196 protein-coding genes and 2 pseudogenes (1 of these 198 running past the window's edge) are annotated in these 227,607 nt (G+C 69.1%); 116 read left to right on the forward strand and 82 right to left on the reverse strand.

What is annotated here, in order from left to right:
- Nucleotides 1–34: 34 nt before the first annotated feature.
- From G369_RS0118365 to G369_RS0118375, 3 genes are all read right to left on the reverse strand, one after another.
- Nucleotides 35–517, reverse strand: coding sequence for a phasin family protein (locus G369_RS0118365; protein WP_019655487.1), 483 nt, complete (start codon nt 515–517; stop codon nt 35–37).
- Between the two features lie 111 nt (nt 518–628).
- Nucleotides 629–1,078 (reverse strand): acyl-CoA thioesterase, encoded by a 450-nt coding sequence (locus G369_RS0118370; RefSeq protein WP_019655488.1) that lies wholly within the window; start codon nt 1,076–1,078, stop codon nt 629–631.
- A gap of 110 nt (nt 1,079–1,188) precedes the next feature.
- Nucleotides 1,189–2,085 carry a LysR family transcriptional regulator gene (locus tag G369_RS0118375; RefSeq protein ID WP_019655489.1) on the reverse strand — a complete coding sequence of 299 codons (897 nt, stop codon included), beginning with the start codon at nt 2,083–2,085 and terminating at the stop codon, nt 1,189–1,191.
- Nucleotides 2,086–2,206: 121 nt separating this feature from the next.
- Between G369_RS0118375 and gtdA the strand changes: the two genes are divergently transcribed.
- The 8 genes from gtdA to G369_RS0118415 all read left to right on the forward strand — a co-directional run bounded on the left by gtdA (nt 2,207) and on the right by G369_RS0118415 (nt 10,686).
- Nucleotides 2,207–3,268 carry a gentisate 1,2-dioxygenase gene (gene gtdA / locus G369_RS0118380; protein ID WP_019655490.1) on the forward strand — a complete coding sequence of 354 codons (1,062 nt, stop codon included), beginning with the start codon at nt 2,207–2,209 and terminating at the stop codon, nt 3,266–3,268.
- A gap of 70 nt (nt 3,269–3,338) precedes the next feature.
- Nucleotides 3,339–4,043, forward strand: coding sequence for a fumarylacetoacetate hydrolase family protein (locus tag G369_RS0118385; protein WP_019655491.1), 705 nt, complete (start codon nt 3,339–3,341; stop codon nt 4,041–4,043).
- A gap of 29 nt (nt 4,044–4,072) precedes the next feature.
- Nucleotides 4,073–5,338 (forward strand): 3-hydroxybenzoate 6-monooxygenase, encoded by a 1,266-nt coding sequence (locus tag G369_RS36035; protein ID WP_019655492.1) that lies wholly within the window; start codon nt 4,073–4,075, stop codon nt 5,336–5,338.
- A gap of 69 nt (nt 5,339–5,407) precedes the next feature.
- Nucleotides 5,408–6,385, forward strand: a complete 978-nt coding sequence (locus G369_RS0118395; protein ID WP_019655493.1) for a Bug family tripartite tricarboxylate transporter substrate binding protein — start codon at nt 5,408–5,410, stop codon at nt 6,383–6,385.
- A 96-nt stretch (nt 6,386–6,481) separates the two neighbouring features.
- Nucleotides 6,482–7,459 carry a Bug family tripartite tricarboxylate transporter substrate binding protein gene (locus G369_RS0118400; RefSeq protein WP_019655494.1) on the forward strand — a complete coding sequence of 326 codons (978 nt, stop codon included), beginning with the start codon at nt 6,482–6,484 and terminating at the stop codon, nt 7,457–7,459.
- A gap of 124 nt (nt 7,460–7,583) precedes the next feature.
- Nucleotides 7,584–8,930 (forward strand): FAD-dependent oxidoreductase, encoded by a 1,347-nt coding sequence (locus G369_RS0118405; protein ID WP_019655495.1) that lies wholly within the window; start codon nt 7,584–7,586, stop codon nt 8,928–8,930.
- A 53-nt stretch (nt 8,931–8,983) separates the two neighbouring features.
- Nucleotides 8,984–9,688: a hypothetical protein gene (locus tag G369_RS0118410; protein ID WP_020723155.1), complete on the forward strand. Its 705-nt coding sequence runs from the start codon at nt 8,984–8,986 to the stop codon at nt 9,686–9,688.
- Between the two features lie 98 nt (nt 9,689–9,786).
- Nucleotides 9,787–10,686, forward strand: coding sequence for an acyl-CoA thioesterase (locus G369_RS0118415; protein WP_019655497.1), 900 nt, complete (start codon nt 9,787–9,789; stop codon nt 10,684–10,686).
- On the opposite strand, the gene G369_RS36040 is transcribed toward G369_RS0118415, so the two are convergent.
- Nucleotides 10,605–11,384, reverse strand: coding sequence for a GntR family transcriptional regulator (locus G369_RS36040; protein ID WP_080647869.1), 780 nt, complete (start codon nt 11,382–11,384; stop codon nt 10,605–10,607). The genes G369_RS0118415 and G369_RS36040 overlap by 82 nt on opposite strands.
- A 146-nt stretch (nt 11,385–11,530) precedes the next feature.
- Between G369_RS36040 and G369_RS0118425 the strand changes: the two genes are divergently transcribed.
- The 11 genes from G369_RS0118425 to G369_RS0118475 all read left to right on the forward strand — a co-directional run bounded on the left by G369_RS0118425 (nt 11,531) and on the right by G369_RS0118475 (nt 21,862).
- Nucleotides 11,531–12,310, forward strand: a complete 780-nt coding sequence (locus tag G369_RS0118425) for an SDR family NAD(P)-dependent oxidoreductase (protein ID WP_019655499.1) — start codon at nt 11,531–11,533, stop codon at nt 12,308–12,310.
- 46 nt (nt 12,311–12,356) lie between these two features.
- Nucleotides 12,357–13,583, forward strand: coding sequence for an ABC transporter substrate-binding protein (locus G369_RS0118430; protein ID WP_019655500.1), 1,227 nt, complete (start codon nt 12,357–12,359; stop codon nt 13,581–13,583).
- 16 nt (nt 13,584–13,599) lie between these two features.
- Nucleotides 13,600–14,502 carry a branched-chain amino acid ABC transporter permease gene (locus G369_RS0118435; protein ID WP_019655501.1) on the forward strand — a complete coding sequence of 301 codons (903 nt, stop codon included), beginning with the start codon at nt 13,600–13,602 and terminating at the stop codon, nt 14,500–14,502.
- Nucleotides 14,499–15,491, forward strand: a complete 993-nt coding sequence (locus tag G369_RS0118440; protein ID WP_019655502.1) for a branched-chain amino acid ABC transporter permease — start codon at nt 14,499–14,501, stop codon at nt 15,489–15,491. Before G369_RS0118435 ends, G369_RS0118440 begins: the two co-directional genes overlap by 4 nt.
- The gene (locus tag G369_RS0118445) at nt 15,488–16,264 is read left to right on the forward strand and encodes an ABC transporter ATP-binding protein (RefSeq protein WP_019655503.1); all 777 of its coding nucleotides are present in this window, start codon (nt 15,488–15,490) and stop codon (nt 16,262–16,264) included. Before G369_RS0118440 ends, G369_RS0118445 begins: the two co-directional genes overlap by 4 nt.
- A complete protein-coding gene (locus G369_RS0118450) occupies nt 16,257–16,979 on the forward strand; it encodes an ABC transporter ATP-binding protein (protein WP_019655504.1) in 723 nt (240 codons plus the stop codon). Before G369_RS0118445 ends, G369_RS0118450 begins: the two co-directional genes overlap by 8 nt.
- Before the next feature lie 193 nt (nt 16,980–17,172).
- Nucleotides 17,173–17,922: an SDR family NAD(P)-dependent oxidoreductase gene (locus G369_RS0118455; RefSeq protein WP_019655505.1), complete on the forward strand. Its 750-nt coding sequence runs from the start codon at nt 17,173–17,175 to the stop codon at nt 17,920–17,922.
- A gap of 24 nt (nt 17,923–17,946) precedes the next feature.
- Nucleotides 17,947–18,690, forward strand: a complete 744-nt coding sequence (locus tag G369_RS0118460; protein ID WP_019655506.1) for an SDR family NAD(P)-dependent oxidoreductase — start codon at nt 17,947–17,949, stop codon at nt 18,688–18,690.
- Nucleotides 18,690–20,423 (forward strand): FAD-dependent oxidoreductase, encoded by a 1,734-nt coding sequence (locus G369_RS0118465; RefSeq protein ID WP_019655507.1) that lies wholly within the window; start codon nt 18,690–18,692, stop codon nt 20,421–20,423. The genes G369_RS0118460 and G369_RS0118465 overlap by 1 nt, the downstream gene beginning before the upstream one ends.
- A gap of 22 nt (nt 20,424–20,445) precedes the next feature.
- Entirely contained in the window at nt 20,446–21,054 is a 609-nt protein-coding gene (locus tag G369_RS0118470) for a glutathione S-transferase (protein ID WP_019655508.1), read from the forward strand.
- A 94-nt stretch (nt 21,055–21,148) separates the two neighbouring features.
- On the forward strand, nt 21,149–21,862 hold the full coding sequence (locus G369_RS0118475; RefSeq protein WP_019655509.1) for an SDR family oxidoreductase: 714 nt from the start codon (nt 21,149–21,151) through the stop codon (nt 21,860–21,862).
- Here the strand turns inward: G369_RS0118475 and G369_RS0118480 are convergent.
- Nucleotides 21,846–22,796, reverse strand: coding sequence for an AraC family transcriptional regulator (locus tag G369_RS0118480; RefSeq protein ID WP_019655510.1), 951 nt, complete (start codon nt 22,794–22,796; stop codon nt 21,846–21,848). The genes G369_RS0118475 and G369_RS0118480 overlap by 17 nt on opposite strands.
- 79 nt (nt 22,797–22,875) lie before the next feature.
- Here G369_RS0118480 and G369_RS0118485 point away from each other — a divergent pair, with 79 nt between their 5' ends.
- Together G369_RS0118485 and G369_RS0118490 are read left to right on the forward strand one after the other, a co-directional pair.
- Nucleotides 22,876–24,087 carry a multidrug effflux MFS transporter gene (locus G369_RS0118485; RefSeq protein ID WP_019655511.1) on the forward strand — a complete coding sequence of 404 codons (1,212 nt, stop codon included), beginning with the start codon at nt 22,876–22,878 and terminating at the stop codon, nt 24,085–24,087.
- Nucleotides 24,088–24,160: 73 nt separating this feature from the next.
- Nucleotides 24,161–24,778, forward strand: coding sequence for a class I SAM-dependent DNA methyltransferase (locus tag G369_RS0118490; RefSeq protein ID WP_020723157.1), 618 nt, complete (start codon nt 24,161–24,163; stop codon nt 24,776–24,778).
- 19 nt (nt 24,779–24,797) lie between these two features.
- On the opposite strand, the pseudogene G369_RS0118495 reads toward G369_RS0118490, so the two are convergent.
- The 13 genes and pseudogenes from G369_RS0118495 to G369_RS0118555 all read right to left on the reverse strand — a co-directional run.
- Nucleotides 24,798–25,436: pseudogene (locus G369_RS0118495) on the reverse strand (ABC transporter ATP-binding protein); the annotation flags it as partial.
- Nucleotides 25,437–25,646: 210 nt separating this feature from the next.
- The gene (locus G369_RS0118500) at nt 25,647–26,402 is read right to left on the reverse strand and encodes an ABC transporter ATP-binding protein (protein WP_019655514.1); all 756 of its coding nucleotides are present in this window, start codon (nt 26,400–26,402) and stop codon (nt 25,647–25,649) included.
- A complete protein-coding gene (locus G369_RS0118505; RefSeq protein ID WP_019655515.1) occupies nt 26,399–27,379 on the reverse strand; it encodes a branched-chain amino acid ABC transporter permease in 981 nt (326 codons plus the stop codon). The genes G369_RS0118500 and G369_RS0118505 overlap by 4 nt, the downstream gene beginning before the upstream one ends.
- The gene (locus tag G369_RS0118510; RefSeq protein WP_019655516.1) at nt 27,376–28,296 is read right to left on the reverse strand and encodes a branched-chain amino acid ABC transporter permease; all 921 of its coding nucleotides are present in this window, start codon (nt 28,294–28,296) and stop codon (nt 27,376–27,378) included. The genes G369_RS0118505 and G369_RS0118510 overlap by 4 nt, the downstream gene beginning before the upstream one ends.
- A 6-nt stretch (nt 28,297–28,302) precedes the next feature.
- On the reverse strand, nt 28,303–28,776 hold the full coding sequence (locus G369_RS0118515; RefSeq protein ID WP_347876440.1) for a DpnI domain-containing protein: 474 nt from the start codon (nt 28,774–28,776) through the stop codon (nt 28,303–28,305).
- Nucleotides 28,761–29,966: an ABC transporter substrate-binding protein gene (locus G369_RS0118520; RefSeq protein ID WP_019655517.1), complete on the reverse strand. Its 1,206-nt coding sequence runs from the start codon at nt 29,964–29,966 to the stop codon at nt 28,761–28,763. The genes G369_RS0118515 and G369_RS0118520 overlap by 16 nt, the downstream gene beginning before the upstream one ends.
- A gap of 155 nt (nt 29,967–30,121) precedes the next feature.
- The gene (atpE, locus tag G369_RS0118525; protein WP_012745530.1) at nt 30,122–30,361 is read right to left on the reverse strand and encodes a F0F1 ATP synthase subunit C; all 240 of its coding nucleotides are present in this window, start codon (nt 30,359–30,361) and stop codon (nt 30,122–30,124) included.
- Nucleotides 30,362–30,623: 262 nt separating this feature from the next.
- Nucleotides 30,624–35,330, reverse strand: a complete 4,707-nt coding sequence (locus G369_RS0118530) for an RICIN domain-containing protein (RefSeq protein ID WP_019655518.1) — start codon at nt 35,328–35,330, stop codon at nt 30,624–30,626.
- A gap of 238 nt (nt 35,331–35,568) precedes the next feature.
- A complete protein-coding gene (locus tag G369_RS0118535; RefSeq protein WP_019655519.1) occupies nt 35,569–36,420 on the reverse strand; it encodes a class I fructose-bisphosphate aldolase in 852 nt (283 codons plus the stop codon).
- Nucleotides 36,421–36,468: 48 nt separating this feature from the next.
- Complete coding sequence (locus G369_RS0118540) at nt 36,469–37,482, reverse strand: aldo/keto reductase (RefSeq protein WP_019655520.1); 1,014 nt, start codon at nt 37,480–37,482, stop codon at nt 36,469–36,471.
- Entirely contained in the window at nt 37,479–38,528 is a 1,050-nt protein-coding gene (locus G369_RS0118545) for an ABC transporter permease (protein WP_019655521.1), read from the reverse strand. Before G369_RS0118545 ends, G369_RS0118540 begins: the two co-directional genes overlap by 4 nt.
- Nucleotides 38,525–40,048: a sugar ABC transporter ATP-binding protein gene (locus G369_RS0118550; protein ID WP_019655522.1), complete on the reverse strand. Its 1,524-nt coding sequence runs from the start codon at nt 40,046–40,048 to the stop codon at nt 38,525–38,527. The genes G369_RS0118545 and G369_RS0118550 overlap by 4 nt, the downstream gene beginning before the upstream one ends.
- Nucleotides 40,045–41,091 (reverse strand): substrate-binding domain-containing protein, encoded by a 1,047-nt coding sequence (locus tag G369_RS0118555; RefSeq protein ID WP_019655523.1) that lies wholly within the window; start codon nt 41,089–41,091, stop codon nt 40,045–40,047. The genes G369_RS0118550 and G369_RS0118555 overlap by 4 nt, the downstream gene beginning before the upstream one ends.
- A gap of 180 nt (nt 41,092–41,271) precedes the next feature.
- Here G369_RS0118555 and G369_RS0118560 point away from each other — a divergent pair, with 180 nt between their 5' ends.
- The 3 genes from G369_RS0118560 to G369_RS0118570 are packed head-to-tail and all read left to right on the forward strand — an operon-like array spanning nt 41,272 to nt 45,322.
- Nucleotides 41,272–42,804: an FGGY family carbohydrate kinase gene (locus G369_RS0118560; protein WP_019655524.1), complete on the forward strand. Its 1,533-nt coding sequence runs from the start codon at nt 41,272–41,274 to the stop codon at nt 42,802–42,804.
- Complete coding sequence (locus G369_RS0118565) at nt 42,801–44,570, forward strand: glycerol-3-phosphate dehydrogenase/oxidase (RefSeq protein WP_019655525.1); 1,770 nt, start codon at nt 42,801–42,803, stop codon at nt 44,568–44,570. Before G369_RS0118560 ends, G369_RS0118565 begins: the two co-directional genes overlap by 4 nt.
- Nucleotides 44,567–45,322: a GntR family transcriptional regulator gene (locus G369_RS0118570; RefSeq protein ID WP_019655526.1), complete on the forward strand. Its 756-nt coding sequence runs from the start codon at nt 44,567–44,569 to the stop codon at nt 45,320–45,322. Before G369_RS0118565 ends, G369_RS0118570 begins: the two co-directional genes overlap by 4 nt.
- A 188-nt stretch (nt 45,323–45,510) precedes the next feature.
- Here the strand turns inward: G369_RS0118570 and uvrA are convergent, their stop codons facing one another.
- Together uvrA and G369_RS36045 are read right to left on the reverse strand one after the other, a co-directional pair.
- Nucleotides 45,511–48,516, reverse strand: coding sequence for an excinuclease ABC subunit UvrA (uvrA, locus tag G369_RS0118575; RefSeq protein WP_244164357.1), 3,006 nt, complete (start codon nt 48,514–48,516; stop codon nt 45,511–45,513).
- A 145-nt stretch (nt 48,517–48,661) separates the two neighbouring features.
- On the reverse strand, nt 48,662–50,053 hold the full coding sequence (locus tag G369_RS36045; RefSeq protein ID WP_019655527.1) for a chloride channel protein: 1,392 nt from the start codon (nt 50,051–50,053) through the stop codon (nt 48,662–48,664).
- Between the two features lie 108 nt (nt 50,054–50,161).
- Here G369_RS36045 and ssb point away from each other — a divergent pair, with 108 nt between their 5' ends.
- The gene (gene ssb / locus G369_RS0118585; protein ID WP_019655528.1) at nt 50,162–50,704 is read left to right on the forward strand and encodes a single-stranded DNA-binding protein; all 543 of its coding nucleotides are present in this window, start codon (nt 50,162–50,164) and stop codon (nt 50,702–50,704) included.
- An 82-nt stretch (nt 50,705–50,786) separates the two neighbouring features.
- On the opposite strand, the gene G369_RS0118590 is transcribed toward ssb, so the two are convergent.
- Both G369_RS0118590 and G369_RS0118595 read right to left on the reverse strand, forming a co-directional pair.
- A complete protein-coding gene (locus G369_RS0118590; RefSeq protein WP_019655529.1) occupies nt 50,787–51,437 on the reverse strand; it encodes a hypothetical protein in 651 nt (216 codons plus the stop codon).
- Complete coding sequence (locus G369_RS0118595) at nt 51,434–51,802, reverse strand: phage integrase family protein (RefSeq protein ID WP_019655530.1); 369 nt, start codon at nt 51,800–51,802, stop codon at nt 51,434–51,436. The genes G369_RS0118590 and G369_RS0118595 overlap by 4 nt, the downstream gene beginning before the upstream one ends.
- A 297-nt stretch (nt 51,803–52,099) precedes the next feature.
- Here G369_RS0118595 and G369_RS0118600 point away from each other — a divergent pair, with 297 nt between their 5' ends.
- From G369_RS0118600 to G369_RS0118625, 6 genes are all read left to right on the forward strand, one after another.
- Nucleotides 52,100–53,113: a LysR family transcriptional regulator gene (locus tag G369_RS0118600; RefSeq protein ID WP_019655531.1), complete on the forward strand. Its 1,014-nt coding sequence runs from the start codon at nt 52,100–52,102 to the stop codon at nt 53,111–53,113.
- A 216-nt stretch (nt 53,114–53,329) separates the two neighbouring features.
- Entirely contained in the window at nt 53,330–54,877 is a 1,548-nt protein-coding gene (locus G369_RS0118605) for an AMP-binding protein (RefSeq protein WP_019655532.1), read from the forward strand.
- 1 nt (nt 54,878) lies between these two features.
- On the forward strand, nt 54,879–56,099 hold the full coding sequence (locus G369_RS0118610; protein ID WP_019655533.1) for an acyl-CoA dehydrogenase family protein: 1,221 nt from the start codon (nt 54,879–54,881) through the stop codon (nt 56,097–56,099).
- Between the two features lie 66 nt (nt 56,100–56,165).
- Nucleotides 56,166–57,152, forward strand: coding sequence for a Bug family tripartite tricarboxylate transporter substrate binding protein (locus G369_RS0118615; RefSeq protein ID WP_019655534.1), 987 nt, complete (start codon nt 56,166–56,168; stop codon nt 57,150–57,152).
- A gap of 66 nt (nt 57,153–57,218) precedes the next feature.
- Complete coding sequence (locus G369_RS0118620) at nt 57,219–57,926, forward strand: response regulator transcription factor (RefSeq protein WP_019655535.1); 708 nt, start codon at nt 57,219–57,221, stop codon at nt 57,924–57,926.
- 62 nt (nt 57,927–57,988) lie between these two features.
- The gene (locus G369_RS0118625; RefSeq protein WP_019655536.1) at nt 57,989–59,815 is read left to right on the forward strand and encodes an ATP-binding response regulator; all 1,827 of its coding nucleotides are present in this window, start codon (nt 57,989–57,991) and stop codon (nt 59,813–59,815) included.
- A 9-nt stretch (nt 59,816–59,824) separates the two neighbouring features.
- Here G369_RS0118625 and G369_RS0118630 read toward each other — a convergent pair whose 3' ends face one another.
- Together G369_RS0118630 and G369_RS0118635 are read right to left on the reverse strand one after the other, a co-directional pair.
- Complete coding sequence (locus G369_RS0118630) at nt 59,825–60,229, reverse strand: GFA family protein (RefSeq protein ID WP_019655537.1); 405 nt, start codon at nt 60,227–60,229, stop codon at nt 59,825–59,827.
- Nucleotides 60,226–60,939, reverse strand: a complete 714-nt coding sequence (locus tag G369_RS0118635; RefSeq protein WP_019655538.1) for a YebC/PmpR family DNA-binding transcriptional regulator — start codon at nt 60,937–60,939, stop codon at nt 60,226–60,228. Before G369_RS0118635 ends, G369_RS0118630 begins: the two co-directional genes overlap by 4 nt.
- A 106-nt stretch (nt 60,940–61,045) precedes the next feature.
- On the opposite strand from G369_RS0118635, the gene G369_RS0118640 reads away from it, so the two are divergent.
- Nucleotides 61,046–62,773 carry a M14 family zinc carboxypeptidase gene (locus G369_RS0118640; protein WP_019655539.1) on the forward strand — a complete coding sequence of 576 codons (1,728 nt, stop codon included), beginning with the start codon at nt 61,046–61,048 and terminating at the stop codon, nt 62,771–62,773.
- On the opposite strand, the gene G369_RS0118645 is transcribed toward G369_RS0118640, so the two are convergent.
- On the reverse strand, nt 62,757–63,674 hold the full coding sequence (locus G369_RS0118645) for a LysR family transcriptional regulator (protein ID WP_019655540.1): 918 nt from the start codon (nt 63,672–63,674) through the stop codon (nt 62,757–62,759). The genes G369_RS0118640 and G369_RS0118645 overlap by 17 nt on opposite strands.
- 106 nt (nt 63,675–63,780) lie before the next feature.
- Here G369_RS0118645 and G369_RS0118650 point away from each other — a divergent pair, with 106 nt between their 5' ends.
- From G369_RS0118650 to G369_RS0118680, 7 genes are all read left to right on the forward strand, one after another.
- Nucleotides 63,781–65,196 (forward strand): aminotransferase family protein, encoded by a 1,416-nt coding sequence (locus tag G369_RS0118650; protein ID WP_019655541.1) that lies wholly within the window; start codon nt 63,781–63,783, stop codon nt 65,194–65,196.
- Nucleotides 65,193–67,532: a LamG domain-containing protein gene (locus G369_RS0118655; RefSeq protein ID WP_019655542.1), complete on the forward strand. Its 2,340-nt coding sequence runs from the start codon at nt 65,193–65,195 to the stop codon at nt 67,530–67,532. Before G369_RS0118650 ends, G369_RS0118655 begins: the two co-directional genes overlap by 4 nt.
- Nucleotides 67,529–68,824, forward strand: a complete 1,296-nt coding sequence (locus tag G369_RS0118660) for an MFS transporter (RefSeq protein ID WP_019655543.1) — start codon at nt 67,529–67,531, stop codon at nt 68,822–68,824. Before G369_RS0118655 ends, G369_RS0118660 begins: the two co-directional genes overlap by 4 nt.
- Before the next feature lie 78 nt (nt 68,825–68,902).
- The gene (locus G369_RS0118665) at nt 68,903–69,739 is read left to right on the forward strand and encodes an isocitrate lyase/PEP mutase family protein (RefSeq protein WP_038115253.1); all 837 of its coding nucleotides are present in this window, start codon (nt 68,903–68,905) and stop codon (nt 69,737–69,739) included.
- Nucleotides 69,740–69,781: 42 nt separating this feature from the next.
- Nucleotides 69,782–70,528, forward strand: a complete 747-nt coding sequence (locus G369_RS0118670; protein WP_019655545.1) for an energy-coupling factor ABC transporter ATP-binding protein — start codon at nt 69,782–69,784, stop codon at nt 70,526–70,528.
- Nucleotides 70,521–71,114: a CbiQ family ECF transporter T component gene (locus G369_RS0118675; protein WP_019655546.1), complete on the forward strand. Its 594-nt coding sequence runs from the start codon at nt 70,521–70,523 to the stop codon at nt 71,112–71,114. The genes G369_RS0118670 and G369_RS0118675 overlap by 8 nt, the downstream gene beginning before the upstream one ends.
- Before the next feature lie 46 nt (nt 71,115–71,160).
- Nucleotides 71,161–71,754 (forward strand): biotin transporter BioY, encoded by a 594-nt coding sequence (locus G369_RS0118680; protein WP_026346485.1) that lies wholly within the window; start codon nt 71,161–71,163, stop codon nt 71,752–71,754.
- Nucleotides 71,755–71,764: 10 nt separating this feature from the next.
- On the opposite strand, the gene G369_RS0118685 is transcribed toward G369_RS0118680, so the two are convergent.
- Nucleotides 71,765–72,244 (reverse strand): DUF6314 family protein, encoded by a 480-nt coding sequence (locus tag G369_RS0118685; protein WP_019655548.1) that lies wholly within the window; start codon nt 72,242–72,244, stop codon nt 71,765–71,767.
- A gap of 188 nt (nt 72,245–72,432) precedes the next feature.
- On the opposite strand from G369_RS0118685, the gene G369_RS0118690 reads away from it, so the two are divergent.
- On the forward strand, nt 72,433–72,813 hold the full coding sequence (locus G369_RS0118690) for a hypothetical protein (RefSeq protein WP_019655549.1): 381 nt from the start codon (nt 72,433–72,435) through the stop codon (nt 72,811–72,813).
- Between the two features lie 76 nt (nt 72,814–72,889).
- Here the strand turns inward: G369_RS0118690 and G369_RS0118695 are convergent, their stop codons facing one another.
- Nucleotides 72,890–73,558, reverse strand: a complete 669-nt coding sequence (locus G369_RS0118695; protein ID WP_157773738.1) for a hypothetical protein — start codon at nt 73,556–73,558, stop codon at nt 72,890–72,892.
- A gap of 250 nt (nt 73,559–73,808) precedes the next feature.
- Here G369_RS0118695 and G369_RS0118700 point away from each other — a divergent pair, with 250 nt between their 5' ends.
- The 5 genes from G369_RS0118700 to G369_RS0118720 are packed head-to-tail and all read left to right on the forward strand — an operon-like array spanning nt 73,809 to nt 79,579.
- Nucleotides 73,809–74,414: a DUF6891 domain-containing protein gene (locus tag G369_RS0118700; protein WP_019655551.1), complete on the forward strand. Its 606-nt coding sequence runs from the start codon at nt 73,809–73,811 to the stop codon at nt 74,412–74,414.
- Nucleotides 74,411–76,213, forward strand: coding sequence for a VanW family protein (locus tag G369_RS0118705; RefSeq protein ID WP_244164348.1), 1,803 nt, complete (start codon nt 74,411–74,413; stop codon nt 76,211–76,213). Before G369_RS0118700 ends, G369_RS0118705 begins: the two co-directional genes overlap by 4 nt.
- A 16-nt stretch (nt 76,214–76,229) precedes the next feature.
- Nucleotides 76,230–76,826 (forward strand): hypothetical protein, encoded by a 597-nt coding sequence (locus G369_RS0118710; RefSeq protein ID WP_019655553.1) that lies wholly within the window; start codon nt 76,230–76,232, stop codon nt 76,824–76,826.
- A 47-nt stretch (nt 76,827–76,873) separates the two neighbouring features.
- Nucleotides 76,874–78,553 carry an FxLYD domain-containing protein gene (locus tag G369_RS0118715; protein WP_019655554.1) on the forward strand — a complete coding sequence of 560 codons (1,680 nt, stop codon included), beginning with the start codon at nt 76,874–76,876 and terminating at the stop codon, nt 78,551–78,553.
- 45 nt (nt 78,554–78,598) lie between these two features.
- The gene (locus tag G369_RS0118720; protein WP_026346486.1) at nt 78,599–79,579 is read left to right on the forward strand and encodes an LLM class flavin-dependent oxidoreductase; all 981 of its coding nucleotides are present in this window, start codon (nt 78,599–78,601) and stop codon (nt 79,577–79,579) included.
- 123 nt (nt 79,580–79,702) lie between these two features.
- Here the strand turns inward: G369_RS0118720 and G369_RS0118725 are convergent, their stop codons facing one another.
- Nucleotides 79,703–81,433, reverse strand: coding sequence for a long-chain-fatty-acid--CoA ligase (locus G369_RS0118725; RefSeq protein WP_019655556.1), 1,731 nt, complete (start codon nt 81,431–81,433; stop codon nt 79,703–79,705).
- Between the two features lie 191 nt (nt 81,434–81,624).
- Between G369_RS0118725 and mnmA the strand changes: the two genes are divergently transcribed.
- Nucleotides 81,625–82,737 carry a tRNA 2-thiouridine(34) synthase MnmA gene (mnmA, locus tag G369_RS0118730; RefSeq protein ID WP_019655557.1) on the forward strand — a complete coding sequence of 371 codons (1,113 nt, stop codon included), beginning with the start codon at nt 81,625–81,627 and terminating at the stop codon, nt 82,735–82,737.
- Nucleotides 82,738–82,765: 28 nt separating this feature from the next.
- Here the strand turns inward: mnmA and G369_RS0118735 are convergent, their stop codons facing one another.
- From G369_RS0118735 to G369_RS0118745, 3 genes are all read right to left on the reverse strand, one after another.
- Nucleotides 82,766–83,254 (reverse strand): NUDIX hydrolase, encoded by a 489-nt coding sequence (locus tag G369_RS0118735; RefSeq protein WP_026346487.1) that lies wholly within the window; start codon nt 83,252–83,254, stop codon nt 82,766–82,768.
- 12 nt (nt 83,255–83,266) lie between these two features.
- Nucleotides 83,267–83,704, reverse strand: a complete 438-nt coding sequence (locus G369_RS0118740; protein WP_019655558.1) for a DUF4019 domain-containing protein — start codon at nt 83,702–83,704, stop codon at nt 83,267–83,269.
- A gap of 76 nt (nt 83,705–83,780) precedes the next feature.
- The gene (locus G369_RS0118745) at nt 83,781–84,497 is read right to left on the reverse strand and encodes a response regulator transcription factor (RefSeq protein ID WP_019655559.1); all 717 of its coding nucleotides are present in this window, start codon (nt 84,495–84,497) and stop codon (nt 83,781–83,783) included.
- A 431-nt stretch (nt 84,498–84,928) separates the two neighbouring features.
- Here G369_RS0118745 and G369_RS0118750 point away from each other — a divergent pair, with 431 nt between their 5' ends.
- The 10 genes from G369_RS0118750 to G369_RS0118795 all read left to right on the forward strand — a co-directional run bounded on the left by G369_RS0118750 (nt 84,929) and on the right by G369_RS0118795 (nt 96,490).
- A complete protein-coding gene (locus G369_RS0118750; protein WP_019655560.1) occupies nt 84,929–86,071 on the forward strand; it encodes a Re/Si-specific NAD(P)(+) transhydrogenase subunit alpha in 1,143 nt (380 codons plus the stop codon).
- A gap of 23 nt (nt 86,072–86,094) precedes the next feature.
- Entirely contained in the window at nt 86,095–86,424 is a 330-nt protein-coding gene (locus G369_RS0118755) for an NAD(P) transhydrogenase subunit alpha part 2 (protein WP_019655561.1), read from the forward strand.
- Complete coding sequence (locus G369_RS0118760) at nt 86,421–87,920, forward strand: NAD(P)(+) transhydrogenase (Re/Si-specific) subunit beta (RefSeq protein WP_020723162.1); 1,500 nt, start codon at nt 86,421–86,423, stop codon at nt 87,918–87,920. The genes G369_RS0118755 and G369_RS0118760 overlap by 4 nt, the downstream gene beginning before the upstream one ends.
- Nucleotides 87,921–88,020: 100 nt before the next feature.
- Nucleotides 88,021–89,700, forward strand: coding sequence for a long-chain-fatty-acid--CoA ligase (locus G369_RS0118765; protein WP_019655563.1), 1,680 nt, complete (start codon nt 88,021–88,023; stop codon nt 89,698–89,700).
- 75 nt (nt 89,701–89,775) lie between these two features.
- Nucleotides 89,776–90,780, forward strand: a complete 1,005-nt coding sequence (locus tag G369_RS0118770; protein ID WP_019655564.1) for an ABC transporter permease subunit — start codon at nt 89,776–89,778, stop codon at nt 90,778–90,780.
- 8 nt (nt 90,781–90,788) lie between these two features.
- On the forward strand, nt 90,789–91,703 hold the full coding sequence (locus tag G369_RS0118775; protein WP_019655565.1) for an ABC transporter permease subunit: 915 nt from the start codon (nt 90,789–90,791) through the stop codon (nt 91,701–91,703).
- Nucleotides 91,704–91,834: 131 nt separating this feature from the next.
- Nucleotides 91,835–92,860 carry an ABC transporter ATP-binding protein gene (locus tag G369_RS0118780; protein WP_019655566.1) on the forward strand — a complete coding sequence of 342 codons (1,026 nt, stop codon included), beginning with the start codon at nt 91,835–91,837 and terminating at the stop codon, nt 92,858–92,860.
- A complete protein-coding gene (locus G369_RS0118785) occupies nt 92,857–93,900 on the forward strand; it encodes a dipeptide ABC transporter ATP-binding protein (RefSeq protein ID WP_019655567.1) in 1,044 nt (347 codons plus the stop codon). The genes G369_RS0118780 and G369_RS0118785 overlap by 4 nt, the downstream gene beginning before the upstream one ends.
- A gap of 67 nt (nt 93,901–93,967) precedes the next feature.
- Entirely contained in the window at nt 93,968–95,599 is a 1,632-nt protein-coding gene (locus G369_RS0118790) for an ABC transporter substrate-binding protein (protein ID WP_019655568.1), read from the forward strand.
- Between the two features lie 150 nt (nt 95,600–95,749).
- On the forward strand, nt 95,750–96,490 hold the full coding sequence (locus G369_RS0118795; protein WP_038115267.1) for a 5'-methylthioadenosine/adenosylhomocysteine nucleosidase: 741 nt from the start codon (nt 95,750–95,752) through the stop codon (nt 96,488–96,490).
- Nucleotides 96,491–96,492: 2 nt separating this feature from the next.
- Here G369_RS0118795 and G369_RS0118800 read toward each other — a convergent pair whose 3' ends face one another.
- Both G369_RS0118800 and corA read right to left on the reverse strand, forming a co-directional pair.
- Nucleotides 96,493–97,257 carry a YoaK family protein gene (locus G369_RS0118800; RefSeq protein WP_019655570.1) on the reverse strand — a complete coding sequence of 255 codons (765 nt, stop codon included), beginning with the start codon at nt 97,255–97,257 and terminating at the stop codon, nt 96,493–96,495.
- A gap of 76 nt (nt 97,258–97,333) precedes the next feature.
- Nucleotides 97,334–98,320 carry a magnesium/cobalt transporter CorA gene (gene corA / locus G369_RS0118805; protein ID WP_019655571.1) on the reverse strand — a complete coding sequence of 329 codons (987 nt, stop codon included), beginning with the start codon at nt 98,318–98,320 and terminating at the stop codon, nt 97,334–97,336.
- 238 nt (nt 98,321–98,558) lie between these two features.
- Between corA and G369_RS0118810 the strand changes: the two genes are divergently transcribed.
- From G369_RS0118810 to hprK, 4 genes are all read left to right on the forward strand, one after another.
- The gene (locus tag G369_RS0118810; RefSeq protein WP_019655572.1) at nt 98,559–100,679 is read left to right on the forward strand and encodes an ATP-dependent helicase; all 2,121 of its coding nucleotides are present in this window, start codon (nt 98,559–98,561) and stop codon (nt 100,677–100,679) included.
- A 348-nt stretch (nt 100,680–101,027) separates the two neighbouring features.
- The gene (hpf, locus tag G369_RS0118815) at nt 101,028–101,357 is read left to right on the forward strand and encodes a ribosome hibernation-promoting factor, HPF/YfiA family (protein ID WP_019655573.1); all 330 of its coding nucleotides are present in this window, start codon (nt 101,028–101,030) and stop codon (nt 101,355–101,357) included.
- Nucleotides 101,358–101,559: 202 nt separating this feature from the next.
- Nucleotides 101,560–102,027: a PTS sugar transporter subunit IIA gene (locus G369_RS0118820; RefSeq protein WP_019655574.1), complete on the forward strand. Its 468-nt coding sequence runs from the start codon at nt 101,560–101,562 to the stop codon at nt 102,025–102,027.
- 142 nt (nt 102,028–102,169) lie between these two features.
- Nucleotides 102,170–103,129: an HPr(Ser) kinase/phosphatase gene (hprK, locus tag G369_RS0118825; protein ID WP_019655575.1), complete on the forward strand. Its 960-nt coding sequence runs from the start codon at nt 102,170–102,172 to the stop codon at nt 103,127–103,129.
- A 103-nt stretch (nt 103,130–103,232) separates the two neighbouring features.
- Here hprK and fur read toward each other — a convergent pair whose 3' ends face one another.
- The gene (gene fur / locus G369_RS0118830) at nt 103,233–103,652 is read right to left on the reverse strand and encodes a ferric iron uptake transcriptional regulator (protein ID WP_019655576.1); all 420 of its coding nucleotides are present in this window, start codon (nt 103,650–103,652) and stop codon (nt 103,233–103,235) included.
- 94 nt (nt 103,653–103,746) lie between these two features.
- Between fur and G369_RS0118835 the strand changes: the two genes are divergently transcribed.
- The 4 genes from G369_RS0118835 (at nt 103,747) to G369_RS0118850 (ending at nt 106,514) form a co-directional block, all read left to right on the forward strand.
- Nucleotides 103,747–104,313, forward strand: coding sequence for an outer membrane protein assembly factor BamE (locus tag G369_RS0118835; RefSeq protein ID WP_019655577.1), 567 nt, complete (start codon nt 103,747–103,749; stop codon nt 104,311–104,313).
- 134 nt (nt 104,314–104,447) lie between these two features.
- Nucleotides 104,448–105,293 carry a 4-hydroxy-tetrahydrodipicolinate reductase gene (gene dapB, locus G369_RS0118840; RefSeq protein ID WP_019655578.1) on the forward strand — a complete coding sequence of 282 codons (846 nt, stop codon included), beginning with the start codon at nt 104,448–104,450 and terminating at the stop codon, nt 105,291–105,293.
- A 27-nt stretch (nt 105,294–105,320) separates the two neighbouring features.
- Complete coding sequence (locus tag G369_RS0118845) at nt 105,321–106,016, forward strand: MotA/TolQ/ExbB proton channel family protein (RefSeq protein ID WP_019655579.1); 696 nt, start codon at nt 105,321–105,323, stop codon at nt 106,014–106,016.
- Nucleotides 106,017–106,040: 24 nt separating this feature from the next.
- Nucleotides 106,041–106,514, forward strand: a complete 474-nt coding sequence (locus tag G369_RS0118850; protein ID WP_019655580.1) for an ExbD/TolR family protein — start codon at nt 106,041–106,043, stop codon at nt 106,512–106,514.
- Nucleotides 106,515–106,615: 101 nt separating this feature from the next.
- Here G369_RS0118850 and G369_RS0118855 read toward each other — a convergent pair whose 3' ends face one another.
- The 6 genes from G369_RS0118855 to G369_RS0118880 form a co-directional block, all read right to left on the reverse strand.
- Complete coding sequence (locus G369_RS0118855) at nt 106,616–109,099, reverse strand: glycogen/starch/alpha-glucan phosphorylase (protein WP_019655581.1); 2,484 nt, start codon at nt 109,097–109,099, stop codon at nt 106,616–106,618.
- Nucleotides 109,096–110,589, reverse strand: coding sequence for a glycogen synthase GlgA (gene glgA, locus G369_RS0118860; protein WP_019655582.1), 1,494 nt, complete (start codon nt 110,587–110,589; stop codon nt 109,096–109,098). Before glgA ends, G369_RS0118855 begins: the two co-directional genes overlap by 4 nt.
- Nucleotides 110,590–110,612: 23 nt before the next feature.
- Nucleotides 110,613–111,935 (reverse strand): glucose-1-phosphate adenylyltransferase, encoded by a 1,323-nt coding sequence (glgC, locus tag G369_RS0118865; protein WP_019655583.1) that lies wholly within the window; start codon nt 111,933–111,935, stop codon nt 110,613–110,615.
- 106 nt (nt 111,936–112,041) lie between these two features.
- The gene (gene glgX / locus G369_RS0118870) at nt 112,042–114,177 is read right to left on the reverse strand and encodes a glycogen debranching protein GlgX (RefSeq protein WP_019655584.1); all 2,136 of its coding nucleotides are present in this window, start codon (nt 114,175–114,177) and stop codon (nt 112,042–112,044) included.
- A gap of 857 nt (nt 114,178–115,034) precedes the next feature.
- On the reverse strand, nt 115,035–117,206 hold the full coding sequence (gene glgB, locus G369_RS0118875; protein ID WP_019655585.1) for a 1,4-alpha-glucan branching protein GlgB: 2,172 nt from the start codon (nt 117,204–117,206) through the stop codon (nt 115,035–115,037).
- 11 nt (nt 117,207–117,217) lie between these two features.
- A complete protein-coding gene (locus G369_RS0118880; protein ID WP_019655586.1) occupies nt 117,218–118,900 on the reverse strand; it encodes an alpha-amylase family glycosyl hydrolase in 1,683 nt (560 codons plus the stop codon).
- A 153-nt stretch (nt 118,901–119,053) separates the two neighbouring features.
- On the opposite strand from G369_RS0118880, the gene G369_RS0118885 reads away from it, so the two are divergent.
- The 3 genes from G369_RS0118885 (at nt 119,054) to G369_RS0118895 (ending at nt 121,740) form a co-directional block, all read left to right on the forward strand.
- Nucleotides 119,054–120,526 (forward strand): NAD(P)-binding domain-containing protein, encoded by a 1,473-nt coding sequence (locus tag G369_RS0118885; protein ID WP_019655587.1) that lies wholly within the window; start codon nt 119,054–119,056, stop codon nt 120,524–120,526.
- A gap of 46 nt (nt 120,527–120,572) precedes the next feature.
- Entirely contained in the window at nt 120,573–121,082 is a 510-nt protein-coding gene (locus G369_RS0118890) for a CMD domain-containing protein (protein WP_019655588.1), read from the forward strand.
- A 61-nt stretch (nt 121,083–121,143) separates the two neighbouring features.
- The gene (locus G369_RS0118895) at nt 121,144–121,740 is read left to right on the forward strand and encodes a peroxidase-related enzyme (protein ID WP_019655589.1); all 597 of its coding nucleotides are present in this window, start codon (nt 121,144–121,146) and stop codon (nt 121,738–121,740) included.
- Between the two features lie 3 nt (nt 121,741–121,743).
- Here G369_RS0118895 and G369_RS0118900 read toward each other — a convergent pair whose 3' ends face one another.
- Both G369_RS0118900 and G369_RS0118905 read right to left on the reverse strand, forming a co-directional pair.
- Nucleotides 121,744–122,847 (reverse strand): NAD/NADP octopine/nopaline dehydrogenase family protein, encoded by a 1,104-nt coding sequence (locus G369_RS0118900; RefSeq protein WP_244164349.1) that lies wholly within the window; start codon nt 122,845–122,847, stop codon nt 121,744–121,746.
- Between the two features lie 93 nt (nt 122,848–122,940).
- On the reverse strand, nt 122,941–123,915 hold the full coding sequence (locus G369_RS0118905) for a Bug family tripartite tricarboxylate transporter substrate binding protein (protein WP_019655591.1): 975 nt from the start codon (nt 123,913–123,915) through the stop codon (nt 122,941–122,943).
- Nucleotides 123,916–124,119: 204 nt separating this feature from the next.
- On the opposite strand from G369_RS0118905, the gene leuS reads away from it, so the two are divergent.
- The 6 genes from leuS (at nt 124,120) to G369_RS0118935 (ending at nt 133,280) form a co-directional block, all read left to right on the forward strand.
- Nucleotides 124,120–126,750 (forward strand): leucine--tRNA ligase, encoded by a 2,631-nt coding sequence (gene leuS, locus G369_RS0118910; RefSeq protein ID WP_019655592.1) that lies wholly within the window; start codon nt 124,120–124,122, stop codon nt 126,748–126,750.
- Nucleotides 126,751–126,785: 35 nt separating this feature from the next.
- Entirely contained in the window at nt 126,786–127,304 is a 519-nt protein-coding gene (locus tag G369_RS0118915; protein WP_019655593.1) for an LPS-assembly lipoprotein LptE, read from the forward strand.
- Nucleotides 127,305–127,326: 22 nt separating this feature from the next.
- The gene (holA, locus tag G369_RS0118920) at nt 127,327–128,400 is read left to right on the forward strand and encodes a DNA polymerase III subunit delta (protein ID WP_019655594.1); all 1,074 of its coding nucleotides are present in this window, start codon (nt 127,327–127,329) and stop codon (nt 128,398–128,400) included.
- An 88-nt stretch (nt 128,401–128,488) separates the two neighbouring features.
- Nucleotides 128,489–129,790 carry a glutamate-5-semialdehyde dehydrogenase gene (locus G369_RS0118925; protein WP_019655595.1) on the forward strand — a complete coding sequence of 434 codons (1,302 nt, stop codon included), beginning with the start codon at nt 128,489–128,491 and terminating at the stop codon, nt 129,788–129,790.
- A 119-nt stretch (nt 129,791–129,909) separates the two neighbouring features.
- The gene (gene gshA / locus G369_RS0118930; RefSeq protein WP_019655596.1) at nt 129,910–131,241 is read left to right on the forward strand and encodes a glutamate--cysteine ligase; all 1,332 of its coding nucleotides are present in this window, start codon (nt 129,910–129,912) and stop codon (nt 131,239–131,241) included.
- 170 nt (nt 131,242–131,411) lie between these two features.
- Nucleotides 131,412–133,280: a potassium transporter Kup gene (locus G369_RS0118935; RefSeq protein WP_019655597.1), complete on the forward strand. Its 1,869-nt coding sequence runs from the start codon at nt 131,412–131,414 to the stop codon at nt 133,278–133,280.
- Between the two features lie 13 nt (nt 133,281–133,293).
- On the opposite strand, the gene G369_RS0118940 is transcribed toward G369_RS0118935, so the two are convergent.
- Both G369_RS0118940 and G369_RS0118945 read right to left on the reverse strand, forming a co-directional pair.
- A complete protein-coding gene (locus G369_RS0118940) occupies nt 133,294–134,217 on the reverse strand; it encodes a polysaccharide deacetylase family protein (RefSeq protein WP_019655598.1) in 924 nt (307 codons plus the stop codon).
- 10 nt (nt 134,218–134,227) lie between these two features.
- The gene (locus G369_RS0118945) at nt 134,228–134,656 is read right to left on the reverse strand and encodes a hypothetical protein (RefSeq protein ID WP_019655599.1); all 429 of its coding nucleotides are present in this window, start codon (nt 134,654–134,656) and stop codon (nt 134,228–134,230) included.
- A gap of 265 nt (nt 134,657–134,921) precedes the next feature.
- Here G369_RS0118945 and gshB point away from each other — a divergent pair, with 265 nt between their 5' ends.
- Entirely contained in the window at nt 134,922–135,869 is a 948-nt protein-coding gene (gshB, locus tag G369_RS0118950) for a glutathione synthase (protein WP_020723163.1), read from the forward strand.
- Between the two features lie 33 nt (nt 135,870–135,902).
- Here the strand turns inward: gshB and G369_RS0118955 are convergent, their stop codons facing one another.
- The 4 genes from G369_RS0118955 to G369_RS0118970 form a co-directional block, all read right to left on the reverse strand.
- Entirely contained in the window at nt 135,903–138,122 is a 2,220-nt protein-coding gene (locus G369_RS0118955) for a TonB-dependent receptor (protein WP_019655601.1), read from the reverse strand.
- A 112-nt stretch (nt 138,123–138,234) separates the two neighbouring features.
- Nucleotides 138,235–139,002 (reverse strand): class II glutamine amidotransferase, encoded by a 768-nt coding sequence (locus tag G369_RS0118960; protein WP_019655602.1) that lies wholly within the window; start codon nt 139,000–139,002, stop codon nt 138,235–138,237.
- Between the two features lie 75 nt (nt 139,003–139,077).
- A complete protein-coding gene (locus G369_RS0118965; protein WP_019655603.1) occupies nt 139,078–140,217 on the reverse strand; it encodes an ABC transporter substrate-binding protein in 1,140 nt (379 codons plus the stop codon).
- 65 nt (nt 140,218–140,282) lie between these two features.
- Nucleotides 140,283–141,785, reverse strand: a complete 1,503-nt coding sequence (locus G369_RS0118970) for a DHA2 family efflux MFS transporter permease subunit (protein ID WP_019655604.1) — start codon at nt 141,783–141,785, stop codon at nt 140,283–140,285.
- Between the two features lie 114 nt (nt 141,786–141,899).
- Between G369_RS0118970 and G369_RS0118975 the strand changes: the two genes are divergently transcribed.
- Entirely contained in the window at nt 141,900–143,288 is a 1,389-nt protein-coding gene (locus G369_RS0118975) for a zinc-binding metallopeptidase family protein (protein WP_019655605.1), read from the forward strand.
- On the opposite strand, the gene G369_RS0118980 is transcribed toward G369_RS0118975, so the two are convergent.
- The 4 genes from G369_RS0118980 to G369_RS0118995 are packed head-to-tail and all read right to left on the reverse strand — an operon-like array spanning nt 143,273 to nt 146,072.
- Entirely contained in the window at nt 143,273–143,536 is a 264-nt protein-coding gene (locus G369_RS0118980) for a cysteine-rich CWC family protein (protein WP_019655606.1), read from the reverse strand. The two genes, G369_RS0118975 and G369_RS0118980, sit on opposite strands and share 16 nt — an antisense overlap.
- Nucleotides 143,533–144,789 (reverse strand): 6-phosphofructokinase, encoded by a 1,257-nt coding sequence (locus G369_RS0118985; RefSeq protein ID WP_026346489.1) that lies wholly within the window; start codon nt 144,787–144,789, stop codon nt 143,533–143,535. Before G369_RS0118985 ends, G369_RS0118980 begins: the two co-directional genes overlap by 4 nt.
- Nucleotides 144,790–144,846: 57 nt before the next feature.
- A complete protein-coding gene (locus G369_RS0118990) occupies nt 144,847–145,662 on the reverse strand; it encodes an enoyl-CoA hydratase-related protein (protein ID WP_019655608.1) in 816 nt (271 codons plus the stop codon).
- Nucleotides 145,663–145,694: 32 nt separating this feature from the next.
- Nucleotides 145,695–146,072 (reverse strand): DUF2917 domain-containing protein, encoded by a 378-nt coding sequence (locus tag G369_RS0118995; protein WP_080647870.1) that lies wholly within the window; start codon nt 146,070–146,072, stop codon nt 145,695–145,697.
- 82 nt (nt 146,073–146,154) lie between these two features.
- Here G369_RS0118995 and G369_RS0119000 point away from each other — a divergent pair, with 82 nt between their 5' ends.
- Nucleotides 146,155–147,090: a LysR substrate-binding domain-containing protein gene (locus G369_RS0119000; RefSeq protein ID WP_019655610.1), complete on the forward strand. Its 936-nt coding sequence runs from the start codon at nt 146,155–146,157 to the stop codon at nt 147,088–147,090.
- 22 nt (nt 147,091–147,112) lie between these two features.
- Here the strand turns inward: G369_RS0119000 and G369_RS0119005 are convergent, their stop codons facing one another.
- Nucleotides 147,113–147,625: a fasciclin domain-containing protein gene (locus G369_RS0119005; protein WP_409327457.1), complete on the reverse strand. Its 513-nt coding sequence runs from the start codon at nt 147,623–147,625 to the stop codon at nt 147,113–147,115.
- A gap of 467 nt (nt 147,626–148,092) precedes the next feature.
- On the opposite strand from G369_RS0119005, the gene G369_RS0119010 reads away from it, so the two are divergent.
- The 3 genes from G369_RS0119010 (at nt 148,093) to G369_RS0119020 (ending at nt 149,587) form a co-directional block, all read left to right on the forward strand.
- Nucleotides 148,093–148,317 (forward strand): hypothetical protein, encoded by a 225-nt coding sequence (locus G369_RS0119010; RefSeq protein ID WP_019655612.1) that lies wholly within the window; start codon nt 148,093–148,095, stop codon nt 148,315–148,317.
- The gene (locus G369_RS0119015; RefSeq protein WP_019655613.1) at nt 148,310–149,071 is read left to right on the forward strand and encodes a hypothetical protein; all 762 of its coding nucleotides are present in this window, start codon (nt 148,310–148,312) and stop codon (nt 149,069–149,071) included. The genes G369_RS0119010 and G369_RS0119015 overlap by 8 nt, the downstream gene beginning before the upstream one ends.
- A gap of 78 nt (nt 149,072–149,149) precedes the next feature.
- A complete protein-coding gene (locus G369_RS0119020) occupies nt 149,150–149,587 on the forward strand; it encodes an EamA family transporter (RefSeq protein ID WP_020723164.1) in 438 nt (145 codons plus the stop codon).
- Here G369_RS0119020 and G369_RS0119025 read toward each other — a convergent pair.
- Nucleotides 149,577–150,848, reverse strand: coding sequence for an MFS transporter (locus G369_RS0119025; RefSeq protein WP_019655615.1), 1,272 nt, complete (start codon nt 150,846–150,848; stop codon nt 149,577–149,579). The two genes, G369_RS0119020 and G369_RS0119025, sit on opposite strands and share 11 nt — an antisense overlap.
- 133 nt (nt 150,849–150,981) lie before the next feature.
- Entirely contained in the window at nt 150,982–153,156 is a 2,175-nt protein-coding gene (locus G369_RS0119030) for a malate synthase G (protein ID WP_019655616.1), read from the reverse strand.
- A 211-nt stretch (nt 153,157–153,367) separates the two neighbouring features.
- On the opposite strand from G369_RS0119030, the pseudogene hisC reads away from it, so the two are divergent.
- Nucleotides 153,368–154,351: pseudogene (gene hisC / locus G369_RS0119035) on the forward strand (histidinol-phosphate transaminase); the annotation flags it as partial.
- A 12-nt stretch (nt 154,352–154,363) separates the two neighbouring features.
- Here hisC and G369_RS0119040 read toward each other — a convergent pair.
- Nucleotides 154,364–155,104 (reverse strand): IclR family transcriptional regulator, encoded by a 741-nt coding sequence (locus G369_RS0119040; RefSeq protein ID WP_019655618.1) that lies wholly within the window; start codon nt 155,102–155,104, stop codon nt 154,364–154,366.
- 118 nt (nt 155,105–155,222) lie between these two features.
- Between G369_RS0119040 and G369_RS0119045 the strand changes: the two genes are divergently transcribed.
- The 5 genes from G369_RS0119045 (at nt 155,223) to G369_RS0119065 (ending at nt 159,948) form a co-directional block, all read left to right on the forward strand.
- Nucleotides 155,223–156,161, forward strand: a complete 939-nt coding sequence (locus tag G369_RS0119045) for a hydroxymethylglutaryl-CoA lyase (protein ID WP_019655619.1) — start codon at nt 155,223–155,225, stop codon at nt 156,159–156,161.
- Nucleotides 156,154–157,344: a CaiB/BaiF CoA transferase family protein gene (locus tag G369_RS0119050; protein ID WP_019655620.1), complete on the forward strand. Its 1,191-nt coding sequence runs from the start codon at nt 156,154–156,156 to the stop codon at nt 157,342–157,344. Before G369_RS0119045 ends, G369_RS0119050 begins: the two co-directional genes overlap by 8 nt.
- A 4-nt stretch (nt 157,345–157,348) precedes the next feature.
- Nucleotides 157,349–158,329, forward strand: coding sequence for a Bug family tripartite tricarboxylate transporter substrate binding protein (locus G369_RS0119055; protein WP_019655621.1), 981 nt, complete (start codon nt 157,349–157,351; stop codon nt 158,327–158,329).
- Nucleotides 158,330–158,370: 41 nt separating this feature from the next.
- Entirely contained in the window at nt 158,371–159,297 is a 927-nt protein-coding gene (locus G369_RS0119060) for a LysR family transcriptional regulator (RefSeq protein WP_019655622.1), read from the forward strand.
- Nucleotides 159,298–159,495: 198 nt separating this feature from the next.
- Nucleotides 159,496–159,948: a DUF2214 family protein gene (locus tag G369_RS0119065; protein WP_019655623.1), complete on the forward strand. Its 453-nt coding sequence runs from the start codon at nt 159,496–159,498 to the stop codon at nt 159,946–159,948.
- A gap of 78 nt (nt 159,949–160,026) precedes the next feature.
- Here G369_RS0119065 and G369_RS0119070 read toward each other — a convergent pair whose 3' ends face one another.
- A complete protein-coding gene (locus G369_RS0119070) occupies nt 160,027–160,359 on the reverse strand; it encodes a hypothetical protein (RefSeq protein ID WP_019655624.1) in 333 nt (110 codons plus the stop codon).
- Between the two features lie 131 nt (nt 160,360–160,490).
- Between G369_RS0119070 and argS the strand changes: the two genes are divergently transcribed.
- The 7 genes from argS to G369_RS0119105 all read left to right on the forward strand — a co-directional run bounded on the left by argS (nt 160,491) and on the right by G369_RS0119105 (nt 168,932).
- Nucleotides 160,491–162,176 (forward strand): arginine--tRNA ligase, encoded by a 1,686-nt coding sequence (gene argS, locus G369_RS0119075; RefSeq protein ID WP_019655625.1) that lies wholly within the window; start codon nt 160,491–160,493, stop codon nt 162,174–162,176.
- An 11-nt stretch (nt 162,177–162,187) separates the two neighbouring features.
- Nucleotides 162,188–162,967 (forward strand): SPOR domain-containing protein, encoded by a 780-nt coding sequence (locus G369_RS0119080; RefSeq protein WP_020723165.1) that lies wholly within the window; start codon nt 162,188–162,190, stop codon nt 162,965–162,967.
- 156 nt (nt 162,968–163,123) lie between these two features.
- The gene (locus G369_RS0119085) at nt 163,124–163,771 is read left to right on the forward strand and encodes a thiol:disulfide interchange protein DsbA/DsbL (protein WP_019655627.1); all 648 of its coding nucleotides are present in this window, start codon (nt 163,124–163,126) and stop codon (nt 163,769–163,771) included.
- Nucleotides 163,772–163,970: 199 nt separating this feature from the next.
- Nucleotides 163,971–164,687 carry a lipopolysaccharide transport periplasmic protein LptA gene (gene lptA, locus G369_RS0119090; RefSeq protein ID WP_019655628.1) on the forward strand — a complete coding sequence of 239 codons (717 nt, stop codon included), beginning with the start codon at nt 163,971–163,973 and terminating at the stop codon, nt 164,685–164,687.
- Nucleotides 164,684–165,478, forward strand: coding sequence for an LPS export ABC transporter ATP-binding protein (gene lptB / locus G369_RS0119095; protein ID WP_019655629.1), 795 nt, complete (start codon nt 164,684–164,686; stop codon nt 165,476–165,478). Before lptA ends, lptB begins: the two co-directional genes overlap by 4 nt.
- 154 nt (nt 165,479–165,632) lie before the next feature.
- The gene (rpoN, locus tag G369_RS0119100) at nt 165,633–167,234 is read left to right on the forward strand and encodes an RNA polymerase factor sigma-54 (RefSeq protein WP_019655630.1); all 1,602 of its coding nucleotides are present in this window, start codon (nt 165,633–165,635) and stop codon (nt 167,232–167,234) included.
- 135 nt (nt 167,235–167,369) lie between these two features.
- Nucleotides 167,370–168,932, forward strand: a complete 1,563-nt coding sequence (locus tag G369_RS0119105; RefSeq protein ID WP_020723166.1) for a phospholipase D family protein — start codon at nt 167,370–167,372, stop codon at nt 168,930–168,932.
- Nucleotides 168,933–168,942: 10 nt separating this feature from the next.
- On the opposite strand, the gene G369_RS0119110 is transcribed toward G369_RS0119105, so the two are convergent.
- From G369_RS0119110 to G369_RS0119130, 5 genes are all read right to left on the reverse strand, one after another.
- Nucleotides 168,943–169,590 carry a LysE family translocator gene (locus tag G369_RS0119110; RefSeq protein WP_019655632.1) on the reverse strand — a complete coding sequence of 216 codons (648 nt, stop codon included), beginning with the start codon at nt 169,588–169,590 and terminating at the stop codon, nt 168,943–168,945.
- A 49-nt stretch (nt 169,591–169,639) separates the two neighbouring features.
- Nucleotides 169,640–170,287 carry a YceI family protein gene (locus tag G369_RS0119115; protein ID WP_019655633.1) on the reverse strand — a complete coding sequence of 216 codons (648 nt, stop codon included), beginning with the start codon at nt 170,285–170,287 and terminating at the stop codon, nt 169,640–169,642.
- A gap of 79 nt (nt 170,288–170,366) precedes the next feature.
- Nucleotides 170,367–170,984 (reverse strand): YceI family protein, encoded by a 618-nt coding sequence (locus tag G369_RS0119120; RefSeq protein WP_038115203.1) that lies wholly within the window; start codon nt 170,982–170,984, stop codon nt 170,367–170,369.
- Entirely contained in the window at nt 170,981–171,577 is a 597-nt protein-coding gene (locus G369_RS0119125; RefSeq protein WP_026346491.1) for a cytochrome b, read from the reverse strand. The genes G369_RS0119120 and G369_RS0119125 overlap by 4 nt, the downstream gene beginning before the upstream one ends.
- A gap of 84 nt (nt 171,578–171,661) precedes the next feature.
- Nucleotides 171,662–173,491: an ATP-binding response regulator gene (locus tag G369_RS0119130; RefSeq protein WP_019655636.1), complete on the reverse strand. Its 1,830-nt coding sequence runs from the start codon at nt 173,489–173,491 to the stop codon at nt 171,662–171,664.
- Nucleotides 173,492–173,609: 118 nt separating this feature from the next.
- On the opposite strand from G369_RS0119130, the gene G369_RS0119135 reads away from it, so the two are divergent.
- Entirely contained in the window at nt 173,610–174,860 is a 1,251-nt protein-coding gene (locus G369_RS0119135) for a THUMP domain-containing class I SAM-dependent RNA methyltransferase (RefSeq protein ID WP_019655637.1), read from the forward strand.
- On the opposite strand, the gene G369_RS0119140 is transcribed toward G369_RS0119135, so the two are convergent.
- Nucleotides 174,846–175,313, reverse strand: coding sequence for a surface-adhesin E family protein (locus G369_RS0119140; protein WP_019655638.1), 468 nt, complete (start codon nt 175,311–175,313; stop codon nt 174,846–174,848). The genes G369_RS0119135 and G369_RS0119140 overlap by 15 nt on opposite strands.
- A 118-nt stretch (nt 175,314–175,431) precedes the next feature.
- Between G369_RS0119140 and G369_RS0119145 the strand changes: the two genes are divergently transcribed.
- The 4 genes from G369_RS0119145 (at nt 175,432) to G369_RS0119165 (ending at nt 177,394) form a co-directional block, all read left to right on the forward strand.
- Complete coding sequence (locus tag G369_RS0119145; RefSeq protein WP_019655639.1) at nt 175,432–175,860, forward strand: PIN domain-containing protein; 429 nt, start codon at nt 175,432–175,434, stop codon at nt 175,858–175,860.
- Between the two features lie 32 nt (nt 175,861–175,892).
- Entirely contained in the window at nt 175,893–176,489 is a 597-nt protein-coding gene (locus G369_RS0119150) for a type VI secretion system amidase effector protein Tae4 (RefSeq protein WP_244164351.1), read from the forward strand.
- Nucleotides 176,486–176,731: a hypothetical protein gene (locus G369_RS0119155; RefSeq protein WP_020723168.1), complete on the forward strand. Its 246-nt coding sequence runs from the start codon at nt 176,486–176,488 to the stop codon at nt 176,729–176,731. Before G369_RS0119150 ends, G369_RS0119155 begins: the two co-directional genes overlap by 4 nt.
- 420 nt (nt 176,732–177,151) lie before the next feature.
- On the forward strand, nt 177,152–177,394 hold the full coding sequence (locus tag G369_RS0119165) for a hypothetical protein (RefSeq protein ID WP_038115284.1): 243 nt from the start codon (nt 177,152–177,154) through the stop codon (nt 177,392–177,394).
- Here the strand turns inward: G369_RS0119165 and G369_RS0119170 are convergent.
- Both G369_RS0119170 and G369_RS0119175 read right to left on the reverse strand, forming a co-directional pair.
- Nucleotides 177,391–178,311 (reverse strand): BUD32 family EKC/KEOPS complex subunit, encoded by a 921-nt coding sequence (locus G369_RS0119170; RefSeq protein ID WP_019655643.1) that lies wholly within the window; start codon nt 178,309–178,311, stop codon nt 177,391–177,393. The genes G369_RS0119165 and G369_RS0119170 overlap by 4 nt on opposite strands.
- Nucleotides 178,308–180,095, reverse strand: a complete 1,788-nt coding sequence (locus G369_RS0119175) for an FMN-binding glutamate synthase family protein (protein ID WP_019655644.1) — start codon at nt 180,093–180,095, stop codon at nt 178,308–178,310. The genes G369_RS0119170 and G369_RS0119175 overlap by 4 nt, the downstream gene beginning before the upstream one ends.
- 58 nt (nt 180,096–180,153) lie before the next feature.
- Here G369_RS0119175 and G369_RS0119180 point away from each other — a divergent pair, with 58 nt between their 5' ends.
- Entirely contained in the window at nt 180,154–180,945 is a 792-nt protein-coding gene (locus G369_RS0119180; protein WP_019655645.1) for a YecA/YgfB family protein, read from the forward strand.
- Between the two features lie 171 nt (nt 180,946–181,116).
- Nucleotides 181,117–182,301: an MFS transporter gene (locus G369_RS0119185; protein ID WP_038115287.1), complete on the forward strand. Its 1,185-nt coding sequence runs from the start codon at nt 181,117–181,119 to the stop codon at nt 182,299–182,301.
- Between the two features lie 115 nt (nt 182,302–182,416).
- On the opposite strand, the gene G369_RS0119190 is transcribed toward G369_RS0119185, so the two are convergent.
- Complete coding sequence (locus tag G369_RS0119190; protein WP_019655647.1) at nt 182,417–182,737, reverse strand: GNAT family N-acetyltransferase; 321 nt, start codon at nt 182,735–182,737, stop codon at nt 182,417–182,419.
- Nucleotides 182,734–183,228, reverse strand: coding sequence for a nuclear transport factor 2 family protein (locus G369_RS0119195; protein ID WP_019655648.1), 495 nt, complete (start codon nt 183,226–183,228; stop codon nt 182,734–182,736). Before G369_RS0119195 ends, G369_RS0119190 begins: the two co-directional genes overlap by 4 nt.
- An 88-nt stretch (nt 183,229–183,316) precedes the next feature.
- Here G369_RS0119195 and G369_RS0119200 point away from each other — a divergent pair, with 88 nt between their 5' ends.
- Nucleotides 183,317–184,501: an Acg family FMN-binding oxidoreductase gene (locus G369_RS0119200; protein WP_038115207.1), complete on the forward strand. Its 1,185-nt coding sequence runs from the start codon at nt 183,317–183,319 to the stop codon at nt 184,499–184,501.
- Nucleotides 184,502–184,521: 20 nt separating this feature from the next.
- Here G369_RS0119200 and G369_RS0119205 read toward each other — a convergent pair whose 3' ends face one another.
- Both G369_RS0119205 and G369_RS0119210 read right to left on the reverse strand, forming a co-directional pair.
- Nucleotides 184,522–185,034 (reverse strand): CinA family protein, encoded by a 513-nt coding sequence (locus G369_RS0119205; protein ID WP_019655650.1) that lies wholly within the window; start codon nt 185,032–185,034, stop codon nt 184,522–184,524.
- Between the two features lie 40 nt (nt 185,035–185,074).
- The gene (locus G369_RS0119210) at nt 185,075–185,602 is read right to left on the reverse strand and encodes a phosphatidylglycerophosphatase A family protein (protein ID WP_026346494.1); all 528 of its coding nucleotides are present in this window, start codon (nt 185,600–185,602) and stop codon (nt 185,075–185,077) included.
- A gap of 201 nt (nt 185,603–185,803) precedes the next feature.
- Here G369_RS0119210 and G369_RS0119215 point away from each other — a divergent pair, with 201 nt between their 5' ends.
- Nucleotides 185,804–187,273 (forward strand): MFS transporter, encoded by a 1,470-nt coding sequence (locus G369_RS0119215; protein ID WP_019655652.1) that lies wholly within the window; start codon nt 185,804–185,806, stop codon nt 187,271–187,273.
- Between the two features lie 21 nt (nt 187,274–187,294).
- Here the strand turns inward: G369_RS0119215 and G369_RS0119220 are convergent, their stop codons facing one another.
- Both G369_RS0119220 and G369_RS0119225 read right to left on the reverse strand, forming a co-directional pair.
- Entirely contained in the window at nt 187,295–189,010 is a 1,716-nt protein-coding gene (locus tag G369_RS0119220; protein ID WP_019655653.1) for an FAD-dependent oxidoreductase, read from the reverse strand.
- Between the two features lie 21 nt (nt 189,011–189,031).
- Nucleotides 189,032–190,066: a Bug family tripartite tricarboxylate transporter substrate binding protein gene (locus G369_RS0119225; RefSeq protein WP_019655654.1), complete on the reverse strand. Its 1,035-nt coding sequence runs from the start codon at nt 190,064–190,066 to the stop codon at nt 189,032–189,034.
- 97 nt (nt 190,067–190,163) lie between these two features.
- On the opposite strand from G369_RS0119225, the gene G369_RS0119230 reads away from it, so the two are divergent.
- Together G369_RS0119230 and G369_RS0119235 are read left to right on the forward strand one after the other, a co-directional pair.
- Complete coding sequence (locus tag G369_RS0119230) at nt 190,164–191,060, forward strand: LysR family transcriptional regulator (protein ID WP_019655655.1); 897 nt, start codon at nt 190,164–190,166, stop codon at nt 191,058–191,060.
- Nucleotides 191,061–191,096: 36 nt separating this feature from the next.
- Nucleotides 191,097–191,807 carry a DUF3053 domain-containing protein gene (locus G369_RS0119235; protein ID WP_019655656.1) on the forward strand — a complete coding sequence of 237 codons (711 nt, stop codon included), beginning with the start codon at nt 191,097–191,099 and terminating at the stop codon, nt 191,805–191,807.
- Nucleotides 191,808–191,936: 129 nt separating this feature from the next.
- On the opposite strand, the gene thiL is transcribed toward G369_RS0119235, so the two are convergent.
- The 5 genes from thiL to apaG all read right to left on the reverse strand — a co-directional run bounded on the left by thiL (nt 191,937) and on the right by apaG (nt 197,849).
- Nucleotides 191,937–192,893: a thiamine-phosphate kinase gene (thiL, locus tag G369_RS0119240; RefSeq protein WP_019655657.1), complete on the reverse strand. Its 957-nt coding sequence runs from the start codon at nt 192,891–192,893 to the stop codon at nt 191,937–191,939.
- A gap of 31 nt (nt 192,894–192,924) precedes the next feature.
- On the reverse strand, nt 192,925–194,133 hold the full coding sequence (locus G369_RS0119245; protein ID WP_019655658.1) for a YbdK family carboxylate-amine ligase: 1,209 nt from the start codon (nt 194,131–194,133) through the stop codon (nt 192,925–192,927).
- Nucleotides 194,130–195,374 carry a cation:proton antiporter gene (locus G369_RS0119250; RefSeq protein WP_038115212.1) on the reverse strand — a complete coding sequence of 415 codons (1,245 nt, stop codon included), beginning with the start codon at nt 195,372–195,374 and terminating at the stop codon, nt 194,130–194,132. Before G369_RS0119250 ends, G369_RS0119245 begins: the two co-directional genes overlap by 4 nt.
- Nucleotides 195,375–195,391: 17 nt before the next feature.
- Entirely contained in the window at nt 195,392–197,383 is a 1,992-nt protein-coding gene (tlpB, locus tag G369_RS38625; RefSeq protein WP_019655660.1) for a transporter-like protein TlpB, read from the reverse strand.
- 70 nt (nt 197,384–197,453) lie between these two features.
- On the reverse strand, nt 197,454–197,849 hold the full coding sequence (gene apaG, locus G369_RS0119260; RefSeq protein ID WP_019655661.1) for a Co2+/Mg2+ efflux facilitator ApaG/CorD: 396 nt from the start codon (nt 197,847–197,849) through the stop codon (nt 197,454–197,456).
- A 60-nt stretch (nt 197,850–197,909) separates the two neighbouring features.
- Here apaG and rpe point away from each other — a divergent pair, with 60 nt between their 5' ends.
- Nucleotides 197,910–198,605 carry a ribulose-phosphate 3-epimerase gene (gene rpe / locus G369_RS0119265; RefSeq protein ID WP_019655662.1) on the forward strand — a complete coding sequence of 232 codons (696 nt, stop codon included), beginning with the start codon at nt 197,910–197,912 and terminating at the stop codon, nt 198,603–198,605.
- On the opposite strand, the gene G369_RS0119270 is transcribed toward rpe, so the two are convergent.
- On the reverse strand, nt 198,595–198,861 hold the full coding sequence (locus G369_RS0119270; RefSeq protein WP_019655663.1) for a hypothetical protein: 267 nt from the start codon (nt 198,859–198,861) through the stop codon (nt 198,595–198,597). The genes rpe and G369_RS0119270 overlap by 11 nt on opposite strands.
- Nucleotides 198,862–199,033: 172 nt before the next feature.
- On the opposite strand from G369_RS0119270, the gene G369_RS0119275 reads away from it, so the two are divergent.
- The 3 genes from G369_RS0119275 (at nt 199,034) to ligD (ending at nt 203,758) form a co-directional block, all read left to right on the forward strand.
- The gene (locus G369_RS0119275) at nt 199,034–200,041 is read left to right on the forward strand and encodes a succinylglutamate desuccinylase/aspartoacylase family protein (protein WP_019655664.1); all 1,008 of its coding nucleotides are present in this window, start codon (nt 199,034–199,036) and stop codon (nt 200,039–200,041) included.
- A 72-nt stretch (nt 200,042–200,113) separates the two neighbouring features.
- Nucleotides 200,114–201,124, forward strand: a complete 1,011-nt coding sequence (gene ku / locus G369_RS0119280) for a non-homologous end joining protein Ku (protein ID WP_019655665.1) — start codon at nt 200,114–200,116, stop codon at nt 201,122–201,124.
- Between the two features lie 21 nt (nt 201,125–201,145).
- On the forward strand, nt 201,146–203,758 hold the full coding sequence (gene ligD, locus G369_RS0119285) for a DNA ligase D (RefSeq protein ID WP_019655666.1): 2,613 nt from the start codon (nt 201,146–201,148) through the stop codon (nt 203,756–203,758).
- Nucleotides 203,759–203,779: 21 nt separating this feature from the next.
- Here ligD and G369_RS0119290 read toward each other — a convergent pair whose 3' ends face one another.
- Nucleotides 203,780–204,598: a transglutaminase-like domain-containing protein gene (locus G369_RS0119290; protein ID WP_019655667.1), complete on the reverse strand. Its 819-nt coding sequence runs from the start codon at nt 204,596–204,598 to the stop codon at nt 203,780–203,782.
- A gap of 224 nt (nt 204,599–204,822) precedes the next feature.
- Between G369_RS0119290 and G369_RS39115 the strand changes: the two genes are divergently transcribed.
- From G369_RS39115 to G369_RS0119315, 5 genes are all read left to right on the forward strand, one after another.
- Nucleotides 204,823–204,972 (forward strand): hypothetical protein, encoded by a 150-nt coding sequence (locus G369_RS39115; RefSeq protein WP_019655668.1) that lies wholly within the window; start codon nt 204,823–204,825, stop codon nt 204,970–204,972.
- 66 nt (nt 204,973–205,038) lie between these two features.
- Nucleotides 205,039–207,240 (forward strand): catalase HPII, encoded by a 2,202-nt coding sequence (gene katE / locus G369_RS0119300; RefSeq protein WP_020723170.1) that lies wholly within the window; start codon nt 205,039–205,041, stop codon nt 207,238–207,240.
- A gap of 253 nt (nt 207,241–207,493) precedes the next feature.
- Complete coding sequence (locus tag G369_RS0119305; protein ID WP_244164352.1) at nt 207,494–209,548, forward strand: CHAT domain-containing protein; 2,055 nt, start codon at nt 207,494–207,496, stop codon at nt 209,546–209,548.
- Between the two features lies 1 nt (nt 209,549).
- Entirely contained in the window at nt 209,550–211,289 is a 1,740-nt protein-coding gene (locus tag G369_RS0119310; RefSeq protein ID WP_026346497.1) for a ShlB/FhaC/HecB family hemolysin secretion/activation protein, read from the forward strand.
- A gap of 254 nt (nt 211,290–211,543) precedes the next feature.
- Nucleotides 211,544–216,910, forward strand: a complete 5,367-nt coding sequence (locus G369_RS0119315; protein ID WP_019655672.1) for a two-partner secretion domain-containing protein — start codon at nt 211,544–211,546, stop codon at nt 216,908–216,910.
- A gap of 213 nt (nt 216,911–217,123) precedes the next feature.
- On the opposite strand, the gene G369_RS0119320 is transcribed toward G369_RS0119315, so the two are convergent.
- Nucleotides 217,124–217,762 (reverse strand): cysteine hydrolase family protein, encoded by a 639-nt coding sequence (locus G369_RS0119320; protein WP_019655673.1) that lies wholly within the window; start codon nt 217,760–217,762, stop codon nt 217,124–217,126.
- 99 nt (nt 217,763–217,861) lie between these two features.
- On the opposite strand from G369_RS0119320, the gene G369_RS0119325 reads away from it, so the two are divergent.
- Complete coding sequence (locus G369_RS0119325) at nt 217,862–218,827, forward strand: GlxA family transcriptional regulator (RefSeq protein ID WP_019655674.1); 966 nt, start codon at nt 217,862–217,864, stop codon at nt 218,825–218,827.
- 125 nt (nt 218,828–218,952) lie between these two features.
- On the opposite strand, the gene G369_RS0119330 is transcribed toward G369_RS0119325, so the two are convergent.
- The 3 genes from G369_RS0119330 to G369_RS0119340 all read right to left on the reverse strand — a co-directional run bounded on the left by G369_RS0119330 (nt 218,953) and on the right by G369_RS0119340 (nt 224,187).
- Nucleotides 218,953–220,944 (reverse strand): hybrid sensor histidine kinase/response regulator, encoded by a 1,992-nt coding sequence (locus tag G369_RS0119330; protein ID WP_019655675.1) that lies wholly within the window; start codon nt 220,942–220,944, stop codon nt 218,953–218,955.
- Complete coding sequence (locus G369_RS0119335; protein ID WP_244164353.1) at nt 220,941–222,011, reverse strand: ABC transporter substrate binding protein; 1,071 nt, start codon at nt 222,009–222,011, stop codon at nt 220,941–220,943. The genes G369_RS0119330 and G369_RS0119335 overlap by 4 nt, the downstream gene beginning before the upstream one ends.
- Before the next feature lie 283 nt (nt 222,012–222,294).
- Nucleotides 222,295–224,187, reverse strand: coding sequence for an ATP-binding response regulator (locus tag G369_RS0119340; protein WP_019655678.1), 1,893 nt, complete (start codon nt 224,185–224,187; stop codon nt 222,295–222,297).
- Nucleotides 224,188–224,348: 161 nt separating this feature from the next.
- Here G369_RS0119340 and phnD point away from each other — a divergent pair, with 161 nt between their 5' ends.
- The 3 genes from phnD to tssK all read left to right on the forward strand — a co-directional run.
- Nucleotides 224,349–225,386: a phosphate/phosphite/phosphonate ABC transporter substrate-binding protein gene (phnD, locus tag G369_RS0119345; RefSeq protein ID WP_019655679.1), complete on the forward strand. Its 1,038-nt coding sequence runs from the start codon at nt 224,349–224,351 to the stop codon at nt 225,384–225,386.
- Nucleotides 225,383–226,444, forward strand: a complete 1,062-nt coding sequence (locus G369_RS0119350; protein WP_019655680.1) for a phosphate/phosphite/phosphonate ABC transporter substrate-binding protein — start codon at nt 225,383–225,385, stop codon at nt 226,442–226,444. The genes phnD and G369_RS0119350 overlap by 4 nt, the downstream gene beginning before the upstream one ends.
- A 189-nt stretch (nt 226,445–226,633) precedes the next feature.
- Nucleotides 226,634–227,607, forward strand: the 5' portion of a protein-coding gene (gene tssK, locus G369_RS0119355) for a type VI secretion system baseplate subunit TssK (RefSeq protein WP_019655681.1). 358 nt of this gene lie beyond the right edge of the window; 974 of the gene's 1,332 nt are visible here — the first part of the coding sequence; it begins with the start codon at nt 226,634–226,636; its stop codon lies off the right edge, out of view.

The raw sequence follows: 227,607 nt of genomic DNA on the forward strand, positions 1-227,607 counted from the left end.
AATCGCGGCCGCCCCGCGGGCGGCGCGCGCGGGGTCAGCCGGCCTTGCTGCGGCGCAAGGTCTTCTTGGCCGCGGGCGCGGCCGGCTTGCGGGCGGTGGTCTTGCGTGCGGCGGCGGCAGTGCCCTGCTGTGCCTTCTTCAGCTCGGCCTCCAATGCCTCGACGCGCGCCTGCAGCGCGGCCATGTCCGCGGCGCTGGGGGCGCCCAGCTTCTCCATCGCGCGGGCGACGCGCTCCTCGAAGATGTTCTCCAGCTTGCCCCACTGGCCCGCGGCCTTGGTGCCGAACTCGCTGGCGAAGCCCGCCATGCGCTGCTGTGCCTGGGACAGGGTTTCCTCGGCGGCCTGCTGGGTCTTCTTCTGCATGCCGGCGCCGTCGCGCACCAGCGCCTCGAAGGCCTTGCTGCCTTCCTGCTGCATCTTGGCGAAGGCACCGAGGCCGGCGAGCCAGATCTGCTGGGCGGAGTCCTTGATGCGGTCGGCGGCCTTGCCGTTGCTGTCGTCGTCCTGGGTAGCCATGCGATTTCTTCCTTTGCGTGCAAACAATCGCCTGACTCTAGCCGCCCGAGGGCCTCTTCATTAGAGCTTCGCGTCTATGGGGCGAAGCCATGGGTCGAAGCTGTGGGCGGCTCAGGGCGTGCCGCTGGCCGCTCGGCTCGCATCCAGGTGCGCCTTGGCGCGCTCGGCCAGCGCCATTTCGCCGGGGGTGCCGGGCACGTAGGCCTCGACCGGCAGGGGACGGCCGTGCGAATCGACCGAGACGAACACGATCAGGCATTCGGTGGTCTTTTCCATCGCGCCGCCCTTCATGTCGCCGCTGCGCACCTCCACGGAGATGTTCATGCTGGTCTTGCCGGTGTAGGCGAGGCGGGCCTCCACCTCGACGAGGTCGCCGATCATGATCGGCCGGTGGAAGCGGATGCTGCCGATGAAGGCGGTGACGCAGTAGCGCTTGGCCCAGCTGGTCGCGCAGGCGTAGCCGGCCTCGTCGATCCACTTCATGACGGTGCCGCCGTGGACCTTGCCGCCGAAGTTGACGGTGCTGGGCTCGGCGAGAAAACGCAGGGTGATCGAGGACATGGGGGCCGCCTTTGGTGGTGAATGTGGGCTGTGACTATGGAGTGGGGAGCCGCGATTATGCGAGCGGGCACCCCGCCTGCGGACGCCGCCGGTCGTCGCGGCGCGCGCGCTCAGCTCCCGCTGAACAACTGCGCCAGCGTGCGCCGCAGCCAGGCATTGCCCGGGTCGGCATGGAAGCGCTCGTGCCAGTGCTGCTTCACCGCATAGTCCGACAGCGCGAAGGGCGGCTCCAGCAGCTTCACCGGCTCCTGCGTGGCCAGCACCTTGCCGAGGATGCGCGGCACCACCACCAGCAGCTCGGTCTGCGCCACGATGCGCGCCACGCTCAAGAAGCTCGACAGCCGCACCACCACGTTGCGCTTCAGGCCCAGCCGCGCGAGCGTGGTGTCGACGATGGCGTGCCCGGTGCCCGAGGTCGAAACCACCGCGTGCGCCTCGGCCTCGAAGCGCCTGCGCGTGAGCTTCGTGCCGATGCGCGGATGGTTCCTCGCGGCGAGGCAGACGAAGTTCTGCATGAAGAGCGTCTGCTGGTAGAAGCCCGCGTCCAGCTGCGGCATGAAGCCCACGGCGAGGTCGACCTCTCCGTCCTGCAGCCGGCGGCCGCTGAGCGTGGAGATGATCTCCGTCTCGATGTGCACCCCCGGCGCCGCCTGGCGCAGGTGGTCGAGCAGGCCGGGCAGCAGCACCACCTCGCTGATGTCGGTCATGCAGATGCGGAAGCGCCGCTGCGCCTGCGCCGGATCGAAGCTGCTGCGGTTGCCCTGCGCCTGCGCGATCTGGGCCAGCGCCTCGCGCAGGTTCGGGTAGATGCGCTCGGCGTGAGGCGTGGGCTGCATGCCCTGCGCGGTGCGGGTGAACAGGCGGTCGTCGAAGTGGGTGCGCAGCTTGTTCAGCGCGGTGCTGGCCGCGGCCTGCGCCATGCCCAGGCGCTCGGCTGCCTTCGAGACGTTGCCGGTCTTGTAGACCTCGTCGAACACGGCGAGCCATTCGAGATCGAGCTTCGACATGCGGGACTCCTGCTTACGGCGAAAGGCACCATTATCGAAATTTCGAATTCCGTGTATTGGCTGTCGGTCTTGAGGAAATAGTGGTGCGCGCCAACAATGCCGCCAACGGAGACACCGCCCCATGAAACCCGCCCCCTCGAATGCGGCCGAGCGCCGCGACTATTACGACCGCATCCGCCCGCTGCATCTCACGCCGCTGTGGGAGTCGCTGCATGCGCTGGTGCCGCGCGAGCCGCAGACGCCGTGCGTGCCCGCGCTGTGGCGCTACGACGAGATCCGCCCGCTGCTGATGGAGTCGGCCGACCTCATCACCGCCGAGGAGGCCGTGCGCCGCGTGCTGGTGCTCGAGAACCCGGCGCTGCCCGGCAACTCGTCGATCACGCAGTCGCTCTACGCGGGCCTGCAGCTCATCATGCCGGGCGAGGTCGCGCCCTCGCACCGCCACGTGCAGTCGGCGCTTCGCTTCATCGTCGACGGCAAGGGGGCCTACACCACGGTGGGCGGCGAGCGCACCACCATGTACCCGGGCGACTTCATCATCACGCCCTCGTGGGCCTGGCACGACCATGGCAACGAAGGCATCGGCGGCAGCGTGGAGCCGGTGGTGTGGCTGGACGGCCTCGACATCCCGATGCTGCGCTTCTTCGACGCAGGCTTCGCCGAGAACGACGACACCAAGGTGCAGCACGTCTCGCGCCCCGAGGGCAACAGCCTCGCGCGCTTCGGCCACAACATGGTGCCGGTGCGGCACGACCACGCATCGGCCACCTCGCCGATCTTCAACTACCCCTATGCGCGCAGCCGCGAGGCGCTGGCGCAGCTGCAGAAGCAGGAAGCGCCCGATGCCTGGCTGGGCCACAAGCTGCGCTACATCAACCCGCTGACCGGCGGCTCGCCGATGCCGACCATCGCGACCAACCTGCAACTGCTGCCGAAGGGCTTCGCGGGCAAGGCGCACCGCGCGACCGACGGCGTCGTCTACAGCGTGGTCGAGGGCCGCGGCACGGCCGAGATCGCCGGCCAGCGCTTCTCATTCGGTCCGCGCGACACCTTCGTGGTGCCCTCGTGGGCGACGCTGAAGCTGTCGTCGCCGGATGGAGACGCGGTGCTTTTCAGCTTCTCCGACCGCCCCGTGCAGCAGGCCATGGGCATCCTGCGCGAGGCCTTCCTCGAAGACGCCTGAAGCCCGGGCGCGCAGTTCCGATTTTTCTTTCTTTCTGACCGTGTGCCGCCCCGAGCGGCAGGAGCCTTCCATGTCCTTCGTCTTCACGCCTCCTTCCATCGTCGGCCTGCCCATCGCCGGCTCCGACCAGCAGTTCCCGGTGCGCCGCGTCTACTGCGTGGGCCGCAACTACGCCGCCCATGCACGCGAGATGGGCTTCGACCCCGACCGCGAGCCGCCTTTCTTCTTCTGCAAGCCCAACGACGACGCCTCGGTGGTGCCGGTGGCCGAGGGCGAGACCGCCTCCATTCCCTATCCGCCGCTCACCAGCAACTACCACTACGAGGCCGAGCTGGTGGTCGCCATCGGCAAGGGCGGCGCCAACATCCCGGTCGAGCAGGCCGCCAGCCACATCCACAGCTACGCCGTGGGCCTGGACATGACCCGCCGCGACCTGCAGATGAAGATGCGCGAGCAGGGCCGCCCCTGGGAGATCGGCAAGGCCTTCGACTTCTCCGCGCCCATCGCGCCGCTGCGCACGCTGGCCGACGTGGGCGAGATCAACGCCGGCGCCATCGTGCTCGAAGTGGATGGCGAAGTGCGCCAGAAGAGCGACATCACGTACCTCATCTGGTCGGTGAACGAAGTCATCGCCAACCTCTCGACCCTCTTCACGCTGCAGCCCGGCGACCTGATCTTCACCGGCACGCCCGAGGGCGTGGGAGCGGTGAAGCCGGGCCAGACGATCAAGGTGAGCATCGAGCGCCTGCCGTCGCTGACTGTGCATATCGACTGACCGAATCCACCGGAAAGCACGGGCCCGCCATGACTTCATCGAAGAACCCTCCCACCGTGCTGCTGGTCGGCGGCGGTATCGGCGGCATGGCCGCCGCGCTGGCGCTCGCGCGCCTGGGTGTTTCCATCGACCTGCTCGAGCAGAGCGCCACCATCGGCGAGATCGGCGCTGGCCTGCAGCTCGGCCCCAATGCCTTTGCGGCGCTCGACGCGCTGGGCGTGGGCGAGGCGGTGCGCCGGGGCTCGGTGTTCACCGACCGGCTGGTGATGATGGACGCCGTCGACTGCGGCGAAGTGGCCTCGGTGCCGGTGGGCGAGGCCTTCCGTGCGCGCTTCAAGAATCCGTATGCGGTGAGCCATCGCGCAGACCTGCACGGCGCGATCCATGAGGCGGTGAAGCAGCATCCGCTGATCCGCTTCCACACCTCGGCGCAGGTGGAGTCCATCGACCTGGGCGGGCAGGGCGTCACCGCAACGACGCGCGACGGCCGCAGCTTCAAGGCCGATGCCATCGTCGGCTGCGACGGCGTGAAATCGGTGGTGCGCGGCCGGCTCATCGGCGACGCGCCGCGCGTGTCGGGCCACGTGGTGTATCGCGCCGTGGTGCCCGCGGCCGACATGCCGGCCGACCTGCGCTGGAACGCGCCCGTGGTCTGGGCCGGCCCGAATTGCCACCTGGTGCACTACCCGCTGCGCCACGGCGAGCAGTACAACCTGGTCGTCACCTTCCACAGCCGCGAGAAGGAGGAGTGGGGCGTGACCGACGGCAGCAAGGAGGAAGTGCTCTCGTACTTCGAGGGCGTGCATGCGCGCCCGCGCCAGCTGCTCGACCGTCCGACCTCGTGGCGCCGCTGGAGCACCGCCGACCGCGACCCGGTCGAGCGCTGGAGCGAAGGCGCCGCCACGCTGCTGGGCGACGCGGCCCATCCGATGATGCAGTACCTCGCGCAGGGCGCGTGCATGGCGCTGGAAGACGCCGTGACGCTCGGCGAGGCGGTGAAGGCCTGCGGCTTCGACATGCCCGCCGCCTTCAAGCTCTACGAGGCGGCGCGGGTCGCCCGCACGGCGCGCGTGGTGCTGTCGGTGCGCGAGATGGGGCGCCTCTACCATGCCAAGGGCGTGGAGCGCCTGGTGCGCAACAGCCTGTGGCCGGGCCGCACGCCCGAACGCTTCTACGATGCGGTCGAGTGGCTCTACGCCTGGCGGCCCGAGCGCTGCCTGGACGACGCGCCCGAGTCGCTGCGTCCTTCGGCCGCGGCCGTCGCCGAAGCCGCGGCCGTGCTTTCGCGACACTGAGGCAGTTTTCTTTCAACATTCATAACCATCGAGGCGACCATCCAGGTCCACGCCCAGGAGACAAGAGAGATGAACTTTTCGCGCGCACTGATGACGGGCCTGCTGGCCCTGACGGCCACCACGGGAGCACTGGCCCAGGCTTCCGACTACCCCAGCAAGCCCGTGACCCTGGTCACGCCCTTCGCCGCCGGCAGCGGCCCCGACGCGGTGCTGCGCCTCGTCTCGGACAAGCTCTCGCGCCTGTGGAACCAGCGCGTGGTCATCGACAACCGGCCGGGCGGCGGCGGCTTCATCGCCATCGACCAGGCCCGCCGCGGCGCGCCCGACGGCTACACGCTGCTGCAGCTGGACAGCGAGCACATCGCCGCGCTGCCGCACCTGTACAAGTCGCGCAACTTCGTGACGCTGCAGCATTTCGACCCGGTGGCCTCGCTCTTTCGCACGCCCTTCTTCGTGGCCGTGGGCACCGACTCCAAGTGGAAGAACATGGGCGACCTGATCGCCGCGGCCAAGGCCAACCCCGACGGCATCGTCTACGGCTCGTGGGGCGTGGGCAGCCCGGGCCACCTGGGTGCGCAGCAGCTGGAGGCGCTCACCGGCATCCACATGCGCCATGCGCCCTACCGCGAGGTGTCGCAGCTCTACTCGAACGTGGGCACCGGCGAGGTGCCGTGGGCCTTCGCGAGCATTCCGTCGAGCCAGGGCATCTACAAGGCCGGCAAGCTGCGCTACATCGCGGTGGCGGCCACCAAGCGCATCCCGCAGATGCCCGACGTGCCGACCATGGCCGAGGCGGGCGGCCCCGCCTCGCTGGAGGTCAATTCGTTCGTGTCGCTGCTCGCGCCCAAGGGCGTGCCGGCGGCCATCAAGGCGAAGATCAATGCCGACGTGGCCAAGGTCATCGCCGATCCCGAGATCCGCGCCCGCTTCGACACCTTCGCCTTCGAGCCGCTCGCATGGTCGCCCGAGGAAATCGAGCGCAATGCCGAGGCCAAGTCGAAGGTGTACGGCGAGCTGGTGCGAAGGGGCAACATCAGCCTCGAATAGCGAGGGCGCGCCGGACTTCGGTCTTGCCCGGCGTCTTGCGCGGCAGTTAAGCTGGCCCTCTTTGGTTTTTTGACGACTTTTTCACACTTTTTCTCCATGCACGCCACCAAGAGAGCCCTTTTGATCGCCTGCGGCCTGGTCGCCGCCGCCATGCTGCCGCTGAGCGCCAACGCAGACAACGCCGCCTGGCCGACCAAGCCGATCCGCCTGCTCGTGGGCTTCCCGGGCGGCTCCACGCCCGACATCGCCGCGCGCACCATCGCCGAGCCGCTGGCCAAGGCGCTGGGCCAGCCGGTGGTGGTCGACAACAAGGCCGGCGCCTCGGGCAACATCGCGGCCGACCAGGTGGCCAAGGCCAACGACGACCACACGCTGGGCATCGTCATCAACGGCAACCTCACGTCGTCGAAGATGCTGTACCCCAAGCTGCCCTACGACCCGGTCAAGGACTTCACCTACCTTTCGCTGATCGCGACCGCCCCGCTGGTGCTGGTGGCGCAGAACAACCTGCCCTCGGGCACCGCCTTCTTCGACGAAGGCCGCAAGGCCGGCGACAAGTGGAACTACGGCTCGGTGGGCATCGGCTCTGTCGGCCACCTAGGCATGGAGCTGCTCAAGACCCGCGTGCCCGGCTTCAAGCCCGAGCACGTGCCCTACCAGGGCAACCCGCAGGTCATCACCGCGATGCTGGGCGACCAGGTGCAGATGGGCCTGATCCCGCCGGGCGTGGCCATGCCGCAGATCAAGGCCGGCAAGCTCAAGGCCATCGGCCTCACGGGCGGCCGCAGTGCGCTGGTGCCCGAGATCCCGCCGCTGTCGGACGCCGGCGTGAAGGACTTCAACCTCGAGGTGTGGGTGGCGCTGCTGGGCCCGGCCAACCTCTCGAAGGTGGCGCAGGCTCGCATCAGCCGCGAGCTCGAGGCGATCATGAAGAACCCCGACGTGCGCCGCAAGCTCTTCGAGCAGGGCTGGCAGGCCGTGGGCACCTCGCCGGACGGCATGCGCACGCGCGTCAATGAAGAGGCCGCCATCATGACCAAGATCATTTCGGCCCGCGGCATCAAGCTGCAGTGAGCACACCCTCAGGCGCCGCGCACTTCGTGTCGCCGCGCCGACCCCCTTGCAGGGCGCGACACCGACGGACCGGCAAAGCCGGATCCGCGGTGTCTCCCGAACAGACATCCATGGACCTATCTGAATGACTTCCACATTGCATGAACCGGCGCGCGCGCTGCCGGTGTTCGGCGAGTACGACGTGGTGGTGGTCGGCGGCGGCCCCGCCGGCATCGCGGCCGCCGTGAGCGCCGCGCGCCACGGCGCCAGCACGCTGCTGGTGGAGCGCTACGGCTTCCTCGGCGGCATGGGCACCGCAGGCGGCGTCACCAACTTCGCGGGCCTGTACGGCAAGCGCAAGGGCGAGATGACGCAGCTGGTGCGCGGCGTCGTCGACGAGCTCATCGACCGCATCGCCGCGCTCAACGGCATGAACCAGCCGCAGAACGGGATGGGCGGGCGCATCTGCGTGCGCTCGTACGACACCTCGGCCTACAAGCTCGCCGCCGACCAGCTGCTGGGCGACGCGGGCGTGAAGCTGCTGTTCCACGCGCTGGCGGCGGCCGTGGTGCTCGACGGCAAGCGCATCGCCGCGCTGGTGGTCGAGACCAAGTCGGGCCGCCAGGCGATCCGCGCCAACGCCTTCATCGACGCCAGCGGCGACGCCGACGTGGCCGCCTTCGCGGGCGTGCCCTTCGAAGTGGGCGACGGCCACGGCAGCGGGCTCTTCCCGACCACCATGTTCCGCATCGGCCAGGTCGACGCGCCGGCCGCGCTGGAGGCGGTGGGCGAGTTCAAGGCCATCAACGACTTCATGGCACGCGCCGAGCAGCACAAGCCCGGCGTCTACAGGTTCCCGCGCGAGGGCGCGATCCTGCGTCCCAACAAGGACCCGCGCGAGTGGCGCGCCAACGTCACGCAGATCCGCAATTCTCAGGGCCGCGCGATGAACGGCGTCGATGCGCGCGAACTCTCCGAGGGCGAGCTCGAAGGGCGCCGCCAGATCAGCGAGTACTTCAAGTTCCTGAAGGCCGAGGTGCCGGGCTTCGCGCAGTCGGCCATCGTCGAGATCGCGCCGCAGGTCGGCATCCGCGAGACGCGGCGCATCCAGGGCCTGTACGCGCTCGGTCGCGAGGACATCCTGGGCTCGGCGAAGTTCGACGACAACATCGGCCTCAATGCCTGGCCGATGGAGATGCACGCCGACGGCCGCATCGAGTGGGCTTTCCCGCGCGACGAGGACAACGCCTACAACCACCTGCCCTGGCGCATGCTGGTGCCGCAGACCCTCGACAACCTGCTGGTGGCCGGGCGTTGCGCGTCGATGACGCACGAGGGCCAGTCGGCCGCGCGCGCCAGCGGCGGCTGCTTCGTCATGGGGCAGGCCGCGGGCACGGCGGCGGCATCGGTGGGCGCGGGCAGCTTCGCCTCGGTCGACATCCCGGCGCTGCAGAAAAAGCTGGCCGCCGACGGCGTCGACCTCGACCGCTGAGCGGCGGGGCGCGCTAGAGTCCGGGGCAGGATGAACTCGACCCCGGACGCAACGTGAACCTCCCTTCGCCGCCGGCCACTTCGTTGCCCGCCGCCACGCGCCGCGCTCTCCTGGCACTTTCGTGCGCCGTGCCCGGCCTCATGCTGTGGGGCTGCGCGAGCACGCCGGAGGGCGAGCCGGTGCACGGCAAGGAGGCGATGGTGAGCTTCCTGGCCAGCAAGGACGGCCGCAAGCTGGTCATCGTCGGCGAGAAGCACCACTACGTGTTCGACGGCGACCCGTCCGTGGCCTCGATGCTGCGCTGGGAAGGGCGCACGAAGATCTCGCCGGCGCTGGCCGGCGAAGTCAAGGTGGCGCGCAACCAGAGCTTCGAGGGCCAGTACGTGCTGATGGCCTTCGACGCCGACCTCACGCCCGAGGACCAGGTCTTTCTCACGCAGACCGGCTTCGCTAAGACCGAGGTGAAGTACGGCGACCGCACCGGCCCGGCGCTGCGCTACATCGGCACCGCCAGGGGCAAGCGCTACGAGGCCGGCGTGCTGAAGGAAGGCGAGGGCGTCGATTTCTCGCGCACCCACTACCTGAAGTACGTCGAGGAGGAAACCGCCACCGGCCCCGCCGAGAAGGCCGCGCCCACGCCGCTGGGCCGCGCCGCCGACGGCTCGCTGGTGCTCGGCGGGGCCCCGCTGGCCGTGGTGCAGGGCGGCACCGACTACAGCTGCCGCGCGCGCTTCATGGACGTCTGCTTCTTCAGGTAGCGGCCCCGGGCTGCTGCTGACAGCCCCGCGACAGGCGTCGGGCGCAGGCTTTGCTATGTTCGAGGGTTGCCTTTTCGAACGATTTGCCTGCCTTCCCGATGACCACCGATCCCGCCACCGCCTCCCGCCTCGTCGATGAACTCGTCTCGCTCATGCAGCTCGAGCCGCTGGGCGGCGACCGCTTCCTGGCCCAGAGCGAAGATATCGGCACGCCCGCCGTGTTCGGCGGCCAGGTGCTCGGCCAGTCGCTGATGGCCGCGAGCCTCACCGTGGGCGCCGAGCGGCCGGTGCATTCCATGCACGCCTATTTCCTGCTGCCGGGAGAGCATGCGCCCATCGAGTACAGCGTCGACCGCGTGCGCGACGGCCGCAGCTTCACCACCCGCCACGTGGTGGCGCGCCAGCAGGAGCGCATCATTTTTGAAATGTCCGCCTCGTTCCAGACCGTGGACGAAGGCGTCGAGCACCAGTTCGACATGCCCGAGGTGGAAGGCCCCGACGGGCTCGTCAGCGAGCTGGACCAGCGCATCGCGCTCGGCGATCGCCTGCCCGAGCCATGGCGCACCAAGGCGATCCAGCCGCACGGCATCGAGTACCGCCGCGTCGACCCCGAGGACCTGATCGCGCCGCAGGTGCGTCCGACCTCGGCGCAGAGCGCCATCTGGATGCGCGCCATCGCGCCGCTGCCCGACGACCCGATGGTGCACCGCGCGCTGCTGGCCTACGCCTCCGACCACGGTCTGCTGCGCGCCGCGATGCTGCCGCACGGCCTGAGCTTCATGAGCGGGCAGGTGCGCCCCGCCAGCCTCGACCACGCGATGTGGTTCCACCGCGACTTCCGCATGGACGACTGGCTGCTGTACGTGCTCGATTCGCCCAGCGCTGGCGGCGCGCGCGGCCTGTGCCGCGGCAGCCTCTATGCGCGCGACGGCCGGCTCGTGGCCTCGGCGGCGCAGGAGGGCATGCTGCGCATCAGGAAGCCGGCGGCTCGTTCGTGACGAGCGTGGGCGGCAGCCCCCTCGCGACTGCGCTCGTCGAGCAGCCGCTGGTAGTTGTCGCGCAAAAGGATGCCCGCGTAGTACACGTGCTCGCGCATCAGCTGCTCGGCGCGGGCCGCGTCGCCTGAGATCACGGCCTGCACGATGCGGTGGTGGTCGTCGTGCGAACGCAGGATCACGCCGTGGTCGTTCCACAGCATGATCCGGTCCGACGCGAAGGGCACCGCCTGCGCCTGCGCGCCGAAGCGCACCACCCACGGGTTGCGCGCACCGTGCATCAGCGTGTTGTGCAGCTTCACGTTCATCTGCTGGTAGGGCGCGAGGTCTTCCACCAGCAGCTTTCCCTTGGCCAGTATCTCGTCGCCCTCGCGCAGGCACTCGCGCAGCAGGGCCGCGGTGGGCTCGTCCACGCCCAGCGAAGCGAAGCGCCGGCAGGCCAGGCCCTCGAGCACCGAGCGCACCTCGTAGGCCGCGAGGATGTCCTCGAGCGCGAAGGCGCGCACCAGGTAGCCCTTCTTCGGCTGGTGGTCGATCAGCCCTTCCATCGCCAGCGCGGCAAGCGCGGCGCGCACCGGCGTGCGCGAGACCTTGAGGCTTTCGGCGATCGGTACTTCCTCCACGCGCATGCCCGGCGAGAGCCTGCCGTGAAGGATCCAGGTGCGCAGCGTCTCTGTGACTTGTTGGGAGAGTGTGTCCATGTCAGGTATACATGATGCCGGGAAATTGGGCCGATAGTTCGAATTGTTAGGGTAAACGAGGGCGCATGAATGATTTCATGTATACACAATGCGGCCCTCGATCAACTTTCAAGCCGCCCCTGCGCGGCCCGGAGACCCTTCAGCCCATGGCGGACCATCATGCACAACCCCACGGCCGGCTGGCCCTCGTGACCGGCGGCGGCCGGGGCATCGGCGAGGCCGTGTGCCGCCGCCTCGCCGCCAGCGGCTATCGCGTCGTCGTGGCCGACATCGACGGCGCCAATGCGCGCGCCGTGGCGCAGTCGCTCGGGGAAGGGCACCACTTCCGCCAGTTCGACGTGAGCGAGGAAGCGGCCGTCGAGGCCGTGTTCGACGACATCGAGGGCAGCATCGGCCCGGTCGCGGCGCTGGTCTGCGTGGCCGGCGTGCTGCTGATGCCGGGCGGCGAGCGCTCCCTCATCAAGGACACCACGCTGGAAGACTGGGAACGCACCTTCGCCGTGAACGCGCGCAGCGTGTTCCTGTGCGGGCGTGCATACCTGCGCCGGCGCGAGGCGAAGCCCGTGGCGCACGGGCGCATCGTCACCTTCGGCTCGGTGGCGGCACAGCTCGGCGGCTACCGCTCCAGCGCCACCTACATCGGCGCCAAGTCGGCGGTGCTGGGCCTCACCAAGGCCATGGCGCGCGAGTCGGCGCACATGGGCATCACCGTCAATTCGGTGGCGCCGGGCCTGATCGACACCGACATGCTGCGCGGCACCGTGCGCAGCAGCGGCGCGCTCGACGCGGCCGCCGCCAACATCCCGCTCGGGCGCATCGGCACGGTGGACGACGTGGCCGGCGCAGTCGACTACCTGGTCTCGGAACAGGCGGCCTACATCACGGGCAACGTGATCGACGTCAACGGCGGCTACCGCATGCAGTAGCTCGGCGGCGCGGGTCCTTCAGCATTCATTCCAACGGAGACAGCTCATGAAAAAGAACTTCCTTGTTTCTGCCCTCGCACCCTTCGCACTCGGCGCGGCGCTGTGCGCGACGGCGCCCGCCGCGCTGGCGCACGCCGAGCCCGGCATCACCGACAAGACCATCAGGATCGGCATGTTCTCGCCGATGTCGGGCGCGTCGATGAACTACGGCTTCGACGTCATCAACGCCGCGAAGATGTACTACGACAAGATCAACAAGGAAGGCGGCGTGAACGGCCGCAAGATCGAGCTGGTGGTGGAGGACGACCGCTGCAACGCCAACGACCTGCTGGCCGCGGTGAAGAAGCTCACCGAGCAGGACCAGGTGTTCCTGCTCAACGGCGGCTCCTGCTCGGCGGCAGTGGTGGGCGCGCGCGAATACGTCGAGCGCGCGAAGATCCCGCTGGTGATGCTCAACGCATCGGGCGACGGCGCGCTGTATCCGCCTTCGAAGTACATCTACGGCGCCTTCTCCATCTCGCAGCACGCGGTGGGCGGCTCGATGGTGCAGTTCGCGAGCGAGCACCTCAAGGCGAAGAAGATCGGCTACATCAACCACGACGACGCCTACGGCGGCTGGAACCTGGAGTCGGCCCAGGCGCAGGCCAAGGCGCTCGGCGGCATCGACCTGCAGGTGCAGTCGGTCAACCCGAACATCACCGACGTCACGGCGCCGATGCTGAAGATCAAGGCCGCCAACCCCGACGTGCTGCTGCTCACCACCTATGCGCGCCCCGTGAGCCTGATCGTCAAGCGCGCCTTCGAGCTGGGCTTCAACAAGCCCATCGTGCTGGCCGTGAACTCCACCGCCGACCTCAAGCAGCTGGTGGAGAACGTGGGCAACAAGGACGCCTTCAAGAACGTCTACATCCAGGAAGTGCTGGCCGACGTGCCCGGCGGCCCCAAGCTGAAGTGGGTGTACGACATGTACAAGGCCGCCTACCCCGACCTGGCCTCCAAACCCGGCTATCCGCAGACCTACATGCCCTACGGCATTCCCTCGGCCATGGCGGTGGTCAACGCGCTCAAGGCGGCCGGGCCGAACCCGACGCGCGAGAAGGTGCTGACGGCGCTGTCGACGATGAAGTTCGACTCCGGCGTGATGGCGGGTCCGATCGAGTTCGGCCCCGACGACCGCGCCGCGCAGGAGGCGGCCATCTACATCAAGTTCGACGCAACCAACATGACGCTCGTGCCCGGCAGCTACAAGAGCGTGTGGAAGTACAAGCCCTGAGGACGGCCGCGAACCCATGAGCCTTTCCGATATCTGGCTTTTCGTGCAGCAGGGCGTGCTGTCCGGCATCGTGACCGGCAGCGTCTACGCGCTGCTCGCGGTGGCGATCGTCATGGTCTTCAAGACCACCGACGTGCCCAACTTCTCGCAGGGCGAGATCTTCATGGCCGGCGGCTACGCCGCGCTCTTCCCGCTCGTGGTGTGGGGCTGGCCCTACTGGGGCGCGGTGCTCGCGAGCATCGCGGTCACGGCCCTGCTCGCGGCGCTCTTCCAGCGCGTGGTGATGCAGCGCGTGACCGCCTCGCGCGGCGTGGGCGTGCAGCTCGTCATCGCCACGCTGGGCTTCGCCTACCTGCTCAAGGGCCTGGTTCGCAAGACCGGCCTGGGCGACACGCCGCGCTCGCTGCCCTCGCTGGTGCCGCAGGACCCGATCACCATCGGCCAGGCCTCGCTCACGCTGCTCGACCTCGCCATCCTCGGCTCGGCGCTGGTGACGATGGTGCTGCTGTACCTGATGTTCACGCGCACCCGCACCGGCCAGGCCATGCGCGCGGTGGGCATGAACCCGCGCGGCGCGCAGATCGTGGGCGTGAAGCTCGGCAGCATCCGCATGCAGATCTGGGCGCTCACCGGCGTCATCTCGGCCATCTCGGCGCTGCTCATCACGCCCAAGATCCTCATCACGCCCGACATCGGTCACATCGCGATCCTGGCTTACGCGGCCGCCATCGTCGGAGGCTTCACCAGCCTGCCAGGCGCGGTGGTGGGCGGCTTCATCATCGGCATCGTCGAGAACCTGGTGGGGCTCTTCATTTCGTCCAACGCCATCGTGGTCGCGCCCTTCGTGGCGATCATGGTGGTGCTGCTGGTGCGCCCGCAGGGCCTGCTGGGCGGCAAGCCGCAGGTGAAGAAGGTATGAACGCGTCGTCGGCTTCTTCCTCTTCCTCCCCCTGGCGCGACCGCGCGGCGCTGCTGGCCATGGCGCTGGTGCTCGCGGTGCTGCCCTTCACCGCCAGCGGCTACGTGCTGTATGTGGTCAACCTGCTGATGGTGTTCGCCGTGCTCGCGCTCGGCATGCACCTGGTCATCGGCGAGACGGGGCAGTTCGCTCTCTCGCATGCGGCCTTCTTCGGCATCGGCATCTACACCGCCGGGCTCATCAACAACCAGTGGCAGCCGCCGTTCTTCGTGTCCATCCTGGCGGGCGCGCTGCTGTCGGCCGCGCTGGGCTGGGTCATCGGGTTGCTGGCGCTGCGCATGCGCGACATCTACCTCGCGCTCGCCACCTTCGCCTTCGGCGAGGCGATGCAATGGGTGTTCCTGAACTGGGAGTCGGTGACCAACGGCTCCAACGGCATGCAGATGAAGCCGGCGTCTCTGGGCGGCCTGCAGCTGATGAACGACCTGCAGGCGTATCCCTTCGTGGTGGTCATCGCGGCGGCCATGCTGTGGCTCACGGTGGCGCTGTCGCGCTCGCGGCTGGGCTCGGCCTTCCGCGCGGTGCGCGAGAGCGACGTGGCGGCCGTGGCCATGGGCGTGAACACGCGCGCGGTGAAGGTCACGGCCTTCGTGCTGTCGGCGGCCTTCGCGGGCGTGGCGGGCGGCATGTACACGCTCTTCACCTCGTTCATCCACCCCGAGAGCCTGGGCTTCCAGACCACGATCCTGATCCTCACGATGGTGGTGGTGGGCGGCCTCGGCTCGGTGCGCGGCGCGGTGGCGGGCGCCATCGTGTTCGGCCTGGTGTCGGAGCTGCTGCGGCAGGCGCCGTCGTACCAGGAGATCATCTACGGCGGCATCCTCATGCTCTTCATGATGTTCCTGCCCAAGGGCATGGCATCCCTGTTCGCGGTGCGCCGCAAGGCGCAGCGCGCGAGCTCGGTCAGCGTGCAGGAGGCCGTGCGATGAGCGCGACGGCATTCCTCGACGTGCGCGACATCAGCGTGGTGTTCGGCGGCCTCAAGGCGGTGAACGGCCTCTCGTTCCAGATGGAGCAGGGCCGCATCCACGCGCTGATCGGGCCGAACGGCGCGGGCAAGTCGACCACCTTCAACTGCATCTCGCGCTTCTACACGCCCAGCAGCGGCAGCGTGAGCTTCGAGGGCCGAGAGCTCACGCGCGTGGCGCCGCACCGCATGGCCTCGCTGGGCATCGCGCGCACCTTCCAGAACCTGGAGCTCTTCGCCGAGCTGTCGGTGCTGGAGAACGTGCTGCTCGGCACCCACGCACGCGCCGCCGGCACGCTGGGCCGCCTGCTGCGCCGGCCCGACCGCGAGACCGAGGACTACGCCCTGCACCTGCTGGAGCGCGTGGGCCTGGTCGACGAGCGCGACCAGCCCGCGCGCGACCTCGACTTCGGCCGCCAGAAGCTGCTGGAGCTGGCGCGCGCGCTGGCCATCAGGCCCAGGCTGCTGCTGCTCGACGAGCCGGCCGCCGGCCTGCGCAACCGCGAGATCGAAAGCCTCGACCGGCTGCTGAAGGAGCTGGTGGCGCGCGACGGCATCACCGTGCTGCTGGTCGAGCACGTGATGCAGCTGGTGATGTCGATCTCGGACCGCATCACCGTGATGGCCTTCGGCGAGAAGATCGCCGAGGGCACGCCTTCGGAGATCGGCAGCAATGCGCGCGTGATCGAGGCCTATCTGGGCAAGGGGAATGGGAAGGGAGCCGCGCATGGCTGAGGAAGCACTGTTGTCGCTGCGCGGCATCTCGGCGGCGTACGGCCGCATCCAGGCGCTGTGCGACGTGTCGGTGGAAGTGCCCGAGGGGCAGATCGTCGCGCTGCTCGGCAGCAACGGCGCGGGCAAGACCACCACGCTGAACTGCATCTCGAACATCGTCGATTGCACCGAAGGCGAAGTGCGGCTCGCGGGCGAGCGCATCGACAGGCTCGGCTCCGACGCGCTGGTCAAGCGCGGCATCGTGCAGGTGCCCGAGGGCCGGCAGGTGTTCCGCGACATGAGCGTGCGCGAGAACCTCGACCTTGGCGCCTACCTGCGGCGCGACCGCACGGGCATCCGCAACGACCTGGAGGCGGTGTACGCGATGTTCCCCCGCCTGAAGGAGCGCCAGGGCCAGATGGCCGCCACGCTCTCGGGCGGCGAGCAGCAGATGCTGGCCATCGGCCGCGCCGTGATGGCGCGCCCGCGCGTGATGCTGTTCGACGAGCCTTCGATGGGACTGTCGCCGCTGCTGGTGGAGCAGATGTTCGGGATCATCGAGCAGCTGCACCGCGAGCAGAAGATCACCATCCTGCTGGTCGAGCAGAACGTGCAGCTCGCGCTGGCGGTATCGAGCTACGGCTACATCCTGGAGAACGGCGAGATCTCGCTGCACGGGCCTGCTGCGCAGCTGGTCAACGACGAGGCCGTGCGCCGTGCCTACCTCGGCGTCTAGTCATGTTGCTCAGCCCCAGTGTTCGCGCACTTCGTGTCGCGCGCGCCTTCCCCCTTGCGGGGGGCGACACCCGCGGCCCGGCAAAGCCGGTTCCGCGGTGTTCCGCGAAAGGATTCCGACCGCCTCGCAAAGAAGTGCTTGCGCGAGAGACCTGCCAACCATTGACGTTCAACGATCTCCATAAGGCAATTCCATGCTTCTCGAAGACAAACTCGCGCTCGTCACCGGCGCCGCGCGCGGCCTGGGTGAAGCCATCGCGCGGCGCATGGCCGCCGAGGGCGCGCACGTGCTGGTGGTGGACCGCGACCTCGATGTGGCCCGGCAGGTGGCCGCGTCGATCCGCGAAGGTGGCGGCCGCGCCGATGCCGACAGCGTCGACGTGAGCGACGCCGCGGCGGTCGATGCGCTGGCCGCGCGCATCGCTGCGTCGCACGGCGACATCGACATCCTGGTGAACAACGCCGGCATCTCCGCGCGCTCGAAGTTCGACGAGCCCGGCGCGCGCGAGGCCTGGGACCGCGTGATGTCGGTCAACCTGCAGGGCGTGTTCAACGTGTCGCAGGCCTTCGTGCCCGCGCTCAAGCGCACGCAGGGCAGCATCGTGAACCTCTCTTCCATCGTGGCCTTCGGTGCGGGCATCTCGTCGGCCGGCTACGTGGTGGCCAAGGGCGGGGTGCGCTCGCTCACGCAGGTGCTGGCGCGCGACCTCGCGCCCTACGGCGTGCGCGTGAACGCGGTGGCGCCGGGCCTGATGGTCACCGACATGACGGCAGGGCAGCGCGAGACCGAGCACGGCACCGACTGGTATCTGAGCCGCGTGCCCGTCAAGCGTCACGGCGAGGCGGACGAGATCGCGGGGCCGGTCGTATTTCTCGCTTCCTCGATGGCGAGCTACGTCAATGGCGTGGTGCTGCCTGTCGACGGCGGCTACCTGGCGGTCTGACGGCCGCCTTCCAACGGAACGAACATGAACAACAGCAGTGAAGAGAAACCGCTGGTCCTCGTGACCGGCGGTGCCAGCGGCATGGGCCGCGCCATCGTCGAGCGCATGGCACGCGACGGATGGCGAGTGGTGATGGCCGACTACAACGGCGAGCTCGCCGAACGCGAGTCGCAGGCGCTGCGCGCCGCGGGCCTGGACGTGGAATGCCGCGCCATCGACCTCACCGACGAGCCTGCGGTGCGCGCGATGGTGCAGGCGCTGCCGCCGCTCACCGCGCTGGTCAACAACGCGGGCATCTTCGACGAGCGCAAGTTCCTTGAGGTGAGCTCCGCCGACTTCCGCCGCATGTACGAGGTCAACCTGCTGGCCGTGGCCACGCTCACGCAGGAGGCCGCGCGCAGGATGGCGGACGGCGCACGCATCGTCAACATCGCGTCGCGCGCCTACCTGGGTGCGAAGAATCATCCGCACTACGTGGCCTCGAAGGCCGCGCTGGTGGGCTACACGCGCGCCAGCGCGATGGAGCTGGCACCGCGCGGCATCATGGTGAACGCCATCGCGCCGGGGCTCATCGACACGCCGCTGCTGCGCGCGCTCACGCCCGAGCGGCTGGCCGCGCAGCTCGCGCTGCAGCCCACCGGCGCCGCCGGTCGGCCCGAGGACATCGCCAACGCGGTGGCCTTCTTCGCATCGCCATCGACCTGCTTCGTGACGGGGCAGGTACTCTTCGTCGACGGCGGAAAGTCGCTCGGCGGCTCGGGGGCCTGATGGCGCAACAGCAGCAACAACAGGAACCGCAGGACAAGAGCGGGTACGACGTCGTCGTCATCGGCAGCGGCGCGGGCGGACTCTCGGCTGCGCTCACCGCGAAGCTCGAGGGGCTCGACGTGCTGGTGGTCGAGAAGACCGACCGCATCGGCGGCTCGACGGCGATCTCGGGCGGCGCCGTCTGGGTGCCCCTCAACGACCAGGCGGAAGCAGCCGGCCATCCCGACACCCGCGAGAAGGCCCTGACCTACCTGCAGAACACGGTGGGCGCAGCCGGCGACGAGGCGCTGCGCCACGCCTTCCTCGACGCCGGTCCGCGTGCGCTGCGCTACCTGCGCGAGCACACCGACGTGAAGCTCGCGGCCCGCACCTACTCGCCCGACTACTACCCCGACCGCGAAGGCGCCGCCATGGGCGGACGTTCGCTCGACCCCATCGAGTTCGACGGCCGCCTGCTCGGCGCTCACTTCAAGACCCTGCGCGATCCGCTGCCCGAGTTCTGCGTGCTCGGCGGGATGATGGTCAACATGACGGACGTGAAGCACCTGCTCGGCGTCTGGCGCTCCCTTGCCTCGTGGAAGCACGGCGTGAAGCTGGTGCTGCGCTACTTCGGCGACCGGCTGAGCGGCCACCACCGCGGCACGCGCGTGCTGCTGGGCAATGCGCTGGCGGCCCGGCTCTTCCACAGCGTGCTGAAGGAGGGCATTCCGTTCTGGACCGGCACGCCGGCGCTGGGCCTGGAGCGGGACGCGGACGGCAGGGTCACGGGCGTGAAGCTTCGTCGGGACGGCAGGGAGATCACGGTGCATGCGCGCCGCGGCGTGGTCGTCGCAACGGGCGGCTTTCCCTGGAATGCGGCCCTGCGCGGCCAGCACTATCCGGCGCCCACGGGGCCGTATTCGATGTCCCCGCAGGACAACACGGGCGAGGGCATCGCCATGGCGCGCGATGCCGGAGGGACGCTCGGCACCGGCCACGCGGGTCCGGCGCTGTGGGCGCCGGTGTCGCTGCTCACGCGGCCCGACGGCAGCGTGCTGCGCTATCCGCACCTGGTGTGGGACCGGGCCAAGCCGGGCCTCATCGCGGTCGATGCGCGCGGCGAGCGCTTCGTCAACGAATCGACCTCGTACCACGAGTTCGTGCGCGGCATGTACCGCGCGAATGAAAAGGCGCCGGCCGTTCCAGCGCTGCTGGTGTGCGACAGCGACTTCGTCGAGAAGTGGGGCCTGGGCCTGGCGCTGCCCGGCGGGCGCCCGCGCGAGCACCTCGTGCGGGCGGGCTACCTCTTGCGCGCCGACACGCTGGAAGGCCTGGCGAAGCAGGCGGGCGTGGACCCGGCCGGCCTCGTGCGCACGGTCGCCGCATACAACCCGCCCGCCGCGCAGGGCCAGGACCCGGCCTTCGGCAAGGGCGGCGACGCCTACAACCGCTACCTAGGCGACCCCGACCATCAACCCAACGCCTGCCTCGCGCCGGTGCGGAGGGCACCGTTCTATGCGGTGAAGGTGTACCCGGGCGACATCGGCACGGCGCTCGGCATCCGCGCCGACGGCAACGCCCGCGTGCTCGACGCGCAGGGCGCGCCCATCGCCGGCCTCTACGTCGCGGGCAACGACATGCACTCGGTGATGGGCGGCGAGTACCCCGCACCCGGCATCACCCTCGGACCCGCGCTAACCTTCGGCTGGGTCGCGGGCATGCACCTGGCCCACGGCTGCGAGGCACGCGTCTGAAACACAAGCTCCCGACATCGTCATGAAAATCTTCTTCTCCCCCGCTTCCCCCTTCGTGCGCAAATGCATGGTCGTGGCCCACGAACTGGGCATCGCCGACCGCATCGAGAAGCTGCCCAGCGCGGCCGGCCCGGTGAAGCGCGACGCCACCATCATCCCGAAGAACCCCCTCGGCCAGGTGCCGACCTTCATCACCGACGACGGCCAGGTGCTGTTCGACAGCCGCGTGATCTGCGAGTACCTGAACGCCACGAAGTCGGGCAAGCTGTTCCCGGCCGACGGCTCCGAACGCTGGGCGCGCCTCACCGAACTCGCGCTGGCCGACGGCATGACCGGCGCCGCATTGCTCGCACGCTACGAGAACGTGCTGCGCCCCGAGGAACTGCGCTGGCCCGACTGGACCGAGGGCCAGCTCGCCAAGGTGCACACCGGCCTCGAATGGCTGGAGACCGCCGCGCCTTCCTTCGGTGACCGCGTCGACATCGGCACCATCGCCTTCGGCTGCGCGCTGGGCTACATGGACTTCCGCTTTCCCTCCGTGGACTGGCGCACCGGGGCGCCGAACAGCGCGAAGTGGTTCGAAGCGTTCAACCGGCGGGCTTCGATGCAGGCGACCCTGCCTGCGGCCTGACATCGCCCGGCCCTCACCGGCCCTCGGCCTCATCTGGCAGGAGACCGGATTCCTTGGCTAAATGCGGTCTCTCGCATGAACCAAGGAATCACGAATGTCTTCTGAAGACCAGAAAAAAGTAGCCATCGTCACCGCGGGCGGCAGCGGCATGGGGGCCGCAGCAGCGCGCAAGCTCGCGGACGACGGCTTCCGCGTAGCCATCCTGTCGTCGTCGGGCAAGGGCGAGGCGCTGGCCGCCGAACTCGGCGGCATCGGCGTGACCGGCTCCAACCAGTCGAACGACGACCTCAGGCGCCTCGTCGACAAGGTCGTGGCCCAGTGGGGCCGCGTCGACGTGCTGGTCAACAGCGCAGGCCACGGCCCGCGCGCGCCCATCCTCGACATCACCGACGAAGACTGGCACCGCGGCATGGACGTCTACCTGCTGAGCGCTGTGCGTCCCGCGCGGCTCGTCGCGCCGCTCATGGTGCAGCAGGGCGGCGGCGCGATCATCAACATCTCCACCTTCGCGGCCTTCGAGCCCGACCCGGTGTTCCCCACCTCGGGCGTGTTCCGCGCCGGCCTGGCGGCCTTCACCAAGCTCTTCGCCGACACCTATGCAGCGAAGAACGTGCGCATGAACAACGTGCTGCCCGGCTTCATCGACAGCCTGCCCGAGAAGGCCGAGTTCCGTTCGCGCATTCCGATGGGCCGCTACGGCAGGAGCAGCGAGATCGCCGCCGTCATCGGCTTTCTCGCATCCGAAGGCGCGGGCTACATCACCGGCCAGAACCTGCGAGTGGACGGCGGCATCACGCGCTCGGTGTAGCCGCGCCGCGGCTCAGCGTGCGAAAGCGCCCGGGGCTCTCGCCCACCATCCGCCGGAAGGCGGCGCTGAAGGCGGTTTCCGACTGGTAGCCGATGCGCTCGGCGATGCGCGCAATGGCCTCGTCGCTGTGCCGCAGCGCGTTGCGCGCCACCGTCATGCGCCAGCCGCCCAGGTAGTCGAGCGGCGTCGATCCCGTCAGTGCCTTGAAGCGCACCGCGAAGGCGGTGCGCGACATGCCCGCCGACTGCGCGAGGCGTTCGACGGTCCATGGGTGCGCGATGTCTCCGTGCATGCGCGACAGGGCCTGGCCGATGCGCGCGTCCGCCATCGCGCCCAGCCAGCCTTCGGGCTGCGGCGCATTCGCCAGGTACACGCGCAAGGCCTGAACCAGCACCAGCGAGGCGAGATTCGTGCGGGCGATCGACGCGCCCGGCCGCATCTCGGCCGTCTCCCAGCCCAGCAGGTCGAGCAGCCCCACGAGCGGCCGCGCGCCGGGGTCGCTCGCGCGCAGGTGGATCAGCGGCGGCAGGTGGCGCAGCAGCAGTTCGCCGGCTTCGCTGTCGAGCGTGAAGCGCCCGCTCGCCATGCTGACCGGCTCGGCGTCGCCTGCACCGCGGCCGTCGTAGCGCAGCACGCCGTCGGGCCCGCGGTGGTCGCGGCTGACCTGCATGCCGTCCTGCACCGGGCCCGGCGGATCGCTGGAGGAGGTGAAAGGCTGGCCGTTCGTCAGCAGGTAGAAGTCGCCCGTCTCCAGCAGGACCGCCGGGCCCCTGTTCTCGATCTGCAGCCTCACGCGGCCCGTCAGCACGCCGCCGAGCTTGATGTGCGAGTCGTAGTGCGGATAGCGGAATGCCCACCGGCCGCGTCCCTCGAAGCGCGAGGAGAGCGTGCTGTTCACCGTGAGCATCGACAGCACATCGGACAGGGGATCCATGGCTTCTTGTGTACGAATGAATAAGAAAAGCGGTCTCTTCATTATTCAATCATTCAGTTCGACGCGCGACCATCGGCTCATGTCCTCATCGAACGATCAACTTTCACGCTACGCCATCGTGCTGGGCCTGCTCACCGCGATCGGACCTTCCGCCATCGACATGTACCTGCCCGCGCTGCCTGCCATCGGCCATGCGCTCGGCGCCGATGTGCATTCGGTGCAGGCCAGCCTGATGGCTTTCTTCATCGCGACCGGCGCGGGCCAGCTCGTGGCCGGTCCGCTGTCCGACATGTTCGGACGCAAGCGGCCGATGTACGTGGGCCTTGCCGTGTTCGTCGCGGCGAGCATCGGCTGTGCACTGGCACCGGACATCGGCGTGCTGATCGCCTTCCGCTTCCTGCAGGGACTCGGCGCCTGCGCATGCATGGTGACGCCGCGCGCGGTGGTGCGCGACCTGCACACCGGCACCGAGGCGGCGCGGCTGATGTCGCTGCTGATCCTGGTCTACAGCGTGTCGCCGATCCTGGCGCCGCTGGTGGGCAGCTTCGTGGCCGAGGCCGCGAGCTGGCGCGCGGTGTTCTGGGTGATCGGTGCGCTGGCGGTGCTTGCCGCGGCGATGGTGGCGGTGCTGCTGCCCGAGACACGGCCGCCCGCCGCGCGTGCGCAGGGCAGCCTGCGCGGCGCGATGGCCGCCTATGGCGCCCTGCTGCGCGACAGGCACTTCCTTGCCGTGGCTTTCATGGCCTCGCTCACGCTGTCGGGCTTCTTCGTCTACGTCGCGAACTCGTCGTTCGTGATGAGCACGCACTACGGCATTTCCCCACGCATGTACGCCTTGCTGTTCGCGTCGAATGCGGTGTCGATGATCGTGGTCTCGCAGGCCAACGGGTGGCTCGCCGCGCGCTTCGGCATCCGGCGCGTGCTGCGCACGGCCGTCATTGCGCATGCCGCCGTCACGGGGCTGCTGCTGGTGCTGACACTGGCGGGCGTCGACCGGCTCGACGTGCTGGTCGGCATGCTGGTGGTCGTCTACGGGCTCAACGGCGTGATCGTGCCTTCGGCATTCGTGGTCGCGATGGAAGGGCATGCCGCGCGCGCCGGCACGGCTTCGGCGCTGCTCGGCACGCTGAACTTCGCGGGCGGCGCGGTGATGGTGGCGCTGGTGTCGCCGTTCGCCGATGGCACGCCGCTGCCGATGGTGGCGGGCATCGCGTGCTGCTCGGCCGTCGTGCTGGTGCTGGCCCTGCGTGCGCTGCGGCCCGCGCACACGGCGGCACCTCTCAATGCCTAGGCCGCTTTCCTAGTGGGCCTAGACTGTCCATCCAGGTCCCGCCGGATGTCCGATGGGGCCGGAAAGGCTGCTCATGAAGGTCCCTGCACAGGCGCTGGAGAGATCGCGCCGCACCATCCAGTCCTACGATGCGCATGCCCGCGAATACAACGCGATCGTGGCCGAGCACCCGCTGCAGCCCGAAATCGCGGATTCGATGCGGCGGATGATGGAGTACGTGCCCGCCGGCGGCAGCGTGCTCGAGATCGGCTCCGGACCGGGGCGGGACGCCGACTTCGTCGAGTCCCTGGGCGCGGTGGTCCGTCGCACCGACGCGGCCCAGGCATTTCTCGATCTGCAGGCGCAGCGGGGCAGGAAGGGCGAGCTGCTCGACGTCGTCACCGATGCGCTGGGCGGGCCCTACGACGCGGTCCTCGCGATGTGCGTGCTGATCCACGTCGATCGCGCGCAGGTCGCCGCGGTGCTGCACAAGATCTTCGGCGCGCTCAGGCCCGGCGGCGTCTTCCTGGTGTCCATGCGCGTCGGCGAAGGCGAGAAGCACGGCGACTACCACACCGTGTGCTGGGAGAAGGAGCGGTTCGCCGCGGCGCTCGTGGCGGCCGGGCTGCATCCCTGCTGGGAGATGGAGCGCATCGGCCGCAACGACGAGGCCTGGGTCTACTTCCTGGCGCGCCGGCCGCAGCAGCCGTGAGCACGCGGCGAAGCCGCTGCTACACGCCCAGGTAGCGCGTCCACAGCGACCGGTCGCCATCCAGCGCGGCCGAGTCGCCCTGCCACACCACGCGCCCGCGTTCGAGGATCACATGGCGGTTGGCCAGCGGCAGCAGGCGCTGCACGTACTTGTCGACCACCAGGATCGCCTCGCCTTCCGCCTTGAGCGTGGCGATGCAGTTCCATATCTCCTCGCGGATCACCGGTGCCAGGCCTTCGGTGGCTTCGTCGAGGATCAGCAGGCGCGGGTGCGTCGACAGCGCCCGCGCGATGGCCAGCATCTGCTGCTCGCCGCCCGAGAGCTGGTTGCCGGCGTTGGCCTTGCGTTCCGACAGGCGGGGGAACAGGCCGTAGAGCGCATCGAGTGTCCAGCGCGGCGCGCTGCCGGGGCGCGGCCTTGCGAAGGCGCGCAGGTGCTCGTCGACGCTGAGGTTCGGAAACACGTGGCGGCCCTCGGGCACGATGGCCACGCCGCGGCGCGCGATGGCGTCGGGCTTGTGGCCGTCGATGGCCGCGCCGCCGAAGTGCACGCTGCCGCGCATCGGCGGGAGCGTGCCCGTCAGCACCTTCAGCAGCGTGCTCTTGCCCATGCCGTTGCGCCCGAGCAGCGCGAGCACTTCGCCGGGGCGGATGTCGAGGTCGATGCCGAACAGCACCTGGCTTGCGCCGTAGCCGGCTTCGATGGATTTCGCTTCTAGCAGCATCTCGGTGTCTCGTCGTTCACGGCCGTTCGAAGCGGGCGTTTTCATCTCGGGAAACACCGTGGAACCGGCTCCGCCGGGCCGCAGGTGTTGCCCCCGGAAGGGGGTGGGCGAAGCGACACGAAGTGCGCGCAGCCTGGGGGCGAGTCATGTATGCCCCTCTGCTTCGGTGCCGAGGTAGACGGCCTGCACGTCGGGGTGTCCCCGCACTTCGTCGGCCGTGCCGCTCATCAGCACCTTGCCCTGCACCAGCACGGTGAGCCGGTTGGCGAGGCGGAACACCGCGTCCATGTCGTGCTCGATCAGCAGGATGGCCATCGACGCGCGCAGCGATTCGATCAGCTCCACCATGCGCGCCGATTCGTCGGGGCCCATGCCTGCCATCGGTTCGTCGAGCAGCAGCAGCTTGGGTTCGGCAGCGAGCGCCAGCGCCACGTCGAGCGCGCGCTGCGCGCCGTGCGGCAGCGTGCCCGCGATGCGTGTGCGCTCGGCGCCGAGACCGACGCGGTCGGCCAGCGCCATGGCGCGATCGACGAGGTCGCGCTCCTTCGCGCGCGGCGCCATGAAGCGCAGGCTGCTGCCCGCATGGGCCTGCGCCGCGAGCATCAGGTTGTCGTGCACGGTCTCCTTCGGGAACACGCGCGTCACCTGGAAGCAGCGCGACATGCCGGCGGCCACGCGCTGGTGGTCCTTCAGCTTCGTGATGTCGACCTCGTCGAGCAGGATGCGCCCGGCATCGGCCTTCAGCAGGCCGGTGATCAGGTTCACCAGCGTGGTCTTGCCGGCGCCGTTCGGTCCGATCAGCGCATGCACTTCGCCGCGCTCCACGGTGAGGCTTACATGGTCGGTCGCCAGCAGTCCGCCGAAGCGCTTGACCAACCCTTCGATTCTGAAAAGGCTCATGACTTGCTCCCTCGCCCCTCTGGGGAGAGGGTTGGGGTGAGGGGCATGCGGCGCTTGTACAGTGCGGCCAGTCCCTTGGGTGCCCACAACGCCACGGCGATCAGCAGCAGCCCCAGCGGCATGTGCCAATGCTCCGTGTGCTGCTTCAAGGCTTCTTCGAGCACCAGCCAGACGGCGGCACCCACCGGCCCGCCCCAGCTGCGCCCGAGCCCGCCGATGACCACCATCACCAGCAGCGTGGCCGACTGCGTCCAGTGCATCGTCGCCGGGCTGACGAAGCCGTTGCCGCCTGCGAGCAGGGCGCCGGCCAGCCCCGCGATGGCGCCCGCGATGGTGAAGGCCACCAGCTGCAGCCGGAACACCGGATAGCCCAGCGCCCGCATGCGCGTCTCGTTGTCGCGGATGCCCATCAGCGCATGGCCGAAGCGCGAGCGCGTCGCGCGGTGCAGCCACCACAGCGCGAGCGCCACGATCGCCAGCACCACCCAGTAGAAGTTCGCCTCGCTGCCCAGGTCGAGGCCCGGCAGCAGCGCGGGGCGCGACATCAGCGTGTAGCCGTCGTCGCCGCCATAGCGGCGCAGCGACACCACCACGAAGTACAGCATCTGCGCGAAGGCCAGCGTGGTCATGATGAAGTACACGCCGCGCGTGCGCAGCGCCACCGTGCCGATCAGCGCTGCGACGATGCCGGCCACGAGCGCGGCCGCGGGCCACATGAGCCAGCCCGACATCACGCCCGCGTCGCTGAGCGCCACCACCGTGTACGCCCCCACGCCGATGAAGCCCGCGTGCCCCAGCGCCACCATGCCGCCGAAGCCGAGGATGAAGTTGAGGCTCGCGGCGGCCAGCGCCACGACGAGCACGCGGCGCACGAAGCCGATGTAGAACTCGAGCCCGAAGACGGGCGCGACCAGCGGAAACGCGGCGAGCAGCACGAAGAGCAGCCCGAGGCCGATGTAGCTTGACGATGTCTTCATGCGCGTGCCGAGAAGAGCCCCGAGGGCCGGAAGATGAGGACGACCACCATCAGCGCGTACATCGCGACTTCGGCGAACAGCGGGCCCAGGTCCGCCGCGGTCGCGGGCGGCAGCGTGGCGCGCAGCAGCATCGGCACGAAGGCGCGGCCCACGGTGTCGACCACGCCCACGAGCAGTGCGGCCACGAAGGCGCCGCGCACCGAACCGATGCCGCCGATCACCAGCACCACGAGCGCCGGAATCAGGATCGCCTCGCCCATGCCGACCTGCACCGCGACGATGGGCCCCATCAGCGCGCCCGCTAGCGCGGCCAGCGCCGCGCCGAGAAGGAACACTCCGTTGAAGATGCGGCCCACGCGCACGCCCATCAGCTCGGCCATGGGCCGGTCGGAGGCGCCCGCGCGCACCCGCATGCCGATGCGCGTGTGGTTCACCAGCAGGTACAGCGCCAGCGCCACCAGCAGGCCGCCGACGAGGATCACGAGGCGATAGGCCGGGTAGGGCAGGCCCTCCACGAGGTCGATCGGGCCCGAGAGCGCGGCGGGCGTCGGCGCCATCACCGGCGAAGGGCCCCAGGCCATCTTCACGATGTCGTCGGCCACCAGGATCACGCCGAAGGTGGCGAGCACCTGCGCGAGGTGGTCGCGCGTGTAGAGCCGTCGCATCAACAGTACTTCGAGCAGGAGTGCCACGATCACCGTGACCGCCACCGCGATGACGATGGCCGCCGCGAACGAGCCGGTGCGCGTGTGCGCCTCGGCCGCCACGTAGGCGCCGGCCATGAAGAGCGAGCCGTGCGCGAGGTTCAGCACATCCATGATGCCGAACACCAGCGTGAGCCCCGCAGCCAGCAGGAACAGCATCAGGCCGTAGCCGAGGCCGTTGAGCAGTTGCTCGAGAACAAGGATTCCGGTCATATCAAGTTAGAGCAGCCGAACAAGGGCACCTTCGGGGATGGCCGAGAGAACGTAGACGAAGCCTTGCCATCCCGCTCTCTTGGCAGAGGAAGAAAGCGGTGCACGCGCGGCAAAGAGCGCGGGGCTTTGAAAGTCCGAGGGCAAGTAGTAAATGGCAGTCTCCGTCGGAGACTTCAATACGAGAAACAGCGGGAAGTAAATTCCCGCATCCATTCGTTCTCTTTGTGGTCCCCAGGCCGCTCCGAGGATCTGCTTGGGCATGGGAGCCAGCTTGCGCACAGACATTGACTTAACTTGCGCAAGATAGCCGCAGAAGTCACAAATGAGGTCTGCGCACTTGAAGTTCGCGGGTAGACGCTTGAGCGTCTTGGATCTTTTGCAGCTTGGGCATGCGCACTTCTTGGAGACCTCGGTCTCTCCCCATGCACCAAGCTCTTGCTTTGCTGTCGCCACAGGGGTTCGGCTTACTTCAATGGGCACTTATCTGCGTAGCTGTCGCCGTAGTTCGTGAGCACGGTGTTGATCAGCTTGTTCGTGACCTTGCCCTGCGCATCCTTGCCGATCACGCGCAGGTAGAAGTTCTCGACGGGATAGTGGTTGTTGGCGTACTTGAAGTTGCCGCGCGTCGAGGCGTAGTTGGCCTTCTTCAGCGCGGCCACCACGGCTTCGCGGTTCTGCGCGTTGCCTCCGGCCTGCTTCACGGCGGCGTCCATCGCGAGGATAGCGTCATAGGCCTGTGCCGCATACACCGACGGGTAGCGGCCGTTGTATTCCTTGCGGAACGCGGCAACGAAGGCCTTGTTGGCGGCGTTGTCGAGGTCGTGCGCCCAGTGCGAGGTGTTGAACAGGCCGAGCATGGGCTCGCCCACGGCGCCGATCACGTCCTCGTCGGCCGAGAAGCCGCTGGTCACGAGCGTGATGTCCTTCGACAGGCCCGCACCCACGAACTGCTTGATGAAGTTGATGCCCATCGCGCCGGGCAGGAAGAAGTAGATCGAGTCGGGCTTGGCCGCGCGCAGCTGCGCGAGTTCGGCCGCGTAGTCGATCTGGCCGAGCTTGGTGTAGAGCTCGTCGGCCACCTGGCCCTTGAACTGGCGCTTGAAGCCGCCCAGCGCGTCCTTGCCGGCCGGGTAGTTGGGAGCGATCAGCACGATCTTCTTGAAGGCCCGGTCCTGCGCGAACTTGCCTGCGGCCTCGTGGAACTGGTCGTTCTGGTAGGCGGTGCCGAAGAAGTAGGCATTGCACTGCGCGCCGGCGAACTGGCTCGGGCCGGCGTTGGCCGAGAGATACGGCACCTTGGCGTTGAAGAGGGTCGGGCCCACGGCCAGCGCCACGTTGGAGCCGATGGGGCCGCTGAACAGGTCGATCTTGTCGCGCTGGATCATGCGGTCGACCAGCTGCTTGGCCTGGTCGGGGCTGCCGGCCATGTCGGCCTGGACGAACTCGACGTCCTGCCCGCCGAGCTTGCCGCCCAGCTGCTTGATGCCGAGCGCGAAGCCGTCGCGCGCCTCGGCGCCCAACGCCGCGAAAGGTCCGGAGATGTCGAGGGCCAGGCCCACCTTGACGGGGGCGGCGGTGGCGGACGCCGCGGTGGCGAGGACCGAGCCGCACAGCAGCAGCGAGAGCAGGGTGCGCGGCAGCGCGGGCGACTTCGGGGGCAGGTGGCGCATGGATTCTCCGGCGGGAAGGATGCAGACAACGCACCGGCACCGCCCCATGCGGCACCGGCGACATCAAACCGTTGATAGCTAAATACTTTAGCTGTAAACAATTTGGTGTCAACAGTGCTAGCACGAATGGTGCCAATGCGCCGTCTCCTTCCTGCTCAGCCGAAGGGGTTGGCGGTCGCGAACCACAGGCCGATGCCGGTGGCGATGATGAACGCGCCGTCGGTCACGCCCGCCACCAGGAAGAACTTGGTCTGCAGCGTGTCGACCAGCTCGGGCTGGCGCGCGGTGCTCTCGAGGAACTTCTGGCCGACCAGCCCGATGCCCAGGCACGAGCCGAGGGCTGCGACGCCGATCAGCAGGGCCACTGCGAGGGGAAGGATGTTGAAGCCGGTCATGTGTTTTCTCCTGGTTGGTTGGTGAATCGAGGCACTGGTTGCTTCCTCGATGGACGTACTTTCCCAGAGCGCCTGCGCACGGTCCATGACGTGGGAAGTCATGGCCGGCGCGCAGCAGATGCAACGCCACAAAGAAAAAAAGCCGCCCGTGAAAACGGGCGGCTCCTTCGCGGAACATCGCGGAACCGGCTTCGCCGGGCCGCAGGTGTTGCCCCCGGAAGGGGGGTGGCGAAGCGACACGAAGTGCGCGAAGCCTGGAGGTCTACTGAAGCTGCGTCCAGTTCTGGTTGTTGCCGCCGTTGCAGGTCCAGGTGATCAGCGCCGTGTCCTGCGTCGTCGCGTTGTTCGGCACGTCCAGGCACGAGCCCGAGGCCCGGTTGCGCAGGGTCGAGCCGACCAGGCTCCACTGCGTGGTGGTGCCGGCCGAGCAGGCCAGCTGCACCACCGCGGCGTTGGTCGTCGCGGTGCCGCTCTGGGCCAGGCACAGACCGCTGTGCTCGACCTTGAACTGCACGAAGCCGTCGTTGGTCTGCGTCATGGTGAAGCGCTCGTTGCCGTCGTTGCCGCACGGCCACTGCACCACCGTCGCGCCGCTCGCCGTCGAGGCGCCGCGGACGTTCACGCACAGGTTGCTGTGGTTCGAGCGGATGCGCGAGACCACCGGCGTCGGGTCGTTGTCGAGCGAGCGCACGTATTCGCGCAGCGCCACCACGTCGTTGGCCGGCAGGCTGGAGGCATTGCCGTGGCCGCTCGTGAGGACGTCCTGCAGCGTGGCCGCCTGGCCGTTGTGGAAGAACGCGGTGGTGTTCCAGGTGCCCAGCAGCGTCGGCGTGTCGAAGCCCACGCCCGCCAGCGGCTGGTTCAGGCCCTTGCCCGAGGAGGCCTGGATCGTGCCCACGTCATGCCGCACGCCGTCGCGGAAGGTGGCACCGGTGTGGCAGGTCGCGCACTGGGCCGTGTTGAACACGGTCTGGCCGCGCGCCGCGTCCACGCTGAGGCTGCCGTCCGCCGCACGCGCCGGGCTGCGCATGTACTTGGTCAGCGAGCTCAGGTAGGCCGCGAGGTCGTCGAGCTGCGCGCTCTTGCCGGCCTTGGGCGCGCCCAGCGGGTCGGAGGTGGCCGCGAAGTCCGCGTTGGTCAGGAAGCCGAGGCCGCCGAACTCGTTGCGGATGTCGTTCTCGAAGTCCTGCACTTCGTCGAAGTTGGCCGTCCAGTGCAGCTTGCCGTGGCCCAGTCCGCGCCGGCCCTGCAGGCTGATGGTGCGGCGCAGGCCTTCGCCGCGCTGGGTGAAGTCCCACACCATGCCGTCGTCGCCGCCGTCCGCATGGCAGCTCGCGCAGGAGATGTAGTTGTCCTTGCTCATGCGGCGGTCCGACGCGTTGTAGAACACCTGCTTGCCGCGCAGCGCCGCCGCCGACATGGGTTCCGCCGCCACGGTCGACACCGTCTGCAGGAAGGTCGGCACGTTGCTTTCCGACGAGAGCACCGATGCCACGTCATGCACCGTCACCGAGCGCGCCAGGAAGTTGTTGACGAACAGGCGCTTGCGCACCGCGTCGAGGTACAGGCCGTGCGGCGCGCTGCTGGCGTTGATCTCGCCGCGCACCGCGCGGCTGTACGGATCGACGATGGCGACGCGGTTGCCTTCCATCTGCGCGACGAACAGGTAGTCGCCCGAGGGGGAGAACAGGGCCGCGCGCGCCGGCGCCCGGTCGTCGAAGTCGATCTGCTCGGCGAACACCTCCGCCGCGGTCTGCAGGTTGACCTGCGACAGGATGGAGCGCACCGTCTGGTCGTGCACCAGGTTGTTGCCGTCGCGGAATTTGCCGCGCACGATGTTGTCCTTCTTCGAGGGCAGCACCGCACGGGCGCCGTCGGGCGAGATCACCACCTGGCTCAGGTAGTTGGCCACGCCGCGCGCACGGTTCTCGGTGTCGATCGTGGTGGTGTCCACCGGCAGCGCGATCGTGCTCATGGCGCTCATGCTCTGCAGGTTCACCTTGTGCAGCTGGCCGCCCGTCATCTTCGACTTGAAGCGCGTGACGTAGGCCACCTGCGAGCCCGACTCGACCGCGATGCCGCGCAGCGCGCCGTCGAGCGCGACCGCGCCGGTGGTGGCGCCGGTGCTCGGGTTGAAGCTCATCAGTATCGACTTGCTCTCCATCGTCAGCAGGCCCTTCGTGCCGTCGGGCGTGAAGGCCACGCCGTAGGGGCCGCTGCCGTAGGCCAGCGGCACGGTGGCCGAGAGGCTGCCGTCGGCGGCGTTGAGCGCCACCAGCTTGTCCTCGCCCTGCACCGTGACCCAGATGCGCCCGTCGGGGCCCACGGCCAGCGTCTTCGGCTCGTCGCCCACGCGCACTTCCCAGCGCTTGACGAGGCTCTGCGAGTCGATGGCGGCGACCGTGCCGCTGTCGGGGTTGACCGAATACACCGAGTTCGCGTCGCCCGCGATGTTGGTGCTGTGCGTCGGCGCATTCGGCGTCATCGGCATGATCACCGTGAGGTTGTAGGTGTAGAAGGTTTCGCGGCCGCTGGCGTCCTTCACCGTCAGCGTCACCGTGAAGTGGCCGGGGCGCGTGTAGGTGTAGGTGTAGTTCGGCTGGTTCGCGTAGGCGGTCTGCGTGCCGTCGCCGAAGTTCCAGCGGTACTGCGCGCCGCTGCTGCCCAGCGTGGCCGGGTTGAACACCAGCTGGCCGTTGACCAGCTTCGGACCGCCGCCGATGCCGGGGTCGCCGATGATGGCCTGGCTGCGCAGCGTGCTCACGTCGGTGTCGCTCAGCACGCGGCCGTAGACGCGCACTTCCGCCAGCGTGCCCTTGAAGAGCGCCGTGTTGCCCTGGATCTGGCCGAGCACGGCGAACTTGTTCGACAGGCCCTTGTTGCCTGTGGGGCCGGTGGAGGTGGTCTTCACGCCGTCCACGTACAGGGCCTGCGCGCCGGAGGCGGCGTCGCGCGTCATCACCACGTGGTGCCAGTTGCCGTCGTTCACCGCCGCGGTGGAGACGGTGCCGGCATCGTTGCCCACCGAGAGCTTGATGCGCCCGCCGTTGTCGAGCCAGCCCCAGAAGACATCGTCGGCGCCGCCGGACTGGTCGCGTCCGAAGATGCCGGGCGCCGTCCAGGAGTTGGCTCCGCCTGCCTGCGTGGTCTTCATGTAGAGGCTCACCGAGGCGCTGCCGCCGAGCACCGTCGCCACGCTGTCGCTCTTGAGCGTCACGCCCGCCGTGCGGTTCGCGAAGTTCAGGCCGATGCTCTCGAAGGCGTCGCCGGTGGCGGGCGTGCCGTTGTTGTTGCCGATCTGGTCGGAGAGGTTGCCCGCCAGCGTCCAGTGGTGCATCAGGCCGATCTCGGCGGCGTTGCCGGTGTGGAACACCGACTTGTAGTCCGCGGCGATGGCGTTGCCCGCATAGTCCTTCACGCCGTTGGCCGGCAGGAACACTTCATAGCTGGTGCCGGGCTGCAGCGGCTGCGCGGGGTGGAAGTTGATGATGCCCAGCTGCACGCTGTAGGTGCCCGCCAGCGTGTTGCCGCCCACCGGGCGCACGATGAAGGTGTTGGAGTTCACGCTGTCGGGCAGGATGCTGTCGCTCATGCCCAGGCCGATGCGCGAGGTCAGCGCCTGCTGCTTCGCGTTGTTGGCGGGCGAGACCTGCCGCACCTCGGGCTTGGTGGTGTCGGGGTCGACCTGGTGCACGATGAAGCCGCTGCCCGAGCCGTGGTCGTTGCCCACGAACACCAGATTGCCGAAGACCGCGACCTGGCCGTTGTCCGAGTGCGAGAAGTTCGGATCGTCCTCGCGCAGGATGCTGCCGCGGCCCACCTCGACGTGGTTCAGCGGATTGCTCACGTCGACCTTGTGGATGCGCGTCTGCGCGCCCTGGAAGACGTAGCTGTCCTGCGTGGCGCAGTAGAGCTGCTCGTCGACGACGAGGCGGTTGTCCTCGGCCACGAACTTGGAGCGGTCGCTCAGGTCGTAGCTGTACATCTTGGCGCCGCCGCCGCGCGCCGATGCGTGCAGGGTCTTGCCGTCGAAGCAGGTGGCGTAGTAGTTGGGGTTGGAGCCGATCGCGTCCAGCACCTTGGGGTTCAGCGGATCGGAGATGTCGAGGCTGGAGAAGCCCGCGGTGTTGTCCATCGAGCTCAGCACCATGTGGTTGCCGATGGTGAAGATCGGGCCGACGCGGAAGCCGCCGAGTTCGCCCGTTGGCACAGGGTTGGGCTTGTTCGCGCCGCGGTTCGCCACCACCGCGTTGGCCGGGTCGGAGGCATCGACGATGAAGATGCCGCGGCCCGCCGAGGCCACGTACACGTAGGGCGCCTGCCACCACAGCTGCCAGGCCACGTTCTCGTAGTCGCCGCCGTTGACGCCGGGCAGCGCGAGCTTCTTCACCTGCTTGATGTCGTTGACGTCGGTGAAGTCCCAGAACTCGATGCCGTTGATGCTCGGCAGCGTGACGTAGGTCTTGCCGCCGATCTTCGCGGTGCCGAAGGAGTGCGTCTCGCGGAACTCCTGCGTGCGGCCCTCGGGCTCGTAGATCTTCTTCACGAGCTTGATCTGGCGTGGGTTCGAGATGTCGTACAGCAGGAAGCCGCCCGGGCCGAGGCCGCTGTCCGGCGCGAAGGACGTCAGGAAGTAGCCGTTGATCATGATGCCCGCGTTCATGCCGTAGTCCTTGCGGCCCGGGTAGGTGGCGGGCACCTCTCGCGACTCGTAGGCGTTGCTGTGCGCCGGGTCCAGCGGGTGCGCGGCGCTCGTGATCATCGAGACCGGCTTGAACAGCTCCGCCGAGGTGTAGGTGAGATTGCCCAGGCCGGGCCCCTGCAGCGGCAGCGGGTCGGCCACGGCTTCGGCCATCGCCGTCGCCATGTTGCTCAGGGTCGTCATCGCACTGACCCCGGTGATTGCCGCGTGCGTCAGCAGCGTGACGAACGGCAGCAGGAACGCCATCAAGTAATACCGGATTTTCATCGTTGCCTCCAGGTTGTTTGAAGTCCGCAGGGGAACCGTTTTCTTCTTGGCCAACTAACTTCCGTGTCCGTCTTGTCTTGTTGTCTTCTTGTCTCTCTCTTCTCCTCCTTGCCGCCTGCCGCGCGTGGGATGGAAAACGCGCGCGCAGGACGTACCCCGGCGGGCGACGCATCCGCCGCCCGCCGTGAGGCTTTTCTTCCTTGTTTCCTCCTCCTAGAGAGGGCGCGTCTTCGTCATGTCATTTCGCGCCACCCGATTCGTAGATGTCCCATGCCTCCTTGGCGCTCGCGCCGCGGTGGATCATGGCCATCAGCGCGTCCACCACCGCCGACGGATTGCCGTGCTGGTAGACGTTGCGCCCGTACACCATGCCGACGGCGCCTTCGTCCATCAGCACGCGCGAACGCGCGAACACCTGCTGCAGGTCCTCGCGGCCGCCGCCGCGCACGAGCACGGGGCAGCGCGCGGCCTGCACCACGCGGTGGAAGTCCTTGGGATCCGTGGTGGGGTCGGCCTTGACGATGTCTGCGCCCATGTCGCGCGCCAGGCGCACGAGCGTGACGATCTTCTCGGCATCGCCGTCCACCGAGTAGCGGCTGCCGGCCGACGGTGCCTGCATCACCAGCGGCTCGATCATCAGCGGCATGCCGTAGCGGTCGCAGTCGGCGCGAACGCGCGCGATGTTCTGCACGCACTGGCGAAACAGGTCGGGCTCGTCGGGCAGCATGAAGAGGTTGACCACTACGCAGGCGGCATCCTGCTGCACGGCGGGCAGCACCGGGTCGTGCTCGTTCTGCAGCACCGCCCACATCACGCGGTGGCGCGTGGCGTTGTAGGGGTTGCCCATGTCGATGCGCATCACGAGGGCAGGCTTGTCGCGGCCCGGGCGGTCCTGCAGCAGGTCCGACTGGCCGTAGTTGAGCTGAATCGCGTCGGGGCGCGCGGCCACGAGGCGCTCCATCACCGCGGGCATGTCCTCGAGGCCTTCGAGGAAGGTGGGCTCGTTGCACACGCCGTGGTCGAGCGCGATGTCCAGGCAGCGCCCGTTGTTGAGCAGCCGGTTCAGGCGTGCGGTCTTGTCCTTCGACATACGGAGAGAAGTCCTTGCTTGTTGATGTGTGACAGAAGAGAGGAGGGCTTAGCCGAGCGAGCCCAGGTGCCTGCTCGCGGCGCCGTCGATCAGCTCCAGCGCCGCGTCGTGCAGGCGCACCGAGCCGGCGCCCGCGTTCTCGATGGCCTGCTTGCTCGCGCGAGCGCCGCACAGCGCCACCGACACGCTGCCGCGCGCCAGCGTCCAGGCGATCATGAGTTGGCCGAAGGAGCATTCGAGCTGCCGGCGCAGCGGCTCCAGCTCCTCGAAGAAGGCCTTGAGCTTCGCGCGGTTGTCGGCGCTGAAGCGCGGGTTGGTCGCGCGCTGGTCGTCGCCGGTGAACTTGCGCTCGGGGTCGATGGGGCCCGCGAGCAGGCCCAGCGCGAGCGAGGAGTAGCCCAGCACCGCCACGTTGTTCTCCGTGCAAAGCGGCACCAGCGTCTGCTCGATCTCGCGGTCGATCAGGCTGTAGCGTTCCTGCGCGGCATCGACCGGGCCGTATTGCAGGTATTCGGCCAGCGTCTCGGGGCTCACGTTGCTCACGCCGATGGCGCGGATCTTTCCCTGCTTCTTGAGCTCGAGCAGTGCGTCCATGGTCTCGGCCACGGGCGTGGTGGCGTCCTGCCAGTGCGTGATGTAGAGGTCGATGTAGTCGGTCTGCAGGCGCTTCAGGCTCTCTTCTGCCTCGTGGATGATCGACTCGCGCCCGAGGTAGCGGTACACCGGGTGGCCGTCTTCTTCGAAGAAGTGCGTTCCCTTCCGGGTGTGCCACACCAGCCCGCACTTGGTGGCGATCACCGCCTCGTGGCGGCGGCCCTTCAGCGCGGTGCCGACGATGCTCTCGGAGCGGCCCAGCCCGTAGGCCGGCGCGGTGTCGATCAGGTTCACGCCCGCATCCAGCGAGGCATGGATCGCGAGCACGGCGGCCGCGTTGTCGCCGCCGCCCCACATCCATCCGCCCATGGCCCAGGTGCCCAGGCCGATGGCCGAGCACTCGATGCCAGAGGGGCCGAAGGTGGTCTTCTTCATGGCCGATGCGTTGCTGGTGCTGATGTTGTTCATCGCTTGGTCTTTCTCGTGTTCATGAGGTGGTCGATGGTCACGGCCGCGAGCAGGATCACGCCCTTGATCACGTCCTGCCAGTAGGGCGAGACGTCCAGCAGGATCAGCGAGCTGGTCACCACCGACAGCAGCGCCAGGCCCAGCACCGCGCCGAGCACCGTGCCCGAGCCGCCCTTGAGGCTGGCGCCGCCGATCACCGCTGCGGCGATCACGTTGAGCTCCATGCCCACGCCGAAGGTAGGCGTGGCGGCGCCGAAGCGCGCGGTGTAGATCACGCCCGCGAGGCCGGCCGATGCGGCGCACAGCACCGTGACCCAGAACTTGACGTGGCCCACGCGGATGCCCGAATACAGCGCCGCCTTCTCGTTACTGCCGGTGTAGAACACGCGGCGCAGCAGCGAGGAACGGCGCAGCACGAAGTCGCTCACCACCACGATCGCCAGGAAGATCAGGATCACCGCCGGAACGCCGAAGAGCGTGCCCTGGCCGATGAACTTGAACTCGGCCGGCAGCGAGAACAGCGACTGCGGCGTGCCCTGCGTGAGCGCCAGGCACAGGCCGCGCACGATCACCATGAAGGCCAGCGAGGCGATGAAGTGGTTCAGCCCGATGCGCGTGACGCAGCCGCCGATCATCGCGCCGATCATGGCGCTGGCCGCGATGGCGATGAGCCCCGCCGTCCACGGATCGAAGCCCATGAGGAAGAGCTTGCCGGTGATCACCATCGCGAAGCACACCACCGAGCCCACCGACAGGTCGATGCCGCCGACGATCAGCAGGATGGTCATGCCCACCACCACGATGCCCTCGATGGAGAACGACAGCAGCATCGCGCGCACGTTGTCCCAGGTGAGGAAGTAGGGCGATGCGAAGCTCATGCCCACGCACAGCGCGGCGATGATGATCAACAGGCCCAGCTCGCGCATGCTGGCGAGCCTGCTGGCGGGTTTCACTGGGCCTCCTTTCGTTCCTCCTCCTGATCCCTCGGTCGTCTGCGGCGGCGTCAGGCCCGCGGCGCCCGCGTCCAGTTGTGCTGGGTAGTTCATGCTGTCGTTTCCTCTTCGCAAAGTCCGGAGGCCAGCCGCAGCAGGGCCTCTTCCGTCATGTCCTTGTCTTGCACCTCGCCGGCTAGCCGGCCGTCGCGGATCACCAGCGCGCGGTCGCACAGGCCGATGATCTCGGGCAGCTCCGAGGAGATCACGATCACGCCCACGCCCTGGCTGGCCAGGTCGCGCAGGATGTGGTGGATCTCCGACTTGGCGCCCACGTCCACGCCGCGCGTGGGTTCGTCCATCAGCAGCACCGACGGGTTGGTGGCCAGCAGCTTGGCGATGGCCACCTTCTGCTGGTTGCCGCCCGACAGGCTCGCCACGTCGATGTCCACGCCGTCCGACTTGAGCTTGAGCCGCGCACCGAGGCTGACGGCCAGCTTGTGCTCGGCGGCGCGCTGCAGCAGGCCGAAGCGCGAACTCACGCGCGCGAGCGCCATCGACGCGATGTTCTGCGCGATCGGCAGCTCCAGGTACACGCCCGCCGCCTTGCGGTCCTCGCTGAGGTAGGCGATGCCTTCGCGCAGCGCGTCGCTGTACTTGCGGATCGTGAGCGGCCTGCCGCGCAGCCGCACGCTGCCGCTGCGCGCGGTGCGCAGGCCGCAGATAGTCTCCGCGAGCTCGCTGCGGCCGGCGCCCATCAGCCCCGCGATGCCGAGGATCTCGCCGCGCCCGAGCCTGAACGACACGCCGTGCACGCGCTCGCCGTCGGCGATGTCGGTCACCTCCAGCACGTGCTCGCCCGATGCCGGTTCTTCCTGCTTCGGCGGGTAGTAGTTGCCCAGGTCGCGCCCGACCATGCGTCGCACCAGGCCGTCGGCATCGAGCTCGGCCAGCGGGCCGGTGTGCACGTGGCGGCCGTCGCGCAGCACGGTGACGCTGTCGCAGTGCGCGAAGATCTCCGCCATGCGGTGGCTGATGTAGATGATGCCGATGCCCTGCGCCTTGAGGTCGTGCAGCACCCGGAAGAGCGCGGCCGATTCGTTGTCGGTGAGCGCGGCCGTGGGCTCGTCGAGGATCAGCACCTTGCAGTCGAGCGTGAGCGCCTTGGCGATCTCGATGAGCTGCTGCGTGGAGATGCTCAGGTCCTTCACCAGCGCGGCGGGGTCGATGTCCTGCCCCAGCCGCTGCAGCACCTTGGCGGCGCGTTCGTCGAGGCTCGCGTAGTTCATCCACGCGCTCCTGCCGGCGTTGATCTCCGGCATGAAGATGTTCTCGGCCACCGTGGCGTCGCCGCACAGGGCGATCTCCTGGTGGACCAGGCCGATGCCCAGGCGCATCGCGTGCGCGGGGCCGTCGATCACCACCTTCTTGCCGTCGAGCGAGATCGCGCCCTCGTCCGGCTGGTGGATGCCGTCGATGATGTTCATCAGCGTGGACTTGCCCGCGCCGTTCTCGCCGCAAAGGGCGTGGATCTCGCCGCGGCGCAGCGAGAAGTCCACGCCCGTGAGCGCGCGCGAAGCGCCGAAGCGCTTGCTGATGCCGCGCAGTTCGAGCAATGCGCCCACTGCGTTCACTCGCCGATTCCCTTGGTGCCGCGGCGGGCGAGGTACTTGTCCCAGTAGAAGTCGTCGGCGTTGGCCTTGCTGACCACCGACAGGCCGTTGTCCAGGAAGGGCACCGACATCGGGTTGGTGCCGTTGCGCTTGGCGTCGTTCATCGGGTCGATGAGGCCGGGGTTCTTGGCGAGGAACAGCATCATCATGCCCATGTAGCCCTGCATGCCCTGGTTGGGGTTGATGGCGCCGAACACGTCGCCCGACTTGATCATGTCGAGGATCTTGGCGTTCACGTCGCAGCACATCACCTTGATGTTCTTCTTGGTCTCCACCTTGGCCTGCGCCGCGCCGAGGGCCGAGTTGGCCTCGGGCATGAACAGGGCGCCCAGGTTCGGGTTGGCCTGCGCGAGGCTCAGCACCGCCTGGTAGGCCTTGTTCGGGTCCTGGTTGCTGGCTGCGCGGCCCACCAGCTTCATGCCGGGGTGCTTGGTCTTCATGCGGTTGATGAAGGCGGCGATGCGGCGGTCGTGGTTGTCCTGGCCGGGGTTCTCGAGCACCGCGTATTCGCCCTTGCCGCCCAGCGACGCGGCGATGGCGTCGGCCGCCTGGTTGCCCTCGCGGTCGTTGTCGGAAGTGACGAAGGAGGTGCGCTTGGAGTTGGGCGAGTCGGCCGCGAAGGTGACGACCGGGATGCCCATCGCCGCGGCGCGGTTGATCGGCTCGATGAACGGGTCGGGGTTCATCGGGTGCAGCAGGATGCCCGCGGGCTTGCGCGCCAGCTCCTGCTCGAAGGACGCGAGCTGCTTGTTCACGTCGTACTCGGGCGTGCCGGTGTAGCGGGTGCGAACGCCGAGCGTGCGGCCGAGCTGCTTCATCATTTCGTAGACCGGGAACCAGTACTCGACCCCCGACACCATCACGTTCATCACGTAGACGTCGCTGGGGTTGCCGCGCAGGCCGCCGCCGGCGGCGGGGGCTGCCGCCTGCTGCTGCGCGAATGCGCTCGCGCCGGCCAGGCCGATGCCGGCGGCCGCGGCGGACTTCAGGAAATTACGCCTCATTCTTTGTCTCCTCACGTTGGGTGCACAGCTTGTGGATGCCGCTTTTCAGGGCAGCTCTCGGAACCGCTTTGTCACATAAGTTGTTATGACAGGCTAGAATGTACGCGCTGGCCATTTGGAGGGATAACTAGGGGAAACGCTACTGGCAGGCCGCTTTTATTCAGCCGAAGCTGTTATGACATGAAGCCCAACATACTGATCGGCATCGACATGGGGTCGAGCAGCCTGAAAGCCCTGGCCCTCGAAGCCGGGAACGGCCGCAGCGTCGCCCTGTCACGAATGCCATTGCCGCACGACCGGCTGCCCGGAGGGGGATGCGAAGTGGGGGCCGCGGCCATCCGCGCCGCATTGACCCACGTGCTGCGCGACGTCGCCCATCAACTCGGAGACCGCGTGTCGGAGGTCCGCGCCATCGGCTGCACCGGCCACGGCGCCGGGCTCTATGCGCTCGACGCGCGCAACGAGCTCGTGGGCGGACGGGCAGTGGCCTCCACCGACCAGCGCGCCGACGCGCGCGCCCGCTCCCTCGCGCTCGGCCACGGCCCGGCGCTCTTCGCCGACGTGGGCTGCCAGCCCTGGCCCGGCCAGCCCACGGTGATCGCGGCCGAGCTGCTGGGCACCGACGCCGTGCAGCGCGGCGCGGTGCGCCGGCTGATGTTCGCGAAGGACTACCTCGGCTTCCTGCTGACGGGCGAGATCGCCACCGACGCCAGCGACGCGAGCACGGCCGGGCTGGTGTCGATCGAAACGGGCACGTGGTCGCAGGCGGCCTTCGATGCCTCGGGCATCGCCGATCTCGGGCCGCGCGTCTTCGGTCCGCTGGTGCCCAGCGGCGAGATCGTCGGCAGCCTGCGGCCTTCGGAGGCCGCGCTGTGCGGCCTGCCCGCGGGCATTCCGGTGGCGATGGGCGCCATCGACCTGCTGGCCTCGATGACCGCGATCTGCGCCGAAGGGCGCTCGCGCGCGGTGTCGGTCTTCGGCACCTGGTGCGTCAACGCCGTCATCGGGCCGGTGATCGAGCCCAAGCCCGCCGTGGCCGCCGTCGTCAACTTCGGCCGCGGAGACAAGCGGCTCTACATGGAGAACAGCCCCTCCTCGATGGCCAACATCGCGTGGCTGGCCGGCGTGCTCGGCCTGCCCGATGCGCGTGCGGTGGTCGACCTCGCGATGTCGGTGCCGCTGGGCGCGGGCGGGCTGCGCTTCCTGCCTTTCGTGAACGGAGGCGGCGGCGTGACCGCGGGCTTCGTCGGCCTCAAGAGCCATCACACGCGCGGCGACATGGCGCGCGCGGTGGTCGATGCGGTCGCGGCGCTGCATGCGCGCCACATCGCGCGGCTCACGGCCTGCGGGCTGCCTGTGTCCGCGTGCACCGTGCTTGGCGGCGGCGCGAGCGACACCCGCCTCGTGCGCCTGCTCGCGGGCCTGCTCGGCCATCCAGTGGAGCGCTGCGCCGACGACGAGACCGGGGCGCGCGGCGCCGCCATCTACGCCGCCATGTCGCAGGGCATCGACCGAGCGGAGCAAGGCAGCGCGCTGCTCGCGCCCTGCGACACCGTCGAACCCGACGCCGCCCTGGCGCGCGCCCATGCCGACTTCAACGCCGGCTTCAACGAACTGATCGACACCATGTCTCCTGTGTTTTCCCATCTGGCGGGCGGCGTGACGGCCGCCGCCGGCAGCACCGCAGCGCGCTGCGCGGAGGTCTCCCGATGAGCGCGTGGCAACTGCCCTTCGTGCGCCCCGCGTCGCTCGCGGACCGACATTTCTCCACCGTCATCGTCGGCGCCGGCATCAACGGCGTGGGCGTGTTCCGCGACCTGTGCCTGCAGCGCGTGGACTGCCTCATCGTCGACAAGGGCGACTTCAGCGCGGGCGCCAGCAGCGCGCCCTCGCGCATGATCCACGGCGGGCTGCGCTACCTGGAGAACGGCAGCTTCTCGCTGGTGGCCGAGGCCACGCGCGAGCGCAACCTGCTGCTGCGCAATGCGCCGCACCTGGTGCAGCCGCTGAAGACGGTGGTGCCGCTGTCGAGCTTCTTCGGTGGGCTCATGAGCAGCGCGCTGAAGTTCTTCGGCCGCAAGCCGCCGCAGCGCACACGCGGACTGCTGGCGGTGGCCGCGGGCCTTCGCCTGTACGACCTGCTCGGCCGCCGCCAGCGCGTGATGCCCAACCACCGCATCAGCCGCGTTCCCCCGGGCGACCGCAGCCTGTTCCGCTCGGCGGTGCGCTGGACGGCCACCTTCTTCGATGCGTGGATCAGCCACCCCGAGTGGCTCATCCTCGAACTCATCGGCGACGCCTGCCGCGACCAGCCGCGATCGGCCGCGGCCAACTACTGCCGAGTGATGGGCTGCGCCGGCAACATCATCACGCTGCGCGACGAGATCACCGGCGCGCTGGTGCGCGTGACGGCCGACACCGTGGTGAACGCCAGCGGCGCGTGGCTCGACCGCAGCACTGCGGTGCTCGGCGGTGCCGGCCCGCGCGTGATGGGCACCAAGGGCTCGCACCTCGTGCTCGACCATCCCGCGCTGCGCGACGCGCTGCAGGGCCGCATGGCCTACTTCGAGGCGGTGGACGGGCGCGTGTGCATCGTCTACCCCTTCCTCGACCGCGTGCTGGTGGGCTCCACCGACATCCCCGTGGACGACCCCGACAGGATCGAGACAGAGCCCGAGGAAGTCGACTACCTGCTCGAAGTGCTGGCAGAGGTGTTCCCCAACCTGCGCTTCGGCCGCGGCGACGTGGTCTACACCTACGTCGGTGTGCGGCCCCTTGCGCGCTCCGACGCCGACAAGCCGGGGCAGATCTCGCGCGACCACTCGGTGGTGCTCGATCCGCCCAGCGCCACGCGCGACATTCCGGTCGTCGGCCTCGTCGGCGGCAAGTGGACGACCTTCCGCGCGCTCGCGGAAGAGGCCGTCGACGAAGTGCTCAAGCAACTGGGCCGTCCGCGAACGGCATCGACGGACATGCTGCCGATCGGCGGCGGCGCCGAGCTGCCGGCCGATGCGCAGGCGACCGAGCGTTTTCTCGATCGCCTGGTCGCCGCCTCCGGCATGAGCCGCACGCGCGCGCAGGTGCTGCTGAAGCGCTACGGATCGAAGGCCCTGCCGCTGGCGCAGCGCCTCGCCGCATCGGGCGACATGCCGCTGCGCCACGCGCCCGGCTATTCGGTGGCCGAGCTTTCGTATCTCTGCCTCGAGACCGGCGTGGTGCATCTCGACGACCTCGTGATCCGCCGCACGTTGCTGGCCATCCGCGGGCTGGTCACCGACGCCGCGCTCGCCGAGATCGCAGGCATCGCCGCCGATGCGCTGGGCTGGGACGCTGCGCAGCAGCACGCCGAGCTGCACGCCTGCGCCACTGCGCTGCGCGAGCGCCACGGCGTGCGGCTTTCGCCGGTGGCCGCCGATGCACCGGCGTCTTTCGATGCATCATTGATGACTCCTCAGGCCCTGGGCCAAGCTTCGACGTGAACTCTCCGACCGAAATTTCGACCGTGCTCGACCGCGACTCCGAGTCCCCGCTGTGGGCGCAGTTCCGCGACGCGCTTCGCATGCAGATCCTGCAGGGCGTGCTGCCCATCGGCGCCAAGCTGCCGTCCGAGGCCGAGCTGGGCGAGCAGTTCGGCATCTCGCGCATCGTGGTGCGCGAGGCGCTGGCCGACCTCGTGCGCAACAACCTCATCTACAAGATCAAGGGCCGCGGCGCCTTCGTGTCGGCGCGCGAGCGCGACGAGGACTTCGTCTCCACCGTGCTCGGCTTCTCCGACGAGATGGAACGCAAGGGCCGCTCGGTGCGCACGCAGATCCTCACGCAGGAACTGCGCGCTCCCACCGAGCAGGAGGCCGCCTCGCTCGGCCTGACCGACGACACGCAGGTGGTGGCGCTCAAGCGCCTGCGCAGCGTCGACGGCGAACTGCGCCTGCTGGTGGAGACCGTGGTGCCCGCCGACCTGGCACCCGGCCTGCACCGCACGCGCCTGGACGACCGCTCGCTCTACGACGTGCTGCGCCGCCAGTACGGCCTGCGCCTGGTGCGCGCCGAACGCTGGATCGACGCCGTGCTGCCCGACGCCGAGACCTGCGACCTCCTCAACCTGCCGCAGCCGGAGCCGCTGCTGCGCATCGAATCGATCGCCTACGGCGCCAACGGCCGGCCGCTGGAGCACTACCGCGCGCTGCACCGCTGCAAGACGAGCCGCCTGCACGTGCAGACGACGACTTGAGAGGCAGGATCAGGAGCGCGCAGCCGGACGCAGAGGACGCGAAGGTTTCGCGAGGGGCGCGAAAGGAAAACACAAGAATGTTTTCGGTCTCTCCGACCTCTGCGTGATCTTCGCGTCCTCTGCGTCCGGAGGTCCGATCCCTTCAGCGCCCGCACAGTCCATGAACGGCCTGCAGGCGCCAGCAGCGGCTACTTCTGCTCCAGCAGCCGCTTCAGGTAACGCCCCGTATGGCTCGCCTCGTTCGCCGCGATGTCCTCCGGCGTGCCCTGGCCCACCACCGTGCCGCCGCCGGCGCCGCCTTCGGGGCCCATGTCGATCAGCCAGTCGGCGGTCTTGATGACGTCGAGGTTGTGCTCGATGACGACGATGGTGTTGCCCGCGTCGCGCAGCTGGTGGAGCACCTTCAGCAGCAGCTCGATGTCTGCGAAGTGCAGGCCGGTGGTCGGTTCGTCGAGGATGTAGAGGGTGCGGCCGGTGTCGCGCTTGCTGAGTTCGAGCGCGAGCTTCACGCGCTGCGCCTCGCCGCCCGACAGCGTGGTGGCCGACTGGCCCAGCTTGATGTAGCTCAGGCCCACGTCGAGCAGGGTGCGCAGCTTGCGCTCGATGGTGGGCACGGCCTTGAGGAAGTCGTGCGCGGCCTCGACCGTCATCTCCAGGATCTGCGCGATGTTCTTGCCCTTGTAGAGCACTTCGAGCGTCTCGCGGTTGTAGCGCTGGCCGTGGCAGACCTCGCAGGGCACGTACACGTCGGGCAGGAAGTGCATCTCGACCTTGACGACGCCGTCGCCCTGGCAGGCCTCGCAGCGCCCGCCCGCCACGTTGAAGCTGAAGCGCCCCGGGCCGTAGCCGCGCTCGCGCGCGGTGTTGGTCTCGGCCATCAGCTCGCGGATGGGCGTGAACAGGCCCGTGTAGGTGGCCGGATTGCTGCGCGGGGTGCGGCCGATGGGGCTCTGGTCGACGTTGATGACCTTGTCGAAGTACTCGATGCCTTCCACCGACTCGTGCGCCGCCGGCTCCTCGTGCGCGCGGTAGAGCGTGCGCGCGACCGCCGTGTAGAGCGTGTCGTTCACCAGCGTGGACTTGCCCGAGCCCGACACGCCCGTCACGCAGGTCAGCAAGCCGACGGGGAAGGCCACGCTCACGTTCTTGAGGTTGTTGCCCGTGGCGCCGACCACGCGGATCTCCTGCAGGTCGGTCTGCGTGGCGAGGTGCGCGGCCTCGCGCGCGGCGCGGCGCTCGGCGGCGGGGCTCGGCGGAAAGCGCGGGGGCTTCCTGCCTTCATGGAAGGCGGGCTGCTTCGTCGAAGGCAGCCACGCGGTGCGGTGCTTCGGCACCTCGATCCTGCGCGCGCCCGAGAGGTACTGGCCGGTGAGCGAGTCGGGGTTGGACGAGACCTCGGCACAGGTGCCCTGCGCCATCACGCGCCCGCCGTGCACGCCGGCGCCGGGGCCCATGTCGATCACGTGGTCGGCGGCGTGGATCATGTCCTCGTCGTGTTCGACCACGATCACGCTGTTGCCGATGTCGCGCAGGTGCTTCAGAGTGCCGATGAGGCGGTCGTTGTCGCGCTGGTGCAGGCCGATGCTGGGCTCGTCGAGCACGTACATCACGCCGGTGAGGCCGGAGCCGATCTGCGAGGCGAGGCGGATGCGCTGCGCTTCGCCGCCCGACAGCGTCTCGGCGCTGCGGTCGAGGCTCAGGTAGTTCAGGCCCACGTCGTTGAGGAACTTCAGGCGCAGCCCGATCTCGCGCACCACCTTCTCCGCGATCTCGGCCTTGGCGCCGCGCAGCTTGAGCTTCTCGAACCAGCCGAGCGAATCGCGCAGCGTGAGGCGGCTGAGCTCGAAGATCGCCATGCGCGGGCGCTCGGTGCCGTTGTCCGCGCCGCTCTCGTCGACCAGGAACACGTTGCGCGCCTCGGGGCGAAGGCGCGAGCCGCCGCAGTCGGGGCAGGGCTGCATGTTGCGGAAGCGCGCGAGGTCCTCGCGCACCATCACCGAGTCGGTCTCGCGGTAGCGCCGCGTCATGTTCGGGATGATCCCCTCGAAGGGGTGCTTCTTCGTGAGCTTCTTGCCCGCGAAGTTGCCCGACTCCATGGTGTAGTTGAACTTGATCTCCTCGGCGGCAGAGCCGTACAGCAGCACCTGCTGCACCGAGGCCGGCAGCGATTCGAAGGGTGCGTCGACGTCGAACTTGTAGTGCTTGGCGACGCTCTCGATCATGCTGAAGTAGTAGCCGTTGCGGCGGTCCCAGCCCTTGATGGCGCCGCTGGCGAGCGACAGCGACGGAAAGGCCACCACGCGCGCCGGATCGAACACCTCGCGGCTGCCCAGGCCGTCGCAGGTCGGGCATGCGCCCACGGGCGAGTTGAACGAGAACAGGCGCGGCTCCAGCTCCGACAGCGAGTAGTGGCAGATCGGGCAGGCGAACTTGGCGTTGAACAGGTGCTCCTTGTCGGGAGCGCCTTCCGCGCCCAGTTCCAGCGCGATCGCGCGGCTCTCGGCCAGGCGCAGCGCCGCCTCGAAGCTCTCGGCCAGGCGCTGCTGCATGTCGGGGCGCGCGCGAAGGCGGTCGATGACGACGTCGATGTCGTGCTTCTCGGTCTTCTTGAGCTTGGGCAGGTCGTTGTATTCGTAGATCTGCCCGTCGACGCGGAAGCGCACGTAGCCGGAGGCCTGCATCTCGGCGAAGAGCTCGACGAACTCGCCCTTCTTCTCGCGTGCCACGGGCGCCAGGATCATCAGGCGCGGCTCGTCGGGAATCGCCAGCACCGCATCGACCATCTGCGACACCGTCTGCGCCTGCAGCGGCAGGTGGTGGTCGGGGCAGTAGGGCGTGCCGGCGCGCGCGTAGAGCAGGCGCAGGTAGTCGTGGATCTCGGTCACCGTGCCCACGGTGGAGCGCGGGTTGTGGCTGGTGGCCTTCTGCTCGATGCTGATCGCGGGCGATAGGCCCTCGATCACGTCGACGTCGGGCTTGTCCATGAGCTGCAGGAACTGCCGCGCGTAGGCCGAGAGGCTCTCGACGTAGCGCCGCTGCCCTTCGGCATACAGCGTGTCGAAGGCAAGGCTCGACTTGCCCGAGCCCGACAAACCGGTGATGACCACCAGCTTGTTGCGCGGGATGTCGAGATCGACGTTCTTCAGGTTGTGCGTGCGCGCGCCGCGGATGCTGATGCGCTGCTGCGCCAGCACTGCGCCGAGGTAGGTGTTGCGTTCGAGTTCCGCGTCGCGGGCGCTTTCCGCGTCGGCTTCGCTACGGGCGGTGGGTGCGGTGGCTTTTGAATTCAAGGCAGGCGATCGTCCGAGGGCAACCGGACATGATAGACCGCCCACGATTTCATGGCGAGCCGGAGGGAACCGGCGGTTCGGACTTCGGGGTTTCTGCAGGCGGCGGGTGCACCGCTTCGGTGCCGGCGGAGGTGCTGATCGCGCGGCTCACCATGTGCTCGGCCAGCGTGTCGTACAGCGGCCGGCTGATCATGCGCGAGACCAGGCTGGCCAGCATCGCGGCCGCCATCAGGCTCAGCACCATCGAGTGGCCGTCGACCATCTCCATCACGATGATGAAGGCGGTGAGCGGTGCCTGCGTCACCGCCGCCAGGAAGCCGGCCATGCCCATGGCGATGAGCGCCGGCCCGTGCTCGCTGGCGGCCAGCCGCGCCACCGCGTCGCCGATGCCCGCGCCGATGGACAGCGACGGCGCGAAGATCCCGCCCGGCACGCCGCACCACGCCGTGAGCCAGGTGGCGACGAACTTGAGCACCGTGTAGAGCGGCGTGAGCTCGTCATGCCCCTGCAGCATCTGCTTGACCGCCTCCGAGCCCGCTCCGAAGGTGACGCCGCCCGTGACCAGCCCGATGACGGCCACAGCCAGTCCGCCGACGGCCGCGAAGCGCACCGGAAAGCGCGCCCGCCAGCGGTTGAAGCGCCCGGCCGTGCCGGTGAGGGAGGCGATCAGCAGCCGCGCGAACAGCCCGCCCGCGGCGCCACTCAACAGCGTGACCAGCAGGCCCGGCCCGAGCACGTCCCAGCCCAGCCGCGGCACGCGGATCACGCCGAAGTAGCTGACGTTGCCGAAGGCCGAGACCGCCACCAGGCCGGCCAGCACGATCGCCGTGATGATCAGCCCGCTGGAGCGAGCCTCGAGCCGGCCCGACAGCTCCTCGATGGCGAACACCACGCCCGCCAGCGGCGCATTGAAGGCCGCCGCGATGCCGGCCGCGCCGCCGGCCACCAGCAGCGCACGCCCGTCGATGGCGGTGTTGGGCGAGAGCCAGCGCCGCGCGTGCTGCATCACGCCCGCCGCCACCTGCACGGAGGGGCCCTCGCGCCCTATCGACAGGCCGGCCGCGAAACCGGCCACGCCCAGCCCGATCTTCGCGACCGTCAGCCGCAGCGAGGCGAACACGAAGCGCCGCTCGTCGGGCAGGGCCGGGTGCAGCGCGGCCTTGATCTGCGGGATGCCCGAGCCGCCCGCGCCGGGAAAGAAGCGCAGGGTGAACCAGACGATGCCGGCCGTGATCAGCGGCGTGGTCAGCAGCAGGGCCCAGGGCCAGGCGCGGTAGAAGCGGTGGAACTGGCCGAAGACCCAGTCGCTGGCCAGCGTGAAGCCCACCACGAAGAGGCCCGCCGCGATGGCGTAGCCCAGCACGATGGCACGGTCGAGCCAGATCCGCCCGCTGGACAGCTCGGCGCGCAGATGCTCGAAAAAGTCGGGTTCGCGATTCATCGGTCCGGGCCATTCTGGCACCTCAGGGGATTGCGGGCAGTCGCCTTGGGGCACAATCGAGGGTTCTTCTCAACCTTCTCCTCCATCCACTTATCAGGGGCAGTGCATATGGCATCGGTCAATAAAGTCATCGTCGTCGGCAATCTGGGGCGCGACCCCGAGATGCGTACATTCCCGAGCGGCGACCAGGTCGCGAACGTCACCGTGGCCACCACCGATCGCTGGAAGGACAAGCAAAGCGGCGAAATGCGCGAAGCCACCGAATGGCACCGCATCGTCTTCAACGGCCGCCTGGCCGAGATCGCCGGCCAGTACCTGCGCAAGGGTTCGCAGGTCTATGTCGAGGGCAGCCTGCGCACGCGCAAGTGGACCGACAAGGACGGCATCGAAAAGTACACCACCGAGATCCGCGCCGACCAGATGCAGATGCTCGGCAGCCGCCAGGGCCAGGGCGGTCCGTCGGGTCCCAGCGACGACGACGGCTATGGCGGTGGCGGCGGCTACTCGCAAGGCGGTGGTGGCGGCGGCGGTGGCGGCTACGCCCCGCGCGCACCCGCGGCCGCACCGCGCGCGCCCGCGCCGGCTCCGCGCCAGGCACCGGCCAAGTCGTCGTCGGGCTTCGACGACATGGACGACGACATTCCGTTCTGAAGCCGGTCTTCCCGGTTCCTGATTCAGGCAAGGGCCTGCTCTTCGGTGAGCAGGCCCTTTTCGCTTTTCCGGGGCCTGCCAGCTAAGGCCTGCCCAGCGTCGCCAGCTTCTTCCTGGCCGCCTGCAGCAGGCCGCCGCGCTCGGCGGGCAGCGCCGCCTTGGTGTCGCCCAGCGCGATGATCTCGTGCACCGTGGGCGCGGAGAGCTTCGCAGCCAGCGGATCGCGCGCGGGCATGCCGTTGAGCCGCGCGAGCGGAACGACGTGCACATTCAGGTGCCGGCCCATCGACTTCGACAGCTTCTGGCATGCCGCCGCCATGGCGGCTTCGTCGGGCACCAGCTGGCCGTGCGCGATCAGCAGTTCGATGGTGCCTTGCGCGTCCTCGCCCAGCACCAGGGCGCGCACGACCGAGTCCTTGAACTTGGAGCGCAGCATGGAACGGATCGGCTCCGCCGCCGCGAAGGATCGCAGCGCGATGCTGCGCAGCTGGTCGTGGAAGACGAAGGAGCGGTCGATCCGGATGGCCTCGGGCTGCTCCTCGCCCTTCGCGGCCTGCCGCTTCACGATGCCGCTGCCGACCAGATGCTCGACGGTGGCGGCGGCTTCGGGCTCGGCCAGCCTGGTCCGGCGAGCGAGCTCGGCGGTCGGGAACCATTGATCGGCGGGCGCCGCGTACAGGACCGTGAGCAGCTTCTGTACTTCGGGAGAAAAAAGAAAATCCGCTGCGCTCATCCTTGCTCTGTTGCTGCTGACACGAAGCGCGCATTATCCGAGCCGCGCGCCGCAGCCGTCGGGGTGGCATCGCAGGGCGCCGGACGGGCGCGTCCGTGTTCGCGAACGCAGCGCAGGTCCACCTGCATGCCCGTGCTCTCCTGCTGCTCGCGCAGCCATTGCACGACGCGCTCGGCCCGCCTCACGCCGATGCCCCGCACCGGATACCACCAGGTCACTCCGGCATCGTTGATGCGCTGCGCCAGCTGTTGCAGCGTGCCGAAGCCGGCCTGTGCGAGCCTTTCGGACAGCAGGGGGTCGAACCACGCCGCGACGCTGTCGTGTGCCTGCGGCGCATTTCCGCCGGATCGAGGAGGGGTGTCCATGGTTGTCTCCAGGCGCGGGCACGAGTGCGGGATGCTTGACGGCCCGCGATGACTCCGCGCATGTTGTGGTTCGGATGGGCTTGCGTTGCATGGGACATGCCAGTGCGCCTGCGCCTTGATCCACAACAGATTTCCTGGTCCGCTGCCGGCGTATGTAAGTTATTCAGGCAAATAGTGTGTCCAGTTTCCGGACAGATGCCTGATCGCCGATCAGGGTTTACCTGCCCGGGAGGCCTGCGAGGACCGAGAACGACCCGCGAGGCATAGTAGCCAGCCCCGGCCCCACACTCGTAACCCATGGACCTGCGCACCCTCCGCTATTTCATCGCCGTGCTCGAAGCCGGCAGCCTCTCCCGCGCGGCCGGGGCGCTGTACGTCGCGCAGCCGGCGCTCACGGCGCAGATCAAGAAGCTGGAAAGCGAACTCGGCGTGCAGCTCTTCGAGCGTTCGCATGCCGGCGTCACGCCCACGTCGGCCGGGCTGCGCCTCTACGACGACGCCCGCCGCCTGCTGAGCGACGCCGACGCCATGCGCGAGCGCATCCAGCGCCTGCCGCAGGGTCCCGAGGGCTCCGTCACGCTGGCCATTCCCTTCCTGCTCGCCTCGCTGCTGATGGGGCCGGTGCTCGCGGCGCTCAAGGAATCGCATCCGCGCGTGCGCGTCTTCGTGCTCGACGGCCTGAGCCTGACGGTGTGCAAGGCCGTTCTGGAGCGCCGCGCCGACGTCGGCATCCTGGTCGACACGCCGCCGCTGGAGGGCCTGCGCTGCAGGCCGATGGCGCGCGAAGGCATGTACTTCTGCGGGCGCGATACGGATGGCCGCGTCGCCCGGCTGCTGCGCGCGGCGCCCACAGTGCCCGCGGGGCGGCGGCGCCCGGCGAAGGGTGACGCAGGCGCCGAGGCATCGCAGTACCCGGTGATTGATCTTGCCGACGCCGCGGCGCAGCCGCTGGTGCTGCAGTCGCGGCGCTTCGCGATCCGGCAGTCGGTGGAAGGCGCGGCGAATGCGCGCGGCGTGCCGCTGAACATCGTCCACGAGCACGACTCGGCACGGGTGATCCGCTCCCTCTATCTGAATGGCGCCGGCTTCACCTTCGTGCCTGCCTGCGCGCTGAGCGACAGTCCGCCGCCTCGCGAAGGCTGGCTGGTCGCTCGCGTGGTCAATCCGGAGCTTTCGCGCGCCTACACGCTGGTCACGCCCGAGCGTCCGCTCGATGCCGTCGCGCAGGTGGTGGTGGATGCGCTGACCGCTGAAGCGAAGAGCCTCATCGGGCAGCGCAAGTGGATGGCGGAGTGGACGATGCGCGGCTGAGCCCGGGCGCGAACAAGGGCACGCGCAAGGGCACGCGCCATCGGGCGAAGGCCATCAATTCCGGTGATGGCCCCGGATCAGCAAACAGTATTTCTCCTGCAGCCGCGCTTCTGGAACAGTGCCGCTGACCGCAAGAGCGGAACGGCGACATGCGCGATCGCACGTCGCGGCACCCAGGAGACAAGCATCAATCCCCCATCCATTCCCCCCAGGCGCATGGTCGCCAACGTCGGCGCCCTCGTGGCGCGCAGCGCGCGCGCCAACGCGCGCCGCGTCGCTGTGATGAGCCCCGCGCGCACGCTCACCTACGCGCAGCTCGAGCAGCGCAGCAACCGCCTCGCCAACGCGCTGCTGGGCCTCGGCCTTGCGCGCGGCGACCGCGTGGGCATCTACCTGGCCAACTGCGCCGAGATCGTCGAGGTCGAGATCGCCTGCTACAAGGCCGGCCTCGTGAAGGCGCCGTTCAACTCGCGCCTGTCGCCCGGCGAAGTGGGCGAGATCGCCGCCAACAGCGAGGCCGCGATCATCGTCACCACCCGCGAGCGCGCCGAGAGCTTCCGTGCGCACATCCGCGGCGAGATGCCCCGCCTGCTGCTGATCGATGGCGACGACGCCACCGGCTACGAGGCCGCGCTGGCCCGCGCCGGCGATGCATTCACGCCGGTGGAAGTGCATGCCGACGAACTCGCCGTGCTGCACTACACCTCGGGCTCCTCGGGCGTGCTGAAGGCCGCGATGCAGACCTTCGGCAACCGGCTCGCGCAACTGCGCAAGTTCCTGATCCGCTCCGAGGGCATGCACGAGGGCCACATCCTCGGCCTCGTGGGGCCGGTCACGCACGCCTCGGGCATGCAGATCGTGCCGGCGCTGTGCAGCGGCGTGACGATCCGCCTCTTCTCGGGCTTCGAGCCGGCGCGCTTCATCGCCGACATGCGTGCCGACCGCGTGACGCATACCTTCATGGTCCCGACCATGATCAACATGCTGCTGGGCGAGCTCGAAGGGCAGTACCGCCCGCTGCCCGACCTGCAGCGCCTGGGCTACGGCGCCGCGCCGATGGCGCCTGCGCGCATCCTCAAGGCCATGGACGTGTTCGGCCCCGTGCTCTCGCAGGGCTACGGCGCGGGCGAGACCACCTCGGGCGTGTGCGCGCTGACCACGAACGATCACCTCCATGCCCGCGCCGCGCGCCCCGAGCGGCTGGCCTCCTGCGGGCGCCCGCTGCTCGAATGCGACGTGCGCATCCTCGACGACGAGGGCCAGCCCGTGGCCACCGGCGAGATCGGCGAGATCGTGGTCGGCGGCGAGGACATCTTCGCCGGCTACTGGCGCGCGCCCGAGCTCACGGCCGAGGTGCTGAAGAACGGCCGCTACCACACCGGCGACCTCGCGCGCATGGACGAGGAGGGCTACGTCTACATCGTCGACCGCAAGAAGGACATGGTCATCAGCGGCGGCTTCAACGTCTATCCGTCCGAGGTCGAGGCGGTGCTGTTCCAGCACGAGGCGGTGCAGGAAGCCTGCGTGTTCGCGATTCCCGACGACAAGTGGGGCGAGTCGGTGGCGGCGCACGTGGTGCTCAAGCCCGGCCGCGCAGCCGACGGCTCGGCCATCGACGCCTTCTGCGGCGAGCGGCTGGCCGGCTTCAAGCGCCCGCGCCGCATCGAGTTCGTCGAATCGCTGCCGAAGAACCCCAACGGCAAGGTGATGCGCAAGGCGGTGCAGGCCCCGTACTGGGCGGGCCAGGAGAGGATGGTGAACTGAGATGGATGCGACGACACCCGTCATCGACAACATGTCGCCGATCTTCGCGGGCCCCTTCGAGGGCTCGGAGCGCGCAGCCGAAGTCATCGTGCGCGTGCAGGCCTTCCTGAACGGCGAACTGGCCGATCTCGCGCGCGAGCACGACGTCGACAGCGAGCGCGGCGCGTCCCGCGAGCTGCTGCAGCGCGTGTGGAAGCGCTCGCGCGAGCTGGGCTTCTACGGCATGACGCTGCCACAGAAGATGGGCGGCATGGGCCTCGCGGTGCTCGACCATGCGCTCATCAAGGAGGCGATCTACGCCACCGGCTCGCCCTTCGCGCCGCACGTGTTCGGCGAGCTGAGCGGCCCGCCGCGCGTGGGTGCGCTGGCACGCTTCGCGACGCCGTGGCAGATGAAGAACTTCATCGTGCCCGTGGCCGAGGCCGAGAAGGCCATCTGCTTCGCGCTGACGGAAGAGCAGGCCGGCTCCGACGCCGGCGCGGTGCAGACGCACGCGGTGCGCGACGGCGACGACTATGTCGTCAACGGCCGCAAGCGCTTCATCTCGGGCGCGCCCTTTGCCGACTTCGCGGTGCTGGTCGCCTCCACCGCCACCGATCCCGCGCAGCGCGAGGTGTCGGCCTTCTTCGTCGACCTGTCTGCACCGGGCGTGCGCGTGGAGTCGGGCTACAAGACCATGGCGGGGCAGTCGGGCACCGGCAACATCGTGTTCGAGAACGCCCGCGTGCCGGCCGCGAACCTGATCGGCGAGCAGGGCCGCGGCCTGGCGCTGGCGCTGGGCCGCATCACCGCCAACCGTCTGCTGCATTGCCCGGCGATGGTCGGGCTGGCGCAGGTGGCGCTGCGCGACGCGCGCGACTACGCGCTGCAGCGCAGGCAGTTCGGCCGCGCCATCGGCCAGTTCCAGGCCATCCAGCACATGCTGGCCGACATGGCGACCGAGCTGGCCGCTGCGCGCGCGCTGATGATCCACACCGCGCGCCAGATCGACGCCGGCTCGGACGCGCGCGCCGAGGCCTCCATGGCCAAGCTGTTCTGCTCCGAGACCGCCTTCCGCGTGGCCGACCGCGCGGTGCAGATCCATGGCGGCGAAGGCATCGTGCAGGGCCGGCGCGTGGAGTTCCTCTTCCGCCTGCTGCGCATGTACCGCGTGCTCACCGGCACCAGCGAGATCCAGCGCAACACCATCGCCAAGGAGCTGCTGGCGTCCGAGACGGGCTAGGGCGCCTCGCGCGTTCCGAGAAGCAGCGAAGAGACGAAGAGATACAAGAAACCGGAGACAAGACGAATGACCGATCCGCACCGCCGCAGGCTGCTGGGCCACGCCCTGGCCGCCTTGCTGCTGCCCCTGGGCCCCGGCCTCGCGCAGGCCGAGGAGGCTTACCCCAGCCGTCCCATCAAGTGGGTGCTGCCCTACCTGGCCGGCACCGGGCCCGACATCACCGCACGCATCCTCGCGGAAGCCGTGGCGCCGGTCATCGGCCAGCCGGTGGTGATCGAGAACAAGGCCGGCGCGGCCGGCAACATCGGCGCGCGCATCGTCGCCAAGGCCCCGGCCGACGGCTACACCTGGATCTACTCGGCCGCGCCCATGGCCGCCAACATGCGCATGTACCGCAACCCGGGCTACGACGCGCTGAAGGACTTCCGCCACGTGATGCGGCTGTCCAGTTCCGACGTGGTGCTGATCGTGAACGCCAGTTCCGACATCCGCAGCCTGGCCGACCTGGTGGCCAAGGCCCGGGCGCAACCCGGGCGGCTGGCCTATGCCTCGGGCGGCGTTGGCACGCCCTCGCACCTGGGCGTGGAGATGCTGCTGTCGGCCGAGAACGTCAGCTCGCTGCATGCGCCCTACAAGGGCGCCTCGGAGCTGGTCAACGCGGTGCTGGGCGACCAGGTCGCGTTCGGCATGCCGATCCTCGCGGTGGCCTACCCGCAGATCCTGGGCGGCAAGCTGCGCGCGCTCGCGGTGGCCGGAACGACGCGCAACCCCATGCTGCCGCAGGTGCCCACGCTGGCCGAGCTGGGCGTGAAGGGGGCCGAGCTCACTTCGTGGGGCGGCATCTCCGTGCCGGCGGGCACGCCCGATGCGGTCGTGCAGCGCATCCGCGCCGCCTTCGAGAAGGCGCTGGCACAGCCCAGGGTGGTCGCGGCGCTGCAGGAGCAGGGGGGCAGGGTCGACATGCAGGACGGGCCGGCCTACACGAGCGGCTTCACTAGAGAAATGGTATTCACCGAGGCCATGATGAAGAGGGTGGGGCTCGAGCCTCTCTGACATCGCCGGGCGCGGCCATGACTTTGGGCACTTACGGTGCCCACAAGCGACCCCTAGCATCCGGGGATGACAGAGACCGATAGGCCCTCATCCCCGGCACAGGGGACATCGCAGGACCCCGCCCGGCCGCGCGCCATCCTGGTCGTGGACGATCACGACCTGGTGAGGATGGGCGTGTGCGCGCTGCTGCAGGCCAACACCTCGGCGATGCCCATCGAGGTGCTCGAGGCCGGCGACCTGGCCGAGGCGATGGCCGTCTACGAGGCCAATGAGGACGCCATCGAGCTGGTGCTGCTCGACCTGGCCCTGCCCGACACGCAGGGGCTGAGCGGCCTCATGGCGTTCCGCGAGCGCCATCCCGCCGCGCGCGTCGTGGTGCTGTCGGGCACCGGCACCACCTCGCTCGCGCAGGACACCCTCGCGCAGGGTGCGATGACGTTGGGCGCCTTCGCCTACCTGCCGAAGTCCGCCACTCTGCGCGAGGTCGTGAGCTTCATCCGCGCCTGCGGCTTGCTCGGCGGCGACGCGGTGAACTACCAGCCTCCCGCGCCGCCTGCGCCGGCGGAGGCGGTGGCGCCGTCGTCCAACCATGCGCGGCACAAGCTCACGAAGCGGCAGCTGCAGGTGCTCAACTGGCTGCTGGAGGGCAAGAGCAACCATGAGATCGCCATGCTCGCAGAGATCAGCGAGGGCACGGTCAAGAACTATGTCGCGGGCATCCTTCTGCAGTTCGGCATGCGTTCGCGCGCGCAGTTGATCAGCAGCCTGCGCTGAGCCGAATCCTGCGCAGGCAGGCAAACGGGGCTCGACGAAGACCCCGAAGGGAGACAAGGGACATGAACAAGAACGATCCGGCCCCGGGGCACCTGCCCCTCGACCCGACCCTCGAGATGCGCGTGCTGCGCGAGCACGTGGCCTCGCTGTACGCGGGCCACACCACGGCCATCGTGGCGCACATGGGCTTCGCCATCGGCATCGGGTGCTTCGGCTACTTCTTCGTCGATCCGGCCTTCAGGCTGCTGATCGTGGCGCTCATCACCGCGATCGTGCTGGTGGACCTGTATGCCATCGCCACGCCGCGCTGGACGCCGCAGGTGCCGCTGGAGGAGACGCCGGCCTGGGCCAGGAAGTACACGCGCATCGTCACCGCGATCAGCACCGTGACCGCGCCCAGCAGCCTTTTTCTGGTGAGCATCCAGGACTCGATGCTCACCACCTTCGTCACGGTGGTCATCATGGGCAGCTGGACCCGCGCCGTGCAGGCGCGCTGGCCGCTGCGCACCGCGATGTTCGGCTACGGCATCCCGATGATGAGCGGGCTGATCCTCTCGCTGGCCTGGTACGGCGGCGCGCTCAACTGGTTCCTGGCGGGCTTCGCCTTCGTCAACCTGGTGCTGACGCTGAGCGAGGGCGTCAGGCAGAACAAGCGGCTGACGGCCACGCTGATCCTGCAGTTCGAGAACGAGGCGCTAGCGGCCCAGCTGCGCGAGCAGATCGCGGCCACCGAGCGCGCCAGCGCCGAGAAGACCCAGTTCCTGGCCGCCGCCAGCCACGACCTTCGCCAGCCCATGCACGCCATCGCGCTCTTCGGCGCCGCTTTGGGCAACACGCTGCGCCACCGACCCGAGGAAAGGAACGTCGAGCGGCTGATGCGCGCCGTCAACGCGCTGGGCGCCTCGCTGGACACCATGCTCGACATCTCCCGCCTCGACGCCGGCGTGGTGGAGCCCGAGCCGCACGCGCTGTCGCTCGACGAGCTGTTCCTTCCGCTGCACAACACCTTCTCCGTGCAGGCCGAGCGCAGGCGTCTGCAGCTGCGCGTGCGCGCCAGCGGCCTGTGGGTGCGCAGCGACCGGCAACTGCTCTACCGCATGCTCTCCAACCTCGTCGACAACGCGCTGAAGTACACCCGCCAGGGCGGCGTGACGGTGGTTGCGCGCAGCCGCGGCGAGCAGGTGTGGATCGAGGTGCGCGACACCGGCATCGGCATCGCCCCCGAGCAGGCCGAGCGCATCTTCGAGGAGTTCTACCAGGTGAACAACCCGGGGCGCGACCGCTCGCGGGGCCTGGGCATCGGGCTTTCGATCGTGCGCCGGCTCGGGCGGCTGCTCGGCCACGAGGTCGAGATGCGCTCGCGCCCCGGACGCGGCACGCGCTTCCGGCTCACCGTGCCGCTGGCCGAGGCCGGCGAGGCGCCGCGCGACGGCCTTCCGCTGCCGGACTCCGAATCGCTCGTGCGCCATTTCTTCCAGGTCCCGGAACTCGGCGGGCGCGTGCTGCTGATCGACGACGAGGAGGACATCCGCGAGGCGATGACCGAGCTCATGCGCGCCTACGGCATCGACGCGGTGGCCGTGGCCGACGAGGACGAGGCGGCGGAAGTGCTCATGCAGCCCGATGCGGACCTGAACCCGGTGGCACTGCTCATGTGCGACTACCGCCTGGCCGAGGGCGCCGAGGGACTGCAGGTCGGGCTGCGCCTGCGCGAGCGCTTCAGGCTCGATGCGCCGATGCTGCTGATCACCGGCGAGACCGCGCCCGAGCGCCTGCAGCGCGTGCGCGAGTGGGGCGTGCCGGTGCTGTTCAAGCCGGTCAGCGCGGCCACGCTGATGCAGGCCATCAACGAGCTGGTGCACGTCGACGCGCAGGCGAGCGAGGCCTGAGCCCGCCGCTCACTGTGCGCCGACGTGGCCCTGGTGCTGCGGAAGGTCGTCCGTGATCGTGAACCACGGCGCCTTCGAGCCTACGAAGATGTGCGCGCTCGGGCGGATGGAAGGCGCATCGACCAGCGTGCCCAGCGTGACGTGCACGTACTGCCCCTCGCGCACCACCGAGCACAGCAGCGAGCCGCACTTCGCGCAGTGCAGGTCGCCCGCGTCGGGCTCGCCGTAGACCGCGATGCCGTCCTCGCCCTGCGTGATGGCGAACTTGCGTCGCTCGATGCCCGCGAAGGGCTTGAAGGCCGAGCCGGTCGCGCGCCGGCAGTCCGAGCAGTGGCAGTTCAGCGAGTAGGCGAACTCGTCGGCCACCTCGTAATGAACGGCGCCGCACAGGCACCTGCCGGCAAGGATGCTCACCCGGCCAGTCCCACGTACACGTTCTGCACGTCGTCGTTCGCGTCGATGGCCGCGAGGAAGCTCTCGACTTCCTCCAGCGCCTCGGCGCCCAGGCTCGCGGGATCGATGGGGTTCTTCGGCTTGTAGCCCAGCTTGGCCGACAGCACCGTGAAGCCCTGCGCGGGCAGGGCGCGGCTCACGAGGTCGAGATCGGTGGGGTCGGTGAGGAAGACGGCGGGGTGGTCCTCGCCGGCCGGCTCGAAGTCCTGCGCGCCGGCCTCGATGGCGGCCACTTCGGGGTCGGCATCGGGCTTCGCGGGTTCGGCCTCGATCATGCCGACGTGGTCGAAGTCCCACGACACCGAACCCGAGGTGCCGAGCTGGCCCTTGCGGAACAGCACGCGCATCTCGGGCGCGGTGCGGTTCACGTTGTCGGTGAGGCATTCGACCATCACCGCCACTCGGTGCGGTGCGAAGCCTTCGTAGATCACGTGCTCGTAGTTGACCGATTCACCCGTCAGGCCCGCGCCCTTCTTGATGGCGCGGTCGAGCGTTTCCTTGGGCATCGATGCCTTGCGGGCCTGTTCCACCGCCAGCCGCAGGCGCGAGTTGGAGGCGGGGTCGGCGCCGTTGCGCGCGGCCACCACGATTTCCTTGACGAGCTTGCCGAACAGCCGGCCCTTGGCGTTGGCGGCGATGTCCTTGTGCTTGGCTTTCCACTGGGCGCCCATGTCGTTTCCTTGAATGAATGTGTATTGCTTGCGGCCTTGTCTGGCTCTTTGGAAGAAAGAAAAGGGCTGGATGACCGGGAAGGGCGACTACTGTAGCCTTCTTCCCATGACCGCTCCACAAGACACCTCGTACGTCACGCCCTTCGAGGCAGGCAACGGCAACCAGACCGCCACCTGGGCCGAATGCATCGCCTTCTACGAGCGGCTGGCCAGGGACTTCCCCGGCGTGCTGCGCTGGGGCGAGATCGGAACCTCGGACACCGGCGTTCCCCTCCATGCCGGCGTGGTCAGCGCCGACGGCGTGTTCGACCGCGAGACGCTCAAGCGGCAGGGCCGGCCGGTGTTCTTCAACAACAACGGCATCCACCCTGGCGAGCCCGAGGGCATCGACACCTGCATGGCGCTGGTGCGCGACTTCTGCACGCGGCCCGACCGGCTGGCGGCGCTGGGCCGGACGGTGTTCCTGTTCATCCCGGTCTACAACGTGGACGGCTGCATCGAGCGGCAGAGCACCTCGCGCGTGAACCAGCTCGGGCCGGAATCCTTCGGCTTCCGCGGCAACGGCCGGCACCTGGACCTGAACCGCGACTTCATCAAGTGCGACAGCCTCGCCGCGCAGGTGTTCAACCGCTTCTTCACCGCGTGGGACCCGGACGTGATGGTCGACACCCACACCTCCAACGGCGCGGACTACAGCTACACCATGACGCTGATCCCGACCCAGCCCGACAAGCTCGGCGGCGGGCTCGGCGCCTTCCTGCGCGAGAGCATGCTGCCCGCGATCTACGCAGGCATGGAGCGGCGCGGCTGGCCCACCTGCCCGTACATGAACCTGCTGGCCGAGACGCCCGACGACGGCATCGAGGACTTCCTCGACCTGCCGCGCTTTTCCACCGGCTACGCCGCGCTGCACCACACCATCGGCTTCATGCCCGAGACCCACATGCTCAAGCCCTTCGCCGACCGCGTGGCCTCGATGCGGGCGCTGGTGGAGACGGTGCTCGACTTCGCCATCGCGAACGCGGCGCGCATCCAGGAACTGCGCCGCGAGGCGAAGGCGAAAGCCGCGCGGCAGACGCGCTGGCCGCTGACCTGGCGCAACGACCGCAGCCGGCCCGCGAGCCTGCGCTTCAAGGGCTACAGCGCGGTCCGCACGCCCAGCCTGCTGGGCAACTACGAGCGTCTGGCCTACGACCGCAGCCAGCCGTGGGAGAAGGACATCGTCCATTTCGACCGCTGCATCGAGGAAGCGACGGCCGCTGCGCCCAGGGCCTACCTTGTGCCGCAGGCATGGCGCGAGGCGATCGAGCGGCTGGCGTGGAACGGCGTCGCGCTCGAGCGGCTCGAGGAAGACCGGCTCTTCGACGCGGTGCGTGTCTACCGCATCCGCGACGTGGCCTCCCGCCCCAACGCCTACGAAGGCCACATGTTCCACGACGAGGTGGTGCTGTCGGAAAGCACCGAGCCCTTCCAGGCGCGCGCGGGCGACGTTCTCGTCTCGCTGGACCAGCCGGGTGCCCGCTATGCCGTCGAGACGCTGGAGCCGCTCGCGCACGACAGCTTCTTCCGCTGGGGCTTCTTCAACAGCGTGCTGGAGAAGAAGGAGAACTTCTCGGCCTACGTCTTCGAGGACACCGCGCTGCGCATGCTGGAAGACGAGCCCGGGCTGAAGCGCCTGTTCGAGCAGTGGAAGGCCGACAACCCCGACAAGCTGGGCGACCCGCAGGCGGTGCTGGGCTTCATCTTCGCGCACGGCCGGCGCCATGCGGAAGCGGGATGGCGCCGCTATCCCGTCGTCGCGCTGATGCAGCCGGGTCTCACCCCGCCGGCCTGAAGCCCGGCAGGGCGTGCATGCGCCGCCGCAGCGCTTCCACGAAGGCCGTGACCCGCGCCGGCCGGTACAGCCCCGGCGGCAGCGCGACGTGCACGCCGATGGGCTCCAGCCACCAGTTCGGCAGCACGCGCTTGAGGCGGCCGGCCTGCATGTCGTCATGGCACATCCACGGCGCCGCCGCGCCGATGCCCGCGCTGTTGAGGATCGCGCGGTAGCTCGCGAGCAGGCTGTCGGTGCGGATGGGCGTGTCCAGCGGCACGATGCGCGAGCGGCCCGCTCGATTGATGAGCCGCACATTGCCCGTCACGTACGGGATCAGCCCCACGCACGGCACCTGGGGCAGCCGGGCGAGCGTGATGGGGCCGGTGCGCTTGAGCAGCTCGGGCGTGGCGATCAGAACCCGCTCCATGCGGCCCACGGTGCGGCAGACGAGGCCGGGGTCGCGCACTTCGCCCACGCACACCCAGCACTCGGCGCCGGATGCGGCGAGGTCGACCACGCGGTCGGTCAGCGTGAGCTCCACGCGCAGCTGCGGATGCGCCGCGCGCAGGTCGGTCACCGCGTCGGTGAGGAAGCCTGTGCCGTAGCCGGAGGGTCCGATCACGCGCAGTGTGCCCTCCGGCCGGCTCTGGCCGCCCTGCAGCCGCTGCGAGAGGCCTGACCAGCGGTCGGTCAGGTCGTGCGCCTCGGCCAGCAGCGAGCGGCCTTCGTCGGTGAGCGAGAAATTGGCCGTGTTGCGGATCGCCAGCTTGACGCCCAGCAGCCGCTCCAGTTCCAGCAGGCGGCGGCTCACCGTGGGCTGCGTGGTGTCGAGCAGTCGCGCCGCCTTGCTGAGCGATCCGCTCTCGCCGATGCGGATGAAGGTCTGGAGCAGGTCGAGGCGGTCGTGGGTGTTCTTCATGCGCCAGACGTATAGCACTTCATCGGACCATACGTCTACCCGCAAGGGCCGGCCGTGCCTATCGTCTGGGGCCTTCAAGACCTGCGAACGAATGGATTACCCGCCGATGAGCGCCTCGACGATCGAAGACAAGACCTCCCGCACCGTGGGAGACACGCCCAAGGGCGGTTCCGTGCTCGGCTTCTACGCCGCCAAGGGCACGCCGCGGCCGCCGCGCATCGCGCGCGGCGAGGGCGTCTACCTGTGGGACGAGGGCGGGCACCGCTTCCTCGACGCCACGGCCGGTGCGGTGGTCGCCAACATCGGCCACGGCAATCCGCGCGTGCTGGCCGCCATGCAGGAGCAGGCGGCGCGCGTCACCTTCGCCTACCCGCGCTTCTTCGAGAGCGAGCAGAGCATCGAGCTGGCCGACCGCGTCTGCGCGCTGGCGGGCGAGGGCTTCGACCGGGCCTTCTTCGTCTCGGGCGGCTCCGAGGCCAACGAGTCGGCGATCAAGCTGGCGCGGCAGTACGCGGTGGTCACGGGCCAGCTGAAGCGCGTCAAGGTCATCTCGCGCAACCCGAGCTACCACGGCTCCACGCTGGGTGCGCTGGCCGTGACGGGCGATGCGCACACCCAGTCGATCTACGGGCCGATGGTGCGAGAGATGCCGAAGGTGAGCGCGCCGCTGTCCTATCGCATTCCCGCCGGCCACACCGCCGAGAGCCACGCGCTGGCCTGCGCCGACGAGCTCGAGACCACCATCGTGCGCGAGGGCGCCGACACGGTGCTGGCCTTCATCATGGAGCCGATCGGCGGGCTCTCGACCGGCGCGGCGGTGGCGCCCGCCGTGTACTTCGAGCGCGTGCGCTCCATCTGCGACCGCCACGGCGTGCTGCTGATCTACGACGAGATCATGAGCGGCGCGGGCCGCACTGGCGCCTTCCTCGCGGCGCACCACTGGGCCGGCGCGCGGCCCGACTTCGTCACGCTCGCCAAGGGGCTGGCGGCGGGCTACACGCCGCTGGGCGCGCTGCTGGTGCCCGACCGCATCGTCGACGCGGTCGCGGGCAGCGGCGGCTTCGTGCACGGCCACACCTACTTCACCAACCCGCTGTCGTGCGCGGTGGCGAATGCGGTGCTCGGCGAGGTGATCGAGCAAGATCTCGTGAGGCGCGCACGCGACATGGGCGAGCTGCTGATGGCGCGCCTGCGCGAGGTGGCGGCGCGCTCGCCCATCGTGGGCGACGTGCGCGGCAAGGGGCTCTTCACCGCCATCGAGATCGTGGCCGACAAGGCGACGAAGCGGCAGCTGCCGGCAAGCTTCAACGCGCCGGCGCGGCTCACCGAGCACGGCCTGAAGCACGGCATCGCGCTGTACAACCGGCGCGCCAACCTGGGCGCCTTCGGCGACTTCCAGATGATCACGCCGCCGCTGACCATCACGCCGGCCGAGATCGACGAACTGGCGGACCTGCTCGAACGCTCGCTGCGCGGCCTGGCCGACGAGATCGCGGCCAAGGGCCTGGCCACCGCGGCATGACGATGCAGCAGCAGAAGATCCTTCCCCCGCACCGCAGCCTGCAGGTGCCTGGAGTGCACGGCTACACCGACCGCAAGAGCGTGGCCGCCGGCGAGGTGGTGCGCTTCCACATCAGCAGCGACGTGCCCTACACGCTCTCCGTGTGCCAGCTCGGCTCCGACACCGAGGGCCGCACGGACGACGCGGTGCTGCACACCTTCGAGCCTTCGGCGCCGCGCGTGCACCCGATCCACCCCGGCTCCTACGTGCGCGTCGAGCGCGGGCTCGACCAGCCGCTGCGCGCGCTCACGCTCGAATGCTGGGTGCAGGTGTGGAGCCTGGGCACGCGCCAGAGCGTGATCGGGCAGTTCGACCTGGCGGGCGCCTGCGGCTACGGGCTCTTCATCGACGAGGACGGGCGCGCGGTGTTCCATCTGGGCGACGGCGGCGCCTTCCGCGCCGAGGGGCAGCTCTCGGGCGGTGCGCTGCAGCCTCGGCGCTGGCACCACGTCGTCGCGACATGGAACGGCAGCGAGACGGTACTGTGGCTCGACGGAGAAGCCGTCGCGCGCGGCCGCTTCGACGGCCCGCTGCAGCCGGGACGCGCGCCGCTGCGCCTGGGCAGCAGTGGCATCGACGGCCTGGCGGACGCGTTCCTTGAGGGCGACATCGTCATGCCGGCGATCTATTCGCACGCGCTGCAGGCCCACGAGGTCAAGGCCCGTTTCGCCGACCGCGGCCTGCACACGCCGCGCGGCCGTACCGTGCTCGCCTGCTGGCCGCTGCGCGAGGAGCGCGGCGACGTGGTGGCCGATGCCAGCGGCCACCAGCGCACCGGCCGCATCGTCAACCACGGCACCTGGATGATCGTCGGCCCCGCCTTCGAGCCGCACCGGGTGAACGAGTTCTCGGACGACGGCTACGACCCGCTGACGGACCCCACGCGCGGCCACGGCCTGCGCCTGGCGAGCGACGACCTCTACGACTGCCGCTGGCCCGAGAGCCATGCGTTCCGCATGCCGGCGGATGCGAAGTCGGGCGTGTACGTGGGCCGCGTGAGCTTCCTGCTCGACGGCCGGAGCGCCGAATACGACATCACCTTCATCGTGCGGCGCGCTGCGAACCGCGCTCCCGCGCCCGTGCTGGTGCTGTGCGCCACCAACAGCTGGCTGGCCTACGCGGCCACGCCCTTCGCGAAGAACGTCGCGAGCGACCCGGTGTGGCCGCGCCGCTCGGCCGGCCTGCAGAACAGCCTCCCCGAGGCGCCGGCCTTCTGCAGCTACACCTACCACCGCGGCGGCCAGCCCACCTACCAGGTCGGCCTGCGCATGCCCTGGCCCAACGCCAGCCCCAATGCGCTGTACGACCCGGCCGATGCCGGCTTCAGCCAGTGGACCCGGCTGGAGCGCCGCCTGCACGTGTGGCTCGATCGCTGCGGCTACGACTACGACGTGGCGAGCGACCTCGACCTGCACCGCGACCCCGGCCTGCTGAAGGCCTACGGCACGGTCTTCATCAATGGCCACAGCGAATACTGGTCGCAGCCGGCCTGCGACGGGCTCGACGACTACCTCTCGAACGGCGGCACCGCCATCGTGCTGTCGGGCAACACCATGTACCTGCGCGTGAGCTACGACGAGGAATGCACGGTGATGGAGCAGCGCAAGGTGCGCGGCCCCGGCGACGAGGACGGCGCCGAATCGGTGGAGCTGCGCCCGCCCGCCGGCCCCTACGGCGAGCAGTACCACTCGCAGGACTGGGCGCGCGGCGGCCAGTTCAGGCAGGCCGGGCGTTCGTGCGCCGACCTCATCGGACTGGAGTCGGCCGGCTGGGCCTTCGCCGACGGCGACGACTTCGGCGTGTACCACGCGACGCAGCCGGGGCACTTCCTGTTCACGCAGCCGCATCCGCTGGGGCTCGAAGAAGGCTCCACCTTCGGCCATGCGCCGGGCGGTGGCCTGCCGAGGGCCATCGGCCACGAGTGGGACCTGAGCGTCGCGACGCTGCGCCGCATGACGCGCACGCTGCCCGCGGGCGAGCGCCTGCCAGAGCCGCATCGCGGCATCCAGGTCATCGCCGAGGGGCGCAGGCAGCGCCCCGGGCGGCTCGACGCCTACCTCGACTACTACTCGCAGCCGACCGATTCGCTGGGCGGGCTCTCGGCCGAGATGATCTATTGGGAGCGCCCGCAAGGCGGCCGCGTGTTCAACGCAGGCGCCGTCGGCGCGAGCTGGGTGCTCGGCGCCGACCCCTCATTCGAAGGGCTGCTGCGCAACGTGCTGCACCACTTCGGCGTCCGGCCCGCGACGGGCGCGGACCTTGCAGATCAACCATCCCTGGAGCACGCAGCACCATGAGCACACTCGCCCCACGCACCGCCGACCTTTCAGAACCCGCCGGGCCTGCCTCCCGGCAGAGCACGCTGCGGGTCATCACCGCCATCTCCATCGGCAATGCGCTGGAGTGGTTCGAGATCGTGATCTACGGCTTTCTCGCCGTCACGATCTCCAAGCTCTTCTTCCCGGCCGAGAACGACACCGTCTCGCTGCTCATCACGCTGGGCACCTTCGGCGTGACCTTCGTGATGCGGCCCATCGGCTCGCTGGTGCTGGGCGCGTACGCCGACGCCAGGGGGCGCAAGAACGCGCTGACGCTCTCGATGGCGCTGATGCTGTGCGGCACGCTGCTGATCGCGGTGGCGCCGACCTTCGCGCAGATCGGGCTGTGGGCGCCGGGCCTGGTGATCCTCGCGCGGCTGCTGCAGGGCTTCGCGGCCGGCGGCGAGTTCGGCAGCGCCACCGCGCTGCTGGCCGAGCAGGATCCGCGCCGCCGCGGCTTCTTCTCGAGCTGGCAGTTCGCGAGCCAGGGCGTCACCACCTTCCTGGCGGCCGGCTTCGGCATGGGGCTCAACGCACTGCTCACGCCCGAGCAATTGCTGTCGTGGGGCTGGCGCATTCCGTTCTTCTTCGGCCTGCTGATCGGGCCGGCGGGGCTGTACATCCGCCGCCACCTCGACGAAGGCCTGGAGTTCAAGCGCGCCGCGCAGGAAGCCGCGCCCGTGCGCGCCACGCTGGTCGACCAGCGCGGCCGCACGCTGGCGGCGATGGGGCTCATCATCCTCGCGACCATCGTGGCCTACACGGGGCTCTTCATGCCCACCTTCGCGGTGCGGCAGCTCGGCCTGCCGCCGTCGATGGCCTTCGCGGGCACCTTCTGGTTCGGCGTGCTGCAGTTCGTGCTGGTGCCGCTGTTCGGCAGCATGTCGGACCGCGTGGGGCGCATTCCCGTGATGCGCGCCGCGGCGCTGGTCATGCTGGTGATGATCGTGCCGCTGTTCTACCTGCTGGTGAACCATCCGTCGGTGCCGGCGCTGATGCTCGCGCTCACCGCGATGGGCGTGGTGGCTTCGGCCTACTGGGGGCCGATCTCGGCGGCGATGTCGGAGCTGTTCCCGGCGGCCACGCGCGGCACGGGGCTCTCTGTGAGCTACAGCTTCGGCGTGGCGATCTTCGGCGGCTTCGCGCCCTTCATCAGCGCCTGGCTCATCACGGCCACGGGCAGCAAGATCGCCCCGGCGTTCTACGTGGGCTTCGGCGTGGTGGTGAGCCTGATCGCGCTGCGGGCGGCGCGCGGCTACGGCGTGAAATGAAATAGCAGTTTTTTCCAAGCCGGCGCGGCGCGCCGTTCCTAAGCTGCGGTCATTCCTCAACTTGCCCAATGGATGACCATGCGAGCCAGCGACGCGCAGCAGAAGACAGAGACATTCCACCGACTGCACGAGGGCCCCGCGCCGCTGGTGCTCGTCAACGCCTGGGACGCCGCCAGCGCCCGCATCGTGGAGCGCGCCGGGGCCAGCGCCATCGGCACCACCAGCGCGGGCATGGCCTGGTCGCTGGGCTACGCCGACGGCGAGCGCATGCCGGTGGACGAACTGCTCGCTGCCTGCGCGCGCATCTGCCGCGTAGCGAGCGTGCCGGTGAGCGTGGACATCGAGAGCGGCTTCGGCGATAGCGCGCAGGCGGTGCGCGAAGTCGCAGCAGAACTGATCGGCATGGGCGCGGCCGGCATCAACATCGAGGACGGCACCCTGCCCGGTACGCGCGAGCTGGCATCGCCCGAGGTGCTGCGCGAGCGCATCGCGGCCATCCGCGGGCTGGATGCGCGCTTCTTCATCAACGCGCGCACCGACGTCTACTTCGTGCCATGGGAAGACCCGGTGGCGCGTTTCGAGGAGGCGCTGCGCCGCGCGAAGCTCTATGCGGCGGCGGGCGCGGACGGCATCTTCGTGCCGGGCATGTCCAGCCCTGAGGAGATCGCGCGGCTGTCGGGTGCGCTCGAGCTGCCGCTCAACGTGTACGCGGGCTATGCGGGTGCGCCGTCGGTCGATGCCTTCGCGCGGGCCGGGGCGCGGCGCATCAGCCTGGGCTGCGGGCCGCTGCAGTCCGCGCTGGGGCTGGTGAACCGCATCGCTGCCGAAGCTTTCGACCAGGGCCGCTTCGGCACGATGGGCGAGGGAATGCTGTCGGTCGGCGAGCTCAACGCGCTCTTTCCCGCCACGGCCTGAGCCTCGCGCCGGCCGGACGGCTTCGGGTACAGTGGGCGCCCCTTGCCGCCGCCCAGCCCGTCAGATACCGATTCTTCGCACAGCATCCGCCTCGAAGCGGTGACGCTGGTGCGCGGCAGCCACCGCGTGTTCGAGGGGCTGACGCTCGAGCTGCAGGAGATGCGCATCGGCCTCGTCGGCGACAACGGCGCGGGCAAGAGCAGCCTGTTCCGGCTCGTCAGCGGGCTCGACCAGCCCGAGCAGGGGCGCGTGGTGGTGCATGGCTGCGACACGCGGACCGACCGCAGCCAGCTCGCAAAGCACGTCGGGCTGATGTTCCAGAACCCCGACGACCAGATCATCTTCCCGACCGTGGCCGAGGAGCTGGCCTTCAGCCTCACCGCCCGCGGCGAGACGCGGCAGGCGGCGCGGCAGCAGGCGCGCGACTTCCTCGCGCGTCGCGGGCTGGAAGCCTGGGCCGGGCGCGCAGTGAGCGAGCTGAGCCAGGGCCAGCGCCAGCAGGTGTGCCTGCTCGCGCTGCAGATCAGCGAGCCGGCCACGCTGCTGCTCGACGAGCCCTTCGCCAGCCTCGACCTGCTGAGCCAGGCGCGCCTGGCCGCGCAGCTGGAAGAGAGCGACCACCAGATCCTCGTGTCCACGCACCTGCTCGAACACGTCTACGACTTCGAGCGCGTGCTGTGGCTCGAACAGGGCAGGGTGCGCGCCGACGGACCGGGCCGCGAGATCTGCGAGGCCTATGCCGAGGACGTGCGCGAGCGCGCGGCGGCCGAGCGGGGGCGCCATGCGTAGCCTCTATTCGGAACAGCCGACCTGGCTGCACGCGATCGCGGCATGGATCAAGCTCGCGGTGCTGTCGGTGTGCGGCACGCTGCTGGTGCTGGTCGAGCGGCCCGCTCTCCTGGCGGCGGCCTGCGCGGTGGTGCTGCTGGTGTTTGCATCGCTCGGCCGACCGGCGTGGCGGCGCGTGCGCATGCTGCTCGGCGTGGCCGTCGCGGGCGGGCTGATCGTCGGCTTCCACTGGGCGATGGGCACCACGCTGCTGGGCGTGGCCAGCGCGCTGCGCCTGGCCAGCGCCGCCACGCTCGCGCTGATGCTCACGCTGACCACCCGTTTCGAAGACCTGCTGGCGGTGCTCGAGGCCGTGCTGCATCCGCTGCAGCGCCTTGGCGTGCCCACCGAGCGGATCGCGCTCGGCCTTGGCCTGATGCTGCGCTTCGCCGAAAATTTCTACGTGCAGTGGCAGCGCCTCGACGATGCCTACCGCGCTCGCTCGGGCCACGGCGGCGGCCTGCGGCTGCTGGCGCCGCTGACCATCCGCACGCTGCAGACGGCGGAGCGCGTGGCCGATGCGCTGGCCGCGCGGCTCGGGCGCTGAATCGATCTTCCTGTCTTCTCTTCTTTCTTTTCGAATTGCCATCGCCATGACCACCACTTCAGGCTCCCTCGCTTCCTCCCGCTCGCTGGCGTACATCGCGCTCTTCGCAGCGCTGATGGCGGTGTTCGGCCTGATCCCGAAGATCGACCTGCCGTTCGGCGTGCCGATCACGCTGCAGTCGCTGGGCGTGATGCTCGCGGGCTGCCTGCTGGGGCCGCGCCGGGGCTTCCTGGCGATCGCGCTGTTCCTGCTCGCGGTGGCGCTGGGCCTGCCGCTGCTGCCCGGCGGCCGCGGCGGCCTGAGCGTGTTCGTGGCGCCGGCCGGCGGCTTCCTGTTCGGCTGGATGTTCGGCGCCTTCGCCTGCGGCCTGCTGATGCGCCTGGCGGTGCGCCGCATCGGCGGAGCGACGGGCCTTCCGCTGCTGGCGGCGGCCTTCCTCTCGGCGCTGGTCGGCGGGATCGGCGTGGTCTACGGCTTCGGCATCGTCGGGCTCTCGTGGATCGCCCACATGTCGCTGTCGCAGGCCGCGGTGGCCATGCTGGTGTTCATTCCGGGCGACCTCATCAAGTGCGGCATCTGCGCGATGCTCGTGCAGACGGTGGTGCGCGGCATGCCGGCTTGGCGGCTCGACCGCGACTGAATGGCCGCGTTCAGCCCAGGCGGCTGAAGACCGTGTCCGAGAGGTAGTCCTTGCGCGGGCCGTGCACCACGTGGCGGATGCCGAAGGAGCCGTCGGGCAGGAAGCGGTAGCTGCTGTCGTAGGTGTCGGGCGTGCACAGGTGCGTGGCCGAGCCGGCGAGCACGTCGCCGTCGCGCACGATGGCGATGGTGTGGAACAGGCGCGGCGGCGTCTCGGCGAAATGCACCACGAAGCCGCCGGGCGCTCGCTCGAAGAGGTATTCGCGGTGCCCGTCGAACTCCTTGCCGTCGGCCAGGCGGATGCGGCCTTCCTCGCGGTACCTGAGCATTCGCCCGGCCTCCAGCAACGTGAACCTGGCGACGCCGCTCATGGTGGCCTGGCCCTCGATGGTGCGCTGCAGGCGCCATTCGCCCGCCAGCCGGTCGAACACGGTGTCGGGGCTACCCCAGACGGTCGGATGGGGTGAAAGGGTGGGGGCCGATTGGCTCATGCGGGGACTCTACGACAGGCGGTGATGCGCCTTCTTGGCGGTTGATTGTTTCCAGGGTGTGAACACCGTGGTTCCATTGTCTAAGGGTTTTTACTTAGATAACGGGCGCACAATTCTTCCCATGGACCAGCCCTTCAGCTGATCCAGACCAAGAACCAGAACCCGAATTAATTGAAGGACACATCCAAATGACCGCCTCGAAGCTCCTCTCCGCCGTTTCCCTCGCCCTGCTGGCCGCTGCCGGTGTCGCCCACGCCGAAACCTATGAAGGCGTGCACCCGCTGACCTCGGCCGCCAGCCGCGCCGACGTCGCCAGCCAGGCCGTGGTCGCCGCGCACAGCGCCAACCCCTACGCCACCGGTGCCAACGCCGGCCCGGCCCCGGTGATCGTCTCGACCGCCAGCCGCGCTGCCGTCCGTTCCGAAGCCGTGGCCGCCGCCCACAGCGCCGACCCGTACGCCGAAGGTGCTTCGTCCGGCGTGGCCCCGATCGTGGCCAGCTCGGTGGACCGCGCCGCGGTTCGTGCCGCAGCCCGCGCTGCCGCCCACGGCGACGCACTGCCGCTTTAATCCGCCGCAGAGCTGAAGACTTGAAGGCCGGGCCATGCGCGATGCATGGCCCGGCCTTTTTGCGTCCGCTTGCCGATCAGCGGCCGGGCAGCAGCCTTAGTTGTGCGGTGAGGACGGGCGCGCCGCTGCCGTCCGGCGCCTCGTGCAGTTCGACGGACCACCGCGCCGCATCGAGCCCGGCGTCCGCGCGCAGTTCGCAGGCATAGAGCACCCGGCCGTCGCGTGCCTCCTCGCGCGAGGCGACGGCTTCGCAGCAGCATTCGCCGGCTGCGTCGGCGGTGCGGTGCCGCATCAGGCGCATCGAAATGCGTTCCGGCGCCACCGTGCGCTCGCCCTCCTGTGCGGCCGGCACCGCCGCGCGCAGGCGCAGTTCCAGCGGCTCGCCCGCGCGAAAGCCTTCCCCGCGCTCCAGCGACATGTTCTCGAGCGCCACCCGGACCCGGCGGCGTTCGCGCAGCCTCGTGACGACGGCCAGCACCGACAGCACCGAGAAGATGCCGAAGAACGGCAATCCGACCAGCATCCAGAGCCATTGCCAGCCGCCGGCCAGCGACCAGCGCATCGCCTGCAGGCCGAAGACGGCCATGAAGATCAGCACCGCGAGCGCGACCAGCCAGGCGATCCGGTCGGCGGCCGTCCTTGGCATGCGCTCCGTGGCCTGCGGCATGGCGGAGGTCCACGAGGTGGGCAGGCGCTCGTCGGCCGATGCGGGGGCGGGGTCTGGAAGGCGGTGTAGCTGCGGCATGGAGAGCCGCCAAGCATAGCCAGCAGCCCCGGCAAACCCGGCCATGTGGAGGAGCCGGCTGCGCCATAAGGCGCATTGCCTTGCCATGTCGCATCCTTCATGATGGTGCGATTCGGAAGGGGTGTCCGCCGGACATCATGCTTTCGCATTAACGCGCCATCGTGGTGCGCCCGGGTGAAAATACCAGCACGCTTCCGCCAGGAAAAAAGAAAGCATGACCCGCTGCCGCCGAGGCGGCAGCCCAACACGCATGGCACTCACACTCGACCCCGAAGACACGCGCGGACGCATCCACGACCTGGTGTGGAGCGGCTTTCATCCCGATGCCGATGTCGAGTGGATGATCACCGACGAGTACCTCGACCCCGACGAGCTCACCTACGAGGACCGCGCCTGGGTCAAGGCCGAGTCCGCCCGTGCATGCGCCGCCAAGCGCGCCGCCGAGGCCGAATGGCCCGAGCAGACCGAATACGACCGGCTCGAGGCCGTGTTCGCCCAGCTGCGCAGCGAGAAGATCATCGCGCTGCACCGCGCCGGCAACACGCTCGCCGACGGCCATGACGACGTGCGCGAGCAATGGCGTGCTGCGGGCCGCATGGAGTCGGGCATCCGGGGCTGCTGCTTCTATCACGCACAGGATCTCGATCGGGCGGTGCGCACCGGCCGCCTGCACCTGGCCTTCAGCGGCGGGATGATTCCCGAGATCGAGCAGCGCGAAGCCAACACCGTGGTCGTGGGCCGCCGCATCGTCGAGCTGCTGCGCGCCGCCGGCTTCGGCGTGCAGTGGAGCGGCAACATCGACGAGCGCATCGAGGCCGACCTCGGCCAATGGCGCAAGCGAGGCCCCTCCGCGTGAGGGTGCAGGCCTGGCAGCCGCCGCGCCGCATCGACGCGATCGACTTCTGGCTGCGCTCGCGGCTCCTGGCCACCGCCCACGCGCTGCGCGAGACGCTGCGGCCCTCGGCCCGCCGGTGGACCGAAGGCAGCGGTGCGCTGGCCGACGCGCCGGTGCTCGCCCACTGCCGCACACCCCTGTGGACCGACGGCCGCGCCGACGAATTCCCGCTCGTGGCCGGCAAGGTGCAGAACCTGCGTGTCGCGCGCCGCGCCTTCGATGCCGTCGAGGTGCCGGCCGGCGAGGTCCTGAGCTTCTGGCGCCAGCTGGGCAGGCCCGCCGCATGGCGCGGCTTCGTGCAGGGGCGCGAGCTGCGCGGCGGCTGCGTGGTGCCGACGCTGGCCGGCGGGCTGTGCCAGCTGTCGAACGCGCTCGCCACCGTGGCGTCGCGTGCGGGCTTCGACCTGGTGGAGCGGCACGGGCACACGGCACGCATCGAGCAGGCCGGCGAGCCGGGCCCGGATGCCGTCGACGCGACGGTGTTCTGGAACTACATCGATCTGAAGGTGCGCGCCAGGCAGGCGTGGCGGCTCGAAGTGGAGCTGACCGGCTCGGAGCTGGTGCTGCGCATCCGCGGCCGCGGCGCCTCGACCGTGCCTTTCGTGCCAGTCACTGTGCGCCGCACGAACGATGACTCGAGCGGAGACGCGAACGCCGCGCCGCCGGTGGCGCGCGGCTGCCTCAGCTGCGACCAGACCGCCTGCTTCCGCCATCGCCCGCAGGTCGATGTCGGCCCGCAGGGTCTCACCGTCGCGCTGCTCGACACCTGGACGCCGGAGTTCGCGCGCTACCTGCGCGAAGAGCATCCGCGCGCGCAGCGCATGCAGCCGGTGCCGATGCGACTCGCCTTCTGGCGCAGGCCCGCGACGGGCTGGCACCGCGAGCCGGCGGCCTTGGCCCCGCAGGCACCGTGGACCGCGAGCCTGCGCCGCGCCCTGTGGCAGCGGCTGTGGGCCCGGCGGGCGGGGCGGCGGCAGGCCAGCCTGATCGATGGCCAGCGCTGGCTCGCGCAGGCTTTCGCGGCGCGGCTGAGGCCGGAGCACACGCAACTGGTGGTCGAGCAGTCGCTGCTGCCGCACCTGCAGCGCCTCGGCGCGCTCGATGGCCGCGGCGTGGTGGTGCTGGCCGGCGCGCTGCCGATGGCCGACATCGAGCGGCGGCTCGACGAAGCCTCCCGGCGCTGGCCCGACGACGCCACCCTGCGCGACTTCCGCGCCGATGCGTCGCTGGTGCGTGCGGAGTCGCTGGCATTGGCCCGCGCCTCGGCCATCGTGACGCCGCATGCCGAAGTCGCCCGGCGGCTGGCAGCGCCGGCCCCGCAGGCGCAACTGCGCAGGCTCGAATGGGCGCTGCCTCAGGCAGGGGCCGTAGTTCGCGCGGATGCCGATCTGCCGCTCGTCGTCTTCGCGGCGAGCGCGCTGGCGCGCAAGGGCGCGCGCGAGCTGGCCGCGGCCCTGCAGGGCTGGCCTTGCCGGCTGCGCGTGCTGGGCTCCGCATCCGACGACGATGGGCTCTGGCAGGGCATCGGCCATGTCGAGCACATGAACTGGCAGGGCGACTGGTTCGCAGGCGCCGCCGTGGTCGTGCTGCCCGCGCACGTCGAGCACGCGCCGCGTGCGCTGCTGCGCGCCGTGGCGGCGGGCGTGCCGGTGGTCGCATCGACGGCCTGCGGCCTGGGCGCGCTGCCCGGCGTGCGCGAGATCGCAGCCGGCGACGTGGCAGCGCTTCGCACCGCGCTGCGTGCGGCCTGTGATTCCTGAAACCGGAGGAAATCGCGTGGCATCGACAGAACAGGCTCGCGCGGCGCTGGCTCCGCACGGCGCGCTGGCGCCGCAGCTCGCCGCCGAACACTGGCGCGGCGAGATCGCGCTGCCCGAAGCGGTCACGGCCTTCTACGAGCAGGTCGGCCCGCTGGGCAACTGGATCAACGAGCTCGTGGGCCATGCGGGCCTCACCATCGCCACGGCCGGCAACCCGTTCAGCATTCCGCCGCTGGCACGGCTGTGGTCGCTGCAGGCCGGGTACCGGTGGCACGGCATCACCGGTGAACGCCTCGACTCATGGCCCGATCACTGGCTGGTGGTGGCCGACCAGGGCGGCGATCCCTTCGTCTTCGACCTGCGCAGCGGCGCGATACAGTTTGCCCGGCACGGCGCGGGCAGGTGGGAGGACGACGAGCCTCTCTTCGCCGACATCCTGGAGATGGCCGCGTGCCTCGGCACCATCGGCCAGGTCTGGGATGAGGCGGGCGAAGACATCTTCATGGACGACTTCTCGGTGAACCCGGTGCATCGCGCGCGCCTCGTCGAGCGGCTCGCGCCGCTCGTGGGGGCCGACCGGGCCGAGGGAATCGCAGACGCCTTCGATTGGTAGCGGGCCGAGGGGCGCAGCAAAAGAAAAGACGGGAGCAGTTTTCAGACATGACCATCGATCTCCAGACGCTCAAGTGCGGCGAATGCGGCAGCAGCGTGCTCAAGCGCACCGGCCTCAACGAATACACCTGCGAGCACTGCGGCTCCGTCACGCTGGTGGAAGACAACGTCTCCGACCGGCTGGAGCGCGTGCTCAACCAGGTGAAGAACGAAGCCGGCCGGCGGCTTGCGGCCGAGGAGGCGCGCAAGCAGGCGCTCATGCTCCGCAAGCTCGGCATCGCGGTCGGCGTGGCGGTGGCCGCGGTGGTGCTCTTCGGCGTGATCAGCGTGGTCCTCGGCAACCGGAATGCCGACACGCGCGGCGCTTCGCAGCGCGTGGCCGCCGCCATCGACCGCACCATTCCCGTCGAAGGTCTCAAGCTCGACGAGCCGCGCCAAGTGCTCGTGGGCGGCGGCAGCTCGGCCACCCCCAAGCTGCTGGTGGTGGCGCGCAACGAGACGGGCAAGCCGCTGTCGCGCGCAGGCATCCGCGCCGTGTACTACGACGGCGAGAACAAGCTCGACGAGCGCAGCGAGACGCTGCCGGTGGCCGTGCTCGAGCCCGGCGAAAGCGCCCCCGTGCTGGTCGACATGCCCAGCGGCAAGAACGTCACGCGGCAGGAGCTGCGCGTGCAGAAGCTGGCCGAGCCCTACAGCGCGGTCAAGGGGCCGCGCATGGCGTTCTCGCGCGTGCGGCTGGTGCAGCAGGGCGATCGGGTGCGGCTGGTGGGCCGCATCGTCAACGACCGCAAGGACGCCACCACGCTCGGCGGCTTCGAGGTGCTGGCCACGCTGTACGACGACGCGGGGCAGGTGATCGGCTTCGGCCACGGCTACGGGCAGGCCAACGAGATACAGCCCGGCGGGCGGACCTCGGTGGACGTGAGCATCTCGCGCTTCGGCCGCGCGGCGGCCATCGCGGCGTGGGACTATCGCATCGGCTACAGCGTCGTCGAGGCCTCGGGCGGACGCACGCCGGTGCTGAATGCGGAGCGCGTGGTCCGCACCGCAGGCGGAGCGGAGAGCTTCAATCCCGAGCTGCGCCTGGGCACCGACGACCTGCTGGCCGACGACAGCGAGCGCTTCGACGAGAAGCAGCTCGAGCTGCTGCCGCTGGTGGACGGGCGCAACAACATCCAGCAGCGGCTTTTCCTGGGCGAACTGGTCAACCGCAGCACCGACGCCGTCGTGCTCGCGCCGGGCGGCGTGATCTCGCGCTTCAGCGGCAGCAAGGCGCACGGCACGACCACCATCTCGGGGCTGGCCTACCTGTATCCCGGCGAGCGCTTTCCCATCTACCTGGAGCCGCAGGACATGGAGCGCATCACCGACACGCGCATCGAGTGGAAGCCCATGCGCCGCGCCGCCTTGCCCGGCCCGCGCAAGCCGCTGGAGGTGAAGGTGACGGGCACCAAGGCCGAGATCGGCAGCGTGCTGCTCAACTTCAGCCAGCGCTTTTCGTACAAGTACGTGGTGGTCAGCGGCAGCGTGAAGAACCCGGGCACGGGCATCGTCGGCAAGGTGCGGCTGTGGGTGAGCCTGCGCGACCGCAACGGGCAGCTCACGGGCTTCAAGCTGGTGGACAACCTGCCGGCCATCGCGCCGGGCGAGAGCGTGCCCTTCCAGGCGAGCGTGGAGCAGAACGGCCGCGACTTCGCCAGCGTGACCACGCTATACCAAACCGAATAGCCCCTGCGGCGACGGAAATGGGCGCTTGGGGCCATGATCGCGCCCATGATTCCGTTCTCCATCCTCGACCTTTCCCCGATCACCGAGGGCAGCGACGCCGCGCAGTCGTTCCGCAACTCGCTCTCGCTGGCGCAGCATGGCGAGAAGCTGGGCTACACGCGCTACTGGCTGGCCGAGCACCACGGCATGCCGGGCATCGCAAGCGCGGCCACCGCCGTGCTGCTGGCCTACGTGGGGGCGGGCACATCCACCATCCGCATCGGTGCCGGCGGCGTGATGCTGCCGAACCATTCGCCGCTGGTGATCGCCGAGCAGTTCGGCACGCTCGAATCGCTGTACCCGGGGCGCGTCGACCTTGGCCTGGGGCGCGCGCCGGGCTCGGACCAGCGCACCGCACGGGCCCTGCGGCGCAACCTGGAGTCGGACGCCGACCAGTTCCCGCAGGACGTGATCGAGCTGATGGACTTCATGTCGAAGAACCCGCAGCAGCCGGTGCGCGCCGTGCCCGGCGCGGGGCTGGAGGTGCCGGTGTGGATCCTCGGATCGAGCACCTTCGGCGCGCAGCTGGCCGCCCACCTGGGCCTGCCCTACGCCTTCGCCTCGCACTTCGCGCCGCAGCAGATCATGCAGGCCATCCAGATCTATCGCGAGACCTTCAGGCCCTCGGCGCAACTGCAGAAGCCGTACGTGATGCTGGGCTTCAACGTGTTCGCGGCCGACACCGACGAGGAGGCCGAGTTCCGCGCCACCTCGTGGCAGCAGGCCTTCGTGAACCTGCGCAGCGGCCGCCCGGGCCGCCTGCCGCCGCCGGTGGACGGCTATCGCCAGAAGATCGGCCCGGCGGAGAACGCGCTGCTCGACTCGGTGCTGTCGTGCTCGGCGGTCGGTTCGGTCGAGACGGTGAAGAAGGGCGTGGAAGCCTTCGTCGCTCGCACCGGCGCGGACGAGCTCATGATCACCTCGCAGGTGTTCGACCACGTGGCGCGGCTGCGTTCCTACGAGCTGCTCGCCGGAGCTTTTCACTAGGCTCGCCCCCGGGCTTCGCGCACTGCGTGTCGCGTGCGCCTTCCCCCTACCGGGGGCAACACCTGAGGCCCGGCAAAGCCGGTTCCCCGGTGTTCCACGAAAAAGCCGGATGCCGCTCGGCTGCTATGCCGCCCGCTTGCGGGCTTCCTCGTCGACGAGATCCTTCTTCGAGAGCTTGCCCACCGGCGTCTTGGGCAGCTCGGCGCGGATCTCGAGCGCGCCGATCATCTCGTGCTTGCCGAGGCGGTTCTTCAGGAAGGCCTTGAGCTCGTCGAGCGTCAGCTCGGGCGCGCCGTCCTTGAGCTTCACGAAGGCCTTGGGCGACTGGCCGCGGTACTCGTCCGGGATGCCGATCACGCAGACCTCGGCCACCGAGGGGTGCTCGTACACCGCCTCCTCCAGCACGCGCGGATAGACGTTGTAGCCGCCGCACAGCAGCATGTCCTTGGTGCGGTCGACGATGTAGAGGTAGCCGTCGGCATCCATCTTCGCGACGTCGCCGCTGCGGAAGTAGCCGTCGGGCGTCATCGAATCGGCCGTGGCCTTGGGGTTGTTCCAGTAGCCCTTCATCACGTTCGGGCCCTTGATGCAGAGCTCGCCCGCCTCGCCGAAGACGGTGACGTCCTTCGCCGGATCGTCCAGGCTCACGAGCTTGATGCGAACCTGCGGCAGAGGCATGCCGCACGACCCCGCCTTGCGCAGGCCGCGCGCGGGGGTGAAGGTGCCAACGGGCGAGGTCTCGGTCATGCCCCAGCCTTCGTTCAGATGGCAGCCGGTGAGCTCGAAGAAGCGCTGCTCCACCTCCACCGGCAGCGGCGCGCCGCCCGAGCCGCAGAACTTGAGCGAGCGCAGGTCCATCTCCCTGGCCTTGGGGTGCGAGAGGATCGCGGTGTACATCGTCGGCACGCCGGGGAACACGCTGATGCGGCTGGCGGCGAGTTCGTTCATCACCGCATCGACATCGAAGCGCGTGTGCAGCACCAGCGCCGCGCCCAGGCGCACGCCGAGCAGCATTGCGGCGCTGAGCGCGAAGATGTGGAAGAGCGGCAGCACCACCAGGAAGCGCTCCTTGCCTTCATCCAGGATGGGCGGCTCGCCCCGGGTCGACTCGTAGTACTGCGCCGAGGCGGAAGTGAGGTTGGCGTGCGTGAGCATCGCGCCCTTGGGCAGGCCGGTGGTGCCGCCGGTGTACTGCAGCACCACGATCTCTTCGGCGAGGTCGCCCAGCGGGTAGGTCTTGTGCGTGCCTTCGCTTTTCAGCAGGTCGGTGAAGCGCACGTGCCGGTCGTCCACCGGCACCGGGGCGATCTGGCCGGCGCCCTGCAGCTGGGCCTGCACCTTGTCGCCCATGGCGCCGTAGTCGCCGAGGCTGCCGACCACCAGCGTCTTCAGGCGCGAGCTGTCGAGCAGGCGCGCCATCTGCGGGTAGAGGTTGACGAGGTCGAGGGTGACGAGGATATCGGTGCGGCTGTCCTCGATCTTGTGGGCCAGCACGCGCTCGGCGTCCAGCGGCGAGTAGTTGACCACCGTGCCGCCGGCCTTCAGCACCGCGAAGAAGGCGATCGGGTAGTGCGGCGTGTTGGGCAGGTAGAGGCCGACGTGCACGCCCGGTTTCACGCCCAGGTCCTGCAGTCCCTTGGCCGCGCGCTCGACGGCAGCGCCGAGTTCGCGGTAGGTGATGGCCTGGCCCATGAACTCGACGGCGGATTGGCCGGGCCAGCGTTCGACAGCCTCGTCGAGCATCTGCTGCACCGGCTTTACCGGCAATTCGGCGTCCCAGCGCATGCCTTCGGGATAGGTGCGGGTCCAGGGGAGGATGTCGCCGGCAGTGGCGGCGGTCGAAGGTGTAGCCATGCGTCTTGTCTCCGCTTGCGTTTGTCGTGTCGTGAATGGCGTGGCGGGTCTTGCTGCCGCCTTCGTCCGGAATCACTTTAGCGCCGGCCCTCCTGTCGATGGCCGTCGGGCTGACAAACCGGCGACACGGGTTTTCCCGATTTCCCACACGCCGCAGGCCCCTTCCACGGGGCTGGGACAATAGGGGGCTTATGGCAAAGCATCGGATCGTTGTGGGACTCAGCGGCGGAGTGGATTCCGCGGTGACGGCGCACCTGCTCAAGCAGCAGGGGCACGAGGTGGTCGGCATCTTCATGAAGAACTGGGAAGACGACGACGACAGCGAGTACTGCTCGTCGAACATCGACTTCGTGGATGCCGCCAGCGTGGCCGACGTGCTGGGCATCGAGATCGAGCACGTCAACTTCGCGGCCGACTACAAGGACCGCGTGTTCGCCGAGTTCCTGCGCGAGTACAAGGCCGGCCGCACGCCCAACCCCGACGTGCTGTGCAACGCCGAGATCAAGTTCAAGGCCTTCCTCGACCACGCCATGCGCCTGGGCGCCGAGAAGATCGCCACCGGCCACTACGCCCGCGTGCGGCTGAACGAGGCCACCGGCAGGCACGAGCTGCTCAAGGGGCTCGATCCGTCGAAGGACCAGAGCTACTTCCTGCACCGCCTGAACCAGGCGCAACTGTCGAAGACGATGTTCCCGGTCGGCGAGCTGCACAAGACCGAGGTGCGCCGCATCGCCGAGGAGATCGGCCTGCCCAACGCCAAGAAGAAGGACTCGACCGGCATCTGCTTCATCGGCGAGCGACCGTTCCGCGAGTTCCTCAACCGCTACATCTCCAAGGAGCCGGGCCCGATCAAGGACGACCGCGGCCGCAAGCTGGGCGAGCACCAGGGGCTGAGCTTCTACACGCTGGGGCAGCGGCAGGGGCTGGGCATCGGCGGCGTGAAGGAAAAGGGCGCGCAGCGCGGCTCGGGGGACCATTCCCCCTGGTTCGTGGCGCGCAAGGACGTCGAGAAGAACACGCTGTGGGTGGTGCAGGGGCACGATCATCCGTGGCTGCTGTCCTCGGAACTGAAGGCGGACGACGCGAGCTGGATTTCCGGCGAGGCGCCGGTGCCGGGCGCCTACGGCTCCAAGGCGCGCTACCGGCAGGCCGATGCGGCCTGCGAGATGGAAACGGTGGCAAGCGGTGCGAACCCCGCCGTCTTCGGCCTGCGCTTCGGCGATCCGCAGTGGGCGGTGACGCCGGGGCAGTCGGCCGTGCTCTACGACGGCGAACGCTGCCTGGGCGGCGGCGTCATCGTCTGACTGACACCGGAGCCCCTTACTCTTCGATTCAGGGCTGCGACCACACCGATTCGTCGACGTGCACCACGTCGAGCGGGTGGCGCTTGCCGGCCAGATGGTCTTCCACGCACCGCAGCAGCAGCGGGCTGCGGTGCCGCTGCACGCTCGCGCGGATCTCGTCGGCCGTCATCCACACGGTGCGCACGATGCCTTCGTCGAGCGCTCGGCCTTCTTCGAAGGCACCCAGGGTGCCCGCGAAGGCGAAGCGCATGTAGGTGGTGTCTTCGCCGCGCTCGGCCAGCGGGCGCGAACGGGCCATGTAGATGCCGATGAGCGCAGTTGGCGTGAAATGATGGGCCGTTTCTTCCAGCGTCTCGCGCGCGCAGCCCTCGGCCGGTGACTCCCCGGGGTCGAGGTGGCCGGCGGGCGTGTTGAGGCGCAGGCCGTCGGGCGTGTGTTCCTCGACGAGAAGAAAGCGCCCCTCGCGCTCGATCACCGCGGCGACCGTGACATTGGGCTTCCAGCGCGAAGTTGCCATCTTTTGCCCCTCTTATTTCAGTACATAGCCACTGAAGCGCCAGATGCGGTCCTGGTCGAGGTGAAAGCTCACGAGTTCGCGCACGGAGCCTTCGGGCTTGTTCGCGAAGCGGGATTCGTACTCGACGCTGACGTACTGGCCGGCCGTGTCGGGATCGGCGTCCGCGACGACCTGGCGATTGACTGCCACCCAGGTGCGCATCTGCGGCGCACCGATGGTCGAGCGGCTTCGGCTGACCTGGCTGACGAAATCGGCGCGGGAGACGCGCTTGCGGGCGGCCGGCGTGGCGCCGTCCCACAGTTCGCCGGCGCGGCCCTGGTCGATCATCTGGATGGCCAGCATGCCGCCGCGCACCATGTCGCTGGCTTCGACTTCTTCTCCGGCGGTGGCAGGGCCGAGCCAGCCCCAGAGCAGGGTGATGGCGAGCAGCAGCCGGATCAGCGGATTCATTCGTCTCGTTCCTCGGTGCGGCGCACGCCGGGCGCGCCGTTTCAGAGACTACTGTAGCTCGGCCTGAAACCCGGCTTCAGCGGGCACCGACCACGCTGGGCAGCGCATCGGCCTCGATGGTTTCGAGGCGGTAGCCGAGGCCGTAGATGGCCAGCAGCAGGAAACCGTTGGCCGGACGCAGGTCGAGCTTGGTCCGAAGCCGCGAGATGTGCGTGTCGAGCGAGCGCGACAGCGCCTCGATGCCGAGGCCCCAGACGGCTTCGTGCAGATGCTCGCGCGAGAGCAGCCGGCCGAGGTTCTGGAACAGGAAGAGCGCGAGTTCGTATTCCCGGTTCTTCAGCTCGACCTGCACGCCCCGCACCTTCAGTACGCGCGAAGGCGGGTAGAAGTGATAGGGGCCGAAGACCAGTTCGCTCTCGTGCTGGGCCGGGTAGGACCGTCGCAGCAAGGCGTTGACGCGGGCCTCGAGTTCGCCGGAGCGCGTGGGCTTGGCCATGAAGTCGTCGGCTCCCGCATTGAGGCCTTCGACCATGTCGGCCTCGCCGGGCTTGTCGGAGACGAAAAGAATGGGAACGCGGCTGTTGAGATCCCTGCGGATGGTCGCGACCACCTCGGGCCCCTTCATGTCGGGGAGATCCCAGCCGAGTATCAGCAGGTCGAAGGTCTGGCGGCGCATCGCCTGCAGCAGCGCCTTTCCTTCCGTGTAGGGATGGCACTCGTGTTCGAGCGCCGCCATGGTTTGATTGATCCGCCTGAAGTGGTCTACACCTTCGTCGAGTACCGCGATTCGCATTCCAAACCCCTTTTTCCTCCCTTCGTCAGCTTCCGTGAACTGGCGATTCTTGGGCAGAAGTGTATCTATCTGCGACTAAGGTAAAGTTTTTGGGATTGCAACTAATGCACGCAAATCGTGGATTTCTGATTGCTTGTTAACGAAATTGGCGACAGTTGGATACAAATAGAGATTTCGAGCTATGGCGTTGCGGACGTCTTCGCGGCTCGGTTCCGCAGGTCGCTGACAGCGCGGGGTGCCGCTCCATGGTCCGTCCCGCTAGCGAATACCCCAATTCGCTATCAATTGAATAGCTGAAGTTATAGTATCCATAAGCTCCTCCACGCTTTGGGATGAAAACGACAGAGCGTTTCGGCGACAGCTCCCGGCTGTAATCTTGCTGTAAGCTGCCGGCACATTCCCCCTGTGCCCCTTGCTCTGAGGAGATCTCTATGCTGATAGGCGTGCCCGCCGAGACACTGGCAGGCGAAACCCGCGTGGCTGTTACACCTGAGACGGTGAAGAAACTGGTCGCCTCAGGGCACACCGTACGGGTACAGGCGGGAGCGGGCGTGGCAGCCAGCGTGACCGACGCGGCCTACCAGGCCGCAGGCGCGGAGATCACCGACCAGGCCGGCGCCTTCTCCGCCGACATGGTCCTCAAGGTCCGCACACCCACCGAGGCCGAGACCGCGCAGCTGAAGCCCGGCGCCGTCGTCATCGGCATGCTCAACCCCTTCGACGCCGCCGGCCTGCAGCGCCTGGCGGCAGCCGGCGTCACCGCCTTCGCGCTCGAGGCCGCCCCGCGCACCACCCGCGCCCAGAGCATGGACGTGCTCTCCTCGCAGGCCAACATCGCCGGCTACAAGGCCGTGATGATCGCGGCCGACAAGTACCAGCGCTTCTTCCCCATGCTCATGACCGCGGCCGGCACGGTGAAGGCCGCGCGCGTCGTCATCCTGGGCGTGGGCGTGGCGGGGCTGCAGGCCATCGCCACCGCCAAGCGCCTGGGCGCCGTCATCGAGGCGTCCGACGTGCGCCCGAGCGTCAAGGAGCAGATCGAGTCGCTGGGCGGCAAGTTCATCGACGTCCCCTACGAGACCCAGGAAGAGAAAGACGCGGCCGAAGGCGTCGGCGGCTACGCGCGGCCGATGCCCGCGAGCTGGCTCACCCGGCAGCAGGCCGAGGTCGCCAAGCGCGTGGCGCTGGCCGACGTGGTCATCAGCACCGCGCTCATCCCGGGCCGCGCCGCGCCGACGCTCATTACCGAGGACATGGTCAAGTCGATGAAGCCGGGCTCGGTGATCGTCGACATCGCGGCGGGCAAGGGCCCAGTCAATCCCGATGGTGGCGTCGGCGGCAACTGCCCGCTGTCGGAGGCCGACAGGACCGTCGTGAAGCACGGCGTGACCATCGTGGGCGAGACCAACCTCGCCGCGCTCGTGGCGGCGGATGCGTCGGCGCTCTATGCGCGCAACGTGCTCGACTTCCTCAAGCTCATCGTCACCAAGGAGGGCGCGCTGAAGATCGACCTCGAGGACGACATCGTCGCCGCCTGCCGCGTCACGCAGGACGGCCAGGTCACGAAGAAGTAACAACGCCCGTCGAGGAGAAGAACATGGACATCGTCTCTCACACCGTCATCAACCTGATCATCTTCGTGCTGGCGATCTACGTCGGCTACCACGTCGTGTGGACCGTCACGCCGGCGCTGCACACGCCGCTGATGGCCGTGACCAATGCCGTCTCGGCCATCGTGATCGTGGGCGCCATGCTGGCAGCCGCGCTCACCACCACGCCGCTGGGCAAGACCATGGGCGTTCTGGCCGTGGCGCTGGCCGCGGTGAACGTCTTCGGCGGCTTCCTCGTCACGCGGCGGATGCTGGAGATGTTCAAGAAGAAGGACAGGAAGGCCGCACCGAAGGCTGAAGAGGGAGCCGCCAAGTGAGCATGAACCTCGTCACGCTGCTGTACCTCGTCGCCAGCGTCTGCTTCATCCAGGCCCTCAAGGGCCTGAGCCATCCCACCACCTCCATCCGCGGCAACATCTTCGGCATGACCGGCATGGCGATCGCCGTGCTGACCACCGTCGCGCTGATCCACGGGCTGACGCGCTCGCTCAACGTCGACTTCGGCACCGGCATCGCCTGGGTGCTGGCCGCGGTCGTCGTCGGCGGCGGCCTGGGCGCCTACATGGCCAACAAGGTCGAGATGACCAAGATGCCCGAGTTGGTGGCGTTCATGCACAGCATGATCGGCCTGGCGGCGGTGTTCATCGCGGTGGCCGCGGTGGCCGAGCCATGGGCCTTCGGCATCACCGCCGCGCCTGCCGCTGCGCTCATCGGCGCGCAGACGCCGGATGGCGCCGTCATTCTCGACGGCTTCGTGCGCTACGCGATTCCCCCCGGCAACCGGCTGGAGCTGTTCCTGGGCGCGGCCATCGGCGCCATCACCTTCAGCGGCTCGGTCATCGCCTTCGGCAAGCTCTCGGGCAAGTACAGGTTCCGCCTGTTCCAGGGCGCGCCGGTGCAGTTCTCCGGCCAGCACATGCTCAACCTCGTGCTGGGCCTGGCGACCATCGGCCTGGGGCTGGTGTTCGTGTTCACCGAGAGCTGGACGGCCTTCTTCGCGATGCTGGCGCTGGCCTTCGTGATGGGCGTGCTCATCATCATCCCGATCGGCGGCGCGGACATGCCGGTGGTGGTATCGATGCTCAACAGCTACTCGGGCTGGGCAGCCGCGGGCATTGGCTTCAGCCTGAACAACGCGATGCTGATCGTGGCCGGCTCGCTGGTGGGTTCCTCGGGCGCGATCCTGAGCTACATCATGTGCAAGGCCATGAACCGCTCGTTCTTCAACGTGATCCTGGGCGGCTTCGGCGGCGAGGCGGCCGCGGCTACGGGCGGCGCGAAGGAGCAGCGCCCGGTGAAGAGCGGCAGCGCCGACGACGCGGCCTTCGTGCTCGGCAATGCCGAGACGGTGGTGATCGTGCCGGGCTACGGCCTGGCCGTCGCCCGTGCCCAGCACGCGGTGAAGGAGCTTGCGCAGAAGCTCACCGAGAAGGGCATCACCGTGAAGTACGCCATCCACCCGGTAGCCGGCCGCATGCCCGGCCACATGAACGTGCTGCTGGCCGAGGCCGAGGTGCCCTACGACCAGGTGTTCGAGATGGAGGACATCAACGGCGAGTTCGGCCAAGCCGACGTGGCGATCATCCTGGGCGCCAACGACGTGGTGAACCCGGCCGCGCACACCAAGGGCAGCCCGATCTACGGCATGCCGATCCTGGAGGCCTACAAGGCCAAGACCGTCATCGTGAACAAGCGCTCCATGGCCGCGGGCTACGCCGGCCTGGACAACGAGCTGTTCTACATGGACAAGACGATGATGGTCTTTGGCGATGCTAAAAAAGTAGTGGAAGATATGGTCAAGGCCATCGAATAGGCCGAAGGTCCCCGTCCGCGCAGCGGACGAGTTCTTCGCGGCGCCACTTCGTGCGCCGTTTTCGTTTTCAACAGTCCGACTCCCGGAGGAGACAAATCCAATGACCGATCGTCCCTGGCTCAGCAGCTATCCGCAGGGCGTGCCCGCCGATATCGATGCCTCGCACTACCCCTCGCTGGTCGCGCTCATGGAGGAGAGCTTCACGAAGTATGCCGACCGCACGGCCTACAGCTTCATGGGCAAGGACATCAGCTACGGCGAGACCGACAGGCAGAGCAAGTCGTTCGCCGGCTACCTGCAGGGCCTGGGCCTCGCCAAGGGCGACCGCGTCGCGGTGATGATGCCCAACTGCCCGCAGTACCCGATCGCGGTGGCGGGCATCCTGCGCGCGGGCCTGATCCTGGTCAACGTCAATCCGCTGTACACGCCGCGCGAGCTGGAGCACCAGCTCAAGGACTCGGGCGCGAAGGCCATCGTCATCATGGAGAACTTCGGCACCACGCTGCAGCAATGCATCGCGAGCACGCCGGTCAAGCACATCGTGCTGGCTTCCATGGGCGACCGCCTCGGCTTCCTCAAGGGCGCGCTCGTCAACTACGTGGTGCGCAACGTCAAGAAGATGGTGCCCACCTTCAGCCTGCCGGGCGCGGTGCGCTTCAACGACGCGCTCGACAAGGGCGCGGGTGCCTCGTTCAAGCCCGCGGCCATCGGGCCCGACGACGTGGCGGTGCTGCAGTACACCGGCGGCACCACCGGCGTGTCGAAGGGCGCCGTGCTCCTGCACCGCAACGTGATCGCCAACGTGCTGCAGTCCGAGGCGTGGAACGAGCCGGTCATGAACAAGGTGCCTGCCAACGAGCAGCCCACGGGCGTGTGCGCGCTGCCGCTGTATCACATCTTCGCGTTCACGGTCGGCATGATGCTGAGCATGCGCACGGGCGGCAAGCTGATCCTGATCCCGAATCCGCGCGACATCCCCGGCGTGCTGAAGGAGCTGTCGAAGCACACGATCCACAGCTTCCCGGCCGTCAACACGCTGTTCAACGGGCTCGCGAACCACCCCGACTTCAACACCGTCAACTGGAAGAACCTCAAGGTCTCGGTGGGTGGCGGCATGGCGGTGCAGGCCGCGGTGGCGAAGCTCTGGCTCGAGAAGACGGGCTGCCCGATCTGCGAGGGCTACGGCCTCTCCGAGACCTCGCCCTCGGCCACCTGCAACCCGACCAACAGCACCGCCTACACCGGCACCATCGGCCTGCCGCTGCCGAGCACCTGGCTCAAGCTGCTCGACGACGAAGGCAACGAGGTGCCCGCGGGCGAGCGCGGCGAGATCGCCATCAAGGGCCCGCAGGTGATGGCCGGCTACTGGCAGCGCCCCGACGAGACCGCCAAGGTCATGACGGCCGACGGCTACTTCAAGAGCGGCGACATCGGCGTGGTCGACGAGCGCGGCTACTTCAAGGTGGTCGACCGCAAGAAGGACATGATCCTGGTGTCGGGCTTCAACGTGTATCCGAACGAGGTCGAGGACGTTGTCGCACTCATTCCGGGCGTGCTCGAATGCGCAGCGGTCGGCGTGCCTGACGACAAGACCGGCGAGGCAGTGAAGCTCGTCATCGTCAAGAAAGACCCTTCGCTCACGGAGGCTCAGGTGCGCGAATACTGCAGAGCAAACCTTACGGGTTACAAGCAGCCGCGCATCGTAGAGTTTCGTACCGACATGCCGAAGACGCCGGTCGGAAAGATCCTTCGCCGCGAGCTGCGCGACGCCAAGAAGTAAGTGCGCAAGCGTGCGCTGAAGTAAGGGTTCGGCCCGGGTGGGGCCGAGGCATCGATCTTGCATATTCGCGGGTCGATGCTCAGGTTTGTCTTTACCCGTTTGAGTCTGTTGGTGCCGACCTTCTTCGGCATGACACTGCTCGCCTTCTTCCTCATCCGGCTGGTGCCGGGTGACCCCATCGAGACCATGGCCGGCGAGCGCGGGATCGACCCCGCGCGCCACGCCGAGCTGCGCACCGCCTACGGCTTCGACAAGCCGGTGATCGTGCAGTACGGCATCTACATCGCCCGCGTGCTGCACGGCGACCTCGGCAAGTCGCTCATCACGCAGGACACGGTGATGAGCGAGTTCCTCTCGCTCTTCCCGGCCACGGTCGAGCTCGCGGTGTGCGCCATCCTCTTCGCGCTGCTGCTCGGGCTGCCCGCGGGCATCCTCGCGGCGGTGCGGCGCAACTCCATCTTCGACCACGGCGTGATGGCGACCTCGCTCACCGGCTACTCGATGCCGATCTTCTGGTGGGGGCTGCTGCTCATCCTGTTCTTCTCGGTGCAGCTCGGGTGGACGCCCGTGTCGGGCCGCATCGCGGTGCAGTACTACGTGGAGCCCGACACCGGCTTCCTGCTGATCGACGCATTGCGCGCTGGCGATGCCGACGCCTTCTGGTCGGCACTGCACCACCTCGTGCTGCCGGCCGTGGTGCTTGGCACGGTGCCGCTCGCGGTCATCGCGCGCATGACGCGCTCGGCCATGCTCGAGGTGCTGGGCGAGGACTACATCCGCACCGCGCGCGCCAAGGGCCTGTCGCGCTTTCGCGTGGTGGGGCTGCATGCGCTGCGCAACGCGCTCATTCCGGTGGTGACAGTCATCGGCCTGCAGGTGGGCGTGCTGTTCACGGGCGCGATCCTTACCGAGACGATCTTCTCCTGGCCCGGCGTCGGCAAGTGGCTCATCGAGGCCATCGGCCGGCGCGATTACCCGGTGCTGCAGGGCGGCATGCTGCTGCTCGGCGGCATCGTGATGCTGGTCAACCTTCTCGTGGACGTGGCGTACGGCGTCATCAACCCGCGGATCAGGCGCTGAGCTTCCCCATGGCGACAACCACGCAAATCACCGTTTCCGACGGTGCGAGCAAGAGCACCGCACCTCCCGGCCCCTGGCGCGAATTCTGGACGGCCTTCTCGGCCAACCGGGGCGCGGTCATCGGGCTCGCCACCATCGTCGTGCTGCTGCTGGTCGCGCTGCTCGCGCCGTGGATCGCGCCGCATGCGCCCAACGAGACCAACAGCGCCGCCTTCCTGCAGCCGCCCGCGTGGCAGCAGGGCGGCTCGATGAGCTACCTGCTGGGCACCGACGCCATCGGCCGCGACATTCTTTCGCGGCTCATGTACGGCGCGCGCCTGTCGCTGTCGATCGGCGTCGCGGTGGTGGCGCTGTCGGTGGTCGTCGGCATCGTGCTAGGTCTCGTCGCGGGCTTCTTCCGCGGCGTGCTCGAGATCGCGATCATGCGGCTGATGGACATCGTGCTCACGCTGCCCAGCCTGCTGCTGGCCATCGTGATCGTCGCGATCCTCGGGCCGGGCCTCGTCAACGCGATGCTCGCGGTGGCCATCGTGGTGCTGCCGCACTACGTGCGCATCACGCGCGCGGCCGTCATCGCCGAGGTCTCGCGCGACTACGTCACCGCAGCGCGCGTGAGCGGTGCCGGCACGCTGCGGCTGATGTTCCGCGAGGTGCTGCCCAACTGCGCCGCGCCGCTGATCGTGCAGGCCTCGCTCGGCATCTCCACCGCCATCCTCGACGCGGCGGCACTCGGCTTCCTCGGCCTCGGCGCGCAGCCGCCGTCGCCCGAATGGGGAACCATGCTGGCCGACGCGCGCGAGTTCGTGCTGCGCGCGTGGTGGGTCGTCACATTCCCCGGCATGGCCATCCTCGCTGCCGTGCTCGCATTCAACCTCCTGGGCGACGGACTGCGCGATGCGCTCGACCCGAAACTGAAACGCTAGCATGAAGCACACCCCCAGGCTTGCCCACTTCGTGTGGCCTCCAACCCCCTTGCGGGGGGCGACACCGGCGGCCCGGCAAAGCCGGTTCCGCGGTGTTCCTGGAAGATTCCTTTCGGGCCGGAGTCACTGAGATGCCCCTGTTGGAAATAAAGGACCTGCACGTCGAGTTCCCTACGCAGGGCGGCGTGCTTCATGCGGTCGACGGCGTGAGCCTCAGCCTCGAGGAAGGCGAGGTGCTCGGCATCGTCGGCGAATCGGGCTCGGGCAAGAGCGTCACGATGATGGCGCTGATGGGGCTCGTCGGCTTCCCGGGCCGCGTGCGTGCGCAGCACATGCGCTTCGCGGGCAACGACCTGCTCGGCATTTCCGACAAGGCGCGCCGCGCGCTGGTCGGCAAGGAGGTCGCGATGATCTTCCAGGAGCCGACCACCAGCCTCAACCCCTGCTTCACCATCGGCTTCCAGCTGATGGAGACGCTGCGACTGCACCTGAAGCTCGACAAGCGCGAAGCGAAGAAGCGCGCGACCGAGCTGCTCGAGCAGGTCGGCATTCCGGCCGCGTCGTCGCGCCTGGGCAGCTTCCCGCACCAGCTTTCCGGCGGCATGAACCAGCGCGTGATGATCGCGATGGCCATCGCCTGCAATCCGCGCCTCCTGATCGCCGACGAGCCGACCACGGCGCTCGACGTGACCATCCAGGCGCAGATCCTCGACCTGCTGCGCGACCTGCAGAAGGAGCGCGGCATGGCGCTCGTGCTCATCACGCACAACATGGGCGTGGTCAGCGAAATGGCGCAGCGCATCGCCGTGATGTATGCGGGCCAGGTGATGGAGCACCAGCGCGTCGACCGGCTCTTCGCCCAGCCGCAGCATCCCTACACCGAGGCGCTGCTGGCGGCACTGCCCGAGCGTGCCGCCCCCGAGGGCCGTCTTGCCACCATCAGCGGCGTGGTGCCCGGCGTGCACGACCGGCCCGCGGGCTGCCTGTTCGCGCCGCGCTGCAGCTACGTCACCGAGCGCGCCTGCCAGGTGCGTCCGGCGCTGCGCGAGTCGCACGGCGCCGAGGTGCGCTGCCACTTTCCGCTCGGCGATCCGGGCCGCCCGCAAGCCATCGCGAGCGATCCGCCGAAGCACCGAGCGGTGGAGGCCGCGGCATGAGCGAGGCATCGGCAAGCGCATCCGGCGAAGTGGTGGTCGAGGCGAAGAACCTCCAGCGCACCTACGACATCCGCCGCGGGTTGTTCCGTGCGCCCTCGCAGCTGCGCGCGGTGGGCGACATCTCCTTTCGCATCGAGCGCGGCCGCACGCTGGCGGTGGTGGGCGAATCGGGCTGCGGCAAGTCGACGCTGGCGCGCATGGTCGCGCTGATCGAGAAGCCGACGGCGGGCCGGCTCACCCTGGTCGGCGCCGACGCGGTCGACACACCGGCCGAGCGCAAGCGCGAGCTGCGCCAGGCCGTGCAGCTGGTGTTCCAGAACCCGTACGGCTCGCTCAACCCGCGCAAGAAGATCGCGACGGTGCTGGAGGACCCGCTGGCCATCAACACCAGTCTCGGCAGGCAGGAGCGCGCGGCCAAGGCGCGCGACATGCTCGCGCGCGTGGGCCTGCGGCCCGAGTACGCCAACCGCTATCCGCACATGTTCTCCGGCGGCCAGCGCCAGCGCATCGCCATCGCACGCGCGCTGATGCTGAGCCCGCGCCTGCTGGTGGCCGACGAGCCGGTGTCGGCGCTCGACGTGTCGATCCAGGCGCAGGTGCTGAACCTGCTGGCCGACCTGCAGGCCGAACTGGGGCTGGCCTACCTCTTCATTTCGCACGACCTGGGCGTGGTGCGGCACATCGCGCACGACGTGCTCGTGATGTACCTCGGCCATGCGGTGGAGCAGGGCCCGAAGTCGCGCATCTTCGCGCGGCCGCTGCATCCGTACACGCAGGCGCTGCTGGCCTCCACGCCGGGGCTCAGCAGCCAGCGCATCGTGCTCAAGGGCGAGCTGCCTTCGCCGCTGAACCCGCCTTCGGGCTGCGTGTTCAGCACGCGCTGTCCGCACGTGCAGCAGCGCTGCCGCGAAGAGCGGCCGCTGCTGCGCGCGCTCGACGAGCGGCAGGTGGCCTGCCACTACGCGGAGAAGTTCCTCGAAGGCGCCCCGCTCGTGCGCGCCGACGTTCCGCCCGCCGCCGCCGTGGCGGCGAATCCCTAGCGTTCCTTCGGGTTCCGTTGTGTTTCCCGTTCTCGCAGTTCCTTCAACCGTGTATCAAGGAGTCCACATGAAGACCCAGCCCACCGTTTCGCGCCGCTCACGAAGCCTGGCGCTCCTGGCACCGACAGCGCTTGCAGCCCTTACCCTGGCCTGCGGTGCGGTGTCTGCCAAGACGCTGGTGTATTGCTCGGAGGGCAGCCCCGAGAATTTCTATCCTGGCATGAACACCACCGGCACCTCGTTCGACGTGACCACGCAGGTCTACAACACCATCGTCGAGTTCGAGCGCGGCGGCACCAAGGTCGTGCCCGGCCTCGCCGAGAAATGGGACATCTCGCCCGACGGCACCGTCTACACCTTCCACCTGCGCAAGGGCGTGAAGTGGCACACCACCAGCAAGAGCTTCAAGCCCACGCGCGACTTCAACGCCGACGACTTCATCTTCATGATCGAGCGCCAGTGGAAGGAGAGCGACCCCTTCTTCAAGGTCACGAGCCAGAACCACTCCTACTTCAACGACATGGGCATGCCCAAGCTGCTGAAGTCGGTCGACCGTATCGACGACTACACGGTGAAGATCACGCTCAACCAGGCCGAGGCGCCGTTCCTCGCGAACCTGGCGATGCAGTACGCGGGTATCCAGTCGAAGGAATACGCCATCGCGATGCTGAAGGCCGGCACGCCCGAGAAGGTCGACCAGGACCCGATCGGCACCGGTCCCTTCTACCTGGTGCAGTACCAGAAGGACGCGATCATCCGCTTCAAGGCCTTCCCGCAGTACTGGGGCGGCAAGGCCAAGATCGACGATCTCGTGTTCGCGATCACGCCCGACGCCTCGGTGCGCTGGGCCAAGCTGCAGAAGGGCGAGTGCCACGTCATGCCGTACCCGAACCCGGCCGACCTCGACGCGATCCGCAAGGACCCGAACGTGCAGGTGCTGGAGCAGCCCGGCCTGAACGTGGGCTACCTCTCGTACAACACGACGAAGAAGCCCTTCGACGACGTGCGCGTGCGCAAGGCCATCAACATGGCGATCAACAAGAAGGCCATCATCGACGGCGTGTACCTCTCGACCGGCGTGGCCGCGAAGAACCCGATCCCGCCGACCATGTGGTCCTACAACGATGCGGTGAAGGACGATCCGTACGACCCCGAGGCCGCGAAGAAGCTGCTGGCACAGGCCGGCTTCCCCGACGGCTTCTCCACCGACCTGTGGGCCATGCCGGTGCAGCGCCCCTACAACCCCAACGCCAAGCGCATCGCCGAGCTGATGCAGGCCGACCTCGCCAAGATCAACGTCAAGGCCGAGATCAAGAGCTTCGAGTGGGGCGAGTACCGCAAGCGCCTGCAGGCCGGCGAGCACCAGATGGGCATGCTGGGCTGGACCGGCGACAACGGCGATCCGGACAACTTCCTCTACACGCTGCTGGGCTGCGCTTCTGCCAAGTCGGCCAGCGGCAGCAACATCTCGAAGTTCTGCTACCAGCCGTACGAAGACCTGGTGCTGAAGGCCAAGAGCGCGACCAAGCAGTCCGAACGCGACGCGCTCTACAAGAAGGCCCAGCTGATCTTCAAGGAGCAGGCGCCGTGGTTCACCATCGCGCATGCGGTGCAGCTGAAGCCGGTGCGCAAGGAGGTGGTCGACTTCAAGCTGAGCCCCTTCGGCCGCCACACCTTCTACGGCGTGGATATCAAGTAAACCCCCAGGCTTCGCGCACTTCGTGTCGCTGCGCCAACCCCCTTGCAGGGAGCAACACCAGAGGCCCGGCGAAGCCGGTTCCTCGGTGTTCCTGGAAAGAGAAATACCGTGAGCACCCTGTCGCCAGCGCCCATCGCCATCGTCGCAGCGATGCACGAGGAGCTGGGCGCGCTTCTCGCGCTGATGCCCGACGAGCAGCGCGTGCGAGTCGCGGGCCGCGACTTCTGGGTAGGCCATCTGCATGGCCGGCCGGTGGTCGCGGTGCTGTCGCGCATCGGCAAGGTCGCGGCGGCGATCACGGCCACGGTGCTGCTGGAGCGCTTCGGCGCGCGGGCCATCGTGTTCACCGGCGTCGCGGGCGGACTGGCGCCGGGCGTGGACGTGGGAGACGTGGTGGTCGCGACGCAGCTGCTGCAGCACGACCTCGACGCCTCGCCGATCTTCCCGAAGTACGAAGTGCCGCTGATGGGGCTGTCGCGCTTCGCTGCCGACGCGGCCATCGGCGATGCGCTGGCGGAGGTCGCGCGGCAGACGCTGCGCGATCCGGTGGCGCTGGTGGGGCAGCAGGCCGTCGACGAATTCGGCCTTCGTTCGCCGAAGGTGCATCGCGGCCTGCTGGTGAGCGGCGACAGGTTCGTGTCGACCACGGCCGAGAGCGCGGCGCTTCAGCGCGCCTTGCCCGATGCGCTCGCGGTGGAGATGGAGGGCGCCTCGGTCGCGCAGGTGTGCCACGACTACGGCGTGCCCTTCGCGGCGATGCGCACGATCTCGGACCGCGCCGACGATGCCGCGCACGGCGACTTCTCGCGCTTCGTCGCTGCGGTGGCGAGCCGCTACAGCCTCGCGCTCGTCGATGCGTGGCTGGCTTCGCTGCCGGCCGAACTTGGCTGAATTCAGCCGAGAGAAGGCGTGCGGCGGCGCGGGATGTCGCGCAGCAGCGGCGGGATCGACAGAGCCAGCAGCAGCGCCGCCAGCGGCACCACGCAGACGAAGCCCACGTACTTGAAGCCCAGCGCGCCCGCGGCGCCGCCGAGCACGAACATGCCGACCAGCCCACCCGCGCGGCGCATGCGGCTGCGGTCGTGCCGCACGGGCAGGGGATGGTCCTGCTGCGACTTCGAGCGGCGGTTCCAGTAGAGCATCTTGCCGATCTCGATGCCCATGTCGGTGATGTTGCCGGTCATGTGCGTGGTGCGGATGCTGCCGCCCGAGGTCTTGGAGGCCACCGCGTTCTGCAGCCCCATGATGAACGACAGCAGCAGCACGGTGAGCGGCACCGCGAAGGGCGTCGCCCAGGTCAGCGTGATGGCGCCCATGAGACCGAAGGGAAACATCAGCGCCGCCTCGAGCATCAGCGGCAGCGCGTACACGCCGTGCATGCGGTGCTGGCGGCCCCAGTTCACGAGCACCGCGCACACGGCCGCGCCGGTCAGGAAGGCGAGGATCGCGCCCAGCGCGTTCAGCAGCAGCTTGACGTTGCCCAGCACCATGCCGTCGGCCAGCTGCGAGGCGAAGCCCGTCATGTGCGAGGTGTACATGTGCAGCACGAGGAAGCCGCCTGCGTTGATGGCGCCGGCATTGAAGGCCAGCAGCAGGCCCAGCGCGGTGTTGGTCGAGGGTGCGCGGTGGCGGTGGGTGAGGAAGCGGATTCTGCGCAAGGTGGCTCTCCAGTCGGCGCTCGGGCCGAAAGCCACTCTAGCACCGGGCGCCCCGCGAGCGCCCGTCGGCAGGCCGCTACTTGAGCCAGCCGCGCCGGCGGAAGTACCACATCGGCACCAGCGCGCTCGCCGCCATCAGCACGATGGCGTAGGGGTAGCCCATGGCCCAGTCGAGCTCGGGCATGAACTTGAAGTTCATGCCGTAGATGCTGGCGATCAGCGTCGGCGGCAGCAGCGCCACGCTGGCCACCGAGAAGATCTTGATGGTCTTGTTCTGGTTGATGTTGATGAAACCGACGGTCGCATCCATCAGGAAGTTGATCTTGTCGAAGAGGAAGGCCGTGTGGTTGTCCAGCGACTCGATGTCGCGCAGGATCTGGCGCGCTTCCTCGAACTGCTCGGCGTTGAGCATCTTGCTGCGCATCATGAAGCTGACGGCGCGGCGCGTGTCCATCACGTTGCGGCGGATGCGCCCGTTCAGGTCTTCCTGCCGCGCGATGGCGCCGAGCACCTCGCCGGCCAGCTCGTCGCTGACGTTGCCCGACAGCACCTTCCTGCTCGCCGCCTCGAGCTCGTCGTAGATGTTCTCCAGCGAGTCGGCCGAGTATTCGGCGTCGGCGTCGAAGAGCTTGAGCATGACTTCCTTGGCGTCCTCGATCAGCCCCGGCGCGCGGCGCGCGCGCATGCGCAGCAGGCGGAACACGGGCACGTCCTCGTCATGGATCGAGAACAGCACGCCGCGGCTGCGCAGGTCGGTGTTGTGCTGGTTGAGGATGAAGGCCACGCGCACCGCGCGCGGGGCTTCGTCGTCGTCGATCAGGAAGTCGGAGCGGATGTGTAGCTCGCCGTTGTCTTCCTCGTAGAAGCGCGCCGATTCCTCGATGTCCTCGTCCATTGCGTCCTCGGGGATGGACAGGCCGTAGTACTGCTTGATCCAGCGCTTTTCCTCGAGCGTGGGCGACTCGAGGTCGACCCAGATCGGCTGGAACCTGGAGAGCTCTTCGAGGGCCTCGATTTCTTCCTGTACGAGGCGGCCGTTGGCGAGCGTGAAGATGTTGAGCATGGGGCTCACTCCCTGGAATGACGGACTGGACGATGGGCGAGGGAGGGGCGCTTTCAATTCCCTGCCCGACGTGCGCGAAAGGCGCGAAGAAAGGCGTCAGTGAAAGGGAGTTGAAAGCTGCCGAGACGGGTCGGTTTCCATTGGAAAAATCTCCGGGTTGCAGCGAGGCGCGATTATGTCACCGGCCATATGTCGGCAAGGCGGCCGGACTGGACGGGCATACAGTAAAGTCGCAGGCATGCAGAGCACTGCGCTTCCCGTTCCTTCCGCTGCGCCCAGGAGCCAGGCAGAGCGCCTGGCGCAGGTGCTGGCCTCGCTCAACGAGGCGCAGCGTGCGGCGGTCGAGCACGGCGTGAGCGCGGCCACCGCCGGCCTGGACGAGCGGCCGCTGCTCGTCATCGCCGGTGCCGGCTCGGGCAAGACCAGCACGCTGGCGCACCGCGTCGCAACCCTCATCGCCGGCGGCGTCGATCCGCAGCGCCTGCTGCTGCTGACCTTCTCGCGCCGTGCCGCACAGGAGATGGAGCGCCGCGCCGGCCGGGTGCTGGCGCAGGTGCTCGGACTGAAGTCCGATGCCCCGCCCACGCTGCCGTGGGCCGGCACCTTCCACGGCATCGGTGCTCGGCTGCTGCGCGAGTACGCGCCGCAGATCGGCCTCGACGAGAACTTCACCATCCACGACCGCGGCGACGCCGAAGACCTGATGGGGCTGGTGCGCCACGAGCTGGGGCTTTCCTCCACCGTCAACCGCTTCCCGCGCAAGGGCACCTGCCTGTCGATCTACTCGCGCTGCGTGAACACCCGCGCGCCGCTGGCCGATGTGCTGAAGGAAGCCTTTCCATGGTGCGGCGAATGGGAGGCCGAGCTGAAGAAGCTGTTCGGCGCGTATGTCGAGGCCAAGCAGCGGCAGAACGTGCTCGACTACGACGACCTGCTGCTCTACTGGGCCGAGATGGCGGCCGAGCCTTCACTGGCCGCGCACATCGGCGCGCGCTTCGACCACGTGCTGGTCGACGAGTACCAGGACACCAACCTGCTGCAGGCGGCGATCCTGCTGGCGCTCAAGCCCGACGGGCGGGGCGTGACCGTGGTGGGCGACGACGCGCAGTCGATCTACTCCTTCCGCGGCGCCACGGTGCGCAACATCCTCGACTTTCCCTCGCAGTTCACGCAGCCCGCGCGCGTGGTCACGCTGGAGCGCAACTACCGCTCGACGCAACCGATCCTCGACGTGTCGAACCGCGTCATCGCGCAGGCCGCCGAGCGGCATGCCAAGACGCTGTGGACCGACAAGCCCTCTGCCGGCAAGCCGCTGCTGGTGCTCGTGCCCGACGAGGCGGGGCAGGCGCGCTGGGTGGCCGACAAGGTGCTGGCGCACCGCGAGGGCGGGCTGGCGCTGAAGTCGCAGGCGGTGCTGTTCCGCACCTCGTCTCACAGCGCTGCGCTCGAACTGGAGCTGGCGCGGCGCAACATCCCGTTCGTGAAGTTCGGCGGCCTGAAGTTTCTGGAAGCCTCGCATGTGAAGGACCTGCTCGCGGTGCTGCGATTCGCGCAGAACCCGCGCGGCCGCATGGCGGGTTTCCGCGTGACGCAGCTCATCCCGGGCATCGGCCCCGCCACGAGCGCGCGCCTGCTCGACGCGATGGAGCAGGCGTCCGATCCGGCCCGCGTGGTGCGCGAGTTCGTGCCGCCTTCCGCCGATCGTGCGCAATGGGCCGATTTCGCGAAGGCCTACGAGGCCCTGCGCGCGCCGGCGCTGAAGTGGCCCGCCGACGTCGAGCTCGCGATGGACTGGTACCTGCCGCACCTGGAGCGGCTGTACGAGGACACCTCCGGCGTGCGGCGCGCCGACGTGGAGCAGCTCGCGCGGCTCGCGGCCGGATACGGCTCGCGCGAACGATTCCTCACCGAGCTCACGCTCGATCCACCCGAGGCCACGAGCGACCGGCCGGGGCCGCCGCTGCTCGACGAGGACTACCTGATCCTCTCCACCATCCATTCGGCCAAGGGGCAGGAATGGAATTCGGTGCACGTGCTCAACGTGGTCGACGGCTGCCTGCCGGCCGACGTGGCCCAGAGCGCGCACGAACTGGAAGAGGAACGACGCCTGCTCTACGTGGCGATGACCCGGGCGCGCGACCACCTGCACCTGCTGGTGCCGCAGCGCTTCCACGTCACGCAGCAGGCGGCGCGCGGCGACCGGCACCTGTATGCCAACCGCACGCGCTTCATCGCCGATGCCGACCTGGAAGGCTTCGAGCAGCAGACATGGCCGCCTCCGCCGGAGCGCCCGCCGGCCGTGCCGCCGCCCAGCTCGGTGATCGACCTGCGCAACAGGATGCGAGCCGCCTGGCGCTGAGAAGGCGAGGCACGCGCAGGCCCTTTCGCCGGCAGGGTCACCGGCTGGCCAGCTCTGAAAACACTTGTTTCGAACTGCGGCATCGCCTGCCCTGTGCGTGCCCGCAGCTATCGATTCGCTAGCGTCCGAGAGGCCGTTCGCGAGGCGGCAAAACCCCGGGCAACTCAGGTATTGCAATACCGTGACAGCTTGGGCATAGTGAATCGACCTTCCCTCTTTCCCCCTCTTCCCACCCCCCTCTTTTTCTTTCTCAAGACCCCCAGAGAGAACTCCCGTTTTCGTTTCGCCGGCCAAGCCGCATTCCGCGGTGCGGCCATTTCCCCAACCGTCAATTCCAGGAGGTCATTCATGAATTTGACGATCAGCGGTCATCACCTCGACGTCACACCTGCCTTGCGCACCTACGTCACGAGCAAGCTGGACCGGGTCATCCGACATTTCGACCAGGTGGTCGATGTGAAGGTGATCCTCACGGTGGAAAAGCAGAAGGAAAAGGAACGCCGCCAAAGGGCGGAGTGCAACATCCACGTCAAGGGCAATGACATGTTCGCGGAGTCGAGCCACGCTGATCTCTACGCTGCGGTCGATGAACTGGTCGACAAGCTCGACCGCCAGGTGGTGCGCCACAAGGACCGCCTGCAGGACCACCATCACGCTGCGCCCAAGCGCTTGATGTAAGAAAGAGCCCGGGCCCGATGGGCTTGCAGCGAAGGCCGCCCAGGGGCGGCCTTTTTCTTTTTCCCGACTACGGAGCTAGGGTTTTTGGCAGCCGTCCAGAGAGGGCCGAGGGCCCTTCAGGCAACGTGTAGACAGAAAGTAAATAGGGGGACTGGGGGTTTTTACCAAGCGGGTGCATAATCGCCCCCGCTCTGCACCCACCATGAATCGCCTCGCGTCCATCCTGCCGCCCGCTCAAGTGCTTGTGAGCGTTGACGCTACCAGCAAGAAACGTGCTTTCGAAGAAGCCGGCCTGCTGTTCGAAAGCCTTCACGGTCTGGGCCGTGCCCTCATCACCGACAGCCTGTTTGCGCGCGAGCGCCTCGGCTCCACCGGTCTGGGCCACGGCGTCGCCATTCCGCATGGCCGCATCAAGGGCCTCAAGTCGCCGATGGCCGCTGTGTTCCAGCTGGCCAATCCCATCGGCTTCGACGCCCCCGACGAGCAACCCGTCGCATTGCTGATCTTCCTGCTGGTGCCCGAAGCGGCCACGCAGAAGCATCTCGAAATCCTCTCCGAAATCGCCGAGCTGCTGAGCGACGCCAGCCTGCGCGAGCAGATCAAGTCCAGCACCGACGCCACGGCCCTGCACGACCTGATCGCCGGCTGGCAGTCCACCCAGGTCGCGTAACGGTGTTCGCCCCCAGGCTTCGCGCACTTCGCGTCGCGCACGCCTTCCCCTTCCGGGGCGATACCAGCGGCCCGGCAAAGCCGGTTCCGCGGTATTCTGGCCTGCTCCCAACCCAGGTGCGTGAGCGCCACTTCCTGACCGCATGAAGCCGACCGTCATCAGCGCCGACGCCATGTTCGAGGAGTTCCGTGGCTCGCTCCGCTGGGAATGGCTCGCGGGGCTCGGGGCGTCGGAGCGCCAGTTCGATGCGGAGGTCATCAGCCGCGCGCAGTCGGCCGCCGACCTCGTCGGCTACCTCAACTACATCCACCCGTACCGCGTGCAGATCCTCGGCGCTCGCGAGGTGGCCTACCTGACGCGCGGCAGCGAGGAAGACTGCGCCCGGCGCATCGCACGAATCGTCACGCTGGAGCCGCCGATGCTGGTGCTGGCCGACGGCCAGGCCGCACCCGACGAACTGCTTTCGATCTGCGAGCGCGCCCAGCTGCCGCTCTTTGCCACGCGCGAGTCGTCGGCCTTCGTGATCGACCTGCTGCGCGCCTACCTGTCCAAGCATTTCGCCGAGCGCACATCGATGCACGGCGTGTTCATGGACATCCTGGGCATGGGCGTGATGATCACGGGCGAATCGGGCCTGGGCAAGAGCGAGCTCGGGCTGGAGCTGATCTCGCGCGGCAACGGCCTGGTCGCCGACGACGCGGTCGACCTCTACCGCATCAACCAGAACACCATCGAGGGCCGCTGCCCCGACCTGCTGCTGAATCTGCTGGAGGTGCGCGGCATCGGCCTGCTGGACATCCGCGCGATCTTCGGCGAGACGGCGGTGCGCCGGAAGATGCGGCTCAAGCTCATCGTGCACCTCGTGCGGCGCGACAGCTTCGAGCGCGACTACGAGCGCATGCCCTCGGCGCCGCTCACGCAGGACGTGCTGGGCATCCCGGTGCGCAAGGTCATCATCCAGGTGGTGGCAGGGCGCAACATCGCGGTGCTGGTGGAGGCCGCGGTGCGCAATTCGATCCTGCAGCTGCGCGGCATCGACACGTATGCCGACTTCGTGGCGCGGCACCACAAGGCGATGGAGAACTCCCGCGACGGGGATTGAATGACCAGGGAATGCGGCCGCCGCCGGGCCGCCCCAAGGCGGACCGCGCCTCCCCCTCGGGGGTGGAGTTACACGCAGCGAAGCGAAGTGAAAAGCCGGGGGGTCAACGTTTCTTCGCGCAGTCCCCGCACAAGCCGTAAAGCGACATGGCATGGTCCTGCAGGATCCAGCCCTTGTCCTTGGCGATCATCTGCTGGCGGCGCTCGATCTCGGCGTCGTAGAACTCCTCGACCTTGCCGCAGGAGGTGCAGATCAGGTGGTCGTGGTGCGTGCCTTCGTTCAGTTCGTAGACCGCCTTGCCGCTCTCGAAGTGGCTGCGCTCCAGGATGCCGGCCTGCTCGAACTGCGTCAGCACCCGGTAGACGGTGGCCAGCCCGATGTCGGAATGTTCGTTCAGCAGCACGCGGAACACGTCTTCCGCCGTCATGTGCCGCTGGCTGCCGGTCTGGAAGATCTCCAGGATCTTCAGGCGCGGCAGGGTGGCCTTGAGGCCGGTGTTCTTGAGTTCGTCGATGTTGGCCATGGTGGTTCCTGCGCCCCTGGCGGGGCCGCGGCGAAAGGCCCCGAAAAGGCCAGCCGCTACAATGGCCGATCATATCGCTACCCCTTTTCCTCCCATGCCTGCCATCTTCCAACGCCGGCCCTGGCTGCTGGCTGCCGCCGTCGCGGCGACGCTCGGCCTCGGTGCCTGCAGCGGTTTCACCGAGCGCACGCGTGGCGCGCTGGCTGCCGTAACCCCCTACAAAGTCGAGGTGGTTCAGGGCAATTTCGTGTCGAAGGAACAGGTCGCGGCGCTCAAGCCAGGAATGTCCCGCCAGCAGGTGCGGGAAATCCTCGGGACCTCGCTGCTGAACGACGTCTTCCACGCCAACCGCTGGGACTACGTCTTCACCATCCGCCGCCAGGGCGTCGACCCGCAGGAGCGCCACCTCACGGTGTTCTTCAACGGCGAGCTGCTCGACCGCTTCGAGGGCGACGAGATGCCCAGCGAGGAAGAGTTCGTCGCCACGCTCGACACCCGCAAGAAATCCGGCAAGGTGCCCACGCTCGAGGCCTCGGAAGACGACCTCAAGAAATACGCGCCCAAGGACGGCGAGAAGAAAGCCGATGCCGACAAGGCTTCCGCGTCGGCTTCGCTGCCGCCGCTGCCGGCCGCCTACCCCCCGCTCGAAGCGACGCGCTGAGCGCGCCAGGGTCATCGGCGGCAGCGGGCGGTGCCGCCGGGCCGGTCGGTTTCGTTCGTGTCGATCGATGTTCCCCGGCCGTTCCTCACCGCCTCGGGCCGTTTCGAAAATCCTCGAAGACTGACTGAATCCGCGTGACCGAATCCACCTCCACCCCCGCCACCAATTCCGCCTCCGAGCCGCGCCGCGTCGCCATCGCCGGGGCTTCGGGCCGCATGGGCCACATGCTGATCGAGGCCGTGCGCAACGCGCCCGACATGCGTCTGGCCGGCGCCCTCGACATCGCCGGCAGCCCGGCGCTCGGCACCGATGCCGGTGCCTTCCTGGGCTTCGACAGCGGCGTGTCCATCGTGTCCGACCTGCGCGCCGGCCTGAAGGACGCGCAGGTGCTCATCGACTTCACCCGCCCCGAAGGCACGCTCGCGCACCTCGCGGTCTGCCGCGAACTGGGCGTGCAGGCCGTGATCGGCACCACCGGCTTCAGCGACGCGCAGAAGGCCGAGATCGCCGAGATCGCGAAGGACATCGCGATCATGATGGCCCCCAACATGAGCGTGGGCGTCAACGTCACCTTCAAGCTGCTGGAGATGGCGGCCAAGGCCATGGCGACGGGCTACGACATCGAGATCATCGAGGCGCACCACCGCCACAAGGTCGACGCGCCCTCGGGCACCGCGCTCAAGATGGGCGAGGTCATCGCCGACGCGCTGGGCCGCGACCTCAAGGACTGCGCGGTGTACGCCCGCGAAGGCATCACCGGCGAGCGCGACCCGTCCACCATCGGTTTCTCGGCCATCCGCGGCGGCGACATCGTGGGCGACCACACCGTGCTGTTCGCCGGCACCGGCGAGCGCATCGAGATCACCCACAAGTCGTCGAGCCGCACCACCTACGCCCAGGGCAGCCTGCGCGCGGTGCGCTTCCTGGCCGGCCAGCGTGCAGGCCTATTCGACATGTACGACGTGCTCGGTCTTCGCTGAGCGCGCGGCACCAACCAAGGACCGCCGATGAGCGTGCTCGAACTGCTGGCCCACGGTGACGGCGTCAGCCGTTCGGTGGCCGCGCTGCTGCTCGCGATGTCGATCGCGAGCTGGGTCATCATCCTCTGGAAGGCATGGCTGCTGCGCGGCGGCACGCGCGACGTGCTGCGCAGCATCGCGGCGTTCTGGCAGTCGTCCACGCTGGCCGACGCCGAGCACAAGCTCAAGGCCTTCGACCGCGCCACGCTGGTGTCGCCCGCCGTCTCCGCCATCCGCAGCGTGGCCGCGGGCGAGCCGGCCGGCACGCTGGGTGCCGCGGTCGACCGCAACCAGCGCCTGACGCGCGTGCTGCGCGACGCCCTGCACGGTGCGCTGCGCCGGCTGCAGGCGGGGCAGATCCTGCTGGCCACCGTCGGCGCCACCGCGCCCTTCGTGGGGCTGCTGGGCACGGTCTGGGGTATCTACGGCGCGCTGACGGGCATCGCCGGCCAGACCGGCGGCTTCACCATCGACAAGGTGGCGGGCCCGGTCGGCGAGGCGCTCATCATGACGGCCTTCGGCCTCGCCGTGGCCATTCCGTCCGTGCTGGCCTACAACGTCTTCGGTCGCGTCATCGGCCGCATCGAGGCCGAGCTCGAAGGCTTCGCGCACGACCTGCTGGGCAGCTTCGGTGCTGCGCCGGCGCCTGCCGCGCCGCCGCCCGCGCGGCCGATGCCGGTCTAGCCCGACACGGCGAGGCACACCACCATGGCCTTCGGTCGCACATCACTGGGCAGCGCCGCCGGCGGCGGCGGACGCGCCATGGGCGGCGGGGCGCAGCGGCCGCTGTCCGACATCAACGTCACGCCGCTGGTCGACGTGATGCTGGTGCTGCTGGTGATCTTCATCATCACAGCGCCGCTGATGGCCAGCTCGATCAAGCTCGACCTGCCGCAGACCGACGCCGGCCAGCCCAACGACGCACCCAAGTTCGTGAGCCTGTCGGTCGACGCCTCGGGCAAGGTCTTCCTCAACGACAAGGCCGTGACCGACGAGGAACTGGCGCAGCAACTCGAGAAGGCCGCTGCGGACAGCAAGGACACAGAGGTGCAACTGCGCGCCGACCAGACCGTGCCCTACGGCAAGGTGGTGGCGCTGATGGGTATCGCGAACAAGGCGGGGCTCAGCCGCATCGGCTTCGTGACCGAGGCGGAGACGGCGCCGCAGAAGCTGCCTCGCTGATCTGACTCTTTTTTCGTGGACACCGCGGAACCGGCTTTGCCGGGCCGCAGGTGTCGCCCCCTGCAAGGGGGGCGGCCACACGAAGTGGGCAAGCCTGGGGGTTAGCCAAGTACCACAGGCTTCGTGCGCCAGATCTCGTGCGCGTACTGCGCGATCGTGCGGTCCGACGAGAACACCCCCATCCCCGCCACGTTGAGGATCGCCTTGCGCGTCCACGCGTCCGAATCGCGGTAGAGCGCGTCGACCTCCGCCTGCTTCGCCACGTAGCTCGCGTAGTCGGCCAGCAGCAGGTAGTGGTCGCCCCAGTTCACCAGCGCGTCGTAGATGCCCTGGTAGCGCGAGGGCTCGCCGGGCGAGAAGGCGCCGTCGCGGATCGTGTCGAGCACGCGCTTGAGTTCGGCGTTCTCCTCGTAGATGTCGCGCGGCTGGTAGCCGCGTGCGCGGATGTCGGCCACCTCGGGCGCGGTGTTGCCGAAGATGAAGATGTTCTCGGGCCCCACGCTCTCGCGCATCTCGACGTTCGCGCCGTCCAGCGTGCCGATGGTGAGCGCGCCATTGAGCGCGAACTTCATGTTGCCGGTGCCCGATGCTTCCGTGCCCGCCGTGGAGATCTGCTCCGACAGGTCGGCCGCCGGCATGATGACCTCGGCCAGGCTCACGCTGTAGTTCGGCAGGAACACCACCTTCAGCAGTTTGCCCACGCGCGCGTCGGCGTTGATGGTGGCGGCCACGTCGTTGATGAGCCTGATGACCAGCTTGGCCATCGCATAGGCCGACGCCGCCTTGCCCGCGAACACCACCACGCGCGGCACCATGTCGATCGGCGCGCCCGCGGCCTGCGCGTCGAGGATGCGGTGGTAGCGCGTCACCACGTGCAGCACGTTGAGCAGCTGCCGCTTGTACTCGTGGATGCGCTTGACCTGCACGTCGAACATCGCGTCGGTGTCGATGTCGATCTTCAGGTGCTGTTCCACCCAGTTGGCCAGCCGCAGCTTGTTCTCGCGCTTGGCGTGGCGGAAGGCGCGCACGAAGGCCGGCTGCGCGGCCATGGGCCTGAGCGCCTCCAGCTGCGAGAGGTCGCGCCGCCAGCCCTTGCCGATGCGCTGGTCGAGCAGCGCCGCCAGCGGCGGGTTGGCCTGCGCCAGCCAGCGCCTGGGCGTGACGCCGTTGGTCTTGTTGTTGAAGCGCTCGGGAAAGATCTTCGCGAAGTCCGAGAAGATCGACTGCTTCATCAGCTCCGAGTGCAGCCCCGACACGCCGTTGACCGAGTGGCTCGCGAGCACCGCCACGTAGGCCATGCGCACGCGGCGCTCGCCGGTCTCGTCGACCAGCGAGAGGCGGCGCATCAGGTCCACGTCGTTGCCCACCTTCTGCGTCACCGTGGCGAGGAACCTCGCGTTGATGTCGTAGATGATCTGCAGGTGCCGCGGCAGGATGCGCCCGAGCATCTCCACCGGCCAGGTCTCCAGCGCCTCGTGCATCAGCGTGTGATTGGTGTAGCTGAACACCTTCTGCGTGTGCGCCCAGGCCTCGTCCCACGGCATGCCGTGCTCGTCGAGCAAGAGGCGCATGAGCTCGGGCACGGCCAGCACCGGGTGCGTGTCGTTCAGGTGGATGCTGACCTTCTCGGAGAGCTGGTCGAAGGTCTTGTGGTTGCGCAGGTAGCGGCGCAGCAGGTCCTGCACGCTGGCGCTGCAGAAGAAGTACTCCTGGTGCAGGCGCAGCTCGCGGCCCGAAGGCGTGGAGTCGTCGGGGTAGAGCACGCGCGAGACGTTCTCCGAGTGGTTCTTGCTCTCCACCGCCTGCATGTAGTTGCCGCGGTTGAAGGCCGAGAGGTCGATCTCCTCGGTGGCGCGCGCCGACCACAGCCGCAGCGTGTTGGTGGCCTGCGTGCCGTAGCCGGGGATGATGGTGTCGTAGGCCACCGCCAGCACGTCGTGCGTGTCGACCCAGTCGGCCGCGCCCGATGCGGCGCTGGCGCCCTCGCGCTTCTGCACGTGGCCGCCGAAGCGCACGCGGTAGTTCACCTCGGGCCGCTGGAACTCCCACGGGTTGCCGCGCGTGAGCCAGTAGTCGGGAGTCTCCACCTGCTGGCCGTCGACGATGCGCTGGCGGAACATGCCGTACTCGTAGCGGATGCCGTAGCCCATGCCCGGCACGCCCAGCGTGGCCATCGAGTCGAGGAAGCAGGCCGCCAGCCGGCCCAGGCCGCCGTTGCCCAGCGCTGCGTCGGGTTCGCGCTCGGACAGCGCCGCCATGTCCACGCCGAAGTCGGCCAGCGCCTCGCGCACGGTGTCGTACAGGTCCACCGCCAGCAGCGCGTTGGTGAATGTGCGCCCGATCAGGAACTCCATCGACAGGTAGTAGACGCGCTTCAGGTCCTGGGCGTAGTTGGCGCGCGTGGTCATCATCCAGCGCTCGACCAGCTGGTCGCGCACCGCCTGCGAGGTGGCGTTGAGCCAGTCGTCCTGGCTGGCGGCGACGGGGTCCTTGCCGACCGCGTAGATCAGCTTGTTGGCCACCGCGCGCTTGAAGGCCGCGACGTCGCGGTCGGGGTGGTCGTAGGCGAAGTCCTTGATCGTCATGGGGCACTCCCGGAAGAGGGTTGTTTGATGCTTTGCCGGTACACGTCGATGTATTGCGCGGCGGCCGTGGCCCAGTCGGCCGGCCGGCGCATGGCGTTGCCGCGCACGCGGCGCCAGTCGGGGCCGCGGTCGTAGAGCGCGAAGGCGCGGCGCAGCGCGCGGGCGTAGTCCGCGGCGTCGAAGCGGTCGAACACGAAGCCGGTGGCCTCGCCGCTGGCGAGGTCTTCCAGCGAGCTGTCGACCACCGTGTCGGCCAGCCCGCCGACGCGTCGCACCAGCGGCAGCGCGCCGTACTTGAGGCCGTACATCTGCGTGAGGCCGCAGGGCTCGAAGAGCGAGGGGACCAGCGTCACGTCGCCGGCGCCGAACATCTGGTGGGCCAGCGTCTCGTTGTAGCCGATGGTCACGGCCACCGACTGCGGCGCGGCCGCCGCGCGCTGGCGGAAGGCTTCCTCCAGCCAGGCCTCGCCGCTGCCCAGCAGCGCGAGCTGCCCGCCCTGGGCGAGCAGCGCGTCGAGCCCGCCGAGCACCAGGTGCAGGCCCTTCTGCTCGGTGAGCCGGCTCACGACGATGAAGAGCGGCGCGTCCGGCCGCTCGGCCAGGCCCAGCTGGTGCTGCAGCACCGACTTGCAGCGCGCCTTGCCCGCCATGTGGCGGCCTTCGGGCGTGTGGTAGCCCTGCACCAGCGCGGCGTCGGCGGCGGGGTTCCAGACCTTGTCGTCGACCGCGTTGAGGATGCCGCTCAAGGCTGCGCTGCGCTGGCGCAGCAGGCCGTCGAGCCCGCAGCCCTGCTCGGGCGTCTGGATCTCCAGCGCGTAGGTCGGGCTCACGGTGGTGAGCCGGTCGGCGAAGTACAGGCCGCCCTTCATGAACGAGATCTGGCCGTGGTACTCGAGGCCGTCCATCTGGAACGCGCTGCCCGGCAGGCCGAGCTCCGCGAAATGCCAGGGCGCGAAGATGCCCTGGTAGGCCAGGTTGTGCACGGTGAAGACGCTGCCCACGTGCGGCGCGCCGGACTGCCGCGCGAAGTGCAGGTAGGCCGGCGCGAGCGCGGCATGCCAGTCGTGCGCGTGCACGACCTCGGGCTGCCACTGCGGATCGAGGCCCTGCGCCAGCTGCGCGGCCGCCCATCCGAGCAGCGCGAAGCGGCGGTGGTTGTCGCCGTAGGGCTGGCGCGAGGCGTCCTCGTAGGGGTTGCCGGGCCGGCCGTAGAGCGCCGGCGCGTCGATCACGTAGGCCGCGATACCGGGCGTTCCGTCGATGTCGATGTGCCCGAGCCGCAGCCCGAAGCCTTCGCCCCAGGGCGCCTCGAAGGCGGCCACCGGCGCGAGATCGCGCACGCCGGCCACGATGGCCGGGAAGCCCGGCAGCAGCACGCGCGCGTCCTGGCCGGCGGCGGTGAGCGCCAGGGGCAGGGCGCCGGCGATGTCCGCCAGTCCGCCGGTCTTGAGGAGGGGAAAGAGTTCTGCGCTGACCTGGAGTATTCGCATCGTTGTCCGTGGGTGCTCTCGGGTCAGGTGGCCGCGAGGCGCTTGAGCATCTCACGGGTGACCAGCACGACGCCGTTCTCGGTGCGCTCGAAGCGCGCGGCGTCCGCCTCGGCATCCTCGCCGATCACCATGTCGTCGGGGATCACGCAGGCGCGGTCGATCACCACGCGGTTCAGCCGCGCGCCACGGCCCACCTCCACGTCGGGCAGCAGCACGGCCTCGTTGATCTCGCAGAAGGAATGCACGCGCACGCCCGAGAACAGCACCGAGCTGCTGACCTTGGAGCCCGAGACGATGCAGCCGCCCGAGACGATGGTGTTGACCGTCATGCCGTGGTGGCCGTTGCGGTCGAGCACGAACTTGGCCGGCGGCAGCTGCCGCTGGTAGGTCCAGATGGGCCAGTCCGTGTCATAGATGTCGAGCTCCGGGGTGATGGAGGCCAGGTCGAGGTTGGCTGCCCAGAATGCATCAATCGTGCCCACGTCGCGCCAGTAGGTCTTGGCCTCCGGCCCGCGCGAGGCCCGCGTGACGCACGACATGCCGAAGGGATGCGCCAGCGCCCGGCCCTCGGCCACGGCGCGGGGAATGATGTCCTTGCCGAAGTCGTGGCTGGAGTTCGGGTTCGCGTTGTCCTCCTCGAGCAGCCGGTAGAGGTATTCGGAGTCGAACACGTAGATGCCCATGCTCGCCAGCGCCGTGTCGGGCCTGCCGGGCATGGCGGGCGGGTCGGCGGGCTTCTCCAGGAATTCGGTGATCCGGCGGTCGTCGTCCACGGCCATCACGCCGAAGGCCGTGGCCTCCATGCGCGGCACCTCGATGCAGCCGACCGTGCAGCCCAGGCCGCGCTCGGCGTGGTCCTTCACCATCAGCGAGTAGTCCATCTTGTAGATGTGGTCGCCGGCCAGCACCACCACGTAGTCATGCTTGGTGGAACGGGTCTGGATGATGTCCAGGTTCTGGAACACCGCGTCGGCCGTGCCGCGGTACCAGTTCTCGTCGCCCATGCGCTGCTGCGCGGGCAGCACGTCGACCATCTCGTTGAGCTCGGCGCGCAGGAAGCTCCAGCCGCGCTGCAGGTGGCGCATGAGCGAGTGCGACTTGTACTGCGTGACCACCGCCATGCGCCGGATGCCCGAGTTGAGGCAGTTCGACAGCGCGAAGTCGATGATGCGGAACTTGCCCCCGAAGTACACCGCCGGCTTGGCGCGCCGGTCGGTCAGCTGCTTGAGGCGGGAGCCGCGCCCGCCGGCCAGCACCAGGGCGATGGTGCGACGTACCAGCTGGTGGGCCTGAAGCTCTTGCTGTTGCGGCTGCGAAGGCAGCGCTTGCGGTGTGGGCTTGTCCATCCTGAGTCTCCGTTCGTTTGTTCGTTGGGTGTTCGCCGGGCCGGAATGCGCCGTGATTCAGAGTTTCTTCTGCATCGAGACTAGCACCGTGCCGGGCGGCTGGCTTCTACGTTCTTGCAACCCCGATGCTCGAGAAAGGCACTTGTGCAGTGCCGTCCAGCGCCTGGGGGTGCTCGCCCGGATCCGCCTGCGGATCGGTGCCCAGGCAGAGACGCCACGCGCCCGGCGGCAGCGTGAACGACACGGCCTGCGGCCCGGCGTTCACCATCACCAGCCATGAGCTCGCATCGCCGGCCTGCGCTGTCGTCGAGGTTGTCGTTGCGGTTGTCGTCGTCGTTGTTGTCCCATCGACGAAGTGGATTGCAAGGGCCGTGCCCGTGCCGTTCCAGTCGTCGGGCGTCATCGGTTCGCCGTCGGGGCGCAGCCAGCGGATGCGGGGGAACGAGCCGTCGGGCGGCGCTTCGGCCGGCCACCAGTGCGTGCTGCGCAGGGCGGGGGCCTCGCGGCGCAGCGCGGCCAGGCGCGCGACGAAGGCGCTCAGCACGGCCGGGTCGCTGCCGGGGGCGGAGGTGCCGATCCAGGCGAGCCAGGTGGTGTCGTTGTCCTGGCAGTAGGCGTTGTTGTTGCCCTTCTGGCTGTGGCCGAGTTCGTCGCCGGCCAGCAGCATCGGCGTGCCCTGCGACAGCATCAGCGTGGCAAGCAGCGCCCGCTGCAGCCGCGTGCGCATGGCCAACACCGCTGGGTCGTCGCTCGGCCCCTCGACGCCGCAGTTGTTGCTGAGGTTGTGGCCGTGGCCGTCGCGGTTGTCCTCGCCGTTGGCGAGGTTGTGGCGCTCGTCGTAGCTCACCAGGTCGCGCAGCGTGAAGCCGTCGTGCGCGGTGATGAAGTTGACGCTGGCCGTCGGCGCGCGGCCACGGTGCGCGAACTCGGTGCTGGAGGCCGTGAAGCGATGCGCGAAGCCGCTGAGCCCGGCGCGGTCATCGGCATGCGCCTGCCGCAGCCAGAAGCCGCGCTGCGTGTCGCGGTAGCGGTCGTTCCATTCGAGCCAGCCCGGCGGGAACCCGCCGAGGCGGTAGCCGTCGGGGCCGATGTCCCAGGGTTCGGCGATCAGCAGCGTGCGCGACAGCACCGGGTCCTGCGCGATGGCGACGAAGAAGGGCGCGCGCGCATCGAAGCCGCGCTGTGCGTCGGCGCGCCCGAGCACCGGGGCGAGATCGAAGCGGAAACCGTCGACGCCCATCTCGCAGGCCCAGAAGCGCAGGCTGTCCATCACCAGCTGCAGCACGCGCGGCTCGCCGAGGTTCAGGCAGTTGCCGGTGCCGGCCCAGTTCTCGTAGAGCGAGCGGTCGTCTTCGCGCAGGTGGTAGTAGAGCGCGTTGTCGATGCCGCGCATCGACAGCGTCGGGCCGAGCTCGTCGCTCTCGGCGCTGTGGTTGTAGACCACGTCGATCACCAGCTCCATGCCGCGCGCGTGGATCGCGTCGGCCATCGCGCGGAACTCGCTCGCGGGCGTGGTGCCGGGGCGGCCGCTCCAGTAGCGGGCCTCGGGCGCGAACCAGCCGATGGTGTTGTAGCCCCAGTAGTTGCTCAGGCCCATGCGCAGGAGGCGCGGCTCGTCGGCGCGGTGCTGCACGGGCATGAGGCTCAGCGTGGTGACGCCCAGGCGTTGGAGGTGGTCGAGCACGGCGGGCTCGGCGAGGCCGGCGTAGGTGCCGCGCAGCGGTGCGGGGACCGCGGGGTTGAGCTTGGTCTGGCCCTTGACGTGGAGTTCGTAGAGGACGCGGTCGCCTGGTGCGATGCGGGCGTGGCCCGGTGCTGCGAAGGGGCGGGGAGTCGCTGCCCGGGCCTTGAGGGCGATGGCGGCGTTGTCTCGGGTGTCCCGCTTTTCGGGATGCGCCGGGTCGTGGCCGAGGAAGAGGTCGCTGCCGTCGTAGGTGCCTGTGATTTCGCGGGCGTAGGGGTCCAGGAGCAGCTTCGACGGGTTGAAGCGCTGGCCTGCTCCCGGGTTCCAGGGGCCGTGGACTCGGTAGCCGTAGACGAGGCCTGGCTTGCCGCTGGGCAGGTGGCCGTGCCAGATGCCGTCTGTGCAGGTGGGGAGGCGCAGGCGTTGTTGTTCGTTCTTGCCTGTGGTGTCGAAGATGCAGAGGTCTACGGCTTCTGCTGTGGGGGCTGCTATTGCGAAGTTGACGCCCTGTTGCGAGGGGGTTGCGCCTAGGGGGTACTGATTGCCTGGGCTCAGCATCGTGCTTGCTCTCGATGGGGGTTGCTTCCCGAGGCCGGGACTCGCCCCGGCGGGCGACCTACTTTTCTTTGCTTCGCCAAAGAAAAGTAGGCAAAAGAAAGGCGACCCCGCTGTCTGCGACCCCTTCGCTGCGCTACGGGGCAACCTGCGGTGCTCGCGCTTCGCGGGGTCTCGCCCAAACTCGCTTCGCTCAGACAAGGGCGAGCCCTGATCCGCGAAACGCTGCGCTCCTCGGCGCAGCCAGAGGGGAGGGGAGAGAGTCGGGCCATCGCGTTGCTCGGCCTCCAAGGCACAGCAGGCGCTTCGCGCATACTGTGCTTGGAATGGCTTTCAGGTTGCAGCGTGGCGTTCTCCAGGGGCGCTCGCTGGCGGTACCCACCGGTGTTGGGAACCGAGAGTCGTCTTGCGCACCTCGACCGCATCAGCGTCTCATCCAAGACAACGAGCCTGAACGCAGGCTCGAAATCAATCCGAGGCCCAAATCCCTTGCCGAGCAAAGCGAAGGCCCGTCCAGGCTGCTCAAGAAGCCGAGCGAAGCGATGGCACGGGTCGCTCCCTTCTGGCTGCGCCGAGGAGCGCAGACGTAGGAGGGACAAGGGCCGCAGCTGTCTGAGCGCAACGCAGTGGAGCGAGTTCTGCGGACCCCCTCCTACGTCGAGCACCGCAGGTTGCCCGTAGCGAAGCGAAGGGACGCAGACAGCAGGGTCGCCTTTCTTTTGCCTACGTTTCTTTGGCGAAGCAAAGAAAAGTAGGTCGGCCGCCGGGCCGAGACCCGGCCCCGGGAAACAACCGCCAAACAGAGTCTCACGAAGCCAGAGCAACGAGCAGCCCCCCGAAAAGCAACCCAACCCCAAAAATCAAACCAGCACCCACATCAAAGTACCCAACGGCGGCACATCCACAGAAACCGAATCCGCCTTCCCATGCCAGGCAACAGCCGAGCTTTCGACAACCCCGTTCCCCACACCGCTCCCCCCATACACGACCCCATCCGTATTGATGATCTCCCGGTAAGCCCCCGCAGAGGGAACACCGAGCCGATACCCCATCCGAGGCACTGGCGTGAAGTTGCAGACCACCACCACAAACCCCCCGTCGCGAGCCCAGCGCACGAACGCGAAGACCGACTGGTCCGAGTCGTCATGCACGATCCACTCGAACCCCCTCGCCTCATGGTCGAGCTCATGCAGGGCCGGAAAGTGCCGATACACGTTGTTCAGATCGCGCACCAACCGCCGAACCCCTTGATGCGACGCATGCTCCAGCAGATGCCAGTCAAGGCTGCGGTCGGCATTCCACTCCGCGTACTGCGCGAACTCGCCGCCCATGAAGAGCAGCTTCTTCCCCGGATAGGCCCAGAGGTACCCGTACAGGTTGCGCAGTCCCGCGAACTTCTGCCATTCGTCGCCGGGCATGCGCCCGATCATCGAACCCTTGCCGTGCACCACTTCGTCGTGCGAGAGCGGCAGCACGAAGTTCTCGCTGTGCGCGTACATCAGCCCGAAGGTGATCTGCCGGTGGTGGTGCTTGCGGTAGACCGGGTCGGTGCCGGCGTAGGCCAGCGTGTCGTTCATCCAGCCCATGTTCCACTTGTAGTGGAATCCCAGGCCGCCGTCCTCGGGCGGGCGGGTGACGCCGGGAAAGCTGGTCGATTCCTCGGCGATGGTCACTGCGCCGGGCCGCTCGATGCCGACCACGCGGTTCATGCGGCGCAGGAATTCGATGGCTTCCAGGTTCTCGCGGCCGCCGAGCGCGTTGGGTATCCACTCGCCCGACTTGCGGCTGTAGTCGCGGTAGAGCATCGACGCCACGGCGTCCACGCGCAGGCCGTCGACGCCGTAGCGCTCCAGCCAGTACAGCGCGTTGCCGACGAGGTAGTTGCGGACTTCCGTGCGCGCGTAGTTGAAGATCAGCGTCTGCCAGTCGTTGTGGAAGCCTTCGCGCGGGTCGGCGTACTCGTACAGCGCGGTGCCGTCGAAGCGGCCCAGGCCGTGGGCGTCGGTGGGGAAGTGCGCGGGCACCCAGTCGAGGATCACGCCCAGCCCCGCCTCGTGCGCCGCCTCGACGAAATGGCGGAAGTCGCCCGGCGTGCCGAAGCGCGAGGTGGGGGCATAGAGGCCGATGGGCTGGTAGCCCCACGAGCCGTCGAAGGGGTGTTCGCTCACGGGCAGCAGCTCGATGTGGGTGAAGCCCATGTCGCGCGCGTACGGCACCAGCGTGTCGGCCAGCTCGCGGTAGTCCAGCCACTCGTGGCCGTTCTTGCGGCGCCAGGAGCCCAGGTGCACTTCGTAGATGCTGATGGGCGCGTCGCGTCCGTTGGCGGCGGCGCGGCCCTCGGGCATCTTCACCGGCGCGGGCAGGGGCTGCACCACGCAGGCGGTGTCGGGGCGCAGCTGCGCCGAGAAGGCGAAGGGGTCGGCCTTGCGCAGCACCTCGCCCTGCGCCGACAGGATCTCGAATTCGTAGCTGTCGCCCACGGACACGTGGGGCGCGAAGATCTCCCACACGCCGCACTCGCGGCGCAGCCGCATCATGTGGCGCCGGCCGTCCCAGTTGTTGAAGCTGCCGACCACCGACACGCGCTTCGCGTTCGGCGCCCAGACCGCGAAGGCCACGCCCTTCACGCCGTCGATCTCACGCAGGTGCGCGCCCAGCCGCTCCCACGGCCGCAGGTGCGTGCCCTCGGCCAGCAGCCACACGTCGGTCTCGCCGAGCACGAAGGAGAAACGGTAGGGGTCTTCGAGCCGCGAGGTGTGGGTGTCCCAGTCGACCTGGAACGAATAGCCCATGCGGGCCTCCGCGGCGGGTACGAGGCCGCTGAAGAGGTCGGATTCGGGATGGCGCGTGAGTATCGACAGCGGCCAGCCGGTGCGCGAATGCACCACCGCCACGTGCTGCGCGCCGGGCAGCAGGGCGCGCACGACCAGGCCCTCGGGCGTCTCGTGCGGACCGAGCACGGCGAACGGGTCGCCGTGCTCGGCGCGCATCAGCGCGTGGATTTCGGACTCCGGAAGGGGCTTGACGGGCATGTTGGATGGGCTCAGCTGGGCTCTTCGCCGGCGGGCGCGCCGAAGAAGACGCCGTACGGCGCCAGCTGCAGCATGCGCTTTCCGTCCGCGGTGTGGATGACGGATGTCTCCGCCAGCGGCTGTCCGACAACAGGAGCAATGCCGTGGGGCAGCGGTATCGCTGCCGGCTCGCCGCCGAAGTTGAAGATCGCCTGCATCGACGAAGCGCCGTCGCCGTGCCGCTCGAAGTGCAGCAGCTGCGGCGCCGGCGTGTCGAAGAAGCGGATGGCGCCGGTGCGCAGCAGCGGCTGGGTGCGCCGCCAGTGCAGCAGGGTGCGGCTGAAGGCGAGCATCGAGTCGGGGTCGGCGGCCTGGCGCTCGATGGCCAGCGGCAGGTGCGGGCCGTACACCGGCAGCCAGGGCGTGCCGGTGGTGAAACCGCCGTCGGGTGCTTCAGGGGTCCAGGGCATGGGCGTGCGGCAGCCGTCGCGGCCCTTGAACTCGGGCCAGAAGGCGCGGCCGTACGGGTCCTGAAGCAGCTCGAAAGGCACCTCGGCCTCGGGCAGGCCCAGTTCCTCGCCCTGGTAGATGCTGGCGCTGCCGCGCAGCGAGAGCAGCAGCGCGAGCCAGAGCCGGTCGCGGCGGGTGTCGGGCGCGCCGCCGCCACTCCAGCGGGTGGCGACGCGCGGCACGTCGTGGTTCGAGATCGCCCAGCAGCCCCAGCCGCCGGTGTGCGCGAGCGCGGTGTCGAGCGCCTCGACCTGGTGGCGCAGGTGCGCGGGGCTGTGATCGGCCGTCAGCAGGCTGAAGCTGTAGGCCAGGTGCAGGCGCTTGCCGAGCTCTGTGTACTGGGCCATGACCGGCGGCGCGTTCTCGTCGCCGACCTCGCCCAGCGCCACCGCGCCGTATTCGTCGAGCAGCCGGCGCAGCCCTTCGAGGAACGCCAGGTTCTCGTGCTGGCTCTTGTCGTACAGGTGCTGCTGCATCGCGTACGGGTTGTCGGCGCGCACCGTGCTGACTTCGCCGATGGAGGCCAGCGTGGCCGGCGGGTTGTCGCGCAGCAGCGCGTCGTGGAACTGGTGGTTGCAGGCGTCGAAGCGGAAGCCGTCCACCCCGCGCTCGCACCAGAAGCGCACCTCGCCCAGCAGCGCCTCCTGCACTTCGGGGCAATGGAAGTTCAGGTCGGGCTGTTCGGCCAGGAAGCTGTGCAGGTAGTACTGGCGACGGCGCGAGTCCCACTGCCAGGCCGGCCCGCCGAACACCGACAGCCAGTTGGTCGGCGGCGTGCCGTCGGGCTTGGAGTCGGCCCAGACGTACCAGTCGGCCTTGGGGTTGTCTCGCGAGCTGCGGCTTTCGGCGAACCAGGCGTGCTGGTCGGAGGTGTGCGAGAGCACCTGGTCGATGACCAGCTTCAGGCCCAGCTCGTGCATGCGCGCCAGCATGGCGTCGAAGTCGGCCAGCGTGCCGAAGAGCGGATCGACCGCGCGGTAGTCGGACACGTCGTAGCCGAAGTCCTTCATCGGCGAGCGGAAGAAGGGCGACACCCAGATCGCATCGACGCCGAGGCTGGCCACGTGCTCCAGCCGGGACGTGATGCCCGGCAGGTCGCCGATGCCGTCGCCATTGCTGTCCATGAAGCTGCGCGGGTAGATCTGGTAGATCACCGCGCCGCGCCACCATTCGCTGTTGCTGCCGTCGGTTTTGCTGCTGGCCATGCCGGTCCCTGTGGTCTGAAATCATTGTGGCATGCGAAATCCGGGCCAGTGGGGCCGGTGATGCTGCCGGGTGGGGCGGCCATGCGGGGCGGCGCAGCGCGGCGTGGGGCTTCGCGAAGCTTTCTACACTGGGCGCCGTTCCCGGTTTTCAAAATGACGATTCCCGATTCCGTTTTCCCATCTTCCTCCCTGGCCGCGCTCGAGGCCCGGCTCGCCCAGGACCTCGCCTACCTCGGCTGGCCCGCCCGCAACTGGATGCCCGCTCGGCAGGCCGCCGGCGGCGAAACCATGATCGACGTGGCCATCATCGGCGGCGGGCAGGCCGGCCTCGCCGCCTCGGTGGCGCTGGCGCAGCTGGGCATCCGCGCCGTGATCTTCGACCGCTCGCCAGCCGGCAGCGAAGGCCCCTGGGCCACCACGGCCCGCATGGAGACGCTGCGCTCGCCCAAGGAGCTCACCGGGCCCGCGCTGGGCCTGCCCGCGCTCACCTTCCGCGCCTGGTTCGAGGCCCAGTTCGGGCTGGAGGCCTGGACCGCGCTGGACAAGATCCCGCGCCTGCAGTGGATGGACTACCTCGTCTGGTACCGCCGCGTGATGAACGTGGACGTGCGCAACGGCATGGCCGTGACCGCCGTGCAGCCCCTGCCCGACGCGGCCGGCGTGCGCCTCGAACTGCGCTCCGGCGATGGCGAACGCAGCAGCGTGCTGGCGCGCCGCCTGGTGCTGGCCACCGGGCGCGACGGCCTCGGCGGCCCGGCAGTGCCGGCCTTCGTGAACGCCCTGCCGCGCTCGAAATGGGCGCATTCCTCCGACGAGATGGACTACGGCCGGCTCAAGGGCCTGCGAGTGGGCGTGATTGGCGCGGGCTCCTCGGCCATGGACAGCGCCGCCACCGCGCTCGAAGCCGGCGCCCACAGCGTCGAACTGCTGATCCGCCGCCCCGACCTGCCGCGCGTCAACAAGGGCAAGGGCGCGGGCGTGCCTGGCCTCACGCAGGGGCACTACGACCTGCCCGACGAACTCAAGTGGCGCATCCGCCACTACATCAACGTATTGAACGTGCCGCCGCCGCACGGCAGCACGCTGCGGGTGTCGCGCCATCCCAATGCCTTCTTCAACTTCGGCTGCCCAGTGCTGTCGGTCGAACCGAAGGGCGAGGGCATGGTGGTGTCGACGCCCAGGGGCGATTTCGAATTCGACTTCCTGATCGTCTCCACCGGCTTCAAGGTCGACTGGCCTAACCGCCCCGAGTTCGCCGCAATAGCGCCCCACGTGCGCACCTGGAAGGACCGCTTCACGCCCGCCCCCGGCGACGAAGACCAGGAACTGGCCGATTCCCCCGACCTCGGCCCCGCCTTCGAGTTCAAGGAGCGCTCGCCCGGCGAATGCCCGGGGCTCGCACGCATCCACTGCTTCTGCTATCCGGCGGCGCTCTCGCACGGCACGGTGTCGGGCGACATTCCCGCCATCAGCGATGGCGCAAAGCGACTGGCCAGCGGCATCGCGAGCCTCTTCTACCGCGAGGACTTCGACCAGCACTGGGCCTACCTCCAGGAGTTCGCGGAGCCCGAACTCTTCGGCGACGAATGGACGCCCGCGCTGCCGCCCCAGGAGAGAAATCGATGAGAAGCCGACAAGAGACCGATAAAAGACCCATGAGAAACCGCGAACCATGACAAGCACACCCGTTTCCGATGTGATCGATGCCGTCGTCCCCCTGGCGCCGGACCAGCCCACCTGGGCGCTGCGCCGCCAGCGCGAGAAGGTGCTGGCCGCGACCCAGGGCAGCTATGACGCGATGTTTTCCCCTGCGGTCGAAGGCCTCTCGGTGGCCGAGCGGCTGTTCGTGGCGCTGCACGCCTGCCGCGTCTCGAAGGCCGACAGCCTGGCCGGGCACTACCGCGACCGGCTCGTGGCCGAAGGGGCCGACGCCGCCGTGATCGCGGCCGTCGATGCCGGCAAGCCCGTGGCCGACGCGCGCCTGCAGGCGGTGCTGGCCTTCACCGGCAAGCTGATCGAGCGCCCCATCGAGGGCGACAAGGCTGCCGTGCAGTCGCTGGCCCAAAGCGGCCTGTCGACGCCGGCCATCGTGGCGATGAGCCAGCTGATCGCCTACCTGTCTTACCAGATCCGCGTCGCCGCGGGCCTGAAGGCGCTGGCCGCGCTGGAGGTTGCTGCATGAGCGCCGCGCCGGGCCGCCCCAAGCAAGCTCGCACCGCAGTGCGAAGCACGAAGGTATTCCAATGAGCGCTCCGATCCGCATCAAGGGCTTCACCAACGAAGTGCTCAAGTGGAAGCCGTGGCTCGACACGGTGGACGTCGACACCGCCACGCCCGAGCAGCTCGCGGCGCTGGACGAGATGAGCCCGCAGGCACGCACCTCGCCCTACTTCCTGGTGCTGGCGCACCAGCCCGAGATACTGCTGCAGCGCTCCATCGCCTTCAACGCGATCATGTTCGCGCCGGGCGGCATGCCGCGCGCCGAGCGCGAACTGGGCGCCACGGTGGAGTCGCGCGTCAACGGCTGCGTGTACTGCGCCTCGGTGCATGCCCAGCGCTTCGAGCAGCTGGCAAAGCGCAGCGACGTGATATCGCAGGTGTTCGAGGAGCCCGAGGGCGCCGGCACCACGGACCGCGAGAAGGCCATCGTCGAGTTCTCGATCCGCCTGGGCGCCGAGCCCGACAAGGTTTCGGCAGACGACGTGCGCAAGCTCAAGGAGGTGGGGCTGGGCGAGCTGGAGATCCTCGACCTGATCCACTCGGTGGCCATCTTCGCCTGGGCCAACCGGCTGATGCTCAACCTCGGGGAGCCCGTGTTCCCCGAGACCGACGCCTCCTAGGCCTCATAGGCGCCCGAGCAGGCCGGCGACGGTCTCGTCCGCCAGGCCCAGCGGCCCGACGAGGTCGTTCTCGCGGCGGTAGTCGATGCCGTTGACCAGCGAGGCCGCGTCCACGATGGTCCGCGTGGCGGGCGTGGGCACGCCGGCGATGGCCCCCAGCGCCTCGACGAAGGCCAGGCCGTAGGGCATGTCCTCGCTCAGGTAGCGCGTGTCCGTCTGCGTGGGGCCGGGCGGACCGCCGCGCTTGGCGTGCAGCTCGGCGGCGATGTCGGCGAGCTTTTCTGAGGTGGTGCCGAAGGAGCGCGCGAAGTGCGCCTCGATGGGGCCGAGCTCGATGCCGAAGGCGGCCGCCACGGCGCGGCGCTCGGCATCGAGCGCCTCGATCGCGCGCGACACGCCGGGCGTCATGCAGTGGTACTGCGGCCAGTTCTCGGCGCGCTCGATGCGCGTCCAGTTGAAGACCGCGAGCGGCCCGTGCGACTGCGGATTGACGTTGGCCAGGGCGCTGGCGAGCGCGCTGCCCTGCGCGGAGAAGCCTTCGCCGAAGAGTTCGGTGCACAGCGCGACGGCCTCGTCGACACGTGCGCCGGGCAGCGCGGAGACGCCGACCGCCTTGCGCCGCGTCATCACGCGGACCCGGGTGCCCGACTCGCGGCGCGCCGTCAGCACGGTGGTGCCGAAGCTGGCGACGGTGAGACGCTGCAAGCCCGCGCGCACCGCCGCCTCGTGCAGGTAGAGCGACGACAGCGAGGCCATCGAACTGACGATGACCGTCTGGCCGTCGCGCAGGAAGGGCAGCAGCGCGTCCATCACGCGCCTGTGGCCGTTGACCGGCAGGGCGACCAGCAGCACGTCCGAGGCGGCGCAGAGCCCGGCCGCGTCGTCGGCGACCTCGACGCCCACCGAGAACGACTCGATGCCGCCGGCTTCCAGCGGCTGCGTGCGCAGGGCATCCGCCCCCCGGCCGCCCGGCGACCAGATCGTGACGCCATGGCCCGCCCGCCGCAGCCAGGCCGCGCTGGCCAGCGCGATCGCCCCGGCGCCCGCGATGCCGACGCGATACCGCTTCGCCGCGACCGTCAACGCCGCCTCTCCATTCGGGAACACCGTGGAACCGGCTCGGCCGGGCCACCGTTGCTGCCCCCGGCGAGGGGGCCGGCGAAGCCACACGGAGTGCGCGAAGCCTGGGGGAGAGCCAGCCTATTCAACTTTGATGCCGCCCTGCTTGATGACCTTGGCCCAGCGCTGGCTGTCCTCGGTCACGACCTTGCCCAGCGCCGATGCGCCGCCGCAGGTGTTGACCGCGCCCAGCTGGGCGAAGCGCTGCTTCGTCTCGGGCAGGTTGCACACCTCGACCAGCGCAGCGGAAAGCTTCTCGACGCTCGCCGCCGGCATGCGCGCGGGGGCCATCACGCCGACCCAGACCGGCACTTCCATGCCCGGAAGGCCGGTGGCCTCGCCGATGGTCGGGGCCGAGCCCATGCCCGGCAGCGCGGCGCGCGAGAAGGTACCCAGCACGCGGGCCTTGCCACTGGCGACCATGGGCTCGATCGAGGCCACGCTGGTCACGATGGTCGCCACCTGGCCGCCCAGCAGGTCGGTGAGGGCCGGCGCGGCGCCGCGGTAGGGCACGTGCAGCAGGTTCACGCCGCCGGCCTGCGCCAGCAGTGCACCGGTCAGGTGCGAGACGGTGCCGTTGCCGGTGGATGCGTAGGTCACCTGGCCGGGCCTGGCCTTGGCGTCGCGCAGCACGTCGGCCACCGTCTTGTAGGGGCTTTCGGCGCGCACCGAAAGCGTCATGGGGGTGTCGCCCACCAGGGCGACAGGCACCAGCTCGTGGACCGGGTCGTAGGGCAGCTTGGCCTGCAGGTGCGGCGCGATGGTGACCGCGCCGCCGGTGGCCAGCAGCACCGTGGCTCCGTCGGTCGCCTTGGCCACCGCATCGGCGGCCACGATGCCGCCGGCGCCGGCCTTGTTGTCGATGATGACCGGCTGGCCGAGCTTGTCGGTGAGCTTGGCGCCCAGGTAGCGGGCGATGACGTCCTGCGCGCCGCCGGTGGCGAAGGGCACGACGAGGCGCAGGGGCTTGTCGTTCTGCTGGGCCCAAAGGGGTGTGGCGGCGAGGCCGGCGGCGGCCGAGAGGGCCAGGGCGAGGTGTTTCAGGCGCAGTTTCATGGTGTGTTTTCGTCCGCGGCGTGTAACAGGGGGCATGCATTTTTCGCGAAACACCGCGGAACCGGCTTTGCCGTGCCGCAGGTGTTGCCCCCGGAAGGGGATTGGCGAAGCGACGCGAAGTGAGCGCGGCCTGGGGGCGAGTCTAGTCCGGCGCGATAATCCCGCGTTCCCGGCCGCCTTGCGCCGGGCTCTTGCCGAACCGCCATGAATCCCAGCTACAAACCCAGCGACGTCGAGTCCGCTGCCCAGGCGCAATGGAGCGCCGCCGATGCCTACCGCGTCACCGAGGACGCGAGCCGCAAGAAGTACTACGCCTGCTCGATGCTGCCGTACCCCAGCGGCAAGCTGCACATGGGCCACGTGCGCAACTACACGATCAACGACATGCTCACGCGCTACCTGCGCATGAGCGGCTACAACGTGCTGATGCCGATGGGCTGGGACGCCTTCGGCCTGCCGGCCGAGAACGCGGCGCTGAAGAACGGCGTGCCGCCGGCCAAGTGGACCTACGAGAACATCGCCTACATGAAGGGCCAGCTCCAGGCCATGGGCCTGGCCATCGACTGGAGCCGCGAGATCGCCACCTGCGACCCGAGCTACTACAAGTGGAACCAGTGGCTGTTCCTGAAGATGCTCGAGAAGGGCATCGCCTACCGCAAGACCCAGGTCGTCAACTGGGACCCGGTCGACCAGACCGTGCTGGCCAACGAGCAGGTGATCGACGGCAAGGGCTGGCGCACCGGCGCGACGGTCGAGCGCCGCGAGATCCCGGGCTACTACCTGAAGATCAGCGACTACGCCGAGGAACTGCTCGAGCACACCCAGCACAAGCTGCCGGGCTGGCCCGAGCGCGTCAAGCTGATGCAGGAGAACTGGATCGGCAAGAGCGAGGGCGTGCGCTTCGCCTTCACGCACGACATCAAGGGCGCCGACGGCAAGCTCATCCAGGACGGCCGCATGTACGTGTTCACCACGCGTGCCGACACCATCATGGGCGTGACCTTCTGCGCCGTGGCGCCCGAGCATCCGCTGGCAGCGCATGCCGCCACGCTCGACCCCAAGGTCGCGGCCTTCATCGAGGAGTGCAAGAGCGGCGGCACCACCGAGGCCGAGCTCGCCACCCAGGAGAAGAAGGGCGTGCCCACGGGCCTGACGGTGACGCATCCGATCACCGAGGAGCAGGTGCCGGTGTGGGTCGGCAACTACGTGCTGATCAGCTACGGCGACGGCGCCGTGATGGGCGTGCCCGCGCACGACGAGCGCGACTTCGCCTTCGCCAACAAGTACGGCATCGAGATCATCCAGGTGGTGCTGGTCGACGACGAGCCGCACTTCGACTATCACAAGTGGCAGGACTGGTACGCCGACAAGCAGCGCGGCGTGACCATCAACTCCGACAACTTCAGCGGCATGACCTACAAGGAGGCCGTGGCCGCCGTGGCGCACGCGCTGGGCCAGAAGGGCCTGGGCGAGATGCAGACCACCTGGCGCCTGCGCGACTGGGGCGTGAGCCGCCAGCGCTACTGGGGCACGCCGATCCCGATCATCCATTGCGATGAGCACGGCGCGGTGCCGGTGCCCGAGAAGGACCTGCCGGTGGTGCTGCCCACCGACTGCGTGCCCGACGGCTCGGGCAACCCGCTGCACAAGCATGAAGGCTTTCACGCCGGCGTGGTCTGCCCCGTGTGCGGCAAGCCCGCGCGGCGCGAGACCGACACGATGGACACCTTCGTCGACTCGTCGTGGTACTTCATGCGCTACTGCGATCCGAAGAACGACGAGGCGATGGTGGCCGGCGGCGCCGACTACTGGATGCCGATGGACCAGTACATCGGCGGCATCGAGCACGCCATCCTGCACCTGCTGTACGCGCGCTTCTGGACCAAGGTGATGCGCGACCTCGGCCTGGTGAAGGCCGACGAGCCCTTCAGCAAGCTGCTGACGCAGGGCATGGTGCTCAACCACATCTTCTACGCGCGCAACGAGAAGGGCGGCAAGGACTACTTCCCGCCCTCCGAGGTCACGCCGGTGCTCGACGCCCAGGGCCGCATCGTCGGCGGCACCACCGCCGACGGCACGAAGGTCGAATACGGCGGCGTCGGCAAGATGGGCAAGAGCGAGCGCAACGGTGTCGACCCGCAGGACCTGATCGAGAAGTACGGCGCCGACACCGCGCGCCTGTACACCATGTTCACCGCGCCGCCCGAGGCCACGCTCGAGTGGAACGACGCGGCCGTCGAGGGCAGCTTCCGCTTCCTGCGCCGCGTGTGGAACTTCGGCGTCTCGCAGGCCGACGTGGCTCCGGTGGCCGTGGCCGGCCAGGCCTTCGGCAAGAACGCCCAGGCGCTGCGCCGCGAGGTGCACACCGTGCTGCGCCAGGTCGACTACGACTACCAGCGCATGCAATACAACACGGTGGTGTCGGGCGCGATGAAGCTGCTCAACGCGCTGGAAGGCTTCAAGCCCGACGGCAGTGCGGGCGACGCCGCGGCGGTGCGCGAGGGCTTCGGCATCCTGCTGCGCTGCCTGTACCCGGCCACGCCGCACATCGCCCAGCAGCTGTGGAACGAACTCGGCTACGACAAGGACCTGGGCGGCCTGCTCGACGCGCCCTGGCCCGTGGTCGACGTGGACGCGCTGGTGCAGGACGAGATCGAACTCATGCTGCAGGTCAACGGCAAGCTGCGCGGCAAGCTCAGCGTGCCGGCCGGCGCCTCGAAGGACGAGATCGAGAAGCTCGCGCTGGCCTGCGACGACTTCGTCGCGTTCGCCGAAGGCGCGCCGGCCAAGCGGGTGATCGTGGTTCCGGGCCGCCTGGTCAACGTGGTCATCTGAATCGCCGGACGAACGGCTCAATCAACCAAGCAAGCATGAACACTCGCAATGTCTCGCTGCCGCGCCGCGGCCTCCTCCTCGGGCTGGCGGCCGGTGCCTCGATGGGCCTGGCCGGCTGCGGCTTCAAGCTGCGCGAGGCGCCCGTCTTCGCGTTCAAGTCGCTGTCGGTGTCGGGCAACTCGGCCATGATCAACCAGATCCGGCGCGAGCTGAGGGCCACGGGCACGGTGACCGTGCTGCCGCCCGAGGATGCGTCCAAGGCGGACGTCATCCTGGAGGTCCTGGGCGAGGACCGCAACCGCATCGTGATCTCGACCAATTCGGCCGGCCTCGTGCGCGAGCTGCAGCTGCAGCTGAGGGTGCGCTTCCGTCTGCGCACGCCGGCCGGCAAGGACCTGTTGACCGCCGGAGACGTCTCGCAGACGCGCGACCTGAGCTTCAACGAGACCAACGCGCTGGCCAAGGAAGGCGAGGCCGACCTGCTGTTCCGCGACATGCAGTCGGACATCGCGCAGCAGCTGATGCGCCGGCTGGCGGCGGTCAAGGAAATCTGAGGCAGTCGCCTTCGCTTCTTCCATGCAACTCGCCAGCGCACAGCTCGCGGCCCATCTGCAGAAGGGCCTGAAGCCGCTCTACACGATCCACGGCGACGAGCCGCTGCTCGCGCAGGAGGCGGCCGACGCCATCCGCGCCGCGGCGCGCGCGCAGGGCTACACCGAGCGCAGCTCGTACACCGTGGCCGGCGCGCACTTCGACTGGAGCGCGGTGCTCGCGGCCGGGGGCTCGCTCTCGCTGTTCGCCGACAAGCAGATGGTCGAGATCCGCATTCCCTCGGGCAAGCCCGGCAAGGACGGAAGCGCGGCCCTGCAGCAGCTGGCCGAATCGGCGGCCGGCAACGACAGCACGCTCACGCTGGTGATGCTGCCCAGGCTGGACAAGGCCACGCGTACCGGCGCCTGGTTCTCGGCGCTGGAGAACAACGGCGCGAGCATCCAGGTCGATCCCATCGAGCGCAACGCGCTGCCGCAGTGGATAGCGCAGCGCCTGGGCCAGCAGGGACAGCGCGTGATGCCCGGCGACGAAGGCCAGCGCACGCTGCAGTTCTTCGCCGACCGCGTGGAGGGCAATCTGCTCGCGGCACACCAGGAGATCCAGAAGCTCGCACTGCTGCATCCGGCCGGCGAGCTCAGCTGGGAGCAGGTGGAAGGCGCAGTCAACAACGTGGCGCGCTACGACGTGTTCAAGCTCTCCGAGGCGGTGCTGGCCGGCAATCCGCAGCGCGTGGCGCGCATGCTCGACGGGCTGCAGGCCGAGGGCGAGGCCGAAGTGCTGGTGCACTACGCCATCGCGGAAGACATCCGCGCCCTCAAGCGCGTGAAGGACGCCATGGCAGCCGGCCGTCCGCTGCCGATGGCGCTGCGCGAGAACCGCATCTGGGGTCCGCGCGAGCGCGCCTTCGAGCGGGTGCTGCCGCGCCTCGACGACCGCATGCTCGCGCGCCTGCTGCGCGCCGCGCACGTGGTGGACGGCATCGTGAAGGGGCTGAAGCAGCCCGACTGGCCCGCCAGCGGCTGGCAGGCCCTGCAGCGGCTGGCGCTGATGCTGTGCCGCGCCTGCGGCAGCGCGGGCGGCACGCCGCGGCGCGCCTGAAGGCTTTCCGGTCGAAGCGGGCTGGCGGCTTCAGCCGCCAAAAGGCCTGCGCCAGCCGGGCGGCGGGTCGGCGTGGGAAAATAGCCCGATGAACGCGTTCAACGTAAGCGAACACATGCAGACCCTGGGTCTGCAAGCCAAGACCGCCGCATTCCTCATGGCCCGTGCCGATGCGGCCAGCAAGAACAAGGCGCTGAAGGCGCTGGCCCGCCGCCTGCGCGAAGCCGGCCCGGCGCTCGCCGAGGCCAACCAGAAGGACCTGGAGCGCGCCACCGCCGCCGGCCTGCCGGCGCCCATGGTCGACCGCCTGAAGCTCACCCCCAAGGTCATCGAGACCGTCGCCCAGGGCTGCGAACAGCTCGCCGGCATGGCCGACGTGATCGGCGAGATCATCGGCATGAAGCAGCAGCCCAGCGGCATCCGCGTGGGGCAGATGCGCGTGCCGATCGGCGTCTTCGGCATGATCTACGAGAGCCGGCCCAACGTGACCATCGAGGCCGCGAGCCTGGCGATCAAGAGCGGCAACGCCGCCATCCTGCGCGGCGGCTCGGAAGCCATCGAGTCGAACAAGGCGCTGGCGCTGCTGGTGTCCGAGGCGCTCGGCGAGGCCGGCCTGCCGGTCGATGCGGTGCAGCTCGTGCAGACCACCGACCGCGAGGCCGTCGGCCAGCTGATCGCCATGCCGGAATTCGTCGACGTGATCATTCCGCGCGGCGGCAAGGGCCTGATCGAGCGCATCAGCCGCGACGCCAAGGTGCCGGTCATCAAGCACCTGGACGGCAACTGCCACGTCTACGTGGACGACACGGCCGAATTCGAGATGGCGCTGCGCATCGTCGACAACGCCAAGACCCAGAAATACAGCCCCTGCAACGCCGCCGAAGGCCTGCTGGTGTCGGCCGCGGTGGCCGAAGACTTCCTGCCCGAGATCGCCGCCATCTTCGCGGCCAAGGGCGTGGAAATGCGCTGCGACCCGGCGGCCGCGGCCATCCTGCGCGAGAGCGAGGCGCTGGGCGCGGCCAACCCGCCGGCGAAGATCGTCGATGCGGTGGAGTCCGACTGGTACGAGGAATACCTCGCCGCGGTCATCAGCATCAAGGTGGTGGCGGGCGTGGACGAGGCCATCGCCCACATCAACCGCTACTCGAGCCACCACACCGACGCCATCGTCACGCGCGACCACGTGAATGCCCAGCGCTTCCTGCGCGAGGTCGATTCGGCCAGCGTGATGGTCAATGCGAGCACACGCTTCGCGGACGGCTTCGAGTTCGGGCTGGGTGCTGAAATCGGCATCAGCACCGACAAGTTCCATGCGCGCGGCCCGGTGGGCATCGAAGGACTGACCTCGCTCAAGTACGTGGTGCTGGGGCAGGGCGAAGTCCGGACCTGATGGTTCTCATGGGAGCGGTCGATCCGATGCGCCCGCGCGCGGTCTTGTCATTGGGGCGACCAGCCCCAAATCCTACAATTCCACTCCACCTTTAAGCACAAAACCAACAAGGCCGCTGCATGGTTCCGCATCTAGTCACCGCCCTGACCGGCCCGATCAACGAACTGGAGCAGCGGGTGCTCGACTCGATGCCCGCCATCGAGCGCTGGTTCCGGCTCGAGTGGATGGAGCACACGCCGCCGTTCTACAGCGCCGTCGACATCCGCAACGCGGGCTTCAAGCTGGCTCCGGTCGACACCAATCTCTTTCCGGGTGGCTGGAACAACCTCACCAAGGAAATGCTGCCGCTGGCGGTGCAGGCCGCCCAGGCGGCCATCGAGAAGATCTGTCCGGAGGCGCGCAACCTGCTCGTCATTCCGGAAAACCACTCCAAAAATACCTTTTACCTCGCCAACGTCGCGCAACTCGTGCGCATCTTCCACATGGCGGGGCTCAATGTGCGGATCGGGTCGATCGATCCGGCCATCAAGTCGCCCAAGAAGATCGAGCTGCCCAACGGCGAGACGGTGACGCTGGAGCCGGTGGTGCGCACCAAGCGCCGCCTGGGGCTCAAGAACTTCGATCCCTGCACGATTCTGCTCAACAACGAGCTTTCCGCAGGAACTCCCGGCATCCTCGAGGACTTGCACGAGCAGTACCTGCTGCCGCCGCTGCACGCAGGATGGTCGGTGCGTCGCAAGAGCAACCACCTGCACAGCTACGAGGAGCTGTCCAAGCGCTTCGGCAAGCTGCTGGGCATCGATCCGTGGCTCATCAACCCGATCTACGCGCGCGCCGAGGGTGTCGACGTGGCGGGTGGCCGCGGCATCGACGTGCTCACCAGCCACGTGGATGCGGTGCTGACCAAGGTGCGCCGCAAGTACAAGGAATACGGCATCAACGAGAAGCCCTTCGTGGTCGTCAAGGGCGGCCACAGCGGAAGCGGCAGCCCCGGCGTGGTGACGGTGCGCGACGCCAAGGACGTGGAGGCGCTGATTGGCAAGCCGCGCGGCAGCGCCGGCGCCAGCGTTCCTGCGGCATCCGCGCGGAACGCCGCCGGCCGCGACCTGCGGGAGCCGACGGAACTGATCGTGCAGGAAGGCGTGCTCACCAACGAGCGCGTGCACAACGGCGTGGCCGAACCGGTGGTCTACATGATGGACCGTTACGTGGTCGGCGGCTTCTACCGGGTGCATGCCGAGCGCGCCGCCGACGAGAACCTGAAGCTGCCGGGCGCCAGTTTCGTGCCGCTGGCTTTCTCTGAAAGTGCGCACTTGCCTCAGCCGGGCGCCAAGCCTGGTGCCAGCGCCCCGAACCGCTTCTACATGTACGGGGTGGTCGGCCGGCTCGCGATGGTGGCCGCCAGCTACGAGATGGAAGCGACCGATCCGGACGCCGAAATCTACGAATGATTCCCGGGGCCCGCTTGCGGCGATGGCCGCCGGCGGCAAAATAGCGGCCCCACAGCAACGGAAACAAAAGGGCGGGAGGGTCTTGCAGGTGGACTAAAGTTCACATCTGTCACACCCCCCGGCGTGCCTGACACGCCGAATCGCAGCCTGTCCCTTTTCCCATCGACTTCGTGTCAGCCCCCAAAAATCTCTCAGCCGGCCTGATCGTCGGCGCCATCGGCGTCGTCTATGGCGACATCGGCACCAGCGTGCTGTACGCCGTCAAGGAAGTGTTCGGGCACGGCCACGTGCCTTTCACCGTCGAGAACGTCTACGGCATCCTGTCGATGTTCTTCTGGACGCTCACCGTCATCGTCTCCATCAAGTACGTCGTGCTCGTGCTGCGGGCCGACAACGAAGGCGAGGGCGGCCTGGTCGCCATGCTGGCGCTGGCCTCGCGCGCGGTGCACGACAAGCCCAGGCTGCGCCACCTGCTGCTGGTGGTCGGCATCTTCGGCACCTCGCTCTTCTATGGCGACGGGGTCATCACCCCGGCCATCTCGGTGCTCTCGGCGGTCGAGGGCCTGGAGGTGGTGTCGCCGCACTTCACGCACTACGTCATTCCGCTCACGCTGGTCGTGCTGTTCTGCCTCTTCGTGGTGCAGAAGCGCGGCACCGCGGGCATCGGCAAGTTCTTCGGGCCGATCACGCTGACCTGGTTCCTCGCGATCGCGGTGCTCGGCGTGTCGCAGATCCTGCACCACCCCGAGATCCTGAAGGCGCTGAACCCGTTCTACGCGCTGAAGTTCATGTGGGACAACCCCGGCACCAGCTTCATCCTGCTGGGCGCGACCGTGCTGTGTGTGACCGGTGCCGAGGCGCTCTACGCCGACCTCGGCCACTTCGGCAAGAGCCCGATCCGCATCGCGTGGTTCTCGGTGGTGATGCCGGCGCTCACGCTCAACTACTTCGGCCAGGGCGCGCTGCTGCTGGAGAACCCAGAGGCGGTGAAGAACCCCTTCTTCATGATGGCGCCGGAGTGGGCGCTGATTCCGCTGGTGCTGCTGGCCACCGCCGCCACCGTGATCGCGTCGCAGGCCCTCATCACCGGCGCCTTCAGCGTCACGCGACAGGTGATCCAGCTGGGCTACCTGCCGCGCTTGAACATCGAGCACACCAGCGTGCGCACGGCCGGCCAGATCTACATCCCGCTGGTCAACTGGGGCCTGTTCGTGGCGATCGTGCTGGCGGTGGTCATGTTCCGCTCGTCGAGCAGCCTGGCCGCGGCCTACGGCATCGCGGTGACCACCGACATGCTGATCACCACGGTGCTGACCTTCTTCGTGATCCGCTACGCGTGGAAGCTGCCGCTGGCGCTGTGCATCGCCTCCACCGCGGTCTTCTTCGTGGTCGACTTCCTGTTCTTCGCGTCGAACCTGCTCAAGCTGTTCGAGGGCGGCTGGTTCCCGCTGCTGATCGGCGGCTTCGTCTTCACGTTGATGATCACCTGGAAGGAAGGCCGCCGCCTGATGGGCGAGGCGCAGCACGCCGACGCCATCGACCTGAAGTCCTTCCTCGACTCGGTGTTCGTGAGCCCGCCCGTGCGCGTCGACGGCACGGCGGTGTTCCTCACGGCGGAGCCGGGCGTGGTGCCCAACGCGCTGCTGCACAACCTCAAGCACAACAAGGTGCTGCACGAGCAGAACATGTTCGTAACCGTGCGCAACCACGAGGTGCCTTGGATCCCGATGGACAAGCGCATCGAGATCGAGCCGCTGGGCCACCACTGCTGGCAGATCACCGTCCACTACGGCTTCAAGAACGACATCGACCTGCCGCGCGCCCTCGAGAACGCGCGCATGCGCGGCTGCCAGCTGGAGCAGATGACGACGAGCTACTTCCTGTCGCGCGACGTCGTCATTCCCACGCTGGGCAGCGGCATGGCGCCGTGGCGCGAGAAGCTGTTCGCGCAGATGCACCACAACGCGAGCGGCGCGGCGGCCTTCCTGGGGCTGCCGAACAACGCGGTGGTGGAGCTGGGGTCGAAGATCGAGATCTGAGCCCGGGCGCGGCTCAGTCGAACTCCCCCGGCCGCTCCTTCTCGAGCTCCGCCACGTGCGATGCGATCGCACCCGGCGTGGTGAACCAGATCTCGCCCCGGTCGCGCGCCTGCGCCAGCCGTGCGAGCGCCGTGCGCAGGTGCCGCAGCCGATAGGGCTGCCCCACGATGTACGGATGCAGCGCCACGCCCATCACCAGCGGCTGCGCGCGCGACTGCTCGAGCATTTCCTCGAAGTTGTCGATCACTATCGCGCTGAAATCCTTCGCGTCCATCAGGCGGCCGACGATCATCGGGATGTCGTTGAGCTCCTGCGGGTACGGCACCGACCACAGCGATCCGCCGCCGCGCGTGCGCATGCGCAGCGGCTGGTCGTCGTGGCACCAGTTGAGCGTGTAGCCGTAGCCGGTCTCCGCCAGCAGGTCGGGCGTGACGGCGCTCTCGGAGATCCACGGCGAGAGCCAGCCCGCGGGCGCCTGCCCGCTCTCGCGCAGCATCCGCTCTCGGCAGCGAATCAGCAGCGCCCGCTCGTGCTCCTCGTCCAGCACGCCCTGGCGTTCGGCGTTGCTGTGGCCATGGCCGATCAGCTCGTCGCCGCGCGCCACGAGTGCCTGGACCAGCTCCGGGCAGTGGTCGTACAGCGCGGTGTTGACGAGCGCCCCGGTCGGCAGCGCGAGCGAATCGAACAGTTCGAGACAGCGCCACGCGCCGACGCGGTTGCCGTACTCGCGCCAGCCGTGTATGAGCACGTCGGGCTGCGGCGAGGCCGGGCCGATGCATGCGCCCAGCCCGTCGCCGAAGGCGAAATGCTCGACGTTGAAGCCGATGTACACCGCCAGCCGCGCGCCGTTCGGCCACGCGTAGTCGGGCCGCCGGGTGATGGGCCGGTAGTCGAAGCGGTCGTGCGTGGGGAGCCGGTCGGGCCAGCGCGTGCTCATGCGGGCGGCCTCACAGCACGGCGAGGCCGGCGCGCACCAGCAGCCATTCGGCACTGTCGTTCCAGACATCCATCTGCACGATCAGGCCGTGGCGCACCACGTAGCGGTCGACGTATCGGTTGCCCTCGAAGGCCGTGCCGTCCGGCCACGCGCCGTAGAGCGTGCCGAGGCTGTAGACCACCGTTTCCTCCGGCGTGCCGCCGGCCACCGTTTCGGTGCGCTCGATCTTCTTCTTGACCCAGGCGTAGCGCTTGGCGTTGAAGGCCGAGGTGTCGGCGGGCGCGTGCATCGGGCGGTTGCCGGTGAAGCGGATGCGGATGTCGGGCGCGGTGAAGCGCGAGGCCGACTGCGGGTCCGGGATCATCACCAGGCGCAGGAATTCGTCGACCACGGCGGCGGGATCGAGGGCAGGGCTGCCCTGCGAAATGGATGTGTCCACGAGGTTCTCCGGAAGTTTTCGGAGGTGGAGACACGCAATTCCCGTGCCGGATGGTTGACTTTATCGGGTTCAGATTGTTGACCATCCTGCGCTTTTCGGCTCCCGGCACAATCGCCCCGACGCGCGTTGCCCAGCCAGGCCGGCCGCGGCGGGCCGAAGAGAAAAAAGCCCCCGCCGGCAAGGACATCGCCGCTTCCGGCAACATCGCGCCCCGATACCCATGCCAATGGCCGCCGCGCCCCGGCAACGCAAGAAAGAACGCCTGATGAAAAACATCCTCTTCGTCGCCGATCCGCTCGATCACTTCAAGATCTACAAGGACACGACTTTCTCGATGATGCGCGAGGCGCAGCGCCGCGGCTACCGTATCGCGGCCTGCCTGCCGCAGGACATCCAGTGGAAGTCGGGCGGCGTGGTCACGGCCACGGTGCAGCAGATCACGCTTACCGGCGACGCGAAGGACTGGTACCGCGTCGACATCGCCGAGGCCAAGGCGCTGAAGGATTTCGACGCCGTGCTCATGCGCAAGGACCCGCCCTTCGACGCCGAGTACATCTACGCCACCCACCTGCTGGAGCAGGCCGAGCGCGAGGGCGCGCACGTGGTGAACAAGCCGCGCGCGCTGCGCGACCACCCCGAGAAGCTCGCGATCATGGAGTTTCCGCAGTTCGTCACGCCCACGCTGGTGACGCGCAGCGCGCAGGCCGTGCGCGACTTCCACGCCGAGCACGGCGACATCATCCTCAAGCCGCTCGACGGCATGGGCGGCATGGGCATCTTCCGCGTGAAGCAGGACGCGCTGAATCTCGGCTCCATCGTCGAGACGCTCAACAAGGACGGCGCCGAGACCATCATGGTGCAGCGCTTCGTGCCGGAGATCGCTCAGGGCGACAAGCGCATCCTCATCATCGCCGGCGAGCCCGCACCCTTCGTGCTGGCCCGCATTCCGCAGGGCACCGAGGTGCGCGGCAACCTGGCAGCCGGCGGCAAGGGCGTGGCCCAGCCGCTCACGCCGCGCAACCGCGAGATCGCCGAGACCGTGGGCCGCGCACTGGCGCCGCGCGGGCTGCTGCTGATCGGGCTCGACGTGATCGGCGACTCGGTCACCGAGATCAACGTGACCAGCCCGACCTGCTTCCAGGAAATCACCGAACAGACCGGCTTCGACGTGCCGGCGATGTTCATCGATGCGCTCGAAGCGACCCTGCGCTAGCAGGGCCGCTGCCGGGCGCGCTGCGGCGATCGATCAGAAGTCGATCGTGCCGCTCACCGCGAAGGTGCGCGGCGCACCCAGCACCAGGTAGTTGCTGCCCTGCGTGCCGCCCACCGAGGCCCAGTACGACTTGTTGAACAGGTTGTCGATGCGCGCGCGCAGCGTGAGCAGGCGGCCGTTGCCGAGGTCGACCAGGTAGCGCGCACCCACGTCGAAGCGCGTCCATGACGGCACCGACTGCGTGTTGGCGGCGTTGGCGTACTGCTTCGAGGTATAGAGCACGCGGGCGTTGAGCGACAGGTTGCGCACGCCGGGCACGTCCCATTCGGCGCCGAAGTTGGCTTGCTGCCTGGCCACGCCGATGGCGTTCAGCCCATCGGTGGCGCCGCCTTGCGTGCTCTTCTGCTTGGCGTCCAGCAGCGTCAGGCCGCCGAGCAGGCGCAGGCCCTTGGCGGGCTGGCCGAACACCGACAGCTCCAGGCCCTGGTTGCGCTGCTTGCCGTAGAGGCCGTAGGTCTGGCCCGAGTAGTAGTACGTCGGCTGGTCGGTGGTGAAGAATGCCGCGCTCGCGCCGAGCGTGCCGCCGTCGTACTTGACGCCGATTTCCTTCTGCTTGGCCTGGTACGGCGCGAAGATCTCGCCCGCATTGGTGACGGGCAGGCCGTTGACCGTGCCCGGTGCCACGTTGCCCTTGACGAGGCCTTCGATGTAGTTGGCGTAGGCCGAGACGGTCGGCGTGATCTTGAACACGACGCCGGCCACCGGCGTGGTCTTGCTCTTGTCGTAGGTGCTCGACTGCTTGAGCGTGGTGTAGGCGTAGCTGGTCTGCTCGATGGTCTGGCGGCGCGCGCCGAGGGTGACGAGCAGGCGGTCTTCCATGAACGACATCGTGTCGGCGACGGCCACGCTCGAGGTGTCGATCCGGTCGGTCAGGCGCGGGTCTTCCAGCGTGTTGCCGGTGAAGGAGTTGGCGACGGGGTAGGGCGACGCGTAGGGCGCGTAGATGTTGTTGCGGATGGTGCCGCGCGAGATCGTGTAGGCGTTGTCGCGGTCGTTGCTGTACTTGGCCGCCGAGACCACCACCGTGTGCTTCACCGGGCCGGTGGCGAAGTTGCCGCGCACGCCGATCTCGGCCGTTCCGATGCGGTCCTTGCGGGTGTTGCTGAAGCGCGTGTTGCTGGTGTTGCCGAAGGCGTCGGCGAGCGTCGGGTTCGACAGCACGTTGTCCTCGTCGCTGCGGCGCACGCCGCCGGCGGCCCAGGCCGTGATGTTGTCGGTGATGTCGACTTCGCCGCGGAAGGTGGCGAACTTGTCCTTCTCCTTCGAATAGGTCCAGGGCTGGGCGAAGTTGGTTCGGGCGTCAGGTGCGCGCGGGATCGGCAGCGTCGACGAAGGCGTCAGGCTCGGGCGGCCGTCCTTCAGGTCGTAGTCCTGGTAGCCGAAGTCGGCCGACAGGCGCACGTTGCGGTTGTGCCAGTCGAGGCCGACGTTGAAGGCGCTGAGCTGCTGGCTCTCGTTCTTCACGCCGGTGCCGCCTTCGCGGCGCACTGCATTCACGCGCACGCCGAGGCTGTCGTCGGGGCCGAAGCGGCGCGCCAGGTCGAGGTTGACGTAGCCCTGTCCGCCGGTCTGCACGCCGAAGCCGACGCGGGTGAGCGGCTCGTTGGGCGCGCGCTTGGGCAGCAGATTGATCGCGCCGCCGATGCCGCTGCCACCGGGGGCCGCGCCATTCAGGAAGGTGTTGGCGCCGCGGAACACTTCCACGCGCTCGAAGAATTCCGAGGCGATGTACTGGCGCGGCAGCATGCCGTAGAGGCCGTTGTAGGCGACGTCGTCGGAGTACACCGGGAAGCCGCGCACCACGTACAGCTCCTGGAAGTTGCCGAAGCCGCGGGCCTGGCGCACCGAGGGGTCGTTGAGCAGCACGTCGGCCACGCTCTTGGCCTGCTGGTCCTGGATCAGCTCGTTGGTGTAGTTGGTGCTGGAAAAGGGCGTGCTCATCATGTCCTGGTTGCCCAGGATGCCGACCCGCCCGCCGCGCGACACCTGCCCGCCGGCATAGGGCTTGGTCAGGCCTTCGGCCGAGGCGTCGGCGCTGGCTTCGACGGTCACGGTGGACAGCGTGCCGCCGCTCGAGACCACCGGCCCTGCAGGCTCTGTGGCGGTGGTCTGCTGGGCCAGGGCCGCCGCGGCATTCAGCGCGAGCAGCGTTGCGACCACGGTCGGCCGGAGATGGAAGAAGGAAGCGGGCATGAACGGTTCAATTTGCAAATGAGAACCGTTATTGTTTACTTTTCTGAACCTGCCCGTCGATACTTTCTTGCAATGTCGCCAAAAAGCGTCGGGCCAAAGACCGGCTTCGGCCTCAGCGCCCGACGTGCTGCCCGTCGACGAACACCTGCAGCTCGCCCGGCGCGAACTGGGTCCACGTCTCGTTGGTGGTGAGCGGCGCCGTCACCACCACGGCGACGCGGTCGTTGGGCGTGGTGTGCTGCGCGAAGTCGATCTCCAGGTCCTCGTCCGACAGCTGCGCCGTCACGAACGGGTGGCGGCGCTCCACGTACCAGAGGTTGGTCGAGGCGTGCGCCCAGAGCGCCTGCCCGTTGGACAGCATGAAGTTGAAGGTGCCATGGCTCGCGAGCTGCGGCGCCAGTTCGCGCAGGGTGAGCGTCAGTTCCTCGATGCTCGGCACGCCCGCGTGCGACTTGGCCAGCTCCTGCATGATCCAGCAGAAGGCGTGCTCGCTGTCGGTGTTGCCCACCGGGTGGAAGTTGCCGTGCAGGCGCGGGCGGAATTCCTTCAGGTCGCCGTTGTGGGCGAACACCCAGTAGCGCCCCCACAGCTCGCGCACGAAAGGGTGGCAGTTCTGCAGGTTGACCTCGCCCTGCGTCGCCTTGCGGATGTGGGCGATGACGTTGCGGCTCTGGATCGGGTAGCGCCGGATCAGATCGGCCACCGGCGATTCGCTCGCCGGCTGGTGGTCGACGAAGTGCCGCAGCCCCCGGTCCTCGAAGAACGCGATGCCCCAGCCGTCGGCATGGTGGTCGGTGCGGCCGCCGCGTTGCGCGAAACCCGTGAAGCTGAAGGTCACGTCGGTCGGCGTGTTGCAGTTCATCCCTAGCAATTGGCACATGGCTGCGATTAGACCGCGATTCGCGCAGCCGCTGGCGCGCCGCGCCCTGAACCCGAGTGCCCGGACCGTGCAGCGTTACCGAAGAAACCGGCCTTCCTTCGTCACCCGCACCATCTCGATGAAGCGCGAGCCGGTGTTGCTGGCGCCGGTGAAGTCGATCTCCATGTTGCTCACGCGCAGCTTCATGGCCTTGAGCGTGGCGTGCAGCTTCGCGCGGGTCAGGTCGCGGCCGGTGCGGCGCAGCGCCTCGATCATCACCATCGCGTTCACGTAGCCCTCGTAGCTGAGGTAGCCGATGTCCACCTTGGCGCGCTCGGCGAGCTGGCGGTATTCCTTGGCGCCGGCGTCGACCTCGCTCCAGGGGTACGGCACGATCTGCGAGATGGCCAGGCCGCTGGTCTTGTCGCCCACCAGCCTGGCCGTGACGTCGCCGGGCACGATCGACATGCCGTAGAACATCTGGCGCCCGCCCGCTGCCCACGCGGCCTTCATCACCTCGCCGCCGATGGCGCCGCCCAGGTACATGATCACGGCCTGCGCCTTGCTGTCGGCCAGCGCCTTGCCGGCCGCTTCGTTGGCGCTGCCGTCGCCCTTCACGGCGACCGCCGCCTCGGGCTTGAGCTTGAGCGCCGTCAGCGCCTCGCCGACAAGCTGTGCGACTTCGGCGCCGCCTGGATTGTCGAGATAGGCCACCGCGATGCGCGTGACGCCGATGGTCGTCAGGTGCTGTACCAGCGCCTGCGCCTCGCGCGCGAAGGTGGCGCGCACGAAATAGCCGGAGCCGCCGACCTTCTCGCGTGCCGAGTCGGACACCGCGTAGGCGCCCACCAGCGGCGCGCCGCTCTGGCTCAGCAGCTTGGCTGCGGCCGCGGTGGTGCCCGAGCCCACGCAGCCGAAGAAGGCGAAGGCGCGGTGCTCGCCCAGCAACTGCTCGTAGTTGGCGACGGCCTTTTCCGGCTTGAGTTCGTCGTCGAGCGACACCAGCCGGATCTTCCGGCCGGAGAGCCCGCCCTGGGCATTGACGGCGTCGAAGGCCAGCCCCGCGCCGGCCATCACCACCTTGATCGGAACGCCCAGCGGGCCACTCAGAATGCCGGTGTGGCCGAGGACGATCTCGGTGTCGGTGACGCCGTTCTCGGCAGCCAGGGCGGATGAAAGCGGGCCGAAGCCGGCCACGGCCGCGGCGGAGGCGGCGATGAAGTGTCTGCGGTGCATGAGGCCTGATTGCGATACAACTTATAACAATTGAATGCGAAAGGCCTGCATTCCGCCTCCGGGGTTTACCCCGTCTTGCGTGGCGCGTCAGGGGGACCCTGGCGCAGCTGCCAGGCCGCGCACACGGCCAGTGCGCAAAGGCCGGCCAGCATCGCGAACACCTCGTCGAAGGCTGCGAGCCGCGCCGGGCTGGTCATCGGGTTGGCCAGCGAATCGCCGTGCGCTGCGAGGCGCCACTCCAGCACGATGGCGCAGAGGCTCACCCCCGCCGCGCCGCCGAGCATGCGCACGAAGTTGATCGCGCTCGCGCCCTGCGGGATCAGCGGCTTGGCCAGCGGCCGCATCGAGCCCAGGTTGAGCGAGGGCAGGATGAAGCCCAGCCCGATGCGTCCGATGATCGCGAAGGCCACCAGCAGCCACAGCGCGCTGTCGAGCCGCAGCACCATCATCAGCGCGAACGAGGCCGCCAGCAGCGCGAGCCCGATGGTCACCAGCACCCAGGTCGGGTGCTTGTCGGCCAGCCGGCCCACGCCCGCGATGGTGAGCGCCAGCACGACGCCTGCCGGCAGCAGGATGGTGCCCACGTGCGAGGCCGACAGATGCAGCCCCACCTGCATGTACACCGGCAGCAGGTAGGTCGAGCCGAAGAGCGCCGTGCCGTAGATGAAGGCCACCACGCTCCCCATCGCGAACTGCCGGTAGCGAAAGAGCGCAAGGTTCATCAGCGGCGTGCCGCCCGAGGCCGCCAGCCGCCGCTGCCACCATACGAAGACGCCGAACGATGCCAGCGCGCCCGCCAGCAGCAGCGCGGCCTGCAGCGGCGAATCGCCGCGCAGCGCCACGAGGCCGTTGAGCAGGCACAGCGTGCCGACCGTGCCCAGCGCCAGTCCGCGTGCGTCCAGCCCGTCGCCGCGCGCGGCCGCCACGCCGCCGGGCGCGGTCTTGGGCACGAACTTGTAGGCGAGCCACAGCGACGCGAGGCAGAACGGCACCACCATGAAGAAGATCGAGCGCCAGCCGAACAGGTCGACCAGCACGCCGCCGATGCTCGGCCCCACGGCCGGCGCCAGCACCACGCCCATGCCGAAGATGCCGCTCGCGCGGCCCTGCTCGTGCGGCTCGAAGGCGCGCAGGATGATGATGGCCGGGATGGGCTGCACCACGCCAGCGGCCAGGCCCTCGGCCACGCGCGCGAACAGCACCAGCGAGAAGTCGTTGGCCATGCCGCCCACGATGCCGCCCGCCAGCAGCAGGAGCATCGTGCCCACGTAGGTGCGGCGGTAGCCGTAGCGCGACAGCAGCCACGGTGTGGTGAGCATCGACACCGTCATCGCCACCATGAAGCCCGAGCTCACCCACTGCGCGCGTTCCTGGCCGAGCGAGAAGTGGTGGCTCATGCCCGGGATCGCCACGTTGACGATGGTCGAGGACATGATCGACGCCATCGTCCCCACCATCACCGACAGCAGCAGGTACCAGCGGTAGCGTTCGCCATAGCGCTGGCGCAGCGTGCCGATGGAGGGCGGGGCCGGCGTGCTCGCGGCTTCTGGGGGCTGAGGGGAGGTCATGGGGGCGGCGGAATGTCTCGGGTCCGTCGTCCTACAAGCATATCGGGCTTTGCACGGCGGGATTCGCAGCGTGCAGGTCCAGAATCCCTTCGCTGTCCCCTCCGCGTCAAGAAGATGAACCAAGACAACAACAGCGTGAACGCTTCGTCCGGCGAACAAGCCGATGCCCAGCCCGCCGCTCCTGGAGAAGCGGAAGGAGCGACCACGCCGGTCCTTTCCGCCGAGCCGGCTGCGCCAACCCTCGCCGCCGAGCTGGCCGCACCCACCGTCAGCCGCGCCTACCGCTGCCAGTGCGAGCGTCCCGTGTTCCTGCGCAACAGCGAATGCCTGGCCTGCCACACGCCGCTGGGCTACGTGATCGAGCGGCTCGGCGTGGTGCCGCTCGCACCTGCGGAGGGCGGCGGCGCGCAGCCCGACACCTTCACCGTGTTCGGCGATCCGCACGGCAAGACCTACCGCCGCTGCGTGAACTTCCTGACGCCGGCCGGCTGCAACTGGATGGTGCCCGCCGCGCGCGAGGGCGAGCAGCTGCCGCCCGACACCCACGGCCTCGCGCCCGGCTACTGCCTGGCCTGCAGCGTCACGCGCACCATTCCCGATCTGTCGGTGGAAGGCAATGGCGAGCTGTGGCTCAAGCTCGAGACCGCCAAGCGCAGGCTGATCTCTCAGCTGCTCGCGCTGGGCCTGCCGGTGGTCAGCCGCCACGCCGATGCGGTCCACGGGCTGGCCTTCGACTTCCTCAGCAACACGCCCGGCGGCCCGCACGTGATGACCGGCCACCAGGACGGCGTGATCACCCTCAACGCCGAGGAGGCCGAGGACGCCGTGCGCGAGCGCATCCGCGCCGAGATGCGCGAGCCCTATCGCACGCTGCTGGGCCACTTCCGCCACGAGATCGGCCACTACTACTGGGACCTGCTCGTGCAGCCCACGCAGTGGATCGACGACTTCCGCGCCCTCTTCGGCGACGAGCGCGCCGACTATGCCGCCGCGCTGCAGACGCACTACGAGCAGGGCCCGCCGCCCGACTGGGCCGACCGCTTCGTGAGCAGCTACGCAAGCACGCACCCGTGGGAAGACTGGGCCGAGACCTGGGCCCACTACCTGCACATGGCCGACACCGCGGACACCGCGATGAGCTTCGGCGTCGACGCGACCAACGTCGAACTCACGAGCGACCTCTTCACGCTCGACGATCTCTGGCAGCCCGACGACCCCGACGCGGGAAGCTTCCTCGACTTCGTCAACGGCTGGGTGCTGCTCACCAACGTGCTCAACGAGCTGTCGCGCAGCATGGGGCAGCCCGACTACTACCCCTTCGTGATGCCGCGCGCGGCGGTGGGCAAGCTGCAGTTCATCCACCGTGTGGTCACGCAGCAGCGCCCCGGCGATGCGCCCTCGATGGTGATGGCCGCCGACATCGAGCCGGAGCCGACACAGGAGCAGGAACCGGGCAGCGAGAGCCCCGCCCAGCCCGAGCCTCAGCCTCAGGCGTCGTCTTGAGAAGACGGCCTGGCAGTCGGAGCAGGCTGCTGGCCGGTCGCGCAGTGCAAGCAGATGCATGCGAGTCCGCGCATCTCTTCCGGCAGGTTGGTGAGCGGCGCGTTGCTGAAGTCGACCTGCATGCACCAGCAGGGCGGCTGCGCCTGGCCGGTCTCGCGCTCGATCTCCATCGCGCAGCGGTTCGGTTCGCCGCACAGCGGGCAGCGTGTGGCGTCGATCAGGCCGGGGACGGCCTCCGTGGCCATCATGAAATCTCGAAGGCCGGCAGCTTCTTCGCGACGATGTCGTTGCGAAGCGTCGCGTACACCGGCAGCCCGCCGCTGTAGGCGGGGTAGTCCTCGCCCTCGATCAGCGGCAGCAGGTAGCGGCGGCACTTCTCGGTGATGCCCCAGCCGTCGTCGGAGATGAAGTCGCGCGGCATCGGTTTCTCGACGTTGGCGACCGATTCGAGCGGCGCGCTGCCCAGGCGGTAGGCGTAGGGTGCGTCGGAGATGCGCTCGATGGTCGGCATCACCGCGTTGCGGCCTTCCAGCGCGAGCTCGACCGCGCGCTGCCCCAGTTCGTAGGCCTGCCGCACGTCGGTGGCCGATGCGATGTGCCGCGCCGCGCGCTGCAGGTAGTCGGCCACCGCCCAGTGGAACTTGTGGCCCAGCGCGTCCTTGACCATCTGCGCCACCACCGGCGCAGCGCCGCCGAGCTGCGCATGGCCGAAGGCGTCGCGCGTGCCCTGCTCGGCGAGGAAGGTCCCGTCGGGGTGATGGCAGCCCTCGGACACAACCACCGAGCAGTAGCCGTGCCGCTTCACCAGTTCGTCCACGCGCGCGAGGAAGCGCGCCTTGTCGAACTCGATCTCGGGGAACAGCACCACCACCGGAATGCCCTGGTCGGCGGCCAGCCCGCCGGCCGCCGCGATCCAGCCCGCATGCCGCCCCATCACCTCGAGCACGAACACCTTGGTGGAGGTGGCCGCCATCGAGCGCACGTCGAAAGAGGCCTCGATGGTCGACACCGCCACGTACTTCGCGACCGAGCCGAAGCCGGGGCAGCAGTCGGTCAGCGGCAGGTCGTTGTCGATGGTCTTGGGCACGTGGATGGCCTGCAGCGCGTAGCCCATCGACTGCGAGAGCTGGCTCACCTTGAAGCAGGTGTCGGCCGAATCGCCGCCGCCGTTGTAGAAGAAATAGCCGATGCCGTGCGCCTTGAACACCTCGATCAGCCGCTCGTACTCGCGGCGGTTCTTCTCCAGCGACTTGAGCTTGTAGCGGCACGAGCCGAAGGCTCCCGACGGCGTGGTGCGCAGCGCCGCGATGGCCTCGGCCGTCTCGGCGCCGGTGTCGATCAGCTCCTCGGCCAGCGCGCCGATGATGCCGTTGCGCCCGGCGTAGAGCTTGCCGATGCGGTCGGGATGCCGGCGCGCCGTCTCGATCACGCCGCAGGCCGAGGCGTTGATGACCGAGGTGACGCCGCCCGACTGGGCGTAGAAGGCGTTGGGGATGGACATGCGCGGCATTGTCCTGCAGCCCCCGGGCCGGCGCCAGTGGACGCCGGTGTCGGGATGTCAGCGGCTTTCGAAGACCGGCGGGCGCTTCTGCAGGAAGGCGCTCACGCCCTCGCGGAAGCTGGGCCGGTCGATCAGCTCGCGCTGGCGCTCGCTCTCGTAGTGCAGCTGTTCCTTCAGCGTGTGGCGTTCGGAAGCCTCGAAGGCCTCGCGTGCCTCGATCACGGCGTGTGCCGGCAGGCGGGCCAGGCGCTGCGCGATGCTTCTGGCTTCCTCGAGCAGTTGCTCGTCGTCCACGCAGGCCCAGATGAGGCCCCATTGCACCGCGCGGCCTGCGCCCACGCGCTCGTCGAGCAATGCCATGCCCATGGCGCGCGCACGCCCCGCGCGGCGCGGAATGGCCCAGGTGCAGCCCAGGTCCGGCACGATGCCGAGCTTCGGCAGGAAGGGCAGGTAGAAGTAGGCGCTGCGTGCAGCGATGGTCACGTCCGCCGCGAGCGCGAGGCCCACGCCCGCGCCGGCGGCCGGGCCGTTGACCGCCGCGACCACCGGCACCGGCAGCGTGCGCAGCGTCTCGATCAGCGGGTTGCTCAGGCTCTGCATCCACTCGGCGGTCTGCGTGCCGAGCGACTTGCTCTCTTCGGGCGGTGCCATCGCGCTCAGATCGGCACCCACGCAGAAGGCCTTGCCGGCGCCCGTGAGGATCACGGCGCGCACCGAGCGGTCGTCGCGGATGCGCTCCAGCGCGTCGCGCAGCTCGACCTGCAGGTCGCGCGCGATGGGGTTGAGCTTGGCGGGCAGGTTCAGCGTCAGCGTCGCGATGCCGTCGGCCAGCTCCTGGAGGATGAAGGGTTGTGCGGTGGTGTCGGAACTCATGGCATCGATGGTTCGATGCGCATGGGCCCCGGTCAAGCCGGGGACAACCCGTGGGACCGCAGTCGCCATGGCGACCGTGCGCCGGCCGTGCGCGAGCGCAGCGGCATCGCTGCCGGCTGCGCGTCCGACACCGTGATGCACGACGGCTCCAGCGCCGACACCAGCACCCGCCGGTGGTCGTCGCCCTCGAAGCGCTCCCCGGGCTCCAGCACGATGTCGCGCGTGTCGCTGTCGATGGTGATCCACACCGAGCCGCTGCGGCATTCGATGCCCACGCCCGCGCCGTCGGGCACGGCGAAGACCGATCGCTTCGGCAGGCTGACGTGGAAGCGGGAGGCGATGGATGAGAAGGTCACCGTTGGAAAGGAAGGTGACGGGGAAGAGAAGGAAGGGGAGGAAGAGGTGCTCATGGCAAGCTCCATTGCATTCACTGTGCGAATGAATATAGTGAGCCGACCCCTCGATTGCACACGGTCATTCGGAACTCGTTGCATGCGTCCAGAGAATGCGAAAGCCCCCGGCGCCATCGGTGGCGAACTCCCCCCGCTCGAACTGCTGCGCAGCTTCGAGGCGGCCGCGCGCCGGCTGAGCTTCACGCTGGCGGCCACCGAGCTGCACCTCACGCAGTCGGCCGTGAGCCGGCAGATCCAGCAGCTCGAGGCCAGCCTGGGCGTACTGCTGTTCGAGCGGCGCCACCGCGCGCTGTCGCTCACCGAGGCCGGCGGCGTGCTGCAGCGCGCCGTCACCGACAGCCTGGAGCGTTTGCGCGACGCCACCGCGCGGGTGCGCGCGAGCTCCGCGCCGCGGCAGGTGGCGATCACCACCACGCCGGGCTTCGCGTCGATCTGGCTCATACCGAAGCTGGCGCGCTTCACCGGCAGCCATCCGCAGGTCGACGTGCGCGTATCGGCCACGCTCGACGTGCTCGACCTGGAAAGCAGCCGAATCGACCTCGCGGTGCGCTTCGTGCCCATCGGCCGCGGCGTGGGTGCGGCGTTGTTCGAGGAGTCTGTGATCCCGCTGTGCTCGCCCCAGCTCGCGGCATCGCTGCGCGAGCTTTCCGATTTCTCGAAGCTCACGCTGCTCACCGTCGAGTACCCCGACCACAGCGAGGCCCCCACCGCCGATTGGGAGCCCTGGCTGAAGGTGATGGGGCTGGACGACCTGCGCATGAAGAGCACGCTGCGCTTCACGCAGTACGCCGATGCGGTATCTGCCGCAGTGGCTGGCCAGGGCGTCGTGATCGGCCGGCTGCCGCTGCTGAGCGAGCTGGTGCGCGACGGCAGGCTCGTGGCGCCGCTGGGCGAGGGGGTCGCCTCGCACCGCGGCTACTTCATCGAGATGTCCAGGCGCGCCGCGGGCAACCGCGACGCGCAGGAGTTCGCGCAGTGGCTGCGCGACGAGGCCGAGGCCGCGCAGCGCAACTGAAGAAAACCGGGAACGGGGCCGATCAGCCCGGCAGCAGCACCTTGTTCACGACGTGGATCACGCCGTTGGACTGGTAGACGTTGGCGATCGTCACCGTCGCCGTGCCGCCCTTGGCGTCGGTCACCAGCACGTTGCCGCCGCTCATCGTCGCGGTGAGCGTGCCGCCGCTCGCGGTCTTGAGCATGGCCTTGCCGCCGCCTGCATTGATGGCGCTCATGAGCGCCGCGCTGTCGAGCTTGCCGGGCACCACGTGGTAGGTCAGCACCTTGGTCAGCGTGCCCTTGTTCTCGGGCTTGAGCAGCGTGTCCACCGTGCCGGCGGGCAGCGCGGCGAAGGCCGCGTTGGTGGGCGCGAACACGGTGAAGGGGCCGGGGCTCTTCAGCGTGCCGACGAGATCGGCGGCCTTCACGGCGGCGACCAGAGTGGTGTGGTCCTTCGAATTCACGGCGTTGTCGACGATGTCCTTCGTCGGGTACATCGGCGCGCCGCCGACCATCGGGTTCGATGCGCCGCTGCTGCTGCCGCTCATGCCCATGCCGCCTGCGCAGGCTGCGAGGAGGACAGAGACGCTGGCTGCGATCACGAGTTTCTTCATTGAAGTCTCCTGGAAAGGTGATGGATGGTTCTCGAGGCTCTCTGTGGAAACCGCCAACAGCTCGGAGGCGCGATGCGCTTGAACCTGATACGTCGCCTGCGCGCGATTGGATTCATCGGCTTGCACGTAGGCTTTGTGCCACACAAGCGATGCGCGGCACTTGCGCATCGAACGCGTGCTCGACAGAATCCGCCCTTCGTTTTTCAGCAACAGTCTTTGCTCACATCGCGCCCGGCGACGATCGACCCCCCGGGCGCAGCACCAATCCAATGAACCGTTTCCTGAACACCTGATCCGCACACCGACCGCCCCGGCCGGACGTGCATCCATGCATCCGCCGAGGCCCATCGACAAAGGCCCCGCGCAGCCATTCGCCGGGGCCTTTTTGTTTTTCGGAGTGTGTGCACATGAGTGCTCAACGAAGGGCTCGCGACGACGACAAGCGTCTGGGCCGGTTCTATTTTTCAGTGCCGAACGCGGCACCTCGCAACCCCGTGGTGGCCGCGCTGGCACGCCGCGAAGCAAGCCAGAAGGCGGGCCGCCACCTGCGCACCCACAGCGCCGAACGGCGCGCGCAGAAGGTGGCGCTGCAGAAGGCGGCGCGAAGCATCGGGAGGTCCGACGATGCGTGAGGACATGGACAAGGTCATCGTCGAGCGGCCGCGACGCGGTGGCGGCGTGCAGGGCGATGGGCGCAAGTGGCGCAACAGCAAGGAGCGCGGCTCGCGGCTGGGCATGAGGCAGGGCTACGACTACCCCAAGGGACTCAACGAGAACCTCGCGCCTCTCAAGCGCTGGCTGCACAAGCAGGTGCACCGGCCCTGGGACAAGGTGTATTCGGAACTGTGCAGCACCATCGATCGACGCAGCGTCGTGCAGGCGCACATCTTCGAGCACATCGACGACTTCGTCGAACGCGATGCGGTGATGCATGGAGGGCAGGTGCTGGTGCGTGCGGGGTGGTGGGGCCGCGGTGAGCGGGTGCCGCTGGAGGAGGCTTCGCGTGTGAAGCTTTTCGTGCACCCCATCACCGGCATCCTCTTGCCCAACCGCCGGTTCTCACAGGCTCGACGGCGTGAGCACGGCGGCACGAAGGCAGAGCTTTCGTTCGTCGTGATCGACGAACTCACGCAATGGCACCGCGTGAACGGCGACTGGTTCGAGATCACCTTGGCAACCACGCCGCCGATGAAGGCGCCGGGTGTCTGGGACAAGCGTTTCGACGTGCTGCGACGCTGCTTCGTCAGGACCACGTGTGCATGGGGCCGGCCGGAGTTCGGCTCATCGAGCAACCGAGCCATGTACGGGCGCGACGACGTTTATGCCGCAACCAAGCGCCAGCTCAGCCGCAAGGAGATCCGCGCGCGCCTGGGCGAAGACGCCTGAAGCGGTTCGTCAGGTAGCGGCAAAGTCGCATCGCGCATGATGCAGGCGCCCGCGCCATCCCCGATGAAAGAAAGCACGATGAATCTCACCGCCTCCAACTGGTTTCTCTGGGCCGCCCTGTCGGCCGTCTTCGCCGCGCTGACTGCCATCCTTGCCAAGCTCGGCCTGGCCGGCGTCGATTCCGACATGGCGACGCTGGTGCGCACCGTGGTCATCTTCGCGGTGCTGCTCGTGTTCGTGAACGCCACCGGCAAGTGGACCAATCCGCTGCAGCTGTCGCCGCGCACCTGGCTCTTTCTCGTGCTCTCGGGGCTCGCGACCGGCGCGTCGTGGGTCTGCTACTTCCGCGCGCTCAAGGTGGGCGATGCCTCGCGCGTCGCGCCGGTCGACAAGCTCAGCGTGGTGCTGGTCGTGCTCTTCGCCGTGATGTTCCTCGGCGAGCGGCCCTCCGGCCGCGAATGGGCGGGCGTGGCGATGATCGCGGGCGGCGTGCTGATGCTGGCGATCAAGCGCTGAGCTGCGCCGCCGACCGTGCGGACGCACGCGGCAGCAGGAAGAACGCCAGGTTGCCTGCAGCCAGCATGCCCGCCACCGTGAGGAACACCGCACGGAACGGCTCGGCGCCATTCGCCACGGCCCACGACGCGGCCACGCCGGTGGTCCACTGCATCAGGGAGACGCCGAGGAACATCGCCATGTTCATCAGCGCCATCGCGCGTCCCGTCATCGCGGCTGGGTAGGCGTTCTTGGTGTACGCGTACTGCAGCACGCTGTAGCCCGAGAGAAGGCCGTAGACGATCGGCAGGCCGATGTCGACCATGCGCGAGTGCGTCAGCGCCATCGCGCCGAACATCAGCGTGCCCGCGAGCGCGCAGCCCATCATCCAGCGCGTGCGCCGCGCGCCGCCCGGGTCCATGCGGCCGAAGAGCGTGGGGCTGATCATGCCGGCGACGGTCATCACGAGTGCGACGTTGCCGCTCGCCACCAGCGAGAGGCCGTGCCGCTCGTGCAGCACCGGGCCGAGCCACAGGCCGCGCAGCGTGATGAAGGCCGCGTACGACACGCAGGCGAAGCACAGCAGCCCCAGCGTGTGCGGCATCGCGAACAGCGGCAGAAGTTCGCGCACGGCCTTGCGCAGCGACTGGCGCTCGGCCCGGCCCGCGGGCACGTGGTCTGCAGCGCGCGCAGGTTCGCGCACGCGCCAGAAGATCAGCATCCACGAAAGCACCGCGAACGACGCCAGCACCGCGTAGCCCACGCGCCACGACGAAGCCTCGATCAGCAGCGCCAGCGGCGTGCCCGTGAACAGGATGCCCATCCCCGCCAGGCTCATCACCAGCCCCGACATCGCGGTGAAGCGCGACGCATCGAAGTGCCGCGCGATGAACACCGTGCAGGCCAGGAAGGCCGGCGCGCAGCCCACGCCGACAAGGGCCTGACCCAGCAACAGTGCGTGGAAGTTTGGCGCCATCGCGCACAGCACCGCGCCCGCGATCGCCAGCGGAAAGGCCGTCAGCACCGTGCGCCTCACGCCGAAGATGTCGATCGACACGCCCATCGCGAGCTGCATGATCCCGAACATGAAGTGGAAGGTGCCAGCCCAGGTGCCGAGCTGCTGCGGCGTGAGGCCGAAGTGGCTGGTGAGCGGCGTGGCCATCATGGCGCCCACGGTGCGGAAGGCCTGGCTCAGGGCGAAGGCGGTGGCCAGGGCCACGAGCATGGCGGCCGCGGAGGAAGACCAGCGCGGCGGAGGCGGCGATGCCGCGTTCGTGTTCATCGGGGAGGAAGGGCGGGAGGCGAAGAGGACCTCGTCGATGCTAACGGCAGGCCGCCCATCATGCAGAACGGCGCCCGAGGGCGCCGTTCGTGCGTGCGTCAGGCCTGGCGCGACGCCGGCCCGGCGAAGGAGATCAGGCCTCGCCCTTCACCTTCAGGCGCCATGCATGCAGCAGCGGCTCCGTGTACCCGCTCGGCTGCTCGATGCCCTTGAACACCAGGTCCTGCGCCGCCTTGTAGGCCGCCGAGGTGTCGAAGTGGCCGGCCATCGGCTGGTACAGCGGGTCGCCGGCGTTCTGCTCGTCGACCACCTTGGCCATGCGCTGGAAGGTCTCGTCGACCTGGGCCTTGGTGACCACGCCGTGCAGCAGCCAGTTGGCGATGTGCTGGCTGGAGATGCGCAGCGTGGCGCGGTCTTCCATCAGGCCGACGTTGTGGATGTCGGGCACCTTGGAGCAGCCCACGCCCTGGTCGATCCAGCGCACCACGTAGCCGAGGATGCCCTGCACGTTGTTGTCGATCTCCTGCTGGCGCTCTTCGGCGGTCCACCTGGCTTCGGCGGCGATCGGCACCTGCAGCAGCGCGTTGAGGATGTTGTCGCGCTCGGCGTCGGCGTCGATCTTCTCCAGCTCCTGCTGCACCGCGGTCACGTTGACCTGGTGGTAGTGCAGAGCGTGCAGCGTGGCGGCGGTGGGCGAGGGCACCCAGGCGGTGTTGGCGCCGGCCTTGGGGTGGCCGATCTTCTGCTCGAGCATGGCGGCCATCAGGTCGGGCATGGCCCACATGCCCTTGCCGATCTGGGCCTTGCCGCGCAGGCCGCTGGACAGGCCGACGAGCACGTTGTTCTTCTCGTAGGCGCCGATCCACGCGCTCGACTTCATGTCGCCCTTGCGGATCATCGGGCCGCCCTGCATGGCGGTGTGCATCTCGTCGCCGGTGCGGTCGAGGAAGCCGGTGTTGATGAAGGCCACGCGCGCGGCGGCCTCGGCGATGCAGGCCTTCAGGTTCACGCTGGTGCGTCGCTCCTCGTCCATGATGCCCAGCTTGACGGTGTTGGCGGGCAGGCCCAGCAGCTGCTCGACGCGGCCGAACAGTTCGTTGGCGAAGGCCACTTCGGCGGGGCCGTGCATCTTCGGCTTGACGATGTAGATGCTGCCGGTGCGCGAGTTGCCCTTGCGCTTCAGGTCGATGGTGGCGATGGTGGTGGTGACCACGGCATCGAGGATGCCTTCCGGAATTTCCTTGCCGCCTTCGTACAGCACGGCCGGGTTGGTCATCAGGTGGCCCACGTTGCGCAGGAACATGAGCGAGCGTCCGTGCAGCTTCAGGGGTTTGCCGTCGGCGCCGGTGTATTCGCGGTCGGGGTTCAGGCCGCGCGTGAAGGTCTTGTCGCCCTTGGTGACTTCCTCGGTCAGCGTGCCTTCGACGATGCCCAGCCAGTTCGAGTACGCGACCACCTTGTCGGCCGCGTCGACCACGGCCACCGAGTCTTCCAGGTCGAGGATGGTCGAGAGCGCGGCCTCGAGCACCAGGTCGCTCACGCCGGCGGCGTCGCTCTTGCCGATGGGTGTGGAGCGGTCGATGCGGATGTCGAGGTGGATGCCGTTGTGCTTGAGCAGCACCGACGACGGTGCGGCGGCGTCGCCCTGGTAGCCGACGAACTGGGACGGGTCGGCCAGCCCGGTGCTGCTGCTTTGCAGCGCGACGACCAGCTTGCCGTCCTTCACGCTGTAGCCGGTGGCGTTCTTGTGCGAGCCGTTGACCAGCGGTGCGGCCTGGTCGAGCACGTTGCGCGCGAACTCGATGACCTTGGCGCCGCGCACCGGGTTGTAGCCCTTGCCCTTCTCGGCGCCGCCGGTCTCGGGAATGGCGTCGGTGCCGTAGAGCGCGTCGTACAGCGAACCCCAGCGGGCGTTGGCCGCGTTCAGCGCATAGCGCGCGTTGAGGATGGGCACCACCAGCTGCGGGCCGGCCTGCAGGGCGAGTTCGGAGTCGACGTTCGCGGTCGTGGCCTTCACGCCCTTGGGCTGGGGCAGCAGGTAGCCGATCTTCTCGAGGAATGCGCGGTACGCCGGCATGTCGGCGATGGGGCCGGGGTTCTTCTTGTGCCAGGCGTCGAGCTCGGCCTGCAGGCGGTCGCGTTCGGCGAGCAGGGCGATGTTCTTCGGCGCGAGGTCGTGGACGATGGCGTCGAAGCCCTTCCAGAAGACGTCGCTGGCCACGCCGCTGGCGGGGAGGACCTTGTCCTCGATGAAGCGATGGAGCTCGGTCGCGACCTGGAGGCCGTGGGCGTTGGTGCGGGCGGTCATGTGGGTTTCTCCTTGAGAAAGATGCAATCCTGGGATGAACTTTATTCGATACTTTGCTGGCGAGTAAGAGCCTGAATCGGGATTTATCCGTGACAAAAATAGAGGTAATCGACAGGCGGCCCCAAGGAGTGCAAAGGGTAGGCACTGATAAGAAGGCCGAAGCTGCCGGATATATTTAACTTCTTAAATAAATCCGCGATTTCAGCGCCCAGCCTCCATGATCCTCCTGGCCTCCAACGAAAACCCCCTGGGCATGCCCGAGTCGGCCCGCCGCGCCGCGGTCGAAGCGCTCGCGGGCGCCGGCAACTACCCCGACAGCAACGGCACGGCGCTGAAGAACGCGCTGGCCGCCCGGCTCGACGTGCCGGCCGACTGGATCACGCTGGGCAGCGGTTCGAGCGAGATCCTGGAGCTTGCGGCGCAGGTGAGCCTGAAGCCGGGCGAGGGCGTCGTCTATTCGCAGTACGGTTTCATCGTCTACGCGCAGGCCGCCGCGCATGCCCATGCGCACGCAACTGTCGTGCCGTCGCGCGACTTCGGCCACGACCTCGACGCGATGCGCGCGGCCATCGGCGAGGACACGAAGCTGGTGTTCGTCGCCAACCCCAACAACCCGACCGGCACCTTCATCGACGCCGCGCCGCTGCTGGCCTTCCTGCAGTCGGTGCCCGCGCACGTGACGGTGCTGCTCGACGAGGCCTACACCGAATACCTCGCGCCCGCGCAGCGCTACGACAGCATCGAATGGGTGCGGCGCCTGCCCAACCTGATCGTGGCGCGCACCTTCTCCAAGGCCTTCGGGCTGGCGGGGCTGCGCATCGGCTACGGCGTGTCGCAGCCGGGGCTCACGTCGCGCATGAACGCGCAGCGCCCGCGCTTCAACGTGACGACGCCGGCCCAGGCCGCCGCAGTGGCCGCGCTGGGCGACGCGGATTTCCTCACGCGCACCTACGAGCTCAACACGGCCGGGCGCGACCAGCTCGCCGCCGGCTTCGAGGCGCTGGACCTCGAATACGTGCCCTCGTCCGGCAACTTCCTGATGGTGCGTGTCGGCGATGCGCAGGCGGTGCATGCGCGCCTGCTGGCCGCCGGCATCGAGGTCTCGCTGCTCGGACCGTACGGCCTGCCCGATTGGCTGCGCGTCAGCATCGGGCTGCCCGAGCAGAACCGCGCGGTGCTGGCCGCGCTGCGCTGACCGGTCGCCTGCTCAGACCTGCCCGCTGAGCTCCTTCGCTGCCGCACGCACCGGCTCGATGTAGCCCTCGTCGTAGCGGTGCGTGGGCATGGTGAGCGTGACCGCGGCCGCGAGGCTGCCGTCGGCATGGAGCACCGGCGCCGAGATGCCGGCCAGCTCGGCGGTGCGGTCGCCCACCAGCGCGCACCAGCCCTGCGCGCGGATGGTGTCGTAGAGCTTGCGCTCCTTTGTGCCGCGCGGCAGCTCGTCCTGCGGGCCGAAGGCGATCAGCACCCGCGCGCCCGCGCCGCGGTCGTTGGGCAGCAGGTCGCCGGCGCGCACGTGGTCGCGCACCACATGCGACGAATCGACGCGGAACTGGCACAGCCGCACCCAGCTGACGCCCTGCGGCTGCCGCACGTGGTACGCCGCGCTCTCGCCGGTGGCCGCGACCAGCGCGCGCAGCACCGGCAGCACGATGCGGTCGAGCGACTGCGAGGCCGTGTAGAGGCCGTGCAGCCGCGCGATCTCCATGCCCAGCGCATAGCGGCCGTCGTCCTGCCGGCGGATCAGCCGCGCATGCTCCAGCGAGGCCAGCAGCCGCAGCACGGTGCTCTTGTAGAGCTGCGTGCGCTCGGCGAACTGCGCGAGCGACAGCGCCTCGTCGCCCGGCCGAAAGGCCGACAGCAGGCTCAGCGCACGGTCGACCGCGGCCGCGCCGCCTGGCGCGGCATTGAGATCGGAGACGGATTCGGTCTGGGCTTTGCGGGGCATGGCAGGAAGGCGCAGGGAATGGCTCGGCTTGACAGTCGAGGCGGATCGACGGTCTAATTCTGTTTGGCGGAATATAGTTCTGTAAGACAGAACAGTCAAGCCCAAGGAGACGAAATCGATGACAACCCCCGACGTCCTCATCAGCGAGGTCGGCCCGCGCGACGGCCTGCAGTCGGTCAAGGCCACCATGCCCACCGCCGACAAGCTGCGCTGGATCGACGCGCTCTACGCGGCCGGCGTGCGCGAGATCGAGGTCGCCTCCTTCGTGCCCGCCAAGCTGCTGCCGCAGATGGCCGACGCGGCCGAGGTGGTGCGCCACGCCGTCACGCTGCCGGGCCTGGTGGTGATGGCGCTGGTGCCCAACCGCAAGGGCGCGCAGGCCGCGCTCGAGGCCGGCGTGCACAAGCTGACCATGCCGGTGTCGGCCAGCGTGGCGCATTCGCTGGCCAACGTGCGCAAGACGCCCACCGAGATGGTCGATGAGGTGCGCGCCATCTCCGAGCTGCGCCGCGAGATCGCGCCGCAGGTGAAGCTGGAGGCCGGCATCTCCACCGCCTTCGGATGCACGCTGCAGGGCCTGGTGCCCGAGGACGACGTGATCCGCCTGGCCGCGCAGTGCATCGAGGCGGGCGCCGACGAATCGGGCCTGTCCGACACCGTGGGCTACGCCAACCCCGCGCAGGTGCGCCGCCTGTTCAGGCGGCTGCGCGCGGAGATCGGAAGCCACGCCGGTGCGGCCCACATGCACAACACGCGCGGCCTCGGCATCGCCAACTGCCTTGCGGCCTGGGAGGAGGGCGTGCGCACCTTCGACGCTTCGCTGGGCGGTCTCGGCGGCTGCCCCTACGCGCCGGGCGCCTCGGGCAATGCGGTCACCGAAGACCTGGTCTTCATGTTCGAGGCCATGGGCGTGCGCACCGGCATCGACATCCAGAAACTCATCGCGGCGCGCGCGCCGCTCATGGCCGGCCTGCCCGGCGAGCCGGTCTACGGCATGACCCCGGAAGCCGGATTGCCCAAGGGCTTCGCCCAGGAACACAACGCACAACATGTCTGAAGCCAACCCCCTGCCGTACGCCGGCGTCCGCGTCGTCGAGTTCACCCACATGGTCATGGGCCCGACCTGCGGCCTGCTGCTGGCCGACCTGGGCGCCGAGGTCATCAAGGTCGAGCCCATCGAGGGCGACAACACCCGCCGCCTGCTGGGTTCGGGTTCGGGCTTCTTCCCGACCTTCAACCGCAACAAGAAGAGCATCGCGCTCGACCTGAAGCAGCCCGAGGGCGTGGAGGCCGCGCTGCGGCTCATCGCCACCGCCGACATCGTCAGCGAGAACTTCAAGCCCGGCACCATGAAGAAGCTGGGGCTCGACTACGACACGCTCAGCAAGCTCAACCCGCGCCTCATCTACGTGAGCCACAAGGGCTTCCTGCCCGGCCCCTACGACCACCGCACCGCGCTCGACGAGGTGGTGCAGATGATGGGAGGCCTGGCCTACATGACCGGCCGCTCTGGCGACCCGCTGCGCGCGGGCACCAGCGTGAACGACATCATGGGCGGCATGTTCGGCGCCATCGGCGCGATGGCCGCGCTGCGCCAGCGCGACATCACCGGCAAGGGCTGCGAGGTGCAGTCGGCGCTGTTCGAGAACAACGTGTTCCTGGTCGCGCAGCACATGATGCAGTTCGCCGCCACCGGCAAGGCGGCCGACCCGATGCCCAGCCGCATCTCGGCCTGGGCGGTGTACGACGTCTTCACCGTGAAGGACGGCGAGCAGATCTTCCTGGCGGCCGTGAGCGACAAGCAGTGGGCCATCTTCTGCAAGGCCTTCGGCCTGGACGAGATGCTGGCCGACCCGCGCCTGAAGACCAACAACGACCGCGTGCTGGCGCGCGAATGGATGATGCCCATCCTGCGCTCGCACCTCGCGAACCACAGCGCCGCGGAGCTCGCCGCGGTGTTCGAGAAGAACGAGCTGCCCTTCGCGCCCATCACCCGGCCGCAGGAGCTGTTCGACGATCCGCACCTCAACGCCACCGGGGGCCTCGCGCCGGTGCGCATGAACGACGGCAGCATAGCCAACGTGCCGCTGATGCCGTTCACGCTCGACGGCGAACGCCCGGGCATCCGGCTGCAGCCGCCGCGCATCGGCGAGCACGGCCATGAGCTGCTGAAGGAAGTGGGCTACAGCGACGAGGACATCGCTGCGCTCCAGGCAAGACACATCACACTCGGAGACTGACCTCATGTTTTTCAATGCACGGCGCGCCTTGCTGGCGTGCGCCGCGGCCGCCGCATGGCTGAACGCCGCCCCCGCCCTTGCCGACACCGCCTGGCCCGACAAGCCGGTGCGGCTCATCGTTCCCTACACGCCCGGCGGCGCCACCGACATCGTGGCGCGGCTGGTCGCGCAGAAGCTCGCCGACGACACCAAGTGGACCTTCATCGTCGACAACCGCGCGGGCGGCAACGGCAACATCGGCATGGACGTGGTGGCCAAGGCCAAGCCCGACGGCTACACCATCGGCCTGGGACAGACCGCGAACCTCGCGATCAACCCGACGCTGTTCCCGAAGATGCCCTACGACGCATTGAAGGACCTGGTGCCGGTGTCGGTCGTGGCGTCGCAGCCCGTGGTGCTGGTGGTTCGCGCCGACGCGCCGTTCAAGACGCTGGCCGACCTGGTTTCCGCCGCCAAGGCCCGGCCGGGCGAGATCCGGCAGGCGCTCGCTGGCACCGGCACGCTGGGCCACATGGCCGGCGAGGTGCTGGCCAAGCGCGCGGGCTTCAAGGTGCTCAACGTGCCGTACAAGGGCGCGGCTCCTGCCATCACCGACCTGCTCGGCGGCCAGACCGACTACATGTTCGCCACGCCGCAGGGCGCGCTCTCGATGGTGAAGGGCGGGCGCCTGCGCGCGCTGGCCGTCACCTCGGCCAAGCGCCTGCCGGTGATGCCCGACGTGCCTACCGTGGCCGAGAGCTACAAGGGCTTCGAGGCGGTGGACTGGAAGGCGCTCGTCGCCCCGGCCGGCACCAGCGCCGACATCGTGAAGAAGCTCAGCGCCGCCGTCGACAAGGCGCTGGCCAAGCCCGCGACCATCTCGCAGCTGCTGGCCGAGGGCAGCACGCCCGTGGGCGGCACGCCGGAGCAGGCGGCGCAGTACATCAAGGCCGAGCATGCGCGCTGGGGTGCGGCAGTCCGCGAGGCGGGCGTCCGGCCGGAATAGGCAGGCGCTCTCCGGGTGGCGGGCGATATAGTTCCCGCCCCATGGATCGCCTGAAGCAACTCGAATCCTTCGTCTCGGTCGCGACGCGCGGCAGCCTCACGGCCGCGGCCAAGGCCGAGGGCGTGGCGCCCGCGATCATGGGTCGCCGGCTCGATGCGCTGGAGGAGCGCCTGGGCGTCAAGCTGCTGGTGCGCACCACGCGCCGCATCACGCTCACGAACGAAGGCAGTTCCTTCCTCGAAGACTGCCAGCGCCTGCTGGCCGAGTTCGCCAATGCCGAGGCCAGCGTGAGCGCCGGCGGCCTCAAGGCCAGCGGCCACCTGCGCGTGACGGCACCCGCGGGCTTCGGCCGCCGCCACGTCGCGCCGCTGGTGCCGCGCTTCCATGCGCTGCATCCCGAGGTGACGATCTCGCTGAACCTCAGCGACCGCGTGGTCGACGTCACCGGCGAGAGCTTCGACTGCGCGGTGCGCGTGGGCGACCTGCCCGATTCGTCGCTGGTGAGCGTGCGGCTCGCCGACAACCGCCGCCGCTGCGTCGCCACGCCGGAGTTCGTGCGCCGCCACGGCAAGCCGAAGCATCCGGGCGAGCTCTCGCGCTTCGCCTGCCTCACGCTGTCGAGCGACGCCTCACAGACGCGCGGCTGGGCCTTCCGCGTCGTCAACGAGGAGGGCAACCAGGAACTGATCCACCTGCGTCCCAGCGGCCCGCTCGACTGCTCGGACGGCCAGGTGCTGCACGACTGGTGCCTCGCCGGCCACGGCATCGCGTGGCGCAGCACCTGGGAGGTCGAGGCCGAGATCGATGCCGGCCTGCTCGTGCCGCTGCTGGAGGAATTCGCGGCGCCGCCCAACGGCATCTACGCGGTGTTCGCGGGCGCCAAGCACATGCCGCTGCGGGTGCGGCTGTGGCTTGATTTCCTCAAGGAGCAGTACGGCAACCCGGATTTCTGGGGCGGAAGGGCCTGAGTTCAGCCAACGGCTGCACAATCTGTTCACATTTGAAATCCGGCTGATACGCCCCCACGCTGACAGCCGCCGAGGTCCTTCGCGGAACAACGGGGAACCGGCTTCGCCGGGCCTCGGGTGTCGCCCCCGGATGGGAGGTGGCGAAGCGACACGAAGTGCGCGCAGCCTTGGGGGCGAGCCATCCTGAAAGCTCCACCGATGACCCTGGAAGCCATCCTTGCGTACCTTCACCTGCTCGCCATCCTCACGATGGTCGTCTTCATCTCCAGCGAGGCCGCGCTGTGCCGCGTGCAGTGGCTCAACGCGGCGGTGGTCGAGCGGCTGGCCAAGGTCGACATGGTCTACGGCATCGCGGCCATCGCGGTGCTGGCCACCGGCATCGCGCGCACCTGGTGGGGCGTGAAGGGCACGGCCTGGTACTGGACCAACCCGCTGCTGCACGTGAAGCTGGGGCTCTTCATCATCGTGGGCGTGCTGTCGATCTTCCCGACGCTCACGTACTTCCGCTGGCGCAAGACGCTGCGCGCCACCGGCAAGCTGCCGCCCGAGGCCGAGATCGTCAAGACGCGCAAGCTGGTGATGGTCCAGGCGCATCTGATCGCGCTGATCCCGCTGGTGGCGGTGTTCCTGGCGCGCGGCTTCGGCAAGTAGCCCGGGATCGGCCGCGCAAAGCAAAAGGCCCGCTTTCGCGGGCCTTCCTTCATGGCTTTGCAGCCAGCGCGGTGCCGATCAGGCCTTCGCCGCGTCGGCGGTGCACTTCTTGACGAAGCTGTTCTTGGCGGCGCCGGCCAGCGGCTTGCCGTTCTTGTCCACGGCCTTGGCTTCGCAGGAGGGAGCGGCGGCGGCCTTGGCTTCCTTCTCGCACTTCTTGATGGAGCTGGCCTTGGCGGCACCGGCGAGGGCCTTGCCATTCTTGTCCACGGCCTTGGCTTCGCAGCTTGCGCCGGCGGCGGGGGCTGCTGCCGCGGGTGCGGCGGCCGGCGCGGCGGCCTTGTCTTGAGCCTGTGCTGCACCGAAGGAAAGGCAGGCACCGAGTGCAAGCAGGGAAAGGAGCTTCTTCATGGTGATGTGTCCTCGCTAGGTTGAGTTGTGACAGGTTCCCCGCCTCGGGGCCGACCATCGTAACGGCGCAAGGCAACGATCGGATGACCATCGTCAACTGATCCCGGGTTTGCCCCCGGTAAAATTTCAGGATGCTATTGGTCAAACAGGAGCTGCTCGCGGCGCTCGCGAACACGCTCGAATCCCTCTCGCCCGGCGCCGGCCCCAAGGCCGCGTTCGAGTCGCCCAAGATGGCCGCGCACGGCGATTTCGCCTGCACGGCAGCCATGCAGCTCGCCAAGCCGCTGGGGCGCAAGCCCCGCGACCTGGGCGAGGAGCTGCGCGCCGCACTGCTCGCGACCCCCGCGTTCGCCCAGTGGGTCAACGCCATCGAGATCGCCGGGCCCGGCTTCCTCAACATCCGCCTGAAGACGGCTGCCAAGCAGCAGATCGTGCGCGAGGTGCTGTCGGCCGGGGATACTTTCGGCCAACAGCCGGCCACCGGCGAGAAGGTGCTGGTGGAGTTCGTCTCGGCCAACCCGACCGGCCCGCTGCACGTGGGCCATGGCCGCCAGGCGGCGCTGGGCGACGCCATCTGCAACCTGCGCGCCTCGCAGGGCGAGAGCGTCTGGCGCGAGTACTACTACAACGACGCCGGCGTGCAGATCCAGACCCTGGCCAACAGCACGCAGCTGCGCGCGCGCGGCTTCAAGCCGGGCGACCCCGAGTGGCCCAGCGGCGAGAAGGCGGCTGCATACAACGGCGACTACATCGCCGACATCGCGGCCGACTTCAAGGCGAAGAAGACCGTCAAGTCGGAAGACCGCGAAGTCACCGCCAGCGGCGACATCGAGGACATCGACGCCATCCGCGAGTTCGCCGTTGCCTACCTGCGCCGCGAGCAGGACCTGGACCTGCAGGCCTTCCGCGTGCGCTTCGACCAGTACTACCTCGAGTCCAGCCTCTACACCAGCGGCCGCGTCGAGGACGCCGTGCGCAAGCTCGTGGCCGCCGGCAAGACCTACGAGCAGGACGGCGCGCTGTGGCTGAAGTCGACCGACTACGGCGACGACAAGGACCGCGTGATGAAGAAGCAGGACGGCACGTACACCTACTTCGTGCCCGACGTCGCCTATCACATCGCCAAGTGGGAGCGCGGCTTCCACAAGGTCATCAACATCCAGGGCACCGACCACCACGGCACCATCGCCCGCGTGCGCGCCGGCCTGCAGGCCGTGGGCGAAGGCATCCCCGAGGGCTACCCCGACTACGTGCTGCACACCATGGTGCGCGTGATGAAGGGCGGCGAGGAGGTCAAGATCAGCAAGCGCGCCGGCAGCTACGTCACGCTGCGCGACCTGATCGAGTGGACCAGCACCGACGCGGTGCGGTTCTTCCTGCTGAGCCGCAAGCCCGACACCGAGTACACCTTCGACGTCGACCTCGCGGTGACGAAGAACAACGACAACCCGGTCTACTACGTGCAGTACGCCCATGCGCGCATCTGCTCGGTGCTGGCCGGCTGGGGCGGCGACGCAACATCGCTGAAGGACGTCGACCTGTCGCCGCTGGAAAGCCCGGCCGCCCAGGCGCTGATGCTGCTGCTGGCCAAGTACCCGGCCATGCTGACGGCCGCCTCGAAGGACTTCGCCCCGCACGACGTGACCTTCTACCTGCGCGAATTGGCCGCCAGCTACCACAGCTACTACGACGCCGAACGCATCCTGGTCGACGACGAGAAGGTGAAGCTGGCCCGCCTGGCTCTGGTCGCCGCGACCGCGCAGGTGCTGCACAATGGCCTCGCGATTCTCGGCGTCAGTGCACCGAGCAAGATGTGAACCCCCTCACCATGAAGAAGACAAGAAGTCAACGCGGCAACATCGTCATCGGCCTGATCATCGGGCTGGTGCTCGGCCTGGGCGTCGCGCTGGGCATCGCGGTCTACGTGACCAAGGTGCCGATCCCGTTCGTGACCAAGACGCAGCGCGGCGGCGCCGAGCAGGACGAGGCCGAGGCCCGCAAGAACCGCGACTGGGACCCGAACGCGCCGCTGGCCGGCAAGGCCGGCGCGCCCAAGCCGGCGACGCCGGCCGCCCCGGCAGGCCCGGTCAACCCGATCACCGGCGAGCCCGCCACCGGCAACACCGCCGCCGCTCCCGGCGGCGCCTCGCCCGGCACCGCGCCGCCGGTGCCCGTGGTGGTGGCGCCCAAGCCGCCGCGTACCGCCCCGGTGCCGGCCGAGGCCAACGCCCTGCCGCCGTCGAACGATCCGCTGGGCGACCTGGCCCGAGCCCGGTCGGGCAGCGTCTCCGGCTCCGGCAGCACGACCACCGCGTCGGCCGCGCCGAGCAGCAGTGGCAGCAACGCCGGCAGCAGCGGCTCCGGCCCCGATCCCTTCATGTACTTCGTGCAGGCCGGCGCCTTCCGCACCACCGAGGATGCCGAGGCCCAGCGCGCCAAGCTGTCGCTCATGGGCGTCGAGGCCAAGGTCACCGAGCGCGAGCAGGCGGGCCGCACCGTCTACCGCGTGCGCGCCGGCCCCTTCAACAAGAAGGACGACGCCGACCGCCTCAAGGAACGGCTGGACGGCGGCGGCATGGATTCGGCGCTGGTCCGCGTGCAGCGCTGAGTCGGCGTCATCCGCCCGGCAACCGACACGAATAGCCCCCAAACTTCGCCGCGCGGCGTTTGCCGCCACCATCCACAGCCTCGGGCGCGCCGGATGCGGGGGAACTCCCCGCCGCGCGCCGGCTCAGTCTGCCGTAATAACTGGAGAGCTCTTTCAATGAAACGTCGTGACTTTTCGCTGGCCGCCACCTCGCTCGGGCTGCTGTCCCTGGGCGTCAACCCGGCCCACGCCCAGGCGCGTGTGCCCAAGGCCGGCTCCGAGTACCTGGTGCTCGACAAGCGCGTGCCGGTCGACGCGCCCGCCGGCAAGGTCGAGGTGGTCGAGTTCTTCTCGTACAACTGCCCGCACTGCAACGACTTCGAGCCGTCGCTGGAGGCCTGGCTCAAGACGATCCCGAAGGAAGTCTCCTTCCGCCGCATTCCCGTCCCCTTCGTGGGCAACGACGTCGAGGCCAAGCAGCGCCTGTATTACACGCTCGAAGCCATGGGCAAGGTCGACGAGTACCAGCCGAAGGTGTTCAACGCGATCCACGCGCAGCGCCAGAACGTGAACGGCGACGCCAACATCATCGCCTGGGCCACCGCCAACGGCCTGGACGCCGCCAAGTTCAAGGAAACCTTCACCTCCTTCGGCGTGGCCAGCAAGGCCAAGCGCGCCTCGCAGCTGACCGACGCCTACAAGGTGGCGGGCGTGCCGGCGATGGCCGTGGCCGGCCGCTGGTATGTCGACGGCGAGACCGCCGGCAACATGACCAAGGTGCTTCAGGTCGTGAACTATCTCATCGGCGAGGCCAAGAAGGGCTGACCCCCAGGCTTCGCGCACTTCGTGTCGCGCGCCTTCCCCCTTGCAGGGGGCAACACCGGCGGCCCGGTGAAGCCGGTTCCGCGGTGTTCGGGCATGAAGCCGGGAAGAAAGTCAAGCCCGCCTAGGCGGGCTTTTTCATCTGTGCGGGCGGGGCAGGAGCACGCAGCCGCATACAATGCCGAGCAAGTTTCGTGCCTCTATGACATTGCACTCTCACCCCACCACCTCCTTCCTGCGTCGCATCGGCCGGCTGGCCGCCGGCGCCCTGTTGCTGGCAGGCCTCGCGTCGGGCGCCGTGGCCGAGACCGCCGACCGCTCCAAGCCGATGAACATCGAGTCGGACGCGATGCGCTACGACGACCTGAAGCAGACCAGCGTGTTCACCGGCAACGTTCTGGTGACGAAGGGCACGATCATCATCCGCGGCGCGCGGCTGGATGTGCGCCAGGACGCCGAGGGCTACCAGTACGGCGTGGTCACCGCGGCGCCCGGCAAGCGGGCCTACTACAAGCAGAAGCGCAATGCGCCCGACGAGTGGATCGAGGGCGAGTCGGAAGTCATCGAGTACGACAGCCGCGCCGACAACGTCAAGTTCATCCGCAACGCCGTCATGCGCCGCCTGCTGGGCGCCACGCCCAACGACGAGAGCCAGGGCGCGCTGATCGTCTACGACCAGAGCAACGACACCTACACCGTCAACGGCTCGACCGTGCCGCCGAACACCGCCGTCAACGCCTCGGCCCCTGGCGGCCGCGTCCGGACCATCCTCACTCCCAAGGCCGCCACCGCGCCGGCCCCGGGCGCTCCGGCTCCGGCCGGCGGTGCCAAGGCCCCTGCGCCGGCGCCCACCCCGGCTCCCGGCGCCGGCCTGCGCCCGAGCACCACGCTCAGTGACCAGGGAGACACGCGCAAGTGATCGAATCCGCAGGAACCCAGGACGCCAGCGGCACACCGGGCAGCCGCCTGGTCGCGCGCGGCCTGAAGAAGAGCTACGGCAGCCGCACCGTCGTGAAGGACGTCTCGCTCGACGTGCAGAAGGGCGAAGTCGTCGGGCTGCTCGGGCCGAATGGCGCGGGCAAGACCACCTCGTTCTACATGATCGTGGGGCTGGTGCGCGCCGACGCCGGCGACATCTCCATCGACGGCGAGCCGATCGCGCACATGCCGATCCACCGCCGCGCCCGCATGGGGCTGAGCTACCTGCCGCAGGAAGCCTCGATCTTCCGCAAGCTCACGGTCGAGGAGAACGTGCGCGCCGTGCTCGAGCTCCAGAGCGAGCCCGACGCGAAAGGCAGGCTGGTTCCCCTGTCGAAGGAGCACATCGAGGAGCGCCTGACCGACCTGCTGGTCGACCTGCGCGTCGACCACCTGCGCGATTCGCCCGCGATGGCGCTGTCGGGCGGCGAGCGCCGCCGCGTCGAGATTGCGCGCGCCCTGGCCACGCAGCCGCGCTTCATTCTTCTGGACGAGCCCTTCGCCGGCATCGACCCGATCGCGGTGATCGAGATCCAGCGCATCATCAGCTTCCTGAAGGAGCGCGGCATCGGCGTGCTCATCACCGACCACAACGTGCGCGAGACGCTGGGCATCTGCGACCACGCTTTCATCATCAGCGACGGGCACGTGCTGGCACAAGGCACGCCTTCGGAGATCGTCGACAACGCTGAGGTACGCAGGGTGTACCTGGGCGAGCACTTCCGGATGTGATCATGTTGCGAGGGTCAACGGCAAGCGTGATCGCCATGCGCGTGGAGCCCCTTCGCGAGGGCTGGTGTGCACGGCCGCCCGAAGCGGCCGGCCCGCTCCCGGCAGGGAGCTGGCGTGGCGCGCGGCGTGCTGCCTCGGGGGGAGCCGTCTTCTCATGAAGCAGGGGTTGTCCCTTCGCGTTTCGCAGCACCTGGCGCTCACGCCGCAGCTGCAGCAGTCGATCAGGCTGCTCCAACTCTCCACGCTCGAGCTGAGCCAGGAAGTGGAGCAGATGCTCGACGAGAACCCGTTCCTGGAGCGCACCGCCGAGGAGGCCGTGCGCGAGGAATTCGGGCTCGACACCGCCGACGCGCCGGTCCCTCGAGATGACGGCGGCGATGGCACCGACGGCGAGGGCGACTTCGCCCCCTCGGCCGCGAGCAGCAGCAGCGCGACTTCTTCCACGGAAGGCACGGCAGTCGCCGACGCCGACGGCCCCGCCGCCGAGATCGCCGAGCGCGAGCCCGACTGGGAAGGCGACGGCACCGTCGACATGGCGCCCGACGACAGCGAATGGGGCAGCGACGCGCCCGCGCGCCAGAACAACGCCGGCGACGACGAGCGCGCAGATGCCACCGAGCTCGCGCGCAGCCAGGAGTCGCTGCAGTCCTTCCTGCACCGCCAGGCACTGAGCCTGCGGCTCAACGAGAGCGACAGCGCCGCGCTGCGCTTCCTCATCGAATCGCTCAACGAGGATGGCTACCTCGAAGACTCGCTGCCCGCGCTGGCCTCGGGCCTGGCGGGCGACGACAACGACGAATTCGACGACCTCGTGCACCACTTCCAGGTAGCGCTGGGCCTGCTGCAGAGCCTGGAGCCTGCCGGCGTCGGCGCGCGCGACCTCGGCGAATGCCTGAGCATCCAGCTGCGCGCCATGGCGAGCGACGACGAGACCGAGGAAGAGGAACTGGTCCGCAAGACGGCGCTGGCCATCTGCAAGCAGCCCATGGAGCTGCTCGCGCGCCGCGACTTCAAGCGCCTGGCCACGCTCACCCGCAGCAGCGAGGAGCTGGTGCGCTCGGCGCTGCAGGTCATCGCGCGGCTGGAGCCCAAGCCGGGCCGGCGCTTCGTCGACGTGGAGCGCAACGTCATCGTGCCCGACGTGATCGTCACCAAGACCGGCCGCGGCACCAACGTGAAGTTCCGCGTGATGCTCAACCCCGACGTGATGCCGCGCCTGCGCGTGCACGACATCTATGCCGGCGCGCTGAAGTCGCACAAGGGCGAGGGCAGCCAGGCGCTGTCGCAGCGGCTGCAGGAGGCGCGCTGGTTCATCAAGAACATCCAGCAGCGCTTCGACACCATCCTGCGCGTGAGCAACGCCATCGTCGAGCGGCAGAAGAGCTACTTCGTGCACGGCGAACTCGCCATGCGCCCGCTGGTGCTGCGCGAGATCGCCGACGAGCTGGGCCTGCACGAATCGACCATCTCGCGCGTGACCACCGCCAAGTACATGGCCACGCCCTTCGGCACGGTCGAGCTCAAGTACTTCTTCGGCTCGGCGCTCGGCACCGAGACCGGCGGCAACGCGTCGAGCACCGCGGTGCGCGCGCTCATCAAGCAGTTCGTCGGCTCCGAGAGCGTGAAGAAGCCGCTGTCGGACAGCCAGATCTCCGAGATGCTGAAGGAGCAGGGCATCGAGTGCGCGCGCCGCACCGTCGCCAAGTACCGCGAGGCGCTGCGCATCGCGCCCGCCAACCTGCGCAAAGCCTTGTAACTGGCACACCCCCAGGCTATGCGCACTTCGTGTCGCTTCGCCAACCCCCTTGCAGGGGGCAACACCTGCGGACCGGCGGAGCCGGTTCCGCGGTGTTCCTGGAATGGGCTCGCGTGGCGTTGGACGGTGGCTGCGGTGTTTGCCCTGCTCGTGCTGCTTGTCACGGGCTGCGCCACGCTGCCCGACGAGGCCCCGCGCCCGCCCACCAAGACCATCGCCGTCTCGGCCGACACGGCGCTCGGCAGGATCGCGCTGGCCTCCCAGCCCGACCCCGACCTGAGCGGCTTCCGCCTGATGCCCGGCGGCGACTTCGCCTTCGACACCCGCATCCAGCTCGCGCGCCGCGCGCAGCGCACGCTGGACGTGCAGTACTACCAGATCGAGAACGACGAGACCGGCCGCTACCTGCTGCGCACCCTGCGCGACGCCGCCCAGCGCGGGGTGCGCGTGCGGCTCTTGATGGACGACCTCTACACCTCCGGCGAGGACGAGCTGCTGCTGGGCCTGGCCGCCACGCCCAACGTGGAGCTGCGCCTGTTCAACCCTTTCCCGGCAGGCCGCGGCAGCCTGCTGAAGCGCTTCACCGCCTCGCTCTTCGACTTCAGCCGCGTCAACCGCCGCATGCACAACAAGCTGTTCATCGCCGATGGCGCGATGGCCGTGGCGGGCGGGCGCAACATTGGCAACCAGTACTTCAGGCGCACCTCGGGCGAGAACTTCATCGACCTCGACACCTTCGTCACCGGCGCGCTGGTCCCGCGCCTGGGCAGCCTGTTCGACCAGTACTGGAACAGCGTCTACGTGCGGCCTATCCAGTCGGTGGTGGGCAGCAGCCTCTCGCGCGAGGAGCTTCAGCAGCGCTTCGAGCTCGCCACCGGCCCTGAGACCACGCCCCCGCCGCCCAAGCCCGCCCCCAACGACCTGCTGGGCTACAGCCCGATGGCCGAGGACCTGGACGCCGGCAAGCTCGGCCTGATCTGGACCACCGCCGAAGCCTATGCTGATTCGCCCGAGCGCGTGATCGGTAAGACCGCCTCGTATGGCGGCGTGCCGCTGCTGGACGTCGACAGCGTGCGCTACAACGTGGTCGAGCAGATGCGGCGCGCGCGTTCGGAAGTGACGATCGTCTCGCCCTACCTGATCCCCGGCGCCTCGGGGCTGGAGGTGATGCGCGAGATCCGAGGGCGCAACGTGAAGATCAGCGTGGTCACCAACTCGCTCGCCGCCACCGACGAGCCGCTGGTGCACACCGCCTACCGCCGCTACCGGCCCGACATGCTCAAGCTGGGCGCCGACCTCTACGAACTGAGCACCAACCGCACCCGCAGCAGCGTGAGGCTGGGCCTCTTCGGCACCTCGGTGGGCAGGCTGCATGCCAAGTCGGCGGTGATCGACCGGCGCATTCTCTTCGTCGGCTCGATGAACTTCGACCCGCGCTCGGAAACGCACAACACCGAGATCGGCCTTTTCATCCGCAGCCCCGAGATGGCCCAGCAGGCGCTGAAGCTCATCGACGTGCTCAAGCAGCAGGGCGCCTATAGGCTGCGCTTCGCCGAGGGCAGCAACGAGTCGCGCATCGAATGGGTCAGCGACGATGCGGGCAAGCTCACGGTGCTGACCGAGGAGCCCGATTCCCGCTTCTGGGACCGGACCATGCTCGAGATACTGGCCCCGCTGACGCCGGAGAGCCTCCTGTAGCCGCGCAGCCTCAGGTGCCGCGCACGGCCGACCACACGAGCCGCAGGCCCAGCAGTCCCATCACGCCGCCTGCCGCCCGGTCGATCCAGACCTTGTAGCGCAGGTAGGCCGAACGCGGCGCCGCCGACGAGAGCGCCAGCGCCACGATCGAATACCAGCCCGCCTCGATGCAGAAGATGACCGCCGGCACGGCGAGCGCCAGCACCAGCGGCACCTCGCGCGGCAGGAAGGCCGCGAAGATGCTCGCGTAGACCACGGCGGTCTTCGGGTTGCTCACCTGCGTGGCCAGGCCCAGCAGGAAGGTGCGCCTGCCGCGTCCCTGCAGGCGCTGCGCCGGATCGCCGGCCTCCTGCGCCACGGCCAGCGGCTGCCGCGCGCCGCGCCAGATGCGCACGCCCAGGTACACGAGGTACGCTCCGCCGAGCCCCTTGATCGCCAGGTAGAGCGCCGGCACCGCGAGGAACGCCGCCTGCAGCCCCGCCAGCGCCGCGATCGCGAAGACCAGCCCGCCCGCGCCCATGCCGAGCGCGGCGGCGAGGCCGTCGGCGCGCGAGGTCACCGCGGTGCGTGCCACCATCACGAAGCTGGGGCCCGGGCTCATCGCGCCCACGGTCATGGCGCCGGCGATGCCGAGCAGGGCGAGGGTGGTGTCGATCATGGCCGTGTCTCCTTCTTTTCGTTCTGCTTCTTCGTACGGCGCGAGGCCGTCACTGCACGTTGACCGCCTCGACCTGCACCAGCAGCTTCACCTTGTTCTCGAAGCCGAAGTTCAGGCCCCAGGTGATGCCCCAGTCGCTGCGCTCCACGGTGGTCTCGAAGTCGCCGCCGCACACCTGGCGGTTGATCAGCGGGCTCAGGTAGCAGTTGAAGCGCACGGCCTTCAGCGTCACCGGGCGGGTCTGGCCCATCAGCGTGAGCCTGCCGGGCACGTCGACCACCTTGTCGCCGGAGAAGTCGATGCGGTCGGCCACGAAGCGGCCGGTCGGAAACTCGGCCACGTTGAAGAAGTCCTTGCTCTGCACGTGTCGGTTGAGCAGGTCGACGCCGGTGTTGATGGAGCTGATGTCCATCGTGATGTCGACCTTGCCGCTGGTGCCGGTGCCGTCGATCTGCACCGAGCCGTCCTTGGTGCTGAAGCGGCCGCGGTTGGTGGTGGTGCCGTAGTGGCCCATCTCGTACATGACGAAGGTGTGGGTCGGGTCGATCACGTAGTTGGCGTTCCTGGCCGGACCGCCTGCGGGCTTGGCGGCGGCGGCCGGCGCGAATTCCGATGGCAGCTGCACTTGTTGTTGTGCGTTGGCGATGCCGGTGAATGCGGCGGCCGACAGGGCCGCGGCGAGGAGGAGCTTTTTCATGGCGTTGTCTGTCTGAGTCATGAAAGAGAGGAAAGAAGAAATCCGGAATGTCCGCGCGAGGAAGGATGGGGCTGCGGCTTCACGGCGGCCCGAGCCCCGAGAGGGTGAACCTGAAGCGCACCTGCACCTCGTTGCCGACCACCGAGGTGTCGGTCCATTCGCCTTCGCCCACCTTGTAGTCGAGCCGCTGGATCGTAAGGCTTCCGGTGGCCACCGAGTAGTTGCTCCCCGGCGCCGGCGCGATGCTGACCGGCACCGTCACCTGCCTGGCGACGCCCTTGATGGTGAGCTTGCCCGCCATCTCGAACCTGCCTTCGCCCAGCGCCTTGATGGCGCTCGACTGGAAGCTCGCCTGCGGAAAGTGCGCGGCGTCGAACCAGGGCTGCTTGGGCAGCTCGGCGTCGCTCATCGGCACGCCGAAACCGGCGCTGGCGGTGTCGATCTGCAGCGCGACGCTGCCGCCATCGGGCTTCTTCGGGTCGAAGGCCACCTGCGCGTCGAACTTCCTGAAGCTGCCTTCCACGGGCACGCCCATCTGCCTGGTGACGAACACGATCTGGCTCTTGTCGGCGACCAGCTTCGCGGCGGGGGGCGCGGCCGGGCCGGCGCCGGCCGGCAATGCCGCCACAAGCGCCAGCAGCGGGGGAAGAAGCCGCGAAAGACCGCGGCAAAGAAGGCGGGAAGGAAGTGAGTTCATGATCCGGCAGATTCCTGTCGTGGCCCCGGCCACATCCGTTTGAGCAGACCGTCGCGGTCGATCCAGTGGTGCTTGAGCGCCGCCGCCACGTGCAGCAGCGTGATGCCCGCGAGCGCGAAGGCGCAGTTGCGATGCAGCGGCTGCAGCACCGCCTCGGCAAGATCGTGATCGACGGCCATGAAGTCGGGCAGCGCCAGCACCCCGAACCACGAGACCGGCATGCCCATGGCCGAGCTGTAGGCCCATCCGGACAGCGGCACGGCGAAGAACAGCAGGTACATCAGCGTGTGGCTGATCCGAGAGCCGGCCTTCTGCAGGCCCGGCATGTCCGCCGGCAGCGCGGGCGGCCGGTGCCCGAGCCGCCACAGCAGCCGCAGCGCCGACAGCGCGAGGATGGTCACGCCCGCCCACTTGTGCCAGTTGTAGACCTTCAGCCGCAGCGGCGAGAACGGCAGTCCCGTCATGTAGAGCCCCACGCCGAAGGAACCGACGATCAATACAGCCAGCAGCCAGTGCAGCGCGATCGCGAACGGGTCGTAGCGCAGGCGGGGCGCACCGGCGGCAGGAGAGGGGGCGGGCATGTCGGTGGACATCGGGGGCAGGGCGGCAGCCTGTGCGCGGAGCATATCCCGAAGCACGGAGCACGCGTTGTGCCAGATCGCACCGCTGCGGCGGCCTCAGCCGTGCGCCCGTTGCTGTTGCGGTAGCTGCTGCTGTTGCTGCTGTGCGCGCAGCAGCATGCGCTGCAGCTCCTGCGGCTGCACCGGCTTACGCAGCGCATGCCAGCCGCGTTCGGCCGCCAGCCGCTGCGTCGCCTCGTTGATGTCGGCCGAGATCAGCGCGATCGTGAGCGAGGGCTTCTGCCGCTGCAGCCTTTCGGCCAGCGCGATGCCGTCGAGCGTGCCGGGCAGGCGGATGTCGCACAGGGCAGCGTCGAGCGCTTGCAGGTCGGCCAGCGCCAGCGCCTCGGCCGCGCTGGCGTAGACGCGCGGCTCGACCTCCCACTGCCGCAGCAGCGCGGTGAGGCTGTCGGCCACCACCGCGTTGTCTTCCACCACCAGCACGGCGAGGCCGGGACGCAGCGGGCTGGCCGCATCGGCATCGGCCCTGTCGTTGTCTGGCACGCTGGGCGACGGGGCCGCCACCGCTCCCTCGGGCGCGGCCGGCAGCTCGAAGCCGAACACCGAGCCCCGCCCGGGCGCCGAGCGCAGCGTCACCTCGATGCCCAGGTGCGCCGCCAGCCGCCGAACGATCGCCAGCCCCAGGCCGTGGCCGCGCTGCAGGTTGCGTTCGACGTTGCCGATCTGCTCGAAGTCGTCGAACACGCGCTGCTGGGCCTCGGCCGCAATGCCGATGCCGCTGTCGCGCACCTCCACGCGCCAGGCGCGCCCGGTGTCGCGGCTGCGTTCCCGCACCGCCAGCAGCACGCGCCCTCGCGGCGTGAACTTGACCGCGTTGTCGACCAGGTTGGCGAGCACGCGGCGCAGCGAGACGGCGTCGCTCCAGGCGAGGGCATCCGGCGGGCAGCGCACCAGCACCCGGCCCTCGCCCGCCTGCCGCGCCAGTTCGTGCAGCAGCGGCGCCAGCGCGACGCTGGATGGGCGCAGCGGATCGACCGCGGCCTCGATCCTGCCGATTTCCAGCAGCTGGTTGGTCAGCCCCTCCAGCGCCTGCTGGGCGCGGGCCAGGGAGCCCACCGTGCGCTGCACCGCCTCGATGCCGGCGCCGCTGTCCAGCTGCTGGCGCAGCACCTCGGCCTGCAGGCCGATGGCCATCACCGGCTGGCGCAGGTCGTGGTTGGCGGCCGAGAAGAAGCGCAGCCGCTCGGCCTGCGCCTGCTCGGAGTCGCGCAGGCCGGCCAGGGCCTGTTCGCGCAGGCGGTGCTCGTTGAGCCGCAGGCCGATGTTCTCCTCGAGCTGGCGCGAGCGCTCGGCCACCAGCTTCCACATCATCGCGGTCAGGCCGATGCCGATGACGGCCACCGCAGCCATCACCGGCGCCCCCAGCCAGAGGCCGACGACGATGATCGGCGCCAGCAGGAGCGTGATGGCCAGCTGCGTGGCCGGCGTGTAGAACGACACCGAGAAGGCCGACGACAGCGTCATGCCCATGACGATCAGGCCCAGCAGCAGCTGCAGGTCGGCGCGGGTGGGGTCGAACAGCAGCACGCCGGCCAGGCCGTGCGCCAGCTCCCAGACGGCGGTGCGCAGCGTGTGCGTGCGCTGGGCCTCGCGCAGGGTGGCGGGCGTGAAGGGCTCCGGCAGCCGCTGCGGGAAGAAGCCGCGCATCACCGTCACCCCGGTGATCAGCGCGATCCACACCAGCGCGCGCGCCAGCGACACCTGCCAGGCGAAGAGCGCCGCCACGCCGCAGTTCAGAAGGTACTGCGCCAGCAGCACCGGGCCGATGGGGCGGATCGACAGCCGCAGCACCTCGCACTGGATCGCGAAGCGGTCGCCGCTGCCGGAGGCGGCCGGTGCGGGCGAAGGGGCGGGGGTGGGAGTCATCGGCGAATCGACTATATAGAGAAGGCCCGTGACGCGGCGACAATGGAAGAGAAGGCCCGTGACGCGGCGACAATGGAGTCCCCTAGTCGGGCTTCGGGCTCCCCGGTGCCAGTTTTCCGTGAACGATCTCTCCTTCTTCCTGCCTTGCGCCGCCGGCGTCGAGGAATTCCTCGCCCAGGAGGTGCACGCCCTGACCGGCCGCGCCGGGCAAGACCTGCTCTCCCTGCGCGGCGGCGTGCGCGTGCGCGCCGGCTGGCGCGACGGCCTCAAGCTCAACCTGCACAGCCGCCTCGCGCAGCGCGTGCTGGTCGAGCTGGCCCACGGGCCCTATCGCAGCGAGAACGACCTCTATGCGCTCGCCAGCGGCGTGGCCTGGGAGATCTGGTTCACGCCCAAGCAGACCTTCAAGATCGAAACCACCGCCCAGCACAGCCCGCTGCAGAGCCTGAACTTCGCCACCCTGCGCATCAAGGACGCCATCGCCGACCGCTTCCGCGCCAAGGCCAACGGCGTGCGCCCGAGCATCGAGACCCAGTGGCCCGACTGCCGCGTGTTCGCCCACCTGACCACCGACACCTGCACGCTCTACATCGACACCAGCGGCGAGCCGCTCTTCAAGCGCGGCTGGCGACAGGACAAGGGCGACGCCCCGCTGAAGGAAACCCTGGCCGCCGCCATGCTCGCTGCCAGCGGCTGGTGGAACCCCGAGACCGGTGAAGTCTCGGGCCAGCCGCTGTACGACCCCTGCTGCGGCAGCGGCACCATCGCCATCGAGGCGGCGCAGATCGCGCGCGGCATCGCGGCCGGATCGCTGCGGCGCTTCGGCTTCGAGAAGCTGCTGCCGTTCCAGGCGCATGTCTGGTCGGCGATCAGGCAGGAGGCCACGGACTCCGAGCGGGCCGTGGCCGGCGGCGGCACCCCGGTGTTCGGCTCCGACGTGTCGCACCGCATGGTCGACTTCGCCCAGCGCAACGCCGAGCGCGCCGGCGTGGCGCAGGGCGTCGAGTTCCGCGGCGGCGATGCCCTGCAGCGCATGCCGCCCGTGGAGGGCGGCGGCGTGATCATGCTCAATCCGCCGTACGGCGAGCGCATCGCCGTGGGCGGCGTCGCTGGCGCAGGGGGAGGAGGCCGCCCTGGCGCGCGCGAGGCCGCGCAGTCCACCGAGGGCGACGGCGGCGACTTCTTCCCGCAGCTCGCCACCCACTGGAAGAAGAACTACGCCGGCTGGACCGCCTGGGTGCTCACGCCCGACCTGAAGCTGCCGAAGCTGATGCGGCTGAAGGAATCGCGCCGCGTGCCGATGTGGAACGGGCCCATCGAATGCCGCCTGTTCCGCTTCGACATGGTCGCGGGCTCAGCGCGGAAGTGATTCGCCGCCAGCGCCCTCGGACCTGGGCGCCTGCTTCGGCCGCACGGCGCACGCCGCATTGACCGTGCGCGCGGCCAGTTCGGCAGGCGCGCCGGGCAGCGTTACCGGGCGAACGTCGCCTTCCTCGAAATGCTTCACCTGGACCGCTTCACCCACGAAATTGGGCAGCGAGAAGTAGCTTGCGCTCACATAGCGGGCGCTGCGGGCGTCGCAATCGACCATGGCGACGCCCTGGAAAGAGCGGAACCTGACGCCGTCACGGTTGAGGCGGCCTTCGCTCAGATTCATGCGCAGCGCCACGGTGCGGTACGAGCCGTCCACCTCGATGCTGCTCGGGTCGACCTGTACATAGCTGCTGGCGGCGTCCCCGGGCGTGCCCGTGAGGGTCAGCCACTCGGCCCGGACACCCGCCGAGGCGAGCAGGACAAGGCAAAGCAGCGGTATTCGTTTCATGAAGGAAGGCGTGGTCGAAGAAGGGTGTGTCCAGGAGGGTATTTTCGCGTACCGGGCCGACATGGACCTGACGCCGACCTTGTATGGTGCAACATCGGCGGCGTTTCCTGAACATTCCATGACGTTGACAGAACCCGGCCCCGTCGTCATCGACACCAACATCGCGCTCGACCTGCTGGTCTTCGAAGACCCCGCCTGGGCCCCGCTGGCCGCCCGGCTGGCTGCCGGCGAGCTGTGCTGGCTCGCCACTGCCGCCATGCGCATCGAACTGGAGCGCGTGCTGGGCTACCCGCTGATCGCCCGGCGCATGGCCCAGCGCGAACTGCAGCTGCCCGCGGTGCTCGCCGATTTCGACGCGCGCGTGCGCATGCTCGAAGGCAGGCCGCCGCGCGCGCCCTGCGTATGCAGCGACCCCGACGACCAGGTCTTCATCGATCTCGCCGTGGCGCACAAGGCCCTGCTGCTGAGCAAGGACCGGGCGGTGCTGTCGATGAAGAAGCGTCTCGCGCTGCGCGGGGTGGTGGTGCAGGCGGCGTACGGCGGCTAGCGGCGACGTTGGTTCTTGGCGTCAGGAATCAATTGACAACCTTTCCATCGCCGGGATTTCTGGAAGCGGCTCTATATTTTTCAGAAGGGCGAGGGGTTGCGGTGATGGCATCGCAGGCTTCTGCTTGCCTCGACCAACTGGAACTCATGCAGCCATCCTTCGCGACCCTCTGGGCGAACCATCCGACGATCAAGGGAGACGACGCCTTGCTGGACAAGGACGTCTACAAGGATCAATGTGCCATCAACGTGGGCGCGGCGTTCATCCGCTCAAGCCTGAGCCTCGGCAGCTTTCCGGGCGTCTATTCCTGGCAGAAGGACAGGCCGAAGTACCCGATCAGGGCCCAGGAGCTGGCGAACTGGCTGGACTCGGGCAAGGCCGGTCTGATGTCTCGCACCGAGAAGTACTCGGGCAAGGATGGGTTCGAGAAAATCGCCGGGCGCACAGGGATCGTGTTCATCCAGAACTACTGGGGCGAGGGGCGGCAGGGTGACCACATCGACCTCTGGAATGGTTCGCGGATGACGAAGCGGTCTTCGTGGTTTCTGATTCAGTGGCACATCTCATGGGAAGGAGTGTTGACCGACATGCGCCAAGCACAAGCCATATGGTTCTGGCCTGTCTTATGAAACTACTTGCTCGAGTGCTCTGCATCGTAGCCGGCGCGCTGGCGCTCAGCTTTCTCGTTGCGGTATGCGTGCTCATCCCTGCGGGGCAATGGTACGAAGTGAATCGGGCTCGGAGTTTCGACGACCTGTCTGATGTCTATGCACTCTCGCTTGCTGTCCAGGCGATTGCCGCCGCCATCGGCGGCTGGCTCGGCGATCGGCTGTTTCGCAAGTGGCGTAAGAGACAGTCCGACCGCAAATAGAGCCTCTGCCAAGCGTCGCCCCCGCAACTCATATGACTCCGGGATATCAATCGAAAATTCTGCTTCGCCTCATTGGCATCGTGTTGGGCGGACTCGAACTCGGCTTTGTTGTGACCAAGGGGCTCCTCGTACCCATTGGCCACTGGTACGAAATGAACAAGGCTCAAAGTGAGAGCGATCTGACGCAAGCCTTCGCAATTGCCCTTGCAATACAAGTCCTTTGTCTCGTCGCTGGGGGTTGGCTTGGCGATTGGTTGGTTCGCAAATGGCTGAAGAAACGAGCCGATCGGCAATAGCCGTCTTGGCGCTCCGGTTGCTTTGGGGCCTTGCAAGAAGGCTGCCGCGTCGCTGCCAGTTTCCATATGTCGAATGGCGCTCGGCGACACCCCGCCCCGTGGGCAGCTTCTTCCGAATCGCGTCATGAGCCCTGCAATCCGAGTGCTTTTCATCGTTGCCGGAGCGGGCATGCTCGGGCTCTTCTTCTACAAGCTCATCGGCCCGGTGGGCCATTGGTACGAACTCAACTTCGCGAAGAATGACGACGACTTGAGTCGCGCGTATATGGTTGCGCTTGCCATCCAGCTTGGCGCATTGCCCGCTGGAGGCTGGCTCGGCGACCGGCTGTTCCGCAAGTGGCGGCAGAAGCGCCTCGGCCGCCGCTAGTGCTGCACCCCATTGGCAGACTGCAGATGCCACCGCCCCAGCAGCCGCGCCACCGCCCGCACGCGCTGCGTGTCGCGCCCCCAGCGACGGCTGGCCGGCAGCTTCTGCGCCCACTTCATGCGCCTCGCGGCGTTGGCGATGCGCTCGCGCACCTCTTCGCCCACGCCGGCCAGGGCCGCGTGCCAGTGCTGGCCGGCGGCCTGCGGGGCCGCGGCCTCGAGCATCATGGCGGTCGAGTGCAGGTAGCTGAGCCAGTCGCGGGCCTGGCATTCGGCCAGGGTCATGACCTCGGCGGGGTCGTCCTCGAAGTCGATGTAGCCGATCACGCCGTCGGGGCACTGCACGAGGTTGCGGTCGAAGGCCTGGCTCAGGTGCTGTCCGCACACGTGCACGGCGGCGATGGCTGCGAGGCCCTCGCGCCATACCGACAGCAGCGCGGCGGGGCCGGCGGCCGCGGCCTGGTCGAGCCGCTCCTGCAGCACGACCGTCGCGCGGCCGCTTTCGCCGAGGTCGGAGATCAGCAGGCCGTCGGGCTGCTGTGCGAGCACCACGGGAACGCGCAGGCCTGCCGCCGCGAGCTGCTTGAGGCGGCGCGCCTCGGTGGCGATGGCGGCCTCGCCGCCGGGGTTGGGCACGGGCTTGATGATGTCCAGGCGCGCCATGCGTGCGACCGCCGCCATCACGCGGTAGCCCCACTTGCCGTGGCGCGGGCCGGCCTTCTTGAGCCACACGCGCTCGCTGCCGAAGCGGTGGCTGGCCACGTTCTTCTTCTGCTGCGGCAGGGTGATGCGCAGGAACTCCGCGTAGTCGCCGGGCGCGGGCGGGTTCGGGGAGACTGCGTCGAGGGGCGCGGGCGCCGAAGCTGCGCCCTTGCGCGATTGCAGGCGCCGGCCGGCGCCTCTACTCAGTGGATTCATGCGGCCATTGCAAAGCCCTCCACCAGCCCTTTCGGGCCCTGGGTGACGGGCTGGAAACTCTCTGCACTGGCCAGCGGCCAGTAGGTACGGAAGACATTGTGCTGCTCGTCGAGCGGGCCGAGCAACGCGCCCGGCTGCACCTGCATCACCAGGTTGCTCAGCAGGCGCACCTCGGTGTCGGAGATGCGGCGCACGATGTGATGTGCGGTGATCTGCTGCGGATGGTCGAGGCCTGCGGCCTGCACCAGCTCCTGCAGCGCATGCAGCGTGCTGCGGTGGAAGTTGTGCACCCGCTCGGCCTTGGTCGGCACCACCAGCGCCTTCTGGCGCAGCGGGTCCTGCGTGGTCACGCCCGTGGGGCAGTGGCCGGTGTGGCAGCTCTGCGCCTGGATGCAGCCCAGGGCCATCATGAAGCCGCGCGCGGCGTTGCACCAGTCGGCGCCCAGCGCCATCATGCGTGCCACGTCGAAGGCGGTGATCACCTTGGCGGCGCAGCCGATCTTGATGCGGTGCCGCAGGTTCACGCCCACCAGCGTGTTGTGCACCAGCAGCAGGCCTTCCTGCAGCGGCGCGCCCACGTGGTCGCTGAACTCGACCGGCGCCGCGCCGGTGCCGCCCTCGGCGCCGTCGACCACGATGAAGTCGGGCGTGATGCCGGTGGCCTGCATCGCCTTGACGATGCCGAACCATTCCCACGGATGGCCCAGGCAGAACTTGAAGCCGGTGGGCTTGCCGCCCGAGAGCTCGCGCAGCCTGGCGACGAAATGCATCATCTCGGTCGGCGTGGAGAAGGCGCTGTGCGAGGCCGGCGAGATGCAGTCCACGCCCACCGGCACGCCGCGCGCGGCCGCGATCTCGGGCGTGACCTTGGGGGCCGGCAGCACGCCGCCGTGGCCGGGCTTGGCGCCCTGGCTCAGCTTGATCTCGATCATCTTCACCTGCGGGTCGCGCGCATTGGCGGTGAAGCGCTCCTCGCTGAAGCTGCCGTCGTCGTTGCGGCAGCCGAAGTAGCCCGAGCCGATCTCCCAGATCAGGTCGCCGCCGTGCACGCGATGGTGCTGCGAAATCGAGCCTTCGCCGGTGTCGTGCGCGAAGCCGCCCATCTTCGCGCCCTTGTTGAGCGCGAGGATCGCGTTGGCCGACAGCGCACCGAAGCTCATGGCCGAGATGTTGAAAACGCTCGCGCTGTAGGGCTGGGTGCAAGGATGGTTGGCCCCCCTGCTCGCCACTGCGTGTGCTTCGCCACCCCCCGACGGGGAGGCTCGGCCGCCTTGGGGCGGCCCGGCGTCGGCCGGTTGCGCCGGATTCGCACCCCCCGGCTGCTGCGTGCCGCCGATCACGATGCGGAAGTCGTGGCCCGCCAGCTTCGTCGGGCGCATCGAATGGTTGATCCACTCGTAGCCCGCGAGGGTCACGTCCAGCTGCGTGCCGAAGGGGCGGTTGTCGGGGTCGCCCTTGGCGCGCTGGTACACCAGCGAGCGCTGGGCGCGCGAGAAGGGCGCGGCCTCGGAGTCGCTCTCGATGAAGTACTGCCGCATCTCGGGCCGGATGAACTCCAGCAGAAAGCGCAGGTGCCCGATCACCGGATAGTTGCGCAGGATGGCGTGCCGGGCCTGCCGCAGGTCGTGCACGCCGGTACCTGCGAGTACCGCAAATACTACCACGCCGATCCAGGCCAGCCAGAGATGCGGCGAGACCAGCACGAAGGCCAGGCAGGCCACCAGACCGACCACGCACAGGGCGAAAGCGCTGTAGCGCGTCGGAAACGGAATAATCGTGGGCATAGAAGAAATAGTCTCGGCCGCGGCCTGCTGCATCATAGAGGGCTGCCCCGAACTTGCCATGACGACCATTCCCGACCCCATTTCGCCCCCCGACAGCACCCCCGCAGCCCGCACCCCCCTCGGTCCCGACGATTTCGACGCCCTCGACCAGGCCCTCGACGCCATGCGCGAGCACGACGAGGAAATCCCCCAGTGGGAGTTCTGCGAAGGCTTCATGGCCGCCCTGATCTGCACCCGCCGGCCCATCATGCCGTCCGAATACTGGCCCGTGCTCCTGGGCGAGAACTTCTCGTCCGCCCAGCACATGGAGTTCGTCTGGAACTGGAAGCGCCGCTGGATCGAGATCGAGGAAGGCCTCGACGCTCCCGTCGAATCGCTTGACGACGAGCGCAGCTGGCAGCCCGAGGTGCTCGACACCCGCGGCGCCATCGCCTCGCTGCCGGAGGAGGAGCGCGCCGAAGTGGCCGGCGAGGCCATTCCTTCCTTCGCCCAGGTCTGGGCGCTGGGCTTCATGTACGCCGTGGAGAACTGGCCCGAAGACTGGGCCGAGCCGCGCGACAAGGACGCCGCGCGCATGCTGAACGACGCGCTCGACAACATCGTCGCCCTCACCGAGGACGACACCGGCAAGCCCGTGCTGTCGATGTACAGCGACGACGCCCCGCCCAGCGTGAGCCAGCAGCGGCTCGACGATTTCGGCGCCGCCATCTGGGCGGTGTACGACCTGCGCCAGCTCTGGAAGAGCCTCGGGCCCAAGGCCGAGACGATCCGCAAGCAACCCGAGCCGGGCCGCAACGACCCCTGCCCCTGCGGCAGCGGCAAGAAATACAAGAAGTGCCACGGTGAGTGACTTGGCTCACCCCCGGCTTCGCGCACTTCGTGTCGCTTCGCCAACCCCCTTCCAGGGGGCAATACCTGCGGGCCGGCGAAGCCGGTTCCGCGGTATTCCTGAATGAACTCCGATGCGCCGCTGCCGCCGCCTCCGGCCGCCGAGCCGCTGACGCCGCGCGCGGCCTGGGCGATGGTCCTGGCGCTGTGCGCCGGGGTCGCGCTGAGCCAGGCGTTCCGCACGGTGGGCGCCATCATGGCAAGTCCGCTGCAGGCCGATTTCCATCTTTCCGCACAGGCCCTCGGGATCTTCTCGGGGGCTTTTCATTTCGCGTTCGGCGCGATGCAGCTCTTCATGGGCATCGGCATCGACCTGCACGGCGTGCGCCGCACGGTGCTGGTGGCCTTTCCGGTCGCGATCGCGGGCGCGCTGCTGTCGGCGGTGTCGTCCAGCTACCTGATGCTGGTGGCGGGGCAGGCGCTGATCGGCGTGGGCTGCGCGCCGGCCTTCCTGGTGTGCACGGTGTTCATCGCGCGGCACTTTCCGGCGGCGCGCTTCGCCACCGTGTCGGGCATGGTGCTGGCCATCGGCGGCGTGGGCATGCTGGTCACCGGCACGCCGCTGGCGTGGCTGGTGCAGGCGTACTCATGGCGCGCGGGCTTCCTGGTGCTGGCTCTCGCTGCGGCGCTGGCGTGGCTGGCGATCTGGTTCTGGGTGCACGAGCCCGCCGTGGCTTCCGACGGCAGGCGGGAGTCGATCCCCGAGGCGATCCGCCAGTTCGGCGCGCTCTTCGCGATGCCGCACACGCTCGGCATCATGGTGCTGGGCGCCGTCACGTATGCGGCCTTCATCTCGCTGCGCGGCCTCTGGCTGGGGCCGCTGATGATGGAGCGCCACGGCTACTCGCTGGTGCAGAGCGGCAACGTGGCGCTGGCGGTGTCGGTGATCTCGCTCGTCGGCGCGCCGCTCTTCGGCCGCCTCGACCGCGAAGACGCCGCTTCGCGCCGCCGCTGGATCACGGTCTGCTGCCTCGGCTATGCGGGACTCTTCGCGCTGATCGCCGTGCTGCACTCGGCATGGCTCGACATCGCCGGCATGGTGCTGATCGGCGTGCTCTCGGGCTTCATCGTCTGGCAGTACGCCGACGTGCGCGGCGCCTATCCGGCCACGCTCACCGGCCGCGCGATGGCCGTGTTCACGATGGCGATGTTCCTCGGCGTGGCGCTCATGCAGTGGGGCACCGGCGTGGCCGCATCGATTGCAGCGGCGCACGGCGCCGACCCGCTGACAGCCGTGCTGGGCACGATCGCTGCGCTGCTGCTGGCGGGCATCGCCGCCTTCGCCTGGTTGCCCGCGCCGAAGAACACCCAAGCCTGATCAAGGAACACCGCGGAACCGGCTTTGCCGGGCCGCTGGTGTTGCCCCCGGAAGGGGGTTGGCGAAGCGACACGAAGTGCGCGAAGCCTGGGGGCGAGCCACGTTCAAATCACGTTCAAATCTTGAAGGCGCGCTGGATATCGGGTCGCACCAGGTCGGCGTACTCGCGATGCTTGCGGATGTAGCCTGCGATGAACTGGCACACCGGAATCACGTGCAGCCCCTTGGCGCGCGCCTCTCCGAGCACGTGCTTCGCGATGCCCGAGCCCACGCCCTTGCCCTCGAATTCGGGCAGCACCTCCGTGTGGGTGAACATGATCGCGTCGGTCAGCAGGTTGTATTCGGCATAGCCGGCCAGCTTGCCGTCGAGGGTGGCCTCGTAGCGGTGCTGCGCTTCGTTGTTGGAGAGGGCGAGGGCGGTGTCGTTGGTGCTCATGGCTGTCGTGCGAGAAAGGTTGCGAGGTTGGCTGCGGCGGTGGCGCGCACCTTCTTGCGCAGCATCGGCGACCAGCCGAGCAGCAGGCCCGGCGCACCGAGCGCCTGGCGCGACCAGGTCCAGAAGGGGAAGCTGTCGCGGTGCGTGGCGATCAGCCCGTCGGGCGTGAAGGTGAAGCGTGCGTCGATGCTGTTGTCGACGATGCGCCCGGTGGCGGTGAAGCGGTAGTGCGCGTCCCAGTGGGCGCTGCCGGTGCTGTCGTCGGCCTTCACGTCGCGCCAGGTGAGCTTCCACACGTCGGCGCCCTTGGCCTTGGTGCCGCCGGCCAGCATGCGCCACATGCCGCCCACTTCGCGGCGCCCGCGCAGCGAGAAGGCCTCGTCGTCGAACACCGCGTCGGGCGCGTAGCAGGCTTCCATGGCGGGGGCGTCCAGCCGGGCGAAGGCGCTGTAGAAGCGCTCGATGGTCTGTGCGTTGGTGGCTGCGGTCATGGAAGGCTCATGGTTGTTGGGTTCCTCGGGGCGGTCGGCGGAGCTTAAGCCATTGTTAACTGTTGGCGCCCTTTCGATAATCCGCGCGATGGATGAGCGCAGAAACTTCGTGCGGCTGCTGGGAGGCGGCGTCGTCATGGCAGCGGGTGCGGCCGCGCTGGCGACCTGGTGGCTGAACTCGGAAGTGCCGCCGGCAGCGCTGGAGATATGGAACGGCCCCGGCGACGAGCCCGACCTGCGCAGGCGCGCCATCGCCTACGCCGTCACCGCACCCACCGCCTACAACCGCCAGCCCTGGCTGGTCGACCTGCGCGAGCCCGACGCCATCGTGGTGTATTGCGACCGCGAGCGCGTGCAGCCCGAGAGCGACCCCTTCGGCCGCCAGGTGGTCATCGGCCATGGCGCCTTCATCGAACTGCTGGTGATGGCGCTGGCCCACCACGGCGTGCAGGCCAGCGTGCAGCTGTGGCCTCAAGGAGAGCTGACCGGCGAGCCGGTGCGATGGCCGCACATCCCGGTGGCGCGGTTGCGGCTGGCAGGCGGCGGCGTGCCCGATCCGCTGTTCGCGCAGGTGCTGCGGCGGCGCACGCCCAAGCAGCGCTTCGACCTCATGCGGCCGGTGTCCGCGGATGTCCTGCAGGGCCTGTCCTCGATGGTGCCCGCGGGCGGCATCGTGAATTCGGCCGGCACGGTGGACACGGCGCGCGTGCTCGCGCTGCGCAAGCTCTGCGCGGAGGCGGCACGCGTGGAGCTCACCACGCCCGGCACCGCGATGGAAAACCTGCGGCTGCTGCGCGTCGGCCCGCAGGAGATCCTCGCGCACCGCGACGGCCTCTCGCTCAACGACCCGGCGCTGCGCGTGGCCGTGGCACTGGGCCGGTTCGACCGCAGCGGGCCCGCGCCGGAGGACAGCCTGGCCTTCCGCCGGACGCTGCAGCTCTACGAGGACCAGGCCAACACCGCCATGGGCTTCATCTGGCTCAGCACGCGCGGCAACAGCCGCACCGAGCAGATCGCGGCAGGCCGCACCTACGTGCGCCAGCAGCTGCGCGCCACCGACCTGGGCCTGGGCATGCACCCGATGAGCCAGCCTCTGGAGGAGTTCGCCGAGATGGCGCCGCACCACGCCGCCGCGCACCACATGCTGCTGGGCGTTGCGCCGCCGCGAGACAGGCACAGCACCACGCTGCAGATGATGTGCCGCGTCGGCTACCCGATGGCGCCGGTGCCGCCCGCGCCGCGCCGGCCGCTGGGCGACTTCATGGCGGCCTGAGCTGCGCGCTCGGTGCGCCTTCAGTGCGCGAGCAGCAGCTCGACCAGCGTCTGCAGCGCGTGATGCACCGTGGCCGCGCGCACCGTGGCGCGGTCGCCGTCGAAGCGGCGGCGCTCGGTGCGCACCTCGCCGTCCACCGACCAGCCGAACCACACCGTGCCCACAGGCTTCTCGGGCGTGCCCCCCGTGGGGCCGGCCACGCCGGTCACGGCCAGCGCCACGCGCGAGGGGGGCGAATGCGCGATCGCACCCGTGGCCATGGCCCGCGCCACCGGCTCGCTCACTGCGCCGTGCGCGGCGATCACGCCTGCGTCCACGCCCAGCAGCTCGGTCTTGGCCTCGTTGGAATAGGTGATGAAGCCGCGCTCGAACCACACGCTCGAGCCCGCCAGGTCGGTGCAGGCGGCGCCGATCAGCCCGCCGGTGCAGCTCTCGGCGGTGGCCAGCATCCAGCGTTTTTTCTGCAGCAGCTCGGCCAGCACCACGACCAGTTCGGGCGTGTCATGGTCCGCGAGGGCTTTGTTCAGTTGCATGGAGGAAGAACAGGAGAAGAAGACAGGGAAATCATCGCGCTCACCACGCGCGCCACAGCGCGATGACCAGCAGCGTGCAGAAGGCCGCCACCAGGTCGTCAAGGATGATGCCGAAGCCTGCGCGCCACCAGCCCACCTCCGTCGAGTCGCGCTGCTTGAAGAGCGAATCGGCCCAGGCCACCGGGCCCGGCTTGGCGGCATCGAAGAAGCGGAAGAGCGCGAAGGCGACGGTCTGCGCGAGCAGGCCCGCCGGCGTGACCAGCCACAGCACGATCCAGAAGGCGACCACTTCGTCCCACACCACGGGGCTGGGGTCGGCCACGTTCATGTCGCGCGCGGTCACGGTGCAGGCCCACCAGCCGATCGGCAGCGAGGCCGCGATGATCCAGCCGATGGCGGCCGGCGTGAACCACAGCTGCATCACCGAGAACGCGACCCAGGCCCACAGCGTGCCCACCGTGCCGGGCGCGATGCGCGAGATGCCCGAGCCGAAGCCCAGCGCGATGAAGTGCGCGGGGTGGGACAGCAGGAAGCGCAGCGTGGCGCGGCGCATCGGAGGGCGGGGCATGGCGCCGGAAGTCGTGGTGGACGAGGAAGACGAAGAGGAAGTATGGGGGGAAGCGGCTTGCATCGGGGAGGGAGTGTCGCGCATCCGGGGTCGGGCCGGCGCGGCGACGTTTATTTATCAAAGCAATAGCTTGTTTAATTGGCCTATCACGCCTAGTATCCGGGCTCGTTCCGCTTCTTCGTGCCTTCCGGCCCGCGTCCCATGGCTTCCGCGTCTTCCTCGCCTTCCTCTTCCTCCGCGGCCCTGCATCCGCCGACTTCCACCGCCGCCTGGGGCGAACTCTTCAGCGGCCGCAACGGCTGGCGCGCGCTGGCGCTCACGGGCGGCGTCGCGCTGCACGCGGTCAACGTGCACATCGTGACCACCGTGCTGCCCTCGGTGGTGCGCGAGATCGGCGGGCTCGACTGGTACGCCTGGAGCACCACGCTCTTCGTGATCGGCTCGATCCTCGGCGCCACGCTGTCGGTGCGGCTGCTCGCGGTGCTCGGCCCGCGCGGCGCCTGCCTGGCGGCGCTGGCAGTGTTCAGCGCCGGCTCGATCGGCTGTGCGCTCGCGCCGGCCATGCCGTGGATGCTGGCGGGCCGCACGGTGCAGGGGCTGGGCGGCGGGCTGCTCGCGGCGCTGAGCTACGGGCTGATCCAGCTGGTGTTCGAACAGCGGCTGTGGCCGCGCGCAGTGGCGCTGGTGTCGGGCATGTGGGGCGTGGCCACGCTGTGCGGTCCGGCCGTGGGCGGGCTCTTCACGCAGGCCGGGCACTGGCGCTGGGCCTTCTGGTTCCTGCTGCCGGTGGCGGCGGCGCAGGCGCTGCTGGTGCTCGTGCAGCTGCGGCCCTCGATGGGCGTGAGGCACGAGCGGCCCGCCGCGCCGCCGCGCGTGCCGGCATTGCAGATCGGCCTGCTCGCGGCCTCGGTGCTCGCCATCGCGGCCAGCGGCCTCGTGCCCGACCTGCGCTGGCAGGCCGCCGGCGTGGCGGCGGGGCTGGCCATCGGTTTCGTCGCCACCCGCATCGACGGCCGCGCCACGGTGCGCGTGCTGCCGCGCGGCGCCTATGCGGTGAGCGCGCCGCTGGGCGCCATCTACGCCAGCGTGGCGCTGCTGCTGATCGGCAGCACCACCGAGATCTTCGTGCCGTACTTCCTGCAGCTGCTGCACGGCCGTTCGCCGCTGGCGGCGGGCTATCTCACGGCCGCGATGGCGGGCGGCTGGAGCGCGGGCTCGCTGCTGTCGTCGGGCCGAAGCGGCGCGGGCGCCGACCGCATGCTGCGCATGGGCCCGGTGGCCTGCACGCCGGGGCTGCTCGCGCTCGCGTGGCTGCTGCCTTCGCCGGGCGCGGTCGACGCAGGCGCCCAGACCGTGCTGATCGCCATCGCGCTCGCGGCCGTGGGGCTCGGCGTGGGCATCGGCTGGCCGCACCTGATCACGCGCGTGATGTCGCTGGCGCCGAAGGGCGAGCAGGGCCTGGCCTCGGCCTCGATCACCACCGTGCAGCTCTACGGCATGGCCGTGGGCGCGGCGGTGGCGGGGCTGGTGGCGAATGCGGCGGGGCTCAGCGTGCCGGGCGGCGTGGACGGCGCGAAGTCGGCGGCCGTGTGGCTGTTCGCGGGCTTCGCGTTCGCGCCCGCTGCAGCGGCGTGGCTCGCGTACCGCGTGGTCGCGCGGCGCGGCTGGTGAGCTGGCAAGGCTGCGGGAGGTTCAGGCCACCACGCCTTCCCACGCCAGCGCCTTGCGGCGCGCCCGGACGCGCTGGCCCTCGCCGCGCAGCGTGCCCACCAGGTCGTAGACCTCGGCCGGCAGGTGCGCGCCGCGCCAGGCCACGTGCTGGTCGGCGCGGCACAGCACGAGCCGGTGCGTGTAGGCCTTGGGCACGTCCTCCGTCTCGATGTCGAGCACGGTGAGCGGCATGTCGTAGGCGGCCGCGGCGCGTTCGAGCGGACGCACGTCCACGCTGCGGTCGAAGCGCAGCATGGTGTAGCCAGGGCCGAAGGCGTCGTAGAGCGAGCGGCCGTCGGCCAGCCAGAAATGCGGCGCGCGGCAGCCGGGCACGGTGGAGGGCGTGAACTCGCCCATGGAGTAGGGCGGTGCCGTGTGCTCGCCGTCCGCCACGATGATCGGCGAGCCGCTGTAGAAGTAGCCGAAGTTCAGGCCGCCGCAGCAGAACTGCTGCACGTTGAGCTCGTAGGCCTCGTGGCCGACCTCGGCGCGCAGCGCGTCGCCTGCGGAGCCGGGCTCCTCGATGTTCTGCGGCACCGCGCGTCGCGCGCGGATCATCTTCTGTGCATGGTTCATCGCGAAGTTCGACACCTGCTCGGTGATCGGCAGGCGCTCGGCCTCGTAGGCGTCGAGCATGGCCTCGTCGCCCCAGCCCTGCACGACAGCGCCCAGCAGCCACGAGAGGTTGAGCGCGTCGGCGATGCCCGCATTCATGCCGTAGCCCGCGTAGGGCACCCACAGGTGCGCCGCGTCGCCCGCGAGGAACACGCGGCCCTCGCGGAAGCGGTTGGCCACGAGGCGGCGGCCGATCCAGTCTTCCTTGCTGATGATCTCGTACTCGAAGTCGGGGCCCACGCCGAGGATGTTGCGCAGCGACTGGTCGCGGTCCACCGAATCGAACTCCGGCTCCTCCGCGTTCAGGTGGTTGTGCACCAGCCAGGTCTCGTGCCCGTCGATGGCGAACATCGTGCCGCAGCGGCGCGGGTTCATCGCGTAGTACGACCACGCCGGCTTGCCGGGGATGAGCGCGCGCAGCCCCGGCGCGCGGATGAAGGTCGACTGCACGCGCTGGATCACCGCCATGCCTTCGAGCTTCGCGCCGATCTGCTTGCGCACGGCCGACGAGCCGCCGTCGCAGCCCACCATGTAGCGGCAGCGGATGCTGCGCGTGACGCCGCTGTCCATGTCGGTGGCGATCGCGGTCACGCCGGCGTCGTCCTGCGTGAAGCCTGCGAACTGCGTTCGGTTGAGCAACTGCACGCCCGGCAGCGCGGCCGTGTGCTTCAGCAGGATCGGCTCCAGGTACATCTGGTTGATGCGGTGCGGCGGCTCGGGCGTGGGCCACCATGCGTCGGGGCCTTCGGTCTCGGTGTAGCGGTCGCGCCGGCACGGGATCGGGATGCGCGTGAGTTCGGTGCCGGTGACGGTGGTGCGGAACGCCACGTCGTTCGGGTAGTCGGGCGGCAGGCCCGCGTCACGCAGCTTCTGCGCCACGCCGAGGCGGCGGAACTGCTCCATGGTGCGCGAAGCCACGTGGTTGCACTTCACGTTCGGCGGCTCGGCGAAGCGGCGCGTCTCGCAGATCACGACCGAGACGCCGCGCGAGGCGAGGTCCATGGCCAGGGTCAGGCCCACGGGGCCGGCGCCGACGATCATCACGTCGGCCTCGAGTGCGGAGGTGTGGTTGTGGTCGGTCATGCTCTGGCGGTGGCGTCGTCGTCAGTCGAGCCGGATGCGGGCGGTCTGGATCACCTTCGCCCACTTCTTCGTTTCCGACTGGATGTAGGCCTCGAAGGCCGCGGGCGAGGTCGGTGCGGGCTCGGCACCGAGGTTGCGGATGGAGGCCTTGATCTGCTCGTCGCCGAGCGCGGCATCGATCTCGGCGTTGAGCCGCGCGACGACCGGCGCGGGCGTGCCGGTGGGCGCCACCACGCCGAACCAGCCGGTGGAGTCGTAGCCCGCGAGCCCGGCCTCGGCCACCGTGGGCACCTCGGGCAGCATCGGCACGCGCTGCGCGCTCGTCACCGCGAAGGCGACGAGCTTGCCGGCCCTGATCTGCTGCAGCGATGCGGGCAGGTCGACCAGCGCGAGCGGAATCTGCCCCGCAATGGCATCGAGCGCTGCCGGCCCCGAGCCGCGATAGGGCACCTCCACCAGCTTCACGTCGGCCATCTGCGCGAAGAGCGCGGCCGACAGGTGCATGGCCGTGCCGTTGCCACCATGGCCGATCGACAGCGTGCCGGGGCTCGCCTTCGCCAGCGCGATCAGCTCGCGCTGCGTGCGCGCCGCGATCGACGGATGCCCCACGATCACGAAGGGCGTGGCCGCGACCATGCCCACGGGCTTGAAGTCCTTCACCGGATCGAAGGGCATCTGCGCATAGAGGCTCACGTTGGCCGTCAGCGCGCCCGCGGCGCCCAGGCCCAGCGTGTAGCCGTCGGCCGGCGCCTTCGCCACCAGCGAGAGCCCGACGTTGCCGCCCGCGCCCGGCTTGTTGTCGATCACCACCGGCTGGCCCAGCTTGTCGTTGAGGCGCGGCACCAGCAGGCGCATCACCGCGTCGGCGCTGCCGCCCGGAGGAAAGGTCACGACGAGGCGGATCGGCTTGTTCGGGAAGTCGCCCCCGGGCTGCGGCGACGGCGCGAGCGCCTGCGCGAAGCTCCTGCCGCCGGTCAGCGCCGCGCCCGCCGCGGTGAGCAGCAGCAGCCGTCGGCGAAGCGCGCTCTTCCCGGGTGCAAGAGGTGCAGCGGGCATCGGGTCTCCTTGAATGTGATGCGTCTTTCGGACGATTGAACGATGGGCGGATTCATTCGTAAATCAAGAAATTTCTAATGAAATATCATGTTTGCTGATGAATGCGAACTTCAGTCCTACGATTCGCCAGCTGCGCGCGTTCCTCGCCGTCTACCAGCTGAAGAAGCTCAGCGCGGCGGCGCAACGGCTGTTCGTCACGCAGTCGGCGGTGAGCATGCTGATCCGCCAGCTCGAGGAGGGGCTGGACACGCGACTGTTCGACCGCACCACGCGTTCGCTCAAGGCCACGGCGGCGGCCGAGCAGATGATGGTGACGGTCGAGCGCATCCTGCGCGACGTGGATTCGCTGTCGAACGACTTCCGCGAACTCGCCGCGCTCGAGCGTGGGCGCGTCACGCTCGCCATCACGCCCACGCTCGCGGCCTTCCTGCTGCCCGATGCGATGCGCGCCTTCAACGAGCAGCACCCCGGCGTGCGCGTGCTGGTGAACGACTGCGCGCCCGACCAGTTCGTCTCGCGCATCATCGGCGAGCACGTGGACTTCGGCATCGGCACGCCGGAGCGGCCCGGCGCCGAGGTCGAGGTGCAGCGCCTCATGCGCGACCACCTCGCCCTGGTCTGCCGCGAAGACCACCCGCTGGCCAAGGCCCGCGTGGTGCGCTGGAGCGACCTGGCGGGCCACCCCCTCATCACCGTGCGCCCGGGCTACGGCGTGCGGCCGCTCATCGACGGCACTGCCGCCGAGGCGGGCGTGGCGCTCGACGTGGTCAACGAGGTGTCGTTCCTCTCCACCGCCATCTGGATGACGGCGGCCGGCATGGGCGCGTCGATCATGCCCTCGGCCTTCGCGCGCGCCGAGGCCGATCCGTCGCTGGTCATCAAGGTGCTGAGCTCGCCGCGCGTGGCGCGCGACATCTCGATCGTCACCAAGCGCGGCCACTCGCTCTCGGCCGCCGCGCGTGCCTTCGTGGAGGCGCTGAAGCGCTCCCTATAATTTTTCAGGAACAACAACACAGAGGGGGCTCGGCCCATGAGAACTTTCATTCAACGTCTCGGGGCCATGTCGCTCCTCGTCGCCTTCAGCCTCGCGCTGGTGGCCTGCGGCAACAAGGAGGCCGAGCAGCGCAAGGCCTTCATCTCCTTCCTGCAGACCCGCGTGCTCGACAAGCCCGGCCTGCGCGTACCGGTGCCCACGCCGGAAGAAAAAGCCTCGTTCGGCGACTACGCACAGCACTACGCGGTGATCACCGATTTCAACGAGGGCATGAACAAGTCCGTGAGCCAGCCCATGACGCAGATCATGGCCAAGGGCGCGCTGCGCTCCATCGCCGACCTGCCCGCGCGCCGCGACGACCTCAAGGCAGCGAAGGAAGGCCTCGGCGGCCTTCGCACCGCGCTCGACCAGCAGTCCGCCAAGGCCGACGCCGCGCACGCGCAGCTCAAGCAGCCCGACGACCTCAAGCAGGTCTACGACAAGGCCTATGAGAAGACGGTGACCACGCCCTCGGCCACCTTCAAGGAGGTGTTCCCCGCGCTCGACAACGTGTTCGACAGTGCACTGGCCATCGGCGACTTCATCGAGAAGAACAAGTCGAAGATCCAGATCAGCGGCAGCAGCGTCGCCGTGACCGACCCGGCGGTCCAGGCCGAGCTCAACAAGATGCTGCAGCAGTTGAACGGCCAGTCGGCCGCCATCAATGCGGCGCAGCAGAAGATGCAGGCGGTGGTGCGAGGGGGATAGGCTCTCCCCCAGGCTGCGCGCACTTCGTGTCGCGCGGGCCAACCCCTTCGGAGGCAACACCAGAGGCCCGGCAACGCCGGCTCCTCGGTGCTTCCCGGTGCTTCCCGGGAAAGCGGCGCCGAAGGAAAACTAGATGAAATGGTCGAACGAGCCGAAGCGCTGCGACACCGTCGCGCCGGCCGTGTCTACGATGCGCAGGCCCGCATCGGCCTCGATGCGGCCGATGCGCGTGACGCGCGTGGCGCTGCCCAGGCCGGCCTGCATGACGGCCTCGCGTGCCGAAGCGGGCGCGGTGAACACCAGCTCGTAGTCGTCTCCGCCCGACAGCGCGCAGGTGCGCAGCACTTCGCGGCCCAGGTTGCCGGTGTCGACCGAGATCAGCGCAGTGGTCGCATCGGCGTCGAGCGTGGCGCCCACGCCGCTCGATGCGAGGATGTGGCCCAGGTCGCCGATCAGCCCGTCGCTCACGTCCACCGCCGAGGTGGCGATGCCGCGCAGGGCCTGCCCGAGCGCCACGCGCGGCGTGGGCTGTTCCATGCGTTCGCGCGCCGACTCGAAGGCCTCGGCGCGCAGCGAGATCGTGCCGCGGAACATCTCGAGCGCCAGCCGCGCGTCACCCACCGTCCCGCTCACCCAGATGTCGTCGCCCGCGCGCGCGCCCGAGCGCAGCAGCGCGGCGCCCGCCGGCACTTCCCCGAACACCGTGATGCAGATGTTGAGCGGGCCGCGCGTGGTGTCGCCGCCCACAAGCTCGCAGCCGTGCGCATCGGCCAGCGCGAGCAGCCCGCGCGAGAAGCCTTCGAGCCAGGGCTCGTCCACGCCCGGCAGCGCCAGCGCGAGCGTGAAGGCCAGCGGCTTCGCGCCGCAGGCCGCCAGGTCGCTGAGGTTCACCGCCAGCGCCTTGTGGCCCAGCCGCGCCGGATCGACGGTGGAAAGAAAATGCCGCCCCTCGACCAGCATGTCGGAGGACACGGCCAGCTGCATGCCGGCAGCCGGCGCGAGCAATGCGCAGTCGTCGCCCACACCCAGCGGCGAGCGCGTGGCGGGGCGCTTGAAGTAGCGTGCGATCAGGTCGAATTCACCCATGGGGGTGAGAGCATAAGCGCTGCGGCGCGGCTCAGGCCTGCCCCCGGAACCTCAGCGCCGCCTGCCGCACCACCTCGGCCAGCAGCCGCTCCTTGCCCTGCTTCTCGCGCAGCCAGCGCGCGTCGTTGCGGTTGGCTTCCACGCTGGTGCGCAGCTCGCCCAGCGCCTTCGTGGCGTTGAGCGCCTCGCTGTGCCATTCGAGCTGGGTCATGGTCATCAGGATGTGGTCGCGCAGCGGCATGTGCTGGCCGGTGGCGGGGTCGACGTACACCGCGTCGAGGCCGAAGCGGCAGGCCTGGAAGCGGTTGTAGGTGTAGACGAGGTAGTCGTCTTCCGTCGGCTCGAAGGGCTGCTCCTGCAGGAACCATGCGGCCAGCGACTGCACGTAGCCGGCGAGCGCGGCGGCGCGCTCCACCGTCAGCGGCGTGTCGAACACGCGGATCTCGATGGTGCCGAACTCGGGCTTGGGGCGGATGTCCCAGTAGAAGTCCTTCATGCTGCGCACGACGCCGGTGCGGGTCATGCGTTCGAAGTAGGCCTCGAACTCCTTCCAGCTCAGCGTGAAGGGCGCGCGGCCCGACAGCGGAAAGGCGAACACCGAGTTCAGCCGCGCCGAGTCGAACTGCGTGTCCTGCCCCTGGACGAACGGCGAGGACGCCGACAGCGCGATGAAGTGCGGGATGTAGCGCGACATGCGGTGCAGCATCAGCAGCGCCGCGTCGGCATCGGGGCAGCCGATGTGCACGTGCTGGCCGAAGATGGTGAACTGCTTGCTCAGGTAGCCGTACAGCTCCGACAGCTCGCGAAAACGCGGCTTGTCGTAGATGCGCCGCTCGTGCCACTGCTGGAAGGCATGCGTGCCGCCGCCCACCACCGCGATGTTGAGCTTGTCGGCATTGCGGATCAGCGCCTCGCGGATGGGCGAGAGCTGCGTGATCACGTCCTGCGCCGAGTGGCAGATGTCGGTCGAGATCTCGATCATGCTCGAGGTCATCTCGGGCACCACGCTGCCGGGCAGCGGGGTCTGGGCCATCAGGCGCAGCATGTCCTCGGCGTAGGGGGCGAGGTCGTAGTCGTGCGTGTTCACGAGCTGCAGCTCGAGCTCCACGCCCAGCGACAGCGCCTCCGACTTGTTGAAGGGCTCGAGCTTGACCGCGCGGCTGGCCGGGTCGGCAGGCAGCGGTGCGGAGCGCACGTCGTCGCTGTCCGGATCGATGGGGGTGGCTGCGGTGGTGCTCATCGCTGCGTGTCCTCCGTGATGCTGAAGGCCCGTGGCGCCCAGGGTACCGAGCTCTCTCCCACCGCGTGGATCGCCACGGTGGCGAGCACCGCGCCCACCACCTCCATCAGCAGGATCGAGGGCAGGGCCACCTGGGTGATCATCGTGCCCAGCAGCGGCGAGGCGGTGGCGAAATTCGATGCGATGAGCAAGGCGATCGACGACAGCGGCGACATCGCGCACCCGACCCAGAAGGCCTGCTTCCAGCTCGCGCCGCTGCCGGGGTTGGCCACAGCCACGCCGGCGATCTTGGTCAGCAGCCGCACGGCGATCACGGCCAGCACCACGCTGGCCACCGGCAGCGTCCAGTCGGCCTGCGCGGCCACGATGGACACCAGCACGAACATCAGCATGGTCAGCAGCGAGGCGGCCGTGCCCAGCTGCCGCTGCCAGGCCCAGGGCTTGGGATTCAGCGTCTTGAGCAGCACGCCGCCGATCAGAGCCGCCAGCGGCGCCGAGCCGCCGATATGCGCGGTGAGCGCCGCGCCCGCCGCGATGATCGCCAGCAGCAGGATCGAGGTGTTCTCGCTCGTCGGGCTCATCACCCGCAGCGCCGAGCGCAGCGCCAGCGCCATGATCGCGCCCACCACGAACGACAGGCCCAGCACCACCGCCACCGGGTAGAGCTTCTGCAGCAGGGTCTGCGGCGCGCGCTCGATCAGGCCGGCCTGCGCGTAGCCCAGGGCCAGCGCATAGAAGGTGTTGAGCGTGGCCAGCGTCATCGCGCGCTCGGTCACCGGGCCGGCACCGCGCGTGTCGATGATCACGCGGCTGAGCACCGCCGGCGAGGCGACGATGGCCATCAGCGCGATCGGGTTGGCCACGGGCTCGGGCAGGCCCAGCAGCGTGAGCACCCAGTACACGCCGAAGTAGGTCAGCGTGGCTTCGAGCAGGCTCTGCACCAGCACCATCGGGTTGTGGCGGAACCAGCGCAGCGGCAGGCGCCCGCCCGCCTCGAACAGCACAACGGCCGCGGCGAGTTCGAGCAGGAAGAGGCTGATGCCGCGCAGCGGCCAGATCGCGCCCTCGAAGCCCGCGAAACCAACCACCGCGCCGACCAGCGAGTAGCCGATCACCTTGGGTAGCCCGAGGTAGCGTTGCACGAGGTGGCCGGAGGCCGCCGCGGCCGCCAGCAGCAGCGACCACAGCACGGTGGGCAGGCCGGCCGAGGGGCGCACCCACTCGGACCAGAAACCCAGCATATCGTTGAGTAAGCTCGTCAAATTCGTCCAGGCAGGAAAAAGCTCACCGGCCGGCTGCGCCAGCGGGCCCAGATCGCGCTGCGGATGCGTGCGCGGTCGTCCAGGCTCACGCTGTGCGCTCGCAGCGCCAGGCGGAAAGCGAAATAGAAACTCACGCTCACATTGAGCGCGCCGATCACCGGGATCGCCGCCACCGCCCACCACAGCGCAGGTTGCTGCAACACGGCCAGGCCGGTGGACGCCGCCGCGGCGGCGATCTGTCCGGCCGACAGTGTCACGTGCCGCACGTCCAGCCCGAGCCCGAAGAAACCCGCGACCGCGGGCAGCAGCCCGAGCATGAGTCCCAGCGAGATGTTGGAGGCGAAGCCTGAAATGTTCTTGCGCATGAAGTCGGCCCAGCGGCGAGCCCGTGCGGCGCCGAGAAAAGCGCCGATGCGGGGGTTGTAACGCATTGCAGAGTCGATCCGATGCAGGACAAAGGCGTTTTCTGTCCAGCCGGCGACGATGCTGGCCGAAAACAGCAGGATGCCGGTGATTGCCGCAAAAAGAGCGGTCGGCCCGGCCAGCGAGAGCGATTTCAGCGTCGCGGCCGCATGCGCCGCGTCCAGCAGCGGCCGGCCCAGCGCGAACTGGATCAGCAGCGCGACGGCCGCCGTCGCCGGCACCACCACCAGCACGTTGCCCAGCACGGCCGCCACCTGGGAGCGCACCAGGTTGGCGACCTCGTCGACGAAATCGTCCACCCCCGCGTCCGACCTGATGTCGCGCAGCCGGGCCGCCAGGGCCGGCGCGGTCATCGCGGGCTGCTTGGTGGCCAGCGTCAGGTGCAGCAGCTGGATCGCGACGAAGCTGGCCGCATACATCAGGCCCGCGCTCAGCCCGCTCCAGAAGGCCGACAGGCCCAGCGCGTAGATGCCGAACTTCATCAGCACCGTGAGGGAGGTGAAGGCCCCGCCGCCGGCCGCCTTCTTCACCATCTGCACGTAGCTGGCGCGGTCGCGGGTGATGTAGTGCTCGCCGGTCTCGGCGCTGCGCTCGGTCACCTTGGCGGCCAGCATCGACGAATTGGAGGCGATCAGCGCCCGGATGCTGTTGCGCTCGCCGCCGGCCAGCACCAGCCGGCCCACCAGCCGCGCCACGCTGGGCCCGGGGTTGGGCGCCATCAGGCAGTCGAGCAGCTCGCGGATGCGCAGCACCCGCTCGCGCAGCTGGCGCAGCCGGAACACCAGGCCCACCGAGATGCCGTTGTCCTCCAGGTGGGTGTAGACCGAGGCGGCGGCCGCGCGGCAGGCGTCCAGCCGGTCGCGGAAGGCGATGAAGGCGGCCTGCAGGGCCTCCTCGTCGCGCGGCTGGCCGGGGCGGTCGAACATCTGCTCGCGCAGTTCGTCCAGGTCGGCCATCAGCGCGTGGAAGGGGCGCGCGCTGCCGACCGCGTCGGCGCTCATGCGCAGGCGCAGCTCGGGCGAGAAGCCTGCCGCCACCACCTGGCTCGCGCAGTAGGTGACGGCATCGATCACCGTGTGGCGCCAGCGCGGCACGCCGTCGGTGTCGGGGGCGGCGCCGGCCAGCAGGGCGCCGATGCGGGCGAGCTGCGTCTCGTCGAGCAGCGCGATCCAGCCCGCGTCGAAGACGCCCGGCAGCACCATGCGGAACAGGTCGGAGGCGTCGGTGGTCTCGGGCGTGCCGGGCAGGATCTTGCGGCGCAGCCTCTCCGTCAGCTCGCTCGCGAAGGCGGTGCGCGGTGCGAAGCCGTAGTCGGCCAGCAGCGTCGTCAGGTCGACCGTCTGCGTGAAGACGCGCCACCAGGCGCGCAGCCGCTCGCGCAGCTCGGGCCGCGCCTCGACGGCGTCAAGCAGCAGCTGGACGCGGCCGATGGCCGCCTGTGGCGAGGCGCGGTCGCCGCGCACCCAGTCGAAGATGTCGATGAGCCAGATGTGGCGCTGCGCCACATCGGCCGAGGGATCGAGGCCGGCAAGCAGCCCCTGCAAGTCGCGCGATGCGGCAGCCATGTCGGGGGGCGGGGGAGAAGGGGAGAAAGCGGGCGCGCCGTGCTCATCAGGGCATCAGCGCATGGGGAAATCAGTGCAGGACGCGGGAGACCGGTGCTCCGCCTATGTCTGCCTCGAGCACGAACATCGGAATGGGCACGTCGAAGCGGTCGCCTTCCTCCGTCACCACGAAGTAGCTGCCGTGCATCGTGCCGCTCGAGGCCTGCAGGCGGCAGCCGCTGGTGTAGCGGAAGGTCTCGCCGGGCGCCAGCAGCGGCTGCTGGCCGATCACGCCCAGTCCCTTGACCTCCTGCGAATGCCCCGAGGCGTCGTTGATCAGCCAGTGGCGCGCGATCAGCTGGGCCGACACCGGACCCGTGTTCGTGATGGTGACCGTGTACGAGAAGGTGTAGATGTTGTCCTTGGCCGAGGACTGGTCGGCCAGGTAGCGCGGTTCGACCTGGACGCTGAAGGGACTGTGTGACATGGGGCGGATGGTAACGGAGGCCTTTGGTCGGGCTTGCGCCGGCTGCGAGAATCGAGGGTTATGAGCACCCCGTTCCGCATCGCGCCCTCCATCCTGTCCGCCGACTTCGCGCACCTCGGCAAAGAACTGACCGACGTGATCGCGGCCGGCGCCGACTGGATCCACTTCGACGTGATGGACAACCACTACGTGCCGAACCTGACCTTCGGCCCGATGATCTGCCAGGCGCTCAAGCCCTACGCCAAGACGGCGGACGGCACGCCGGTGCCGATCGACGTGCACCTCATGATCCAGCCGGTCGATGCACTGGCGGCCTCTTTCGCGCAAGCGGGCGCCGACTACATCAGCTTCCACCCCGACGCCTCGCCCCACACGCACCGCAGCATCCAGGCCATCAAGGCGGCCGGCTGCAAGGCCGGGCTGGTGTTCAACCCCGGGCTGGGCCTGGAGGCGCTGGACTGGGCGATCGACGACATCGACCTCGTCCTGATCATGAGCGTCAACCCCGGCTTCGGCGGCCAGAGCTTCATCGACTCGGCCCTGCGCAAGATCGAGCAGGCGCGCAAGCGCATCGAGCAGAGCGGGCGCGACATCCGCCTGGAGGTGGACGGCGGCATCAAGGCCGACAACATCGCGCGCGTGGCCGCGGCGGGCGCCGACACCTTCGTGGCCGGCAGCGCGATCTTCAACGCCAAGGACTACGGCGCCGTGATCTCCGAGATGCGCAGGCAGCTCGCCGGCGTCGTCAGCGCTTGACCTTGTCGTTGTAGACGCGGTCCGTCACCGGGCCGCGGTCGGTGTCGACCAAGCCGCGCTCCACGTCGTCATGGGCCTTGCGGCCCACCTCGGGCGGGCGGCCCTCCCGCGTCTGCTGGCTGTCGGACGACTGGTCGCGCTCGTGCGGCAGGCGCGGCGACGATTCGCCGCCTTGCTCCACCTTGGTGTCGCCGCCGCCGGCATCCTTCAGCGGGTCGGTGGGCTGCGCCTTGCCGGCGTTGCTCTTGCTGTTCATGCATGGACTCCTTTTGACAGCCACCGAGCCTGCGCCGTCGCCCCGGCCTGCCCGGTAGGACGGGCGAGGCACTCCCTGTAGGCCTCGCCTCGGCCTTTGCGGGCCGTGGCTTTCTGCTATCGAACGCATAGCGCTTTTGCCTGCGGGCAAGGGGCTCCGCAATAATCCCCGGATGTCTTCCGATCCTTTCGCCGGCGCGGCCACCGACAGCCTGCGCATCCATTCGTTCGCCTCGCTGAACCCCGGTCCCCGGCTGCTCGTGATGGGAGGCGTGCATGGCGACGAGATCTCCGGCACCCTGGGCATCGAGCGCGTGCTGGGCGAGTTCGAGTCGGGCTCGCTGCGGCTCTTGCGCGGCGAACTCACCATGGTGCCGGTGGCCAACCCGCTCGCGCGGCGCCGCCTGCAGCGCGAGGGCGAGCGCAACCTCAACCGCATGTTCCGCCCGAGCGGGTCGCCGGCCGACTACGAAGCCCGCGTGACCAACGTGCTGGCCCCGATCATCGAACGCCACGAGGTCCTGCTGGACCTGCACTCCTTCCAGAGCGAGGGCGAGGCCTTCGCGATGATCGGCCCGCGCGACAACACCGGCACCCTGGAGCCCTTCGCCCGTTCGTACGAGGAAGGCCAGCTCGCGCTGCACATCGGCACGCCGATCGTGGTGGAGGGCTGGCTCGACATCTACGCCGCCGGCCTCGCGCAGCGCGCGGGCGGCACGCCGGCCAGCGAGGCCGAGCTCGACTTCGGCCGCGGCACCAACGAGTACATCCGCAGCCGCGGCGGCTACGGCGTCACGCTCGAATGCGGCCAGCATCTCGACCCGAAGGCGCCCGAGGTGGCGTGGCGCGCCATCCGCCGCACGCTGGCGCTGCTGGGCATGGCGGAACTGCCCGAGGGGCTCTCCGGCGGTCCCGCGCAGCCGCCCAGGCTGCTGCGCCTGGCCAGCGTGACCGACCGCCTGCACGAGGAAGACAGCTTCGTGCGCGACTGGGCCACCTTCGACGAGGTGCAGCGCGGCGAGCCCATCGGCATGCGGCACGACGGCACGCTGCTGAGCGCCCCCGACGACGGCTTCATCGTGTTCCCCAACGCGATGGCGCTGCCGGGCGCCGAGTGGTTCTACTTCGCGCGCCCGAGCGAGCGCCAGCTGGGCCCCCTGGGCGGCACCGGCGCGCCCTGACGGCGCCTGGGGCCGCGCTCCTACAGCGCTGCCGCCGGGGCGGCGCACATTCGAGGCTGAAGGAGTGCGCACATGCCCGTCACCAAGAAAGCACCCGCGCCGCGCGTCCTGTGGAAGGGTGCCATCAGCTTCGGCCTCGTCCACATCCCGGTGGCGCTGTATTCGGCCACCGTCGACCACGGCATCGACTTCGACTGGCTCGACAAGCGGACCATGGACCCGGTCGGCTACAAGCGCGTCAACAAGAAGACCGGAAAGGAGATCGCGCGCGAGCAGATCGTCAAGGGCATCGAGTATGAGAGCGGCGAGTACGTGGTGCTCAGCGACAAGGAGATCGCCGCCGCCTACCCCAAGACCACGCAGACCATCGAGATCGAGAGCTTCGTGCCGGCCAACGGCATTCCCTTCGTGTACCTGGAGCGCCCCTACTACGTGGCGCCGATCAATCGCGGCGCCAAGGTGTATGCGCTGCTGCGCGAGACCCTGCAGCGCACCGGCCGGGTGGGCGTGGCCCGCGTGGTCATCCAGACCAAACAGCACCTCGCGGCGCTGGTGCCCGTCGGCCCCGGCCTCGTGCTGAACCTGCTGCGCTGGGGCGCCGACATCCGCCCCTGGAGCGACCTGCCGCTGCCCTCGGAAGACGTGAAGAAGGCCGGCCTGCGCGAGCGCGAGCTCGAGATGGCGAAGGAGCTGGTCGAGGACATGAGCGCTGACTGGGACCCCGAAGCCTTCCGCGACGAGTTCAAGGACGAGATCCTTCGACTGGTCGACAAGAAGGTGAAGGCCGGCCAGACCGAGACCGTGATCCGGTCCGACCCGGAAGAAGGCGAGGCGCAGGACACCGGCCGCGGCGCCAAGGTCATCGACCTGACCGAGCTGCTCAAGCGCAGCCTGCGCAAGGGCGGTGGTGGCGGTGGCAGGGCGAGGAACGCCGACGCCGAAGAGGAGGATGAAGAAGAGGAGGAAGAACCCGAAGCGCCGCGGACCCGGCGCCCGGCGGCGAAGAAGCGAAAGACCGCCACAAGGAGCAGCAGCGGCAGCACCGCGCGAAGTGCATCGGCCCGCCAGCGGCGCGCCGCCTGATCCCGGGGAGCGCCGCACGCCATGGCACGCAACGCGTCCTCTTCCTCCTCCACCGCCCGCAAGGCGCTTGCGCGCTACCACGGCAAGCGCGATTTCTCCCGCACGCCCGAGCCGAAGTCCGGCGGACGGCGCGGCAAGGGCGCGCTGGGCTTCGTCATCCAGAAGCATCATGCGAGCCACCTGCACTACGACTTCAGGCTGGAGCTCGACGGCACGCTCAAGAGCTGGGCCGTGCCCAAGGGCCCCTGCCTCGACCCCGGCGTGAAGCGCATGGCGGTGCACGTGGAAGACCATCCGATCTCGTACGCCGACTTCGAAGGCACCATTCCGCCGAAACAGTACGGCGCCGGCACGGTCATCGTCTGGGACCGCGGCGACTGGCTGCCCGAGGGCGACGCGCGAAAGGCGCTGGCGGCCGGCAAGCTCAAGTTCGAGCTGCGCGGCGAGAAGCTGCACGGCCACTGGACGCTGGTGCGCATGCGCGGCAAGGGCGACGAATCGCACGAGCCCTGGCTGCTCATCAAGGAGCGCGACGACGAGGCGCGCCCGCTCGACGAGTACGACGTGGTGGCGCAGGAGCCCGCGAGCGTGATCACCGGCCTGGGCGTCGACGAGGTGGGGCAGGCGCCGAAGAAGACGGCGAAGGCCGCGAAGCCCGCCACCGCGCCCGCCAAGGCGAAGAAGGTGCAGGCGCAGCGCAAAGGCGGGAAGACCGCGCTGCCCGCCACGCTCGAACCCGAGCTTGCGACGCTGGCCTCCTCCCCACCTTCCACGCCGGACGACTGGCTCTACGAGCTCAAGTTCGACGGCTACCGCCTGCTGTCGCGCATCGACGGCAAGGGCAAGGTCCGCTGCTTCACCCGCAACGGCCACGACTGGAGCGCGAAGCTGCCGGGGCTCGTCGAGGCGCTCTCGCGGCTCGACACCCGCTCGGCGTGGCTCGACGGCGAGATCACCGTCGAGGGGCCCAATGGCGCGCCCGACTTCCAGGCGCTGCAGAACGCCTTCGATAGCGGCGCCACCTCGTCGATCGTCTACTGGCTCTTCGACGCGCCCTTCATCGACGGTGAGGACCTGCGCGAGCTGCCGGTGGAGGAGCGCCGCCGCAGGCTGGCCGCGCTGCTCGGCGGCAGGCCGCCCGCGCCGCTGCGCCTGAGCGATGCCTTCGAGGTCTCGCCGCGCGACCTGCTCGCGTCTTCCGCGCGCATCGGCTTCGAGGGCATCGTCGGCAAGCGCAAGGGCTCGCCCTACGTGTCGCGGCGCTCGCCCGACTGGATCAAGCTCAAGAACCAGCAGCGCCAGGAGTTCGTCATCGGCGGCTACACCGCGCCCAAGGGCTCGCGCGAGGGCTTCGGCGCGCTGCTGCTGGGCGTGTACGACGACGAAGACGGCGGCCGGCTGCGCTACTGCGGCAACGTGGGCACTGGCTTCGATGCGAGCCGCCTGGCCGACATCAAGGCGAAGCTCGACAGGCTGGCCGTGGACGGCTGCCCCTTCGAGCCCCTGCCGCGCGGCGTGAAGGCGCAGTGGGTCGAGCCGTCGCTGGTGGCCGAGGTTTCCTTCGGCGAATGGACGCGCGAGCATCGCGTGCGCCAGGCCGTCTTCCAGGGCCTGCGCAGCGACAAGCCGGCGCGCGAGATCCGGCGCGAGCAGCCGCAGCGCGTGCGCGCGATCGAGGCGAAGGCGACCAAGGCCCCCATGAAGAGAAAGAGCACCGGCACCACCCGCAACGAAGGAGCAGGAAACAAGTCCATGGCCCAGATGATCACCCACGCCGACCGCGTGATCGACAAGCACAGCGGCATCACCAAGGGGGAGCTCGCCGCCTACTACGACAGCGTGTCGAAGCTCATGCTGCCGCACCTGCGCGGGCGGCCCGTGTCGCTGGTGCGCGCGCCCGAGGGCGTGGGCGGGGAACTGTTCTTCCAGAAGCACCTGCAGGCACACGAGATTCCCGGCGTGAACCAGCTCGATCCCGCGCTCGACCCCGGCCACGAGCCGCTGCTGCAGATCGACAGGAAGGAGGGGCTGCTCGGCGCCGCGCAGATGAACGTGATCGAGCTGCACACCTGGAACGCCACCTCGAACGACATCGGCAGGCCCGACCGCATGACTTTCGACCTCGACCCCGGTGAAGGCGTCGAGTGGCCGCAGGTGCAGGAGGCCGCGATGCTCGTGCGCACGCTGCTCGACGAGCTGGGCCTGCCGGCCTTCCTGAAGACCAGCGGCGGCAAGGGCCTGCACGTGGTGGTGCCGGTGCGCCGGCAGTACGACTGGGACACCGTCAAGGGCTTCTCGCAGGCCGTGGTGGCGCATCTCGCGAAGACGATCCCGGCGCGCTTCGTCGCCAAGAGCGGGCCGCGCAACCGCGTGGGCAAGGTCTTCGTCGACTACCTGCGCAACGGCTTCGGCGCAACCACCGTGAGCGCATGGTCGGCGCGCTCGCGCCCCGGGCTGGGCGTGTCGGTGCCGCTCGACTGGGAAGAGCTTCCCTCGCTCGCCGGCCCCGCGCAATGGACGGTCGCCAACGTGGCGGAGCGCTTCGACATCGGCAACAAGCCCTGGGCCGGCATGGAGCGCCGCCGCAAGAGCCTCACTGCCGCAATGAAGCTGCTGGGCTACCCGCCGGGCTGAAGCCCGTCGCGAGGGAGCGCTTCAGCCGAGCGCTTCCTCCGTCGTCACCTCGAAGCGCTTGAGCGTGTTCGCGCCGAACACCATGGTGATGGGCACGTCCGCCGCGTCGCGTCCGCGCGCGATCACGATGCGGCCGATGCGCGGCGTGTTGTGCCGCGCGTCGAAGGTGTACCAGCGGTCACCCAGGTAGGCCTCGAACCATGCGCTGAAGTCCATCGGGTAGGGGGCGATCGGAACGCCGATGTCACCCAGGTAGCCGGTCGCGTAGCGCGCCGGGATGTTCATGGCGCGGCACAGCGTGATCGCCAGGTGCGCGAAGTCGCGGCACACGCCCGTGCCTTCGCGGAAGCCCTCCAGCGCGGTGCGCGTTGCGCGGGCGCTGCCGTAGTCGAAGCGAAGGTGCCGGTGCACGAAGTCGCAGATCGCCTGCACGCGCGGCCAGCCGGGTGCCACCTGCCCGAAGTGGTCCCAGGCGAAGGCCAGCAGTTCGCTGTCGACCTCGCAGTAGCGGCTGGGCAGCACGAAGGGCAGCGTCTCCACCGGCAGTTCGGCCGCGGCGAGCTGGCGGGCTTCGAGATGCACCGGGTCGGGCTGGCCGGTGTCGTACACCAGCGCGTGGTTGCGCAGGCGCACGCTGTCCACGCCCTGCGGTATGCGTACGCGGGCGCAGCGATTGCCGAAGCCGTCGATGTAGTGGTCCGTGTGCAGCGCGGGGCTGAGCTCGAGGTTCTCCCCGCCTTGCAGGTCACCTGCGCGCGAGGGGTGCACCTGCAGCATGTGGATCAGCGCCGTGGGTGCCGTCACCTGCAGTTCGATGTCGAAGCCGATTCTGATCAACATGGTCGCCCGATCCTATGCAGCGCCGCGCGTTGCGCCCACGGGCCGGACTCGCGAAGCTTCGTAGGCGGGTGCGCTGCGTTGTCGGCGGGCTCCTACCGCGCACCCGCGTTTTCTCCCACAGACGCGAAGGGGGCGCCACTACGGTGTGCAGGCGTTGCAAAACATAACCTTTGCTCTCTTGCAAGTCATCCGCCACCAGAGGGGCGAAATCCGGAGGGGAAATCATGGAGTTTTCGACGCTTTTCGATTCGTTCACCAGCACCTGGGGAGATGAAATCCTCGTCTGGGGTGTCGCCGCGGTGGCGGGCTGCATCTGCCTCATCGCCCTGGTGAACGTGCTGGACATGTTCCTGGACAACGGCGAGGCAGGCTGACGAAGCAGTTCCTTCTTGTTCCGTCACGAATCTCCACCAATGAAGAAAGATCCTGGCAAGTCCCCGATGTCACCTCAGAACAAGGCCGCCGCAGGCCGTCGCGCCAGTGCCTCGAAGACCGGCTCGGGCGATGCTGCGAACCCCAAGCAGCAGCAGCTCGAAGGCTTCACCGTCGAGCACCCCACCACGCTCACCACCAACCAGGGCCTGCAGTTTCCCGACAACCACAACTCGCTGAGAGCGGGCGTGCGCGGCCCGACGCTGCTCGAAGACTTCATCCTGCGCGAGAAGATCACGCACTTCGACCATGAGCGCATCCCGGAGCGTGCGGTGCATGCGCGCGGTTCGGCGGCGCACGGCTACTTCCAGGTCTACAAGTCGATGTCGCAGTTCACCTGCGCCGACTTCCTGCAGGACCCGGAGGCAAAGACGCCCGTGTTCGTGCGCTTCTCCACCGTGGCCGGCTCGCGCGGATCTGCCGACACGGTGCGCGACGTGCGCGGCTTCGCCGTCAAGTTCTACACCCGCGAGGGCAACTACGACCTCGTGGGCAACAACGTCCCGGTGTTCTTCATCCAGGACGCGATCAAGTTCCCCGACCTGATCCACGCCGTCAAGCCCGAGCCGCACCACGAGATGCCGCAGGCCGCGAGCGCGCACGACACCTTCTGGGACTTCGTCTCGCTGATGCCCGAGAGCACCCACATGCTGATGTGGGCCATGAGCGACCGCGCCATCCCACGCAGCCTGCGCATGATGGAAGGCTTCGGCGTTCACACCTTCCGCTTCATCAACAGCCGAGGCGAAAGCCACTTCGTGAAGTTCCACTGGAAGCCCAAGCTCGGCGTGCACGGCCTCGCGTGGGACGAGGCGCAGAAGATCGCGGGCAAGGACCCCGACTTCCATCGCCGCGACCTGTGGGAAGCCATCGAGAAGGGCGACTTCCCCGAGTGGGAGCTCGGCGTCCAGCTGATACCGCAGGACAAGGAACACTCGCTGGGCTTCGACCTGCTCGACCCCACCAAGCTCATCCCCGAGGAGATGGTGCCGGTGCAGAAGATCGGCCGGCTGGTGCTCAACCGCAACCCCGACAACTTCTTCGCCGAGACCGAGCAGGTGGCCTTCCATCCCGGCCACCTCGTGCCCGGCATCGACTTCACCAACGACCCGCTGCTTCAGGGGCGCCTGTTCTCGTACACCGACACGCAGATCTCGCGGCTGGGCGGCGCGAACTTCCACGAGCTGCCGATCAACAAGGGCGTGTGCCCCTTCCACAACTTCCAGCGCGACGGCATGCACCGCCAGACCATCGCGCGCGGCCAAGTGGCCTACGAGCCCAACACGCTGGGCAGCGGCACCGAGTTCCGCGTGGACGGCGGCAGCCACGGCTTCCAGTCGTTCCCCGAGGAGATCGATCCGCCCAAGGTGCGCCGGCGCAGCGCCTCCTTCGACGACCACTTCACGCAGGCGCGCCTGTTCTTCGACAGCCAGAGCGCGGCCGAGAAGGAGCACATCATCGCGGCCTTCCGCTTCGAGCTGTCGAAGCTGGAGGTGCCGGCCATCCGCCAGCGCATGGTCGACAACCTCGCGCATGTGGACGAGAAGCTGGCGCGCCGCGTGGCCGAGCCGCTGGGCATCGGCGAGCCCGATGCGAGGGCGGCGGCGGGACGCGCGGGCTTCCGCGACCACCGCATGTCGCTGCCCATCGACGAGTCGCCCGCGCTGAGCATGGCCGACACCGGCGATGGCTCCATCCGCACGCGGAAGATCGCAATCCTCGTGGCCGACGGCGTCGACTCGGCCTCGCTCAAGCCGATCCGCGACGCGCTCGAGCATGCGGGCGCGCAGTGCAAGGTGGTGGGCCCGCGCCTGGGCACCGTCGCCAGCGCGTCCAGGCGCCAGATCGAAGTGGATGCGACCTTCGTCAACACGCCCTCGGTGATGTTCGACGCGGTGCTCGTGCCCGCCGGTGCCGAGGGCGCCGCGGCGCTCGCGGGCATGGGCGACGCGGTGCACTTCGTGCTGGAGGCATACAAGCACTGCAAGGCGATCTGCACGGTGGGCGAGGGCGCGCGGCTGCTGTCCTCGCTGGGCATCGACGAGAACACGCCGCCCGAGGAAACGCCCGCCGGCGTGGTGTCCGCTGCGACGCCGGTCACCAACCTGGGCGACAACACGGCCGCGACCGAGATCGCGCAGCGCTTCATTGCCGCCATCGCCAAGCATCGCCACTGGGACCGCGCGAACATCGACGCCGTTCCTGCATAGGCCGCAGGCCCCGCGTTCCTAGTCCTTTAGGGCTAGACCGTAATGCGAATAGGCGCGCCCCAGGGGCGCTCCTAGACTTTCCCCCCGAGGCCTGAACGGCGCGCACTCCCGCGATGTCGATGGTCCGCCGAGGCGGACCCACAGGGCCATACGCGGGGGTCCAATGGCGTGGTTTTCGAGATGGGGAAGGGAGCGCCCTGCACGTCGTCGTGCCGGCATCGCAGGTGCGCTCGGTCTTGCAGGCATTCTTCTGATGGGCCATGGCTCCGTGGCGTGGGCACAGCAGCCGACGAGCGCCGAAGCCGCCGCCAGCAAGGCAGAGCAGGCCCGCCTCGCGGACACCGACACGCTGCTGGCGCTGACCAGCGAAGGCGCGGTGCTCTACGGGCAGGACTCGGTCAAGCTCTCCGGCTATCAGTACTGCAGCCAGGCCGTCGCGCTGGCCGAGGCGGGCGAGTTCCGCCAGAGCGTGCGCGCCGCGAGCAAGGCGCTGCACCTGGCCAACGCCACCAACGATCCCAACCTCATGGCCATGGCCAACCGCGACCTGGCCATCGTCTACAGCTACTCGGGCCAGCTTGAGAAGGCCGAGGAGTTCGCGCGCGAGGCGCTCAGGCATCAGGCGCGCGACCCCAAGCTGGTGGTCGGCCCGGTGCAGAAGGTGATCGGCGACGTGCGTTCGCGCCGCGGCGACTATTCGGGCGCGGTGCTCAGCTATGACGAGGCGCTGGCGAACAGCTCGCAGCGCTATGCGCCGCTGGTGCAGGCATCGCTGGTCAACGCGCTGATCGAATCGGGCGATGCGGCGCGGGCGCGCGAGGTGCTCGGCACCATGGGGCCGCCCAAGGACGCGCCGCTCGCCGCGCAGCTCGACCGCACCCGCGCCCGGCTGCTGCTGGCGGAGAACAAGCCCGCCGAGGCGCGCGATGCCTACCGCGCGCTCACCACCCGGCAGGTGGGCGCAGACACCGAGTACTACCGCCTCTGGGCCTGGGACGGCGTGGCGCGCAGCGAACTCGCGCTGGGCCAGAAGCAGGCCGCCGCCGAGGCCGTGGGCCGCGCGCTGGGCGACGTCGACAAGGTACGCGCGAGGTTCCGCAGCGAGGAATTCAAGATGGGCCTGTTCTCGGACCTGCAGACGGTGTTCGAGCGCGGCGTGGCCGTCTACAGCGACGCGGGCGATGCACGCCAGGCCTTCGAGGTGAGCGAACGCAGCCGTGCGCGCGCCCTGCTCGACGCGGTGCGCGGCCGCGCGAAGATCAGCGAGCAGGCTGCCGCCACCGTCGATCTCCCCGCGCTGCAGCGCACGCTCGCGGCCGACGAGCGCGTGGTGCAGTTCCATTCGCTGCCCGACCGTCTCGTGGTGTGGGTGGTGGGCCCGGACAGCATCGTGGAGAAGTCCGTGGCGGTGAAGCGCGACGAGCTCAACGAGCTGGTCGAGACCTTCCGCAACTCCATCGTGCGCGGCCGGCGCACCGCCATCACCAACGCCGACAAGCTGGGTGCCGCACTGCTCGGCCCGCTGGGCATCGCGCCGGGCCAGCGGCTGGTGGTGGTGCCGCACGGGCCGCTGCACTACCTGCCGTTCCAGGCGCTGCGGCTGGACGGCCGCTACATCATCGAGACGCATCCGGTGGCCGTGGCGCCTTCCATGAGCATCGCGGTGCAGCTCGCGCAGCGCACGCCGCGCGTGAACGCCTCGCTCACCGCCTTCGGCAATCCGCGCATCGAGGACAAGTACGACCTGCCCGGCGCGGAGACCGAGGTGAAGCAGCTCGCGCAGCTCTTCCCGCGCAACGCCGTCTACATGGGCGCGGCCGCCACCAAGACGCAGTTCCGCGACGTGGCCGCGCGCTCCCCGCTGATGCACGTGGCGGCCCATGCCGAGGCCGACGCGGTCGATCCGCTGTACTCGCGCATCCTGCTGGCCAACGAGGGAGGCAAGCAGAATTTCCTGGAGGCGCACGAGATCCTCGGACTGCCGATGGACGGCACCGCGCTGGTCACGCTCTCGGCCTGCGAATCGGGCCTGGGGCGCATCGCGCAGGGCGACGAGGTGCTGGGCTTCACGCGCTCGTTTCTCTCGGCCGGCAGCTCCAGCCTGATCGCGTCGCTGTGGCCGGTGTCGGACGACGCCACCGCCGTGCTCATGAGCACGCTCTACGGCGAGCTCTCGAAGGGCCGCGACATCCAGAAGGCCATGCAGGCCGGCCAGCTCGCGGTGCTGAAGGATCCCAAGATGTCCCACCCCTTCTTCTGGGCGCCGTTCAACCTGATCGGCAACTGGCGTCTCACGGTGGGTAGCTGACATGAAAACCTGCCAACGCCCCATGTCGATCACGCCGATCGCCTTTGCAGTCACGGCCCTGGTCGGCGCCACGCTGCTCGTTGCGGCCCAGCGCACGCACGCAGCCGAAGCGGACGGCAACGCCACCGAACTGCTGCCGACCACGGACCCTTGCGGCACCTGCGACCGGCCGGTCGCCCAGGCGCCCACTGGCACCGTTGCGCCGCAGAGCCTGCCCGCGCCGCCGCGCGACAGGGGCGGTGCCGCCGGCGCGAGCTTCAGGCTCAACGACCTGCGCCTGAACGGCGTGAAGGCGCTGAGCAACGAGGAGCTGCAGGCCATCACCGGCCCCTTCATCGGCCGCGACGTGACGCTCGCCGACCTGGAGGAACTCGCCAAGGCCATCACCGCGCGCTACAAGGAGCGCGGCTACTTCCTCGCGCAGGCCGTGGTGCCGGTGCAGACGGTGCGCGACGGCATCGTCGAGATCAGCGTGATCGAGGGCCGCCTGGGCAAGGTCGACGTGACGGTCGCGCCCGATGCGCCCATCGCCGAGTCGCGCGTGCGCGGCTTCCTCGCGCCGCTGCAGCCGGGTGCCGCCGTGAGCGCACCCGACTACGAGCGCGCGATGCTGCTGCTGTCGGACCAGCCGGGCATCAAGGTGTCGTCGGGCCTGCAGGAAGGCACGCAGCCCGGCACCACCGATCTCTCGGTCGAGGTGGCCGCCGCGCCGCGCTGGGCCTTCACCGCCGAGGGCGACAACCACGGCACCAAGGAATCGGGCCGCTACCGCGTGGGCGGCACCGCGCGCTGGCTCAGCCCCTTCGGCATCGGCGACAACCTCGACATGCGGCTGATGGTGTCCAACAGCAACGCGCTGCAGTTCGGCCGCATCGCCTACGAGGCGCCCATCGGCACCAGCGGGCTGCGCGCGGGCGTCGGCCTCTCGCGCGTGAGCTACGAGCTGGGCGGGCAGTTCGCCGACCTCGACGCGCGCGGGCGCGCCAACGTGCTCGACTTCTCGCTGAGCTATCCGCTGATCCGCCAGCGCCAGCAGAACCTCTTCCTGCGCCTGGGCGTGGACGTGAAGGACCTCACCGACGAGCTGCGCGCGGCCGACTTCAATTCGAAGAAGCGCGTCAACGGCCTGAGCCTGGGCTGGACGTGGGAGCGGCGCGACGAACTGCTCGGCGGCGGCTACTGGGCCAGCTCCGGCACGCTGTACCACGGCAACCTCTCCATCCGCGACCCCGAGAGCCGCGACTTCGACCGCAGCACCACGGGCCACAACACCGCGGGCGGCTTCACCAAGCTGAGCTTCCAGTTCTCGCGCCTGCAGGCCATCGTGCCGCGCCATTCGCTGTACCTGTCGGTGGGCGGGCAGTGGGCCAGCAAGAACCTCGACGCGTCGGAGAAGCTCTCGCTGGGCGGCGCGCGCGCGGTGCGCGCCTACCCTTCGGGCGAACTGCTGGTGGACCAGGGCGTGATCGGCACCGTCGAATGGCGCTGGTCGTTCAACGAGGAGCTCACGCCCTTCCTGTTCTACGACGCCGCGCACGGAAAGATCGTGCGCAACCCCACGCCCTACGACGGCGTCAACAGCCACAGCCTGCGCGGCTACGGCGTGGGCCTGAGCTGGTCGCGCCCGGGCAATTTCTCGATCAACGCGACGCTGGCCTGGCGCGCCGGCACGCCGCCCGCGCAGACCGATGGCGGGGGCCGCAACCCGCGGCTGTTCGTGCAGCTCATCAAGGCGTTCTGACATGGCACTCCCCCAGGCTTCGCGCACTTCGTGTCGCTTCGCCACACCCCTCCAGGGGCGACACCGGCGGCCGGCAGAGCCGGTTCCGCGGAGACCAGGTTCTCCCCCAGGCTTCGCGCACTTCGTGTCGCTTCGCCAACCCCCTCGCCGGGGCGACACCAGCGGCCCGGCAGCGCCGGTTCCGCGGTGTCCCGCGAATTGCGCACGCCGGTTTCATGCATTGCGCTCAAGCGAGAACGTCGTGGAACACTGAAATGAAACAACGCAATCCATCTTCGCGAGCTCCCGCGCGGCGCCTGCAGCTGCGGCCCATCGCGCTGTCGCTGATCTGCGCGGGTGCGGCGCCCGCCATGGCGCAGGTGCTGCCCACGGGTTTCACGCCGCTGGCCGGCAACGTCACCATGTCGCAGGCGGCGAACGTGATGACCATCAACCAGGGCCTGGCGCGCGGCATCGTCAACTGGACGAGCTTCTCCATCGGCGTGGGCGGTGTGGTGAACGTCGTGCAGCCGGGCGCTTCCAGCGTGCTGCTCAACCGTGTGACGGGCAACGAGCTTTCCACCATCGCGGGCCAGCTCAACGCCAACGGGCGCATCGTGCTGGTCAACCCCGCCGGGGTGCTGTTCAGCCAGGGCTCCACGGTCAACGTGGGAGGCATCATCGCGTCCACGCTGGCCATGACGACCAGCGAAGCCGATTTCCTCAACCCGGCGACGACGAAGTTCAGTTTCGAGCGTGCGGACGCCAGCACGGCATCGGTCATCAACAACGGCCGCATCACTGCGACGGGCGGCGGCCCCGTGGTGTTGATGGGCGCCACGGTGGCCAATGCCCGCATCGGCAGCGATGACGACAGCGGCCGCATCACGGCCGACGGCGGCACCGTCGCGCTGGCCTCGGGCCGCAAGATCACGCTCGACCTTGCCGGAGACGGCCTGACCAACATCGTCATCGCGACCGATGCGATGGCCACGCACGCCAGCGTGAGCAACAGCGGCGCCCTCCAGGCCGATGGCGGGCGCGTGGCGCTCGTCGGCCGCTCGGCCACGGTCGGCGAGCTGGTGGTGAACCAGCGAGGCACGGTGCGCGCGCGCAGCGTGGGTACGCGCAACGGCGAGATCTTCCTGGGCGGTGGCGAGGACAACGAAGTGCAGCTCACCGGCGGCACGCTCGACGCCACCGGCGCCGCCGCAGGCGAACGCGGCGGCGACATCCGCGTGCTGGGCGGCAAGGTGACCGTGCAGGGGCTGGCCGACGGCACCAAGGGCGTGGCCGATGCCAGCGGCCAGGCCGGTGGCGGCTCGGTCACGGTGCAGGGCTATGACGTGGCACTTTCGCCGAACGCAGTGCTGCGCGCCGACGGCACGGGCGCAGGCGCCGGCGGCACGATCAGCGTGGGCACCGCGACCGGCGCTGCCTTCGCAGGCGATGCCGCCAACCCGCTGCCGGAGCGCGAGTCGCATGTGCAGGTCTTCGGCGAACTCACCGCGCGGGGCGCCAGCAGCGCTGCCGGGGGCAGCATCACCACGAGCGGCGACTTCGTGCGCATCGACCCGGCGCGTGTCGACGCCGCAGGCGGCGCGCAGGGCGGGGCCAACGGGCGATGGACGGTGTCGACTGGCAACAACCTCACCGTGGACGCGGATGCCGACATGCCGGCCTACGACGGCGCCTATCCCTCCCTGTCCTTCAGCGACGTGAGCGCGCGCGCCGTGGGCGCCACGCTCGGGCGCGGCACCGACGTGACGCTGTCGAGCACCCGTACCGGCGACAGCGCGGGCGTGACCTTCGGCAATGACGCGCAGGTGGTCAAGAACGAGGGCGGCAGCGCCACGCTGCGCGTCGACTCGGCCGGCGGCATCGCGATGAACAGCGGCTCGGCCATCGACGCGCGCGTGGGTGCGCTCAACGTCGACTTCAACGCCGACTCGACCGGGCTGGTGGCGAAGAATGCCGCGCAGGTGAACGTCGGCGGCGGCAACCCGAGCTTCGAACTCGACTACGGTGCGTCGATCATCATGAGCGGCGCGACCATCGACGCCAACGGCGGCAACATCCGTTTCTTCGGTCAGGGTGACGCGAACAACGGGCGCGCGGTCGGCGGTTCTCTGTCGCACAGCGAACTGACGTGGAGCGACGGCATCTTCCTGAGCAACAGCACGCTCGCGACCAGCGGCGCCGGGCAGGTCTCGCTGCGCGGCCAGGGACGCACGCGGGTCGACTCGCAGGACAGCGACACCAATTTCGTCTACGTGGGCACCGGCGGCGTGTCGCTGCAGGACAGCGCCGTGCAGGGTGGCAGCGGCGGCGTCAGCATCGACGGACTGGCCTCGCTCGGCGGCGACGGCGTGCGCCTGAGCAACGGCACCAAGGTCTCGACACCGGGCAACGTCACGGTCACCGGACGAGGCGTGGACTGGACCGACAACACGCTGCCGGCCGGCTCCATCGACACCACCACGGCGGTCAACATCGACAGTTCGTCGATCGAAGCCGGCGGCGACGTGCGTATCGAAGGCACGGGCGCGAACCTGCAGGCGCTGACCAAGTACCTCCAGTTCGCGGCCAATGGCCGCACGGCCGGCGGCGGCAACGGGGTGGCGCTGTCGGGCAGCGTGAGCGCGGGCGACGGGCGGCGCATCGACATCGTGGGCAAGGCCGGCAGCGCAGGCTTCACCGCCGCGCTGGACGGCGGCGGCGCGGTGGTCACCACGCCCACCGGCATACCGGTCTATGGCGTTGCGGTGAGTGCCGATTCGTCGCAGCCGAATCCGCTGCGAACCGCCGGCGGCACCATCGCGCTCGACGCCCAGGACACCGACATCTCGCTGCGCATGAACACCTTCGGCTCCGGCCTCGGCGCCGCGCCCGACGGCGCCATGCTGTCGGTGGCCAGCAGCACCGGCCAGGGAGGGCATATCTCGCTGACCGGGCGCAACGTGCTGGTGGAAGGCTCGCAGAACTTCGACGGTACTGTCCTGCCCGCCACTCTCGATGCCGGCGGTGCCACCGGAGGCGGCAGCATCGACATCACCGCAAGCAATGTCATCGCCCTCGGCAGCAACAGCAGCCTGGATGCCAGCGCCGGCTCGGCGGGCGGCAACGGCGGCACCATCAACGTGATCTCGGGCGACACGCTGCGCGCCTACGGCAGCATCTCCGCACGCGGCGCGGGCGCAGGCAACGGCGGCAAGATCGAGACGTCGGCACCGCACTTCGCGCTGGCGGGGCTGCGTGTGGACGCGTCGGCGCAGGCGGGCTCGGCGGGCCAGGCGGGTACGTGGACCATCGATCCCTACAACGTCACCATCGCCCACGGCACCGCCAGCGGCAGCCTCACCGGGGACCCCTTCGTGCCGATCGCGAACTCCACCGTGCAGGACGGCGACATCAACGCGGCGCTCGACAAGGGCACCAGCGTGACGATCACCACCGGCACGGGCGGGCTGGCGACCGACGGCAACATCAGCTTCGACACGCTCGCGGCCATCCAGCGCACCACCGGCGGCGCGCCGGTGACCTTCCAGCTCGACGCGGCACACAACATCAGCGGCTCCGGCGCCACCAACTCGATCCAGTCGACCGGTGGCGCGCTCAACGTCGTGTTCAACGCCGGCGTGGGCGGGCAGGGCGGGGCGATCAGCTACAACGGCAGCATCGCCACCAACGGTGGCGACGTGACGATGAACGCCGCCGCCGGCGCGAGCTCCGGTTCTGCGATCGCGCTCAACAGCACCACCATCGACACGCGCACCACGGCAGGCGACGCCGGACCGGGCGGCTCCGTGTCGATCACCGGCACGCGCAGCCTGCCGACCACGATCGTCAACACGGTGCCCACGGTGGACCTCACCGGCGTCACCATCACCAGCAGCACCGGCGACGTGACGATCTCGGGCATCGGCCAGCACGGCGACGGCGTGCGCATACAGAACGGCACGGCACCCAGCCAGATACTCACCACCAGCGGCGACATCTCCATCGCCGGCGTCGGCGCCAGCTACACCTACAGCCTCTCGCCGCTCTCCGTGCAGAGCGTGGACATCACCGGCGCAACGGTGATCCGCAGCGTCGACGGCAACATCGGCATCCGCGGCCTCGTGACGCCGGGCCCGCTCGATGCGCCGTCCGGCGGCGTTCTGGTGGGCGGCACGACGCTCGTCACCACGCTGGGCCTTGGCAGCATCGACATCGCGGGTGAATCCCAGGCCAACGGCACGGGCCTGACGGTCGCTGCCGGCGCGCGGGTGAGCGGAAACAACAACGTGGTGCTGCGCGCAAGCAACAACGGCAGCTCCGACGCGCTGGTGCTGGCCGGAAACGTCCGCGCCGGCAACGTACTGAACCTGCGCCCCGGCGGCGTCGACGCCGCGGGCAACGCGGTCGATCGCACCGCCAACCCCATCACGCTGGGCGGTACCGCAGCCAACGGCTTCGCCGTATCGGCCGACGAGTTCACGCGCCTCGATGCGCCCACCATCGTGGCCGGCAGCAACGCGCACGCCGGCAACATCGCCGTGGTGGGTCCGCTCACTTTGCCAGGCGCACTGACATTGCAGAACGGCGGTGGCGGCGGCATCCAGCTCGGCGGTGCGATCACCGCATCGACCGTGGGGCTGGTCTCCGCCGGCGACATCACGCAGACGGCCGCGGCACCGATCACCGCCGGCACGCTGCTGGCGCGCTCCACCGGCGGCAGCGTGCTGCTGGACCAGGCCGCGAACAACGTCAGCGCCGACACCCTGGGCGGCGGCGCGGCCGGTGCCTTCCGCTACGTGGACGTCGACACGGTCAAGCTCGGCCCGGTGAGCGTCACCGGCTACGACGCCGCGGGCAATGCGCCGCAGGTCGTGTCGGCAACATCGATGGCCGCCAATACCGTGGCGGTGCGCACGCTCACCGGCGACCTGCTGCTGGGCACCGACGTGAGCAGCACCGGCGGGGTCGACCTCGTGGCGGGCTCGCGTTTCCAGAACACCGGCAGCTACGGCATCACCGGCGCGCCCTGGCGCGTGTGGGCCAACACCTGGGTGGGCGAGACGCGCGGCGGGCTCGCGGGATCGGGGCTGTATCCGAACCTCTACCACTGCGCCTACTCTGGCCTGTGCGCGGTGAGCATTCCGGCGGGCGCCAACCATTTCATCTACGCGCAGCAGCCGGTGGCCACGGTGGTCATCGGCAACGCGAGCCGGCCCTTCGGCTTTCCGAATCCGCTGTTCAGCTATGGCATCGGCGGGCTGATCCTGGGCGACACGGGCGCCGGCTTCGCGGGATTCATGTTCTCGCCCGCGCTGCAGACCAGTCCGCCGGGCGTGTACCCGATCAACGGCAGCTTCACTTCGGCCGAGGGTTATGCGGTCAACGTGGTGCCGGGCAACCTGTTCGTCAACCAGATGCCCGACCTGCCGCGCCCCGATGCGCTGCGCGACCTGCCCGCCACCTGGGTGTACGACCGCAACATCGGCCCGCCGCCGATCTGCTTCGCCACCGGCCCGCTCGACGGCGACCGCGCATCGCAGGGCGGCGACGTGCTGGCGCGCGAATGGTCGCGCGTGCGCTCGCGGCCCAACCTCTCGAGCTGCGTCGACACCGAGAAGCGCAACGGCTGCGCCGATTTCTGAGGCGAGTGAACGCTGTTGCGGAGCGGCGGTGGCGAACCGTTGTGCAAGGAGGCAAGGCCGCCTCATGCACGTGGTCTTCGGCGTCGAGAGCAACCGGACCGCCAACGCCGGGTTCGCCGGCATTTCGAGAGGCCTTCCAATGATCTTTTGGAGGTCGGCTTCTCGAGGTGAGCGCCTTGCGCGAGGCGCGCGGCCCCGCGAAGCTCGCGCAGGTTATGCGATGCCTCGTGCGCGCCGGTTCGACATCAGCACGTTGTCCTTCGGAATGGCCTGGCCCTCGCGCATCGCCGAGATCCAGGCGTCCGTCGTGGTCACGGCCGCGAAGTTGCTGTGGAACACCACGCTGAAGACGCGGTGGATCTCCTCCGCCGTGACCTTGCCCGCGGCGTTCTCGTAGGGGAGGGCGCCGCTGGCGTCGGAGATGAACTCGACGGCCAGGCCGCGGTGCATGGCCTCGTACACGGTGGAGGCATCGCAGTTGTGCGTCATGTAGCCGGCCACGCTCAGCGTGTCGATGCCGTGGCGCGCGATCCAGTCGGCGAAGTCGGTGCCGGTGAACACGCTCGGAAAGCTCTTGGTGACGAGGTGATCGTGCGGCCGCTTCGCGATCTCGGGATGCAGCTGGCCGTTGTGCGCATCGGCCTGGAACACGGGCGCGCCCTTGGGCGCATGGTGGCGCACCACCACCACGGGCGTGCCGGCGGCGTGGGCGGCGTCCATGGCCCGGGTCACGTTGGGCAATGTCTGCAGGATGGGCGGGTATTCGATGGGCAGGCCACCGCCTTCGAAGTATTCGTTCTGCACGTCGATGACGACGAGGGCGCGGCGTGGCGCGGGCGTGTTGCTGCTCATGAATGGCTCCTTCTGCTGTCGGTTCGGACGGCTTGATTCTTCCTGCCGGCACCGCCGCCCGAAAGTGGCCCGAAAGCCATTCATCGATAAGATCGGGCCATGAGCTCGCCAGCTACGGAAACCGTCGCCGTCGTCGCCTTCGATGGCATCAGCCCCTTCCACCTTTCCGTGCCCTGCATGGTCTTCGGCGAAGACCGCACGGACGCGGGCGCATCGCGCTTCCGCGTGCAGGTGTGCGCGTCGGAGCCCGGCGAACTGCGCACCAACGCGGGCTTCTCGCTCGTGGTGCCGCACGGGCTGGAGGCGATACGCCGGGCGCGCATCGTGGTGGTGCCTTCATGGCGCGACGACTGCAGCGCGGCGCCGCCGGCGCTCATCCGGGCGCTGCAGGCGGCGCACCGGCGCGGCGCGACCGTGATGGGCCTGTGCCTCGGCGCCTTCGTGCTGGCCGAGGCCGGCCTGCTCGACGGCCGCCCGGCCACCACGCACTGGAAGCTGGCGCCCGCCTTCGCGAAGCAGTACCCGAAGGTGAAGCTGCAGCCCGAGGTGCTCTACGTGGAAGACGGCAACGTGCTCACCTCTGCCGGCACCGCGGCGGGCATCGACTGCTGCCTGCACCTGCTGCGCGTGCGCTACGGCGCCGAGACGGCCAACCGCGCCGCGCGCCACATGGTGGTGGCGCCGCACCGGCAGGGTGGCCAGGCGCAGTACATCGAGCAGCCCGTGCCCGCCGCCGCCGAGCGCGACCGGCTCGCGCCGCTGCTCGAATGGCTGGGCCGGCACCTCGACAGGCCGCACGATCTCGACGACCTCGCGCGGCGCGCGCTCATGAGCCGGCGCAACTTCACGCGGCGCTTCCGCGAATCCACCGGCACCACCGTCGGCCAGTGGATGCAGAACCAGCGCCTCGCGCTCGCGCAGCGGCTGCTCGAGACCACCGACCATCCGGTGGAACGCATCGCCACCGGCGCCGGCTTCGGCTCGGCGGTGTCGCTGCGCAAGCACTTCGTCTCGGCCTTCAAGCTGTCACCCACCGCCTACCGCCAGCAGTTCTCGCGCGCATGAACGAGAAAGAGGGCGTGCTTCGCATCAGGAAACCCTGAGTGCCAGGGATACCGCGGAACCGGCTTTGCCGGGCCGCAGGTATCGCCCCCTGGAAGGGGGTTGGCGAAGCGACACGAAGTTGGGGGTCAGACCATGATTTGCCGCCGCGTCGTCAGCAGCGCGCGCAGCTTGGCCGGCGCGACCGGCTTGGTCAGCAGCATCACGCCGCCGTGGCGCAGCCGCTGAAGCACTTCGGGCCCGGTGGCGCCCGACACCAGCACCGCCAGCGCATCGGGCTGCAGCCGCCGGGCGGCGTCGATCACGTCGACGCCATCGCCGTCGCCCGCGAGTTGCAGGTCGCACAGCACCGCGTCGTAGTGGATGTCGCCGGTGCCCAGCCGCGCGATGGCCTCGGCGCCGGTGCTCACGCATTCGACCTGGCAGCCCCACTGCTCCAGCAGCGCGCGGCTGCCGTCGAGGATGGCGGGGTCGTCGTCCACCACCAGGCATCGCAGTCCGGCCAGCGGCGCCGGTGCGATCTGCGGCGGCTGGGGCGGCGTCACGTCGGCCAGCCGCGCGGCCGGCAGCGTGAAGGCGAAGGTGCTGCCGGCCTGCAGCGCCGAGCGCACGGTGATGCGCGTGCCCAGCAGCGCCGCGATGCGCGCGCAGATCGCCAGGCCCAGCCCGAAGCCGCGGCGCCGGTCGCGCTCGGTGTTGGCCACCTGGTAGAACTCCTCGAAGATGCGTCCCTGGTGGATGGGCGCGATGCCCACGCCGTTGTCGCGCACCTCGATGCGCACGCCGCCCGCGCTGCGCCGCGCCGCCACCAGCACCGTGCCGCCCTCGGGCGCGTGGCGCAGCGCGTTGGTGACGAGGTTGCCGACGATGCGCCGCAGCATCGACGCATCGGATCGCACGGCCAGCCCGCGGTCGCTCCAGCGCAGCCGCACGCGGGCCTCGACGGCGGCTGCGGCGTGCTGTGCGTCGAGCTGGTCGAACAGCTCCGCGAGCGGCACCTTGGCGATGGCCGGCGTGAGCACCTGCGCGTCGAGCCGCGAGATCTCGAGCAGGTCGTCCAGCAGCACGCCCATGAACTCGGTGCTCTCCTGCAGCCGCAGCACGGCCGGGCGCTGCGCGGGCGAGGCGCCGGGCAGCAGGCCGTCGATGAACAGGCCCATGGCATGCAGCGGCTGGCGCAGGTCGTGGCTCGCGGCCGCGAGGAAGCGTGCGCGCGAGAGGGCCGCCTGCTCGGCCTCGGCCATGCGCTGCAGCGCGACGGCGGTGGCCTCGCGCACCTGCTCCTCGCTGACCTGGCGGTTGCGCTGCAGGCGCTCGGCCAGCCGGTCGATGTCGTGCGCGAGCACCGCGAGCTCGTGCGTGCCTCGCGCGCCGCCTTCCGCCACGTCGCAGCGCACCTCGAAATGCCCCGCCTCCAGCGCCGCGACCGTGCGCGACACGCGCCGCAGCGGCCGCGCCACCGTGCGCGCCATGTGCCGCACCGAGGCCCACGCCGCGATCAGCGCGACCAGCGCGATGCCGACGCCCGCGATGAGCGAGCGGCTGCGCTCGCGCGTGTAGGCCGTGGTGTCGCGGAAGGTCTGCACCAGCCCGATGGGCGCATCGCCCGCCGCGGTGGAGCCGGCGGGCGCGAAGGCGCTGGCGCGCGAGGCCTCGCGCAGCGTGACCGGCGAGGTGAACATGCGCAGCTGCCCCAGCGACGGCGTCTTGGGCCCGGCGGTCACGTAGATGCCGGCGCTGTTGCTGATCTCCACGCGCGTGACCTGCCCGCCGCGCAGCGCGGCATTGGCCACGTTCTGCAGGGCCGGCACATCGCCCGCGTAGAGGCTCAGGTCGGACATGGCCGCCACCTGCTTCGCGACGGACTGGCCTTCGGCGTCGAAGGCGGCTTCGAGGGTCTGCAGCCGGTTGTGCGTGAACCAGCCGGTGAGCGCCAGCGCCACCGCCGCGCACGGCACCACGCCGAGGCGGAACAGGTCGCGCTGGAGGTTGCCGCGCAGGACCAGCGTGTGCGGCGAGCGGAAGGACGCGGGCGGCTGCGAAGCCGAAGCGGCCGGCGCATCCGCACCCTCCGCCCCCGTGGGCTCGGCCGGGTCGAGGGAAGGTGGAGCGCTGCTCATCGCGGGGCCGCGAGCCGGTCGGTCAGTTCCCGTTCCTCCGGCAGGCGCAGGCCGAGTCCGCGTGCCACGGTGGCGTTGACGCGCACGGCGGCCGGCGTAGCGGCTTCCACCAGCGGCGCGTTGTTGCTGCTGCCCGCCCCGGCCGCGGCGGCGCTCGCGACCTTCTGCCCGAGCTGACGCGCCTGCTGTGCGAGTTGCGAGGGCGTGGAGACCGCCGCTGCCAGCCCGCCCGACCGCACCAGCCCCTCGCTGGCGCCGAACACCGGCAGGCCCGCGCTCGCGCCGGCGCGCAGCACCGACAGCGTGGCCGCCTGGTTGTCGCCGATCAGGTCGGGCAGCACCATCAGCGCGTCGCTCTGCGGCACCACCAGCCGCAGCGCCGAGGCGATCGACCGCGCGTCGGGCACGTACTCCACGCGCAGGTCCCATGCCGGGTTCGCGCCCTGGGCGGCGCGCTGCAGTTCGCGCACCAGCGGCTCCGACTCCGGCGTGGCGACCACGCCCACGCGGTGCTTCTGCGGCAGCACCGCATTGACCAGCGCGAGCTGGTCGGCCATGGCCGGGTCGCGCAGCAGCACGCCCACGCGGCGGTCGCCGCGCCGCAATGCCGGACTGGATGCCTTGAGCGTCTCGTATTCGAGCCGGCTGAGCATCGCCAGCACCAGCGGCTCCTGGCCCGGCCGCTCGATGGCGGCGCGCGCGGCGGCAGGGCCGACGGCCATGGTGAGCGGCGCATCGGCGGCCGCGCTGCGCAGGCTGCGCGTGCGCACGCCCGCGTTGGCGGCGCGTTCTTGATCGGGGGCGGGAGCGAGGGCCGCCGCTTCGGGCTGCGCGACGGCCGCACCGCCCGGCGGGATGCGCACCAGCTCGAACCTGCCGCCGGGCTCCTGGTCGGCGCGCAGCTGCTGCACGAACTCGGAAGAGGCCGCCATGTCGTCGCCCATCAGCACCGTGAGGCTCACGGCCGCCGCGCCGCCGGCCGCCGCGGCCCAGGCGAGCATCGCCGCCAGCGCGATGCGGACGGCGCGCCACGGCCTTCTCGAGGAGGGCGGGAGGACGGGAATCACGGCAACAAACATGGACTGCTTCCGCAGCGAGAGGCGAATGACCCAATGTAAGGACGCCCCCTTCTTCGCGCGATAAGGCGGAGGGCTTATGTCAGCGTCCGCGGCGCCCTGCCGGTGTGACGAATTCCTCGCGGCGATGGCCGCAAGGCCTATGCCTGACGGAGTAGCTGGTTCTCCCCCAGGCTTCGCGCACTTCGTGTTGCGCGCGCCTTCCCCCTTCCGGGGGCAACACCAGCGGCCCGGCGAAGCCGGTTCCGCGGTGTTTCGCGCAGGCAGACATTCTTTAAGCGCTGGCTGCCTGCGCTGCCGCGGCTCGCTGCGCCTGGATCGCCTGGCGCAGCACGCGCGGCGACACCGGCTTGTAGAGCACCGTGATGCCGGCGCTCGCCACCTCGCGCAGGCGGTCGGGCTTGGTCTCGCCGGTCACAAGCAGGCGGGCGGTGCCCGGGCCGATGCCGCGCGGATGGCGCTCCAGCGCGGCGATCACGTCCAGGCCGTTGTCGCCGCCTTGCAGCAGCAGGTCGCTGATGACCACGTCGGGCGGCTGCGCCCAGCCGTCGGCCATGGTCAGCGCCTCGGCGCGGGTCTGCGCGGGCAGCACCTCGGCGCCCCAGTTGGAGAGCACCACCGTCAGGCCCTCGAGGATGGTGCGCTCGTCGTCGATCACGAGGATGCGCACGCCGGCCAGGCTCTCTTCTTCCTCGATGGCGGCGAGGGAGGGCGCCGCCGCGGGCACCGGCAGCGCGGCGGCGGCCGAGCGCACCAGCACCCGCACGCAGGTGCCCTTGTTCAGCTTCGATGTCAGATCCACGCGCGTGTTGAGCAGCTCGGCCAGCCGCTGCACCGTGGCCAGGCCCAGCCCCATGCCGCGCGCGCCGCGCGATGCCGCCTGCCGGCCCGCGGGCTCGACCTGGTAGAACTCCTCGAACACCCGCGCCTGATGGTGCGCGGCGATGCCCACGCCGGTGTCGACCACGTCGATGCGCACGCCCCGCCCGCGCCGCCGCGCGCCGATCAGCACGCCGCCCTCGATGGTGTGGCGCAGCGAGTTCGACACCAGGTTGTTCAGGATGCGCGAGAGCATCACGTAGTCGCAGCGCACCCACACGTCGGTCTTGCGCACCACCAGCCGCAGGCCCTGCTGCTCGGCCACCGGTCGGAAGTTGCGGCTGATCTCCTCGAAGAGCCGGTCGAGCGGGAAGTCGATCCACTGCGGCTGCAGCACGCCCGCGTCCAGCTGCGACAGGTTCAGCAGCTCGGAGAAGAGGCGGTCCAGCGAATCCACGCACTCGCGGATGTGGCCGATGCGCTGCAGCTTCACCGGATCGCTCTCGCCGTTGGCCAGCCCGTCGGAGAAGAGCGTGAGCGCGTGCAGCGGCTGGCGCAGGTCGTGGCTGGCGGCGGCCAGCAGCCGGGTCTTGGCCTGGCTGGCCACTTCGAGCAGCTGGTTCTTGCGCGCCAGCTCGGCGGTGGCCTCGTTGATGCGGCTCTGCAGCAGCCGGTGGCTTTCGGCGAGCGCGCGCGCGGCCTCGTTGAAGCCCTGCTGCAGGTGGCGCACCTCGGCCGTGCCCTCGATGGCCACGCTCGCGTCCTCGCCCGCGCCCAGCCTGTCGACCGCCTTGCCCAGCGCGCGGATCGGCTCGCTGATGCGCCTGGCGGCCCACCAGCCGGCCAGGCCCACGCCCACCAGGCTGATCGCGAGCACCAGGCCCACGTTGAGCCACACCGAGCGCCGCGCGCTCTGCACGGCCGCCAGGCTCATCTCGACCATCACCTTGCCGTTGTGGCGGCCGTCGTCGCTCACGATGGGCACCACCACCTGCAGGCCCTCGGCGCGGGCGCGGTCCATGGTCTCGGAGTTGGCGACGATCTCGCCGTCCTCCGTCCAGATCTGCACCTGCTGCACGTTGGGCTGGTAGGTGCCCGACTGGGCGGTGCGCGCCAGCGCGCGGCGGTCCATGCGCGCCAGCGGCGCCTGCGCCACCGTGGCCACCTGCAGCGCCACGGTCTGCGCGTTGGCGCGCATCAGCTCGGTGAGGTTGCCCAGGTGCTGGCGCGTCAGCACGGCGATGGCTGCCAGCGTGGCCAGGGCCGCCGGCACCATCGCCAGCAGGATCAGCTGCTGGGCGAAGGTCAGGCGCCCCAGGCTCCTGATGACGCGGAAGTTCCAGTTCATGAGGGCATCGCAGGCATGGGCGCCGAGCTTAGGAGGGCGTTCCGGGGCAGGAAAGCTGGGAAAAACATCACAACAAATGTTTGCAATTGATATTTAATGGCGTCCGCGCTGCCATGTTAGACCCGCCGATGCGCGCCGGCCCTATGTCTTTCGCTTCAGAAATGCTGGCTTCCCTGCGCCGATTCGCCGAGTTCTCAGCCGCCGTGCTCCGCGCGGGCACCCTGGCGCTGCTCACGGCGCTGCCCCTCGCGGCGCCTGCCCAGGTCAATCCGCTGGACGGCCCGGTGCGCTTCGGCATCCTGCCGCTGGGCGGTGCGTTCGAATCGCGCAGCGACTGGGACCCGCTCCTGGCCGAGCTCAGCCGCGCGATCAACCGGCCGGTGAGCGTGCTGTCGGTCAACTCGTACGAGGCGCTGGAGCAGGCCATCCAGCGCGACGAGGTCGACATGGCCTTCCTCTCCGGGAAGATGGCGCTCGATGCCGTCACCCAGCGGCGCATGAAGGTGGTGGCGCAGGTGGTGCGCCATGACGGCCTGCCGGGCTACCGCGCGCTGCTGCTGTCGCGCAAGGCGCCGCCCTTCAATTCGCTGAAGAACCTGCTGGAGCAGCCCGATCGCTGGCGGCTCGCGCGCGGCGAGAAGCAGTCGGTGTCGGGCTTCATCGTGCCGCAGCTGCAGCTCTTCCTGCCGAACCACATCGCGATGGAGACGCGCTTCCGCAGCGAGATCGTGGGTACCCACCAGGCCACCGCTCTGGCCGTGGCCAACAACGAGGCCGACGTGGCCACCAACAACACCGCCGACTTCGAGCGCTTCAAGACGCGCTTTCCGGCCGAGACCGAGCGGCTGCAGGTGCTGTGGGAGTCCGACCTGATCCCGCATGCGCAGATCGTGGTGCGGCGCGAATACACGCCCGAGCTGCGCAAGCGCGTGCAGGCCTTCCTTGTGGCCTACGGGCGCGGCAAGGGCCCGCGCGGCGACGCCGAGCGCGTGGTGCTGAAGTCGCTGCACGACCTGGCCGGCTTCGTGGCGGCCGACAACAGCTCGCTGCAGCCGGCCGCCAAGCTGGCCTACCAGCTCGCGAAGCAGAACGCCATGACCGCGCAGTGGGTGAACGACGCCGCGCGCGAAGCCCGGCTGCAGCGCATCGAGAGCGGCTACGCCGAGCAGGTCAGCGTGCTGAAGGACGTGTCGCCATGACGCTGCGCACCGGGCTGCAGCGCGCGGTGGCTGTTCTGCTGGCCTTCCTCGTCGCGATGCCGGCCGTGGCGCAGCAGGGCACGGCGACAGGAGCCGCGGTGGCGCCTGCCGAGAAGGGCGCGCCGTCGCCCGCCATCCGGATGCTCCGCTTCGGCGTGCTGCCGCTGGGCGGCACCGTCGAGTCGCGCGCGCTGTGGACGCCGCTCATGAACGACCTGGGCCGCGCGCTCGGCATGCCGGTCAGCATGTATTCGGTGCCGACCTACGAAGAGCTCGACCGCGCCATCGGGCGCGACGAGATCGACATGGCCTTCCTCTCCGGAAAGATGGCGCTGGACGCCGTGATGCAGCGTCGCATGAAGGTGGTGGCGCAGATCGCGCGGCACCCCGGCATGCCCGAGCACCGCGCGGTGCTGCTGGTGCGCAAGGCAGGCCCGCTCAACACGCTCGAGGGCCTGCTCGCGCAGCCCGAGAAGTGGCGCCTGGCGCGCGGCGACAGCCGCTCGGTCACCGGCTTCATCGTGCCGCAGAGCCAGCTCTTCCTGCCGAACAACATCGAGATGGAGACGCGCTTTCGCAGCGAGTTCGTCGGCACCCACCAGGCCACCGCGCTGGCCGTGGCCAACGGCGACGCCGACGTGGCGACCAACAACACCACCGACCTGGAGCGCTTCCGCCAGCAGTTCCCCATCGAGGCCGAGCGGCTGAAGGTGATCTGGGAGTCGCAGCCGCCGCCCGGCGCGCAGATGGTGGTGCGGCGCGACTTCCCGCCCGAGTTCCAGGCGCGGCTGCAGAACTTCCTGACCGGCTACGGCAAGGCCAAGGGCACGCGCGGCGACGCCGAGCGCGAGGTGCTCAAGAGCCTGCGCGCGGCCTACGGCTACATCGCCGCCGACGACAGCGCGCTGCTGCCGCAGGCGCAGCTGGAGCGCCAGCTCGGCAGGCAGCACGCCATGGCCGCCGCGTGGGTCAACGAGGCCGCGCGCGAGCAGCGGCTGCAGCGCATCGAGAAGACCTACGCCGAGCAGGTCGAGATGCTGCGGCCCGCCTCCCGCTGAAGCGTCCGTCCTCCGCTGCCCGGCCGCCGGGCCGCCCGCCTGCGCAGGGCGAATCTCTACTCCCTTCGCCGTAGCTCCAGAGCCCCTGCCTAGGCCGTTAGCTAGGCCTTAAGGCGGATTTGCCACCAGCCCCCCGAGCCGGAAACTTCGTGTTTCTTTCAGGCAACCCTTGCCGTTGACGGAGTGCGGATGAGTTGGCGAACAAAAGTGGTCTGGAGCGAGGGGATGCTGTTGCAGCCTCAGCACCTGCAGCAGAGCGAGCGTCATGCCGATCACGCGCGGCACGTGCTGCTGCGTTCCACCACGCCCTACGCCTGGGGCTTCGCCGAGCTGGAGATCGACCCGGCCGCGCTCACGCTGGGCAAGCTGGCGCTGGTGCGCGCGGTGGGCCTGTTCGGCGACGGCACCGTCTTCGACATGCCTGCGGTCGACCCGCTGCCCGAGCCCATCGACATTCCATCCACCATGCGCGACGAGGCCGTGGTGCTCGCGCTGCCGCTGCGCCGCGCGGGCGCGCGCGAGGCCGACGCGGAAGAGTATGAGGAGCTGGTGCGCCACCGCGTGCTCGAGTCGGAGGTGCCCGACTCCAACACCGCCGGCGAGCGCACCGCGATGCTGCAGCTGGGCCAGCTCCACACGCGCCTGATGCGCGCGAGCGAGGCCACCGATGCGTGGACCACTCTCGGCGTGGCCCGCGTGGTCGAGCGCCGCGTCGACAACCAGGTGCAGCTCGATCGCGCGATGCTGCCGCCCCTGCTCGACGTGGCCGGCCATGCCGTCATCCGCGCCTGGCTCGACGAACTGCTGGGCCTGCTGCGCCAGCGTGGCGAGGCTCTGGCCGGCCGGCTCACGCAGGGCGGCACCGGCGGCGTGGCCGAGATCGCCGACTTCATGCTGCTGCAGGCCGTCAACCGCAACGAGGCCGTCTTCGCGCATCTCGCGAAGAGCGCGATGCTGCATCCGCAGCACTTCTTCGAGCATGCGCTGGGCCTGGCGGGCGACCTCGCGAGCTTTCGCGACTCGCGCCGGGTGTCGCGCTTCGGTCCCTACATCCACGACGACCTCGCGATGAGCTTCCGTCCGCTCATGGACGACCTGCGCCGCAGCCTGTCGATGGTGTTCGAGCAGTCGGCCATCCGCATCGACCTGCACGATCGCAAGCA

Source organism: Variovorax atrisoli 110B, from assembly GCF_000382045.1.
Classification (GTDB): domain Bacteria; phylum Pseudomonadota; class Gammaproteobacteria; order Burkholderiales; family Burkholderiaceae_C; genus Variovorax; species Variovorax atrisoli.

Coding starts and splice junctions, on each gene's coding strand:
- tlpB (WP_019655660.1), bottom strand. CDS start 197,383: ATGGCTGCCGCATCGCGCGACTTGCAGGGGCTGCTTGCCGGCCTCGAT.
- G369_RS0119250 (WP_038115212.1), bottom strand. CDS start 195,374: ATGCTGGGTTTCTGGTCCGAGTGGGTGCGCCCCTCGGCCGGCCTGCCC.
- G369_RS0118425 (WP_019655499.1), top strand. CDS start 11,531: ATGGCGGACCATCATGCACAACCCCACGGCCGGCTGGCCCTCGTGACC.
- ku (WP_019655665.1), top strand. CDS start 200,114: ATGCCCGTCACCAAGAAAGCACCCGCGCCGCGCGTCCTGTGGAAGGGT.
- G369_RS0118970 (WP_019655604.1), bottom strand. CDS start 141,785: ATGACCTCCCCTCAGCCCCCAGAAGCCGCGAGCACGCCGGCCCCGCCC.
- phnD (WP_019655679.1), top strand. CDS start 224,349: ATGCTGGCTTCCCTGCGCCGATTCGCCGAGTTCTCAGCCGCCGTGCTC.
- fur (WP_019655576.1), bottom strand. CDS start 103,652: ATGGCCAACATCGACGAACTCAAGAACACCGGCCTCAAGGCCACCCTG.
- G369_RS0119325 (WP_019655674.1), top strand. CDS start 217,862: ATGAGCTCGCCAGCTACGGAAACCGTCGCCGTCGTCGCCTTCGATGGC.
- G369_RS0118965 (WP_019655603.1), bottom strand. CDS start 140,217: ATGCACCGCAGACACTTCATCGCCGCCTCCGCCGCGGCCGTGGCCGGC.
- G369_RS0119030 (WP_019655616.1), bottom strand. CDS start 153,156: ATGACCGCCCGCACCAACGCCCACGGCCTCCAGGTCGCGACCGAGCTC.
- G369_RS0118620 (WP_019655535.1), top strand. CDS start 57,219: ATGACAGAGACCGATAGGCCCTCATCCCCGGCACAGGGGACATCGCAG.
- G369_RS0119080 (WP_020723165.1), top strand. CDS start 162,188: ATGAAGAAGACAAGAAGTCAACGCGGCAACATCGTCATCGGCCTGATC.
- G369_RS0118985 (WP_026346489.1), bottom strand. CDS start 144,789: ATGTCCATCCCCAACGCCTTCTACGCCCAGTCGGGCGGCGTCACCTCG.
- gshA (WP_019655596.1), top strand. CDS start 129,910: ATGGTTCCGCATCTAGTCACCGCCCTGACCGGCCCGATCAACGAACTG.
- G369_RS0119210 (WP_026346494.1), bottom strand. CDS start 185,602: ATGCCCCGCCCTCCGATGCGCCGCGCCACGCTGCGCTTCCTGCTGTCC.
- G369_RS0118685 (WP_019655548.1), bottom strand. CDS start 72,244: ATGAGCCAATCGGCCCCCACCCTTTCACCCCATCCGACCGTCTGGGGT.
- G369_RS0119275 (WP_019655664.1), top strand. CDS start 199,034: ATGTCTTCCGATCCTTTCGCCGGCGCGGCCACCGACAGCCTGCGCATC.
- G369_RS0118455 (WP_019655505.1), top strand. CDS start 17,173: ATGCTTCTCGAAGACAAACTCGCGCTCGTCACCGGCGCCGCGCGCGGC.
- hpf (WP_019655573.1), top strand. CDS start 101,028: ATGAATTTGACGATCAGCGGTCATCACCTCGACGTCACACCTGCCTTG.
- G369_RS0119125 (WP_026346491.1), bottom strand. CDS start 171,577: ATGTCCACCGACATGCCCGCCCCCTCTCCTGCCGCCGGTGCGCCCCGC.
- G369_RS0118370 (WP_019655488.1), bottom strand. CDS start 1,078: ATGTCCTCGATCACCCTGCGTTTTCTCGCCGAGCCCAGCACCGTCAAC.
- G369_RS36035 (WP_019655492.1), top strand. CDS start 4,073: ATGACTTCATCGAAGAACCCTCCCACCGTGCTGCTGGTCGGCGGCGGT.
- G369_RS0119065 (WP_019655623.1), top strand. CDS start 159,496: ATGACCCTGGAAGCCATCCTTGCGTACCTTCACCTGCTCGCCATCCTC.
- G369_RS0118660 (WP_019655543.1), top strand. CDS start 67,529: ATGAGCACACTCGCCCCACGCACCGCCGACCTTTCAGAACCCGCCGGG.
- G369_RS0118750 (WP_019655560.1), top strand. CDS start 84,929: ATGCTGATAGGCGTGCCCGCCGAGACACTGGCAGGCGAAACCCGCGTG.
- G369_RS0119350 (WP_019655680.1), top strand. CDS start 225,383: ATGACGCTGCGCACCGGGCTGCAGCGCGCGGTGGCTGTTCTGCTGGCC.
- thiL (WP_019655657.1), bottom strand. CDS start 192,893: ATGGGTGAATTCGACCTGATCGCACGCTACTTCAAGCGCCCCGCCACG.
- G369_RS0118445 (WP_019655503.1), top strand. CDS start 15,488: ATGAGCGCGACGGCATTCCTCGACGTGCGCGACATCAGCGTGGTGTTC.
- G369_RS0119320 (WP_019655673.1), bottom strand. CDS start 217,762: ATGAGCAGCAACACGCCCGCGCCACGCCGCGCCCTCGTCGTCATCGAC.
- G369_RS0119200 (WP_038115207.1), top strand. CDS start 183,317: ATGGATGAGCGCAGAAACTTCGTGCGGCTGCTGGGAGGCGGCGTCGTC.
- G369_RS0119340 (WP_019655678.1), bottom strand. CDS start 224,187: ATGAACTGGAACTTCCGCGTCATCAGGAGCCTGGGGCGCCTGACCTTC.
- G369_RS0119155 (WP_020723168.1), top strand. CDS start 176,486: ATGAAACTACTTGCTCGAGTGCTCTGCATCGTAGCCGGCGCGCTGGCG.
- G369_RS0119010 (WP_019655612.1), top strand. CDS start 148,093: ATGAGTGCTCAACGAAGGGCTCGCGACGACGACAAGCGTCTGGGCCGG.
- G369_RS0118440 (WP_019655502.1), top strand. CDS start 14,499: ATGAACGCGTCGTCGGCTTCTTCCTCTTCCTCCCCCTGGCGCGACCGC.
- G369_RS0119020 (WP_020723164.1), top strand. CDS start 149,150: ATGAATCTCACCGCCTCCAACTGGTTTCTCTGGGCCGCCCTGTCGGCC.
- apaG (WP_019655661.1), bottom strand. CDS start 197,849: ATGTCACACAGTCCCTTCAGCGTCCAGGTCGAACCGCGCTACCTGGCC.
- G369_RS0118700 (WP_019655551.1), top strand. CDS start 73,809: ATGGCACTCACACTCGACCCCGAAGACACGCGCGGACGCATCCACGAC.
- G369_RS39115 (WP_019655668.1), top strand. CDS start 204,823: ATGGAGTTTTCGACGCTTTTCGATTCGTTCACCAGCACCTGGGGAGAT.
- G369_RS0118595 (WP_019655530.1), bottom strand. CDS start 51,802: ATGGACACCCCTCCTCGATCCGGCGGAAATGCGCCGCAGGCACACGAC.
- G369_RS0118895 (WP_019655589.1), top strand. CDS start 121,144: ATGAGCGCTCCGATCCGCATCAAGGGCTTCACCAACGAAGTGCTCAAG.
- G369_RS0118450 (WP_019655504.1), top strand. CDS start 16,257: ATGGCTGAGGAAGCACTGTTGTCGCTGCGCGGCATCTCGGCGGCGTAC.
- G369_RS36040 (WP_080647869.1), bottom strand. CDS start 11,384: ATGGACACACTCTCCCAACAAGTCACAGAGACGCTGCGCACCTGGATC.
- G369_RS0118505 (WP_019655515.1), bottom strand. CDS start 27,379: ATGAAGACATCGTCAAGCTACATCGGCCTCGGGCTGCTCTTCGTGCTG.
- glgB (WP_019655585.1), bottom strand. CDS start 117,206: ATGCCCGTCAAGCCCCTTCCGGAGTCCGAAATCCACGCGCTGATGCGC.
- G369_RS0119015 (WP_019655613.1), top strand. CDS start 148,310: ATGCGTGAGGACATGGACAAGGTCATCGTCGAGCGGCCGCGACGCGGT.
- ligD (WP_019655666.1), top strand. CDS start 201,146: ATGGCACGCAACGCGTCCTCTTCCTCCTCCACCGCCCGCAAGGCGCTT.
- G369_RS0118465 (WP_019655507.1), top strand. CDS start 18,690: ATGGCGCAACAGCAGCAACAACAGGAACCGCAGGACAAGAGCGGGTAC.
- hprK (WP_019655575.1), top strand. CDS start 102,170: ATGAAGCCGACCGTCATCAGCGCCGACGCCATGTTCGAGGAGTTCCGT.
- G369_RS0118635 (WP_019655538.1), bottom strand. CDS start 60,939: ATGGGCGCCCAGTGGAAAGCCAAGCACAAGGACATCGCCGCCAACGCC.
- G369_RS0118695 (WP_157773738.1), bottom strand. CDS start 73,558: ATGCCGCAGCTACACCGCCTTCCAGACCCCGCCCCCGCATCGGCCGAC.
- G369_RS0118755 (WP_019655561.1), top strand. CDS start 86,095: ATGGACATCGTCTCTCACACCGTCATCAACCTGATCATCTTCGTGCTG.
- G369_RS0119040 (WP_019655618.1), bottom strand. CDS start 155,104: ATGCCCCGCAAAGCCCAGACCGAATCCGTCTCCGATCTCAATGCCGCG.
- G369_RS0118405 (WP_019655495.1), top strand. CDS start 7,584: ATGACTTCCACATTGCATGAACCGGCGCGCGCGCTGCCGGTGTTCGGC.
- G369_RS0118540 (WP_019655520.1), bottom strand. CDS start 37,482: ATGAACAACATCAGCACCAGCAACGCATCGGCCATGAAGAAGACCACC.
- G369_RS0119195 (WP_019655648.1), bottom strand. CDS start 183,228: ATGACCGCAGCCACCAACGCACAGACCATCGAGCGCTTCTACAGCGCC.
- glgX (WP_019655584.1), bottom strand. CDS start 114,177: ATGCTGAGCCCAGGCAATCAGTACCCCCTAGGCGCAACCCCCTCGCAA.
- G369_RS0118375 (WP_019655489.1), bottom strand. CDS start 2,085: ATGTCGAAGCTCGATCTCGAATGGCTCGCCGTGTTCGACGAGGTCTAC.
- G369_RS0119050 (WP_019655620.1), top strand. CDS start 156,154: ATGTCTGAAGCCAACCCCCTGCCGTACGCCGGCGTCCGCGTCGTCGAG.
- lptA (WP_019655628.1), top strand. CDS start 163,971: ATGACATTGCACTCTCACCCCACCACCTCCTTCCTGCGTCGCATCGGC.
- G369_RS0118990 (WP_019655608.1), bottom strand. CDS start 145,662: ATGAGTTCCGACACCACCGCACAACCCTTCATCCTCCAGGAGCTGGCC.
- G369_RS0119025 (WP_019655615.1), bottom strand. CDS start 150,848: ATGAACACGAACGCGGCATCGCCGCCTCCGCCGCGCTGGTCTTCCTCC.
- G369_RS0119175 (WP_019655644.1), bottom strand. CDS start 180,095: ATGCCCACGATTATTCCGTTTCCGACGCGCTACAGCGCTTTCGCCCTG.
- G369_RS0118735 (WP_026346487.1), bottom strand. CDS start 83,254: ATGGCAACTTCGCGCTGGAAGCCCAATGTCACGGTCGCCGCGGTGATC.
- G369_RS0118510 (WP_019655516.1), bottom strand. CDS start 28,296: ATGACCGGAATCCTTGTTCTCGAGCAACTGCTCAACGGCCTCGGCTAC.
- G369_RS0119000 (WP_019655610.1), top strand. CDS start 146,155: ATGCGTCCAGAGAATGCGAAAGCCCCCGGCGCCATCGGTGGCGAACTC.
- G369_RS0118560 (WP_019655524.1), top strand. CDS start 41,272: ATGAAGCCCAACATACTGATCGGCATCGACATGGGGTCGAGCAGCCTG.
- G369_RS0119140 (WP_019655638.1), bottom strand. CDS start 175,313: ATGAAACGAATACCGCTGCTTTGCCTTGTCCTGCTCGCCTCGGCGGGT.
- katE (WP_020723170.1), top strand. CDS start 205,039: ATGTCACCTCAGAACAAGGCCGCCGCAGGCCGTCGCGCCAGTGCCTCG.
- G369_RS0119315 (WP_019655672.1), top strand. CDS start 211,544: ATGAAACAACGCAATCCATCTTCGCGAGCTCCCGCGCGGCGCCTGCAG.
- G369_RS0118850 (WP_019655580.1), top strand. CDS start 106,041: ATGGCCTTCGGTCGCACATCACTGGGCAGCGCCGCCGGCGGCGGCGGA.
- G369_RS0118745 (WP_019655559.1), bottom strand. CDS start 84,497: ATGCGAATCGCGGTACTCGACGAAGGTGTAGACCACTTCAGGCGGATC.
- G369_RS0119290 (WP_019655667.1), bottom strand. CDS start 204,598: ATGTTGATCAGAATCGGCTTCGACATCGAACTGCAGGTGACGGCACCC.
- G369_RS0119330 (WP_019655675.1), bottom strand. CDS start 220,944: ATGAGCAGCGCTCCACCTTCCCTCGACCCGGCCGAGCCCACGGGGGCG.
- G369_RS0118565 (WP_019655525.1), top strand. CDS start 42,801: ATGAGCGCGTGGCAACTGCCCTTCGTGCGCCCCGCGTCGCTCGCGGAC.
- G369_RS0118960 (WP_019655602.1), bottom strand. CDS start 139,002: ATGTGCCAATTGCTAGGGATGAACTGCAACACGCCGACCGACGTGACC.
- G369_RS0118690 (WP_019655549.1), top strand. CDS start 72,433: ATGACCGCCTCGAAGCTCCTCTCCGCCGTTTCCCTCGCCCTGCTGGCC.
- G369_RS0119115 (WP_019655633.1), bottom strand. CDS start 170,287: ATGAAAAAGCTCCTCCTCGCCGCGGCCCTGTCGGCCGCCGCATTCACC.
- G369_RS0118385 (WP_019655491.1), top strand. CDS start 3,339: ATGTCCTTCGTCTTCACGCCTCCTTCCATCGTCGGCCTGCCCATCGCC.
- atpE (WP_012745530.1), bottom strand. CDS start 30,361: ATGACCGGCTTCAACATCCTTCCCCTCGCAGTGGCCCTGCTGATCGGC.
- G369_RS0118610 (WP_019655533.1), top strand. CDS start 54,879: ATGGATGCGACGACACCCGTCATCGACAACATGTCGCCGATCTTCGCG.
- G369_RS0119225 (WP_019655654.1), bottom strand. CDS start 190,066: ATGCCCGCTGCACCTCTTGCACCCGGGAAGAGCGCGCTTCGCCGACGG.
- G369_RS0119060 (WP_019655622.1), top strand. CDS start 158,371: ATGGATCGCCTGAAGCAACTCGAATCCTTCGTCTCGGTCGCGACGCGC.
- G369_RS0118905 (WP_019655591.1), bottom strand. CDS start 123,915: ATGAAACTGCGCCTGAAACACCTCGCCCTGGCCCTCTCGGCCGCCGCC.
- G369_RS0119180 (WP_019655645.1), top strand. CDS start 180,154: ATGACGACCATTCCCGACCCCATTTCGCCCCCCGACAGCACCCCCGCA.
- G369_RS0119305 (WP_244164352.1), top strand. CDS start 207,494: ATGGGCCATGGCTCCGTGGCGTGGGCACAGCAGCCGACGAGCGCCGAA.
- G369_RS0118785 (WP_019655567.1), top strand. CDS start 92,857: ATGAGCGAGGCATCGGCAAGCGCATCCGGCGAAGTGGTGGTCGAGGCG.
- G369_RS0118725 (WP_019655556.1), bottom strand. CDS start 81,433: ATGGCTACACCTTCGACCGCCGCCACTGCCGGCGACATCCTCCCCTGG.
- G369_RS0118890 (WP_019655588.1), top strand. CDS start 120,573: ATGACAAGCACACCCGTTTCCGATGTGATCGATGCCGTCGTCCCCCTG.
- G369_RS0118605 (WP_019655532.1), top strand. CDS start 53,330: ATGGTCGCCAACGTCGGCGCCCTCGTGGCGCGCAGCGCGCGCGCCAAC.
- mnmA (WP_019655557.1), top strand. CDS start 81,625: ATGGCAAAGCATCGGATCGTTGTGGGACTCAGCGGCGGAGTGGATTCC.
- G369_RS0119045 (WP_019655619.1), top strand. CDS start 155,223: ATGACAACCCCCGACGTCCTCATCAGCGAGGTCGGCCCGCGCGACGGC.
- G369_RS0118490 (WP_020723157.1), top strand. CDS start 24,161: ATGAAGGTCCCTGCACAGGCGCTGGAGAGATCGCGCCGCACCATCCAG.
- G369_RS0118975 (WP_019655605.1), top strand. CDS start 141,900: ATGAACCAAGACAACAACAGCGTGAACGCTTCGTCCGGCGAACAAGCC.
- G369_RS0118675 (WP_019655546.1), top strand. CDS start 70,521: ATGCGTAGCCTCTATTCGGAACAGCCGACCTGGCTGCACGCGATCGCG.
- rpoN (WP_019655630.1), top strand. CDS start 165,633: ATGAAGCAGGGGTTGTCCCTTCGCGTTTCGCAGCACCTGGCGCTCACG.
- G369_RS0119055 (WP_019655621.1), top strand. CDS start 157,349: ATGTTTTTCAATGCACGGCGCGCCTTGCTGGCGTGCGCCGCGGCCGCC.
- G369_RS0119170 (WP_019655643.1), bottom strand. CDS start 178,311: ATGAATCCACTGAGTAGAGGCGCCGGCCGGCGCCTGCAATCGCGCAAG.
- G369_RS0119220 (WP_019655653.1), bottom strand. CDS start 189,010: ATGACCGACCACAACCACACCTCCGCACTCGAGGCCGACGTGATGATC.
- leuS (WP_019655592.1), top strand. CDS start 124,120: ATGAATCCCAGCTACAAACCCAGCGACGTCGAGTCCGCTGCCCAGGCG.
- G369_RS0118520 (WP_019655517.1), bottom strand. CDS start 29,966: ATGCGCCACCTGCCCCCGAAGTCGCCCGCGCTGCCGCGCACCCTGCTC.
- G369_RS0118740 (WP_019655558.1), bottom strand. CDS start 83,704: ATGAATCCGCTGATCCGGCTGCTGCTCGCCATCACCCTGCTCTGGGGC.
- G369_RS0119190 (WP_019655647.1), bottom strand. CDS start 182,737: ATGAGCACCAACGACACCGCCCTCGCCCTCTCCAACAACGAAGCGCAG.
- rpe (WP_019655662.1), top strand. CDS start 197,910: ATGAGCACCCCGTTCCGCATCGCGCCCTCCATCCTGTCCGCCGACTTC.
- G369_RS0118680 (WP_026346485.1), top strand. CDS start 71,161: ATGACCACCACTTCAGGCTCCCTCGCTTCCTCCCGCTCGCTGGCGTAC.
- G369_RS0119165 (WP_038115284.1), top strand. CDS start 177,152: ATGAGCCCTGCAATCCGAGTGCTTTTCATCGTTGCCGGAGCGGGCATG.
- G369_RS0118925 (WP_019655595.1), top strand. CDS start 128,489: ATGAACGCGTTCAACGTAAGCGAACACATGCAGACCCTGGGTCTGCAA.
- G369_RS0118600 (WP_019655531.1), top strand. CDS start 52,100: ATGGACCTGCGCACCCTCCGCTATTTCATCGCCGTGCTCGAAGCCGGC.
- G369_RS0118395 (WP_019655493.1), top strand. CDS start 5,408: ATGAACTTTTCGCGCGCACTGATGACGGGCCTGCTGGCCCTGACGGCC.
- G369_RS0119310 (WP_026346497.1), top strand. CDS start 209,550: ATGAAAACCTGCCAACGCCCCATGTCGATCACGCCGATCGCCTTTGCA.
- G369_RS0119235 (WP_019655656.1), top strand. CDS start 191,097: ATGAGAACTTTCATTCAACGTCTCGGGGCCATGTCGCTCCTCGTCGCC.
- G369_RS0118530 (WP_019655518.1), bottom strand. CDS start 35,330: ATGAAAATCCGGTATTACTTGATGGCGTTCCTGCTGCCGTTCGTCACG.
- G369_RS0118790 (WP_019655568.1), top strand. CDS start 93,968: ATGAAGACCCAGCCCACCGTTTCGCGCCGCTCACGAAGCCTGGCGCTC.
- G369_RS0118470 (WP_019655508.1), top strand. CDS start 20,446: ATGAAAATCTTCTTCTCCCCCGCTTCCCCCTTCGTGCGCAAATGCATG.
- G369_RS0118980 (WP_019655606.1), bottom strand. CDS start 143,536: ATGATGGCCACGGAGGCCGTCCCCGGCCTGATCGACGCCACACGCTGC.
- G369_RS36045 (WP_019655527.1), bottom strand. CDS start 50,053: ATGAATCGCGAACCCGACTTTTTCGAGCATCTGCGCGCCGAGCTGTCC.
- G369_RS0118780 (WP_019655566.1), top strand. CDS start 91,835: ATGCCCCTGTTGGAAATAAAGGACCTGCACGTCGAGTTCCCTACGCAG.
- gshB (WP_020723163.1), top strand. CDS start 134,922: ATGAAAAACATCCTCTTCGTCGCCGATCCGCTCGATCACTTCAAGATC.
- G369_RS0118915 (WP_019655593.1), top strand. CDS start 126,786: ATGAACACTCGCAATGTCTCGCTGCCGCGCCGCGGCCTCCTCCTCGGG.
- glgC (WP_019655583.1), bottom strand. CDS start 111,935: ATGGACAAGCCCACACCGCAAGCGCTGCCTTCGCAGCCGCAACAGCAA.
- G369_RS0118835 (WP_019655577.1), top strand. CDS start 103,747: ATGCCTGCCATCTTCCAACGCCGGCCCTGGCTGCTGGCTGCCGCCGTC.
- G369_RS0118480 (WP_019655510.1), bottom strand. CDS start 22,796: ATGGATCCCCTGTCCGATGTGCTGTCGATGCTCACGGTGAACAGCACG.
- G369_RS0118400 (WP_019655494.1), top strand. CDS start 6,482: ATGCACGCCACCAAGAGAGCCCTTTTGATCGCCTGCGGCCTGGTCGCC.
- G369_RS0118795 (WP_038115267.1), top strand. CDS start 95,750: ATGCACGAGGAGCTGGGCGCGCTTCTCGCGCTGATGCCCGACGAGCAG.
- G369_RS0119110 (WP_019655632.1), bottom strand. CDS start 169,590: ATGATCGACACCACCCTCGCCCTGCTCGGCATCGCCGGCGCCATGACC.
- G369_RS0119185 (WP_038115287.1), top strand. CDS start 181,117: ATGGTCCTGGCGCTGTGCGCCGGGGTCGCGCTGAGCCAGGCGTTCCGC.
- G369_RS0119085 (WP_019655627.1), top strand. CDS start 163,124: ATGAAACGTCGTGACTTTTCGCTGGCCGCCACCTCGCTCGGGCTGCTG.
- G369_RS0118770 (WP_019655564.1), top strand. CDS start 89,776: ATGCTCAGGTTTGTCTTTACCCGTTTGAGTCTGTTGGTGCCGACCTTC.
- G369_RS0118720 (WP_026346486.1), top strand. CDS start 78,599: ATGATTCCGTTCTCCATCCTCGACCTTTCCCCGATCACCGAGGGCAGC.
- G369_RS0118810 (WP_019655572.1), top strand. CDS start 98,559: ATGCAGAGCACTGCGCTTCCCGTTCCTTCCGCTGCGCCCAGGAGCCAG.
- G369_RS0119230 (WP_019655655.1), top strand. CDS start 190,164: ATGAATGCGAACTTCAGTCCTACGATTCGCCAGCTGCGCGCGTTCCTC.
- G369_RS0119130 (WP_019655636.1), bottom strand. CDS start 173,491: ATGACTCCCACCCCCGCCCCTTCGCCCGCACCGGCCGCCTCCGGCAGC.
- G369_RS0118365 (WP_019655487.1), bottom strand. CDS start 517: ATGGCTACCCAGGACGACGACAGCAACGGCAAGGCCGCCGACCGCATC.
- G369_RS0118765 (WP_019655563.1), top strand. CDS start 88,021: ATGACCGATCGTCCCTGGCTCAGCAGCTATCCGCAGGGCGTGCCCGCC.
- G369_RS0118955 (WP_019655601.1), bottom strand. CDS start 138,122: ATGCCCGCTTCCTTCTTCCATCTCCGGCCGACCGTGGTCGCAACGCTG.
- G369_RS0118940 (WP_019655598.1), bottom strand. CDS start 134,217: ATGAGCACGCGCTGGCCCGACCGGCTCCCCACGCACGACCGCTTCGAC.
- G369_RS0119270 (WP_019655663.1), bottom strand. CDS start 198,861: ATGAACAGCAAGAGCAACGCCGGCAAGGCGCAGCCCACCGACCCGCTG.
- G369_RS0118500 (WP_019655514.1), bottom strand. CDS start 26,402: ATGAGCCTTTTCAGAATCGAAGGGTTGGTCAAGCGCTTCGGCGGACTG.
- G369_RS0118855 (WP_019655581.1), bottom strand. CDS start 109,099: ATGACGATCAAGGACTTCGCCTACGACCACCCCGACCGCGACGTCGCG.
- G369_RS0118885 (WP_019655587.1), top strand. CDS start 119,054: ATGACGATTCCCGATTCCGTTTTCCCATCTTCCTCCCTGGCCGCGCTC.
- G369_RS0118665 (WP_038115253.1), top strand. CDS start 68,903: ATGCGAGCCAGCGACGCGCAGCAGAAGACAGAGACATTCCACCGACTG.
- glgA (WP_019655582.1), bottom strand. CDS start 110,589: ATGCGAATACTCCAGGTCAGCGCAGAACTCTTTCCCCTCCTCAAGACC.
- G369_RS0119215 (WP_019655652.1), top strand. CDS start 185,804: ATGGCTTCCGCGTCTTCCTCGCCTTCCTCTTCCTCCGCGGCCCTGCAT.
- gtdA (WP_019655490.1), top strand. CDS start 2,207: ATGAAACCCGCCCCCTCGAATGCGGCCGAGCGCCGCGACTATTACGAC.
- corA (WP_019655571.1), bottom strand. CDS start 98,320: ATGCTCAACATCTTCACGCTCGCCAACGGCCGCCTCGTACAGGAAGAA.
- G369_RS0118430 (WP_019655500.1), top strand. CDS start 12,357: ATGAAAAAGAACTTCCTTGTTTCTGCCCTCGCACCCTTCGCACTCGGC.
- G369_RS0118995 (WP_080647870.1), bottom strand. CDS start 146,072: ATGAGCACCTCTTCCTCCCCTTCCTTCTCTTCCCCGTCACCTTCCTTT.
- G369_RS0118645 (WP_019655540.1), bottom strand. CDS start 63,674: ATGAAGAACACCCACGACCGCCTCGACCTGCTCCAGACCTTCATCCGC.
- G369_RS0118715 (WP_019655554.1), top strand. CDS start 76,874: ATGACCATCGATCTCCAGACGCTCAAGTGCGGCGAATGCGGCAGCAGC.
- G369_RS0118415 (WP_019655497.1), top strand. CDS start 9,787: ATGACCACCGATCCCGCCACCGCCTCCCGCCTCGTCGATGAACTCGTC.
- ssb (WP_019655528.1), top strand. CDS start 50,162: ATGGCATCGGTCAATAAAGTCATCGTCGTCGGCAATCTGGGGCGCGAC.
- G369_RS0118460 (WP_019655506.1), top strand. CDS start 17,947: ATGAACAACAGCAGTGAAGAGAAACCGCTGGTCCTCGTGACCGGCGGT.
- G369_RS0118435 (WP_019655501.1), top strand. CDS start 13,600: ATGAGCCTTTCCGATATCTGGCTTTTCGTGCAGCAGGGCGTGCTGTCC.
- G369_RS0118655 (WP_019655542.1), top strand. CDS start 65,193: ATGACGATGCAGCAGCAGAAGATCCTTCCCCCGCACCGCAGCCTGCAG.
- G369_RS0118555 (WP_019655523.1), bottom strand. CDS start 41,091: ATGAGGCGTAATTTCCTGAAGTCCGCCGCGGCCGCCGGCATCGGCCTG.
- G369_RS0118820 (WP_019655574.1), top strand. CDS start 101,560: ATGAATCGCCTCGCGTCCATCCTGCCGCCCGCTCAAGTGCTTGTGAGC.
- G369_RS0119005 (WP_409327457.1), bottom strand. CDS start 147,625: ATGGGCATGAGCGGCAGCAGCAGCGGCGCATCGAACCCGATGGTCGGC.
- holA (WP_019655594.1), top strand. CDS start 127,327: ATGCAACTCGCCAGCGCACAGCTCGCGGCCCATCTGCAGAAGGGCCTG.
- G369_RS0118650 (WP_019655541.1), top strand. CDS start 63,781: ATGAGCGCCTCGACGATCGAAGACAAGACCTCCCGCACCGTGGGAGAC.
- G369_RS0118475 (WP_019655509.1), top strand. CDS start 21,149: ATGTCTTCTGAAGACCAGAAAAAAGTAGCCATCGTCACCGCGGGCGGC.
- G369_RS0119070 (WP_019655624.1), bottom strand. CDS start 160,359: ATGAAGAAGCTCCTTTCCCTGCTTGCACTCGGTGCCTGCCTTTCCTTC.
- G369_RS0119145 (WP_019655639.1), top strand. CDS start 175,432: ATGACGTTGACAGAACCCGGCCCCGTCGTCATCGACACCAACATCGCG.
- G369_RS0118775 (WP_019655565.1), top strand. CDS start 90,789: ATGGCGACAACCACGCAAATCACCGTTTCCGACGGTGCGAGCAAGAGC.
- G369_RS0118615 (WP_019655534.1), top strand. CDS start 56,166: ATGACCGATCCGCACCGCCGCAGGCTGCTGGGCCACGCCCTGGCCGCC.
- G369_RS0118545 (WP_019655521.1), bottom strand. CDS start 38,528: ATGAACTACCCAGCACAACTGGACGCGGGCGCCGCGGGCCTGACGCCG.
- G369_RS0118485 (WP_019655511.1), top strand. CDS start 22,876: ATGTCCTCATCGAACGATCAACTTTCACGCTACGCCATCGTGCTGGGC.
- G369_RS0119245 (WP_019655658.1), bottom strand. CDS start 194,133: ATGAGCACCACCGCAGCCACCCCCATCGATCCGGACAGCGACGACGTG.
- G369_RS0118590 (WP_019655529.1), bottom strand. CDS start 51,437: ATGAGCGCAGCGGATTTTCTTTTTTCTCCCGAAGTACAGAAGCTGCTC.
- G369_RS0118640 (WP_019655539.1), top strand. CDS start 61,046: ATGACCGCTCCACAAGACACCTCGTACGTCACGCCCTTCGAGGCAGGC.
- argS (WP_019655625.1), top strand. CDS start 160,491: ATGCTATTGGTCAAACAGGAGCTGCTCGCGGCGCTCGCGAACACGCTC.
- G369_RS0118880 (WP_019655586.1), bottom strand. CDS start 118,900: ATGGCCAGCAGCAAAACCGACGGCAGCAACAGCGAATGGTGGCGCGGC.
- G369_RS0119205 (WP_019655650.1), bottom strand. CDS start 185,034: ATGCAACTGAACAAAGCCCTCGCGGACCATGACACGCCCGAACTGGTC.
- G369_RS0118535 (WP_019655519.1), bottom strand. CDS start 36,420: ATGTCGAAGGACAAGACCGCACGCCTGAACCGGCTGCTCAACAACGGG.
- G369_RS0119120 (WP_038115203.1), bottom strand. CDS start 170,984: ATGAACTCACTTCCTTCCCGCCTTCTTTGCCGCGGTCTTTCGCGGCTT.
- G369_RS0118845 (WP_019655579.1), top strand. CDS start 105,321: ATGAGCGTGCTCGAACTGCTGGCCCACGGTGACGGCGTCAGCCGTTCG.
- G369_RS0118625 (WP_019655536.1), top strand. CDS start 57,989: ATGAACAAGAACGATCCGGCCCCGGGGCACCTGCCCCTCGACCCGACC.